The 163,874-nt window shown below is 57.3% G+C and carries 121 protein-coding genes, 3 tRNA genes, 1 rRNA gene, 3 pseudogenes and 1 riboswitch (1 of these 129 only partly in view); of the genes and pseudogenes, 28 read left to right on the plus strand and 100 right to left on the minus strand.

Annotation, left to right across the window (positions count from 1 at the left end; genetic code table 11):
* The 8 genes from KO088_RS05880 to cobC all read left to right on the plus strand — a co-directional run.
* Positions 1 to 742: the 3' portion of a hypothetical protein gene (locus KO088_RS05880; RefSeq protein ID WP_215493971.1), read on the plus strand. 374 nt of this gene lie to the left of the window's left edge; only the last 742 of its 1,116 coding nucleotides appear in the window; its start codon lies off the left edge, out of view; the stop codon is at positions 740 to 742.
* Positions 743 to 782: 40 nt separating this feature from the next.
* A complete protein-coding gene (locus KO088_RS05885; protein WP_215493972.1) occupies positions 783 to 1,856 on the plus strand; it encodes a hypothetical protein in 1,074 nt (357 codons plus the stop codon).
* A 37-nt stretch (positions 1,857 to 1,893) separates the two neighbouring features.
* Complete coding sequence (locus tag KO088_RS05890) at positions 1,894 to 2,943, plus strand: hypothetical protein (protein WP_215493973.1); 1,050 nt, start codon at positions 1,894 to 1,896, stop codon at positions 2,941 to 2,943.
* Positions 2,944 to 3,639: 696 nt separating this feature from the next.
* Positions 3,640 to 3,834 (plus strand): 30S ribosomal protein S21, encoded by a 195-nt coding sequence (gene rpsU / locus KO088_RS05895; RefSeq protein ID WP_060935521.1) that lies wholly within the window; start codon positions 3,640 to 3,642, stop codon positions 3,832 to 3,834.
* Positions 3,835 to 4,080: 246 nt separating this feature from the next.
* Positions 4,081 to 4,812: a nitroreductase family protein gene (locus tag KO088_RS05900; RefSeq protein WP_215493974.1), complete on the plus strand. Its 732-nt coding sequence runs from the start codon at positions 4,081 to 4,083 to the stop codon at positions 4,810 to 4,812.
* Between the two features lie 163 nt (positions 4,813 to 4,975).
* Positions 4,976 to 7,261, plus strand: coding sequence for a GH92 family glycosyl hydrolase (locus KO088_RS05905; protein ID WP_215493975.1), 2,286 nt, complete (start codon positions 4,976 to 4,978; stop codon positions 7,259 to 7,261).
* Positions 7,254 to 8,084 carry an adenosylcobinamide-GDP ribazoletransferase gene (locus tag KO088_RS05910; protein WP_215493976.1) on the plus strand — a complete coding sequence of 277 codons (831 nt, stop codon included), beginning with the start codon at positions 7,254 to 7,256 and terminating at the stop codon, positions 8,082 to 8,084. Before KO088_RS05905 ends, KO088_RS05910 begins: the two co-directional genes overlap by 8 nt.
* A gap of 21 nt (positions 8,085 to 8,105) precedes the next feature.
* Complete coding sequence (cobC, locus tag KO088_RS05915) at positions 8,106 to 8,666, plus strand: alpha-ribazole phosphatase family protein (protein ID WP_215493977.1); 561 nt, start codon at positions 8,106 to 8,108, stop codon at positions 8,664 to 8,666.
* Positions 8,667 to 8,669: 3 nt separating this feature from the next.
* Here the strand turns inward: cobC and gmk are convergent, their stop codons facing one another.
* Genes gmk through KO088_RS05930 form a run of 3 tightly spaced genes read right to left on the minus strand, consistent with a single transcriptional unit; the run spans position 8,670 to position 10,889 of the window.
* Positions 8,670 to 9,242, minus strand: a complete 573-nt coding sequence (gmk, locus tag KO088_RS05920) for a guanylate kinase (protein ID WP_215493978.1) — start codon at positions 9,240 to 9,242, stop codon at positions 8,670 to 8,672.
* A 36-nt stretch (positions 9,243 to 9,278) separates the two neighbouring features.
* A complete protein-coding gene (gene recA / locus KO088_RS05925; RefSeq protein WP_009432708.1) occupies positions 9,279 to 10,385 on the minus strand; it encodes a recombinase RecA in 1,107 nt (368 codons plus the stop codon).
* Between the two features lie 42 nt (positions 10,386 to 10,427).
* Positions 10,428 to 10,889 carry a peroxiredoxin gene (locus KO088_RS05930; protein ID WP_044115670.1) on the minus strand — a complete coding sequence of 154 codons (462 nt, stop codon included), beginning with the start codon at positions 10,887 to 10,889 and terminating at the stop codon, positions 10,428 to 10,430.
* A gap of 569 nt (positions 10,890 to 11,458) precedes the next feature.
* Here KO088_RS05930 and KO088_RS05935 point away from each other — a divergent pair.
* On the plus strand, positions 11,459 to 12,262 hold the full coding sequence (locus KO088_RS05935; RefSeq protein ID WP_215493979.1) for a DUF3575 domain-containing protein: 804 nt from the start codon (positions 11,459 to 11,461) through the stop codon (positions 12,260 to 12,262).
* Between the two features lie 93 nt (positions 12,263 to 12,355).
* On the opposite strand, the gene KO088_RS05940 is transcribed toward KO088_RS05935, so the two are convergent.
* From KO088_RS05940 to KO088_RS06025, 19 genes and pseudogenes are all read right to left on the minus strand, one after another.
* Entirely contained in the window at positions 12,356 to 13,426 is a 1,071-nt protein-coding gene (locus tag KO088_RS05940) for a S41 family peptidase (RefSeq protein WP_215493980.1), read from the minus strand.
* A gap of 1 nt (position 13,427) precedes the next feature.
* Positions 13,428 to 14,402: a DUF3316 domain-containing protein gene (locus KO088_RS05945; protein ID WP_215493981.1), complete on the minus strand. Its 975-nt coding sequence runs from the start codon at positions 14,400 to 14,402 to the stop codon at positions 13,428 to 13,430.
* Between the two features lie 14 nt (positions 14,403 to 14,416).
* Complete coding sequence (locus tag KO088_RS05950; protein ID WP_215493982.1) at positions 14,417 to 17,086, minus strand: DNA gyrase/topoisomerase IV subunit A; 2,670 nt, start codon at positions 17,084 to 17,086, stop codon at positions 14,417 to 14,419.
* 179 nt (positions 17,087 to 17,265) lie between these two features.
* Positions 17,266 to 20,244: a putative LPS assembly protein LptD gene (locus KO088_RS05955; protein WP_215493983.1), complete on the minus strand. Its 2,979-nt coding sequence runs from the start codon at positions 20,242 to 20,244 to the stop codon at positions 17,266 to 17,268.
* Positions 20,245 to 20,895: 651 nt separating this feature from the next.
* Complete coding sequence (locus KO088_RS05960; protein WP_215493984.1) at positions 20,896 to 22,470, minus strand: NAD(P)/FAD-dependent oxidoreductase; 1,575 nt, start codon at positions 22,468 to 22,470, stop codon at positions 20,896 to 20,898.
* Between the two features lie 114 nt (positions 22,471 to 22,584).
* Positions 22,585 to 23,217, minus strand: coding sequence for a DedA family protein (locus KO088_RS05965; protein ID WP_215494066.1), 633 nt, complete (start codon positions 23,215 to 23,217; stop codon positions 22,585 to 22,587).
* Between the two features lie 18 nt (positions 23,218 to 23,235).
* Positions 23,236 to 24,966, minus strand: coding sequence for a glutamine--tRNA ligase/YqeY domain fusion protein (locus KO088_RS05970; RefSeq protein ID WP_215493985.1), 1,731 nt, complete (start codon positions 24,964 to 24,966; stop codon positions 23,236 to 23,238).
* Between the two features lie 85 nt (positions 24,967 to 25,051).
* The gene (locus KO088_RS05975; protein ID WP_215493986.1) at positions 25,052 to 27,265 is read right to left on the minus strand and encodes a heavy metal translocating P-type ATPase; all 2,214 of its coding nucleotides are present in this window, start codon (positions 27,263 to 27,265) and stop codon (positions 25,052 to 25,054) included.
* 145 nt (positions 27,266 to 27,410) lie between these two features.
* A complete protein-coding gene (locus KO088_RS05980) occupies positions 27,411 to 28,607 on the minus strand; it encodes a GT-D fold domain-containing glycosyltransferase (protein WP_215493987.1) in 1,197 nt (398 codons plus the stop codon).
* 1,648 nt (positions 28,608 to 30,255) lie between these two features.
* Positions 30,256 to 30,648, minus strand: a pseudogene (locus KO088_RS05985) (DUF2721 domain-containing protein); the annotation flags it as partial.
* 48 nt (positions 30,649 to 30,696) lie between these two features.
* Positions 30,697 to 31,359 (minus strand): lipoyl(octanoyl) transferase LipB, encoded by a 663-nt coding sequence (gene lipB / locus KO088_RS08905; protein ID WP_060934823.1) that lies wholly within the window; start codon positions 31,357 to 31,359, stop codon positions 30,697 to 30,699.
* A gap of 165 nt (positions 31,360 to 31,524) precedes the next feature.
* Positions 31,525 to 32,196 (minus strand): annotated as a pseudogene (locus KO088_RS08910) (MBL fold metallo-hydrolase); the annotation flags it as partial.
* Between the two features lie 114 nt (positions 32,197 to 32,310).
* Entirely contained in the window at positions 32,311 to 33,330 is a 1,020-nt protein-coding gene (murB, locus tag KO088_RS05995; protein WP_215493990.1) for a UDP-N-acetylmuramate dehydrogenase, read from the minus strand.
* Between the two features lie 53 nt (positions 33,331 to 33,383).
* On the minus strand, positions 33,384 to 33,857 hold the full coding sequence (locus KO088_RS06000; protein ID WP_009432762.1) for an SPOR domain-containing protein: 474 nt from the start codon (positions 33,855 to 33,857) through the stop codon (positions 33,384 to 33,386).
* A 70-nt stretch (positions 33,858 to 33,927) separates the two neighbouring features.
* Entirely contained in the window at positions 33,928 to 35,451 is a 1,524-nt protein-coding gene (locus tag KO088_RS06005; protein ID WP_215493991.1) for a lipopolysaccharide biosynthesis protein, read from the minus strand.
* 18 nt (positions 35,452 to 35,469) lie between these two features.
* Positions 35,470 to 36,114 (minus strand): IMPACT family protein, encoded by a 645-nt coding sequence (locus KO088_RS06010; RefSeq protein WP_215493992.1) that lies wholly within the window; start codon positions 36,112 to 36,114, stop codon positions 35,470 to 35,472.
* Positions 36,115 to 37,032, minus strand: coding sequence for a 4-hydroxy-tetrahydrodipicolinate synthase (gene dapA, locus KO088_RS06015; RefSeq protein WP_215493993.1), 918 nt, complete (start codon positions 37,030 to 37,032; stop codon positions 36,115 to 36,117).
* 162 nt (positions 37,033 to 37,194) lie between these two features.
* Positions 37,195 to 39,573 (minus strand): hypothetical protein, encoded by a 2,379-nt coding sequence (locus KO088_RS06020; protein WP_215493994.1) that lies wholly within the window; start codon positions 39,571 to 39,573, stop codon positions 37,195 to 37,197.
* 48 nt (positions 39,574 to 39,621) lie between these two features.
* Positions 39,622 to 39,759, minus strand: coding sequence for a hypothetical protein (locus tag KO088_RS06025; protein WP_215493995.1), 138 nt, complete (start codon positions 39,757 to 39,759; stop codon positions 39,622 to 39,624).
* 1,278 nt (positions 39,760 to 41,037) lie between these two features.
* On the opposite strand from KO088_RS06025, the gene KO088_RS06030 reads away from it, so the two are divergent.
* Complete coding sequence (locus tag KO088_RS06030; protein WP_215493996.1) at positions 41,038 to 41,964, plus strand: dimethylarginine dimethylaminohydrolase family protein; 927 nt, start codon at positions 41,038 to 41,040, stop codon at positions 41,962 to 41,964.
* Between the two features lie 126 nt (positions 41,965 to 42,090).
* Here the strand turns inward: KO088_RS06030 and KO088_RS06035 are convergent, their stop codons facing one another.
* The 6 genes from KO088_RS06035 to KO088_RS06060 form a co-directional block, all read right to left on the minus strand.
* Positions 42,091 to 43,590: a butyryl-CoA:acetate CoA transferase gene (locus tag KO088_RS06035; protein ID WP_009432804.1), complete on the minus strand. Its 1,500-nt coding sequence runs from the start codon at positions 43,588 to 43,590 to the stop codon at positions 42,091 to 42,093.
* A gap of 138 nt (positions 43,591 to 43,728) precedes the next feature.
* Positions 43,729 to 44,424 carry a tRNA (guanosine(37)-N1)-methyltransferase TrmD gene (gene trmD / locus KO088_RS06040; protein ID WP_009432815.1) on the minus strand — a complete coding sequence of 232 codons (696 nt, stop codon included), beginning with the start codon at positions 44,422 to 44,424 and terminating at the stop codon, positions 43,729 to 43,731.
* Positions 44,425 to 44,469: 45 nt separating this feature from the next.
* Positions 44,470 to 45,522: a hypothetical protein gene (locus KO088_RS06045; RefSeq protein WP_215493997.1), complete on the minus strand. Its 1,053-nt coding sequence runs from the start codon at positions 45,520 to 45,522 to the stop codon at positions 44,470 to 44,472.
* Positions 45,523 to 45,629: 107 nt separating this feature from the next.
* Positions 45,630 to 45,920, minus strand: coding sequence for an outer membrane beta-barrel family protein (locus tag KO088_RS06050; RefSeq protein WP_215493998.1), 291 nt, complete (start codon positions 45,918 to 45,920; stop codon positions 45,630 to 45,632).
* Positions 45,917 to 47,794: a heavy metal translocating P-type ATPase gene (locus tag KO088_RS06055; RefSeq protein ID WP_215493999.1), complete on the minus strand. Its 1,878-nt coding sequence runs from the start codon at positions 47,792 to 47,794 to the stop codon at positions 45,917 to 45,919. The genes KO088_RS06050 and KO088_RS06055 overlap by 4 nt, the downstream gene beginning before the upstream one ends.
* A gap of 453 nt (positions 47,795 to 48,247) precedes the next feature.
* The gene (locus KO088_RS06060) at positions 48,248 to 50,527 is read right to left on the minus strand and encodes an outer membrane beta-barrel protein (RefSeq protein WP_215494000.1); all 2,280 of its coding nucleotides are present in this window, start codon (positions 50,525 to 50,527) and stop codon (positions 48,248 to 48,250) included.
* A 766-nt stretch (positions 50,528 to 51,293) separates the two neighbouring features.
* Between KO088_RS06060 and KO088_RS06065 the strand changes: the two genes are divergently transcribed.
* Positions 51,294 to 51,725 (plus strand): hypothetical protein, encoded by a 432-nt coding sequence (locus KO088_RS06065; RefSeq protein WP_215494001.1) that lies wholly within the window; start codon positions 51,294 to 51,296, stop codon positions 51,723 to 51,725.
* A gap of 550 nt (positions 51,726 to 52,275) precedes the next feature.
* Positions 52,276 to 53,370, plus strand: coding sequence for a glycine cleavage system aminomethyltransferase GcvT (gcvT, locus tag KO088_RS06070; RefSeq protein WP_009432771.1), 1,095 nt, complete (start codon positions 52,276 to 52,278; stop codon positions 53,368 to 53,370).
* A 124-nt stretch (positions 53,371 to 53,494) separates the two neighbouring features.
* On the opposite strand, the gene KO088_RS06075 is transcribed toward gcvT, so the two are convergent.
* The 10 genes from KO088_RS06075 to KO088_RS06120 form a co-directional block, all read right to left on the minus strand.
* The gene (locus KO088_RS06075) at positions 53,495 to 53,692 is read right to left on the minus strand and encodes a hypothetical protein (RefSeq protein WP_044115691.1); all 198 of its coding nucleotides are present in this window, start codon (positions 53,690 to 53,692) and stop codon (positions 53,495 to 53,497) included.
* Positions 53,693 to 53,840: 148 nt separating this feature from the next.
* Positions 53,841 to 54,416, minus strand: a complete 576-nt coding sequence (locus KO088_RS06080; RefSeq protein ID WP_215494002.1) for a superoxide dismutase — start codon at positions 54,414 to 54,416, stop codon at positions 53,841 to 53,843.
* Between the two features lie 90 nt (positions 54,417 to 54,506).
* Complete coding sequence (locus KO088_RS06085; RefSeq protein ID WP_215494003.1) at positions 54,507 to 54,962, minus strand: CYTH domain-containing protein; 456 nt, start codon at positions 54,960 to 54,962, stop codon at positions 54,507 to 54,509.
* 9 nt (positions 54,963 to 54,971) lie between these two features.
* Positions 54,972 to 56,075 (minus strand): DUF2027 domain-containing protein, encoded by a 1,104-nt coding sequence (locus tag KO088_RS06090; protein ID WP_215494004.1) that lies wholly within the window; start codon positions 56,073 to 56,075, stop codon positions 54,972 to 54,974.
* A 33-nt stretch (positions 56,076 to 56,108) separates the two neighbouring features.
* Entirely contained in the window at positions 56,109 to 57,113 is a 1,005-nt protein-coding gene (locus tag KO088_RS06095; RefSeq protein WP_215494005.1) for a DUF6427 family protein, read from the minus strand.
* 122 nt (positions 57,114 to 57,235) lie between these two features.
* Positions 57,236 to 58,525, minus strand: coding sequence for a phosphoribosylamine--glycine ligase (purD, locus tag KO088_RS06100; protein ID WP_215494006.1), 1,290 nt, complete (start codon positions 58,523 to 58,525; stop codon positions 57,236 to 57,238).
* Between the two features lie 42 nt (positions 58,526 to 58,567).
* Entirely contained in the window at positions 58,568 to 60,733 is a 2,166-nt protein-coding gene (locus KO088_RS06105; protein ID WP_432765932.1) for a S9 family peptidase, read from the minus strand.
* 72 nt (positions 60,734 to 60,805) lie between these two features.
* A complete protein-coding gene (locus KO088_RS06110) occupies positions 60,806 to 61,225 on the minus strand; it encodes a 6-pyruvoyl trahydropterin synthase family protein (protein ID WP_060934787.1) in 420 nt (139 codons plus the stop codon).
* 163 nt (positions 61,226 to 61,388) lie between these two features.
* On the minus strand, positions 61,389 to 61,589 hold the full coding sequence (locus KO088_RS06115; protein WP_215494007.1) for a PG1828 family lipoprotein: 201 nt from the start codon (positions 61,587 to 61,589) through the stop codon (positions 61,389 to 61,391).
* 242 nt (positions 61,590 to 61,831) lie between these two features.
* Positions 61,832 to 61,905: transfer RNA gene (locus KO088_RS06120), tRNA-Ala, on the minus strand.
* Between the two features lie 142 nt (positions 61,906 to 62,047).
* On the opposite strand from KO088_RS06120, the gene KO088_RS06125 reads away from it, so the two are divergent.
* Together KO088_RS06125 and ruvC are read left to right on the plus strand one after the other, a co-directional pair.
* Positions 62,048 to 62,356, plus strand: coding sequence for a DUF4286 family protein (locus tag KO088_RS06125; protein WP_215494008.1), 309 nt, complete (start codon positions 62,048 to 62,050; stop codon positions 62,354 to 62,356).
* Between the two features lie 39 nt (positions 62,357 to 62,395).
* Positions 62,396 to 62,971: a crossover junction endodeoxyribonuclease RuvC gene (ruvC, locus tag KO088_RS06130; protein ID WP_009432818.1), complete on the plus strand. Its 576-nt coding sequence runs from the start codon at positions 62,396 to 62,398 to the stop codon at positions 62,969 to 62,971.
* 868 nt (positions 62,972 to 63,839) lie between these two features.
* Here ruvC and KO088_RS06135 read toward each other — a convergent pair.
* The 12 genes from KO088_RS06135 to KO088_RS06190 form a co-directional block, all read right to left on the minus strand.
* Positions 63,840 to 65,297, minus strand: a complete 1,458-nt coding sequence (locus KO088_RS06135) for a fimbria major subunit (protein WP_215494009.1) — start codon at positions 65,295 to 65,297, stop codon at positions 63,840 to 63,842.
* A gap of 104 nt (positions 65,298 to 65,401) precedes the next feature.
* On the minus strand, positions 65,402 to 66,649 hold the full coding sequence (locus tag KO088_RS06140; protein WP_188808396.1) for a DUF1015 domain-containing protein: 1,248 nt from the start codon (positions 66,647 to 66,649) through the stop codon (positions 65,402 to 65,404).
* Positions 66,650 to 66,702: 53 nt separating this feature from the next.
* Entirely contained in the window at positions 66,703 to 67,626 is a 924-nt protein-coding gene (locus tag KO088_RS06145; RefSeq protein ID WP_215494010.1) for an NAD(P)-dependent oxidoreductase, read from the minus strand.
* A 135-nt stretch (positions 67,627 to 67,761) separates the two neighbouring features.
* Positions 67,762 to 68,838, minus strand: coding sequence for a 3-phosphoserine/phosphohydroxythreonine transaminase (gene serC / locus KO088_RS06150; protein WP_215494011.1), 1,077 nt, complete (start codon positions 68,836 to 68,838; stop codon positions 67,762 to 67,764).
* Positions 68,839 to 69,739: 901 nt separating this feature from the next.
* Positions 69,740 to 70,510: a YaaA family protein gene (locus KO088_RS06155; protein ID WP_215494012.1), complete on the minus strand. Its 771-nt coding sequence runs from the start codon at positions 70,508 to 70,510 to the stop codon at positions 69,740 to 69,742.
* Positions 70,511 to 70,555: 45 nt separating this feature from the next.
* Positions 70,556 to 71,251: a tRNA (5-methylaminomethyl-2-thiouridine)(34)-methyltransferase MnmC2 gene (mnmC2, locus tag KO088_RS06160; RefSeq protein WP_215494013.1), complete on the minus strand. Its 696-nt coding sequence runs from the start codon at positions 71,249 to 71,251 to the stop codon at positions 70,556 to 70,558.
* Entirely contained in the window at positions 71,248 to 71,790 is a 543-nt protein-coding gene (locus tag KO088_RS06165) for an RNA methyltransferase (protein WP_215494014.1), read from the minus strand. The genes mnmC2 and KO088_RS06165 overlap by 4 nt, the downstream gene beginning before the upstream one ends.
* Positions 71,791 to 71,850: 60 nt before the next feature.
* Complete coding sequence (locus KO088_RS06170; protein WP_215494015.1) at positions 71,851 to 73,119, minus strand: hypothetical protein; 1,269 nt, start codon at positions 73,117 to 73,119, stop codon at positions 71,851 to 71,853.
* A 167-nt stretch (positions 73,120 to 73,286) separates the two neighbouring features.
* Complete coding sequence (locus KO088_RS06175) at positions 73,287 to 74,531, minus strand: hypothetical protein (protein ID WP_215494016.1); 1,245 nt, start codon at positions 74,529 to 74,531, stop codon at positions 73,287 to 73,289.
* 162 nt (positions 74,532 to 74,693) lie between these two features.
* Entirely contained in the window at positions 74,694 to 76,367 is a 1,674-nt protein-coding gene (locus KO088_RS06180; RefSeq protein WP_215494017.1) for a hypothetical protein, read from the minus strand.
* Between the two features lie 16 nt (positions 76,368 to 76,383).
* The gene (locus KO088_RS06185) at positions 76,384 to 77,013 is read right to left on the minus strand and encodes a DUF3575 domain-containing protein (RefSeq protein WP_215494018.1); all 630 of its coding nucleotides are present in this window, start codon (positions 77,011 to 77,013) and stop codon (positions 76,384 to 76,386) included.
* A 516-nt stretch (positions 77,014 to 77,529) separates the two neighbouring features.
* Entirely contained in the window at positions 77,530 to 78,126 is a 597-nt protein-coding gene (locus KO088_RS06190) for a hypothetical protein (protein ID WP_215494019.1), read from the minus strand.
* 778 nt (positions 78,127 to 78,904) lie between these two features.
* Here KO088_RS06190 and KO088_RS06195 point away from each other — a divergent pair.
* The 3 genes from KO088_RS06195 to efp all read left to right on the plus strand — a co-directional run bounded on the left by KO088_RS06195 (position 78,905) and on the right by efp (position 80,647).
* Positions 78,905 to 79,468: a CvpA family protein gene (locus KO088_RS06195; RefSeq protein WP_215494020.1), complete on the plus strand. Its 564-nt coding sequence runs from the start codon at positions 78,905 to 78,907 to the stop codon at positions 79,466 to 79,468.
* Entirely contained in the window at positions 79,465 to 80,007 is a 543-nt protein-coding gene (locus KO088_RS06200; RefSeq protein WP_215494021.1) for an HD domain-containing protein, read from the plus strand. Before KO088_RS06195 ends, KO088_RS06200 begins: the two co-directional genes overlap by 4 nt.
* Positions 80,008 to 80,077: 70 nt before the next feature.
* A complete protein-coding gene (efp, locus tag KO088_RS06205; RefSeq protein ID WP_215494022.1) occupies positions 80,078 to 80,647 on the plus strand; it encodes an elongation factor P in 570 nt (189 codons plus the stop codon).
* A gap of 111 nt (positions 80,648 to 80,758) precedes the next feature.
* Here the strand turns inward: efp and KO088_RS06210 are convergent.
* The 8 genes and pseudogenes from KO088_RS06210 to KO088_RS06245 form a co-directional block, all read right to left on the minus strand.
* A pseudogene (locus tag KO088_RS06210) lies at positions 80,759 to 82,030 on the minus strand (malic enzyme-like NAD(P)-binding protein); the annotation flags it as partial.
* A 273-nt stretch (positions 82,031 to 82,303) separates the two neighbouring features.
* Positions 82,304 to 82,648 (minus strand): 50S ribosomal protein L20, encoded by a 345-nt coding sequence (gene rplT, locus KO088_RS06215; protein WP_009432755.1) that lies wholly within the window; start codon positions 82,646 to 82,648, stop codon positions 82,304 to 82,306.
* Between the two features lie 115 nt (positions 82,649 to 82,763).
* Positions 82,764 to 82,961, minus strand: a complete 198-nt coding sequence (rpmI, locus tag KO088_RS06220; RefSeq protein WP_009432744.1) for a 50S ribosomal protein L35 — start codon at positions 82,959 to 82,961, stop codon at positions 82,764 to 82,766.
* An 88-nt stretch (positions 82,962 to 83,049) separates the two neighbouring features.
* A complete protein-coding gene (gene infC / locus KO088_RS06225; protein ID WP_215494024.1) occupies positions 83,050 to 83,637 on the minus strand; it encodes a translation initiation factor IF-3 in 588 nt (195 codons plus the stop codon).
* A gap of 39 nt (positions 83,638 to 83,676) precedes the next feature.
* Positions 83,677 to 85,638 carry a threonine--tRNA ligase gene (gene thrS, locus KO088_RS06230; RefSeq protein ID WP_215494025.1) on the minus strand — a complete coding sequence of 654 codons (1,962 nt, stop codon included), beginning with the start codon at positions 85,636 to 85,638 and terminating at the stop codon, positions 83,677 to 83,679.
* 173 nt (positions 85,639 to 85,811) lie between these two features.
* Positions 85,812 to 85,887, minus strand: a tRNA-Lys gene (locus KO088_RS06235).
* Between the two features lie 142 nt (positions 85,888 to 86,029).
* The gene (locus KO088_RS06240; protein WP_215494026.1) at positions 86,030 to 86,959 is read right to left on the minus strand and encodes an Abi family protein; all 930 of its coding nucleotides are present in this window, start codon (positions 86,957 to 86,959) and stop codon (positions 86,030 to 86,032) included.
* Between the two features lie 233 nt (positions 86,960 to 87,192).
* Positions 87,193 to 87,711, minus strand: coding sequence for an HU family DNA-binding protein (locus tag KO088_RS06245; RefSeq protein ID WP_215494027.1), 519 nt, complete (start codon positions 87,709 to 87,711; stop codon positions 87,193 to 87,195).
* Positions 87,712 to 89,017: 1,306 nt separating this feature from the next.
* Between KO088_RS06245 and KO088_RS06255 the strand changes: the two genes are divergently transcribed.
* Genes KO088_RS06255 through lpxA form a run of 4 tightly spaced genes read left to right on the plus strand, consistent with a single transcriptional unit; the run spans position 89,018 to position 95,592 of the window.
* Positions 89,018 to 90,214, plus strand: coding sequence for an efflux RND transporter periplasmic adaptor subunit (locus KO088_RS06255; RefSeq protein ID WP_215494028.1), 1,197 nt, complete (start codon positions 89,018 to 89,020; stop codon positions 90,212 to 90,214).
* Between the two features lie 34 nt (positions 90,215 to 90,248).
* Positions 90,249 to 93,452 carry an efflux RND transporter permease subunit gene (locus tag KO088_RS06260; protein ID WP_215494029.1) on the plus strand — a complete coding sequence of 1,068 codons (3,204 nt, stop codon included), beginning with the start codon at positions 90,249 to 90,251 and terminating at the stop codon, positions 93,450 to 93,452.
* Complete coding sequence (locus tag KO088_RS06265; RefSeq protein ID WP_044115716.1) at positions 93,436 to 94,812, plus strand: efflux transporter outer membrane subunit; 1,377 nt, start codon at positions 93,436 to 93,438, stop codon at positions 94,810 to 94,812. Before KO088_RS06260 ends, KO088_RS06265 begins: the two co-directional genes overlap by 17 nt.
* Positions 94,813 to 94,824: 12 nt before the next feature.
* Complete coding sequence (lpxA, locus tag KO088_RS06270) at positions 94,825 to 95,592, plus strand: acyl-ACP--UDP-N-acetylglucosamine O-acyltransferase (RefSeq protein ID WP_044115717.1); 768 nt, start codon at positions 94,825 to 94,827, stop codon at positions 95,590 to 95,592.
* Positions 95,593 to 96,099: 507 nt separating this feature from the next.
* On the opposite strand, the gene KO088_RS06275 is transcribed toward lpxA, so the two are convergent.
* The 6 genes from KO088_RS06275 to spt form a co-directional block, all read right to left on the minus strand.
* Complete coding sequence (locus tag KO088_RS06275) at positions 96,100 to 96,855, minus strand: succinate dehydrogenase/fumarate reductase iron-sulfur subunit (RefSeq protein WP_009432722.1); 756 nt, start codon at positions 96,853 to 96,855, stop codon at positions 96,100 to 96,102.
* Positions 96,856 to 96,874: 19 nt separating this feature from the next.
* Positions 96,875 to 98,818: a fumarate reductase/succinate dehydrogenase flavoprotein subunit gene (locus tag KO088_RS06280; RefSeq protein ID WP_215494030.1), complete on the minus strand. Its 1,944-nt coding sequence runs from the start codon at positions 98,816 to 98,818 to the stop codon at positions 96,875 to 96,877.
* 43 nt (positions 98,819 to 98,861) lie between these two features.
* Complete coding sequence (locus KO088_RS06285) at positions 98,862 to 99,569, minus strand: fumarate reductase (RefSeq protein WP_044123973.1); 708 nt, start codon at positions 99,567 to 99,569, stop codon at positions 98,862 to 98,864.
* 320 nt (positions 99,570 to 99,889) lie between these two features.
* Entirely contained in the window at positions 99,890 to 100,918 is a 1,029-nt protein-coding gene (locus KO088_RS06290) for an acyltransferase family protein (protein ID WP_215494031.1), read from the minus strand.
* A 261-nt stretch (positions 100,919 to 101,179) separates the two neighbouring features.
* A riboswitch (cobalamin riboswitch) is annotated at positions 101,180 to 101,412 on the minus strand.
* Positions 101,413 to 101,416: 4 nt separating this feature from the next.
* Positions 101,417 to 102,388, minus strand: a complete 972-nt coding sequence (locus KO088_RS06295) for an ecotin family protein (protein WP_215494032.1) — start codon at positions 102,386 to 102,388, stop codon at positions 101,417 to 101,419.
* A gap of 108 nt (positions 102,389 to 102,496) precedes the next feature.
* The gene (spt, locus tag KO088_RS06300; protein ID WP_215494033.1) at positions 102,497 to 103,696 is read right to left on the minus strand and encodes a serine palmitoyltransferase; all 1,200 of its coding nucleotides are present in this window, start codon (positions 103,694 to 103,696) and stop codon (positions 102,497 to 102,499) included.
* Positions 103,697 to 104,389: 693 nt separating this feature from the next.
* Here spt and KO088_RS06305 point away from each other — a divergent pair.
* From KO088_RS06305 to KO088_RS06320, 4 genes are all read left to right on the plus strand, one after another.
* The gene (locus KO088_RS06305; protein WP_215494034.1) at positions 104,390 to 107,605 is read left to right on the plus strand and encodes a S41 family peptidase; all 3,216 of its coding nucleotides are present in this window, start codon (positions 104,390 to 104,392) and stop codon (positions 107,603 to 107,605) included.
* A gap of 95 nt (positions 107,606 to 107,700) precedes the next feature.
* Positions 107,701 to 108,813 carry an A/G-specific adenine glycosylase gene (gene mutY / locus KO088_RS06310; protein ID WP_251419846.1) on the plus strand — a complete coding sequence of 371 codons (1,113 nt, stop codon included), beginning with the start codon at positions 107,701 to 107,703 and terminating at the stop codon, positions 108,811 to 108,813.
* Positions 108,814 to 109,432: 619 nt separating this feature from the next.
* Positions 109,433 to 109,579 carry a 50S ribosomal protein L34 gene (gene rpmH, locus KO088_RS06315; RefSeq protein ID WP_009432805.1) on the plus strand — a complete coding sequence of 49 codons (147 nt, stop codon included), beginning with the start codon at positions 109,433 to 109,435 and terminating at the stop codon, positions 109,577 to 109,579.
* Positions 109,580 to 109,788: 209 nt separating this feature from the next.
* Positions 109,789 to 111,333, plus strand: a complete 1,545-nt coding sequence (locus KO088_RS06320; protein WP_215494036.1) for a FadL protein — start codon at positions 109,789 to 109,791, stop codon at positions 111,331 to 111,333.
* Positions 111,334 to 111,416: 83 nt separating this feature from the next.
* Here the strand turns inward: KO088_RS06320 and purL are convergent, their stop codons facing one another.
* The 11 genes from purL to KO088_RS06375 all read right to left on the minus strand — a co-directional run bounded on the left by purL (position 111,417) and on the right by KO088_RS06375 (position 129,313).
* Positions 111,417 to 115,130 carry a phosphoribosylformylglycinamidine synthase gene (gene purL, locus KO088_RS06325; RefSeq protein ID WP_215494037.1) on the minus strand — a complete coding sequence of 1,238 codons (3,714 nt, stop codon included), beginning with the start codon at positions 115,128 to 115,130 and terminating at the stop codon, positions 111,417 to 111,419.
* A 195-nt stretch (positions 115,131 to 115,325) separates the two neighbouring features.
* Positions 115,326 to 116,339 carry a peptidoglycan DD-metalloendopeptidase family protein gene (locus KO088_RS06330; protein ID WP_229770841.1) on the minus strand — a complete coding sequence of 338 codons (1,014 nt, stop codon included), beginning with the start codon at positions 116,337 to 116,339 and terminating at the stop codon, positions 115,326 to 115,328.
* Between the two features lie 299 nt (positions 116,340 to 116,638).
* Complete coding sequence (locus KO088_RS06335; RefSeq protein WP_215494038.1) at positions 116,639 to 118,660, minus strand: TonB-dependent receptor; 2,022 nt, start codon at positions 118,658 to 118,660, stop codon at positions 116,639 to 116,641.
* Positions 118,661 to 119,355: 695 nt separating this feature from the next.
* Positions 119,356 to 119,847, minus strand: coding sequence for a hypothetical protein (locus KO088_RS06340; protein WP_215494039.1), 492 nt, complete (start codon positions 119,845 to 119,847; stop codon positions 119,356 to 119,358).
* Positions 119,848 to 119,861: 14 nt separating this feature from the next.
* Positions 119,862 to 120,278, minus strand: a complete 417-nt coding sequence (locus KO088_RS06345; protein ID WP_215494040.1) for a hypothetical protein — start codon at positions 120,276 to 120,278, stop codon at positions 119,862 to 119,864.
* A gap of 62 nt (positions 120,279 to 120,340) precedes the next feature.
* Positions 120,341 to 120,910, minus strand: coding sequence for an RNA polymerase sigma factor (locus tag KO088_RS06350; RefSeq protein ID WP_215494041.1), 570 nt, complete (start codon positions 120,908 to 120,910; stop codon positions 120,341 to 120,343).
* A gap of 2 nt (positions 120,911 to 120,912) precedes the next feature.
* A complete protein-coding gene (locus tag KO088_RS06355; protein WP_215494042.1) occupies positions 120,913 to 123,579 on the minus strand; it encodes an AAA family ATPase in 2,667 nt (888 codons plus the stop codon).
* A gap of 12 nt (positions 123,580 to 123,591) precedes the next feature.
* Positions 123,592 to 125,448, minus strand: a complete 1,857-nt coding sequence (locus KO088_RS06360) for an ABC transporter ATP-binding protein (RefSeq protein ID WP_215494043.1) — start codon at positions 125,446 to 125,448, stop codon at positions 123,592 to 123,594.
* A 246-nt stretch (positions 125,449 to 125,694) separates the two neighbouring features.
* Positions 125,695 to 127,131 (minus strand): MACPF domain-containing protein, encoded by a 1,437-nt coding sequence (locus tag KO088_RS06365; RefSeq protein WP_215494044.1) that lies wholly within the window; start codon positions 127,129 to 127,131, stop codon positions 125,695 to 125,697.
* A gap of 279 nt (positions 127,132 to 127,410) precedes the next feature.
* Positions 127,411 to 128,847 carry a pyruvate kinase gene (gene pyk, locus KO088_RS06370; RefSeq protein WP_215494045.1) on the minus strand — a complete coding sequence of 479 codons (1,437 nt, stop codon included), beginning with the start codon at positions 128,845 to 128,847 and terminating at the stop codon, positions 127,411 to 127,413.
* Between the two features lie 19 nt (positions 128,848 to 128,866).
* Positions 128,867 to 129,313: a type II 3-dehydroquinate dehydratase gene (locus KO088_RS06375; protein ID WP_009432697.1), complete on the minus strand. Its 447-nt coding sequence runs from the start codon at positions 129,311 to 129,313 to the stop codon at positions 128,867 to 128,869.
* A 70-nt stretch (positions 129,314 to 129,383) separates the two neighbouring features.
* On the opposite strand from KO088_RS06375, the gene KO088_RS06380 reads away from it, so the two are divergent.
* Positions 129,384 to 130,292, plus strand: coding sequence for a site-specific tyrosine recombinase (locus tag KO088_RS06380; protein ID WP_060934998.1), 909 nt, complete (start codon positions 129,384 to 129,386; stop codon positions 130,290 to 130,292).
* Between the two features lie 90 nt (positions 130,293 to 130,382).
* Here KO088_RS06380 and KO088_RS06385 read toward each other — a convergent pair whose 3' ends face one another.
* The 13 genes from KO088_RS06385 to KO088_RS06445 all read right to left on the minus strand — a co-directional run bounded on the left by KO088_RS06385 (position 130,383) and on the right by KO088_RS06445 (position 147,657).
* Entirely contained in the window at positions 130,383 to 131,258 is an 876-nt protein-coding gene (locus tag KO088_RS06385; protein WP_215494046.1) for a hypothetical protein, read from the minus strand.
* Between the two features lie 214 nt (positions 131,259 to 131,472).
* Positions 131,473 to 131,679 (minus strand): hypothetical protein, encoded by a 207-nt coding sequence (locus KO088_RS06390; protein ID WP_060934996.1) that lies wholly within the window; start codon positions 131,677 to 131,679, stop codon positions 131,473 to 131,475.
* 462 nt (positions 131,680 to 132,141) lie between these two features.
* A complete protein-coding gene (gene miaB, locus KO088_RS06395; RefSeq protein ID WP_044115736.1) occupies positions 132,142 to 133,542 on the minus strand; it encodes a tRNA (N6-isopentenyl adenosine(37)-C2)-methylthiotransferase MiaB in 1,401 nt (466 codons plus the stop codon).
* Between the two features lie 225 nt (positions 133,543 to 133,767).
* Complete coding sequence (locus KO088_RS06400) at positions 133,768 to 134,400, minus strand: polysaccharide deacetylase family protein (RefSeq protein ID WP_044115737.1); 633 nt, start codon at positions 134,398 to 134,400, stop codon at positions 133,768 to 133,770.
* A 15-nt stretch (positions 134,401 to 134,415) separates the two neighbouring features.
* On the minus strand, positions 134,416 to 137,712 hold the full coding sequence (locus KO088_RS06405) for a glycosyltransferase family 117 protein (protein WP_215494047.1): 3,297 nt from the start codon (positions 137,710 to 137,712) through the stop codon (positions 134,416 to 134,418).
* A gap of 184 nt (positions 137,713 to 137,896) precedes the next feature.
* A complete protein-coding gene (locus KO088_RS06410; protein WP_215494048.1) occupies positions 137,897 to 138,520 on the minus strand; it encodes an Imm44 family immunity protein in 624 nt (207 codons plus the stop codon).
* Positions 138,521 to 138,621: 101 nt separating this feature from the next.
* Positions 138,622 to 138,697 (minus strand) — tRNA-Lys (locus tag KO088_RS06415).
* Between the two features lie 575 nt (positions 138,698 to 139,272).
* Positions 139,273 to 141,771: a bifunctional UDP-N-acetylmuramoyl-tripeptide:D-alanyl-D-alanine ligase/alanine racemase gene (locus tag KO088_RS06420; protein WP_215494049.1), complete on the minus strand. Its 2,499-nt coding sequence runs from the start codon at positions 141,769 to 141,771 to the stop codon at positions 139,273 to 139,275.
* The gene (locus KO088_RS06425) at positions 141,759 to 142,754 is read right to left on the minus strand and encodes a GSCFA domain-containing protein (protein WP_215494050.1); all 996 of its coding nucleotides are present in this window, start codon (positions 142,752 to 142,754) and stop codon (positions 141,759 to 141,761) included. The genes KO088_RS06420 and KO088_RS06425 overlap by 13 nt, the downstream gene beginning before the upstream one ends.
* 29 nt (positions 142,755 to 142,783) lie before the next feature.
* Positions 142,784 to 143,191 (minus strand): YraN family protein, encoded by a 408-nt coding sequence (locus KO088_RS06430; protein ID WP_215494051.1) that lies wholly within the window; start codon positions 143,189 to 143,191, stop codon positions 142,784 to 142,786.
* Positions 143,149 to 144,147 (minus strand): glycine N(alpha)-acyltransferase GlsB, encoded by a 999-nt coding sequence (gene glsB / locus KO088_RS06435; RefSeq protein WP_215494052.1) that lies wholly within the window; start codon positions 144,145 to 144,147, stop codon positions 143,149 to 143,151. Before glsB ends, KO088_RS06430 begins: the two co-directional genes overlap by 43 nt.
* Positions 144,147 to 145,022 (minus strand): 1-acyl-sn-glycerol-3-phosphate acyltransferase, encoded by an 876-nt coding sequence (gene glsA / locus KO088_RS06440; RefSeq protein ID WP_215494053.1) that lies wholly within the window; start codon positions 145,020 to 145,022, stop codon positions 144,147 to 144,149. The genes glsB and glsA overlap by 1 nt, the downstream gene beginning before the upstream one ends.
* A 10-nt stretch (positions 145,023 to 145,032) precedes the next feature.
* Complete coding sequence (locus KO088_RS06445) at positions 145,033 to 147,657, minus strand: valine--tRNA ligase (RefSeq protein WP_215494054.1); 2,625 nt, start codon at positions 147,655 to 147,657, stop codon at positions 145,033 to 145,035.
* A 1,179-nt stretch (positions 147,658 to 148,836) separates the two neighbouring features.
* Here KO088_RS06445 and KO088_RS06450 point away from each other — a divergent pair.
* A complete protein-coding gene (locus KO088_RS06450; RefSeq protein WP_215494055.1) occupies positions 148,837 to 149,706 on the plus strand; it encodes an RsiV family protein in 870 nt (289 codons plus the stop codon).
* Between the two features lie 6 nt (positions 149,707 to 149,712).
* On the plus strand, positions 149,713 to 150,342 hold the full coding sequence (gene rsmG / locus KO088_RS06455; protein ID WP_215494056.1) for a 16S rRNA (guanine(527)-N(7))-methyltransferase RsmG: 630 nt from the start codon (positions 149,713 to 149,715) through the stop codon (positions 150,340 to 150,342).
* Positions 150,343 to 150,422: 80 nt separating this feature from the next.
* On the opposite strand, the gene ubiE is transcribed toward rsmG, so the two are convergent.
* From ubiE to KO088_RS06505, 12 genes are all read right to left on the minus strand, one after another.
* Positions 150,423 to 151,217 carry a bifunctional demethylmenaquinone methyltransferase/2-methoxy-6-polyprenyl-1,4-benzoquinol methylase UbiE gene (gene ubiE, locus KO088_RS06460; RefSeq protein WP_215494057.1) on the minus strand — a complete coding sequence of 265 codons (795 nt, stop codon included), beginning with the start codon at positions 151,215 to 151,217 and terminating at the stop codon, positions 150,423 to 150,425.
* Between the two features lie 39 nt (positions 151,218 to 151,256).
* Entirely contained in the window at positions 151,257 to 153,677 is a 2,421-nt protein-coding gene (locus KO088_RS06465) for a trypsin-like peptidase domain-containing protein (RefSeq protein WP_215494058.1), read from the minus strand.
* A 38-nt stretch (positions 153,678 to 153,715) separates the two neighbouring features.
* A complete protein-coding gene (locus KO088_RS06470) occupies positions 153,716 to 154,846 on the minus strand; it encodes a 4-phosphoerythronate dehydrogenase (RefSeq protein ID WP_215494059.1) in 1,131 nt (376 codons plus the stop codon).
* 119 nt (positions 154,847 to 154,965) lie between these two features.
* On the minus strand, positions 154,966 to 155,256 hold the full coding sequence (locus tag KO088_RS06475; RefSeq protein WP_044115752.1) for a DUF3467 domain-containing protein: 291 nt from the start codon (positions 155,254 to 155,256) through the stop codon (positions 154,966 to 154,968).
* A 56-nt stretch (positions 155,257 to 155,312) separates the two neighbouring features.
* Positions 155,313 to 155,666 carry an NUDIX domain-containing protein gene (locus tag KO088_RS08915; RefSeq protein ID WP_215494060.1) on the minus strand — a complete coding sequence of 118 codons (354 nt, stop codon included), beginning with the start codon at positions 155,664 to 155,666 and terminating at the stop codon, positions 155,313 to 155,315.
* A gap of 547 nt (positions 155,667 to 156,213) precedes the next feature.
* The gene (locus KO088_RS08920; RefSeq protein WP_421957758.1) at positions 156,214 to 156,435 is read right to left on the minus strand and encodes a hypothetical protein; all 222 of its coding nucleotides are present in this window, start codon (positions 156,433 to 156,435) and stop codon (positions 156,214 to 156,216) included.
* Between the two features lie 179 nt (positions 156,436 to 156,614).
* On the minus strand, positions 156,615 to 157,586 hold the full coding sequence (locus tag KO088_RS06480) for an AEC family transporter (RefSeq protein ID WP_251419850.1): 972 nt from the start codon (positions 157,584 to 157,586) through the stop codon (positions 156,615 to 156,617).
* Positions 157,587 to 157,606: 20 nt separating this feature from the next.
* Complete coding sequence (locus tag KO088_RS06485) at positions 157,607 to 159,235, minus strand: malolactic enzyme (protein ID WP_215494061.1); 1,629 nt, start codon at positions 159,233 to 159,235, stop codon at positions 157,607 to 157,609.
* Between the two features lie 635 nt (positions 159,236 to 159,870).
* A complete protein-coding gene (locus KO088_RS06490; protein WP_215494062.1) occupies positions 159,871 to 160,680 on the minus strand; it encodes a Rossmann-like and DUF2520 domain-containing protein in 810 nt (269 codons plus the stop codon).
* A complete protein-coding gene (locus tag KO088_RS06495) occupies positions 160,680 to 161,327 on the minus strand; it encodes a nitroreductase family protein (RefSeq protein WP_215494063.1) in 648 nt (215 codons plus the stop codon). Before KO088_RS06495 ends, KO088_RS06490 begins: the two co-directional genes overlap by 1 nt.
* A 58-nt stretch (positions 161,328 to 161,385) precedes the next feature.
* The gene (locus KO088_RS06500; RefSeq protein WP_215494064.1) at positions 161,386 to 162,552 is read right to left on the minus strand and encodes a Fic family protein; all 1,167 of its coding nucleotides are present in this window, start codon (positions 162,550 to 162,552) and stop codon (positions 161,386 to 161,388) included.
* A gap of 1,260 nt (positions 162,553 to 163,812) precedes the next feature.
* Positions 163,813 to 163,874, minus strand: a 16S ribosomal RNA gene (locus KO088_RS06505); the annotation flags it as partial.

Raw genomic sequence — 163,874 nt, forward strand, 5'->3', positions numbered from 1 at the left:
CGATAAGCGTGAGCTGATGAACTACCAATTCATCGGCTTCTTCCCTGACGACGAAGAGGGGAGCATGCTGCCTATCCACCAGCACTTCTTCCAGATCATGAATGTCGACCGCATCGGGCGCTTCAGCTACCCGACGCACCTCGACGGCAAGCCCTACGAGGAGTTCACCTACATCCTCGATGATGCGGGCAACAAGCAGCCTGAGACCGCACCGAACTACCGCGAGAGCGATCCCTACAAGCGCTTCCGCCCGAATGACCTCAAGCGTCTCTCGCCCGACGTCTTCCACTTCACTTACCGCGACACCGACCCCATTGAGCTGACCCTCGGAGAGGAGTACACCGATCCCGAGACCAAGCAGCAGCGTACCGTAGGCTTCCTCCGTCAGCGCCGCTCACTTGACCCCACGGCACCACTCGACAGGACGGGGCTGAAGGGATGGTTCCAGTTCCTGCGCTCCGACATCGCCTTCCAGATGCAGCTGACCCTCGTGCATATCACCGTCGGCAGTAAGTATATCGGCCCCGCTCCTGATCATCTCTTGGAGTTCAATGAGCGCCACGACGCTTGGACGGTCACGGACATCAACCTCAAGCTCCCCTTCCGCGTCATCGCCGACGCCGATGGCTCGCCCGACAAGTGCGCTGCCGATATCGCCCGAGAGACGGGCGGCTCAGCCACCGCTATCCGCCAAGCGCTCTTCGATGGCGGTATGCAGCTTGACCCTAAGGCGCGCATGTAGCACCGACTATTTACCCACCTAATCATCAATACATCAGACTATGCGTACGTATCGTAGCCAGGCAGCAGCCTGGATGCTTGCCCTCGGCCTCTCCGTAGGGCTCGTGGCTTGCGGCTCTAAGGGCGACACGCCCCAGCCTACTCCCAAGCCCACACCGACTCCTCAGCCTAAGCCTTCACCCACACCACGCACCTTCGAGTGGGCGACCTGTGATGTCCTCATCAAAGAAGGTCACGACCACGGTCACGGCAATATGCACGGCAACAATGTCCGCCGCGGTCTCTTCTACCCACAGGAGCAGCGCTTCACCCTCCGCAATGATGGCGGCGGTAAGGTCACGCTGACGTGGGAAGACAAGCTCAAGGATATGCCCTACTTCCAGGCCCATCAGGGCGGGGCACTCTTCGGTATGCTCTTCACCTTCAAGGACGCTAAGGGCAACCGCGTGAACGATGTGCTCACCGAGCTCAGCGACCACTACCAGATCTTCTTCACTATCGCAGAGAAGGACGCTACGGGCGCTATTCACGAAGTCAAGGATCTGCGTACGGACAAGCCCATCGCGTGGGACCACTACACCAAGGCCAAGCCCAGCATCCCCACCACGACGCTGGAGCAGCGCACCAAGGCCATCTTCGAGTACGTCTACCGTGACACCAAGGATCCCTACTATGAGATGAAGGGCGACGGCGATGCTAAGGACCACCTCCTGCGCATCCCTGGCACGCAGAACCTCAACAAGATCGGGATGAAGGGTCACTTCAAGTTCCTCGACCGCGACTGGGACTGGGATGAAAAGGGTTCACCCAGCCAGCTGGCCTCCTTCTACCTCAAGATCAGCCTCAAGCAAAGCACGGGGTCGAAGTTCTTCAAGCACGATCAGCACGGCCTCATCAGCTCCGAGTCCTACCAGCCTGAGCCCAGCATCCAGTGGACGACCGTCTTCGAAGTCCTCCTGCCTGTACGCGTCATCGCCAACAAGCGTGACCTGCTGAAGTACCCCGCCCGCTACTGGAGCGATATGGCTCGCGCCTTCAAGAAGACTCCCGAGGAGATGAAGGAGAATGACGAGACCTCCGAGCCTGGCAATGACGACAGCTCCTTCCACATGTAATCCATAATCATAATCCTTATAATCAACCCTCAGCAGTATGAAGAAAATCAGCAGCACTGCACGCGCTCTCGCCCTTCTCTTCGTGGGAGCCTCCCTCTTCGCCTCTTGCGCCAAGAAGTCCGACGAACCTAAGCCCACTCCTCCCGACAAGAAGGAAGATGTCAAGCCTACCCCCAAGCCTAAGGAAGGTGAGCTCCCCGAGATCACGAAGGTCGTCCTCCGCTTCGGCGAATCGCACCTCCACTCTAAGAAGGGTGTCCACTACATCCCCAACAACGCCAAGCTGAACTTCTCGCTCCTCTCCCAAGAGCAGATGATGACCTTCGTCAAGCAGGGCGATAGCTGGCAGCTCGAGAAGGGAAGCCCCGAGCGCTTCATCGGCACCGAGATGATGAGCTATGGCAGTGTGACCTCCGCAGCCCCCGACTACGCTCTCTGGGTAAACTACTATGACGCATCGGGCAAGCTGGTCAATGGCGCCTACGCTGATCCCAAGGTCCGTAGCCAGTATCAGCTCTTCATCTACCCCAGCGATGTCAAGGCATTCGACGGAGATGAGCCTATTGACTTCACGCTCGACAAGACCCCTGAGCTGATGCACTACGAGTACTGCGACAGCGACCCCTGGGATAAGAGCGTACAGAAGAGCCGCAAGCAAGACCCTGAAGACAAGCAGGCTAAGTTCCTCCCCGACACCGAGCCTATCGGTATGAAGGGCTACCTGCAGTTCAAGAAGATCTCGAAGTTCAACCTACACTTTGTCTTCTACCACGCTCCCAAGGGTAAGCTCGTGGATGACCAGCCTGCCCCCTTCTATGCGCCCAACAAGAACTTCACCAGCGAAGGTGGTAAGAAGCTCTTCGAAGCTAGCGTACCCTTCTTCGTATGTGGTACGCGCGAATTCACCGACGAGCTGAAGTCGGCCTCCGACAAGCCCCTGCCCCTCGACCAGCTCCGTAGCGAGTACCAGAAGATGGCTAACCACCTGATGGAAGCCCTCGGCACGAAGGAATGGCTCAAGGTCGCAGCTGACTTCATCAGCCTCTACAACGGCACGGGCGCAGAGTCCGGCGGCGAAGAATACTAAGCCTCCGCTCCCTACTACTCTATATACCGTGAGCCCCACACCTCCCCGACTATCGGGGGCGTGTGGGGCTCACTGCATCTGTGGAGGCTGTTGCCGCGAGTCCTGCCCGCTATTTAGAGCGCCAAGGCATCACGCACCCAGCTCCCCGATAGGCCTCTCCGAAGTGATACACAAGCCCTTCGCCTTATCGCGAGTATTCCTCTTATCCAGCGGAGGGAAAAGCATCGTTCTCGTGAAGAAAAAAGCACCTTCACGTAGTGGTTTTTCTCTATCTATGTACGTAGTCTTAAAGACCAAGCACATAAATCCAAATATCCACGTACGTAGATATTAGAGCCACGTACGTAGTCCAAACTTATCGACCACTCGTCCACAGCTTTTTATCCCTACGAGGAGTAACAATCTAATAGAGGTCACTTCACAAAGCTATATAGCTTCACACCGAAAGCTATACGGAATCAGTCCAAAGCTATATAGCTTTCTTCGCCATCCTATATAGCTCTATCTACACACCCATATACCTAAGGTGCTTCGGCAAGGTGCAGGGTGGGAGATTTTCGTGCGGGAGGCGCAGGCAGACAAAGCGGGAGTTTGTGTATTCGCCAAAGTATTAGTAATTTTGCGCACTGATTAGAGTGTATGTAGCACTCTCCCTGCAATAGAAAGTATAACAACAAAATAGATAAGTAAGACATTATGATCGTAGTTCCAGTAAAAGAGGGCGAAAACATCGAGAAGGCTCTGAGAAGATTCAAGAGAAAGTTTGAGAAGACCGGTGCTGTGCGCGCACTTCGTGCCCGTCAGGCCTTCATCAAGCCCTCTGTAGCTCGACGCAAGAAGATGGAGAAGGCCATCTACGTCAAGCAGCTCCAGCAGGCCGAAGAGCAGTAGTAGAGACTCCGTCTCCCTCCCTTCGCTGACAGTGCTCGCACGAGCGAAGGCGATCATCCCGCCCTCGATTACGAGGCTACTCCATACCCCATCTCGCACCGCTCTTAGCGGACGTCAAGAGGTATCCCAATGATTTACGCACCGCTGATATCCCACTCTGAGGGTATCAGCGGTGTCGCTTTATCCCCCTGAGCTATGGGGCGCACGACCCCACGTATATCCTATATCCCAATAGAGCCACCTTCTATGAGTCTTCACGAAACCCTCCAGCATCGTCGCGCCATACGCTACTACGACCCAGAGAAGCCTCTGGATAGCGCCCGCGTCGAGGAATGCCTACGCCAGGCGACCCTCGCCCCGACGAGCTCGAATATGCAGCTCTACCGCTGCTACCATATCACCGACCCTGCCGTCATCGCTGCGCTCACCCCGGCTTGTCTCGGGCAGAGCACCATCAGCACGGCAAAGGAAGTCGTCGTCTTCGCCATCACCCCCTCCCGCTGGCGTGAGCGTGTGGATCACCTCTTCCCCCGCATCGTAGAGGATATCCACAAGCACCAGCCCGAGGAGAAGTGGGCAAAGTACGAAGCTATGCAGCGTGAATATATGACCAAGGTGGTTCCCTTCCTCTACAGCCGTGGGTGCAAGGTCTGGGGCTGGGCACGTCATCTGGTGATGAACGCCATCGCACTCTTCCGCCCCATGATGCGTCAGGGTACCGAGTGCGATATGAAGACCGTCCTGCATAAGAGCTGTGCCCTCGTAGCGCAGACCTTCATGCTCGCTATGAGTGAGGCAGGCTACGACACCTGCCTCGTCGAGGGCTTCGATGCCCGCCGTGTACGCAAGGCGCTGGGCCTACCCTCCTCCGTCGAGCCTTCGCTCATCGTCTCCTGCGGTATCCGTGATGAGAAGCGCCCCTTGGGCGACCGCATCCGCGTACCCTTCGAGAGCGTCTACGAGCGTATCGGGAAGTAAGACCGCCCGCCCATACGTGCGCCCCATCCCTCCCGTAGTGGAGAGATGGGGCGCACGCTGTGTATAAGTAGTGGATAAGGCGGGGGAAACCCACCTTCACATACCGATTACCCGTGGGTAAATGCGTATCTTTACACGATATTATATAGCTACAGCCTCCTCTATGACAAGACGATTACGTGCCCTCTTGGGCCTTGGCATCGGCCTTCTTACGACCCTTGCGCTACCCGCACAGCGCAAGCAGATCGTTCGCCCTCAGTATCCTCGCCTCTCGCAGCGCGTGAATACGCTCATCGGTACCGACTGGGTGGGCAATGTCTACCCTGGCGCCTCAGCCCCCTTCGGCATGGTGCAGCTCAGCCCCGACAACGGGCGGGCGGGCTGGGACTATATCGCTGGCTACTTCTACCCCGACAGCACGATCGCAGGCTTCAGCCACACGCACCTGAGTGGCACGGGAGCAGGCGACCTCTATGATATCTCCTTCCTCCCCGTCACCCTTCCCGCACTGGACGACCGTCTCACGCGCAAGCCTCAGGCAGGTAAGACGGGAGAGGAGCAAGCACCTATCGGCATACACGCACGCTTCTCGCACGCTACCGAGGTGGCGAAGGCCGGCTACTATGCCGTGACACTCGAGCCCTATGACATCCGTGTCGAGCTGACCGCCACCGACCGCGTGGGGGTACAGCGCTACACCTTCCAGAAGGATGCCGACTCGGTCTGCATCATCCTCAATCTGGACAAGGCGATGAACTGGGACCGCACCGTCAATAGCGACGCACGTGCCATCTCGCCCACACAGATCACGGGCTTCCGCTACTCCGACGGCTGGGCTCGCAATCAGAAGGTCTACTTCACCACGAAACTTTCTCGCCCTGCCGCTCGCATCGAGCGCACAGCTACCCCATACATCCTCAGCAAGGGGCAAGTAGGTAAGGCCGTCGGCCATGGCGTCATCCTCCGCCTCTACTACAATAAGGTACGCGCTGGCGAAAGCATCACGCTCTGCACCGCGCTCTCTGGCGTAAGCGAAGCGGGCGCGCTGAAGAACCTGCAGGCCGAAGCCCCTCATACCGACTTCAACCGCTACCGCCAGGCTGCTACCCAGCGCTGGGACAAGCGTCTTGCACAGATCCGTCTCTCAGCGGATACTCCCGATAGCCTGCAGACGACCTTCTACACGGCACTCTACCGCGCGCAGATCTGCCCCACTCTCTATAGCGACGTCGACGGCCGCTATCTCGGTGCTGATCGTGAGATCCATCAGCGTGCAGGTGGCACCTACAGCACCTTCTCACTGTGGGACACCTACCGTGCAGCCCACCCACTCTACTCCATCCTTCAGCCCAACCTCCAGCGTGACTTCGTGCAGTCACTCATCGACTTCGGTGAGCAGAACGAGGGTCACCTCCCCGTGTGGAATATGTTCGCCTCCGAGACCGACATGATGATCGGCTATCACTCCGTACCCGTCATCGTCGAGGCTGTCCTGCGTGGGATCTACGTCCCTAAGGACAAAGCGAAGCTCCTCCGCCTCCTCCGCACGACGGCTGAGCGCAAGGGCTACCGCGGACTGGACGACTACCGCAAGAAGGGCTACGTGGCGAGCGACCGCGAGGACGAGAGCGTCTCGAAGACCCTCGAGTATGCCTACGATGATGATGCTATCGCACGCTATGCCGCCTGGATGGGCGACCGCGAAGTGGAGAAGATCTACCGCGAGCGCGCCCGCTCCTACCGCCACCTCTGGGACGAAAAGACGGGCTTCTTCCGCCCCCGCAAGAGCAATGGCGAGCTGGATAGCATCTTCGATCCCTTCGCCTACACCAAGCCCTTCACCGAGAGTAATGCTTACCACTACCTCTTCAGCGTACAGCACGATATCGATGGGCTGACGAAGCTCATGCAGGGTAAGCTCGGTGAGCGCCTTGATGAGTTCTTCTCATCCGAGACCCCCAGCCACATCGAGCTACCCATCTTCTCTACGGGGATGATCGGCCAGTATGCTCACGGCAACGAGCCTGGGCACCACGTCATCTTCCTCTACAATGCTGCCCGACAGCCTTGGAAGACCACGGACCTCACACACCGCGTACTCAAGCAGCTCTACACCGACAAGCCCGCTGGCCTCTGTGGCAATGAAGACTGCGGTCAGATGTCCGCCTGGTACGTCTTCGCCTCGCTCGGCTTCTACCCCATCGATCCCTTGAGCGGGCGCTACGAACTCGTCACGCCCCTCTTCCGTGAGAGTACGATCAGCCTGCCCAACGGCCGTATACTCCGCCTCTCTGCTCCCGAGCTGAGCGAGAAGAAGCGCTACATCAAGCGCGTCACCATCAACGGGCGTGAGCTCCGCAAGTCCTACATCACCTACGATGACGTGATGCAGGGCGGCGAGATCCGCTTCACCCTCACCGATCAGCCGGGTAGCGTCTGGTATGAATAGTTCGGATACGAAGCGAAGCCATCTCGGGGCGCTCATCGCCGCCCTCAGCCTCTTCACACGCCTACCCTTCTGGCGCCTACGGGAGCTTAGCAAGGCCGACTATGAGGATGCCCTCAGCTGGTGGCCCGTGGCAGGTCTCGTGACGGCGACGACCCTCTCGGGGAGCTTCTACCTCTACTCACTCGTACTACCCTCGGTGGGAGCAGCGCTGGCCTTAGCCCTCGGCACGCGCCTACTCCTCACGGGCGCCTTCCACGAAGACGGTCTCGGAGACTTCTTCGACGGCTTCGGCGGCGGAAGGGAGCGCAGTCAGATCCTCGCGATCATGAAGGATAGCCACGTGGGGAGCTATGCCGTCCTCGGGCTCCTCCTCTACTACCTCACCTACTGGGCGCTGGGCACGTCACTCCCTGCCGGCTGGCTCCCTGCAGTGCTCTTCGCCTCGGACATCACGGGGAAGGTCACCTCGCTCCTGCAGGTACAGTTCCTCCCCTATGCTCGTCGCGAAGAGGATAGTAAGATCGGGGTCACCTACCGCAAGGCACGCCCCTTGGCGATCTACGCAGCGCTGGCGATCTTCCTCACGGCGCAGTGGTGGGCACTGCGTCCTATCGAGGCCACACCCATCGGAGGGAGCGAACTGACGCACTTCGTACCGCTCTCCATCTTCCTCCCCATCCTCGTCGGCGGTGGGTTCATCGCCTACCTGCGTAAGCGTATCGACGGCTACACGGGCGATACCTGCGGAGCGCTCTGCCTCCTCTCAGAGCTGGCGACGCTCACGGGCTTCGCCATCCTCTACCGCCTCGGCTTAGGCATCTAAGTCACGATCCCACCTACTACCATGCGCCTGCACTTCATCCGCCACACCCGCCCCGACATCGCACGCGGTGTCTGCTACGGGCAGAGTGATATCCCGCTGGCAGCGTCCTTCGCCGAGGAGGCGGAGGACGTCAGAGCACGGCTCACTGAGCGGCTCGAAGGGCGCACACCTACCCGCATCTATAGCAGTCCCCTCTCCCGCTGTCGGCGCCTCTGTGAGGCGCTGGGCTACGAAGCCCCCATCCTCGACGCACGGCTCTTAGAGCTGAACTTCGGGGAGTGGGAGCTGCAGCGCTTCGACGAGATCTCCGACCCACGCCTCCAGCTCTGGTACGACGACTACCTCCACGTAGCCCCCACGGGGGGCGAGTCCTTCACAGAGCAGGCAGCACGCGTAGCAGACTTCATCGAAGAGCTACGAGATGAACTCGCACAAAACGAGGACTCCTCCGTATGTGAAGTCTTAGTCTTCACACACGGAGGAGTCCTCCTGTCTGCTGGGCTCTGGGCTGGCTGGTATCCCCTCGAGGAGGCCTTCAGCCACCAAAGTCCCTATGGAGCGATCTGTACGCTGGAGCTCTGAGCCTTAGTCTTCGCTGAGGAAGGTACTCACGATCGAGTAGAACTCCCCGTAGCAGCGCTCCAGATTATCGTTGGTCAGCACACGGTCGAAGAGTGGTGCATACGTCAGCTCGTGAGCGGCCTTCGCCACACGCTCCTCGATGATCTCGGGGCTATCCGTAGAGCGCCCGACGAGGCGACGACGGAGCTCCTCGATCGAGGGTGGCTCGATGAAGATGCTCAGGGCTTCGTGCCCATATCCCTTCTTGATATTCAGCCCGCCGACGCAGTCGACGTCAAAGATCACGCGGTCACCCGCAGCGATACGGCGGTCGACCTCGGAGCGGAGCGTACCGTAGTAGCGTCCGGGGTAGACCTCTTCATGCTCGAGGAAGTCGCCACGCTCGATGCCAGCCTTAAACTCCTCGGGAGAGAAGAAGTAATACTCCACACCATGCTGCTCCTGCCCACGGGGTGGGCGGCTCGTAGCCGAGACGGAGAAGCCGAGACGCAGCTCGGGGTGCTCAGCGAGTAGACGATTGATGAGCGTACTCTTCCCCGTACCCGAGGGGGCGGAGATGATGATTAGCTTTCCCATAGATTACAATAGAAGCGAGAGGCCGGGGACGGGAAATTAATCCTCGTCCTCGTCTTCGTCCTTAGCGGCCTTCTTCTTGCGCTTATCCTTGGGCTTGCCTTCGTTGCGCAGGGCTTCCTTGACCTTCTCCGTCAGCTCATCGAGGAGCTCGGGGTTGTCGGCGAGCGTCTGCTTAGCGTTCTCCTTACCCTGACCGAGCTTCGTAGCTCCGTAGCTGTACCACGAGCCACTCTTCTTGATGAAGTCTTCGCTCTCAGCGATGTCGATGATCTCACCGAGGCGGGAGATACCCTGACCGTAGAGGATCTCGAAGTTAGCGACGCGGAAGGGAGGTGCTACCTTGTTCTTGACGACCTTCACGCGGGTATTGTTCCCGATGACCTCGTCGCCATCCTTGAGCTGGCCGATACGACGGATATCCAGACGCACGGAGGCGTAGAACTTCAGGGCGTTACCACCCGTAGTCGTTTCGGAGGGGCCGTAGGAGTTCCCACCGATCTTCTCACGGAGCTGGTTGATGAAGATACAGGCGGTATTGGACTTGCTGATAGCCCCCGTGATCTTACGCAGGGCCTGCGACATGAGGCGGGCCTGCAGACCTACCTTCGTCTCACCCATATCGCCCTCGATCTCCTGCTTAGGCACCAGGGCTGCGACGGAGTCGATGATGACCAGGTCGACGGCACCAGAGCGGATGACCTGCTCGGCGATATCGAGCGCCTGCTCCCCGTTGTCGGGCTGAGAGATATAGAGGCTGTCCATATCGACACCCAGCGCTTCGGCATAGGAGGGATCGAAGGCATGCTCGGCGTCGATGATGATCGCCTTACCGCCCTGCTTCTGCACCTCTGCGATAGCGTGGATAGCCAGCGTCGTCTTACCCGAAGACTCGGGGCCGTAGATCTCGATGATACGACCGCGGGGATAGCCGCCTACGCCGAGAGCGTGGTCGAGGTTGATAGAGCCGGTGGGGATGACGTTGACATCGGTCGTGGGGCGAGCAGCCATATTCATAACCGCACCCTTGCCGTAGGTCTTCTCGATCTTACCGAGGACGGTCTCGAGGGTCTTCAGCTTGGCCTCATCCTGGGCCTGCTTCTCTTTATCCTTAGCGCTCTTGGAGAGCTTTACTTCTTCACTCATGTGGAGGTTGTCTATTTATATATGGCTCGGGAGAGCCCGTGATTAATCTTCGTGGAGGATCTGCTGGGCGTGGTCCTTCGTATTGACGGCCTTGCCACGGATGATGCGCTCGATACGGCCATCGGTGCCGATGACGAAGGTCGTGCGCTCGGTACCCATGTACTTGCGACCGTACATGCTCTTCTCGATCCAAGTACCGAAGAGCTCATTGAGGCGCACATCGGTGTCGGCGATGAGGCGGAAGGGCAGCTCGTGCTTCGTGCGGAAGCCCACGTGGCTCTTCGCCGAGTCACGGCTCACCCCGATGATCTCGTAGCCAGCGGCGCGGAGCTCGCTGTAGCCGTCACGCAGGCTACATGCCTGCGCCGTGCAGCCCGAGGTATTATCCTTGGGGTAGAAGTAGAGGACGATCTTACGCCCAGGGTAGTCCGAGAGGCGTACCTCCTGCCCTGCTTCGTCCAAGCCCAAGAGGTCGGGGACAAGATCCCCCAATGTCAGTGCCATAAGCAGCGTATCTAATAAAGTTCTATGTATCGTTTGCGGGAAATGGGAGGCTTCGCAAGGCGAGCAATCTCCCTAATACAAAAATACGCATTTGCCCTGAAAGGGACGGCATCAGCAGTCCATCGCTGGGAGGCACTCTGAGGGGAGAGGCGCCGCAGCCCCCTATGGGATCGTGATGTACGCCTAAATGAGCCTGTTGCAGCGAGTCCTGCACGCTATTTATTGTGCTAAGGCATCGCACGCCCAGCTCCCTGATATGCCTCTCCGAAGAGACACGCAAGCCCTTCACCTTATCACAAGTATTCCGCTTATCCAGCGGAGGAAAAAGTGCTATTCTCGTGAAGGAAAAAGCACCTTACCATAGTGGTTTTCCTCCGTCTATGTACGTAGTCTTAAAGACCAGGCACGCAAATCCAAATATCCACGTACGTAGATATTAGAGCCACGTACGTAGCCCAAACTTATCTGCTACTCGTCCACAACTTTTATTCATACACGGAGCAATAATCCAACCACAAGAATATTAAATTATCTTTGCAACGTTAAACACCTAAAACATATACATGCGTATGAAGAAATTCTCTACTCTCTTGCTGAGCCTCGCCCTGGGTAGTACCCTCGCGGCTCAAACTCCTAAGTTCACTCCCGACCGTGGCGCTCTGCTCGACGGGAAGAGCATCGTCAAGGCTAACATCACCAGCCCCATCTTCAAGAACTACAGCTTCGCTGCTGAGCGCATCCTCACGAAGGGCCTTAGCCTGCAGCTCGGCATCGCTACGATGCCTAAGGGTGCCCTGCCCTTCTCCTCATCGTTCGAGAATCACATCGGCCACGATGTCTCTATGAGCAGCGTAAAGCTCCAGTCCTTCTACGTCACGCCTGAGCTGCGCTGGTACACGGGCGGCGGCTACGGTCACGGCTTCTACCTGATGGCTTACTACCGCTATCAGAACTATAAGCTCTCTGGCTACACGCTCAATATGGACGTGCGCGAAGGCGCTTCTTCGGCCGAAAAGCCCGTTAATCTCGACCTCACGGGGGACTTCAAGACGAATAGCTTCGGCTTCGGTCTCGGTGCTCAGTGGCTCTTCGGTCGCAATAAGAACATCGTCCTCGACTGGAACATCCTCGGCGTGCACGCTGGTAAGGGTAAGCTGACCCTCGCGGGCGACTACTCTGCTACGAACCTCACCGACAAGGAAATCGAAGACCTGCAGAAGCAGATCAGCGAGAACGTCAGCGACCTGCCCACCATCAAGCTCGTCGGTGAGGATGTCAACGTAGATAAGGCCTCTAAGAAGGTCTCTATCGACAACGTCTCCACCCCCTGGGCTTGGCTTCGTGCCTCTGTCTCTCTCGGCTTCCGCTTCTAAGCCCCCGAGGAGATAACTTCTACTAAATAGCGATCCCCCGCAGCGACACGGATGTCACTGCGGGGGATCGCTTTTGTATGGACTACGAAGGAGCTACTGCTTCTTCTGCTTCGACTTGATCTGTAGGATCCAGCGTGTGAGGAGACTTGCCGAGGCCTCGATATAGGGATCGACCTCTGCCCCGCGGGCGATCTCATCCTTGAGGATGACATCAGGTGTGATGCCCTGCTCGATATCAGCACCGTCGGCATCGTACGTGCGGGAAGAAGAGAAGCGCACCGCCCAGCCATTAGGCAGCTCGGAGGACATCGGCAGGCCACCGCCACCGCCCGTCTTCACCCCGACGATCTTGACCTGCGGGAGGCCCTTCATACGGAGCGTGAAGTCATTGGCGGCGCTGTACACCCCTTGGTTCACGAGGACGACGACGGGCTTGAGCCAGATCGTACCCGCCTGCAGGGTATCGAGGTAGAAGGGAGTGCGACGCGAGAAGGCATCGTGCGCAGGACCCGTCTTGTGCGAGATATAGCCGACGAGCTTGCGCTCACGGATGAAGTGCTGCGCCAGCATATCGGAGGTCGTGACTTGACCACCCCCATTATTGCGCAGGTCGAGGATGAGGCCGTTGCACGCCTTGAGGCGGTTGAGCACGGCATTCACATTGCTACTGGAGATCGCCGAGGCGAACGATGCCACACGTACGTAGCCGATGGGCTCAGCACGACGCACGCCCTTCGGATAATCCAGCGACTTGTAGGCCAGCCCACCAGCGATGTGGTAGTCATTGCCGAGGTAGCTCTCGATGAGCGTCTCGTCGTAAGAGCGAGGGCCTTCGCTCCGCCACTGCCAGTAGCGCCCGTAGTCGAAGGTGGAGATCAGATTGACATGCCCATCCCGTAGCTCAGCGAGGAGCTGACTCATCACGAGGAAGAGTGAGTCGGTCGTCATCGTGGGGCGCAGATCGCGGCGGTGCTTGTGGTAGAGGTCGCGCCAGGTCGTGCCTTGAGGGAGCTTGAGGTCGAAGTAGCAATAGCCACGATCGAGGATCTCCCAGAGGCGGTTATAGTTGGCATACGGATCCGCTGTGTACTCGCGCTCGGTACTACAGCACGTGAGCGAGAGGAGGAGGCCAAGCGCGGCGAGGAGCTTAGTGAGGTGCTTCATATCAGAAGGGCACAAGGGTCGAGTGATCATCGGCAGCACGACGCCCCTCGAGCGGAAGGATCTTCGTCGTCACCCCGATGAGGAGGCTGTGCTGATGGCGGTAGGCGGAGAGGTGATTCAGCTCCGTGCGGCGGTAGTCCCAGCGGTAGCCTACCGAGAGCGTGAAGTAGTCGAGCACGGGGACATCTACGCTGGTGAGGACGAAGCCTGTGGGAGCCTTCAGCGGATGCGTCAGGTAGATACGGCGCGAGGGCTGGCCGAAGTAATAGAGCTCATAGAGCGTCTCACCGAACTCCTGCGAGAAAGCTAAGCCCAAGAGGTCGGTATGAGCGTAAGCCTTGAGAAGTAGTGGGAGGCGTGCGGGGCCAAAGCGAAGCGAGTAGAGTGCCGAGGGGCCTACCGAGAGCGCCATATCCAGCGTACCGGGGTTGTTCCCATTGCGGGAGCTGTACATACCTCCAGCAAGACCGACGACGCTACCACCGATAGCGAGACGCCCCCAGCTGCCTGCGCTGATGTGGCGCAAACGCCCCCAGTCATAGCGAGCGGTAAGGCTGTAGATGGAGCCATTGCCAGCGGGGTTCTTCGTCGAGGCAAGGTCGACATTCAAGAGCGTGTGCCGTAGCCAGCGCGGATCGGTCGTGCGGGGCGTGTAGCCGAAGAGGCTTCCTCGTGCGACGCGCTGCTCTGGCAGCGAGCGGTAGCCCAAGCGGGTATGCTCCGAGGTGTAGCTATAGACTTCCCCGCCGTAGTTGAGCGGTGTGAGGTAGGTATGCCCGAGACGCATCCCCCCGATACCGAAGTACTGGCTGCGGTAGGTGATGTTGCTTTGGCGGGTCTGTGGCTCTGGTATCGTGAAGAGGCTACGCGCCTCTGAGCCTGCCCCGAGGCTATCCGCTGCACTCTGGGCTCTCAGCGGAGCCGAGAGGAGCGCCAGTGCGAGGGCCATGAGGGGCAGAGCAAGGGGCTTATTCATGATGGGAAGGGGGCTTATTCGTTCGAGCTATCCTCGGTCTGTCCAGCGAAGAGGTCGGCTTCTTCTTCCTCAGTCTCCGCCATGGACTCGTCGTGCTCCGACTCGAAGACGGGGGATTCCTTCAGCGGAGGAAGCTCCTCGACTTGGTCGATGAGGTAGGGAGCGATGCGCTTACCACGGGCGCGGATACTCTTGACCAGGGCAAATTCCTCGACATCGATCTCGGTCGTACGCAGCTCACCACCCTTCTCCTGACGCCCGATGAGGAGGCGTGGGTAGTACGTGTCGGTCAGGAGCAGCAGCTCGTTCTTGGGGTTCTCCCCGAGGATATTCTCACGCTTCTGATCTTCCTCGATGCTGAAGCGCTTGATGTAATGGTACTTCTGATCGGCATCGTAGTAGACGGCCGTCCAGATCTTGCGGGGCTCATTCTTCTCGATGCGCAAGAGGTTCTCCTCGATATGGATAGAGTCGCTGAAGTCGGTGGTATAGCATTCGCCCGACTTGAGGACGACGAGGATGCGGTCACGGGCGTGGAAGGAGCCGAGGTACTGGCCCTGCTCGTTGTAGTTCAGGCGCAGGATATCACGGTCGAACCATACGTCACGCCCACCGAGCGTCGAGAAGCCCTTACTCAGGAGTGATACCGAGTGCACCTCTGCCTTCGTCACTAAGAGCCCGACAGAGCTACGCGACTTGATGGGGATATCGGAGAAGTCCTTCTCGAACTGGAAGAGGCGCTGGCGGGCATTGCGGATCTTGAGCTTGACGGCGACCTTCTCCGCCTCACCATTGCCGTTGGCAGAGAAGTAGAGCACGCGTGAGCCTTCCTTGCCACGCGTCAGGTCGTAGACGCGGTCACGGATGACCGAGAGCACGTTGAAGCGCTTAGCGTAGACCGAGCCGACCTTGCCATCGCGGTAGATGACGTTGTAGATCGTGCGCTCATCATTGCGCTGATAGCGGTTGATATAGATGACCTCCTCGTTGCCGTAGAACTTCTTATCCTCGACCTTACCGACGAAGTACTTACCGGAGCGGAAGAAGATGATGACCTCGTCGAGGCTCGAGCAGTTGCACACGAACTCCGCATCCTTCAGTGCCGTACCGAAGAAGCCCTCCTCACGGTTGATGTAGAGCTTGGCATCGAGCTCGGCTACCTTCGTGACCTCGATGGTGCCGAAGTTCGTGATCTTCGTGCGGCGTGGGAAGGCTGCCCCGTAGCGCTGGATGAGATGCTGGTACCAGCGGATGGTATAGTCGGTGAGGTGCGCGATGTCGTGACGGAGCTGAGCCATATCCTGCTCGATCTGCAGGAGTGCAGCCTCGTGCTTGGGGAGGTTGAAGCGCAGGATACGTGCCATACGCAGCTCCAGCAGGCGGCGCAGGTCATCCGTCGTCACTGGGCGGAGGAAGCGATCGGCGAAGGGCTCGATGCGCTTAGCGATATGCTCGAGAGCAGCGGCTTCGTCCGCAGCTTCTTCGAAGGCCTTATCCTTATAGATGCGCTCCTCGATGAAGATGCGCTCGAGCGAAGCACCGAGGTACTGCTCTTCCTTCTCCGAGAGGAGGATCTTCAGCTCTTCGCCGAAGAGGTACTTCGTGCGCTCTACGCTGTAGCGCAGGAGCTCGCTGACGGTCGTGAAGAGAGGCTTCTCCTCGTAGATGACGCAGCAGTTGGGTGAGATGCTGACCTCGCAGTCCGTGAAGGCATAGAGGGCATCGATAGCCTTGTCTGACGACACACCAGTGGCGAGCGTCAGGCGAATATCCGTCGTGGCAGCCGTCATATCGTCGACACGGCGGATGCGGATCTTCCCCTTCTCTACGGCCTTGAGGATGGACTCGATGAGCGTCGTCGTGGTCTTCCCCGCAGGGAGCTCGGAGATACTCAGCGTCTTGGAGTCGATCTTATCGATCTTCGCACGGGACTTGAGGCTACCACCACGCTCGCCGTCATTGTAGCGGGAGACATCGATGAGCCCCCCCGTGGGGAAGTCGGGATAGAGCGTGAACTCCTCACCGCGCAGGTAGGCACAAGCGGCCTCTGCCAGCTCGACGAAGTTGTGCGAAAGGATCTTGGAGGACAGGCCGACAGCGATACCCTCAGCACCCTGCGCCAAGAGCAGTGGGAACTTCACGGGTAGTGCTACGGGCTCGTCGGTCGTGCCGTCGTAGGTCTTCTTCCACGGGGTGACGCGGTCGCTGTAGACAGCTTCGTGGGCGAAAGCCGAGAGCTTCGCCTCGATGTATCGGCCTGCAGCAGCGGGGTCACCGGTGAGGATATTCCCCCAGTTCCCCTGCGTATCGATGAGGAAGCCCTTCTGTCCGAGCTGGACGAGGGCATCATTGATCGAGGCGTCACCGTGGGGGTGGTACTTCATCGTCTCCCCGACGATGTTAGCTACCTTGATGAGCTTGCCACTATCCATCCGCTTGAGGTTGTAGAGGATACGGCGCTGCACGGGCTTGAGCCCGTCATCGATATGGGGTACAGCACGCTCGAGGATGACGTAGGAGGCGTAGTCGAGGAACCATGTCTGGTACATCTTCGACAGGTTGCTCAGCTCCGGGCGGTAAGGCAAGCCCTCTGCCGGCTGGTAGGCGGGGGGCTCTTCGTCCTCAATGATATCGGGCGTCACCTCGGGGATCTTCTCCTCTTCGTCGTCGTGCTCTATATTCATACGCTGTCTATATCAGTATTATACGCTAGCAAAGATACGGAATTACCCGCTTCTTTCCTTGGGAAGCACCCGCATAGACCCGTCTCCTATCCAGATCTCACCCACCCAGCGAAAAGCCATCGCCCCCGCCTCTTCGTTCGAGAGAGGCGGGGGCGATATGCTATAAGAGAGGGGACGGGCTACCAGCTATTAGCTGAAGAGTAGCCGTGCTTGTCCCACTTGACGTCGTGCAGGAGCGAGCTCTTCACGCCGATAGAGATGCTGTAGCTGCGGTAGGGGCCGAAGGGGATCGCGTTGGCAGTGAGGCTCCAGCAGTGGAGGTCGCGGCTAATCCCGATGGTCATATTCGCGATGCGCTTGGCGATGAAGTCGTAGCTGGCGTTGACGTTGAAGGACCAATTCTTCGTAGGCTGGATGCTACCCGAGAACATCAAGCTGTGCATCAGCCCGTAGTTGTACTCATCGCGGCGAGGGTCAAAGGTCGTGCGCTGGAGGTTCACCCCATAGCTGAGCGAGAGGCTCCAGGGGATGCTGACCTTGAGGTAGCCATCTTCGTCGTACTCGCCTTCGCTGTCGTTAGTGTCGAAGAGGCTCTTATTCTTCTGCCCCTTGGCAGCCATATCTGCCAGCGACGTGTCACGCCCGTCGGCAGGAGCACCAGCGAGGTTGGGGTCTTCACCCTCGGGCTTGTCCTTATCCTTGGGCTTCTTATCCTTCTTCCCCGAGAAGAACTCACGCAGCTTGCGGAAGGTATCGTTGCTCAGCGTGTAGCTGAAGGAGGTACCCGTACCACGGAGGCTACCGAAGCCCTTGCCGTTGAAGATACGGAGCTTATTCACGCGGTACTCGCTGACACGCCCCGTCGCAGCGTCCGTGGTATGCCCGTACATATAGGGGTCGAAGGCACCACTGAGAGAGAGCTGGAGTGAGGGCGAGAAGCGCAGCGTGATGCTGGCGTTGATATCGGCGAGCTGGAAGGAGTCGGCAGCGAGGTTGTAGCTCGAGCTCAGCGAGAGGTTGTCGATGAGGCTGATCTTCTTCGTGGTCTCGGTGCTGTCGGTCTTCGCGCGCACCTTCATCTCGAGGTTGTTGTCGATGCCGAAGTTGATCGCGGCGGTCTTCCCACGCCCAGGCATACCGAAGATATGACCATCGCCGAAGCGAGCATATTCCTCCGAGTGGGCGACACCGGCATTGTCGATGTACTGCAGGCGGTCGTAGTAGCCCCACATCTTATCGCCGAAGTCTGGCGTGTAGCTGATACCGACACGTGGCGTGATGCGGTGACGGATCATCTGCACCTTATCGCCGAAGATCTTCCACGGCTGGAAGAAGCCGTAGAGCGTGGTATTTAGGCTCGCCGACGTGGAGAAGTCGTACACGCGGTTGAAGCCATAGATACGGCGAAACTCCGTGCGGTCGGTCGTCGCATTGTACTCCTTGACCGACTTGTAGGTGTACCAGCGCTCGTTGTAGTTCGCACTCAGCGTGAGGTCGATGTAGCTGAAGAGCTTGTACGACGCCGAGATGGGTATGTTGTGGGAGAAGCCATTGTTCCAGTCCTTGATGAGGTTGGACTGGAAGAGGCGGTTCTCCTTCGTGGAGATGCTATTGCGGAACTGCCCCGAGTAGCTGATGCTGATCTTCTCGTACCAGCGCTCTGCCCCGACACGCTTCTTGCGCTTGAAGGGGTAGATACGATTCATGCTGATAGCGATATTCGGCAGGCTCATCGTGACCATCGAGTCGACAGAGGTCTGCGTCGCTTCGATAGAGGCGGAGATGCGGAAGGGTGTACCAGGGAAGTTGCGGCTATAGTTGACCGAGGAGTTCTTGGTATTCTGTGCCGCGATGCTGGGGTTGTAGAGCGTGGCGAGCGAGTTGTGGTTGAAGGAGCTCGTCGAGTAGTTCACGCTCGCCGAGAAGGTCTCGTTGGGGTTGGCCTTGGAGTCCTGCGTATGCGTCCAGTTGATGCGGAAGTCACGGCTCTCGGAGAAGTCCCCGACGACATCGCGCTCCCCCGTCTTGGTCGTGAGATAGCTGAGGTTGACGCTCCCCCCGAAGCGGTAGCGCTTGCGGTAGTTCGATCGGGCATTGAGCCCCCATGAGCCGAGGCTATACCAGTCCCCCGTGAGGGCCAGGTCGACGTAGTCGTTGAAGGCGAAGTAATACCCCCCCTCGCGCAGGTAGAAGCCACGCTGCGTCTCTTCCCCGTACTTCGGCATGATGATACCCGAGGAATAGCTCTTATTGAATGGGAAGAAACCGAAGGGCAGACCGATAGGCATCGGCACGTCAGCGATGACGAGGTACGAAGGCCCGGCGACGACGTTCTTCTGCGGGCGAGCCTTACCCTTGGTCAGCATGAAGTAGAAGTGCGGATGCTCGTGGTTGTCACAGGTGCTATAGCGCCCGTTCTCCATGTAGAGGCAGTTATTGCTGACCATCTTCGTGCGCTCGGCCGTGATATAGCCTTCGCCCTGCTGGGTGACAGCGCCCGTGATGAAGCCCTTACTTGTCTTGAAGTTGTAGTTCAGGCTCTTCGCCTCATAGCTCTCCCCACCGTCGCGGAACTTTGGGTAGGCCGTAGCCTTCCCCGTGCTATCGAGGATATAGTGCGCGTAGACGAGGTTGCTGTCAAGGTTGAGGCGCATGAAGTTCGCATCCATCCCCTTGTCCTTATAGTCCACGGTACTGGGCCCGAAGAGGTAGGTCAAGCTCTGCCCGATGAGGACCATCGAGTCCTGCGCCTTGTAGGCGATGATATCATCGAAGCTCTCACGCTGGCGACGGCGACGCTCACGGCGCTCGGCTTCCTCGGCCGTCAGGCTGAGGGTATTGAGACGAAGCGAGCTAAGACTGTCGAGGCTATCGGGGCGAGTCATGAGCGTGTCGGCCTTCTTCTGCAGGCTATCAAGACGCACACCACCAGTGCCCTTGAGGCTATCTGATAGGGAGGAGTCGGGGAGGAAGGAGCTGAGCTGCGTGAGCGTACTCGTCGTGTCGGTAGACGAAGACGCACGCCCCCCTGCCAAGGTCTTCTGCTGTACCTTGGCCTCACGCTTGGGAGCCTTATGTCGCGTACCGCAGGCAGCGAGGATGACGAGGGCTACGACCCCCAACGCTACCTTCTGTCCGAATTCTGTCTGTCTACGCATCTATGAGATAACGCCCGAGTGACATAGGGCCAGTATCTCTGCTCGCCCATTTGCCACGCTCGGTACGCCTGCAAAGATAGCTAAGAATTAGATAAGCGGCCGCCGCGCTCATATCGTCTCTATCCACCCGCGCTCTCACCCCCGAGAAAGGCTACTCAAGGAGCACCTTCGCGGGGAGTGTAGCACCTCACTCACAAGAGAGGTTTAGAGCGCTAAGGTATCGCACGCCCAGCCCCGCAATATACCTCCCCGAAGTGATACACAAGCCCTTCGCTTTATCGCGAGTACTCCTCTTATTCAGCGGAGGGACAAGCATCGTTCTCGTGAAGAAAAAAGCGCCTTCACGTGGTGGTTTTTCTCTGTCTATGCACGTAGTCTTAAAGACCAGGTACGTCAATCTAAATATCCACGCACGTAGATATTAGAGCCACGTACGTAGCCCAAACTTTTCTGCCACTCGTCCGCAACTTTTCTCCATACGCAGAGCAACAACCTACCATATAGGTTCACCCGCCGAGCAATATAGGTTCATAGCACCCTTCTCCAAGAGGCTCAATGTGAAGAGCAAAAAAGAGCCCCTTCTTCCTGCCCGAAAAGGGACAGAGAGAAGGGGCACGAAGAGCACACCGAGGCGCTCAGTAGAGGTACGAACTACCGGCCGAGGGCGAGAGCGATCTGCTGCGCAGCATTCTCCCCATCGATAGCCGCCGAGACGATACCGCCAGCGAAGCCAGCACCTTCGCCCGCAGGATAGAGGCCTGCGACGACGGGGTGCGCATAGGTCATGCGGTCACGGGGGATACGCACGGGTGATGAGGTACGTGACTCCACGCCGATGAGCTGAGCTTCGCCCGTGAGGAAGCCACGCGTCGTGCGGTCGAAGGCACGGAAGCCAGCCGAGAGACGGCGCGTGATGAAGTCGGGCATCCACTCGTGCAGGTCGCTCGAGGTAAGCCCCATCGTATAGGACGACGAGGGCAGCGTGGACGAATGGCGGCGTGCGACGAAATCCGTCATACGTTGAGCAGGTGCACGGAGCGAGCGGTTAGCCGCCAGATAGCTCTTATGCTCGAAGGCTTCGCACCACTGCATCAGGGCAAGAGGCGATGCAGGATCCTCAACCTTAATGCCCGTAGCAGGGATATCCTCGGGGTGAAGCTCTACGACAAGGCCTGAGTTCGCCCAGCGCGAGCCGCGGTTAGCTGGCGACATCCCGTTGACGACGGTCTCCTCTGGCCCCGTGGAGGCAGGGACGACGAAGCCCCCAGGACACATACAGAAGCTATACACTCCCCTACCCTCGGCCTGCGCCTTGTAGACATATTCGGCAGCCGGGAGGTACTTCCCTCTCCCCTCGGGGCTGTGGTAGCGGATCTCATCGATGAGCGACTGCGGGTGCTCAAGACGCACGCCGACAGCGATGGGCTTGGCTTCGATAAGGATCTCCGCACGATGCAGGTAGCGGTAGACGTCGCGTGCCGAGTGCCCCGTAGCCAGTAGCACAGGGCCGTGGAAGGTACGATCCCCCGAGCAGACGACACCACGCACCTCACCACGCTCAAGGATCAGCTCCTCCATACGGCACGCGAAGTGCACCTCACCACCCGAGGCGATGATCTGCTCGCGCATACGGCGGATGATGATGGGGAGCTTGTCCGTACCGATATGTGGGTGGGCATCGATGAGGATCTTCGGGTCGGCACCGAAGCGACAGAAGACACGGAGGATCTTCTCCACGCTCCCACGCTTCTTGCTTCGCGTATAGAGCTTGCCGTCCGAGAAGGCACCCGCACCGCCTTCGCCAAAGCTATAGTTCGACTCGGGATCGACGATGCCCGACTTCTCCAGCTGGACGAGGTCGCGACGGCGCTGCATCACATCCTGCCCACGCTCTACGACGATGGGGCGCACACCCAGCTCGATGAGCCTGAGCGCAGCGAAGAGCCCGCAAGGCCCAGCACCGACGACGACCGACGAGGGTGCCGACGAGACATCGGGATAGGCGAGGTCGGAGAAGTCATCCACGGCTGGCTGCTCGCCATCGAGATAGACTTCGACGGAGAGATTGACGAGGATACGGCGCTGACGAGCATCGATATTGCGACGGCGTACCACGACCGAGGTGATAGACTCCAGCGGCAGGGCGAGCTCACGCGCCACGACCTCGCGCAGCGTAGCATCCGAAGACGCCTGATAGGGGCTCAGCGTAAGAGAGAGGGTGGTCACAGGAAGACGGGATAAAGAGAGGTACGGCAAAAAAGAAACCTCTAAGGGTGCGCCCCCATAGCACAGGTGGCGATGGGGACCTACCCTTAGAGGTGGTAGTGATGCGCCCTTGAATTAGGCAGCCTTCTGACGGCGCTTGTAGAGGTAGTAGCCGACACCACCGACGATGAGGACGCCGAGGATGATGAGGCCGATCGTCGTGCTATAGCGCTGGATGGTCTCGGCGAAGAGCTCGGGCGGTACGGTCTTACCGATGAAGTAGCCGAGGAGTGCCAGGACGACGTTCCACGATCCGGCACCGATGGTGGTGTAGAGGAGGAAGCGACTGAGAGGCATACCTGCCAGCCCCGCAGGGATAGAGATAAGCTGACGGATCCCTGGGACAAGACGCCCGATGAGCGTGGAGCTGATACCGTTCTTCACGAAGTAAGCTTCGGCCTTCTCGATCTTCTCCTGACTCAGCAGGCAGAGGCGACCGATACGAGAGTTGGCGAACTTATATACAATCGGGCGGCCGAGATAGCGCGCCAGATAGTAGTTGATCAGCGCACCTATATCCGAGCCGAGCGTGGCGAAGAGCACGACGAGGAAGATATTCATCTCGCCCGTAGCCGCCTTGTAGGCTGCAGGGGGTACGACGACCTCAGAAGGGAAGGGGATGAATGACGATTCGATCGCCATAAGCACCGTCACCCAGAAGTAGTTCAGGTGATGGAGGATATCTTGGATGAAGCCTAAGGACTCGATCATATCTGTGGGAGGGGACTACTTATTGACCTTCTTCCACGTATCCTTGAGCGATACCGTGCGGTTGAAGACGAGGTGATCAGGGCGGCTATCGGGGTCTACGCAGAAGTAGCCGACGCGCTGGAACTGATAGTACTCGCCACACTTAGCCTGAGCTAGGAAGGGCTCGACACGTGCTTCGCGCACGATGGTGAGTGACTCGGGATTGAGGAGCTCAGCGAGTTCCTTGTCCTTAGCAGCCTCAGAGGGGTTCTCATCGAGGAAGAGACGGTCGTAGAGACGCACTTCGGCAGGGACGCTATCCGTGGCAGATACCCAGTGGATCGTGCCCTTGACCTTGCGGTTGCTCTCGGGGCGACCGCTGAGCGTCTCGGGGTCGTACTCAGCGTAGACCTCGATGACATTGCCGTTCTCATCCTTCTTACAGCCCGTGCAGCGCACGATGTAGGCACTCTTGAGACGCACCTCCTGACCAGGGGTCATGCGGAAGTACTTCTTCGGAGCATCCTCCATGAAGTCCTCACGCTCGATGAAGAGCTCACGCGAGAAGCGGATGATGTGGCTGTCGGAGTTGGGATCTTCGGGGTTATTGAGGAAGCTCATATCCTCCGTCTGTCCCTCGGGGTAGTTCGTGATAATGAGGCGCACGGGGTCGAGGACGGCCGAGCCACGCAGGGCCTGGCGGTTGAGATCCTCACGGACAGCGTGCTCGAGGAGCGCCATATCGATGATACCATCGTACTTCGTGTAGCCGATCTTATCGATGAAGCTGCGGATGGACTCGGGCGTATAGCCACGACGACGCAACCCACAGATCGTCGGCATACGAGGGTCATCCCAGCCTGCTACGTGGCCCTCCTGCACGAGCTGAAGGAGCTTACGCTTGCTCATCATCGTGTAGGTGAGGTTCAGGCGGTTGAACTCAATCTGTCGTGGGCGGTAGCCCTCGGGGTGATTGGGCTCGACCTTCTTCAGGAGGTCTACGAAGTAATCATATAGCGGACGGTGCACCTCGAACTCCAGCGTACAGATCGAGTGCGTCACCCCTTCGAAGAAGTCGCTCTGCCCATGAGCAAAGTCATACATGGGATAGACGCCCCACTTCGTACCCGTACGGTGGTGAGGCACCTTGATGATGCGGTAGATGATGGGGTCGCGGAAGTGCATGTTCGACGAAGCCATATCGATCTTCGCTCGCAGGATCATCGCGCCTTCGGGGAACTCCCCAGCGTTCATGCGACGGAAGAGATCGAGGCTCTCCTCGATGGGACGATCGCGATAGGGGCTAGCGACACCAGGGGTGGTAGGCGTACCCTTCTGCGCTGCGATCTCCTCGGCAGTCTGCTCATCGACGTAGGCATGGCCTGCACGGATCAGCTCTTCTGCGAACTGGTACAGACGCTCAAAGTAGTCCGAAGCATAGTAGATATTGCCCCAGTGGAAGCCGAGCCACTCGATATCCTCACGGATCGCATCGACGTACTCGACGTCTTCCTTCGTGGGGTTCGTATCGTCGAAGCGGAGGTTACACACCCCGCCGTAGCTCTCTGCGATACCGAAGTCCATGCAGATGGCCTTGGCGTGCCCGATGTGGAGATAGCCGTTGGGCTCTGGTGGGAAGCGCGTCTGGATGCGTCCATCATTCTTCCCGGCACGAAGATCGCCCTCGACGATCTGCTCGACGAAGTTCAGGCTCTTCTTCTCTTCCCCACTCTCTGCTGGGGCTACGCTGTTAGGCATATCTGACATAATGGTGTGTATACTTTAAGAGTATCCGTATCTATTATCCTTTATTATAGGGCACAAAGATACCTAAATATCACGGGAGCGCTATTTAGCTATGGTGGCGGCGTGCGCTGAGGAGGCTGTTGGTGACGACGCTGAGGCTACTGAGCATCATCAGCCCACCAGCGAGCATCGGATTGAGCAGGTAGCCCGTGAAGGGATAGAGCACACCTGCCGCCACGGGGATGGCGATGAGGTTGTAGATGCACGCCCAGAAGAGGTTCTGATGAATGGTCCTGAGGGTCGTGCGTGCCAGATGGAAGAAGCGCTCCAAGGCCTTGAGGTCGGAGCTACGAAGCGTCACCATCGCGGTCTCCATCGCCAGATCACTCCCACTGCCCATCGCTATCGAGAGGTCGGCACGTGCCAAGGCCGCAGCATCATTGATACCGTCGCCGACCATCGCCACACGACGCCCTTCCTTCTGCAGACCTTCGACGAAGGCCGCTTTCTCCTCGGGGCGCACGCTGTCTACGACACGGCTTACCCCGACAGCTTCGCCGACAGCACGGGCAGCACTCGGCCCATCACCCGTGAGCATGATGACCTCCAGCCCACGAGCACGCAGTGATGCGATAGCTTCGGCCGAGGTGGCACGTATCGTATCGGCGATAAGAATGACGGCCAGCACCTCCCCACTATGGGCAAAGAGGCTACACGTAGCACCCGAGCGCTCGCCATCCTCTAAGGCCTTCAAGGCTTCGGCACTGAGTGCCCCCGAGACCTCTTCCACGAAGGCACGCTGCCCGACACGATAGGTCACCCCATCGACGACACCTTCCAGCCCACGCCCCGCCTCTTCGCGGAAGCTCGTGGGTTCGGCTACTCCCTGCGTAGATACGCCAAGCGCACGAACGATAGCACCAGCCAAGGGGTGTGATGAACGCTCTTCAAGGGCAGCCAAGATAGTAGCTAAGGAAGTATCCTTCTCACCAGAGCACCAGCGTATGGCCTTCACTTCGGGACGTCCCTCGGTGATGGTGCCCGTCTTATCCAAGACCAAGGTATCGACATGGCCTGCAGCCTCCAGCGCCTCGGCATTGCGCACCAAGAGCCCTTCTTCGGCGCCACGGCCGATACCCACCATGATAGCGGTAGGGGTAGCCAGTCCCAGAGCGCAGGGGCAAGCGATGATAAGCACCGTGACGGCGGCAACAAAGCCGTGCTCCCAGCCATCCGCAGGGCTAAGTAAGCCCCATACGACGAAGGTCAAGACGGCGATGAGGACGATCACGGGCACGAAGACTCGTGCCACTCGATCCACGACCTGCTGAATCGGCGCGCGTGACGACTGCGCTTCCTCCACAAGACGGATGATGCGGGAGAGTACCGTCGCACGACCTACCTCACGAGCTCGATAGACGAGCGTCCCCGAGCCATTGAGCGTACCAGCATAGACTTCGGAGCCAGCGACCTTCGCCACAGGAATGGGCTCGCCACTGATGAGCTGCTCGTCAGCATAGGATTCTCCCGAGATGACCTCGCCATCGACGGCGAAGAGTTCGTGCGGCAGGGCACGCAGCTCCATACCGGGCTCGACCTCACTGACGGGCAGCGTGATGACTTCGCCCGAGGGGAGGAGTTGATGCACGGTCTTCGGCTGACCGCCCATGAGGCGACGCAGAGCCGACGACGTGCGACGCTGTGCTCGTGCTTCAAGCACCTTGCCGAGAAGAACGAAGGCTACCGTCATCGAGGCGGCTTCGAAATAAAGGTGGTGCAGGTGGTGCGCTTCTGGCGCGATGAAGAGGTATTCGCCCAGATGATAGAGGCTGTAAACGAAGGCCACCGAGGTCGAGAGCATCACCAGCAGATCCATGCCCGCCGCCCCAGCACGTAGCTGACGCCAGCCGCGCGCGAAGAAGCCCGAGCCTGCCCAGATGAGGGTCACGGCAGCGAGGACAGCGGAGATGAGCGACTTCGGGAGCGTCATCGGCGGCCACATCATCAGCACCATCACGATGAGCGAGAGGACGACTGCCACCAGCGTCTTACGCTGCAGGGCACGCTCCTCCCGCTGACGAAGTGCCTCCAGCTCGCCCACCTCGGGTTCATCGATACGCAGATCATAGCCCATAGCAGCCACAGCTGCACGGAGCATCTCGGGGGTACACTGCGTCTCATCATAGACTACAAAGGCCGTGGCGGAGGCGAGGTTGACGGTGGCAGACTGCACGCCAGGCGTACTCTCCAGGGCCTTCGTCGAATGAGCGGCGCAGGCTGCGCAGTTAAGTCCCAGGAGGGGGAAAGATCTCTTGACCATATGGAATGAATATAACTATTAGTACGGGCAAGGGGTACGCCTGCCGTCTGCAGATGTACCCCTCACCGATGATCGATGCGGTATGGATAAAACAACCCATACCGCCTATTCGTTCGGTCAAGCCGAAGCTGGCACCCTTGTTTTGCTATGCTTTGGGCGCGTCGATGCGGAGCGTATAGCCAGCGGCCTCTACCGCAGCCCGAAGTGCCTCGGGCGTGCAGTGCTCAGCATCATAGGTGACACTTGCCTCGCCAGCCTCCAGCGAGATAGTGACGGAGCTAACGCCCGCCACAGCCTTGAGGGCTTCGGTAGCACGCGCTACGCAGTGCCCGCAGCTCAGCCCCTCGATAGGATAGACGGTAGTCGTCAGAGCGGCCGTCGAAGTGGGCTTCGCTTCGCCTACACGGGCTACGACCTGCTGGAGGTAAGCGGCTTGTGCAGGATGCTCGGCGACAGTACGCCCGCCGGGAGCTTCATTGACGTACTTCCCCGGGATGGGCACCTTGGTCTTCGCCCCCATGCGATACCATTCATACTCCACATCCACGTGACCGAGGTCAATGGCCTGCAGACCTGCTTCGGAGAGGTCATAGGCGAGGACGGTCGCCGTCTGCCCGAGGGCAATGAGGACGAGGCGTCCCTCTCCATGCTCCTTCGCCAGACGGAGGATCTCGGGATAACTACCCCAAGCATCCGTCGCAGGACAGAGGACACGCTTCACGCTACGTGCGCCATCGAAGAGGTCATTGCCGACACCTAGGCGCGACTTCTCGCCCTCGACGAAGAGCAGGTCACGATCCTTCCAGATCGCCTTCATACGCTCGATGTACGCAGGATAGTCGCGGATATCATAGCGCCCCATATAGAAGCGGGTGAAGTTCGTATCGTAGAAGTCGTGTTCGCGAGCAAGCTTCTCCAGTGCAGGAAGGCGCATCAGAGCCTCACGCTCGAAGAAGATGCGGTTGTACCCGCGGTGGGGGGAGGAGTCCTTGAAGGCGTAGGGCACGCAGTTCAGATGGCGCTCCGACGAGGGCACCTGCCACACCTCATAGAGGCGCTTACCGAGGGAGGCATCGTAGTGTTGGAAGGTATCCACCTCTTCGGCCGACGAAGGGCGCTCGAGTTCGTCGAGGTAGCGCTGCATGATCTGCAGCTCTCCGTCGCCAAAGCGGCTCACCGAAGCACCCGTGCGGAGGATCTCATCGAGGGTCTCCCACGAGTCATGCACACGCAGGGCACGACGGCGATCGGCCGTAGCTCGATACTGTTGGCTATACTTACGCCCCTTCAGAAGCATCCAGAGCTGGACGCGCAGGGAGTCTTTGATCTGCTGCCAAGTCATATATTCTTGTGGAAAGCTTATTGGTCTATAGGACAAAGATAGCGATATCTAAGGGGAAGCCCGCGAAGGAGCGAGGACAGCTCCCTACGATTTATAAGAACGAACCTATATTGGTCGGCGGGTGAAGCTATATAGGTCACGATGCGAAGCTATATTGGTCGAGACGACGACCTATATAGCTTTGGACTGATTCCTATATAGCTTTGTGAAGTGACCTCTATTAGGTTGTTGCTCCGCGTAGGGATAAAAGTTGTGGATGAGTGGCAAATAAGTTTGGGCTACATACGTGGATCTAATATCTATGTACGTGGATATTTGGATTTACGTACCTGGTCTTTAAGACTACGTGCGTAGACAGAGGAAGACCACTATGGGAAAGCGCTTTTTTCTTCACGAGAACAGCGCGTTTTCCTCCGCTGAATAAGAAGAATACTCGCAATAAGGCGAAGGGCTTGAGCGGTCACTTCGGGGAGGCATATCGGGGAGCTGGATGCGCGAGGCCTTAGCACTCGAAATAGAGGGCAGGACTCTATGCAACAGCCTCATTTAGGTTCACCCACTGACCAATATAGGTTCATATCACCCTTCCCTACGAGGACGAATCTTCCCCTTCAAGGGTGGGCTAAACGCATTCGGCTCCTCCACCCTGCGTTGGGTGAAGGAGCCGAATGACTCGTATGGGGAGGAAGGGAAGTAGCCCTAAGGACTATTCCTCTTCGTTGGTGCGGGGCACGGAGGGTGTAGCGGGCTTCGCTGCGGACTCCTGGGCTTCACGCTGACGGGCAACAGCCTCTTCGTAGCTCATAGGACGAGCAGGACGCTCGGCAGGCTGGACTGCGGGGCGCTCGGGCTGAGCCACAGGGCGCTGCTCCTGCACGACGGGAGCGGGAGTAGTCGCTGGTGCAGGCGTGGGCTGTGGAGCTGGAGCAGGGGCAGCTGCGGGGGCTTCGGCAGGACGAGCTACGGGCGTCGCCTCCTGCTGGGGGCGCTGCTGGCGCTCCTGCTGACGGTGACGGCGGTCCTCACGCTGCTGACCTTCGGCGGGCTGCTGGCTACGCTCGGGGCGATCATTGCGTTCTGTACGCTCTGCACGAGGCTGGCGCTCAGCGGGTACTTCGACAGGCGTCGTAGCTGCAGGCGCTACCTCAGAGGCAGACTGCTGAGTAGCTTCGCTATTGCGCTCGGGACGCTCCTGACGCTCGGGGCGCTGACGGCGGTTGTTGCCGTTGTTATTGCCTCCGTTGCCGCCACCATTACCATTGTTGTTACCGTCGTTATTGCCATTGCCACGACCTTCGCGAGCCGGGCGCTCGGACTGATCATTGCTACGCTCTTGGCGATTCTGCTCACGGCGTTCGCCACGCTCCTGGCGGTCATTACGTTCTTGACGCTCACCACGCTCCTGACGCTGCTCACCGCGGTCATTGCGTTCGTTGCGTTCGCCACGCTCCTGACGGGGCTGACGACCACCACCCTGCTGACCTTGGTTGGACTGCTTCTCCTGAGGCTGAGCAGGAGCTGCGGGCTGGGAAGAAGCTTCCTTGCCCTCCTTATTGTCGCGGTTCTTCTTGCGCTTGCTGCGAGACTTCTCACGCTGGAGGGTCTCATCATCGGGGCGCTGACGAAGTGAGCCACTGCGCTCACGACGGATGGACTGGAGACTGAGGTTGAGGGCCTTCACCGAGATCTGGATCTCCCAGATGCAGACGCAGAGCGAGAGCGCCAGAAGGACCATACCGACGCCGAAGACGACGCCACCAGCGACGTTCCACTCCAGGTAGTAGAGGAACATAGCCACGAGCGAGACCAGCAGGCTCGATGCACCGAGCACCTGCATCCAGCGGATGAGGTCAAGACGGCGGTAGAGGTTCTCGATCTGCTTGAGGGAGGTAGGCTCACCTTCGGGGTTATTCTCGTAGCGCTCCTTGAGGCTGCGCACCGTAGAGGCATAGGAGAGGAAGCGATTGGTATAAGCCAGGAGGATGAGAGAGATCGCCGAGAACAGGAGCGGCGGTGTAGAGAGATTGAACTCAGTAGTCATAGGATATGATGTGAGTGATGGGGATGTAAAAGGGAGGGATTGGGGGGATTAGAAACGCGGAGGAAGGAGGGCCGCAAGACGACGATGGAGGATCGAAGCTAAGAGATGCTTAGCCACGGTGAAGTCCACCTCGTGACCCACTTCGCCAGCGATAGAGGCGACCTTGCCTTCCTTGAAGCCACAGGGATTGATGAGCTGGAAGGGAGCGAGGTCGGTGTTGACATTGAGGGCGAAGCCGTGCATCGTGACGTAGCGGCTGCTCTTAACACCGATAGCACAGATCTTACGCTCGCGCTGGGGATCACCGACATCGAGCCACACGCCCGTAGCGCCGTCCTTCAGCCCCGATTCGATCTTGAAGAAGGCGAGAAGCTCGATGACCGACTGCTCCAGCAGCTCAATATAAGCCTTCAGCCCGAGACCGAAGCGCTCCAGATCGAGGATGGGATAGCCGGTGATCTGCCCAGGGCCGTGGTAGGTGACATCCCCCCCGCGCTCGACGGAGAAGAAGTCGTAGCCATTCTCACGGAGGAAGTCCTCGCTCATCAGCATATTCGTCGCATCGGCATGGAGGCCCATAGTGAAGACGGGATTGTGCTCACAGAAGAGGAGGAAGGACTCCGTGGGGCGGTGCTCGTGCTTAGCCTTCAGCTGGGCTTCGAAGAGCTCCTTCTGCAGTGCCCACGCATCAGCATAGGCGATACGGCCCATATCGCGATAGCTGTAGGGCTCTACATACGCTGGGAGAGGAAGGATACGGGGACCCGCTTCGTCGACCACGATATACTCTTGGTCGTAAGCAGGCTGCAGATCTTCGGGGAGCATAGCCTCCAGCTGGGCATGCGAAGGGGCATGGTGCGAGAGGTGCGTGAGAAGGGTCAGCTTGGGGCGAACGGCAAGCTCAGGCAGCAGGCGCTCGACATCCTCCACCGACTGGTGGCTGGGGTGCGGACGCTGATAGCGCAGGGCATTGATGACGAGGAGTTGTGAGCCACTGACCTTAGCCCATTCGCTGGGCTCGATGGTCTTCATATCGGTGATGTAGCTCACCTCGCCGATACGATAGCCCACGATAGGTAGCGAGCCGTGCGCCAGCGAGATGGGCGTGACACGCTCACCGAAAAGCTCGAAGGAGGCATCACTCCCCTCCTCTATCGGGCAGAGGGTGAAGCGAGGCGTCCCTGGGTAAGGATGGTCACTGAAGACGTAGTGCATACGAGCACGCACCGAGTCGAGGACGCGCTGCTGCCCGTAAATGGGGATATCCTGACGCCACGCGATGGTACGCACATCATCCAGGCCGAACGTGTGGTCGTAGTGCTCGTGAGTCAAGAGGATCGCATCGATACGATCGATACCGAGACGTGTGGCTTGGTAGTGGAAGTCAGGGCCACAGTCGATGAGGATACGCTTCCCACCCTCGGTGATGATGAGGGCAGAGGTGCGCAGACGACGGTCACGAGCATCCGAGCTATGGCACACAGGGCAGCCACAGCCTACCTCGGGGATACCAGTGCTGGTGCCCGTACCGAGAAGAATTACCTTCATGTAAGTAGGAGGGAGAGCTACCACGGCAAAGAGATACCTTCTCTATCGAGTGAGAGAGGGTGCGTGGTAGAGCGAGTAGTTAGGTGAATAAGCAGCGAGGTGAAGGGTGGCTATCTAAGAGATGTACCTCACCTCAGGGGTGATCTGTAGGCCAAAGCGCTCTGCGACCTGCTCCTGCACATACTCTGCCAAGCGAGCAATGTCCTGCCCCGTAGCTTCGCCATCAGCATTGACGAGGACGAGTGCCTGACGCTCATAGACGGCGGCATGCCCGAGACGATAGCCCTTGAGACCACAGCGGTCGATGAGCCAGCCTGCAGGGACCTTCACTTGTCCGTCGGGGAGATCGTAGTGCGGTGCTTCGGGATAAGCCTCACGAAGACGCTCAAAAGCCTCGGCCGAGATGATGGGGTTCATAAAGAAGCTACCTGCATTGCCCAAGGCCTTCGGGTCGGGGAGCTTCTCTTGACGAATGCGGATGACCTCGTCACGTACATCACGGGCGGTAGGCGTCGCCGTGCGAGCCCCCACGCGCTGACGGAGGTCAGCATAGTCGAGCTTCAGATGGGGGTGCTTGGAGAGGCGAAGGAGGACGTGCGTGACGATGTAGTCAGCTGCCTCGGGCTCCTTGAAGAAGCTATGGCGATAGCTGTAGTTGCACTCCTCGACAGCGAAGTGACGCACCTCGCCCGTACGACGATGCACCGTGTGCACCTCGCGGATGACCTCGCAGATCTCAGCGCCATAGGCCCCGATGTTCTGCACAGCGGCAGCACCGACTTCGCCTGGGATGAGGGAGAGGTTCTCGACGCCGTAGAGCTCGGCTTCGGCCATCTGGGCTACGAAGTCGTCCCACTTGACGCCTGAGCCGACGAGGAGGTCGACCGTATCGGCCGTCTCAGCGAGACGCTCAATGCTTTGGATCACCGAGTGGAGTACGATCCCATGAAAATTGGTGAGGAAGAGCAGGTTGCTTCCCTCACCAATAGTGATACAGCGACACTCTTGGAAGTACTCGTCACGGCTCAATAGCTGGAGATCCTCGATGCTGGCGAAGGGGATAAACCAGTCAGCCTGGGCATCGATACCGAAGGTATTGTGCTCACGTAGCGAATAGCTCTGTAGTATCTCCATATAGATATAGGTAGCCCCGCCCCAGGGATTGGGGCGGGGGCTATAAAGTCTGATTAGTTATCGTTTTCCAGGAGCCATGCATCCTTGAAGTCAGGAGCAAAGCGAGCCTTGATAGCGTCACGGCTTGCAACAGCTTCTTCGCGCGTATCGAAGCTGGCTACGATGACACGCAGCATACCTACGTCGTTGGTAGCGAGGACGGCGCTGTAGCCAGCCTGGACCATACGATCCTTGAGGTTGCGAGCATTCGTAGGATTCTGGAAGCTACCTACGACTACGCTATAGCGCTTCAGACGGGTAGCATCTTCGCCCTGGTAAGTCGTGACACGCTCCTTGCGTACGGTCACGGGGACAGCAGGAGCAGCTGCAGGAGCTTCATACTGTACGGCTGGTGTGGTGCTCTGAGTAGCGACCTCACGCTGCTTAGCCTGCTCGTAGGCCTTACGATAAGCGCTCTTCTTCGCACCGCAGGAGCTCAGCGAAGCAACTGCCACAAGTGCCAGAGAGGCCAAGATGATCTTCTTCATAATTCTCATTCTATGATTATGGACGTGATACAATGTATTGTAGACCAATGGCTACAAAGATAACAATTTGTCAGGACTGGGTGGCAGGACGACGCAGCACATAGTGGCGCACGAGACCCCACACATAGAGGTAGTCTTCACGGGCAAAGAGGTAGACCAAGAGGAGATAGGTCAGCCCTAATACTGTACTCCCAATAGATAAACGCCAAAAGTCGGCAAGTGATGATAATGCATAGGTATCAAGTGCCCAAAGGACGCCACCAGCCGCAGCACTCATCAGCGCAAAGGGGAAGAGTTCACCGAGCTGCTGACCGAGGGGGAAGTCAATGAATCGACCCGAGTAATGGCTATTGATGAAGAGGAAGATCACCTGCGTGATCGCCGTACTCCACAGTAGCCCGTAGATACCGAACTGCAAGCCGATGAAGGCTGCAGCGACCCCGATGATACGCCGGATAATCTCCAGACGGAGGTGCAGATCACTGCGGCCCTTGGCCTCAAGGAGATTGATATTATAGGAGTTGATAGGGAAGAGAATCCCACAGATACAGAGGATCTGGAAGTAAGGTGCAGCCGCCATCCACTTATCTCCGTAGAAGAAGTGGTAGAGGGGATTAGCCAGCACGACCAGCGCGATCATCAGCGGACAAGAGAGCTGGAATAGGAGGCGCATCACACGACGATAGCCCGCACGAAGGCGCTCCTTATCATTCTGGAAGCGCACGAAGACGGGGAAAGTCACCTTGTTGATGGGGTCAGCGATGACCGAGACAGGGACGATATATAGGGCGTTAGCATTGCCATAGAGCCCGAGGGTCGACAGCGAGAAGTAGCGCCCGATGAGGATCGTCATCAGGTTGTTGTACAGCGTGGTGATCATCCCAGCGCCGACCATACGCGAGCCATAGCCGAAGTGAAGCTTGAGCTTCTCCATGCTGAAGATCATCTTAGGCCGCCAAGGGGACGAGCACCAGTAGCCGATGAGGCGCACGATGGAGTTTGCCAGCCCCATACCCACCAGTGACCAGTAGCCGAAGCCGAAGTAAGCCATCACGATACCCGTCAGCCCAGACAGCACACCCGAAGCCAGCTGGATGAGCATATCCTTGCGGAACTCCATCTGACGCCAAACCAAGATTGCCTGGATACCATACAGCGAGTTGATGACCACGCTCAGCGAGATCACACGCAGGACGGACACTAAGATGGGATTGCGGAAGTACTCTGCGATCCACGGTGCTGCGATGAAGAGGATGAGGTAGAGCAGGCTACTCATCCCGATGTTGTAGTAGAAGATCGTCGAGAGGTCGGCATCATCGACACGCTCCGAGCGCGTCAGCGAGCTCCCAAAGCCAATATCGGCAAGCTGGGCGGAGATAGCGAGGAAGATCCCCAGTACGGCGAGCGTACCGAAGTCCTCCGGCACGAGAAGGCGAGCCAAGGCGAGGTTCACCACGAAGGTAGTCACACGCCCGACGATCTGCTGGATCGTCGACCAGCCAAAGCCCGAGACGGACTTCGCCTTGAGCTCCGAGACGTCGTCAGTGAGTTGGCCTATAGCTTCCGGCTCAGGAGTGGGTAGATTCTCTTCCATCTATTAATCTAGGATATACTATTCTTCGGAATGGGTGGAGTCGGGGGCTTCGGGGAGGAGGGTCACCCCATAGAGTTGCTCCAGACGGGAGCGTAGCTCAGCTGCACAGCCCTGGCGCTGCTCGAGCTCAAGGAAGCAGGACTCTCTAAAGTCCTGCACGACGACGCGCGCTTCGGTCTCCTTGACGATGCGCATCACGGGACCCATCAGCTCATAGCTGAAGGTCAGGCGGATGCGCTCAGTAAGGATACACTCACGGCGGGGCGCATCGGTGAGAGCTGCCAAGGCTGCTTCGCGATACGCCTCGATGAGACCGCTCGTGCCGAGCTTCACGCCACCAAAGTAGCGCACGACGAGGACGATGACCTCCGTCAGCCCCAGCGAGACGAGGATACCATAAATGGGCTTACCAGCCGTCCCCGAGGGCTCGCCATCGTCATTCGCACGATAGGGCTCACCCATAGGGCCCAGACGATAAGCCCAGCACACGTGGCGGGCATCGTAGTAGCGGGCACGCACCTCGCGCACACGCTCCAGCGCCTCCTCCTCGGTCGTCACGGGATAGGCGTAGGCGAGGAACTTACTTCTCTTCTCTGAGTACTCGCCTTCGCTAGGCTCGGCGAGCGTCCAATAGCTGTCGCAGATCTCTGTCGTCGGGCTCACTTAGGCAAAGAGGTGGGAGGCGTAGATGTCGAGAGCCTTGCGCGTAGCGTCAAGGCGCTCAGAGAGCTCGGGGCTCGCAGCGACCAAGGGCAGACGCAGGCTATTGCTGTCGATGAGACGCATGAGGTAGAGCAGGGCCTTGATCCCGACGGGATTCCCCTCCTGGAAGAGCTGGGTATTGATGGCGCGCATCTCCGTCTGGATCATGTCGGCCTCATTGATACGTCCCTCCATAGCTAGGTGCGTCAGGTGGGAGAAGAGGCGGGGATAGGCGTTGCCCACGACGGAGATGACGCCCACGGCTCCATTCTGGATGAAGGGCACGGTGAGCGCATCATCGCCTGAGAGGACGACGAAGTCCTCGGGAAGCTCGCACGCGGTGATCTGTGCCGCCTGCTGGGGATAGCCCGAAGCCTCCTTGATCCCAATGATATTATCGAAGTCCCGCGCCAAGCGCACGGCGGTGTCGGGAGCCATATTCACCCCGACGCGCCCCGGCACGTTGTAGAGCACCAGCGGTAGCGGACTCGCCTCGGCCAGGTGGGCAAAGTGGCGGTACATCCCCTCCTGCGAAGGCTTGTTGTAGTAGGGCACGACGGAGAGGATGCCCGAGAGACCACGAGGATCAAGCTCACGAAGGCGCTCTGCCGTCTCACGGGTATTATTACCCCCAAGGCCGACCATCAGCGGACAGCGACCTGCGACCTGCTCGATGATGTGGTCGGTGACCCGCTGACGCTCCTCGCGCGTAAGGCAGGGTGACTCACCCGTCGTCCCGTGGATGACGATGAAGTCCGTAGCCCCATCACGGAGCAGATGTTCGAGGAGGCGCTCCAGGCTCTTATAGTCGACCTCTTGCGATTCGGTGAAGGGCGTGACCAGCGCCACACCCATCCCGCGGAAGGGATGCTTACTCATAGCTTATCATTCTATGACAAATACGTGAGAGAAAAAAAATTCCCTCACACAAAGTTAAGTATTTTACCTATCTATAAGTATGCAGCAGGCCCCGCACCCTTCGAGAGGGGCGGGGCCTGCGACCTTATACCTTAGATATAAGGGGATCCTATTGGGGAGGGGTTAGAGTCCCTGCTGGGGCTTTCTACCATCATCACCCTGGTACGTCGTGGAGTATGCACGCAGAGGTTGGTAGGTAAAGTTGCTATACAAACCACGGACATCATCGTTTGCACCTCCCTTATTAAGGCCATAATAGATACCACCACTGAAGGCATTATAGCCATAGAGGCGATTCGTCATGGGGATGCGGTTAGTAGCATTGACAGCCTCGATCAGCTGCTTGAGGGCCGTCTTGTCATAAGCCTTGAGCATCGCGTCATTCTCCCATTGACCTGCGACTGTCCCCCAGTGCACAAGCTTAATACCCTCTGCTGTATCCCAGGTCTTCACTGTAGAGTAGGGCTCCAGGTAAGCATCCTTTTTCAGCACATCCTTCACCGTATTAGCATTGATCAGGATACGTGTGACCATACCGCGAGTAGGCTCTGCACCTACACCGAAGAGATCGGACTCTTGGAGGTAGGTAAAGGGCTTCGTCGCATTGTTAGGCTCGACATAGAGAGGTGTCGTGACGATATTCCCAACGAAGTACTTCCCGAGATAGAGTGACTCGATAACCATAGAGGTGACATACTTACCACCATCAACAAGCTTCATGCGTGTCAGGTAGCGAACCAGCGTCTGGTACTTACTACGGGGATGGGCGCCCGTATCCGAGCGACGAGGAGAGATATACAGCTGGCGATAAGCATAGCCAGGAGCGTCATCAGCTACATCCTGATCCTTCTTAGCGTAGTCCGCACACACGAAGCCTGCTTCAGAGAAGTCAGACGTATCATCGTTCGTAGCCTTATAGGGGAGCAGCTCATTATAGATATACGCACGGTAGTCGTAGCCACTGGAGCCCTTTGCGAACTTGCCGCTGAAATCCTTGAAGCGTCCACCTCCAGCACTGAATTCGAGAGGCCAGAAGAGACTCATCAGATTGAGCCAAGCCTGATTAGGCATATACATCTTACCCTTAGAGGTCGTCACGCCAGCAATGCGCACCTCATTAGCCTCAGCAGAAGATACCAAAGGCACGGCACGAAGAGTGGGTTTGTTGTAGTGCTGCGGGTCATTAGTTAGACCACCAGCATTGACATCATGGTGCTTCCACGTACCATCCTTATAGAGATAGCCCTTATCAAGATAGCCGAGGGCCTGACGAGGCTGCGTGTAGAATTCGCAATTCAGCGTGTAAGCCTTACCATCGGCGGGGGCGAAGTTTGCACCACCGATAGGAGCAATGCTATAGTTAGGACGAGCGATGACCTGACCACCGATCTTAGGATTCTTTGCATAGACGTGGATCAGCCCCGTAGCAGCATTGATAAGCAGACCATTGTCGTCCAGCTTGTTCTCCGAAGCAGAAGCAACGGCGAGAGCATCCCCCTTATATCCCCAGAAGACCACAGCCTTATCTGAGCGAGCACCACCACGAGCAACGGTGAACTGAGCCGCAGAGAAGTCCTTATAGAAGTAGGTGTAAGCCTTACCGCCATCGACAGCCGTGCTATACTTACTGGTGTACTTGGTAGCCTCCGTAGTCAGCTCCGTAGCAGCGTTCTTTGAGCCCTTGAGCTTGAGGAGCGCGGGCTTCGAATCGTTGTTGGGACCGAAGTAGTTGTTCGTAACCGCAGTGATCCCGTCGAAGGTAACATCCTGGTCCATGTTGTTACGGAAGGTCACCAGAAGGAGTGAGCCCTGGGGCTTCAGCTGGCTGGTGGTAGTAGATACAGGAAGGAGCTTGCCATCGGTGACCTTCACCGAGATAGGTGTAGAGGCGTAGAGGATAGGCAGGTTGACAGGAGTAGAAGCAGCCGAAGAGAGGCTGATCTCTTCCATCACAGGAGCGACCTTGAAGCTCTCCGTCGTAGCATCGTAGCTCGTACCACCGGTGTAGACCGTGACCGTACCATTAGAAGAGGACAGCGCAGAGGCCAGGGCGGAGGACAGTGAGATATTCTTATCGTGACGATAGCGACCGAGGGGCTCTTCGTAGGTCATCGTAGAGTGAACGTTCTCGATGAGCGAGCCACACTCGAAGTGCAGGATAACATCGATCGTAGGGTTAGCTGCGACGAAGTTGGCACGAAGCGCAGAGAGGATCTTCTGATTGGTAGCTGTTGGGTTGAGGTCATCATCGAGCTCACCCTTAGTACCGTCCTTTACCGTGACAGGGCTCTGGGGGCTATTGAAGGCACGAGCACTCTTAGGCGTCTGCAAATCGTTGAATTCGTTCACCTCAGCGTCGAGCTGGAGAGGCACATTGACACGGGGACCATTGTCGACGGTCTCCGTATTCGTCTTGCTTGACTGAGGCTCATCCTTGGCACACGAGCCGAGGAGCAGAAGGCCGCAGAGGAGCGAGGTAACAGTGAGTAAATTTAGTTTCATTGATTGCACGTTAAGTAGATCTAATACAGCGGATTTGATTAGAGTAGCTTAGAGAGCTTCACCTTCTTCGAAGTCTTCGAAGCCGGCTTCACCAGAGAACTGGATACAGATATTGAGAGGAGCTGCGGACAGCTGGAAGGCATCAGCCACGGGGGCTTCGTAGGGGAGCTTGTTGTTTACGTTCATACGTTAGTCTTATGAATAATGTGTGAGAAGGACCCGCCTCGCCTGCGCCTTGCTGAGCTGATAGGTAGAGAGCTCGCGCGGAGTACAGCGACATCATATAGCATACAAAGTCGAGGCGTAGTCCTAAGGGAAAATTCGCACAAAGATAATTAAAATGTTTAAATATTCAGTGACAGAAGCGGGTTATATGTGCGAAGAAGTAAAGAGGTACGTTGCGTCTCTCCGAGTGGCCTTCCCCTGAAGGTCGGAGGGGCTACCCGCAGGCGATGGCGCGATGCCTCTATACACCACTATCGGAGCGAGTGCACAAGGGCGGGGAAAGTAACCAGTACAGGTTCGCGTGGCGACCTATATTGGTCACTGCGTCAACCTATATTGAGACTGTTGCGGCAGAGTCCTGCGCTCTATTTATTGTGCTAAGGCATCGCGCATCCAGCTCCCCGATATGCCTCTCCGAAGTGATACACAAGCCCTTCGCCTTATCGCGCGTATTCCTCTTATTCAGCGGAGGGGAAAGTGTCCTTCTCGTGAAGAAAAAAGCGCCTTCCCGCAGTGGTTTTTCCGCATCTACGTACGTAGTCTTAAAGACCAGGTACGTAAATCCAAATATCCACGTACGTAGATGTTAGAGCCACGTGCGTAGTCCAAACTTATCTGCCACTCGTCCACAACTTTTATCCATACGCGGAGCAATAGTCTCATATTGGTTCGTTCTGCGACCTATATTGGTCCACGCGTCGACCTATATAGCTTCGCCCAGCGACCAATATAGGTCGTAACACCGCCCCCAAAGCATCCTACTATCTACCTCACGGAGAGCGCAATGCAAAGGAGGACAAAAAGTGAGGAAATGGTGGGGATAGTGGACTACACTTCGAGAGAGGCTAAGCCTCGAAACAGAGTGAAGTGGGGCACCCTATCTATAGCGGTGCACAGGCGAAGCATTATAAGGCCGTGCTGAAACGACTACTGGTCCGCACCCGAACAACTATTGGTATCAGGGTCAAACCACTATTCGTTTGGAATCCAAACCACTATTCATTTGCAATCGGACGAATAGTGGTCTGCTTGCGAATGGCTATTGCTTTCGACTTCCCTCTCTACGACTTCGCTCCACCGCCCCCACGAATACCAGCTGAAAAGCCGTGCCGAGTACCCACGCCTTACCCCACCGATGCGGTCACCTGACGGAGCAAGGGAGTCCAGCGTAGAATCGTTATATTTGTAACAACGAGGGGAAGCTGACGCCCAGCCTCCCCGACTATCAAGCAAATACCTATGGAACGGATCATCCCCCATGTCACCAACGAGACAGCTCGCCTCCGAGCTGTCGTCCTCGGGCTCCCCGACAGTCTGGGCCCCATCCCCACCCTCCAAGAGACCTATGATGCCAAGAGCTATGAAGCCGTAAGCCGAGGGATCTTCCCCAGCGAGGCGGATGTGCGGCACGAGATGCAGTGCGTCCTTGACGTCCTCGATCGCTACGGCGTCCGCACGCTGCGCCCCGCCCCACTCACCGACTACAACCAGGTCTTCGCCCGTGACGTAGCCTTTACCATCGACGACACCCTCTTCATCTCCAATCTCATACCCGACCGCGAGCGGGAGACCGAAGCCTTTGCCAGCTCGATCTTCCCCCTCATTGACCCCGCACATATTGAGACCCTCCCCGAGGCCGTCCACACCGAGGGTGGCGACGTGCTCCTCTATGACGATATCCTCTTCGTCGGGGCGTACTTCGGCGACGACTACTCCAGCTTCAAGACCGCCCGCACGAACCGCTACGCTATTGACTTCTTCCGCGAGCGCTTCCCCCACAAGCGTGTCGTACCCATCGAGCTACGCAAGCACGACCGCGAGCCCGCTAAGTCCGTCCTCCACCTCGACTGCGCCTTCCAGCCCGTGAGCCGTGGCCGCGCACTCATCTATCGTGAGGGCTTCCTCCATGAGTGCGATGTCGCCCTCGTCGAGGAGATCTTCGGCCGTGACAACCTCTTCGGCGTCACCCCCGAAGAAGCCTACTACATGAGCACGAACGTCGTCTCCCTCTCACCCGATGCCCTCATCAGCGACCGCCACTTCACCCGCCTCAATGCCCACCTGCGTGAGGCGTGGGGTATGACCGTCGAAGAGGTGCCCTATCAGGAGATCTCGAAGATGGGTGGCCTCCTGCGCTGCTCGACGATGCCGCTCATCCGCGACTAAGCACCCGTAGCACCGCACGCTACTCCCCCCTCTACATACAGACAAAACGACCGCCGCCCCGGCACTCCTCCGTCAAGAGGAGCACCGGGGCGGCGGCGCTTTTAGCTTAGAGCTATGCGGGTGGGCTTAGTTCTTCTTGTACTTAGACCAGTCGACGTTGCGCATATCCCCCGAGGCTGCGATCTCCTGATGGAAGGCAAAGCAAGCATCGAGGCACTGAGGCGTCTGACCCTTCACACCGAGGTTGAGGTAGTCACGCAGCAGCTGCTTGTAGTCGGGGTGTACGCACTTCTCGATGATCTCCTCAGCGCGCTGGCGGGGGCTCTTACCACGGAGGTCAGCGATACCGTACTCGGTGATGATGATCTTCACAGAGTGCTCGCTGTGGTCGAGGTGCGAGACCATAGGTACGAAGGCCGAGATCTTGCCGTCCTTAGCGGTAGAAGGCGTGGTGAAGATCGAGAGATAGCCATTGCGAGCGAAGTCGCCTGAGCCACCGAGACCATTCATCATGCGCGTACCGTTGACGTGCGTTGAGTTGATGTTACCGAAGATATCAGCTTCGAGAGCGGTATTGATGGTGATGACACCGAGACGGCGGACGATCTCAGGATTGTTAGAGTATTCCTGGGGACGCAGCAGGAGCTTGTCCTTGAAGAAGTCGAGGTTGCCGTAGATCTCCTGGATGACGGGGCGCGTCACAGAGAGTGAGCAGCCACTGGCGAACTTCACGCGCCCCTTCTTCATCAGCTCGATGACAGCATCCTGGATGACTTCGGTATAGACCTCGAAGGCAGGGATCTGCTTGTTGTCACCGAGAGCGCCGAGGACAGCGTTAGCTACGTTACCTACACCACTCTGCAGGGGGAGGAATTCCTTAGGCAGACGGCCAGCTTCCATCTCAGAGACGAGGAACTTAGCCACGTTGTCACCGATAGCCTTCGTGACATCATCGAGGGGAGCGAAGGCACCTTCGTCGTTGGGCTCGCTCGTACGGACGACACCGACGATCTTAGCAGGGTCAACCTTCACGAAGGGCTGACCTACGCGATCGCTGGGGCTATATACGGGCATATCACGGCGATGAGGAGGATCGAGAGGCTCAGCGATGTCATGGATACCGCGGATTTCCTTGGGATGCTTGTCATTCAGCTCGACGATGATCTTGTCCGCCAGGCGGCAGATCGTGGGGAGGATACCGACACCAGAGGTGGGTACGATCTCACCGTCTTCGGTGACGTCAGCAGCTTCAACGATAGCGACGTCGATCTTGCCGAGGAAGCCATAGCGGAGCTCCTGAGCGAGCATCGAGAGGTGCATATCGAAGTAGGGGTGCTCACCGGCGTTGATGCCGTTGCGCATATCCTTGTTCGACTGGTAGGGCGTGCGGAACTTAACTGCACCTGCGCGAGCCAGTGCGCCGTCGAGACGGTCGCCCGTGCTGGCACCAGTGAACATACCTACCTTGAATGGGCGACCTGCAGCGTGCTCTTCTTCGGCGCGCTTAGCGATAGCTCCAGGTACGACCTTGGGGCAACCTGCGGGGGTAAATCCGCTGAAACCAATGTTGTCGCCGTCCTTTACGAGTGCGGCTGCTTCGTCAGCTGTGATAAACTTCAAAGCCATGATTCTTCGATTATAGTGTGTTATTAGTGACTTATCTAAAGCGAAGCGACGGGCACACGAGAGGGTGCGGCCGCGGGCTTCCTACCCGAGGTCCCTCCGTAGTGCCCCATCCTAAGGGCAAATTTAGGAATTAATTCGCTATTTCTCGTGACCCAAGTGCTTCTTGTAGAGGTCGGGTCTCAGGCGCTTTGTACGCTCGAGGGCGCACTCCATCTTCCACGCTTCGATACGGGCGGCGTGCCCACTGAGGAGGACGTCGGGCACCTTCCACCCCTTGTAGTCGGCGGGGCGGGTGTAGATAGGTGGCGCGAGGAGGTCGTCCTGGAAGGTATCAGAGAGTGCACTCTCTGCGTCGCCGATGACGCCAGGCAGTAGGCGCACCACGGCATCCACCATGATAGCAGCTGGCAGCTCACCGCCCGTGAGGACGTAGTCCCCGACGGAGATCTCACGTGTTATGAGGTGCTCACGGATGCGCTGGTCGATCCCCTTGTAGTGGCCGCAGAGGATGATGAGGTTCTCCTGCAGGCTCATCTGGTTCGCAATGCCCTGATCGAAGGTCTCCCCATCGGGCGAAGTATAGATCACCTCATCGTAGTGGCGCTGGCTCTTGAGGTCGGCGATAGCGCGGTCGATCGGCTCGATCTGCAGGATCATCCCTGCCTCACCCCCGAAGGGATAGTCATCGACACGGCGCCACTTATTCGTAGCGTAGTCACGGATATTGTGGACATGAAGCTCGAGGAAGCCCTGCTGCTGGGCACGGCCGACGATGGAGTGCTGGAGCGGGCTCTCGAGGAGCTCGGGCACGACGGTGAGGATATCTATTCGCACGTAGGGATATACTTATTTGATCGGGTTAGGCGGAGGGAAGGGGGATTAGTTCTTAGGCGCGGGATCAGCGAAGTACGTGTAGCTGATATTCGCCGTGTAGGTGGTCTTCGTCTTAGCGACACCCTTCTCGATGGTGACCTCCATCTTCGTGGGGAAGCCCTCGGTATTGGTCTGGGTGTACTTCACCTCGTAGTAGTAGCGGTCGATGAGCTTGAGCAGGGGGAGCTTGTGCTCCTTGTCGGCATCATACTCAGCCTGCGTACGGGGGCCGTGGGTCTCGCGAAGCTCGCGGACGATGTCGCCCGTATCGCCATAGGTGTAGGTCGAGACGGTAGCACCATTGGGCTTCTTGAGGTCCTGCTTAGCTACGCCCACCGAGGTGTCGAAGGTGTGGATCTCTTCGAAGAGCTTACGCCCATAGTAGTCCACACGCATACGTGCCTGCTCGTGGTAGAGCGCGCCCGTGCCGCCGACAGCCTTGGGGTCGGTGACGAGGGTGAAGGTGCGGGACTCGATGATGGGATCCATGTAGGTGTAGTTCGTGCGCAGGACGGTCTCCTTGGGATTAGCCCCTCCAGCAGAATAGTCATAGACGGTGCGGACGACACGGCTCAGGCGCGAGCCCTCGAGCTCATGCGTGACGTCGGCGACGAGACGACCTTGGGAGTCATATTCCTTGTAGCTACTGACGTAGCTGGCCTGCGGGGAGAAGGGGCGGTAGGTGTACTTCGTCTCGGTGCGCTCCTTCGTGCCGGTGGCGGTGAGCTTCTCGACGACCTCGCTGACGCGGTAGCCCTGCTCGTCGTAGGTATTCGTCGTCGTCTCGATGGGCTGCAGACTACCCCCCGAAGCGGGGATGCCATAGACGACCTTCGTCAGAAGGCCACCCGTACGGCGGTAGACCTCTTCGGTGCGCTCCTCTTCGGTGCCTGCTGCAGAGAGACGGGTGATGACGCGCTTCTCTACCTTACCCGTGAGGGTGGAGAGGGGCTTAATTGATGGGAATTCGGGGGTGTTCTTTCCCTTACCAAGGCAGCTGGGCAGCATCAGAAGGGCTGCTGCCGACAGGGCGGTAAGGCGGCTGATGATTCTATTCATATCGGTCACATCATTAGATGGGGGTGCGGTGCTCTCGGGAGAAAGGCTGCGCCCCTACATATATAATAGGTACTACAAAGCTAAGACAAAATGCACATATCGTGCTGTCACGCCCTCTGTACGCAAAGCCCCCGAGCCACGGCTACTCTATGCAGGCAAAAGCGACGCTTCACGATATATGGGGAGACTTCGCGATAGCGAGCGAGGGGATAGCGAGCAGGCTTCGCTATCCCCTCGGCTCTATTTAGATGGAGTGTAAGGGCGGTATTCGTATTGAAGGGGTCGCGGGCGGAGAGCGTGGAGCGTAGGTTGCCCATACGCTTGCTCACCGAAGCATCGATCCACCACTGGTGCTGGATGCGATAGAGCTCATAGAGCACTCCACTATAATAGGTCACACCGAGGTCGATCGTCCAATATGAGGGAGCACATTGCTGACACGCATACTCCTTAACGCATTGAGTATAGCAAGTATGGTAACACCTACATCGGCAAACACGGCAGCCCACATGTTGACAACGCCCAACGCTCCCAACAGCAACATCAGGAGTTTGATGCCGATGGCGAATACGATGTTCTGTTTCACTATGCTTAACGTCTTGCGCGCTATCATCATACCTTCGACGATATTCGTGGGATTATCATTCATCAATACGACGTCAGCGGCTTCAATGGCGGCGTCACTGCCGACAGCCCCCATGGCAATGCCTATGTCAGCAAGTTTGATGACCGGAGCATCGTTGATGCCGTCGCCGACAAAAGCGATGGGAGACCGGGCATGTTCTTGGCGCAGTGCTTCGACAAATCTCACCTTGTCTATCGGCAGCAGCTCGGCATGGAACTCATCTATGTTCACTTTTCCGGCAACATCTTTAGCCACATCACTGCGGTCGCCCGTAAGCATGATTGTTTTCCCAACTCCAGAGGCTTTCAGCCTGGCGATGGTCTCGGCGGATTGCGGCTTTAGGCTATCGGAAACGACGATATATCCCATATAAGCGCTGTCTACGGCGACATGGACAATGGTACCTATCTTTTCGCATGACTGGGGAGACACACCAGCACGCGACATAAGTTTTTCGTTTCCGGCATAAACCTTACGATTGTCGATGATTGCCATGACACCTTCGCCTGCAATATTCTCATAACCGGTCACTCTTGTTTTGTCCAATGGCAAATTGCAGGCATCCCGTATCGATGCCGACAAGGGATGGTCAGAAAAACTTTCCGCCAATGCAGCCAATTCTATAAGCTCATGCTCCGACATCATTTGGGAATATACGGCAGTGACCGAGAAATTGCCTTCTGTCAGAGTCCCGGTCTTGTCGAACACGACTGTTTTTATATGCGCCATCATTTCCAGATAGTTGGAGCTTTTTACGAGAATGCCCTTTCTTGATGCTCCACCTATTCCGCCAAAGAACGTCAGCGGTACAGACACGACCAGTGCGCAGGGGCAGGAAATCACCAGGAAAATCAGAGAGCGGTTTAACCAGACAAGCCATTCGCCGCCCACAATCAGCGGAGGAACCAAGGCGAGCAATGCAGCCACAGCTACGACAGCAGGGGTATAATAGCGTGCGAAACGGGTTATGAACTTTTCACTCTTCGCCTTGCCTGTATCCGCATTTTCTACCAAATCGAGGATTTTCGCAACGGTCGATTCTCCAAATGTCGCCGACGTACGGATATGCAGAACACCCGTGAGATTCAGGCTGCCGCTGATAACGGTATCGCCTTCGGAAACCTCACGCGGAAGGCTTTCACCTGTCAACGCCGCCGTGTCGAGAGTCGTACTTCCGGAGATTATCTTCCCGTCCAATGGTATTTTCTCTCCCGGTTTCACTACGATGATACTACCGACCGGGACATCCGATGGAGACACTCGTGTTAGACTTCCCTCTTTCTCAATATTAGCATAATCCGGACGGATATCCATCAATGCCGCAATCGAAGCCCGGCTTCGTTCCACCGCTATATCGGAGAAAAGTTCCCCAATCTGATAGAACATCATCACTGCCACTGCTTCGGGGTATTCACCGATGACAAATGCTCCGACGGTCGCAATAGTCATAAGGAAACTCTCACCCAAAAACTGCCCTTTGCACAAATTACGCAAGGCGGCATAAACGATGTCCGCACCGATTATGACATAGGCGATGGCACATAATCCGATGTGGATCTCTTCCGGAATAGCCGGAATATATGTCGCCATTAGCAAAACGATGCTCGCAATGATGCGTATCACTTTGATTTTTTGTTCTTTTTCCATAACCAATCATTTAATCCGCTGCAAAAGTACGGAATAAAAACTGCTACCAAGTTGCAAAGTCAGTCGTGCCGCTTATTTCAGCAATCAGGGCAAAGACCTTCTAATAATAATCGGCACTATACAACTCAATTCCTTTCGGATAATGCACCATCGGAATATAGGTATGGTCGAGACAGTATGTTTTATGGCAACTCTAACAGTAGAAATGACAATGTATTTTCCACTACGAAGCGCAACACTTTGGTTGCAAATTCAGGCAGAAAACCTCGTGTGGGGTGTGGTAACCTAACTTCTTTCTCGGGCGGTTATTGAGGCTCCACTTAATCTCCTGCGCCGCCTCACGATACGCGGGGAGATTTCGCGATAGCGAGCGAGGGGATAGCGAGCAGGCTTCGCTATCCCCTCGGCTCTATTTAGATGGAGTGTAAGGGCGGTATTTATACGGCTAATAGACTACTGAGCGGGGGTATTCATCCCTTCGCTTGCCCCCGTAGTGAGGCGCTTCAGGTCATCATACCGCGCACGCGTATCCTGCGCCTTGACGCTCTTCTTCCCCCAGCTGTAGGAGATGGTAAGCTCCAGGCGTGGGCTGTGCCAATTACGCTCGAAGGCCAGGCCGTTGACCTCCGGATTATAGCTCCCGCGCGCGATATTCGTATTGAAGGGGTCGCGGGCGGAGAGCGTAGCGCGTAGGTTGCCCATACGCTTGCTCACCGAAGCATCGACCCACCACTGGCGCTGGATGCGATAGAGCTCATAGAGCACTCCACTATAATAGGTCACACCGAGGTCGACCGTCCAATCCGAGGGGAGGCTGAAGCTATGGCGGTGCTGGACGAACTGGGTGTTGAGCGCGGCGCTGTAGTCCGTCATCTCGATGTGCCCCGCATCCCACTGGCGCTGGGCGGCGAGGATGGTGAGCGCCAGCCAGCTGAACTTCTTCTGGCTAACCAGCGGGAGGGGCAGGACCAGCAGTGCACGCAGCGTACGGCTGTAGTCGAGGTTGTACCGACGCAGGGTGATCCCACCCCCATACATCGGGGGTATAGCTTCTACGATAGGATCCTCGGTATCGGCGTAGCTGAGCTCCAGCTGCGCCGCACGCATGTAGGTATAGTTCAGGCTCAGGCCCCTGCGATACGCTGTCCGCAGCCCGGAATTCCCTTCACGCCGGAAGGCAGCCGAGGCTACGCTGGTATAGCCAAGGAGGTCACGGTAACTCGGGCGCGTATAGCTGGAGGAGTGGGTCAGGGAGAGCTCATGGTCGCGAGCGGGTGCATAGCGGAGGGAGGCAGAGGTGAGAAGCTCAGTGCCCGAGCGGAAGAAGTCCCCCAAGCCACTTCCCAAGCTCCCCTTGCGGTCTTCGCCTGCGATGCGTAGACCCACAAAGCCAGAGACCTTCGGCAGACGGAAGCCCAGCTTCGTATAGCCCTCGATATTCCATTCTCTTAGCATCAGCTCGTCCGCTCTACTGGTGAGGCGAGAGTCTACCGCTACACGGCTGACCTCGGCACCAGCGTAGAGTGTGAAGATGCTCGAGAGGCGATGCGCGAAGTCCAGGGCGATACGCGCGAAGCGGTTGTCATCCTTGGTCGCTACATCCATAGCCCCCTGATCTCGGCGCAGGTCGGAGCTCCCACGCGAGCCCTCGGCGGTCGTCTGTAGGCTCCAGCGACTGGCGCGGAAGGTATGGAAGAGCGTGGCGTAGAGGTTCGACCACTTCATACGATTGCTCATCCCCTGCGAGAAGCGGAGACGCTCGTCGGCATAGTTCCCGAGGAATTGTGCCCCGAGGGAATGCCCCTTGCCCAGCGTGAGGTCCGTACCCAGACCGACCTGATGGGAGACTCTGGGATCGACACGCAGGTCATCGACGACTCCAGAGGAGAGGGTCGTGGTCTCACGATAGCGCTTATTCCCCAGTGTGTAGGAGACGTAGGAGCGGCTGCGACCATAGTTGAGATTGACCCGAGTGGAGAGCTGCTCGGAGAAGAGCTGATTGTAAGTACCGACAAGGCTGGTGAAGCCCTTGACCCCCTCATCGACTCGCGTCTTGCGCTTGATGTTCAGGATCGGCGTCGTCACTCCGCTGTACTCGACACCTGGCTCACGGATGAGCTCGACCTGAGCGATTTCGCTCACGGACATCCCTTGCAGGAGGGCGATGACTTCGTCTTGTGACATACGCTGGGGACGACCATCGATGTAGACCGCCAGCTCCGAGATGCCGTAGAGCTTGAGCTTATTGGTGCCCTCTATCTGGAGGCCAGGGATGAGCTTCAGCCCATCCAGCACACTACCCCCACGAGCTTTGGCGAAGGCAGCTTCACCGAAGATGAGGGTCGAGCCTTCGTAGCGTACAAGGGGAGTCTTCCCCTCTACGACGACCGCCTCCAGCTCGCGGGTCAGCTCTACGGGAAGCGTACCCAGCTGGAGCCGCCCCGCAGGGAGCTCCAGCGAAGGGCGAAGGATGATGGTCTGCTGGACGAAGGTGGCTGCAAGGCGATACGTCCCCGTCGTAGCCTTGAGGAGGAAGTACCCCTTCTCATCGGTGATCGCACTAAAGGGCGTGTCCGCTCCGTCGGCGGTACGCAGTACGACGAAGGCATTTACCAGAGGAGTCTTGTCCGTCTTGCTGACGAGCGTCCCCTCCAGCCACGCCTCATCGGGGCTTTGGGCTCTGAGGACTCCTCCAAAGGCAAGAGCGAGGAGGATAAGTAGGATGTGTCTCATAGGCTTATCTTCTCTTTGCTTAATTCTCTTTCCCACGTGGAGTGTGGGCTGCGTGTGGGTTTAGTTGATAGAGAGGACGCGTCCTCCCGCGTGAAGTACTTATGCTATGTAAAGGAAAGGATAATCTACCATATATAATAAGGCTCTCGCAAGAATCTGTGTGACAGCCCTCTACAAGGTCAGTTTTTCGACCAGTACTGGTCGGTGAAGTGACCAGTACTACTTCACGTCGCGACCAGTACTGCTTACTATGGGTGACCAGTACTGGTTCGATCGCTGACCAGTACTGGTCGCTTTTGCCCCCTGCGGTACACAGCGAAGAGATAGCCCCTAAGAAGGCGCCTTTAATTCGGAGCAATTCCCCTTACTACAACGACTAATCCCCCAAGCCAAGAGGGCTCAGTCTCCCCCCCCCTTATGAGGAGGGAGAAATGCCCCACTGCACCTCTTCGAGAGGGCATCTCGTGGGCGAGCCACCGCACCCTAATAAGCGAACCACTATTGGTCTGTGCTCGGACGACTATTGGTATGGGGGTCAAACCACTATTGGTTTCGGGTGCAAACCACTATTGGGTTGCACCCGAAACTACTACTGGAATGAGAGCGAACAACTACTGCTTCACCTTTACCCACCCTATTGCTTCACGCTATACCCTCGGTAGACACACGCTTGTACGCCTCCGACAAATTGGAATTCAGTTGGGTATTTATTTGATTGTTAGTATCTTCACAGGAAAGAAACTCTAATATTAAAATTATGTCCACTATGTCAATCAGCCAGGCTCCTGACAGTCGCTCCACAATCATGATTCGCGGAATACTGATTATGGCTATCACCCTCATCTGCTTTGCCTGCAAAAAAGCAGATATCAATATGAGCATAAGTAAAGCTGCACTATCTAGTTCGGCATGGTCTGGAATTCAAATAGATGCTTCAAATAAGGAATGTGACGCTCAGGTATACTTCTCTCACGATGGTAGTATGCGTGTTGTACTTTCTGATGCAGAAGAGGTGCTATTATCTTCCGGACCTTATCCAACAATAATAACTAACAACGCGATACAAGTCATCAGTCCTCTCGAGCGAGAAGAAGACACCCTTTGGTTCGTCTCCAGCTACACTGGAAATTATCTGGAGCTAACATACCAACCGAAGTCCCCTTTTGAAAGAAGGCTTAAACTAAGACGAGTCATTTAACTCCTCACCAAGAGCATAATGCTCTCGGTATATCTCAAATCCATAAACAATGTAGCGTCCCCAGCTATAACCACTTGACATGTGGCTTATAGCTGGGGACAATGTATTGATATTTGATGAAGCTTGAGGAGAATGAGAGGGCTATATTTTGAGACTACTACAAAAGCCATATAGTAGTCCTTAGTTCAGACAAGAGGAGCAACCTATATTGGTCGGCGGGCTGACCTATATAGGTTCGCATCGTGACCAATATAGGTACATACCATCGACCTATATAGGTCAGCCCACCGACCAATATAGGTTCACACCACCCCCTCACGGAGGAAGGGCAAAAGGCCTTATACGACACGGCTGTTTGCCCTCAGCAAGAGAGACAAAGAGACCACCTGCAGAGGGCACGACAGACAGCACTTCGACACCCACCGAAGTGGGCTGAAAGGTGCTTCTTTTCTATAATATTTTAGGATGTCAAGCTATATAGGTTAGTTCCGTAGAACTCCTTACCTTTGATGTGCAAGTACAGCTCACAAACTACATTAAAGCAACCAACATGAAGACAACTCCATTCACCGAGATCCACAAGGCCTTAGGTGCCAAGATGCATGAGTTCGCAGGCTATGATATGCCCATTGAGTATCCTACGGGGATCATCGAGGAGCATATGACCGTCGTCAAGGGTGTCGGCGTATTCGACGTCTCACACATGGGGGAATTCTGGGTCAAGGGCCCCAATGCCCTCCAGTTCATCCAAGATATCACCACCAACGACGCCTCTAAGCTCAAGGTCGGAGACATCCAGTACACCTGCTTCCCCAACGAACAGGGGGGTATCGTCGACGACCTCCTCGTCTACCACTACGAAGATGAGAAGTACCTCCTCGTCGTCAATGCCGCTAATATCGAGAAGGACTGGGCTTGGTGTCAGTCGCACAACGCCGCTGGCGCTATCCTCGAGAACAGCTGCGACAACGTCGGTCAGCTCGCCATCCAGGGTCCTCTGGCACAGCAGGTCCTGCAGCGCCTGACGGATGTAGACCTCTCTACCATCCCCTACTACACCTTCAAGGTCGGCACCTTCGCTGGTTGCCCTGAGGTCATCCTCTCCAACACGGGCTACACCGGTGCTGGTGGCTTCGAGATCTACTTCTACCCCCAGTACGGTGAGAAGATCTGGAACGCTATCTTCGAAGCAGGTAAGCCCGAAGGCATCCGACCCATCGGCCTCGGAGCTCGCGACACGCTCCGCCTCGAAGTCGGCTTCTGCCTCTACGGCAACGATATCTGCGACACCACCTCTCCCCTCGAAGCTGGTCTCGGCTGGATCACGAAGCTCATCCCCGAGAAGAACTTCCCCAGCAAGGCATTCTTCGAGCAGCAGAAGGCCGAGGGTATCAAGCGCAAGCTCGTCGCCTTCAAGCTCTCTGACAAGGGTGTACCCCGCTCACACTATGAGATCGCTGACGCAGACGGCAACATCATCGGCGAAGTAACCTCCGGCACGATGTCCCCCACCCTCAAGACGGGTATCGGTATGGGCTATGTGAAGAAGGAGTTCTCCGCTATCGGCACGCCTATCTACATCGTAGTACGTGGTCGTAAGCTCGCTGCCGAAGTCGTCAAGCCCCCCATGCGCCTCGTCGACTAAGCTCGCCCTCCCTTAGCCTGCACGGGATGCGGGCTACACGAAAAAGCCCCAGACGGCTCTCCCACCTCGCTCGGAGGTACGATGAGCCGTCTGGGGCTTGTCTTTTGTCAGTCGGGGCTATCCCTTAGTGCTTAGGCTTCTCGCTCCGCCCGTCGGCATTCTTCTGCACGAAGTAGAGGACGCCGAGGAGGTTGATGACGCCGAGGCCTGCTGCCATACCGACGATCATACGCTGTGCCTCATTAAGGAAGAAGAGCGAGACGACCGCTGCGATGATGACGAGGATGATGAGCCCGATGATAATCTTCTTGATCAGCTGCATAGTGTGTCTATTAATTGTTGCACGGGCAAAGCTACGACAATTCTCCCGCACTGCCGCCCTCTCCCCACGATAAAAAGGCTTCGCCCCCCGCTCACCCAAAGAGGCGAGCGGAGGGCGAAGTATCGAGAATTAAAAGAAGCGTCTACGATTAGTAGCGGCTGGCTACGACGTCCCAGTCGACGATAGCCCAGAGATCCTTGACGTGGTCAGCACGACGGTTCTGGTAGCTCAGGTAGTAAGCGTGCTCCCATACGTCGACACCGAAGAGGGGACGGAGGCCCTGGACGACAGGGTTGCTACCGTTAGGCTCCTTCGTGATGACGAGTTCGCCGTCAGCCTTAGCAGCGAGCCAAGCCCAGCCCGAGCCGAAGAGCGTGGTGCAAGCCGTGAGGAATTCCTGCTGGAAAGCCTCGAAGCTACCCCACTTAGCTACGATAGCCTCGAGGAGCTTACCCGTAGGCTGGCCACCCTTGTTGGGGCCGAACTGCGTGAAGTAGAGGTTGTGATTCAGGAGCTGACCTGCGTTGTTGAAGATAGCGCCTTCGCTCTTGCGAACGAGTTCTTCAAGAGGGAGCTCAGCATATTCCGTGCCTTCGATGAGGCCGTTCAGCGTATTGACATAGCCAGCGAGGTGCTTACCGTGGTGGAAGGAAAGGGTCTCAGCGCTGATAGCAGGCTCGAGGGCATTGGGAGCGTAAGGGAGTTGGATGAGTTCGTACTTCATCTGTGTAATTGTTTATTGGGTGTGATTAAATCGGACAAATGAGGGAGGGCATTCGCCCTGTCCTATACTGAACTAACCCAATTAAGTCCATTATTGTTTGCTTCGGGCCAGCGCACTATTGTAGTAGCGGGGGTCACCCGTCACCTCTTTGCCCACCCAGGGCGGCAGGTCGAAGGTCTCATCTTCGCTCTTCAGCTCCAGCTCCGCCAGGCAGAATCCCTCGAGATGCCCTGCGAAGAGGTCGACCTCCCACGTATGCCCGTGGTAGGGGACGAGGTAGCGCGTCTTCTTCAGACGGTGCCCTCCGCACAGCCCGAGAAGTGCCTCGGCATCCGCCAGCGGTATCTCATATTCGTACTCATCACGCACCAGCCCCTTGGCATCGGAGGGCGTCTTCAGCGTGAGGAAGCCCTGATCGCCACGGCGACGCACGCGCACCGTGGGGCGTGTCGAGTGGAGGTAACCCTGATCAATATGCAGAGCATCGGTAGCCTCAGCGAGGAAAGCCAGCGAGGTCACGAGGAACTTACGTTCGATCTCTTTCATAGCCGCCGCTTAGCCGATAGTCACTTGCGTAGCGCCATAGCCGTACTCCTGGAAGGACGCATCCTGGAAGCGGCACGTGGGGTACTTGCGTCGTAGCTCACGCTCGATAGAGGCTCTGAGGACACCATCCCCCTTCCCATGGATGAAGACGATCTTACGCCCACGCTCCCGTATATGCTCCTGCATCGTGCGGTGGAAGTAGTCACGCTGATAGTCATGGATATCTGCGCTCGACATCCCTGCCGTCGTCTCGAGGATCTCCGAAGCATGGAGGTCGATGACGAGAGGCTCATCACGGCGAGGAGCAGAGGGCGCAGCCTTTGGAGCAGGCTTCTTGTCCTCCTTCTTCGTCTGCAGGGCAGAGGCCAAAGCAGACGCGTCCACCTCGGGCTGCGCCTGCTCAGCGCCACGCTCTACGATAGGGAGCATCAGCGCATCGTCGGTGAAGTAGTCGTTGGGGCGGAAGGAATGGAGCTTGAAGAACTTCGTCCCGTCGAGCTTGAGGCGTACCGAGAGGGGGTTCTGTAGCTTCGTGATCCCCCCATCGTGGAAGGGAAGTATCTGGATGGCGAGCTGCTCAAGGTCATTGAGATCAGCCGGGGCAAACTCCTCTAAGAAGGCATCGCCGTGAGGCTCGATCGTACCCGTAGAGCGCACCTTATAGCCCGTACCCACGGCACTCAGATAGACATAGTAGAGGGTGAAGCCGCTGTAGTTGACGAGGTAGGCTTCGTAGTTCGTCAGCCCGAGCTTAGCACGATCCTGCGGGAGGAAAGCCAGCTGTACAGTCAGCTCATCCTCACCAGCACGCAGGGGACGAGCAGGGCGAGGTGCAGGAGCTGCGGGGCGACGCACTTCGTTGGGGGCGGGAGCAGCAGGCTCCGTGCGCCCCTGACGGAGCTTCTCCTGAATGATCTTCGGAGGGCGAATCTCTGGGATGAAGGTGTCGCCCGCTTCGACGACGACGCAGTCCTTGAGCGGCGTGGGGATCTCGAAGCCGTCGGCATCTTCGACCCAAGCGGTATCAGCGGTGATGCGAGCCACACGCCCGCCCCCGACCGTATTGAGGAAGCGCACTTGGCTCCCTACCTGTACATTGTTAGGGTTATGCATAGAGGAGAGGAATAGGAGAAATGACAGAGTGCCTTAGCCTACCCGGCGAAAGAGCTCAAAGAACCCCAGCGCATAGAGATACTGGCTGAGGAGCAGGACGAGAAGGATGGAGCGCAGGACGAGTGCCATACGCTGCGGGAGCATACCCATCCCTCGCGCGATGAGGAAGGCGATGGGTAGCAGGGTGAGCTGGAGGAGCGCAGCCGATTCGCCAGCCACGAAGGGCACAGCGAGAAGGAGGACGAGCGGATAGAGCTGCATCGTCGAGAAGAGGTCACGGTGCCGCACACTCTCCCGATAGTAGCGGCGACGATAGAGCAGGTAGCCGACGAAGAAGGTGACGAGCACCACGGCATACGAGGCGAGGGGCACGGCCTCAAAGCTCTTCAGCTCCTGGGGCATCGGGAGTGGGAAGGCTCTCAGCGCAAAAGCCCCATAGGCCTGAAGCGCCCCATTCCCCATCAAGAGAAGGACGGGCACGAAGAGCCACAGCGGGAGGATCACCCCGATGAGGAGCGCAATAATGGGTCGCCAAGCGATGGAGCGCAGGTGGTATTGGCCCCAGATGATGACAGGGACCAGCAAGAGGTAGACGGGAGAGACCAGCGAGAGGACACCTACGAGAAGCCCGATGAAGAGGCTGACGCGTGGCTGGTGCGTATCCTGATACGTGCCGAAGCTCAGGAGCTGGATGAGGAGCTGGAATATAAGCGCCCCCGCCGAGAGGATGCCCATAGAGGGCGTCGTCGTGAAGAGCGCCACCATGAAGAGCACCAGCAGTGGGCGCTCCACACGCTCGATGAGCAGGAAGTATTCCCCGATATAGATAGCGAAGGCAGAGAAGCCCGCCAGCACCAAGAGCCCAGCCAGACGATAGGTCCATGCCGTCGCCACGGGAAGTAGCGGCGCGAGGACGCCCGCCCCTTCGCTTACCTCACCCGTAGCAGGTGGGAGGAGGTACACAAGGAGGAAGGTGAGGAGCCATAGAGTGAACTCCAGCCAATTGGTACGCTGTCGCGAAGAGGTGAAGCGAGACATATCGAGAGGATAACTGGTGGGAGGGCAGAGATACCCTCACGAGGAGAGGGAAAAGAAATGCCTACGAGAAGGGGCTACCCGTTAGTAGTCATCCTTCTCATAGGCATCTTTATCTGTGGGAGCTACGAAAGCTTGAGGAGGTCTTGACCGATATCGCGACGGAGCGTCTTACCGGTGTACTGCACGCAATCAGCGAGCTTGTAGCAGCGCTCCAGCGCTTCGGCAAGGGTTGAGCCAAGACAGCTGGCGGTGAGGACACGCCCACCCGAAGTCACAAGATGACCCGAGTCATCGCGCGAGGTACCGGCATGGAAGAGCAGCGAGTCGAAGGTCGGTGCGTGGGGATAGCTGATGGGGATCCCCTTAGCATAGCTCTCGGGATAGCCCTCGGAGACGAGGACAACGGTAGCAGCATACTGAGAGGACTCCTCGAGCTGATAGTCGCCGAGATTGCCACGAGCCATACGCTCCAGGAGCTCAACGAAGTCAGAGTCAATACGCAGCATCACCGACTCGGTCTCGGGGTCGCCCATACGGCAGTTGTACTCGATGACGTAGGGGTCACCACCTGCGTTCATCAGCCCAGCGAAGATGAAGCCACGATAGTCGATACCTTCGGCACGCAGGCCTTCGATAGTGGGGCGGATGACACGCTCCTCGACGCGCTGCATGAAGGCTTCGTCAGCAAAGACCACAGGAGAGACAGAGCCCATACCACCGGTATTCAAGCCCGTATCGCCCTCGCCAATACGCTTGTAGTCCTTAGCAACAGGGAGTACGCGCCAGTCACTACCGTCCGTAGCGATGAAGACCGAGCACTCGATACCATGGAGATACTCCTCGATGACGACACGCGTGCTGGCAGATCCAAAGCGCCCCGAGAGGAGTCCACGCAGCTCGCACTCGGCTTCCTCGAGGCTCTCGCTGATGATGACACCCTTACCAGCCGCCAGACCGTCAGCCTTCAGCACATAGGGAGGCTGGAGGGTCTTGAGGTAGTCGATGGCCTCACTGAGAGTAGACTTATCAAAGGTACGGTAAGCCGCTGTGGGGATACCGTAGCGCTGCATGAACGCCTTGCTAAAGTCCTTACTTCCCTCGAGCTGAGCTCCCTTGGCATCGGGCCCCACAATAAGGAGGTCCGTCAGACCCGCTTCGCCATGCAGATAATCGACGATCCCCTCTACTAAGGGAACCTCGGGCCCTACGACGAGGAGCTCAATATGCTCCCGACGGATGAGGGCCGCGATGGCAGCGAAGTCCGTCACCCCGATACGCGGCATACACGTACCGTAGAGTGACATGCCCGGATTGCCCGGCGCGATGAAGAGCTGCGAGAGACGGGGACTGCGAGCGATGCGCCATGCCAGGGCATGCTCACGCCCCCCCGAGCCCAATAGAAGAATGTTCATACAACTGATAAGATAATAAGTAGGATGATGGCGAGTGGGCGACTACAGGTGATCCATGAAGTAGCGCGCCATCGTATAATTGAGGTGGACACGATCGACCCCGAGGACGTTGTGCTTATGTTCGGGGTAAATCATGTAGTCTGGATACGTCCCAGCCTTGACACAGGCTTCGACGAAGAGCTGCGTGTGCTGCCAGACGACCGTGGGGTCAATGGTACCATGGATGAGGAGCAGGCGGCCCTTGAGGTTGCCCGCACGGAGGGAGAGGTTCGTCTCCTTGTAGCCCTCAGGGTTGTCCTGTGGGCTATCCATATAGCGCTCCCCGTACATGATCTCGTAGCGAGCCCAGTCGGTGACGGCACCACCAGCAGAGCCTACCTTGAAGACATCGGGATAGGTCAGCATGAGGTTCGTCGTCATGAAGCCACCATAGCTCCAGCCAGCGACACCAATGCGGTCAGCATCGACATAGGGTAGGCTCTTGAGGAAGTCTACGCCCTTCATCTGGTCGGCCATCTCATTCTTCCCGAGGTGGCGGTGGATGACCTGCTCAAAGGCTGCCCCGCGGTGGGCTGAGCCTCGGCCGTCAACGGTGAAGATGACGAAGCCCTTGGTAGCCATATAGAGGTCCCAGCCGAGGCAACCTGCGTGGAAGCGGTTCTGCACGAGCTGAGCGTGAGGGCCATTGTAGACGTAGACGATCGTGGGATACTTCTTCGTAGGGTCGAAGTTCGTAGGCTTGAGGAGGCGGTAGTGGAGGTCCGTCACGCCATCGGCAGCCTTGATCGTGCCGAAGGTGATCTCAGGATTGATGAAGCCAGCTTCGGGATCCTTCGACCGGTAGAGGGTAGCGATAGGCTTGCCCGTAGCCACCGAGAGGAGGCGGTTCTCCGTGGGGTTCTTCAGCGACTCGTACGTGTCGAGGAGGTACTTCCCATCCGAAGAGAGCTGCCCAACGTGCCAGCCTGCCTGTGGGGTGAGGATGCGCGTCTTGCGACCGTCGATGCTGACCGAAGCGATGACACGGTCAATGGGGCTCAGCTGCGTGGAGCTGTAGACGATGGTCTTACCGCCGTCAGCGAAGCCGAGGAAGTCCGTGATCTCCCACTCGCCACGGGTGATCTGCCCGAGGAGCTTCCCATCGACATTGTAGCGATAGAGGTGCGTGTAGCCGTCACGGCGCGTCTGCCAGACGAACTCCTTATCACGCCCAGGGATGAAGCGCATGGGCCACTGGGGCTCAATGTACTTATCGTTGTGCTCCGAGAAGAGGGTCTTGATGTAGTCACCCGTAGCAGGGTCGTAGGCCTTGAGGTCCATATGATTCTGCTCACGGTTGACCTCTGCGATGTAGACCGTCTTGCTGTCGGGAGCCCAAGAGATATTCGTCAGGTACTTCTCCTTAGGCTCACCCGTCTTGATGTAGGTGGTCTTCCCCGAAGCCACGTCATAGATCCCGAGGGTCACGTGGTGGCTGGGCATACCGGCCATGGGATAGTAGAGCTTCTCCTCGGTAGCCTTGCGGGTATTGGTATGTACGAGGGGATAGGCAGAGACCATGCTCTGGTCCATGCGATAGAAGGCCAGACGGCTCCCGTCGGGGCTCCAGAAGAGCCCGCCATTGATCCCGAACTCATTCTGATGCACGCTCTGTCCGTAGACAAGTGTGGGCGTGCCATCGGTCGTCAGCTGCTTCGACGAGCCATCGGGGAGGAGGAGGAAGAGGTTGTTGTCACGCACCGCCACAGCATGCTTAGCACGAGGAGCCAGAGCGAAGGCCTGCTCAGCACGGCCAGCGCGCTCGAAGGCTGCGAGCTGCTTCTTCGTCTGTGGATCGATGAGGTAATGCTTCTTGCCGAAGGGGATGAGGAGCCCCTCATCTACGACGGAGAAGGGCGTGAAGTACTTTGCCCCCGCGCCCTTTGTCGCCTCGCCGATGATCGCGAGGAACTCATCCTGACTCAGCAGGGTCTTCTCTGGGTGAGTAGCTGTCGGCGTGCCGATCACGAGGCGCGTGCTATCGATGTACACGTAGTCGCTACCGAGCCAGCGAAGGGAGCGGAGTGAGGTACGACGGAGCGCCTTGGGCGAGCCGAGCGTATATTCTTCGAGGGTGGGGCTACGGTGCTGCTCCTGCGCGGGAAGCTCAGTCACCGCAAGGGTGGTGGTCGCCATAGCAAGTAAAGCTAACGTACGGATGTTCATCATTGCTTAGTTATAGTGTGAGTAGTAGTCGATCGTATCTACAAAGATAGTCAATGTCCCGGCTTCTCTGGGGCACTAAAGCTGATAGGAAGCGGAGCACTTACGGGTCTCCTCGACGCGGCATGCCACGAGTGTAATCCCCGTCCCTTCGAGCTGCTGAGGCCCGACGACGGAGACCAGGTGCATGGCGATCTGCTCAGCCGTAGGATTGAAGGGGACGACGCACAGATCCTCAGGTACCAGACGGCGCAGCTCGGGGAGCAGTGGGTCTTCACTCCAGAGCACCATCTTGTGGTCCCAATTCTCCTCAAGCCACTGGCACAGACGCTCCTTGATCTCGGAGAAGTCAATGACACGCCCTACCCCATCGAGCTCGGGAGCCGTGCAGACGAAGTGGATGCGATAGTTGTGCCCGTGCAGATGACGGCACTTGCTCTCGTGCCCGACGACACGGTGACCCATACTGATATCGTGGTAGCGCTCTACTGTGATCATATCTATCCTAATTAGCTATACAAAGATACGGCATCTTGCCCATAGCCTAAAGGGCGAAGACCACCCCAAGACAGGGCACCTCGACCCTATAAATGGCGCACGGGCACGATATCTCCGAGGGAGATATCGTGCCCGTGGCTAATCAGTAGGTCGGACCTATTGCTTACTTAGCGATAGAGTCAACAACAGCCTTAGCTGCAGAGTCTACAGTAGCAGCAGCGCTGTCAACCGTAGCAACAACCGTTTCAACGATCGTAGCGCTGTCCTTAGCCGTAGAGTCCTGAGCGTTCTGCTCGTTGTTACCTGCACATGAAGCAAAAGCAGCTGCTACAGCTACAAATGCGAATGCGAAAAACTTCTTCATCTTTCTTTCTTACGTTAATTAGTTATTGATTTCGAATTCGTAATGAATAACACTGCAAATATACGGCAACAATCCGTTTCGGCAATAAGCCAAGACGTCTGAGCTACCGTGATCGCAGGGGATTTCTTCCGTTACCCACCCGCTGACTAGCGTCGTTGAGGGCCTTTTTCTCATTAGGCAACCTCCTGTGCGCCTTCGCAGTATTATACAGACAAGGGGCTGGAAGCACCCTCAGAGCTGCGTGGAGTATAGCGGACTCGAACCGCTCACCTCGACACTGCCAGTGTCGCGCTCTAGCCAGATGAGCTAATACCCCATATATATAAGTGTGACGAGATCCGCTTGATCTCCATTGTCGGTGCAAAGGTAGTAAATATTTTATTTCAAAGTATCTTTGCCCCAATAAGAGAGCGAAAAAAATCTCGCACTCACCACCCTCTTTCCCCACGACGATCCCGATGATCCTATACAATACGACCTTCGTCCTTGCCCCTCAGACTCAGCAGGCTTTCCTCGCATTCATGCGCGAGGTTTACCTCCCTGCACTCCATGCTGATAGCCTCGTACAGCACCCCCGCCTGCACAGCATCGTCCCCCACGAAGAGCACTCCGAGGCACTCTCCTATGCCCTGCACTTCTACGCAGAGGGCGAGGTACACCTACAGGACATCCTCTCAAACACGGGGCTCCGCCTGGCCGATCTCCTCACCAAGCAGTTCGGCGAAGCAGTCTTAGGCTTCAGCACGATCATGCATGTAGTCGACTAATCACCTGCCACCGAACTATACCTTATATAAGGAGCAGCTATGTCAGAGCGCATCATCATGGGCATCGACCCCGGGACCATCGTCATGGGCTACGGCCTCATCGAGGTCCGTGGGCAGGAGGCACGTCTCTTGGCTCTCGGGGTCATCAGCCTCAGCAAGTACGAGGACCATTACCTCCGCCTCAAGCGCATCTTCGAGCGGGTGCAGGGCCTCATCGATGAATTCCACCCTGACGAGCTGGCTATCGAAGCCCCCTTCTTCGGGAAGAACGTCCAGAGTATGCTCAAGCTCGGCCGCGCCCAAGGTGTGGCGATGGCGGCAGCCCTCACGCGCGACATCCCCATCACCGAATACGTCCCTATGCGTATCAAGCAGGCCATCACCGGCAACGGAGCTGCCTCCAAGGAACAAGTCGCAGGCATGGTACAGCGCTATCTGAAGATCCCGCAGGACCAGATGCCCCGCGAACTTGACGCCACCGACGGCCTCGCAGCCGCTCTCTGCCACCACTTCCTCACCTCCTCTCCCCTACGCTCCGCCTCAGCGGGCGCCACGAAGAACTGGGCAGACTTCGTCAAGCAGAATCCCTCCCGCATCAAGGGACTGAAGAAATAGCCACGCCCCCCAATCCTCTCCCCCGAGAACACCACTAGCTCTGCGCCCAGCCTACCAGCGCAAAGCACCACGCACAATACCCCCACACACATACGCTTCACACCGCCCCTCGAGAAGGGCGTAGTGCGACCTATATTGGTCGATGAGCGAACCTATATAGGTCACCAATAGTAAGCTATATTGCTTCGCACGCGGACCTATATAGGTTCACCCGCTGACCAATATAGGTTTGACAAGAGACTAATACGAGTTACTTTTTCACTCAGTGCAAAGACGTATATCTCCCTCACGTAGAGCGCCGAAAGCAAGGGGCATTTTGGCTCAGCAAATCACGAGCAAGAAGGGGACACTCCGTGGAGCTCCCATCCCCTCACAATAGAAAAGCCCAACTCCATCCATCCGATGAAGCTGGGACACCCTTCACTAAATATTTTAGTATTTTCCGAGCAAAATATCGCCCTATCTCGCTGATGCAAAGCGTAAAAAAGGATGGAGATACCCCATCCTTTTTACTATTAAACCCGCCTTTTAGTGGTTATCCGTGGAGACACGTGTAAAGGGAGATTAAAGTTTTTCGGCGGCGCGAAATTGCTTGTTTTTGCGCAAGAAACTTCACACCTTTGTTATACCAATTCGAAGCAATCTTATCGTGCCTCAAATCTAACGGTCACCTCACCGGACCAGCGCCTGACAAATACACATGGATTGTACGGCCTCAGCTCTTCCTCCTTCCGAGCTGAGGCCGCTTTCTATCTATAACGTCCCGACACCGCACATAGTTCATCACCACGATCCATAGCAAAGCCCCGCACCACAGCTGATCTATGGTGCGGGGCTTAGTCCTTAGTGGGGAGATAGGGGGGAGCAGCTACAGATGCGCCTCATGCGAACGGGTGACGACTGGCCTCACATGCACGACGGAGCGCAGGTCACGCTCCTCGGTCAGCGGGCGCTGATCCTTCGACAGATCAGGGGGCAGTGCAGAGCCTGGGCGCAGGATGCGTGTCAGGTGGATGCGATACTCATTGCCACGCACCAGCCCATAGCGCCCATGAGCCGTCTTCTCGGGAGCTTCGCTATCATCGAAGTGGCGGATGGGGATCGTATAGTAGCAGTAGCCACGATGGTGGAAGCTGATACCATGTGACTCAAAGGGTGCAGACAGCGAGCCCTCCGTCAGCGCAGCCTCTTGGACAGCCTGCTGGAGGCGTGCATTATCCGCCTTCCCCGTCTTGATGATTTGGCGTAGCTCATGCTCAGCATAGTACAAGCCATCAAAGCTGAACCAGCCTTCATCGCCCTGCAGGCTAAGCCCCGCAGGGATATAGGGGAAGCGCAGGATGACCGTGGGGACACCGCCGACGAGGTAGGCCGTAGGAGGCACGGTCGTCTCGCGGATGTAATAAGGCTGGCTCTTACGTGCCGCATCGAAGGCAGCTTCATTCGCGAGGAAGGCAGCACGTGGGAGCACCACCGATGTCTTCCCGAGGATCATGTCCTGAGTGTAGTGAGCGAGGTACTCGCCGAAGTTCGTCGGGGCTGCGGTCGACCACTTCTCATAGAGGTAGCTCGAGGGATAGCGGTCTGCAGCAGCCGAGCCATCGCCAGCCGTCTCCTTGGCGCCCGAGCGCAGAAGTCCCAACGGACGGAGTGGTGCCGTATAGCGCGCGACACCCGTCACCAGATAGTCTGCAGGAGCACTCCCCCGTGTGACACCCGAGGGGAGCTCGGGGTCACCATAGACGAAGACGCGTGCGAGAGCTGGCTCCAGAGTCACCTGCAGCTGAGGGGTCGAAGCTCCGAAGGCGGAGGCAGGCACCGAGATCGCCCCCTGCTCATTGAGCTGGGAGACGGTAAGCTTAGAGCCCGAAGCAGTGGAGAGCCCATCTACGAACAAGGTCATGTAGCCCGAGACAGCGCTCAGCGGACGGCCGATAGCGATCTGCTCCAGCAGGGGACGGGTGGCATTCGCCACGACGACGAGCTTATAAGCTCCCTCGGGGAGCGAGAGATTGATGTCCTTCAACTGCTCGATAGAGGTAACCTTCACTTCACGAAGCTGGGTGGAGAGCTGAGTCGCCTCCGAATAGAAGGCAAAGTGAAGCGTGGAGATCTGGAGCATCGGATCCTCTTCGTCGAGTCCGCGCAGGGCAATGCTCCGTGGTGCACGTACCGAGAGGTGCAAGGTCGACGAACCTTCTTTAGGCTGGGGCTTAGGCAGAGGCAAGCCATTATCTCGGGCACTACAGCCAGCGAGAAGCAGAAGGGAGAGGGACAAGGAAAGGGCACGCCGCATAGGCGCACCAAGGGGTAATGTGTAGCTCATGATGGATGTGTTTTGGTGTGATAGAAGGAAGGAAAGCACCAGCCTCCGAAGGACTCCCAGGAGGGAAGGCTTCGGGGGCTGGTGCGAAAGGGAGGGGCAGTCTCTTAGACGAGCTCGTGGATGATGAGACCTGAGCGGAGCTTAGGCTCGAACCACGTCGTCTTAGGAGGCATGATATTGCCCGAGTCAGCGATATCGATCAGCTGCTTCATAGAGACAGGGTAGAGTGCGAGAGCAAACTTCATCTCACCGCTATCGACGCGCTTCTTCAGCTCGCCAAGGCCACGGATACCGCCGACGAAGTCGATACGCTTGTCAGAGCGGAGATCCTTGATGCCGAGGATCTCATCGAGGATGAGATTAGAAGAGATCGTCACGTCAAGCACGCCGATGGGGTCGTTGTCATCGTACGTACCGGGCTTAGCCGTGAGTGAATACCAGTGATCCCCGAGGTAGAGGGAGAAGTTGTGCAGCCCCTTAGGCGTGTAGATCTCCGTACCCTTGTCCTCGACGATGAAGTTCTTCTCCAGCTTCTGGAGGAGTTCTTCCTTCGTCAGGCCATTGAGATCCTTGACTACGCGGTTGTAGTCGATGATCGTCAGCTGGTCATCGGGGAAGCACACAGCCATGAAGTAGTTGTACTCTTCGTTCCCCGTGTGGTTGGGGTTCTGCTTACGCTTCTCATCACCTACGAGGGCAGCAGCCGCAGAGCGGTGGTGGCCGTCAGCGATGTAGAGAGCGGGCATCTCTGCGAAGAGCTCCGTGATGCGCTGGATGTCGGCAGCATCATCGATGATCCAGAATTCGTGACCGAAGCCATCAAGAGGAGCGATGAAGCTGTAGACGGGCTTCTCCTTGGTGTACTTAGCGACGATCTTATTGATCTCATCCTTCGCGGGGTAGGCGAAGAAGACGGGCTCGATGTTAGCGTTGTTCACGCGGACATGCTTCATGCGGTCTTCTTCCTTATCGCGGCGGGTAAGCTCGTGCTTCTTGATCACACCGTTCATGTAGTCTTCTACAGCGGCGCAGACGACGAGACCGTACTGCGTCTTGCCATTCATCGTCTGGGCATAGACGTAGTAGTTCTCCTTAGCGTCCTGTACGAGCCAGCCCTTCTCACGGAAGAGGCGGAAGTTCTCAGCAGCCTTCTGGTAGACCTTCTCTTCGTGCTCATCGGTGCCCACGGGGAAGTCGATCTCGGGGCGGATGATATGATAGAGAGACATCTCATTGCCTTCAGCCTCAGCACGGGCTTCTTCGCTATTGAGTACGTCGTAGGGACGAGAAGCTACACGCTCTACAAGGTCCTGTGGAGGACGGATACCACGGAAAGGTTTGATAATAGCCATGGAGGTAAGTCTTATTATCTAAGGTGGGAAGATAGTGACGTAAGGTAGCCGGACTACTTATTCAGGCGGAAGCGTTCGTTGCCTTCCTTGATGAAGCCGACGATCTGACGAGCAGCAGCCAGACCAGCGTTGGTGTTGGCTTCAGACGTCTGAGCACCCATCTTCTTGGGGGTCGAGAAGTAGCGTTCGCCAGCAGCAGCTTCGAATTCTTCGTGAGCGCCTGGACGGATATCAGCGAAGTAGCGGAGGTCTTCGCGTTCCTTGAGGAGGGCGATGAGCTCGGGTTCGTTGATGACTTCCTTACGAGCGGTATTCACGAGGATACCCTTCTTAGGCAGGAGGCTCACGAGTTCGCGACCGATAGAGCCCTTAGTCTCAGGCGTAGCGGGGATGTGGAGGGAGACGATGTCGCAGGTAGAGAAGAGCTCCTTCTGGCTGGCGACAGCGTGTACACCTTCCTTCTCGATGACTTCGGCAGGCGTGAAGGGGTCGTAAGCATAGATATCCATGCCGAAGCCCTTAGCGATGCGAGCTACGTTGCGGCCCGTGTTACCGTAAGCGAGGAGGCCAAGCTTCTTATCCTTGAGCTCAGTACCAGAGGTGCCGTTGAAGCGGTTACGTACGCCGAAGAGGAGCATAGCGAAGACGAGCTCAGCGACAGCGTTAGCGTTCTGCCCAGGAGTGTTCATCACGCATACGCCGTGAGCGGTAGCGGACTCGAGGTCTACGTTGTCATAGCCGGCACCAGCGCGGACGACGATCTTGAGCTGCTTAGCAGCGTCGAAGACCTCGGCATCTATGATGTCGCTACGGATGATGATTGCTTCGACGTCGGCGACAGCTGCGAGGAGCTCGGCCTTAGTCGTGTACTTTTCGAGGAGGACTACTTCGAAGCCAGCTTCGGTGAGGATTTGCTTGATACCAGCTACTGCGGGAGCAGCGAAGGGTTTTTCGGTGGCAATAAGAACCTTTGACATGATGTATAGATGTGTATTTGAAGCGTGTGAGATGGGATAGAGATAAGCGACGGCACAGACCACTCTTCGCCCACAGCGATGAGGGTCGGGGTGGTCTGTGCCGTTACGTTTATCTTCTTAAAGCGAGAGGGAAGCTTAGTGCTTACGTTCGAATTCCTTCATCAGGTCGATGAAGAACTGGACGCTGCTCTTAGGCAGAGCGTTGTAGAGAGAAGCACGGAAGCCACCTACAGAGCGGTGACCCTTGAAGCTGTATGCACCGCGAGAGACAGCGAAGTCGTAGAATTCGGATTCGAGCTCCTTGTACTCGTCGTTGAGGACGAAGCATACGTTCATGATCGAGCGGTCTTCGGTATTGACGGTACCACGGAAGAGGCGGTTGCGGTCGATTTCATCGTAGAGCATGCCAGCCTTTTCGAGGTTCATCTGCTCGAGGACCTTCACACCACCGAGTTCCTTGTACCACTTCATCGTCTGCAGAGCTACGTAGACGGGGAAGACAGGAGGTGTATTGTACATAGAGTCCTTGAAGTGCGTGTCGTACTTCAGCATCGTGGGGATGATGCGGTTGTCTTCGATGTGACCGACAGCATCACGGCGTACGATGACGAAGGTAACACCAGCAGGAGCGATGTTCTTCTGAGCACCACCATAGATGAGGTCGTACTTAGATACATCGACAGGGCGGGTGAAGATGTCGGAAGACATGTCCCCTACGAGACGGACCTTTACATCGGGATCGTAGCGGAGCTCCGTACCATAGACCGTGTTGTTGGTCGTGATGTGGAGGTAGTCCACGTCATCGGGTACTTCGTTCTTTTCCCATGGCTTGGGGTACCAGATGTAGTTGTCATCCTTAGAGGAGAAGGTGATGACCTCACCGAAGGCCTTAGCTTCCTTAGCAGCCTTGTTTGCCCACGTACCTGAATCGACGTAGGCAGCCTTCTTCTTGAGGAGGTTCATAGGAACCTGTGCAAACTGCAGGCTGGCACCACCACCGAGGAAGAGCACTTCGTACCCCTCGGGTACATCGAGCAGTTCCTTCATGAGGTTACGTGCTTCCTCCATCGTTGCAGAGAATTCCTTAGCACGGTGAGAAACTTCGAGGATAGAGAGGCCAGTGCCCTGGTAGTTAAGGACTGCACCAGCAGCATCTCTGATTACGCTCTCGTCGAGGATCGATGGCCCAGCCGAGAAATTGTGCTTCTTCATAAGAGCAGATATTTGTGGATGAATATTTATAGGAGCGTCGATATGCGAGCAGCCGGCGACCTGCACGCTGCGACACGCTGCGATCATCGCCTCTGCTCGTAGCAAAGTTATCAATAAAAAGATGAATAGCAAGCCCTTCGCTTAGCTTTTATTTACCCCCTCGGAAGCACCCCAGATAAAGCATTAGAAGATAGCTTAATAAAATACTTAATGATGCGCACTCGCACCCTCCTTCCCCGCCACTTCGGTGTGTGATATTGACAGGATAAGCGCTACCCTATCCCCATATCACACCTACAAATCAAGACAAACGACAGAGAACACCCACCTCTCGGCGGCTCACTTTCGCACAAAGCAAAGTCGGCTGATCGCATCAACCGCCCCCTTCTTCGCGCCCTTAGTTTGATCCTTCGAGTCACTTGAGACTGTTGCCGCGAGTCCGGCCCTCTATTTAGGGTGCTGAGGCATCGCACGCCCAGCCCCCCGATATGCCTCTCCTAAGTGATAAGCCCCTGCGCCTTATCGCGCGTATTCCTCTTATCCAGCGGAGAGAAAAATGCTGTTCCCGTGAAGGAAAAAGCGCCTTCACGTAGTGGTCTTTCCGCATCTATGTACGTAGTCTTAAAGACCAGGCACGTAAATCCAACTATCCACGTACGTAGATTTATCGTCCACGCACGTAGCCCAAACTTATCTGCCACTCGTCCACAACTTTTATCCCTACGCGGAGCAACAACCTAATAGAGGTCACTTCACAAAGCTGTATAGCTTTCTTCACCATCCTACATAGCTCTACCCTCGCACCCGACAGGCATAAATAAAAGCACCCAGCAGATAGACTGCATCGTGTCTATCTGCTGGGTGCTTTTTAGCCCTCCTATGGATATGCGAGGCGAAGGGCTTAGCCTAAGACAAATGTCCAGTCGCGATCGGTCGACTCCTCGGGCGCGAAGACGAAGCCCTCGGGAGTGAGCATACGCAGGGCTTCCTCATCCTCGAGGCGCTGACGAATGACTTCGCCCGCCATCGCCCCACGCGCCATCTTCGTGTAGACGACGATTTGCTTGAGGCGACCTGTAGGCTGGCGCACGAGGAAGGTCGGCGTGATGACACGCACAGCACGCTCGACCTCCGCCCAGTGGAAGAGCCCACGCATCTCGTCACTGGCGAGGAAGAGGAGCGTACCACCAGCACGCTTCACCTCCTCGATGAGGTAGGGAGTCAGACGGTCACGCCAGTAGTCGAAGAGCCGCCCATCGAAGAGATCTGGGAGCTGTACCGCACCCTCCATACGGTCGTAGCGAATAGCCGTCTCGGGCGAGAGCAGCCCGTAGACGAAGGAGGTAATGCGCAGATGCTCGGCCGCATAAGCCCAGTCCTCCGCTGTGAACGTAGAGGGCGAGAGCTTACGGAAGACCATCCCCGTGTAGCTCAGCGCTGCGGGCATCTCGGTGACCTCGGGATCGAAGAAGGTGCGCAGACGGGCATAGACCTCGTCCCGAAGCTTGGGACTGAGCTGGAGCATCGAGGCAAGCTCCTCACGGCTGAGGCGAAGGACAGAGGCCATGATCGTGCGCGCCTCCTCGAGGAAGCGGGGCGAGGTCATCGTGAGACCACGAGGCACCTTGGCCTTTGTCGCGAAGGTCTTAGCGGGGGAGATAAGTAGGAACATACGTAGGACAAGCGGAGGGATAGTAAGAGAGAATGATATGAGAGGCTACCTCGGCACACGGGCACGTAGCACCTCACGCTTCCCGGGAGGGCCAGGGAGGCGCTCGACGAGGAAGCCAGCACGCTGGAGGCGACGGCGCACCTCGCCCTTGGCGCAGTAGGTCGTGAGTACGGCTTCGGGGAGGGCAACAGCGAAGAGGCGAGCGAAGAGGTCCTCTGCCCATAGCTCAGGCTGGCTATCGGGGGAGAAGGCATCGTAATAGATGACCGAAAGCCCCTCGGGGAAGGTGCATTCGGTGAGGTCGCCGTGGAGCTTCTCGATGGTAAAGAAGGGACTAAGCGCCACCGCCTCACCCCACGGAGCGGTATGGAGTGCGCCGAGGGCTTCGGCAGGATCCAGTGGCCCCGTCGCACCCTCATAGTGGAGGGCTTCGTAGACCTCGGGGCCGACGGGATATTTCTCGATGGAATAGTAATGTACGGGCCTGCGCTCTGCCTCGGCCCGCTGCCAAGTGAGGAGCGCATTGAGCCCTGTACCGAAGCCCACCTCGAAGAGTCTGAGGGGCTCCGTCGCACCTTGCTCCGCACGGAGACGCTCCTCGAGTGCCAGACCTATATATATATGTAGGCTCTCCTGCACGGCGCCATGCGTCGAGTGATAGTGTTCGCCGAAGGTCGGGGCAAAGAGCGTGAGGCTCCCGTCCTCGGTCGTCTCGACAAGGGGCGTAGCGTCGTGGCTCATCGGCTGAGTGTGGGGAGCAAAGGTGCAGCGAGCTGCCAGAGGGCGATACCTGCTGCGACGCTGACATTCAGGGAGTGCTTCGTGCCGTGCTGGGGGATCTCCAGCGAGGTCGTGACCTCGGCCATCACCTCATCACGCACTCCGCGGACCTCGTTGCCTAAGACAAGGGCATAGCGCCCCCCTGGCTGAGGGGCGAAGGTCTCCAGCGACACGCTGTCGTGAGCCTGCTCCAGCGCCAGGACTTCGTAGCCCGCAGCACGAAGCTCGCGGACGGCCTCGACGCTGTCGGCAGCATAAGTCCAAGCGACCGAATCCTCGGCACCGAGGGCAGTCTTGTGAATATCGGGATGGGGAGGACGAGCCGTGATCCCGCAGAGGACGAGGCCCTCCAGACGGAAGGCATCAGCGGTGCGGAAGACCGACCCGACATTATTCATACTCCGCACATCATCAAGGACGACGACGATGGGGAGCTTCGTTTCACGACGGAAGGCCTCTGTCGTGAGGCGCTCCATCTCCGTGATCTTTAGCTTCTTCATTGCCTGCAAAAGTAGTGAACTCCCACGTATCCCCTACTTCTATCTCCTGATTATGGCCGACTACTTGAGCGTGATCTCATAGCCTTCAGCGAGCTTCTGCAAGGCCGTAGCAGGCGAGATATTCATCAGAGAGCGGCTGCACCTATCATAGTAGAAGCGAGCTCGCCCACTCTGAGAGCCATCTGGCGAAGGATAGACAACCAAGAGCCCAGAGAGCTCATGGGGAGAAGTGTCGTCATACCGATTGGGCCACGAGAAGGTCACGCACACGGAGAGCATCTTCTCACGAGGGTCATAAGCGATCGACTCCTCCTCCAGAGTACATAACTCTTCAGAGCTATTCTGTAAAGAGATGAGCTTCGCCAGCTCTTTACTCATCTTCTGAGCACTACGATGCGCCAGCTCCACTCTCCCCTTCGTCGCCTTTGGTGTAGGTCTATGAGGCATCACGACACGCCGAGACGCCAACAGCTCGAGCCACCTATCGAGGCGATCCCTTACGGCCTTCTGATGACGATAATCCGTCTTGAGAATCTCCTTGATTACGGGTAGTAGATTTCCCTTCGGGAGAAGCGTCAGATACTCCTTGAGGACGCGCCAAGTATGCTCACTCCAGAAGCGATCAAGGTTATCATCACTCCTAAATATGAATAGCGTGGAGCCATTGTTGTAGAGATCGAGCACCCCGCTGACACCAAGCCACTCGTCCCCACGCTTGAAGTACGAGCCAGCAAGATAGCGGCTATCTGGATACGCCTGGATATAGCGCTCGAGTCCGGCGATATAGCTTGCCTCTGTCGGATACGACTTGCTTGGAGAAATTCTCAGAGCATAAGGCCCATCCATCACCCAATCCACCCGCTCCAATTCGATGAAGTCAGAGAGTTCCCTCGAGATATAGGGATAGAAGGGCTTGTAGAGCTGCTCGGAGGCATATACCTGCACCTCATGCTCCCTCACTTCTGGGGCGATACATTCATAGGCAAGCCCCACGTCCGCATACGGGATACGCTTCTGGGCGAGCTGATGCTCCTCTTCGGAGACCGGCCTACCCTCATACAGCTCCTCTTCGATCGCAGTGGCTATCTTACTCAGGCTATAGCGACACGCGGTGATCCCCTTATGCATCTCATAGACCAGCCGATCCGCCAGCACAGGCGATGCTCCCTTGACACGACGGAGGGTATTCTCCTGGAGGGTCTTGACCTCTACAAGTAGCTCGTCACGCTCTCGCCCAAGAGAATCGAGGGTATGCGTTCGCTCACGCTCGGCCTCAGCTCCCCAGCAAAGCGCCAAGAGCATCACGGCCACTAACCAATACTTTCTCATTGTCTTATCCGCTTCGTTCATATCGCATACTGTCAGCACGGGGCGAAGCATCGGATCAAAGATACAAACACTCACCCATCCCCCTACCCCGATACGACGAAGCACCATACAGCCAGGAGGGCGTGCATCGTGCTTCGTCGTAGTCTTGTGGGAGGGGAAGGGCGGGTTTATTCCAGGCCGTCGCAGGAGAGATGCATCAGGGAGCGGCTGCAGCTATCATAGTAGAAGCGAGCTCGCCCACTCTGAGAGCCATCTGGCGAAGGATAGACAACCAAGAGGCCAGAGAGCTTATGGGGAGAAGTGTCGTCATCCCGATTGGGCCACGAGAAGGTCACTCGCACCGAGAGCATCTTCTCACGAGGATCATAAGCGAGCGACTTCTCCTCTAGGGTAAATGGCTCTTCAGAGCGCCCCTGGGGAGAAATAAGCTTAGTCAGCTCTTCGTAGATCCTTTGGGCGGTACGACGCACCAGCTCTTCTTGGGGCTTCGTCACCTCTGGAGCTACACTACGCGGCATCGCGACGCGACGTGACTCCAATAACTCAGCCCAGGGCCCGGTGAGCGAAGCGAGACGCTCATTGACCTCCTTATAAGGGTGACCTATCTTGCGGATCTCCTTGATGACTGGGACCAGATTTCCCGCAGGCATTAGCTTCAGATACTCCTCCATAGCCTGCCAAGTGTACTCCCCGACAGGACGATCAAAGTTTTCACCCGCCCCAAAGAAAAAGAGTTGCGAACCGTAATTGTAGCGATCGACAATCCCCTCGGTGACTCCGCCCTCAGCTCCACCACGGCTGAAGTCCTCAGTAAGCAGGTAGCGGCTCTTGGGATAAGTCTGGATATAGCGCTCCAGTCCGACGATATAGCTCGCCTCTGTGGGATATAGCTTACTCGGGATAATCCCCGACACATAGGTATCTCTGATATTCCAAGCTACCCGTGCCAAGCCGATAAAGTCGATTAATTCTTTAGAGATATAGGGATAGAAGGGCTCGTAGAAGGGCTCTGACACATACACTCTCACCTGATGAGGACTGGCCTGGCTCGAAGCACAGTCGTAGGTAAGCCCAAGCGCTTCGTATGGCTTACGCAATTGATCCAAACGATGTGCCTTCTCAGAGACCTTTCGGTCGCCATAGATGAAGTGCTCGATAGATGTCGCTGGATACCACAGATCATAAGCGCGACCCTCCACTACATAAAACGTCTCATAGACCAGCCGATCCGCCAGCGCAGGAGACGCCTCCTTGATACGACGGAGGGTATTCTCCCGCAGTGTCTTGATCTCCGAAAAGAGGTGATCACGCTCTCGCTCGACTGAAGACCGACTTGGGACTCTGTCACGCTCGGCCTCTGCTCCCCAGCAAAGAGCCAAGAGCATCACTGCCACTAACCAATACTTTTTCATTGTCTTATCCGCTTCGTTCATATCGCATACTGTCAGCACGGGGCGAAGCATCGGATCAAAGATACAAACACTCACCCATCCCCCCTACCCCGATACGACGAAGCCCCCTGCTACTCGGTCGGTAGCAGGGGGCTTCGTTCGATATAATTACATAGGGCGGGCTTATTCGTCCAGCTCTTCGGCTCCACTCTTGAGCTCTCGGACGAAGGCGGGATCCGTCATCAGCGGAGCCAGTGCCGCCTCAGTCTCCGCCTTGTAGACGAGGAAGCTCTGGAGCTTCACAGCGCGCAGGAGGGCAGCCTTCGCCTCTTCGTGACGCGAGAGACGGGTGAGACAGATCGCCTTGAGGTACTCGACCTTGCCGTTGGCACCGAGCTGATTGAGCACCATCAGGGCACGCTCATCTTCCTCCATACCGGCCAGCGCCAGTGCGCCATTGTAGTCGGGGTACTTACGGAGGTACTCGAGGGCACCACGGTAGTCACGGGCGGCCATACGCTCCAGACCGAGCTTGTACTCGGCAGCCGCCTCGGGCTTCTCGTTGAGGCGATCGATGAGGGTAGCGTCCACGAGGTCATTGATACCCGAGATGACGAAGGTCAGGGTATCGACACCACGCTGCATCCACGTGCTCTGGTCGATAGCCGAGATACGCGAGTCGACGATGACCTTCATACGCTTCTTCATCTGTGGGGTCACCTCGAGGTCACGGCTATAGAGATAGACGAAGTCCTTATCAGGGGTGACACCAGCTTCATACTGCGTCTCCTCGATGAGGGGGAAGTGGACGATGTGGCGACGGTAGGTATCGGCGTTCGTGCGGCGACTCTCGTTGTGAGCGATAGCACGGAAGTTGTACGTATGCTGGGCTACCTCGAGGGAGTCCTTCTCGGTGAAGGACTTATTCTCGATGGAGTCCATCGTCCAGCCACGCTCGAAGAGCATACGGAACTTCCCAGGGACGTTCGTGCTGTCGAGCTGACGCTCGCCACGTGCCAGATAGGCGGCACGGCGCTCGGGGCTATAGAGCATATCGAAGCCCTTACGCTGGCCGACGCTGTCGCGACCTGAGAGTTCGTCACGGTAGGCCGCCCCGAGCATATCGAGGGCCTTCGCGTGGTACTTGGTGTCATAAGCCCCTGCACGAGCAGCATTGGCATTGAGGTAGCGCTCCTCCATAATACGGCGCCAGCGCTCATAAGCCAGCTGCAGGGAGAACTGACGGCGGTAAGCCGAATAGTAGTCCTGCTGCAGACGTCCCATGAATGAGCGATGGGCCTTGCGATTGAAGAAGACGCTATCGTACTTCGAGGGATCGACGATGCTCTCCTGGAAGGCCTGCAGAGCCTTCTGCTCCTTGTCCTGAGCCGCCTTAAATTCACGGCCCTTCAGCACGACAGGGGGCAGCGTCATCGTCGTGTCCTCGGTGAGGAGGCGTGGGGAGAGGACGACCTGATAGCGCTCATCCATCAGCGCACGGGGTACGGTGACGAGGAAGGTGAGGTTGATACGGCCCTTACGCAGGGTGGAGATCTTCACGCGGGGGCGCTCAGCGGTGACGGTCACCGCCTCGATGACCTGCGTCTTGATACCGTCGTCCTTGGGCTTCTCATCGCCCTTGGTGGCACGGCGTATCGTGTCGGCCTTCTGCGAATAGGTGACGATCTCGGAGAGCATACCTGTGCGGCCTGCCTTCTCTTCCTTGTCGGTAGGCAGGTAGGCATGGGGGCGTGCCGAGGTGAAGTAAACTTTCTTCGTCAGCGGCTGAGCACACGAGCCGAGGACGAGCCCCGCCAAGAGGACGGAGGCAAGGGTATATATTTTCGTTCGATTCATCTATCTGGAGATTGCGTTAGAAGACATAGGCCAGGCTCAGGCCGATACGTGAGGGCAAGACCATGACGCGGCTCTTATCTGCCGTACGCACCAGCTTAGCGCTGTAGCGCTCATCGTAGCGGGTCCATACACCAGCCAGACCGACCTCTGCCTCGAGGTTCCAGTGGGGCGCAAGCTCATAGCTGTAGCCGACAGAGCCCCCAGCACCGACGAGGAAGCCCTCAGAGTACGTCCTGGAGAGACTGCCCCCGCCAAAGCGGTAGACCATCCCGAGAGCATGCCCCGAGACGAAGAAGCCACGGTTGTAGACGCCCTTCGTCCAGTAGCGCAGGGCAGGGCTGAAAGCCGCCATCTCGGCGTGCTCTACCGAGCCCCACTTCAGGCGCTCGCTGAAGCCGACATTACCCAGATGACCGTAGAGGGTATTGATAAGCCCGACGGGCATGGGGAGTTTGAAGAGGCCTGGACGAGCCGAGAAGGAGAGCTGGAGCGAAGTGCGATCACCGAGCGCCACCGACGGCTCCACACTGATGGTCCCCGTAAGTAGGGCGGGGAGGTTGGCGCTCACGGCGAAGCGCTGTGCATGTAATCCCTCAGTCGCACCCACGAAGGCGAGGACGAGTAGGAGGGCTATTCGTCTGATCATTTGCTGAACGTTCTGATAAAATTTCATTGGGAGTGAGCTATTTCCAAGAGAGTGGACAGCTCAGGAGTCATACCAAATTGGGTGCAAAGATACGCAATATCATTTTTTCACACATTCACACTTCATTCCGAATTATCACAGTTCCCTGTCACTACACCCCAAGAGGGGCGGAGTAAACGGATGAATTTGGCACAAATCGAATGAGAAGACTGGGGGAAGAAGAGGCGCACCAAGCAGGTGCGAAGCACTATGCGGATGCGTCACCGCCCCATAGTGCTCTGACGCTGAACCCATAGAGTTCAGGGCACGAGCCAATAGATGAACGGACGACCGCCCCCGATTGGTACACTCCCCACCCCACACGGATTACCCCACACGAAGCAGACGAGTAAAAATAAAAAGCACCCGAGGCAAACCACCCGCCAGCACGAATCAATAAAGTAGCTGGCGAATAAAAAGAGTGTGGGGCAGTATCCAAGCGCTTGGATACTGCCCCACACTTGGGGTACGAGTTGCCTATAAGGCTATGCTGTAGGCTATATCCAGAAGGAAGGAAGCATCACGAAAACGCTGCGTCTTAACCCAATAGGACTGTCCCGCATAATAGGAGTCTCCCGCATAGCTGTGCTTAGCACGATAGAAGAGCAAACCAATTCCCAGACGCAGGTAGCTCTTACTGCTCAAAGGGAAACTCCAGCCGAAGGTCGGAGCCATCCCCAACGTGTAATGAGACTTCACATTACTCTCTCGAACAGCCTTACTGGGGAAGAGCGTCCAGTCATCGATCTGGGCTCCCAGACGAAGAGAAAGATATCCTCCTTTGTTAAAGGATTGGCCCTCCTCCCGGCGAGAGAAATAATAACGTGGAGCCAGCTCAAGCAGCGGAGTTAGGCCATCAAACTGGAAGGACTTCGATGAGCCACCATAGCCAAGACCGAGTCCGAAGGCGGCTCTTCCCCCAAGCTCAAGATGGTCGGTCAGCGCATAATCATAGCTCACGCCATTCATCCCCCCGAGTAATATCCCGAGGCGACCTCGTGAGACTTCTTGCCCCTGGAGGCTATTTCCCCAGACGAGCATCATAAGACCAAAAAGTAGAGATCGTACATTCATATTTTTACCATGTTAAGTTATCACCATGTGAGTAGAAAGTGCAGTCGCCAGCATCCTGATTTTTCACGGGTAGGCACACGACTTTACCAGAGCTGAAGTGGGCATTCCCTCCGCTGGAGGGGGAGCCGTCCCTGCGCCCACAAAGATATACAACTAATCCTATAAAAGTGGAGGGAGTAGCTTCCCGCCACCGAAGCCCGTACACCTTCCCTCAAGCGCCAGCCGAAGAGCACCGCCCAACACAGAGCAGCGACAAGCTATTATACAGCAAGATAGCCCCCCTCAAGAGGTGTTACCAAAAACCCTCTCGCAAGGGGGCAAAAAACGAACCAGTACTGGTCACCGATCGGAGCAGTACTGGTCGCGCCTTCGACCAGTACTGGTTACTACCACTGATCAGTACTGGTCACATCGGCGACCAGTACTGGTTGATTTTCTCCTCCCGCATAGAATACCGCGAGTGCAGCTCATCCCGATGCAGTTATTCGCCCTTGAGCTCTGGTGAATTCCAACTGTGTATGATGCGTCAGCCCTGAGGTCGGGAGAGCGACCTATATTGGTCAGCGGGCGAACCTATATAGGTCGTCATCGTGACCTATATTGGTCGGTGCGTCAACCTATATAGGTCAGCTCAGCGACCAATATAGGTTCATACCACCCCTCTATATAGGCCCAAGAGTGGACTACGTACAAAGCCCACTCAGAAGCGAGGAGAAAAGCCTGTGGGAGGGAATAGGGCGGGATGCAGTACCTTTGCAGGAAAAGACAGAAGCAAGATATGAACCAACTTGATCTCTTCCTGGGGGCCGTCGTCCTGCTCTTCGCCCTCGGGGGACTCTTCGGTGGCGCTGTACGCCGCGTCATCCAGATAGCCGCACTCATCATCGCCTTCCGCGAAGCGTGGCGCTTGGCCCCCTGGGTCGAGAGCGTGCTGGGCGGGGGTGACGGGCAGAGCATCGGTGGCTGGGGCTTCATCGTCCCCCTCATCGCCTTCGCCCTTATATATATCGGTATCCGCCTCGTGGGGAACTGGTTCAGCTCGCTCACCAAGGGCACGTTCCTCTCCGTCATTGACCGCATCGTCGGCCTCGCGCTGGGCCTCCTCGTCGGGGTCTACCTCATGGGCTATGCCTGCCTGCTCTTCGAGGGCATCTTCCCCATGGAGCAGTACAACGCCAGCAGCTCCACGCCCCCGACGACACGCCAGTCCTCCTACCTCTATCCCCGTCTCATGCAGTCGGTAGAGGATATTCGCCATGCTAAGGCGCTCCTCTTAGGAGACGGCGACAGCAAGACCACCGACACCGAAGCTCCCGTAGAAGCCACCCCCACAAGCAAATGATAGACACCCTCGCCATCATCCATCGCTACTACCCCGAGGGTAGCGACATCGAGCGCGTACTGCGCCAGCACGCCGAGGACGTCACGGGCCTGGCCCTTGAGCTCGTCGATGCACACCCCGAGATGGGGCTCGACCGCGAGTTCGTCGCAGAGGCGGCGATGCTCCACGACATCGGGATCTATCAGACAAATGCTCCCGAGATCTTCTGCACGGGCGAAGCTCCCTACATCCTACACGGCTACCTCGGTGCCGAGCTTCTGCGCTCGCTGGGCCTGCCCCGTCACGCTTGGGTCGCTGAGCGCCATACGGGTAGCGGACTCACTGCCGAGGAGATCGCTGCACGCGCCATCCCCCTCCCCCCAGGCATCTACACGCCGCAGTGCCCCGAGGAGGAGCTGATCTGCTACGCGGATAAGTTCTACTCCAAGACCAAGCTCGGGCAGCGCAAGGCTCTGGAGCGCGTGCGTAGCGGATTCAGCAAGCACGGGGAAGCCGCTCTGGCACGCTTCGATGCCCTACACCAGAAGTACGGCCTTTAGCCCCAGGCATCTCCCCATATTTTCCTATTTTTGTACTCAAGCAAAAACAATCTCTAATCAATCATTTTATATGGCTACTACAGCAGACTTCCGTAATGGTATGTGCCTCGACATCGACGGGCAGTACTACTTCATCGTCGAATTCCTCCACGTAAAGCCCGGTAAGGGTCCCGCTTTCGTTCGCTCAAAGCTCAAGAACGTCGCTACGGGTCGCGTGCTTGATAAGACATGGAATAGCGGGGTGAAGGTCGAAGAAGTACGCATCGAGCGTCGTCCCTATCAGTACCTCTACAAGGACGAGATGGGCCTGAACTTCATGCACCCTGAGACCTTCGAGCAGATCTCCATCCCCGAAGCTGTCATTGATGGCGTCCAGTTCCTCAAGGAAGGCGATACCGTCGAAGCAATGGTGCATGCAGCCTCCGAGACGGTGCTGACGTGCGAGCTCCCCGCTCACGTCGACCTGCGCGTCACCTACACCGAGCCTGGCCTCAAGGGTGACACCGCTACCAACACCCTCAAGCCTGCAACCCTCGAGACGGGTGCAGAGGTACGCGTACCCCTCTTCATCAACGAAGGCGAACTCATCACCATCGACACGCGTGATGGCTCGTACGTAGGTCGTGTGAAGGAAGCTTAAGCGCCCCCCCCCTTCGCCCTTGCGGCAATAAAGAATCCCGCCCCGACTTCTCCCATCAAGAGAAGTCGGGGCGGGATCTTTTGTATCCTTATATATGCTGGCGCCTTAGTCGAGGAGCGAGGTGAGGTGCTCTGCGTAGGCGTCCCAGTCGGTGATCGTGTGGCGTGCTACCCCACTCTCGATAGCGGCGCGAGCCACAGCCATAGAGACCTCGACGATGAGACGGCGGTCGACAGGCTTCGGGATGAAGTAGTCTGGACCAAAGGCAAGGCCCGTCGTCCCGTAGGCTTCATTCACATAGTCGGGCACGGGCTGCTTAGCCAGCGCAGCGATAGCGCGCGTAGCGGCCAGCTCCATAGCGCCGTTGATAGCCGTAGCGTGCGTGTCGAGCGCCCCACGGAAGATGTAGGGGAAGGCCAGCACATTGTTGATCTGATTGGGGTAGTCGGTGCGCCCCGTGCTCATCAGCACCTCGGGGTTAGCAGCCTTCGCCTCCTCGTAGGAGATCTCAGGCGTGGGGTTCGCCAGCGCGAAGATGATAGGGCGTGCAGCCATCGAGCGCACCATCTCCTGCGAGACCATGTCGCCCTTGGAGAGCCCGACGAGTACGTCAGCCCCGCGCATCGCATCGGCGAGCGTATGGAGCTCGGTGCGTGTGGTGGCGAACTCACGCTTCATATCATTGAGGTCGGTGCGGTCGACCGTGATGACGCCCTTCGAGTCGGTCATCACGATGTTCTGATGCTTGGCACCCAGATCGCAGTAGAGCTTAGCGCAAGCGATGGCGGCAGCACCAGCACCGCTGACGACGATACGCACGTCTTCGATGGGCTTGCCGACGAGCTCCAGTGCATTCAGCAGGCCTGCACCCGAGATGATAGCCGTACCGTGCTGGTCGTCGTGCATCACGGGGATAGAGAGCTCTGCCTTCAGACGGCGCTCGATCTCAAAGCACTCAGGCGCCTTGATATCCTCGAGGTTGATGGCGCCGAAGGTGGGAGCGATAGCCTTGACCGCAGCGATGAACGCCTCAGGATCGGTGGCATCGACCTCGATATCGAAGGCATCTACACCCGAATAAATCTTGAAGAGCAGCGCCTTACCCTCCATGACGGGCTTGCTGGCGTCGGCACCGATATTACCCAGTCCGAGGACGGCAGTCCCGTTGGAGATGACGCCGACGAGGTTGCCCTTCGCCGTGTAGCGGTAGGCAGCGCTGGGGTCTTCGGCGATAACCAAGCAAGGCTCAGCTACCCCAGGGGAGTAAGCCAGAGAGAGGTCATAGGCCGAGCTGTGCGGCTTGGTAGGGACGATAGCGATCTTGCCGGGGCGTCCCTCTTCGTGGTAGCGCAGCGCGGCTTCTTTCGTAATCTCGGTGGGCATATATTCGGATGGATAAGAATTATTAGACTTGTGAAACTACAACAAGCTAAGTGGGAGAATGTTCCACATTCATTAGCTCGACAAAGATACAGATAGAAAATCACGCAGGCGACTGGAGACAAGCGACAAGAGAGCTGACAATCCCCCCCGCTACTCGCCCCAGGCACTTGACACAAGGAGCAGGCCAAATGCAAGAAGCCCTACCTGAGAGGTGATGACCTCATCAGGTAGGGCTTCTGTTTATGCGCTTAAGTAGTTACGCTGGAGAGCGCCTTACTTTACCTTAGCGACGATAGCCTTGAAGGCTTCGGGATGGTTGACAGCGAGGTCAGCGAGGACCTTGCGGTTGATCTCGATACCCTGAGCGTGGAGAGCACCCATCAGGCGAGAGTAAGAGAGACCCTCGAGACGAGCAGCAGCGTTGATACGCTGGATCCACAGAGCACGGAAGTTACGCTTCTTGTTCTTACGATCGCGGAAGGCGTAGGTCAGACCCTTTTCCCAAGTGTTCTTGGCTACGGTCCAGACGTTCTTGCGAGCACCATAGTACCCACGCGTGAGCTTAAGGATGCGCTTGCGCTTAGCGCGAGAAGCTACATGATTGACTGATCTTGGCATGATGTTTCTTCTTTGTGATTGGTAGCGATCTGCCTCTCTCCCGAGAGAGCGGAGAGCAGATACTTGATTGGCTTACCTCTCTGTTACTGAAATAATCGTTGTGCTAACTTGCCGTTTAGCGGAGGCGGAGAAGTTCCTTGACTTCGCGTACGTCTACCTTGTCCACAGTGGTGAAGTAGGTGAGGTTACGCTTCTGCTTCTTCGTCTTCTTCGTGAGGATGTGACTCTTGAAGGCATGTTTGCGCTTGATCTTACCAGAGCCAGTGAGCGCGAAACGCTTCTTAGCACTGGAGTTTGTCTTCAGCTTAGGCATTTTCTTTCTTGTTTATATAAGTTATTTCATTGACCCAGCTCCACTGACGCAGCCTATGCGCGAGGTGCTGGGATGGGGGATACGTTGATTAGTCTTCGTCGGAGGCGTCTGCAGCCTCTTCCTTAGCGCCCTTCTTAGGGGCGGGGGTAGCGGCCTTCTTAGGGGCGAGCATGATGGTCATGCGCTTCCCTTCGAGGACGGGCATACTCTCTACGCGACCGTAGTCCTCGAGGTCATTAGCGAAGCGCAGGAGGAGCACTTCACCCTGATCCTTGAAGAGGATGGATCGACCACGGAAGAAGACGTAAGCCTTGACCTTCGAGCCTTCGCTGAGGAAGCCCTTAGCGTGCTTGAGCTTGAAGTTGTAGTCGTGGTCATCGGTCTGAGGTCCGAAGCGGATCTCCTTGACGACGACCTTGACGCTCTTAGCCTTCTGTTCCTTCTGCTTCTTCTTAAGCTGGAAGATGAACTTCTGGTAGTCGACGACGCGACATACTGGAGGATTGACATTGGGAGAGATCTCCACGAGGTCAAGCTCTTGGTCGTTAGCGATACGGAGAGCTTGCTGTATCGTATATACTCCCTGCTCTACATTGTCCCCGACGAGGCGCACTTCCTTTACGCGGATAGCCTCGTTGATGCGGTACTGGAACTTTTGTTTGTTGTCTACTGCCATTCAGTATGTGTTGATTGTATGCTTAGCGAGTGAGGTGGACTACTTAGCTTCGGCCTGCCAGGCGTTGAGCTGACGGTGTACCTCCTCGGCAATTTGCTCGGCAAAGGTAGCAATTTTCACTGAACCCTTATCACCCTCACCTTGCACGCGTACAGATACTTCGCCTTCCTGGGCTTCCTTTTCCCCGACGATAAGCATGTAGGGGATACGCTTGAGCTCATTGTCACGGATCTTACGGCCGATCTTCTCGTTGCGGTCGTCGACCTGCGTACGGATGTCCTGAGCGTTGAGCGTGGCGGCTACCTCGTGAGCATAGTCGTTGAACTTCTCACTGATAGGCAGCACGACGACCTGGTCAGGCGTGAGCCAGAGGGGGAAGTGCCCTGCGGTGTGCTCGATGAGGACAGCGACGAAGCGCTCCATAGAGCCGAAGGGTGCACGGTGGATCATCACGGGGCGGTGCTTCTTGTTGTCGGCACCCGTGTACTCAAGGTCGAAGCGCTCAGGCAGGTTGTAGTCTACCTGGATCGTACCGAGCTGCCAGCGGCGGCCGAGGGCGTCCTTGACCATGAAGTCCAGCTTAGGCCCGTAGAAGGCTGCTTCGCCGTACTCGATCTTGGCGGGAAGGCCCTTCTCAGCACAAGCCTCGATGATAGCCTGCTCGGCGCGCTCCCAATTCTCTTCGCTACCGATGTACTTCTCGCGGTTCACCTGATCGCGCAGAGAGATCTGAGCCTCGAAGTTCTCGAAGTTCAGCGCCTTGAAGATGATGAAGATGATATCCATCACCTTGCAGAACTCCTCCTTGATCTGGTCGGGGCGGCAGAAGAGGTGCGCGTCGTCCTGCGTGAAGCCACGTACACGCGTCAGCCCGTGGAGCTCACCGCTCTGCTCGTAGCGATAGACCGTACCGAACTCAGCCAGACGCTGGGGCAGGTCACGATAGGAGTGAGGGCCGAGAGCCTTGAAGATCTCACAGTGGTGAGGGCAGTTCATAGGCTTGAGCATGAACTCTTCGCCCTCCTGAGGCGTAGTGATGGGGCGGAAGGAGTCCGCACCGTACTTAGCCCAGTGACCGGAGGTGACGTAGAGCTGCTTCGAGCCGATATGCGGGGAGATGACCTGCTGATAGCCGAACTGCTTCTGGATCTGCTTGAGGAAGTCCTCCAGACGCAGGCGGAGCTGCGTACCGCGAGGCAGCCACAGGGGCAGCCCTGAGCCGACGTTCTGCGAGAAGGCGAAGAGGCCGAGCTCCTTACCGATCTTCCGGTGGTCGCGCTTCTTGGCTTCCTCCAGCATCGTCAGGTACTCATCGAGCATCTTCTTCTTGGGGAAGGTGATCCCGTAGAGACGCGTGAGCTGCTTGCGCTTCTCGTCACCGCGCCAGTAGGCACCAGCTACGCTCAGCAGCTTGATCGCCTTGATATAGCCCGTATTAGGCACGTGAGGGCCACGGCACAGGTCCGTGAAGTCGCCCTGCGAATAAGTCGTGATCGACCCGTCGGGGAGGTCTGCGATGAGCTCCAGCTTGTACTCGTCACCCTTCTCTTCGAAGAACTTCGTCACCTCAGCCTTCGTGATGTCGCGGCGGATGATAGGCTCCTTGCGAGCAGCGAACTCCGCCATCTTAGCCTCTATGGCTGCGAGGTCGGCGTCGCGAAGCTGCACGCCTTCGCCCAGGTCAATATCGTAGTAGAAGCCATTCTCAATGGCAGGACCGATACCGAACTTCACACCAGGATAGAGCGCCTGAAGGGCTTCGGCCATGAGGTGCGCACTGGAGTGCCAGTAGGCGTACTTCCCTTCGGGATCTTCCCACTTATAGAGCTTCAGCTCGGTGTCCTCCTTGAGGGGACGCATGAGATCCCAGATCTGACCATTGACACCAGCGGCCAGCACATCCTGCTGCAGGCGGGGGCTGATGCTGCCAGCTATATCCCACGAGGTCGTACCCACAGGGTACTCACGCTGACTGCCGTCAGGGAACGTGACTTTTATCATTGAGCTCATTCTTATACAGATTGATTACTTAGTTTGTCGTGCAAAGGTACGATAAATACGATAAATAAAGGGACTTATCCACGAGGAGCACAAGGCACATCGCCTGCGCCCTCCACACCCCACCGACAAAAAGAAAGCGGGTATCACTTCGAGAGAAGCAATACCCGCTTAGCTGGTGACCCCGGTGAGGCTCGAACTCACGACCCAGTGATTAAGAGTCACTTGCTCTACCAACTGAGCTACAGAGTCATTCTGATCTCGACCGTTTTTCCTCGCCTTGGTGAGCGACGGCTTTTGATTTCGGCTACAAAGGTAAGGCAAACTTTTTATTTGTGCAAATACCCCACCCCATACGCCCTCCCAGCGGGCAGACTAAAAGGCAGGATCAAAGTCACGTACTCCAGATAGGCTCCGAAGCCCAGTCGTATGGGAAGCCCAGCTTTGAGGGAGAGATATCCTGATGAGACGCAAAGAATGAGATCATCTGATGCTTGAAAGCCTCTCCAGCACCTATACCATTACACATATAGAGCATCGACGTGACAATGAGATAGGGCTTCTTGCGCTCCACCTTAGTAAGGTGAGAATTATGCCATGCCCCTTTAGGGTTATCCAAACTCATCGGCATCTTCACCATCGTCCGGCCAAATATGCGCGAGTGATGTGCGAGCAGGTTTCTCAGATAAGTAACAGCTTCGAGCCAGCTGGAGAGTTCGCTATGAAGATTCAATCCGAAATCATTGGCTATACGCGCCTTCTCGGGGAGCTGATGCTTTAAGTTCTTATATATCTTCGAGAGTGTACCCAAGCTTGCAAGCTCAAAGATGACCCACGAGTCTGGCTGCTCATCGAAATCAAGACATTCTTGGCCATACCAAATGCCATATTTCTCTTTGAAGTCTCGGACAAAAGGCTCACTACTACGAAGAAACTCTAACTTCAGAGTAGCCATCTGCTTTTTGAAGACATCTGGATCATCAAACAATGAGGCGTCAAGATAAAACAGCCCTCCATAGGATTGTGAGAGGTAGTAAATCATCTTCGTCCTCAGCGCTATCTCTATGGCTTCTACAGCATTAAAAAGTATCAACCTTAGCTCTCGGTCGTACTCATAGCGAGCAATGACCTCCTCAAAGCACGCATCATGCTTAAAGATATGCCTCTCTTTATCGGTTTGCATATCCCACCAATATCCTTTTAGACGATAGTAGCTGATACGACTCAGTAGATGATGAGCCAACTGCTCATCTCCCACCCTCATACCTCGCTGCTTTAAGAGAGCTATTTGTTCGGCTATAGAGCGTGATTCCTTATTAGACATAAAAAAAATGACTCGCCGGCAGATCTTACGGTATGCCAAGCGAGTACTGTTATCGTTAGTGTAGGCAAAACCTACAATTCTGTTGCTATTTTTCAATGCAAAGTTATACTTTTATTTGAACATACAACAGACCCATCAACGGAACATTGATTAATCTGGGTGCTCCCCCGCCTTAGGCTGAGCTAAGGCGGGGGAGCACCGTGAGTGAAGCGGCTAAGCGCCGAAGGCGGAGGTTAGATACCTACATGACCACCTGCGCCCGTATCGCCTGCACCTGGAGTCCCCTCGGCAGGGTGGCCGCCTTCCTTCGGCTGTGCGCCCTTACCCTTCTTTCCCTTGGCCTTCTTCTCCAGCGCGATGCGCTCGAAGGCTACATCATCCAGACGGAAGAACTTAGGATTGGGGCGAAGGCGTACACGTGCCCCCATAATATGCGCCACGGCACTAAACTCTTCCTCTGGAGCAGCAGCCTTACAGCGGAGCTTTGGAGTGAGGCGCCCCAGACGGCCGAACTCAACAGCTTCACCGCCAGCGACCAGAGTGCGTGCTGTATCGGCAGCAAGATTGAGGATGGATGCCACCTCCATATAATTGAAGGTCGTGTGCCCTGCTACCATATCGCAGAAGCGATCAAAGGAGACGCGTCCACGAGGATGAGCTGTAGCGATCGTAACCTTCTTACCGGCGAACTTGCCGAGTTTCATTTCGGTAGCACGGAGTGTGTAACCGAGAGCTTGCTTTGTGGTTCCCATAATAGAGTCCAAATAAAAAGTGAATAAAACTTGCTTGTGCCCCCTATCTTTTGGAGGACACTGCAAAGGTAGAGCACCCACCATGGGGTCAAAGTCATCTTTTTTCACTTTGGTCTATTTGCTCCTTAGATAGGTATTCATCGGCTACTATTCGGACACATTGGCGGAGATTTGACGGACAAAGATGAGAGAGACATGATGCGAGCGAGGCACAATAAAGCCCTGCATATCTAAGTCTGCATCCATACCATATAAATGTAGGCACATACGATCAAGCTCTTCTACATCGAAGAGAATTCACCTGACATCACCATTTTCCTTAGCCCCATAAATTGAACACCTTAGCCCAGAGATTTGAGTAAACATCCAAACAGAATTGAGTAAATATACGGACGAGATTGAATCCCCCTCCAATTGACTTAAGTAGATGCAGACAACGTAATCATCTTAGCGTCATATCTCGAGCTTCTCGACCTGCGAACCTTACTTACTGGACTGCAAAAGCATGTCTATGATGACGCTCGGAAGCGGGCATCCATCCCCAAACATCAAGTGTACAACAACGCCGTGCAGACCACGTACAGAGGTAGATCGAATGAGCACAGGGCTACCAGCCTTTGTGAAGGCATTCCACCCTCACAAATCTTTTGTCGTGGACACAGGAGGTGTGTCAATAGAAGACTTCCTGAGCTGTGACATCGAGGCCCTATTAAATTAAGGTGCACTAACCCTGCACAAACAGGAGCTCGTATGCGGAGCAGTTATTAGCTGTAAGAACGGCAGCGTACGCATACGCTATGCAGACCACTATTGGTACGAGGGTGAAGCAGTAGTCATCCGTACTCGATCCAATAGTGGTACGGAGTGCAAACGAATAGTTGATCGGGGTGCATACCAGTAGTGGTCTGAGCACGAACCACTATTGGTACGTAGCACCCGCCTCTACGGAAGTGAAAAACACCCCCCTTCGGGAGCGGCGTGCAGACGAAATTTGGCGGGGAGAATAAACCTTCGGGAGGGACGGGACTCTATATATGCGAAGCAAAGCTCCTATATAGATAGGTACGCGCGAGGGACGCAGGCCAATGCCCCGCCCCCATCCGAAGCGAGGCTCATAGCCCAGGGAAAAGCCAGACGGCTGACGCTGCGAGCTGAGATTTGGAGTATCTTTGTGCGGAATTCTACCCGCCCCACTTGCCTCCGCCCTTCTGGCGGTGACGAAGAGGCGGGAAGTCCCTTTCTACAGCCCCATCTGCGGGGCACTCTTCATCAAAAGACAAACCAACAATACAACCCCACAAGAATCATGACGCATCGACGCCTTACCGTCTCGTGCCTTAGCCTCCTGCTCCTCACCGCAGGGATCACGCTCCTGCCCGCCTGCTCCAGCCAGTCGACCCAGCAGGGACAAGCCCAAGGCCCCCAGGAACTCCCCGTACGCACCCTCTCCGCTAGCGACTTCTCCGCCAACAACAGTTACCCCGCCGTCATCCGAGGCGAGGACGATGCCGAGATTCGCCCCAAGGTATCGGGCTTCATCACCAAGGTCTACGTCACCGAAGGTCAGAGCGTGAAGGCGGGTCAGCCCCTCTTCCACCTCGATGACGTCACCTATCGCGCCGCCGTCTCGCAGGCTACCGCCAGCCTCTCCGCAGCGCAGGCTTCACTCGCCACGGCACAGCTGAACCAGCGCAATAGCCAGGACCTCTTAGCCAAGAACATCATCAGCCAGAGCAACTACGAAGAGGTCTCCAACGCCCTGAAGAGCGCTGAGGCCAATGTCGCCGTCGCCAAGGCCGCCCTCGTCTCGGCACGCGAGAACCTCTCCTACTGCACCGTCACCAGCCCCGTCTCGGGCGTCGTCGGCTCCATCAACTACCGCGTGGGGAATCTCGTCAGCCCTCAGAGTGCTTCGCCCCTGACGCAGGTATCGAATACGCGCAAGGCCTACGTCTACTTCTCCGTCTCCGAGCGTGAGATGCAGACCCTCGCAGGGGATGGCACGACAGCCAAGAGCCTTCCCAAGGTGCGCCTGCGCCTCTCCGACGGCAGCGAATACCCCGAAGAGGGGACGATCCAGGGTGTCAGCGGCGTCGTCGACAAGACCACGGGCGCTATCACGCTGCGTGTCGACTTCCCCAACGCTGAGGGCAAGCTCCGTAGCGGCTCGGTAGGTACGGTCCTCGTCCCCACCCAGACGGCAGGGGCTATCCTCGTACCCCAGAGCGCGACGGTCGAGCTGCTCCACAAGAAGTTCGTCTACACCGTCGACAAGGACGGCAAGCTGACCTTCACCGAGATCACCGTCAGCCCCGTCGATGATGGGCAGAGCTACACCGTCACCAGCGGCCTCAAGGCTGGCGACCGCATCCTCGTCGCCGGCACCACGGGCGTCAAGGAGGGCGAGGTCATCAAGCCCCTCACCGAAGAAGCCTATGCCAAGCAGCAGGAGGCTATACGCCAGCAGATGATGGGCAAGGGCGGTGCTGCTGAGAAGCACTAAGCCCCCACCGCCTTAACCGGAAGCATATAGAGCAATGAATTTCGATAGATTTATTACCCGCCCCGTGCTCTCGACGGTGATCTCCATCATCATCGTCATCCTCGGGGTCATCGGGCTCATACAGCTGCCTATCGAGCAGTACCCCAACCTCGCACCGCCCACCGTACAGGTCTCCACAGCCTACGCAGGTGCGGACGCCCAGACGGTGCTCAACTCCGTCATCATCCCCCTCGAAGAGCAGATCAACGGGGTCGAAGGCATGACCTACATGACCTCTACCGCCACGAACTCGGGCGGCGCCTCCATCACCGTCTACTTCAAGGAAGGTACCGACCCCGACATGGCAGCGGTGAACGTGCAGAACCGCGTACAGCAGGCTCAGGCCCTCCTCCCCGCTGACGTCGTGCGCGTCGGGGTGACGACGCAGAAGCGCCAGTCAAGCATGCTCCTCGTCTACTCGCTGACGAGCGAAGACGGGCGCTACGATGCGCAGTTCCTCGCGAACTACGCCGACATCAACATCCTGCCCGCGCTGAAGCGTGTGCCTGGTGTCGGCTCGGCAAATACCTTCAGCCAAGGCACCTACGCCATGCGCCTCTGGCTCGACCCCGACAAGATGCGCGCCTATTCCCTCGTCCCCAGCGACGTCTCAGGCGTCCTCTCGGCACAGAACTTCGAGGCTGCCCCAGGGAGCCTCGGCGAATCAGGTGACCGCACCTATGAGTATTCGCTCCGCTACAAGGGCCGTCTGAAGAGCATCCCCGAGTACGAGAACATCATCATCAAGTCCGACGACGCGGGCAACATCATCCGCCTCAAGGATGTGGCGAAAATCGAGCTGGGCTCCCTCAGCTACAGCATCAACTCCCTCTCCGATGGCAACCCCGCTGTCACGGGGATGGTCTCGCAGATCGCAGGCTCCAACGCTAACGACATCGTCACCGCCATCAAGGCCGAGATCCAGGAGCTGGAGAAGGACTTCCCTCCCGGCATGAAGATGACCTACGTCCTCGACGTCACGGACTTCCTCTACGCCTCCATCTGGCATGTCATCCAGACGCTCCTCGAGGCCTTCCTACTCGTCTTCATCGTCGTATATATCTTCCTGCAGGACTTCCGAAGCACGCTCATCCCCGCCATCGCGGTACCCGTGTCGCTCGTCGGTACGTTCTTCTTCCTGCAGATCTTCGGCTTCTCGCTGAACCTCCTCACGCTCTCGGCACTGGTGCTCGCCATCGCTATCGTCGTGGATGACGCCATCGTCGTCGTCGAGGCCGTACACGCCAAGCTGGACGAGGGCTACGACTCCGCCCGCACAGCCAGCATGGACGCCATGCATGAGATCTCGGGCGCTATCATCTCCATCACGCTCGTCATGGCTGCGGTCTTCGTGCCCGTGTCGTTCATCTCGGGGATCAGCGGTACGTTCTACCGTGAGTTCGGGGTCACGATGGCCGTCTCTATCGTCATCTCTGCCGTCAACGCTCTGACGCTTAGCCCCACGCTCTGCGCCCTTCTGCTCAAGCCCCACAAGGGTCACGAGGGGAAGAAGCTCAGCTTCATCGACCGCTTCCATCTGGCCTTCAACGCTGTGTATGAGAATCGCGTCCTGCGCCCCTACCGCAAGGGGGTCGAGTTCTTCGTGCGCCATCGCGTCACCTCGGGCATCATCGTGCTGGTAAGTATCGTCATCATGGTCGTCCTGATGAAGTTCACCAGTAGCGAGCTCGTGCCCCAGGAAGATACGGGTACGGTGATGGTCACCGTCGCCACACCTCCAGGTACCAGCCGCGAGAAGACGGAGAAGGTGCTCAAGGACGTCGCCGACGTCGCGAAGGCACAGGACGGCGTGGAGCAGGTCATGAGCATCTCGGGCTTCAGCCTCATAGGTGGCTCGGGCTCGAACTATGCCTCGATGTTCGTCCGCATGAAGCCCTTCGGTGAGCGTAAGACGACGACGAGTGAGATCGCAGGCAAGCTCTTCGCCTATGGCGCTACCATCAAGGATGCCTCCGTGCTGGCGATGACCCCACCGATGGTCCCGGGCTATGGTATGGCCTCGGGCGTGTCGCTGACGATGCTCGACAAGACGGGTGGCGAGCTGGATAAGTTCTTCGCCGAGACGCAGAAGTTCCTCGCCGCACTCAATGCACGCCCCGAGGTAGCCTATGCGATGACGCAGTACAACCCCAGCTTCCCCCAGTACGTCATCGACGTCGACGTAGCCGCCACGATGCGTGCCGGCACGACACCGCAGACCGTCCTCTCCACCCTACAGGGTTACTTCGGGGGGATGTACGTGGCGAACTTCAATAGCTACGGTAAGCTCTACCGCGTACTCCTGCAGTCCGCCCCCGAGCAGCGCCTCGACATCAACGCCCTGAGCAATATCTATGTGCGTACCGGCACGGGTGAGATGGCGCCTATCACCTCCTTCATCACCACGGAGAAGGTCTACGGCCCTGCGAGCGTGAACCGCTTCAACCTCTACACCTCTATCGACGTGATGGCCTCCCCCGCCCCAGGCTATGCCACAGGGGACGTGCTGAAGGCCGTCTCCGAGGTCGCCAGCTCGACGCTCTCGGCAGGCTACGGCTACGACTACTCGGGTCTGACGCGTGAGGAGCAGGGCTCGTCGGATACGACAGCGCTCATCTTCGGCCTCTGTCTGCTCTTCGTCTATCTCATCCTGAGTGCGCAGTACGAGAGCTACCTCCTGCCCTTCTCGGTCATCCTCTCCATCCCCTTCGGGCTGGCGGGTGCCTTCATCTTCTCGAATGTCTTCGGGCATACGAACAATATCTATATGCAGATCGCTCTGATCATGCTCATCGGTCTCTTGGCGAAGAACGCCATCCTCATCGTCGAATTCGCTCTGGACCGCCGCCGCACAGGTATGTCGGTCACGTGGAGTGCGATCCTCGGGGCGGTGGCTCGTCTGCGCCCCATCTTGATGACCTCGCTCGCGATGATCGTGGGACTCCTGCCGCTGATGTTCGCCAGTGGTGTCGGGGCTAACGGGAACTCCACGCTCGGTGCCAGCACCGTCGGCGGGATGCTCATCGGGATGATCCTGCAGATCTTCATCGTCCCCGCCCTCTTCGTCGTCTTCCAGAGCCTGCAGGAGCGCTTCAAGCCCCTACGCTTCGACGACATCATCACCTCGAAGCCCTCGGGTGAGATCCTTCAGTTCTCCAACACCTCCAAGACCGACTCACAAGATGACGCTCAAGCATAGCCTTCCCCTCCTCGCCCTCAGCCTCACACTCACAGGCTGTGGCGTCTACAAGAAGTATCAGCGTCCCACGGTAGATACCTCCATCTACCGTGGCGACAAGATCGACACGCTGAGCCAAGACACCACGTCCTTCGGGCAGACGCCCTGGCGTGCGCTCTTCACCGATGCGCCCCTGCAGGCACTCATCGAGAAGGCCCTCCAGCAGAATGTCGACCTGCTCTCGGCGAACCTCTCCACCCAGCAGGCTGAGGCCCAGCTCAAGGCCGCCCGCCTCTCCTTCTTCCCCTCGCTGACGCTCGCTCCCTCGATCTCAGCAGGTAAGACCGAGGGCGTACCCGCCAGTTACAGCTACACGCTGCCCGTGCAAGCCAGCTGGCAGGTGGATCTCTTCGGCTCGCTACTGAATGCCTCCCGCTCGACGCAGGCCCAGCTCCTCCGCGCTCAGGCCTACCAGCAGCTCGTCCGTAGCCGTGTCATCGCGAGCGTGGCGAATAGCTACTACACGCTGCTGATGCTTGACCGCCAGCTCCAGCTCACCCGCTCGGCTGCCGAGCTCGCCGCCCACACCCTCGAGGTGATGCAGGCGCAGAAGGACTTCGGCCGTGCTATGGAGTCCTCCGTGCAGTCCGCCCGTGCCAACCTCCATCAGGTAGAGGCCTCCATCCCCGAGATCGAGCGCCAGATCACCACGACGGAGAATGCGCTGGCCCTCCTCCTCGGTGAGTCGCCCCGTGCCTATAGCCGCTCCACGCTCGAGGCACAGCAGCTCCCCAGCACCTTCGCCGTCGGCGTACCCGCTCAGCTACTCTCGGCACGCCCCGATGTGCGCGTAGCGGAGATGGCACTGGCCAGCTGCTACTATCAGACGAATGGCGCACGTGCCGCCTTCTACCCCTCGCTCACCATCACGGGGAGCGCAGGCTGGACGGGCGCTCTTGGGCAGGCCGTATCGAACCCGATGAAGTTCATCGCCTCGGCTCTTGGCTCGCTGGCACAGCCTATCTTCGCCCGTGGCAAGCTCGTCGCAGGCCTTCGTGTCGCTGAGGCTGAGGAAGAGAAGGCACGCCTGGCGTTCCAGCAAAGCCTCTACAATGCCGGTGCTGAGGTAAGCAATGCCCTCGCCCTCTATGAGGCCTCCGAGGCGAAGATCAAGGCCGAGACCCTACAGATCGAGAGCCTCGAGAAGAATGTCGAGATCGTCGAGACCCTCTTCAAGACGGGGAAGACCTCCTCTTATCTCGAGGTCATCACCGCCCAGCAGGCACTCCTGCAGGCTCAGCTCTCCCAGATACGCGACCGCTTCAGCAAGATGCAGGCCGTCGTGAACCTCTATAATGCCCTCGGCGGAGGTGCCCAGTAATCCCCTATCGCTATGATCAGTCCACAAGCCTTCATCGCACCTGGCGCCCAGATCGGCGCCCGTGTGACGATCTATCCCTTCGCCTACATCGAGGACGACGTCGTCATCGGTGACGACTGCACCATCTACCCGCACGTCAGCCTGATGAATGGCACGCACATCGGTAGTGGCAACACCATCTATCAGAATGCCGTGCTCGGTGCCTCGCCCCAGGACTTCTCCTACAAGGGCGAGAAGTCCACACTCATCATCGGCGACAACAACGTGATCCGTGAGAACGTGGTCATCAGCCGCGCCTCCCGCAGCGACGTCTCCACCGTCATCGGCAGTGGGAACATCCTTATGGAGGGTACCCACATCTCGCACAACTGTCAGGTGGGTGATCAGAATGTCTTCGGCTACGCGGTCAAGATCGCCTGCGACTGCACCATCGGCAGCCGCTCGATCTTCAGCAGCGGCGTCACGGCCAAGCCCCGCTGTCGCATCGGCGATCTGGCGTTCATCCTCACAGGCTGCCGCTTCGGCGAGGACGTACCGCCCTTCATCACCGTCAAGGACAACCCTGCCGTCTACGCTGGGATCCATGCGGGTATGCTCTCCAAGGCGGGTATCGACGAGCGCACACAGCGCCATCTCGCGATGGCTTACCGCCTGGTCTTCAATGGTAAGATCAGCCTCTACGACGCCATCCTGCAGATCGAAGAGCAGGTACCTGACGGCCCCGAAGTCCAGCAGGTCATCGCCTTCCTCCGCTCTTCCGAGAGCCTCATCATGAAGTAAGGCCCCCACGACTCCCTACCCGCGGGTTAGGCTGAGATATGCCCTACCCCATACAGTCCGAGGCCCTGCCGTGCGATGCACGGCAGGGCCTCGGACTATCTATACGCAGCCGTGTACAGGGGCGGAGGTCGGATGAACCTATATTGGTCAGCGGGCTGAGCTATATGGGTCCACGCAGCAGCAAGCTATATTGGTCGATGAAGCGACCTATATAGGTCAGCCCGCTGACCAATATAGCTTCGCACCACCCTCCCCTATAGGTACGGTCAACACCTTTTGGGGAAACAAAGAAGCCTCCCCGCAGGAGAAGCGCAGGGAGGCTCTAATGCGATCGCCCGTCCTCGGGAGCCGTGGGCTCAGGAGGGCGGGCGATACTACACCAATCTAACCTATTCAATCCAGGAGGTGAATCCTGAAGAGAGCGATGGCAGTCGGCTCTGTATGACTTCTCTCGCGAAGGGGGAGAAGCCGCCACAGGAGGCCGAAGAGAGGGATTCGTCTCGGAGCTTAGTCCTTGAACTTAGCAGCGAGGAACTCGCGGTTCAGACGAGCGATATTGGAGATCGAGATGTTCTTGGGGCATTCGACTTCGCAAGCACGAGTGTTCGTACAGTTACCGAAGCCCAACTCATCCATCTTAGCGACCATAGCCTTAGCACGGCGGGCAGCTTCGACACGACCCTGTGGGAGGAGAGCCAGCTGGCTGACCTTAGCAGAGACGAAGAGCATAGCCGAGCCGTTCTTACAAGCTGCAGCGCAGGCACCGCAACCGATACAAGCAGCAGCGTCCATAGCCATGTCGGCATTAGCCTTAGGAATGGGGATAGCGTTAGCATCGGGTACACCACCGGTATTGACCGACACGAAGCCACCAGCCTGGATGATCTTATCGTAAGCCGAGCGGTCTACCATGAGGTCACGGATGATGGGGAAGCCAGCCGAGCGCCAAGGCTCGATGGTGATCGTGTCGCCATCGTTGAAGCGACGCATGTGCAGCTGACAGGTCGTGATGCTATCATCGGGCCCGTGGGGGTGCCCATTGATGTAGAGCGAGCACATACCGCAGATACCTTCGCGGCAGTCGTGGTCGAAGACAACGGGCTCCTTGCCTTCGCGTACGAGCTGCTCGTTGAGGATATCGAGCATCTCCAGGAAGGAGCTACCCTGAGAGATATTCTGCAGGTCGTAGGTTTCGAACGCACCCTTTACCTCGGGGCCACGCTGACGCCAGACCTTAACCTTGATATTTATATTCTTGTCCATTGTGGATGTTGGCTTGGGGTTAGTTCTTATAGTTACGCTGCTGACGTACGACGAACTCGTAGTCCAGAGGTTCCTTCAGAAGGACGGGATCCTGATCTTCGCCCTGGTACTCCCAGCAGGAGACGTAAGCGAACTGATCATCGTGACGCAGGGCTTCACCTTCGGGCGTCTGGTGCTCGAGGCGGAAGTGACCACCGCAGCTCTCTTCACGGTCGTGAGCGTCACGAGCCATGAGTTCGCCGATCTCGATGAAGTCAGCCAGACGAAGAGCCTTCTCGAGCTCCACGTTGAGGTCGTCAGCCTTACCAGGGATACGGACGTCGCTCCAGAACTCCTTCTTCAGAGCCTTGAGCTCGACGATAGCCTTCTCGAGGCCTTCGCGCTCGCGACCCATACCTACGAAGTCCCACATGATGTGACCGAGCTTCTTGTGGAGGCTGTCGACGGACTGCTTACCCTTGATGCTCATCAGGCGAGCGATACGATCCTGGATACCCTTTTCTGCTTCGTCGAACTCAGGAAGGTCCGTGCTGAAGCGGGGGACCTGAATCTGGTCAGCCAGATAGTTCTGGATCGTGTAGGGCAGTACGAAGTAGCCGTCAGCGAGCCCCTGCATCAGAGCCGAAGCACCGAGGCGGTTAGCACCGTGGTCGGAGAAGTTAGCTTCACCGATGGCGAAGAGGCCAGGGACAGAGGTCATAAGCTCGTAGTCCACCCAGATACCACCCATCGTGTAGTGGATAGCGGGATAGATCATCATCGGCGTCTCGTAGGGATTGTCGTTGGTGATCTTTTCGTACATCTGGAAGAGGTTGCCATAGCGAGCTTCTACGACATCCTTACCAAGACGCTTGATAGCGCTGGAGAAGTCGAGGAAGACAGCCAGCCCCGTGTTGTTGACACCGTAGCCAGCGTCGCAGCGTTCCTTAGCAGCACGGCTGGCGACGTCACGAGGCACGAGGTTACCGAAGGCGGGATAGCGGCGCTCGAGGTAGTAGTCACGATCCTCCTCCTTGATATCGGTAGGACGAAGCGTACCAGCCTGGAGCTTCTTAGCGTCTTCGATATTCTTGGGCACCCAGATACGACCGTCATTACGGAGCGACTCAGACATCAGCGTGAGCTTAGACTGGAATTCGCCGTGGACGGGGATACACGTGGGGTGGATCTGTGCCATACAGGGGTTAGCGAAGTAAGCACCCTTCTTGTAGCACTGCCAAGCAGCTGAGCCGTTAGAGGCCATAGCGTTCGTGGAGAGGAAGAAGGCGTTACCATAGCCACCGGTACCGATGACGACAGCGTGAGCAGCGAAGCGCTCGATCTTACCCGTGACGAGGTTACGGGCGATGATACCACGAGCACGGCCGTCGATGATGACGACGTCGAGCATCTCGTGGCGGGTGTACATCTTCACCGTGCCCTTACCGACCTGGCGGCTCAGTGCAGAGTAAGCACCGAGGAGGAGCTGCTGCCCCGTCTGACCACGAGCGTAGAATGTACGAGAGACCTGTGCACCCCCGAAGGAGCGGTTGTCGAGAAGGCCACCGTATTCGCGAGCGAAAGGCACACCCTGAGCGACGCACTGGTCGATGATGCTATTAGCCACTTCGGCCAGACGATAGACGTTTGCTTCGCGAGCACGGTAGTCACCACCCTTGATCGTATCGTAGAAGAGGCGGTAGACGGAGTCACCATCGTTCTGGTAGTTCTTAGCGGCATTGATACCCCCCTGAGCAGCGATCGAGTGCGCACGACGGGGAGAGTCCTGGATACAGAAGTTCAAGACGTTGAAGCCCATCTCAGCGAGCGAGGCGGCAGCGGAGGCACCAGCCAAGCCCGTACCGACGACGATGATGTCGAGGCGGCGCTTGTTTGCAGGGTTGACGAGCTTCTGATGGTCCTTATAGGAGGTCCACTTCTCGGCCAATGGGCCGGCGGGGATCTTCGAATCTATCTTAGACATAATCTTAGAGGTATGGATAGCTTACTTGTGGGATGAACTGTGGTTAGCAATACCACAAGGAGCCCCCGCAGAGGGCTTGGATGAAATAATAGATCACGACGACAGCGAAGCCGAGGACGATGATCGTCGTATAGATGTTGGAGATGCAACGCAGACGCTCAAACCAGACGCGGTTGTTGAAGCCGATGGTGTGCAGTGAGCTCCAGAAGCCGTGAGACAGGTGGAACCACAGTGAACCCAGCCAGATGAGGTAGAGGACTACGAAGATGGGATTAGAGAAGGTGTAGCGGATCAGGCCAGCGCCGTCCGTAGGACCAGTGACGCCATCGATACCGAGGTCATGCTGACCGATGATCTCTGCGAGCTGCATCTTAGCCCAGAAATTGAAGAGGTGCAGGAAGATCCCGAGGACGATGATGACACCGAGAGCCATCATGTTCTGCGACGCCCACTCGACACCCTTAGGCTTGTCGACGACATCATAGCGGTCGTTACCGCGAGCCTTGCGATTCTGAAGCGTCAGGATGAAGGCATAGACGATGTGGACGATGAAGAGGACTGCCAGCCCCATCGAAGCGACCAGGGCATACCAGTTAGCTCCGAGGAACTCACACACGGCGTTGTAGGCTTCTTCAGAGAAGAGCGCCACAAGGTTCATCGACATGTGGAAGGTCAGGAACAGGATAAGCGCGAGGCCTGAGATGCTCATGACCAGCTTACGCCCGATCGAAGATTTAATTAACCACGACATAAAGTTGCTATTTAATTGATTCTATGTTATTGTCTTCTTGTGGAGATATATTGCTATCGTGCAAGACATTAGGGCGCCCCATAGCTGTGTCGGGACGCACCTCCTTATGCAATGCACGCTACAAAGATAGCTTAATTAGGTATATGCCGTACTAACATTAGCGAAAAAAAGGCATAATCCTACCACTGCATATACCTCATAGTAGGTACATACACCACAAAACTGACGCACCACAGCGCGGCTACCTACCTATATATAGCTAACCATATCGCTGTATCAGCGAGAAGAGAAGAGGGGGAGAAAGCAAAAACGAGAATACCTCAAGCACGCACCAAGACACGGAGATAGCGAGCTATAAGATAGGCGCCGAATATAGTGGCGGTATAAACCACGACAAGGTAAAGTAGTGGCGACTGAATATAGACGACTGGACTCCTAAAGAAGTTCACGAAGGACATGTGCAGAAGGTAGGTCTCAAGCGATATACCACCGAGCCACATCAGAGCACTCCCAATGGGGCCGTGCGCACGTCGCATAAATAAATCTGTCGCCCCCCAAGCTTTGCTAAGAGCCGTGAGCATCACAGGCAGGGCGAAGTAAGCAAGATGGCTGATGAAGATCAGCACTATAGACTGATTCGGGAAGGTCAGCACACTCCATATATATACCCCCATCAAAAGTAGTACTGCAGGAAGGCAGAGGATGCGATACGACTTTATCTGCTTATATATACTCCGCTCATAGATAGCATAGGCCACGCCCACAGAGAAGCTGAGGGGATAGCGAAGCCAGTAGTATCCGAAGCTGGCCTGCCATGCGGCTAACATAAGGAGGAGCGTAAGCAAGATGAGCACGAGTACAGCCCTACCCCAACGTCGGACATATCGGAAGGAGAAGTAGAAGAACACATAGAGCAGTATCAATTCCAAGAGATACCACGCAGCCGTCTCAGGGCCAGGAATGCCAAACTTCCAAATCAAGAGGTTAAACTTAAGTCGCTCCAGCGCTTGAGGAATATGATTAAATCCCTCTCCGGCAAAGAGGAAGAAGAGTGCCACAGCATAGAAGAAGAGGAACGGCTTCAGGAGCCCCCAGAGTCTTCGGGGGAGCCAGCCCGCCCATAGGGTCGCTGGAGACGTAGTAGGTGTACGAAGGGTACGCAGACGCAGCTGGGTCATCAGCCCATAGCCCGAGAGGAAGAAGAAGAAGACCAGGGCAAGCGGTGTGAGGAGATTACACACACGTAGCCACAGGAGCGCCTCATCAGGCTGGCACAGCGAGCTGATATGCGTCCCTACGATAAACAAGGAGAGCGCCCCCTTTAGGGCTACCGAAAATTCCTTGGGCAAAGTCGAATCTACCACGTCGATGATTACTTATTAGACATCTGCTATAGTACAAAGATATAGCATCTTGCGGCATCACAACGAATAAGCCTCAGGCAGGAGTCCTGACCCGCGAGTTTCCCCACCGTCCTGGACGCCACCTGAGGCATATCCACTAAATCATTACGGCAAAAGTACCACTGCCCACTTTATTCAAAAGAGCGGACATCCTCTTTGGGGAATAAATTCCAAGCATAGAGACCCATACTTGTAGCTTTCCTCGAAGCATTTTGAATGAGCGTTGCAGGTCTTCTGACTCGTGCACCTTGTCTCCCAGCCACCCTTCCCAGAGACACAGAACCTCCAGTGGTCAGGGCTTCGACATAGCCCTCGGCAGGGAGCAGTATGATGCACATACAGCAGCGGGACTGTTCGAGATTCTCACTCGATTCCCTTTTAAGCCCGACACACAGCACACAGATCTTCGCGTGTCAGGCACAACGCCTTTACAAAGATACGATATTATCTCTGATCACCATCCACCTGCGCACTCAGATTGCGCTGTGGCTGTTTGTCACTGGTCAGCAGCTCACGCTTGCCCTCTGGACGGTAGTAGCGGGTGAGCAACGTGAAGCGATCGGGTATATACACCGTGACCGCTTCGCCAGCATTACGCAGGACCACGAGGCCCATATGCCGGATGAGCTTTTCTTCCATACGAGCATCAGGGCAGCCCATACGTGTGGACATGGTCTTGCCATCACTCTTGAAGATGTAGGGAAGGTTCAGCCCTTCGGCTTCCATATCGAGCTCGAATTTTCCGCTCAGTACATGGATATTGCAGTCGACCTTCTTCCGTATGCACGGGATCAGCTCGATATAGTAGTCCGGGCTATTGCCCTTATGACGCTCGGGAGCAGTGATGACGTAGGCCGTATAGCCTCGCTTACGGGGAAGCTTACTGGCAGCGGAGTCTGGACTGACCTTCGTCGCCTTGCCCATAGCGCGCCAGATACGGTAGACGACGCGCACACTATCATTGGTCGTGATGGCCAGCTCCTTATTGCCTCGGAAGGGAAGAAGGAGGGGCTCACCATAGAGGAAGGGCTTAGGATCCAGACCCTCGATAGGCTTGTCGAAGGCCGAGATAATCCCCTCGCCATGCTGATAGCGGTAGGAGGAGAAGACATCTACCTGGGTACTGGGTACGAAGCGCCCATCGATGCTGGTGTGCGTCGGGTCCGTATTCGGCAGAGCAGGCAGCAGCTCCACGCGGTAGTCCTCGAGGGGGCTGGCGTGCGGGAGCGTCAGGCGGTAAGTATGTGGGGGGAGCGGGACCTTAGAGTAGTCTTCGGTATAGCTGACGACTCCCTCGCGAGCCTGATCACCTTCCTCACCATTCTGCCCATCGTGGGCAGCTCGGCAGCTGGGGCTAAGCAGGACAAGTGCAATAAAAGCTAAGAGGGAAGTTAGGTGGGCGCTTGAAGTAGTCATACATCGTCGATAGATGAGCTATCTACTAAGATTAACGGGTATCCCCCCGAATTTATTATTCGATAGGATACCCGTAATAATCTTTTCTTGGTCCGTGTGGCGCTGTCTCTAAGCCTGAGGATGGAGCGGAATGTCCAGGGCCTTGAAGACCTTGACGAGCGCTTCGATAGCGCGGTCAAGCTGCTCATAGGTATGGGTAGCCATGAGCGAGAAGCGGATCAGCGTATCGCCAGGAGCGACAGCAGGAGCCACGACGGGATTGACGAAGACACCTTCCTCGAAGAGCATAGCCGTCACGCGGAAGGTCTTCTCATTATCACGGATAAAGAGTGGGATGATAGGCGTCGAGGTATTACCGATCTCGAAGCCCAGCTTACGGAAGCGATCCAGGCAGTAAGCCGTCTTCTCACGAAGCGACTCCACACGCTCAGGCTCACGAAGCATGATCTCCAGAGCCTTAGAGGCAGCAGCCGTCGAGGCTGGCGTACAGCTGGCGCTGAAGATATAGGAGCGAGCGTGGTGGCGGAGATAGTTGATGAGCACCTTGCTACCAGCGATGAAGCCACCGAGAGAGGCGAAGCTCTTACTGAAGGTACCCATAAGGAGGTCGACCTGATCGGTCAGACCGAAGTGGTTACACGTACCGCGACCGTGGTCACCGAGTACGCCGAAGCCGTGAGCTTCGTCGACCATCACCGAGGCGTTGTACTTCTTCGCCAGACGCACGATCTCGGGGAGGTTGCACAGGTCACCCTCCATGCTGAAGACACCGTCGACGACGACGAGCTTGATGCGATCGGGGTCACACTGCTTGAGGCGACGCTCGAGAGCTTCCATATCATTGTGCTTGTAGCGGAGGCTCTTAGCGGGAGAGAGGCGGATACCCTCGATGATCGAAGCGTGATCGAGTGCATCCCAGATGATATAGTCTTCACGGCCAAGGAGGCAGGAGATGACCCCGAGGTTGACCTGGAAGCCCGTGGAGAAGATGATGGCATCTTCCTTGCCGACGAAGGCAGCCAGCTGCTTTTCCAGCTCAAGGTGCGTATCGAGGGTACCGTTGAGGAAGCGGCTCCCTGCACATCCCGTACCATACTTCTCCGTAGCGGCGATAGCAGCAGCCTTGATCTCGGGGTGGTTCGTCAGTCCGAGGTACGAGTTCGACCCGAACATGAGGACCTTACGGCCATCGATGACGACCTCGGTATCCTGGTCGCTTTCTATCTTTCGGAAGTAGGGATAAATCCCTGCAGCCTGAGCCTTCTGGGGCTCGGTAAAGGATGCTAATTTCTGCTCAAGTAAGTTCATCTTATATCTGTCAAGCATCCGCCCATAGTGCTAAACGGGCACCTCACGGGCGCTCTCATCGTGGAGCGCGCGATGGGCGGACTGGGTCGGGGAGCTGCGATCGCAAGGAGCGCCACAGCCCGGACACCTATAGTAATAGAGCTCTTATTAGAGGTGGAGGAAAGGCCCCCACACGAGCGTTATAAATACGGGCAAAAGTACACATTTTCCCCTAATTCGTGCAACGCACATTCACCTAAGCCGCTTTTCCAGTGCAAATGCGGGACAAACAGCGCCCTCCAAACGGTATGAAAAGCCATAACCTCTCCCCTACTTCCGTAGCCGAAATCACGATGCCTTGGCAGCACTGCTTAGGACACTATCACACAAGCCAATCGCCACGCTCGCTGCCCGCTGCTCACCGAGGAGGGAAAATGAAGTAGTACTGGTCGCTGCATCGACCAGTACTGGTAGACATTAGTGACCAGTACTGATCCGCGGTGTGACCAGTACTGGTCCGATCGCTGACCAGTACTGGTTACTTTCACCCCCTTCACGAGCCCACTCTACACGCGCTTCAGCAGGGTGCTCTTTGCTCATCACTTGGGATGTGCGTCCTGGACACATTCGCTTCCTTTACGCCTTCCCTCTATTTATCGTATCTTTGAGCATATACATGGTCTCGAACCACATACACAATCATCACTATAAGCAATGGATATAAAGAAACCCCTTCTCTGTGGGCTTCTCCTCGGTGCGGCGGCACTCTCCGCCTCTGCACAGGAACGCCCACTCTGGCTGCGCTATCCAGCTATCTCCCCTGATGGCAAGACGATCGCCTTCGCGTACCAAGGCGATATCTACACCGTACCCACCGTGGGTGGTGAAGCCCGTCGCCTGACCTCGACCGAAGCCTATGAGTGCTATCCCGTCTGGTCACCCGATGGCAAGCAGATCGCCTACACCTCCGACCGCAACTCCTCTGGCATCAACATCTACATCATGCCAGCGGGTGGCGGTAAGGCTCGTCAGCTGACGACCCACTCGGGGCGTGAGATCCCCCAGGCCTTCACTCCCGATGGCCGCTACCTGATCTTCAAGGCACACATCCAAGATCCTGTCAGCTCCGCCCTCTTCCCCAACTCCCTGCTCACTGAGCTCTACCGCGTGCCCGTCACCGGTGGTCGCCCCGAGCAGATCCTCGCTACTCCCGCCGAAGCTGTGAATGTCAGCCGTGATGGCCGACGCATCCTCTATCAGGAGATCAAGAGCTTCGAGAACGAGTGGCGTAAGCACCACACCTCCTCTGCCTCACGCGACCTCCTCGAGTACGACTTCGACAAGAAGACCTACCGCTTCGTTGCCCGTCACGATGGCGAAGACCGCGATCCCGTCTACTCCCCCACAGGTAAGTCCTTCTACTTCCTCAGCGAGCGCAATGGTGGCTCGATGAATGTCTACGAAGGCAACCTCGCCGGCCCCGCTACCGAAGCCAAGGCACTCACCCAGCTCAAGGGTGACCCCGTGCGCTTCCTCTCCAGCTCAGCCGACGGCCTGCTCTGCTTCGGCTATGCCGGTGAGATCTACACCCTTGTCCCTGGTCGCAGCGAGCAGCGTGTACCCATCCGCATCTCCAAGGACCAGGCTCCCGACGAAGAGCTACACCTCGCGATGAGCCGTAGCCTCGGCTCTGCCGCGGTCTCTCCCGACGGCAAGCAGATCGCCTTCCTCTCGCGTGGCGATGTCTTCGTCACGGCTACCGACTACACCACGACCCGTCAGATCACGAAGGGTTCACAGGCCGAGCGCGGTGTCAGCTTCGGCGCGGACAACAAGTCCATCGTCTACGCCAGCACCAAGGACGGCTCATGGGATCTCTACATCGCTAAGGTCGAGCGTGGCGAAGATCAGAACTTCCCCAACGCTATGGCGATCAGCGACGAGAAGCTCATCCCCTCGCTCAAGGGCGAGAAGATGTACCCCTCCTTCTCCCCCGATGGCAATGAGGTAGCCTTCCTCTACCAGCGTGAGAAGCTCATGGTCTACAACCTCAAGACACGTCAGACTCGTCAGATCACCGACGGCAAGCAGACGCTTGACCCCGACTTCGTATGGTCACCCAACGGGAAGTGGATCGCCTTCTCCTACGTCTCCCGTGGCCGTGGGCCCTACACCGACGTAGGTATCGTCAGCGCTCAGGGTGACCAGCCCATCCAGAACCTCACGAACAGCGGTTACTTCAGTAGCAACCCTCGCTGGTCTACCGATGGGAACATCCTCCTCTACGCTACCGATAAGTATGGTATGCGCAACCACGCTTCGTGGGGCTCTATGAACGATATCATGGCGGTCTTCCTCAATCGTGCGGCTTACGAGAAGTTCCGCATGAACGACGAAGACCTCGCCCTCCTCGAGGAAGCCGAGAAGCAAGCCAAGGCCGACACCACGAAGACGAAGAAGGCTCAGCCCGCTAAGAGCACCAACGGCGTCATCGAATGGGACAACCTCGACCTGCGCACCGTACGTATCACCCCCGCCTCTTCGCGCCTCGGTGACTACATCCTCTCGCCTGACAACAAGAAGCTCTTCTACTTCTCCGCTACCGAAGCTGGGCAAGACCTCTGGGTCTACGATATGCGCAAGCACACGACGCAGCTGCAGAAGAAGATGGACCTCTCCTCTCCCTTCTTCGCTTCGGACAAGAAGGGCACGAAGCTCTTCATCCTCGGCGCTTCACCCATGACGCTCGATCCCAAGACGGATGCCACGAAGCCCATCACGATGGCTGGCCACCGCCGCATCGACCGCATCCGCGAGCGTGAGGTCATGTACGAAGAAGTCGTCCGCGAAGAAGAAGCACGCTTCTACCGCAAGGATATGCACGGCGTGAACTGGAAGAAGCTCACCGACCACTACCGCACCTTCCTCCCCTACATCGACAACAATCAGGACTTCGCCGAGATGCTGAGCGAGCTCCTCGGCGAGCTGAACGTATCCCACACGGGCTCCGGTGCTCGCAGCTCATCGTCGGCCTTCCCCACGGCTGAGCTCGGCGTCTTCGTCTCGCCTGTAGCAGGCTCTGGTGCCCTGCACGTCGACGAAGTCGTGGCAGGTGGTCCCTTCGACAACTCCCACACGAAGCTGCAGAAGGGTAGCCTCATCACCGCTATCGACGGCGAGAAGCTCGAGGCAGGCAAGGACTACTTCCCCCTGCTGAACGATAAGGTAGGCAAGCGCCTCCTCGTCTCCTTCCGCACCGCCTCAGGCGAGCAGGTCGACGAAGTCATCCGCCCCATCTCCTCCTCTGCCCTCAATGACCTCCTCTACAAGCGCTGGGTCAAGCAGCGTGCCGAAGAGGTAGAGCGCGTATCGAAGGGCACACTCGGCTACGTCCACATCCCCTCGATGGGTGACCCCAGCTTCCGCACGGTCTACTCCGATGTCATGGGCAAGTACTACCAGAAGAAGGGTATCGTCATCGACATCCGCTACAACGGCGGTGGTCGTCTCCATGAGGATATCGAAGCCTTCTTCACGGGTAAGCACTACGCCGACCAGGTCGTCCGTGACCGCCAGTACTCGGAGATGTCCTCCCGCCGCTGGAATCGCCCCTCTGTCCTCGTCACTTGCGAAGCTGACTACAGCAATGCCCACGGTACGCCTTGGGTCTATCAGCACCTCAAGGTCGGTAAGGTCGTCGGTATGCCCGTAGCTGGTACGATGACCAGCGTGAACTGGGTGACGCTCCTCGACCCCAGCGTTTACTTCGGTATCCCTGCCGTAGGCTTCCGTCTCTTCGATGGTCGCTATCTGGAGAACACCCAGATGGAGCCCGACGTCGTCGTACCTCTTGATCCCACGAAGGTCCTGCAGGGCGTCGACACGCAGATCGAGAAGGCCGTCGAGGTCCTCCGCGCTGAGACGAAGTAATCCCCCGCACTTCACTAATCGTATTTATATAAGCGTAGCCCCTGCATCCCGAGTGATGCAGGGGCTACGTGCGTAATGGCGTATCTTTGCGCCCGATGAAGAAGACCCATCCCACCCCATCCACCGAAGGCATCGACCTTCGTGATGTGCAGCGCCGCCTCGGTAGCTGGTACGACGAGCATGCCCGTGCCCTCCCCTGGCGCGAAGATGTATCGGCCTACCACGTCATGCTCTCCGAGATCATCCTCCAGCAGACGCGCGTGGACCAAGGGATGGCTTATTATCATCGCTTCACCGAGCGCTTCCCCACCGTACAGGACTTAGCCGCCGCGAGCGAAGACGAGGTACTCCTCCTCTGGCAGGGCCTCGGCTACTACTCCCGTGGGCGCAATCTCCTGCGTGCCGCACAGATCATCGTCTCGGACTTCGGCGGAGAGATCCCCCACACCCCCGAGGGGCTGAGCCGCTTGCCAGGCGTCGGGCCTTATACGCGCGGTGCGATCCTCTCCTTCGCCTACAACCTCCCTTACCCCACCGTGGACGGTAATGTCTACCGCGTGCTGAGTCGCCTCTTCGGCTCTACCGAGCCCATCGACACGACACGTGGCTCACGCTCCTACTGGGAGCTGGCGGAGGCCCTCCTCGACAAGGCGCATCCCAGCCGCCACAACCAAGCCGTCATCGAGCTGGGTGCCCTCTGCTGTACGCCCCGTCGTCCGCACTGCGATGCGTGCCCCATCGCTATGCACTGCCTCGCCCATCGCGCCAGCATCGAGGAGCAGCTCCCCATCAAGCAGGGCAAGACGAAGGTCCTCCCCCGCCATATGGACTACTTCCTCATCCGCCTCCCCCACACATCGGGGGGCGAAGGCCTACTCATTCGCCGTCGTGGTGCTGGCGATATCTGGCAGGGGCTGTATGAATTCCCTCTTATCGAGACGGGAGAGACGGGTGTCACCGTCGAAGAGCTGACGAAGCTCCCCGCCTTCGGTGACCTCATCGCAGCACTCGAGCGCCCGACCTTCCACTCCACCCCCATCGCACAGTGCTCTCACAAGCTCTCCCACCGTGCTATCTATGCTCGCCTCTTCCTCATCGAAGCTGAGGGCCTCAGTACGGAGCTTCCCTACCAGCATATACCGAGCACGGAGCGCAGTAGCTACGCCTTCCCCGTACTCATCGAGCGCCTCTTAGAGCAAGTGCCATAGCGGAGGGAGTACGACGTACCCATAGTCCTACCTAAGTCAACCTATATTGGTCGGCGGGCGAAGCTATATTGGTCCGCGCCGTGACCTATATTGGTCGCAGCGACGACCTATATAGCTTTTTGAAGTGACCTCTATTAGGTTGTTGCTCCGCGTAGGGATAAAAGTTGCGGACGAGTGGTAGAAAAGTTAGGACTACGTACGTGGTCCTAATATCTACGTACGTGGATATTTGGATTGACCTGCCTGGTCTTTAAGACTACGTACGTAGATAGAAGAAAACCACTACGTGAAGGCGCTTTTTCCTTCGCGAGAAGGATACTTTTCCCTTCGCTGAATAAGAGGAATACTCACGATAAGGCGAAGGGCGTGCTTGCTCACTTCGGAGAGGCGTATCGGGGAGCTGGGCGTGCGATGCCTTAGCAGGACAAATAGAGAACAGGACTCTCGGCAACAGTCCCCGATATAGGTTGACTCGATGACCAATATAGGTCACTACCACCCCCTGATATTGTGGGTCAGACGCCCCCCGCGAATTATGGTTGGATAAAATTCCCTATCTTTGTGGCTCAAATTGCAGAACATAGCAAAGTATAAGCAACTAATATATTAGACAAACGAGATGAAAAGAACGTTCCAACCATCGAACCGCAAGAGAAAGAACAAGCACGGTTTCCGTGCACGTATGGCTACGGCTAACGGTCGTCGCGTACTGGCTGCTCGCCGTGCCAAGGGCCGTGCTAAGCTGAGTGTCTCTGACGAGTACTAAGCCAAGCCTCTTGCATTTAGGTCACTGACCTACCCCTTAGAGGGCTCCCGTAGTGCGCACTACGGGAGCCTTTTTTCTTTGCCTTGCTACTATGAATACACGGAGGGACACGCACACATCTGAGCGAAGTGTGCATATTTCTCTATCTTTGTCCTGCCTCCCATAAGGCAAGCGCCCCACTACGGGGCGACAAATCATCCTATATAGCAATGAAGAAAACGCTACTCCTGGGCCTCATCGCCCTCACCGCCGCCCCCGCAGCACACGCTGGGGGTCTGCTGAACAATACCAGCCTCCACGCCCTCTACCTGCGTAGCCTCGCACGTAATGCCTCACTCGCTATCGACGCGACCTACTACAATCCCGCAGGTCTTGTCTTCACACCCGACGGCTGGCGCTTCTCGGTCAACAGCCAGACCGTACTCCAGAGCCGTGACATCGACGCTACCTTCGCCCCATTCGCTTACTCTACGGCAGGCACTACTACTAAGCGCTTTGAGGGGAAGGCCACTGCGCCCATCGTCCCCACGCTCATGGCTTCGTATAAGAAGGGTGACTGGGCATTCTCAGCTGTCGTAGGCGTCTTCGGCGGTGGTGGTAAGGCCAGCTTCACAAGCGGTCTCCCTCAGTTCGAGGCGAACGTAGCACTCGTCCCCACGATCACGCAGGCCATCGCTCAGAAGGCTACCGCCATGATCGCTACCCTCCCCGCAGGGGCACTCCCCCCAGCAGCTCAAGCTGGCTTCGCTAAGCTCATCGACCCGATCAAGGCGGCTAACAAGTACTCCGTAGACAGCAAGCTCGAGGGACTCCAGTACGTCTTCGGCCTGCAGGCTGGTGCAAGCTACAAGATCAACCAGCACCTGAGTGCCTACCTCGGTGCGCGTCTGAGCTATGCCTACAACACCTACACGGGCTACATCCGCAATATCCAGGTCAGCGGTGCTGATGGCGCCATGCACCACGCCCCCACCTACTTCGGTGTGATCGCTGCGGGAGCTAAGGCAGCTGAGCCTATCGTCAACAACCTGCCCGACGCTCTCAAGCAACAGGTACAGCCTGTCCTCGCCGTCCCTGGCCTTCTAGCAAAGAACACCCTCGACAAGCGCATCGAGGTCAAGCAGACGGGTATCGGTCTGGCGCCTATCGTCGGGCTGAACTTCAACTACGAAGGGCTGAACGTAGGGGCACGCTATGAGTTCCGCACCGCTATCCGCGTGAAGAACACGACTGAGGCCAATGATTCCGGCATGGAGCAGTTCGCCGATGGTGCTAAGGTCGCCAACGATCTACCCGCTGTACTCGGTGTCGGTGCTTCGTACCGCATCCTCCCCACGCTGACGGCTGCAGTCAGCTACAATCACTTCTTCGAGAAGTCTGCGAACATGGCTGGCGACAAGCAGAAGACCCTCAAGGGCAACACAAACGAATATCTCTTCGGCCTCGAGTGGAACGCCCTCGACTGGCTCGACGTCAGCGGCGGTGTGCAGATCACGCGCAAAGGGGTGAGCGATGCTTATCAGAGCAACATCCACTTCGACATGAGCTCCACGTCCTACGGCCTCGGCGTCGGCCTGCACCTCACGAAGGAAGCCCAGCTGAACCTCGCCTATATGATCTCCAGCTACGGCGATCACAAGAAGGCCATCAGCACCTACGCTGCTCAGCCTGCCCTTGGCATCGCACTCCCTGGTAGTGAGGTCTACACCCGCAAGAATCAGATCTTCTCCATCGGCCTCGACTACACGCTCTAAGGCCGAGCAAGTCCCGCTAAACGACCGAGCCCCGACCTCCCACATAGGAGATCGGGGCTCGATCATTTGGTAGCTACCGTAGCCTAACGGCTGTGCTCACAGCACCAATCGTAGGCATTGCGGAAGGCCTTCATCCATGGAGTCACCTCGTGCTCACGGCGGTCAACCTCGGGGTAGTAAGCGCACTGCCAGGGGAAGATCGCACGCTCGGGGTGAGGCATGAGAGCCAGATGACGGCCATCAGCACTGCAAAGCCCTGCGATAGCGTCAGGCGAGCCGTTGGGGTTCGCGGGGTACGCATCATAGGCGTAGCGTGCGATGACGTGGTAGCGGTCGCTGTCGTAGGGGAGGTCGAACTTCCCTTCGCCGTGAGCTACCCACACACCGAGTGACGCACCAGCCAGATCACGGAGCATCACCGAGTGGTTCTCGGGGATCGTGAGGCTGACGAACGAGCTCTCGAACTTGTGCGAGTCGTTGTGCGCCATCTTATGCTTCAGCTCGTGCTCAGGATAGAGGAGCTCCAGCTCGGCCATCAGCTGACAGCCATTACAGATACCGAGGCTCAGCGTGTCGGGGCGAGCGTAGAAGCGGTCGAGCGTAGCCTTCGCCTGCTCGTTGAAGAGGATACCTGCTGCCCAGCCCTTAGCCGAGCCGAGGACGTCGGAGTTCGAGAAGCCACCGCAGAAGACGATGAGCTGTACATCATCGAGCGTCTCACGACCCGAGATGAGGTCGGTCAGATGCACGTCCTTGACGTCAAAGCCTGCGAGATAGAGGGCATAAGCCATCTCACGCTCACCATTCGTCCCCTTGTCACGGAGGATGGCAGCACGGACAGGCGCCTTCGCTGTGCGATCGGGATCGAGACCGAGATCAGCGAGCTTACCCGTGAAGCCCTTAGGAGCCGTGAGGCGGAGGGGCTGATTCTTATAGCCTTCGTAGCGAGCCTTAGCCAGCTCTTCGCCGCTCTGATACTTGTCCATCAGGTAAGAGGAGCGGTACCAGAGGTCGCGCTTGGCATCGATGTCGAGCGTGAGCGTGGACTTCTTGCCGTAGCTTACCGAGAGCGTGCGCCCGTCGGCCGTAGGCGTAGCGATGCGAGCGAAGCCGATGCTGGCATCACGCAGCACTTCTTCGAGGACTTCGGGATGTGAGGTCTGCACGAGCACACCGGGGTTCTCGGCGAAGAGGAGCTTGACGATATCGTCCTCGGGGAAGGCCGTGAGGTCGACCGACAGCCCGCCCTTCGTAGAGGGGAAGCACATCTCCAGCAGCGCCGTGATGAGGCCACCGCCCGAGATATCGTGACCAGCCGTCAGCACACCGCGCTGGATGAGCTCCTGCACAGCAGTGAAGGCTTCGCGGAAGTACTCAGGCTCCTCGATACGGGGCGTCTCGTCACCGAGCTGACCGAGGGCCTGCGCGAAGGCTGAGCCACCGAGCGCCAGCGGAGAGAAGCTGAAGTCGATATGATAGACAGGGTATGCGGGATTCGCGACGAGTACAGGTGAGAGGATCTTCTTCACGTCAGAGACCTCACCGATAGCGCTGATGATGACGGTGCCTGGACTCAGGACCTTCTCGCCGTTGGGGTACTTCTGCGTCATAGAGAGCGAGTCTTTACCCGTGGGGATATTGATGCCGAGTGAGATCGCGAGGTCAGAAGCAGCCTCTACCGCGTCGTAGAGACGAGCATCTTCGCCCTCATTGCGGCAGGGCCACATCCAGTTGGCACTGAGTGAAACACCCTCGAGGCCATAGGTAAGGGGGGCAAAGACAATATTCGTCAGCGCCTCAGCGATGGCAAGCTGGCTACCAGCTACGGGGTCTACCAGTGCCGCTACGGGAGCGTGACCGATAGAGGTAGCGATACCTGCACGACCGCGGAAGTCAACTGCCATAGCACCGCAGTCGCTCAAGGGCAGCTGGATCTCACCCTGACACTGCTGGCGAGCTACACGGCCCGTGACGGAGCGGTCAACCTTGTTCGTCAGCCAGTCCTTACAAGCGACCCCCTCCTGCTGCAGCACCTCATCGAGGTAGTGCTCGACTCGGGCAGCGTCATAGCTGAGGGCGGGATAAGTCTTGTCGATATGCTTGTCGACCATGTAGGTCTTGGGCGCCGAGCCGAACATATCCGACAGCGCCAGGTCAATGGGCTTATCACCACCGGCCTCTTCGAAGGTCAGGTGCATATCGTCCGTGGTGCGACCGACGACGTACATCGGAGCGCGCTCACGCTCGGCGATACGGGCGATGCGCTCTACGGCGTCGCCCTTGACCAGAAGGCCCATACGCTCCTGGCTCTCGTTGCCGATGATTTCCTTCGACGAAAGGGTCTCATCACCGATGGGGAAGGCGCTGAGGTCGAAGTGTCCACCCGTCGTCTCGACGAGCTCGGAGAGGCAATTCAGGTGCCCCCCTGCCCCGTGGTCGTGGATGGAGATGATGGGATTGTCTTCACTCTCCGAGAGCGTGCGGATGACGTTCTCGACGCGCTTCTGCATCTCGGGGTTGGAGCGCTGTACGGCGTTGAGCTCGATAGCACCGGCATACTGCCCCGTGTTCACAGAGCTGACGGCACCACCGCCCATACCGATGCGGTAGTTGTCACCACCGAGCAGGACGACCTCTTCACCAGGCTCGGGAGTGCCCTTCTGTGCATCGCTGCGGCGGGCATAGCCGACACCACCAGCGAGCATGATGACCTTGTCGAAGCCGTAGGTAGGTTCGTCGGCCTTACCTTCGTGCTCGAAGGTCAGCACCGAGCCACAGATGAGTGGCTGACCGAACTTATTCCCGAAGTCGCTCGCACCATTGGATGCCTTCGTGAGGATCTGACGGGGCGTCTGGTAGAGCCAAGGGCGGGCAGCGCTGTACTGCTCCCAAGGGCGATCGGCTGCCGTGCGGGGATAGCTCGTCATATAGACGGCCGTCCCAGCCAGAGGCACGCTGGCACGACCACCAGCCATACGGTCACGGATCTCACCACCGGTACCGGTAGCAGCGCCGTTGAAGGGCTCGACGGTCGTGGGGAAGTTGTGCGTCTCAGCCTTGAGGCTCAGCACGCTGTCAATGGACTTACGGACGAAGAAGTCGGGCTTATCACCCGTGGCGGGAGCGAACTGCTCAAGGTCGCTGGGGCCATCGATGAAGGCCACATTGTCCTTATAAGCCGAGACTAAGTGATTGGGGTTAGCGGCGCTCGTGTCCTTGATCATCGAGAAGAGGCTACGCTCTTCTTCCTCCCCGTTGAGGACGAAGGTACCACCGAAGATCTTGTGACGGCAGTGCTCGCTATTGACCTGCGAGAAGCCGAAGAGCTCGCTGTCGGTGAGCGGACGCCCGAGACGCTCGCTGAGCCCCTCGAGGTAGGAGATCTCCTCATCGCTGAGAGCCAGACCGTGGGCGTCATTGTAGGCCCGCACGTCCGTGATATACTCGATAGGCGCTGCCGTGATGTGCGTGTCGAAGACCGTAGCATCGATCCCCTCATAGAGGGCCTGCAGCATGGGGTCGAAGGATGCATCGGGCCCCGAGACCTCGCTGAACTCCTCGATACGCGTGACCGTGGGGATGTTCATATTGCGCACGATCTCCACCGCATTGGTGCTCCAGGGCGTGACGAGCTCGCGGCGCGTCCCGACGAAGAAGCCCTTGAGGGCGGGGGTATCAAGCAAAGTAGCCCCACCAAAGAGCCAGGTGAGGCGATCGAGGGCTTCGGCAGCCAAGGGCGCCGTGCTCTCCACGACATAAAGCACGGGGGAGCTGTGCTTCCTAAAGAGAGTAATCATTCGGAGACTATAAATATTGTCGTAAGAGGGATGTGATCCTGAGGAGATCGAAGCAGAGGGGCGGGGCGCTGAGGCCTCTTCCCTATGAGCAAAGATACGGAAAAAGGCAAGGCCTCACTGCCCAGAGCCAGGGGCTCTAAGCGGTGAGGCCTTGTAGTGTGTCGGCGAGCATAGCTTACGACGGTGCGGTAGGCTTTAGCTCGGGATGCGGAGGGTACGCCCTGTGGAGAGCTTGGCGCGGGCGGAGATGCCGTTGGTGCGGCAGAGCTTGCTTACCGAGACGCCATACTGAGCTGCGATAGCGCGGACGGTCTCGCCCTTCTTGATGCGGTGCGTCTTGAACTGCTCTTCGTTCGACTCGCCACTCTTCTTTGGCTTGGCAGCTGCCTTAGCTACTGCGAAAGAGCGGGGCGTGCGATAGGCACCCTTGACGAAGGCGAAGACGTCATAGCGTGGGACACCTGCCTGGAAGTCGAAGAGGTCCGATGGGTCGATGGGGATACCCATAAAGCGTGCTTCGAAGTGGAGGTGGGGCCCAGTAGAGCGGCCCGTGCTACCGCCGAGACCGATGGGGTCACCAGCGCGGACGACCGTCCCTTCGCGGACGATGGAGCGGCTCATATGGCCGTAGACCGTCTCCAGACCATTGGGGTGGCGGATGACGACGTAGTTGCCGTAGCCCCCACCTTCGTAGGACTTGATACGCACCTTCCCGGAGAAGGCTGCACGTACCGTGTCCCCGTGGCTCAGCTTGAGGTCCGTCCCGTAGTGCATACGCCCGAAGCTATGGCGATAGCCGTAGTTCGAGGTGATTTGGCGGGTGGCGATGGGCATCACGAACTCCTGCAGGTCGATGTCTTGGCGGTCGGGGATGTTGACCGACATACCTGCGAAGGGGTTTACGTGACTTCCCCAGGACTCTTCGCCGTAGAGCTCGGAGGCCGGTGCCTCGAGATCTTCGTTTTGCTTCTTAGCTTTCAGATCAGCCTCGCGACGCTGCTTCTCCTTGGAGAGACGATTCTTGATCTCGAGTCGGTCGGCCAGGAGCAGGTGTTCACCAGTGGTGCTTGCCTGCTGACCGGCTGTCGTGCGTGTCTCCTTCTTTGGTGTCTGAGCCTTCCCTGAGGGGGGCGTTGCAGCCCAGGCAGGGAGTGTCGTGGCAGCCAGACACAGAGATGCGCATAACAGTCGCATTCTTTTTCTTGTCATACCAGCTTTTGATACTACATTAATGATAATACCTGGCGGGAGCGCGCCTCCCGTCGGTGTGCACGGATGCAAAGCATACACTATGCGACAAATGCAAAGATAACCAAATAGTTACAAACGCCAACACTGCACAAGCGCGCAGTATATGTGCAGTCCCCGACCTACTTTCTGCCCTTCCGAGCCTCAGGTGTTGGGTGCATTCACCTTAATAACGTGGGGCTTTTACTCAAGGTATATCCCTCGTCACTCGCATCACCTCCGACAGCTCACGGGACCGCTTTGTGAGGGAGTTTGCGGATTTACTTCCCCTTACGGTCGGTCTGCTCGATGGTCTCGTTGCCCTGTCGGGTACGGAAGCGCTTCCCAAAGCTATAGGTCAGCCCCAGACGCACGCCGCTACTATGATTATTCGTCACCCAGCGGGTCTGCGTGACATCACGGAAGAAGTAGCGGGTATCGGTACGCATCGTCCCCCAGGGATTGAGGAGGGAGAGTGTGAGGGAGAGGCGGTCGTCGAGGAAGCTCTTATTCACCTCGAAGTACACGTAGGGCAGGTGGTCACGCTGGTAGGAGAAGGTCAGCTCCCTACCCGACCACTGCGCATAGATGGTGTACGTCCAGTCTCGGCTCGTCGTGTAGCTGAGGTTGAGCGTACCCCGATAGAAGAGCCCACTCCCGCCAGCGCTCAGGGCGGTGAGGCGATGCTCGGGTGCTATCTCCTTCGTGACATAGCCGAGGGCCGTCCCGAGGTTCAGATTCATCTTATGCTTGAAGAAGGAGCTATTCACACCCAGTGAGAGGGCGTAGGCGGTGCTTCGCCCTACGTTCGCCCAAGTCTCCAGCTGAGGATCAGCAAGCGCATGGATACGCCCGATAGCGTCCAGCGTCCGAGTGTAGGTGAAGGCCGTCGAGAGGAAGGTCTGCTTGACCTGACGCTGGTAGCGGAGTGCGAGCGTATGGGTGCGCTCATTGGCGATGCTCGCATTCCCCTCGGTGTATTCGGTATCGGAGGTATAGTAGCGTGTGGGGTCTACGATCTCCCCCGTGGGGCGAGAGACGCTGAGGTCATAGCTCAGCTCGACAGCATCACGCGCTCCACTATAATAGAGGCTGGCATAGGGAAGGACGTACCAAGCGCGGCGCGTCAGTGTGGAAAGGCGCTGCTCATCGTACTGCATATCCAGCAGGAAGTCCCCACCCCACTGCTCGCCCCAGCTGACCTCATCGCCCAGCTTGAGGGCATGGATCAGGCTCTTATAGCGCTGGGGGCTATAGCTCGAGCGGGTCTCACGGTGCGTCAGGGCGTAGCTGGTATTCAGCTTATGCCGAACCGCACGCCCCTCGAGCTTCGTCTGATAGGTCAGGTCGCCCGTGAGACTCCGATAGGTATTCTCCGCCGCGTGCGTAGCGGTCTGGAGGCTCAGCTCTTGGCGATCCCACTCACTCGCCAGATGCCCACGCAGACGAAGGAAGCTCTCGCCCCACTTATAGCGGCTCGCCAGATGCCCCTGCAAGACCTGCATATAGCCCGTCTCATCCAGCCGCTGAGAGGGAAGGGCATCTTGGGTGGACTCGCTGAAGCCATCATGTCCATTGCGCGAATACATCGCGACGAGCGTATTATCCCAGTGCTTGCTGGGGAAGAAGTCAAAGCGCAGAAGCGAGCTTGCCTGCTTGGTCTTAGTCGTCGTCTGATGATGCCAGCCGTGTGCCACCCCCGCACTCTTGCGGTCAAGCTGTGAGGAGATCTCCTGCCGACTCCATAGCGCCGAGGGGACGAAGGTCAGCACGGTCGTCGGGGTCTGTAGGGTAAGGTTGGCACTCGCCGAGTAGCGGGCGGGCTGACTTAGCCCAAGGTCAATGCGTCCCTTGAACTCCCGCGTGAGACTGCGTAGCCTACGTATATTGATGCGGTCGCCATCGACGCCGCCCCGCAGGACCTCGATGCGCCAGATCGACTGCGCAGGGAGGCTTGCCAGCTCTTCGGGGCTGGCAGGCGCTCCATCTATCAGCACCTGAGCGACCTGCTCGCTACCCAAGATACTGTAGCCCGCGCTCCCCATAAGGAGTCCAGGCACATAGCGTAGCGCACGGTCAGCGGAGGCACCCTTCGGCACGCCCTTCGCCTCAAGCTCAAAGATCTGCTTGTGGATATTGCCCGTATTGATCTTGCGATAGCCGATGACGCTGACGCCCTCGAGCTCGTTGTCGGGGGTCGCGATACTATCTGTCGTGGGCTGCTGAGCCGCTCCACTCAGGCGAATACCAAAGAGGAGGGCAACGATAAGGAGGCGCGTAGCCTCTGGGATGTGCTTCTTCATAAGGCCCTTGATTCGGGAAGATATTTGTCATGCGTGCGCCCTCATGAGGGGCGTGTGTGTACTACAAATTTAGAAAAAGAATAGAATAAGTAGATCTCCTCAGCATCAGCCACTTTGCAAGGAGCGGATACTAACCAATAGTGGTGGGTGGTGTGAACCTATATAGGTCAGTGAGCGAACCTATATTGGTCGCATCACCGACCTATATAGGATGGCGCAGCAAGCTATATAGCTTTGTGAAGTGACTTATATTAGGTTGTTGCTCCGCGTAGGGATAAAAGTTGTGGACGAGTGGCAGATAAGTTTGGACTACGTACGTGGACGATAAATCTACGTGCGTGGATATTTGGACTGACGTGCCTGGTCTTTAAGACTACGTACGTAGATGCGGAAAAACCACTACGTGACGGCGCTTTTTCCTTCACGAGAAGGACACTTTTCCCTCCGCTGGATAAGAGGAATACGCGCGATAAGGCGAAGGGCTTGCTTATCACGTCGGAGAGGCATATCGGGGAGCTGGGCGTGCGATACCTTAGCTGAATAAATAGCGGGCAGGACTCTGCCGCAACAGTCTCATATAGGTTCGCACCACCCTATGAGGGAGGTGCACAGCTTGCACACGGCCACAAAAAAAGTTGGCACCCGCAGATGGGTGCCAACTTCTCTATGAAAATAAGGAGGGAGCGAGGCGGGTGCTATCGCTTGTGACGCTCGAAGAAGCGGCGGGCAAAGTCCTTGCAGACCATCGGCAGGCGTACGAGCTTGTCAGCGGGAAGCGTGGAGCGACAGCGCAGATAATAGGTGCGCTCCAGCTCGGCTTCGCGGACGTGGAAGTCCAGCATCTGCTCGAGGTGGGTATTCAGCTCGGCTTCGGTCAGCGTCTTGTCGCCCTGACGTACACGGCGGCCGAGGGTTTCGGTCGAGCGCCATAGAGCGAAGCGCTTATCGTCAAGTTCGTTTAGCACGGGCATCAGTGCATCGACTTCGCCAGCGGTGAGGGAGAGCTCACGCATCAGGAAGGCACGCTTCTCAGCACGCACCTTCTCGCGCATATCCTTATGATGGTCGGCGCCCTTCTTCTTGGCTTGTGCGGACAGTCCACCCGTCAGGAGGATATTATGGGCTTGTGCTGATAGTCCACCCGTCAGGAGGAGGATGGAGCAAAGGATATAAAGGATTCGCTTCATTGTCTTCGTAGGGGTTAGCGTGTGGTCGTAAAGGAGGTATTCGTCATCGTCCCGAGGTCAGAGAGGAGCGAATTGTAGTAGGAGTCATAGCCTGCTACGGCCGTCATGCGCTCACCGTAGTCGGCGTAGTAGTTGGCATACTCGTCTTCGCTACTGACCTCTGTCTGGGCCGTAGCGACGGACTTATCCTCGGCAGTCTTCGGTGCGAAGGCACGGAAGATGAGGTTCATCGCGACGAACATCGCCGCCAGATAAGCGATGGGGCGCAGGCGCGTCCATAGGCTGACACGGGGAGCTTCGGCGACTTCCTCGGGGGTCTCCTCAGGGATATTCGCCATGATACGCTCCTCGAGGCTATCGAAGTAGCCCTCGGGGACGCTATAGTACCCACGACTCTCGGCGGGAGTAGGTAGGTTGGGTTGCTTATTCATCTCTAAATATATGCGCCCTTATCGGGGCTTCACTCTGTGTGACAACTCGTAGGGGAAAAGGTTTATTCGCTGCGCTGAAGTTCTTCTGTTACCTTCTTCATCGCGTGGTGGTAGGAGGCCTTGAGTGCGCCCTCAGACGTGCCGGTAAGTGCAGCCATCTGGTCATAGGGCATCTCGTCGTAGTAGCGGAGGCGGAAGACCAACTGCTGCTTGGCAGGTAGGCTCAATATAGCCTTCTGCAGGCGCACCTCTGCCTCATCGGCATCGAAGTACTCGTCGGCCGTGAGGCGATCCAGCAGGTAGAGCGAGTCACCCTCCTCCGAGGGGGAGATGACATTCTCCTCTTCGTGGCGACGCTTCTTGAGGAAGTTCAGGGCCTCATAGAGGGCGATTCGGTAGAGCCACGTGGAGACCTTCGCCTCGCCACGGAAGCCTTCGATAGCCTCCCAGGCCTTGATGAAGACGTTCTGCACGAGGTCGTCGGTGTCGTCGTGGTTGTAGACCATACGGCGTATCTGCCAGTAGATCTGCTGCGAGTAGAGGTGCACGACCGTGGTGAAGGCGCTTCGCCGGCGCTCCGGGTCAGCCAGCGCACGCTGGAGCTCCTCTTCAGTGACAAGTGGTTGGGGCATCGTCAAGATTTCTTTGACTTCAGGGTAGCAGGGGCTTTCTTTGCTTGCGTCGGGCTATCGGCAGTACGGCTGGACTGGATCGTATAGACGAGCTCGCCGTCCTTCCCGAGGCTGACGACGAAGGTCTCACCCGTATGGAGCTTCTCCTCGAGGATGTGCTCGACGCAGGGGTCCTCCACGAGCTGCTGCAGACGACGGCGCACGAGGCGGGCTCCGAGGCTGCGATGCGCCTCATCGATACCGACGAAGCGCTTGGCTTCCTCAGTGAGCGTCAGGCCATAACCCGAGGCTGCGAGGCGCTCTACGATAGGCTTCAGCTCCAGCGAGACGATCTGCAGGAGCGACTCATCTGAGAGGCTCTCAAAGGCGACCGTACCATCCAGACGCCCCAAGAACTCGGGGCTGAAGGTGCGCTCCAGTGCCTTGCGGACAATGCCTTCGCTACGCTCCTGCCCATTGCTGAGGCCAGAGAAGCCGACGGAGCGGGCAAAGTCCTTCGCTTCGCGCGAACCGACATTGCTTGTCATGATGATGATCGTATTGCGGAAGTCCGCCGTACGCCCCTCCGAGTCCGTCAGACGGCCATCGTCGAGGACCTGCAGGAGGAGATTATAGATATCGGGATGGGCCTTCTCGATCTCGTCAAGGAGGACCAAGCGATGGGGGCGAGTACGCACGGGCTCCGTGAGTTCGCCACCATTGCCATAGCCGATGTAGCCAGGAGGAGGGCCGATGAGTCGGGAGACGCTATGACGCTCGGCGAACTCACTCATATCGATACGCACCAGTGCCTCTTCACTGCCGAAGACTTCCCCCGCGAGTGCCTTCGCCAGATAGGTCTTCCCTACGCCCGTCGGGCCAAGGAAGAGGAAGGAAGCAATGGGATGCTGTCCGTCACGCAGCCCGAGACGGGCACGCTGTACGGCACGGCTGACGACTGCCACGGCATTATCCTGCCCGACGATACGGCTGCGGAGCTTCGCGGGGAGCTCACGCAGGCGCTGGAGCTCGGTCTTGTCCTCGATCTGCTCCACGGGGATATTGAGGCGACGAGCCAGGCCCTGCAAGAGGTCGTCACGGCCGACGGTACCCTTGCTTCGTGTGCCGCTTGTCGTGCCGTAGAAGTGGCGATGCAGGCGACGTCGGGTCTCGCTGGCAGCGGCATCGAGGATCTCACCGAGGGCGTAGAGCGCAGGCTCCTGCGGGAAGTAGCGCTGAGCGAGTGCCAGCAGTTCCTCGTAGGGCGTCTGATAGCTCACCGAGTGGTAATCCGCGAGGAAGGCACGGCGACGCTCGAAGGCCTTACGGAGTGCCTCGCCCTCGAGGGGCTTGATGATGTACTTCGCCGTGCTGAGCAAAGCGGCTTCGCTGCGCTCGACAGACTGGCTGTAGGTGGCGGGAGTAGCGTGGGCGATACACTGCATACGGCGCCGAGCAAGGCCCACGAAGAGAGCCTCCAAGACTTCGCCACCCGTACGACCGAGGGGCTTCAGGAGGCTGAGGTCACCGATATAGAGGAGCACTGATGGATCGGCCTTGAGTCGCTCAAAGAGTGACTGCAGGTACTGCTCTGCCCCACCCATCATCTGGCTTGCAGAGGCTAAGCGCAGCGGGTCAAGCTCCAGCACCGACTGGTAGCGGAAGCCCTGTGGCGTGGCACTCAGCTTATCAGCTACACTCGCACTGCCACCCTTAGCATCCAGCTCAGCACGGCGATCCATGTGACGAACAAGCGCCTTGATGATCGGCTCGGGGCTGTCATGGAGCTCATGCACCAAGACGACCGAGGGGTAGCTCTCACGCGAGAGTATCTGTATGAGGTCACGCGCTTCATCATCATAGGGCATCGGCTCCACCTTACCCTCTGGGGTCGCGGGGGTAGTGCTCGTCACACGGCGACCGAAGTCAGCGTAGGGGAAGCTCCCATCCTTCGGGGCTTCTTCGCCCTCGGGGAGCTTACCGAGCATGCGGTCGACCTGCGTGCTGATACTCTCGGCGAGTGCCTGCAGGAGTTCGTCGCTGGGTGGCAGTTCACCATCACCACCGAGCCCAGAGCCCTTCATATGCGCCAGATCTATGCGAATGGGGATACGGCGGACGCGGTCTTGGGACAAGACGATCGCCTGGGCCTGCGCTGAAGGTTTATCCGAGGCGGGCTGGCTTGGCTTGGGCTCTACGAGCTTTGGAGCGCTCTCCTCAGCGGTAGTCTTACTGCCCTCAAGGAGCATAGCGACGCGATGGAGCTGGGGGTCGGTATGCTCGTTGATGCGGTGGGCTACGAGGTAATGCGTGAGGAGCGTCGGGGGCGAACAGAAGTATAGGCTATAGAGGAGGTGCAGCGCACTGATGGCCTGCGCCCCGAGGAGCGTGGAGATCTGTGCCGCACGCGCCAGCGTGCTATGCGCTTCGATGCTGTAGAAGACGTGTGCGGGGTCTTCCTTATCGTCCGGCTGGATATGCTCGTCCACCTCGCGCAGCACCTCCTTCACGGAGATATTACGATCCATCAGGAAGCGGATAGCGGCGCTGGTGCCTTCGCTGAGCACGCCCCACAGGAGGAGGTCATTCGTGATCTCGCCACAGCGCAGCTCCTTGGCGTGCTCGGCAGCGAGCTCGAGGGCCGCACGGAAGGTATCGGTATAGTTGTACTTGACAGGATTACGCTTCATCTCTGTGTCCGCTTAGGATTTGACTTGGATAGCATGCAGCTTGGCGTAGTGTCCGCCGAGTGCAAGGAGCTCGTCGTGCGTACCCTGCTCGACGATACGCCCGTCATCGACGACGCAGATGACGTCGGCATGGATGATCGTCGAGAGGCGGTGGGCGATGACGATGGTCGTACGGCCCTCCATGAGGTGATCCAAGGCACTCTGCACAAGGCGCTCGCTCTTGGTATCGAGGGCCGAAGTGGCTTCGTCGAGGATGAGGATCGGGGGATTCTTATAGACGGCACGGGCGATAGAGAGGCGCTGGCGCTGGCCACCGGAGAGCTTGCCCCCGCGGTCCCCGATATTCGTATCGTAGCCTGCGGGCATCTCATTGATGAACTCATCGGCGTGCGCGACCTCGGCAGCCTGACGCACCTTCTCGAGGGTAGCACCCTCGACACCGAAGGCGATATTCTCAAAGACCGAGGCATTGAAGAGGATGGGCTCCTGATTGACATTCCCCATGAGGCGTCGCAGATCTGCTACTGCGACCTCACGGATATCTGTGCCATCGATGGTGATGCGCCCCTCGACGACGTCGTAGAAGCGTGGGATAAGGTCTACCAGCGTGCTCTTCCCCGAGCCCGAATGCCCGACGAGTGCGACGGTCTGCCCCTTGCGGATCGTCAGATCTACGTCACGTAGTACCCACTCCTCAGCATAGCGGAAGGAGACCTTCTCCAGGCGGATCGCCTCGTTGAAGACGACGGGCTTAGGCTCGGCAGGGTCTGTGATCGTGCTCTCGGCCTGGAGGATGCGGTCGACACGCTCCATCGAGCCCATACCACGGCGTATAGCATAGGCACCCTTGCTGAGGTCCTTCAGCGGGTTGATGAGGCTGTAGAAGATGACGAGATAGTAGATGAAGGTCGAGGCATCGATGCTGCTATCACGATTGAGGATGAGCGAGCCGCCATACCACAGCACGATAGCGATGGTCGCTGTACCGAGGAGTTCACTCACGGGGTGCGCCAGGAGCTGACGGCGGTTCACACCGATGACCGTCTGGCGGTACTCCTCGTTGGAGTCACGGAAGCGCTTATCGACGAACTCCTCCGCGGTGAAGGCCTTGACGATACGCAGCCCGCCGAGTGTCTCCTCGACCTGACTGATGAGCTGCCCCCACTGGTTCTGCGCCTCGAGGCTGGTGCGCTTGAGCGACTTCCCTACGCGCCCCATGACGAAGCCTGCGATGGGCAGGACAAGGAAGACGAAGAGGGTGAGCTGCCAGCTGATGACGAGCATCGAGCCGAGGTAGACGAAGATGAGGATAGGGTTCTTCAGAAGGAGATCAAGCGAACTCATCACGGAGTTCTCTACCTCCCCGACGTCCCCCGTGATACGGGCCAGCACGTCGCCCTTGCGCTCTTCGCTGAAGAAGCCCAGCGGCAGAGCAAGGATCTTTGCATTGAGCTGATTACGCAGGTCACGGACGACTCCCGTACGGATAGGCACGAGGAAGAAGCCCCCGAGGTAGGTAGCACCGACCTTCAGGAGCGTCATCAGCACCAGATAGATGCCGAGGATGATGAGTGTGTAGGAGGCTCCCTCAGTCTCGATGAGCCGCGAGACGAAGTAGCCGAAGTTATTCGTCACCACCTCCTTCATCTGCGACCAACCCGTTTGGGTGGTGAGGTCAAGCGAGCTGAAGGGGATATAAGTCGTCACCCGCTCCTCGATCTGGAAGAGGATATTGAGGATGGGCATCACAAGGGCGAAGGCCACCAGATTGAGCAGAGCGCTCAGGATGTTGAAGAGCACCGCAAGGCTCAAGTACCCCTTATAATAAGGAGCGATGAAGCGGCGGATCAACATGAATATATCTTTCATCTATGCATCTTAGGGCTCACGCACCGAGGGCTTTTACTGGGCTTAGCTTCGGCACGGAGGCTACTTATCCAAATGTAATAATCTTATCAAAGATACGACAATGCCGCGGCTTCCTCCCGAGCCGCCGCATTCGCTGTGCCGCCAAGGCAATACCAACACCCACTCTCCCTCTGCTATTAGATACACTTCACCCCCCTACAGCAAGCATAGCAATAGGGGGGTGAAGCACTATTTAGGAGTGAATTATCAGCTCTTACGTATGAGGAGATTTGCCAAAGAAACCCAGCTCTTTGCACCAGTAGAAACTATAGGGTTAAGCCCCCAGAAGCGCAAATTACCTGTATCTTCCTGCTCCGTTCGCAGCACAAAGTCTCGGCACAGATACTTCGAAGACTTAAGGCTTTGGAAAGTCCATAGCCCAGTTTCCTGCATACGCGCATACCACCTGGTCATTGAACGGCCTTCCTCCTCAAAGATCTTGTAAGAACCAGCGTCAATATATACGAAGGCCTGCTGACTCTCATAGCGAGGGAGCATTACATTCAGATAGGTCGACTGGTAAGGGATCAGCTCATAGGTCTCGGGGTTAGATAAGACATACATTGTACTCCCCAGTTCGCTGGGTCGCACCAAGTCTAAGATCCCAGAGAAGTACTTTACCTTCAGCGGAATATCTGAGATAAGCGAAGGGATCGATGGATTCCCTTCTTCAAGCTCTAAGAACGTCGTGTGCGCATTGGCATTGATCTGCTCTTGGAAGAGACGCTGATCATACCGCCCCACCGTATGATCTAGATCTATGACCGAGCTGAGGTTTGGCTCGTACTTACTTCCAGACTGTAGATAGGTTACCCCCAACTGCGAAAAGTTGTTGCTCACCTTCTTCTGGAGCTCAGGAAATAGGGGCATTCCTCCTACCCAAAGCGCACCATGAATAGCCATGACTTCACTCTCAGTGAATAGTGATGAGTTAGCAGCCACGGCCAAGTCTTGAGAGGCACCCGTGGAATATGAAGTCACGACATGCGTCCCATATTTCTCCACCAGCGCAGCCGCCGAAAGCACTTTAAGATCTCTCACGAAACGCTTACTTAGATAGAACTCATAGTCCATCGGATCTGCTACTTCATATCGCTCGTAGAGATATTTATACCCCGTAGTATAGCGATAGACATATCGCTGCAGGCTCCCTACAGAGTATCTCCTATTACCATAAGAGCAAGTCACCTTCTCATAGCCCGGACCTACCGCTACGACCATTGAGTCACTGAATGGCTCAGCCTTGGAGGCCTGGTAAGTCCGCTTAAAGGAGCGGTCCTCAGGCTGGACACTAAGCTCGGTATGCCGTGGCACACGAAGCTCAGGGGTAATAGCCCGACCAAAAGGAGACCATGGATCATTAGAAGCGATGCGCTTCTCATCCAAGACACTCCACCGCGTGAAGCCCCCAGCATCATTAGCCGTATGTCCTACAAGGTCGAAGCACTTCCCCAGATAGCGCTCTGCTGGCAAGGTCTTAGGCTCTACCCCATGGAGGCGCATGAAGGTGGGGTAAGTACCCTCTGATGCGATCTTCCGATCTGGTGATGGACGATCTGGATCATCCTTCTCCTTACAGGAGCTAATGCCGAGAGCCATCAAGGCAACCAAAGCCAAATAGGAGGAGTTCCTTAGTGCTTTCATCTCTATGAAATGGGGGGACTTAATATATATACGTATTGGACAGGCGAGGCAGCTCCTCATAGGGAAGGCATAACTCTACTTTTCTCGACGCAAATATAGTACATACTTGAATACATCGGAGCATAGTACCTACGGCTTCCCCTAAAGCGGATCATAGGGCTATCCACAGCACGGGACTATGGCGGAGAAACGGCTACTCGCAGGGGGAGAAAGCGACGGGGCCACTACCGAAGGATATCGGGAGTGGCCCCGTAAAGAGGTATTCAGCGAAGCGCCGAATTACTTAGCGTTCTTAGCGAGGATCTCCTTGACCGTGTCGATCTCGAGCGAGTGAGCAGCACCCGACTGACCGATCGTACCGCTCATATAAGCAGCCTGCGTGTCTTCGCTGATGAGGCCTGACTCGATGAAGCTCTTGATACCTGCAGCCAGACGTGAGCCTGGGCAAGCAGCGTCTTCAGCGTAGTGAGCCGTCACACCGTAGCTGAGAGCCAGCTGACGAGCCAGAGTAGGATCGTAGCAGACAGCGCAGACGGGGACCGTAGCACGGAAGGAAGAGAGGTAGCGAGCCGTACGACCGGTGAAGCTATCGGTGATGATAGCCTGCGTGTCGATCTGCTCGACGCTACGTACAGCCTGCTTAGAGAGGAAGGCCGTCGTGGTGCTCACTTCCTTAGAGTAAGGCACTTCGTCGTTGTATTCGCGCTCGAGGGTCTTCTCAGCCTCACGGATGATGCTTGCCATCGTCTGGACAGCCTCGAGGGGGTACTTACCGTTAGCCGTCTCACCAGAGAGCATGACAGCGTCGGTGCGGTAGTAGACAGCGTTAGCGATGTCGCTGACCTCTGCACGCGTAGGCAGGGGGTTGTCGATCATCGTGTGGAGCATCTGCGTAGCGACGATGACGGGCTTCTTAGCAGCGATACACTTCTTGATGATCATACGCTGGATGGAGGGGACCTTCTCAGCGGGAACTTCGATAGCGAGGTCACCACGAGCGATCATGATACCATAGCAAGAGTCGATGATCTCGTCGATGTTGTCAACACCTTCCTGGTTCTCGATCTTAGCGATGATCTTGATGTCGCTCTTGTGCTCGTCGAGGATCGTCTGGATCTCCTCGATGTCCTTCTTGTTACGGACGAAAGAGTGAGCGATGAACTCGATCTTCTGGGGGATAGAGTGCAGGATGTTGCCACGGTCCTTCTCGGTGAGTGAGGGCAGGTCGATGCGTACGCCAGGGACGTTGACGCTCTTGCGGCTACCGAGCTTACCGTTGTTCTGACAGACCGTGAAGAGCTTGTCGCCTTCCTTCTTCTCTACGTCGAAGGCAAGAGCACCGTCGTCGAGGAGGATGCGAGCACCTACGGGCACGTCGTGGACGAAGTTCACGTAGTTCACGTTGATGACTTCGTTGTTGGTCTTGGCTTCGGGGTTAGCCTGGAAGATGACCTTGTCACCAGCGTGGAATTCGCGCTTGACTTCTGAGTCACCTTCGAGGACCGTCGTGCGGACTTCGGGGCCCTTCGTGTCCAGGAGGACAGCGACGCTGGGCGATACAGCACGCGTATTGTTGATGACCTGGGTGATACCCTCCTTCGTCATGTGGGCGGTGTTCATACGTACGACGTTCACGCCAGCTTCGACGAGCGGACGGATGAATTCTACGTCGCAGCGCAGATCCGAGATAGTAGCTACAATCTTAGTTTTCTTCATAATGCTTAATTGGGGTAATTTATTCGTGGGTCGGTAGAGGTAAGCCCCCACACACGGCTTCGATGGCTAAGCGGTATCCATCGAGACCGAAGCCCGAGATCGTCCCTCGGCAGGCCTCTGCGATGAGGGAGCGCTGGCGGATAGGCTCACGCTTATAGATATTGGATATATGGACTTCGATAGTGGGGGGAGTGATAGCCCGGAGGGCATCGGCCAAGGCCAAGGAGGTATGGGTATAGGCACCGGCATTGAGGATGATGGCGTCAGCGCCGGCATCGTGCAGCTCATAGAGCCTGTCAAGGAGCGCCCCCTCATGGTTCGACTGGAAATAGGTCAGACGAAGCTGGTGATCATAGCGCTGGTGCAGCTGCTCCAGGCAAGTGTCCATCGACATCGTGCCGTAGATGCTGGGCTCACGCTGGCCGATCCGAGCAAGGTTCGGCCCGTTAATGATCTCTATCCACATTCGTTATTTCGGGGGTATTCCTATTGTCTTCTTACCTTTGCAAAGATAAATTAAAATTCTCACTTTTTGAATGCTCCCTGACGATATACGCACGCAGTTCCTCTCGCACCTACGCTTCGAGCTTGGCCTCTCAGAGAATACGTGTGAGGCTTACCTCAGCGACGTCGATAAGCTCCTCAGCTACATGGACGTCGAAGGGCTCAGCATCGAAGCCATCGACTATCCACGGCTGCAACACTTCATCGCCACACTCCATGATCTGGGCATCGGCCCGACGTCGATCTCACGCATCATCTCGGGTATCCGCTCCTTCGGGCGCTATCTCCTCCTCGAGGGCTATGTAGATAGCGACCCCACGGCACTCCTCGAGGTGCCACGCAAGGGGCGCTATCTCCCCACTGTGCTGACGACCGCCGAGGTCGACCGCATCATCGAGGCCGCAGGGAGCAAGGGCGGCGTCGAGGGTCAGCGCAATCGTGCCATCATCGAGGTGCTCTTCAGCTGCGGGCTGCGTGTGAGCGAGCTGTGTCACCTGACCTTCCCCGACCTCTTCCTCGACGAAGGCTATCTGCGCGTACAGGGCAAGGGGAGCAAGCAGCGCCTCGTCCCGCTGAGTGACTCCGCCATCGCCGAGGTCACCCGCTACCTCCGTGATCCCGACCGTGCCACCCCAAAGCGAGGACAAGAGGACTACGTCTTCCTCAGCCGTCGTGGGCAAGCCATCTCCCGCATCACGGTCTTCGTCATGGTGCGCGAAGCCGCCGAGATGGCAGGCGTGGAGAAGAAGATCAGCCCCCACACCTTCCGTCACAGCTTCGCCACAGCGCTCCTCGAGGGCGGCGCGAACCTCCAAGCTATTCAGCTCCTCCTCGGTCACGAGGATGTAGCGACGACGGAGATCTACACGCACATCGACCGCACCAAGCTCCGCGAGCAGGTCGAGCGCTATCACCCCCGCAATCGCAGAGCGAGGTCGTAGCATACCACCTCACCCCGACATACCAATAGCCAAGAGGCTGGAGAGCATAGACTCTCCAGCCTCTTGTCGCTTAACATCATTGGGTGAAGGCTACTCCCTCACGATCGTGACGTATAGATACTTGATGAGGTCCTTCACGCGGAAGCGCCCTACCCGCTCGGCTCCCCAAGTAAAGTAGGTGAACGATACACGCTCCCCGTCTTCTGACCATACCGCCGTCCCGGGCTTGATGACGATCCAATGAAGGCGAGCGATACGGTTACCCTTGGAGTCCGCCTTGATCAGCTTCGAGTCAATGAGCAGAAACGATCGGGTCGGCTTCCTCAGCGCTTCGATGATCGCTCTTCTGTGCACTCTCTCGGAGCCCCAGCCCACGAAGCTCAACCTCTGTACAAAGCGCTCGTGCGGGTAGATGCTCCTCAGCCAATACAGCATATCTTTCGGCGGACTAAACAGCGCTAACGGCCCAGCCTTGCCATCCACCCCGAAGAGCATATTCCGTCCCTCTCGCATCGCGCCTAAGAACATCCAGTCAATGCCCGAGATCCCTTCACGGGAACTCCCTCGCAGTCCCTTGCTTGCCTGCAGATAGAGGTCCCCGACAGCACATATCCCCGTCTCGTAGAGGGCGAGCATAGCGGATATATAAGCCACAGGATCCGTGAGCATCAGATCGTAGGCAATAGCCGCAGGGCCGCAAAGCTCAGTAATCCCTTGATTGGGGAGGGGATAGGACAAGGTAGTCCCAGCGTATGGGTAGGACCGTAAGCGATCCGCCTCCTCTCGGGACATTTCTTGCCGACAAAAGCGTGCCTGCATCTCCAGCTTCACCTGCTCACGGCTATAGCACTCCCAGACGCGCGGGGAGGGCTCTGGGCTCTCAGCCAAGTATGTCAGGACCTTCCTCCCTACCGCAAGGGCATCAAGAGGCTCTGGGGATGGATCTGTCGGCTTCATTGTATTCATAGGACGCTCATCATACGACCTTGTATCATCGCCCAGGTGCGGTAGGCACCCCAGGTGAATAAATATCGACCGCAAACATAGCGATATTATCCGTACTACTATAAGCCTCTCGAGCAAAGCAGGCAGTAGCCAGCCGTCTTGTGATGCCTTACGCACTTCGCCCCACATTGTGTCGGGACAATGTGGGGCGAAGCTGTTTCTTTTGGGTGGCTATTTAGCCATTCCGATACGCCGTCCATTCCTTGCCCAGGCGCTGAAGGAAACGCTGGGTCAGGAGCGCGGCCTTGGGGATGCCTATGACAAGGACTATCAGAACGAGAAGGCTTTGCAGTGGATTCATCGACGCCACATCCTGGGCATCTGCAAAGAAGAGTAGCCAGGCGAGGGTCGTATAGGCGACCATTAGGAGGATTCTACTCATCGCTTACCATCGTGCTAAAGGGTTAGTAATCGGTTTACTCTCCAAAGGAACGCCTTTTTTCGCATTTCACAAAGGCCTCCACTTCCTACGGCGACGCTGTCCGTTCCTGCGGTCGCTCGACGACAACCAAGCACAGGACTTCTTGCCATCCAGCCGAAGAAAAGCTGTCCACGACTACGCCTAATCCTCCGTCCACGTACGTGGTCATAAAGTCTATGCACGTAAATCCTATGATCCACGTACGTAGATTTAACGACCACGTACGTGGACAAAGCTTTCTCTGTAGTGGTATGCAGTTTTCCACGAGGTGCGTGGGAAGTTTTCCTTCGCTCGCTGGGAGTAGTCCGAATAGTCAAGCAAAGCCGCTTGCACTATGGGAGTAAAGCGACATCGCCCCACAGATTCGGCGAAATCTGTTGGGGCGATGCTTGATTCTTTGCTTCGGGGAGAAGCTGGAGGCGCTTACTCGGCTTCGGGCGTATAGCCTTCGGCAGGGCGCACGGGCTTCCCGATGAGGGTCGCTGCCGTGGCGGACTCGATGCGTACATCCACGTACTGACCGACGCGGTAGCCTTGCTTGTCGAAGACGACGACCTTATTCTGCTGGCTACGGCCGAAGAGCTGTTCGCGAGAGCGCTTGCTGAAGCCCTCGATGAGGACCTCGAAGGTCTTCCCCACGTCACGCAGGTTGCTCTCGAGCGAGAGCTGGGTCTGCAGCTCGATCATCTCGTTGAGGCGGCGAATCTTCTCGTCCTCGGGGATATTGTCGATGAGGTACTTGGCGGCATACGTCCCGGGGCGCTCGGAGTACTTGAAGAGGAAGGCATTGTCATAGACCACCTCACGCATAAGGCTCAGCGTATCCTGGAAGTCCTCCTCGCTCTCGTCGTGGAAGCCGCAGAAGATATCCGACGTGATGGCGCAGTCGGGCATAGCACGGCGGATAGCCGCGACACGCTCGAGGTACCACTCACGGGTGTAGTTGCGCTTCATGAGCTTGAGGATGCGGTCGTTGCCCGACTGTGCAGGCAGGTGGATATGCTTGCAGATATTCGGGTACTTCGCCATCACAGCGATGGCCTTGTCGTCCATATCCTTGGGGTGAGGCGAGGTGAAGCGGATACGGATCTTAGGCACAGCGAGGGCAACCTGCTCGAGGAGGTCACCGAAGTCATACGTGCGGTCCCCGTCCACAAAGCGGTAGGAATTCACATTCTGCCCGAGCAGCGTGATCTCACGATAGCCCTTGGCCTCGAGGTCCTTCACCTCACGGATGATGCTCTCCAGCTCACGGCTACGCTCGCGACCACGAGTGTAGGGCACGATGCAGTAGGAGCAGAAGTTATTGCACCCACGCATGATGGAGACGAAGCCCGAGAGGTTGAGTCCGCCGATCTTCAGCGGGAGGACATCCTTGTAGGTCTCGGTGGTGGAGAGCTGTACGTTGATCGCCTTCTCCCCGCGCTCGACAGCGCCGACGAGATTCGGCAGGTCGAGGTAGCTATCGGGGCCGACGACGAGGTCGACGTGGTGCTTCTCGATCAGCTCCCCCTTAGCACGCTCCGCCATACAGCCGAGGACGCCGATGATGATACGGCGGCGCTTCTTGCGGCGGATGGAGTGATAGTAAGCGATGCGGTTGAGGACTTTCTGCTCGGCATTGTCGCGCACAGAGCAGGTATTGAGGAAGATAGCATCGGCCAACTCAGGGTCTTCGGTCAGGTGAAAGCCGTCCATCTGCATGATGGATGCGACGACTTCGCTGTCGGCGACATTCATCTGGCAGCCATAGGTCTCTATATAGACGCGGCGGGCGGTGGCGGTCGAAGGCTGAGCGCTCTGGGCGGGCTCGATCTTGGTCATGAACTATATGAATTGCTTAAGTGACGGTGGGAGGTGCGTAGACCTTCTTAAGAAGGGGCTTCTCCCGCAGTTGGAGATAATATATTTATCTGTATATTTGCAATGAAAATGTAAGATTTTTCATAGTTAAGGTTTTGGTTAATAGGTTGGAGCTGGCTGGGAAGTCAGCTCCGCTTTTTTATACCTATACCAAGACCTTCTACGATCTTCATCCCATGCTATATATCAAGGGGCATCGCCGATACGCAGGAAGTGATAGCCCTCACTCTGGAGCCAGCGCACGGCTTCGGGCATCGCTACGCGCATATTCTTCTCCGCCTTGAGCGAGTCGTGGAAGACGATGATCGAGCCGTTGCGCGCATAGCGCTTCACGTAGCCGACGATGGTCTCCGGGCTGAGCTCGGCATTGTAGTCGCGCGTCACGACATCCCACATCACGATCTCGAAGCTATGACTAAGCTCCCTATTCTGCGAGAAGCGCAGGTGCCCGTGCGGCGGACGGAAGTAGCGTGAGTGGATGAGCTCATGCGCGTCATACACGTCGCGCATGTACTCCTTCGTCGAGTGGAAGATACCCTGGATATGATGATAGGTGTGATTGCCTACCGTGTGACCACGGCGACGTATCTCCTCGAAGAGCTCGGGGTAGCGTCGCACATTGTCTGCCACGCAGAAGAACGTGGCCTTGATCCCTAACTCATCGAGCTGATCCAATACCCAAGGCGTGACCTCGGGTATCGGACCATCATCGAAGGTAAGGTAGATACTCTTGCCCTTGAGCGCGGGGATACGCCAGCGCGCTCCAGGCACGAGCATGCGGTACCACATAGGTACCCGACAGAGGATGCGCTCGATCATCGGCGGAAGAGTGGACTACTGAGCTACGCCCAGACGGCGGAGCAGTGCTGCGATCTCCTGCTCATAGCGGGAGAGCGCCTGCGAGTTGTAGTCCTTAGCGAAGTCGAGAGCGTAAGAGATCGCCGTATAAGCCTCCTGCAGCTCACCATGGAGTGAGACCTCCTCGAGCCTCTCTTTGGGGAGCTGTACCGCCCAGGTCAGCGTGCTCAGCGCACGGCGGGCGATAGCCTGCAGCACGTGGTCAGCCTCAGCACGCATATCGGCACGATAGAGGGCATCAGCGAAGTAGAGTGCGCTCGTCTCGTAGGGGACGTTCTCCTCGAGAATGACGGAGAGACACTTCTTCAGTATGGCCTGTGCCTTCTGCTTATCGCCACGCTCGAGATAACCATTCGCCAGAGGCGTGAAGATCTGATTGCGCAGGGTCGATACGATGCCACGGGCGTTCTCATCGAAGTACGTACCCGGGCGATCAGCACCGCACCAGCGGAACTTCGTCATCACCGTCTCGTACATACGATCCAGATTGCCGATGCCGTAGTCGATAGCACGGCCCGTGCTGTCGACACGTGGAGCGAGCGGGAGGAGCTGCGAAGCCATACCCGTCTGCACCATGCTGGCGGTCATACCATTGAAGGCATTGCGGGGCGAGGTGATCGCCCAGTAGATAGGACGCTCCCACTTATTGCCCGCGATGAGGTCAAGTACGCTGAGGCCACCGATATCGAGGAACTGACGGCCGTGCAGGCTCAGTGAGAAGTCGGGAGTGATATGCCCCGTGAGTGCGGGGAAGCTCTTCGCGATGCGCTGAGCGACAGCAGCCGAGTCGACGGCGACGTAGAGGTCGGGCGAGGGCAGCATAGCAGGCGAACCAGGGCCATGACCCTGCAGTGCCTTATAAGCCTCCTCGACGCTCTGGCGCTCACCGCCATTGGGACTGACGAGAGCGTAGTTGTTGTAGTAATAATAGGACTTGGGCAGGAGACCGATGGGCAGAGGCTTGCCTTCGTAGGCCTGCTTCTTCATCTGGTCGATGTACCAGTCACCCGAGAGATAGGAGAGATTGACGGTGCGGACGTCCGTGCGGATGCCCTCGACTTCCTGTGCGTACCAGAGGGGGAAGGTATCATTGTCACCATAGCAGAAGAGGATGGCATTCGGCTCACAGCTCTCGAGGTAGTTGCGGCCCATATCGCTGGCGACGGTGCGACCCGAGCGGTCGTGGTCGTCCCAGTTCTGCCCTGCCATCTGTATGGGGATGAGCAGGAGCACCAGCGAAGCGACACCTGCAGCAGCCGTAGAGATGGTGACAGGCGCGTCCTCATCACTGGTCTTCTTCGCAGGCTGCTTGGAGAGATAGCGGCTGGCGGTCGTAGCGATAGCAGCCACACCGAAGCCCACCCAGATAGCGAAGGCGTAGAACGATCCCACATAAGCGTAGTCACGCTCACGGGGCTGACCAGGATACTGGTTGAGATAAAGCACGATGGCGATACCCGTCATGAAGAAGAGCATAAAGGTCACCCAGAAGCTCTCCACACCACGACGCCCGCGACCGATCTGGAAGAAGAGGCCGATGAGCCCGAGGATCAGCGGGAGGGCGTAGTAGACATTGTGCCCCTTATTGCCCGTCATATCCTCGGGGTGCGTATCGCTATCCCCGTAGAAGAAGCTATCGACGAAGGGAATACCCGTAGCAGCGCCACCACGCAGGAGGCCGCCGTCACCCTGAAGGTCATTCTGGCGCCCGGCGAAGTTCCACATAAAGTAGCGCCAGTACATGTAGGTCAGCTGGTAGTTGAAGAAGTAGGTGAGGTTGTCCCCGAAGGTAGGCTGCGACATATCATCGGCAGCACGCCCCATCCACGTATTGTACATCTGCGCATGACCACGGTCATAGACACGGGGGAAGAGCATCATGCTCGAGCCCTCATAGACGGGCTCATCCTTGGGCGCACGTGCTACATAGCGGTCGGGGTCAGAAGGCTGAGCCTTATCGACACGACCGTAGGTAGGCTCACCTTCGTCGAACTCAGGACGGCCGTCGGCGCCGTACTTATAGGGCGACGCGAAGGTAGGGCCGTAGAAGAGCGGTGCCGAGCCATACTGCTCACGCGCCAGATAGTAGCGGAGCGAGAAGGCATCAGCAGGCGCATTCTCATTCATCGGAGGGTCAGCTACCGCACGCACGAGGATCACCCCGTAGGAAGAGAAGCCCATAGCGATAGCCACGAGCGACATCTGTACCGTCTGGACGGCACGTGCGCGAAGCCCCTTATATAGGTAGAAGAAGGCAATGATACCAGCCGCCAGTGCAAGGGCGACGATACCATTCCCGATGAGGGGGATCCCCATCAAGATCAGCGACAGAGCGATAGAGATACGGAAGCGATGTGAGCCGAGGAGCTTGGGATCCTGCACCGCACGGTCGGCTTCGTAGACACCCCAGATGAGGACAGCGACGAGTACCGCGAGGTAGATATACAGCCCTTGGTTGTAGCTGAGGCCGCAGGTATTGACGAAGAACATATCCCACTTCCCTGCGAGCTTAGGCACACCCTGCACGACCCCGTACATCATCAGCCCGACGAGGGCGAAGGAGCCGAGGAGCGCCAGAGCACTGCCCTTGAGCGTGGGTGTCGTGGCACGGCGGTAGTAGTAGACCAGCGCCATGGCGGGCAGACAGAGCAGGTTCAGCAGGTGCACCCCGATACTGAGGCCCATCAGATAGGCGATCAGCACCAGCCAGCGGTCCGAGCGCTCGTACTCGCTGCGCTCCTCCCACTTGAAGATCAGCCAGAAGACCACCGCTGTGAAGAGCGAGCTGAAGGCATACACCTCCGCCTCGACAGCGCTGAACCAGAAGGAGTCGGAGAACGTGTACACCAAGCTACCCACCAGACCAGAGCCAAGGATAGCGATAGCCTGCCCCATCGTCATCACCTCACCAGTGGGCTCAAAGCCCTGCTTGCCGAGATGCGCGCGAGGCGTCAGCACACGGCGTACCATATGGGTGATCGTCCAGAAGAGGAAGAGGATCGTGAGGCCGCTCAGCACGGCACTCGTGGCATTGGTCATCAGTGCCGCACGCTCAGGGCTACCGCCCAGATGCGAGATCACATTATAGACCAGCATGTAGAAGGGCGCGCCAGGAGGGTGCCCGATCTCGAACTTGTAGTCACAAGCGATGAACTCCGCACAGTCCCACAGGCTCGCTGAGGGGCCGATCGTGAGCAGATAGGTGAGCGTAGCGACTGCGAAGATCGCCCAGCCCACGAGGTTATTTGCTCGGTTAAATTGCTTCCAATTCATGTATATCTCTATTAGATGTGCGACCCGCCACGAAGGGTCAGGACACACTACAATGCCTACAAAGATAGCTATATAGGCTGATACCTGCCGTGCCGAGGCACCGCCCTATACAGCGAGAGCGGGTACTACTATGACGTAGCACTCCATTTGGGATTCGCCCCATGGGAGCATTGGTATCAAAGATTTACAAGCGCTCCCATCGCTCAAGTCTCCAAGTCCGATCGATGAGTTTGTACTGAGCGGACAATGTGGTCTCGGCATCGATAGCCCAGCGTAAGTCCTGCACCTTGACACCGTCAGCCTCTGTGAACGTCTTGAGACTGGGTGGACCAAACTGCTGGATCGTCTGCTCATACGTGTAGTCCTCGATGACAGACAGCCTCAGATGACCATCCTCATCAGGCAGCCATAGATGCTCGATCAAGAACGCCTCCATATCTACGATCACCTCCTCTAAGACGGGAGACAAGGCGGGTAACTTACCCTTATATCCCCTGACCTTATCACAGAAGAAGGGGAAGAAGTATCGCCCCATGATCAACCGCTGCATCGTCTTATTCTGCTTGTAGGGAAGAAAGTCCTCCTCTGGCATCATCAAGTCAAGCTCCAGAATACGATCTACCTTATCGAAGCGTACTCTGGAGCGGATGCCACTCAAGGTATCCAATACTCTAAAGCAGAAGCCAAAATCAAAATCCAGCTGAGGATACTTGGCATTCAACACCGAGGTGAAAGCCTCCTGTTCATCAGCAATATCACTAACCATCAAGAATCCAGGGGAGTCTGATGTAATTCTCACTTCGCTCATCGGCCCAATCTTTAACGACCTTATTTTTGCTGCAGACACTCCACAGTACCTACGATTATACAGCGAGAGCGGGTACTACTGAGATGTAGTACCCGCTCTCTTGGTGACCCCGGTGAGGCTCGAACTCACGACCCAGTGATTAAGAGTCACTTGCTCTACCAACTGAGCTACAGAGTCATTTTCCCTTGTTCGACTCACCACCTTGGTGCGTGGGAGCTTTTTCAGAACGGGTGCAAAGGTAGTGCAAACATTTGAATTACACAAAACACCAGCCGCAAACTCGTCAAAAAAATTCCCGACAGACCTCTCCAAAGTGACACGCAAGCCCTTCGCCTTATCGCGCGTATTCCTCTTATCCAGCGGAGGGAAAAGTGTCCTTCTCGTGAAGGAAAAAGCACCTTCTCGTAGTGGTTTTAAGCTGTCTACGCACGTAGTCTTAAAGACCAGGCACGTAAATCCAAATATCCACGCACGTAGATATTAGAGCCACGTACGTAGCCCAAACTTTTCTGCTACTCGTCGACAACTTTTATCCCCTACGCGGAGCAACAACCTAATATAGGTCACTTCTCAAAGGTATATAGCTTTCTTCGCCATCCTATATAGCTCTACCCACGTACTCATATAGGTTCACACCACCCTCTCCCACACATCGTCACAGCCCTTCAGCAAAGATGGAGAAAAGTAAGCCCCACGGCAGGTCACTTAAGTGACGAGCCGTGGGGCGGATACTTAATATATGGGGTGCCGGCTTACTCGCGCCAGTAGCGACGCTGGATGCGCGTCGAGAGGGTCGTGAGGATCTCGTAGGGGATCGTGTCACAGGCTTCGGCAAGCACCGTGATAGGGCGCTCTTCGCCACCGAAGATGAGGACCTCGTCCCCCACCCGTGCCTCGGGCACATCGGTGATATCGATCATACAGGCATCCATACAGACATTGCCGATGGTCGGGCACAGACGCCCGTGCAGGAGCACCGAATAAGCGCCACGACTCAGACGGCGCGAGAAGCCGTCAGCATAACCGATAGGGATGACTGCGATGCGTGAGGGGCGGGAGGTGATGCCACGGCAGCCGTAGCCGATGGCTTCGCCTGCGGGGAGCTCACGGATCTGCAGGAGGACGGTCGTCAGACGAGCGATAGGCTCTACCCCGGGGCGCCCCGTAGCACTCACCCCATAGAGGCCGATGCCGAGGCGTGCCATATCGAGAGCGTATTCAGGGAAGCGCTCGATACCCGCCGTATTCAGCAGGTGACGCTTCGGCTGATAGCCGAGGGCTGCCGTAAGGGCTTCGGTAGCGGCGATGAAGGTCTTCGCCTGACGCTCAGTGAAGTCTCGCTTGTCAGGCTCGTCGGCAGCGGCCAGGTGCGAGAAGACCGAGCTGACACGCAGCTTGGGATGCTCACGGAGATAAGCTCCTACGGCAGGGAGGTCAGCAGGCGCAAAGCCCAAGCGGTGCATACCGCTATCGACCTTGAGATGGATAGGGAAGGCAGTGATACCTGCGATACGTGCGCGTTCGCACAGCCCCTCGAGGAGCTCCATACTATAGACCTCGGGCTCGAGGCGGTGCGAGAAGAGGGTATCTGCCACCGACAGCTCGGGGTTCATGATCATGATGTGCGTGCGGATGCCCTTGCCACGCAGCTCACGCCCTTCGTCCGCCACGGCTACAGCGAGGTAGTCGACGCGGTGCTCCTGGAGTGTACGCGCCAGCTCAAAGGCCCCCGTCCCGTAGCCATCGGCCTTGATCATACAGATGAGCGGATGCTCGGGTGGCAGGAGCGAGCGGTAGTGATTGAGGTTGTGCACGACAGCGCTGAGGTCGATATCCAGCACCGTCTGGTGCTCGCGGGAGGAGAGACGGCGGTAGACTTGGTCGAGAGCGAAGCGGCGTGCGCCCTTGATGAGGATACAGGAGTCGTGCAGACGCGACAGGAGGGGAGAAGCTAAAAGCTCGCTCGTCGTCGCGAAGAAGTGCGTATGCCCTGCGTCAAAGAGTGCAGCCGAGGCCGTGAGATGCTCACCGACAGCGAATACTTCGTCCACGCCATAGCTCTGGATGAGGCCTGCGACCTCGGTATAGAGGTCGGCATCACTACGTCCGCTCCCCTCGATATCGGAGAGCAGGAGCACGGGGCGAGCACCCGTAGCCGAAGCACGACGGCGCAGGAAGTCCAGCGCAATGGAGAGCGACTGCAGGTCACAGCTGTAGGCGTCATCAATGAGGGTATTGCCCTGCAGGCCGTCCTTGACCTCCAGACGCATCGAGATGCTGGTGAGGGTGCGCCACGCTTCGGGCACAGCGAGGAGCTGGGGAGCGAGGGCCGCCACGAGGGTCAGACAGCAGGCGACATCCTCGAGATAGGCGGCATCGGTGAAGGGGACGGTCAGCGGATATTCTTCGCCAGCCACCACGCAGACGAGCGCTGTCGTGGTGCTCGTCGTCTCGGTCGTGCGGACATAGACCGTGGCGGCAGGATCCTGATGACTCCAGGTGTAGTGGGACTTCGTGGGGAAGCGCTCACGCATTGCCTCAGCGACCAGAGGCGTATCGAGGCTGTAGAAGAGCGAGGAGGAGCGCTCGAAGAGGCGGAGCTTCTCCTCCAGCTTCTCCTCCAGCGAGGCGAAGCCCTCCTGATGTGCGCTACCGAGCGAGGTGAAGACACCGAGCTGAGGCGCGATGACTTCTTCCAGCGCAGCCATCTCACCGGGGCGGGAGATCCCCGCTTCGATGAGGGCGACTTCATCCGTAGCGGTGATACTCAGCACGGAGAGCGGTACGCCGATCTGCGAATTGTAGCTGCGGGGGGAGCGCATCGTATGGAAGCAGGGCGAGAGGAGCTGATAGAGCAGTTCCTTGACGACGGTCTTCCCGTTGCTCCCCGTGATACCGATCGTATGGAGCAGGGGAAAGCGCTCGCGGTGCGTGCGTGCCAGCGCCTGCAAAGCCGTGATAGAGGAGGTGACGACATACCAGTTGCACCCGCTATACTTCGCCTCCGTCTCGCTCGAGAGTTGCTCGACGACGAAGCTCCTTACCCCACGCTCATAGAGCGACTCGATATAGCGGTGCCCGTCACCCGACTCCGTGCGGATGGCGAAGAAAAGCGTCTCCTCGGGCGTGAGGAGCGAGCGGCTATCGGTGAGTATATGGCTCACAGCCCTGTCGTGCGACAGATGCGGCGTGACCGCAAAGGCCGTAGCAAGGGTGGCGGGAGAGAAGGAGGGGGAAACTAATCTATCCATGTGGGTAAGTCGTGAAGCTGAGCGGAGGGGTACTGCGAGCGGAAGGCGGCGACGCGCTCACGGAGAGCGGCGAGGCGTGCCGTATGCTCGGCTCCCTCAGCATGTAAAGGGCGGTGACGAAGCTCTTGATGCAGGCGGTGCGCTAAGGGCAAGGCCTTCTGCACCGCTTCGTCGAGTGCCCACGCGGTGAAGCGCTCGGCGACGATACGCTGTGCCAAGGGGGAGGGATGCACCATATCCTCGGCGTAGAAGCGGTAGTCGCGGAGCTCGTCGAGTACCAATTCGTAAGAGGGGAAATAAAAGCAAGTCGCAGGGAACAGCTCCGTGAGTGCCTCGGAGAGAAGCAGGAGCTTCGCCTTGCTGAGGGCATTGCCGTGGGCACCGTCACGCAGATGACGCACGGGGCTCACCGTCTGAATGATCGTCAGCTCGGGGAAGCGCTCACGAAGACGCTCAATGAGTGGGCGCCAAGTCTGAAGAAGCGTCTCTAAGCTCACGCGCTCACGGACAAACGTCCGCTCGGGGAGCTTGTGGCAGTTGCTCACTACCCTACCCGCTACTCCGCCATATTCGTCACCCGCCAGGCGGTAGACAAAGGCCGTGCCGTAGGTGAAGAACAGGTAGCGTAGCTGAGGGAGCGCCGTCTGCACCGCTTCGTACGAAGCATTCATCAGGCGAAGGGCTTCCTCCGCCTTTGGGGCAGAGAAGCGCCCATGATGAAGGAAGGAATGGTAGAGCCCGCCATGCTCGAAGAGGTCGGCTTCGGTGAAGGGCTCACCAAAGAAAAGGCGCTCGATGCCGGCTGCTATCGAGAGGGGATTGTACTGGATGCCTAAGGGATTGACTTGGAGCTGCAGGCCTCCATCACGGAGGTAAGCGCCGATATGCTCACTGAAGCACGAGCCGAAGCTGAGGGCTTGCTGCCCGTAGCCCAAGCGTGGAGGCGAGGGCGGTAGCGTGATCGGAGTATGGAGCTGAGGCATAGGCAGAGCGAATATCTATGAGCGAAGGACTACCGATGAGGGCGCCCCGACTTGCGCCCTGTGCGATGCCCCGCGAGCTGCGGGTAGAAAGCCGAGAGAATATGCTCTATCGTGTAGCTCCCATCAGCCTCTATATCGAGGGCGAGGATATCGTAGCGCACCTCCAGATCGAGGGCACGCTGACGGATGTAGGCATTGGCTGCGGAGATGAGGAAGGCTTGCTTCTCTCGGGTGACGGTCGTGCGAGCTTCGGCGAAGCTCCCGGCTCCACGCGTCTTGACCTCGGCGATGACGAGCGTCTCACCCCACTGGGCGATGATGTCGATCTCACGATGCTGGTGGCGCCAATTCCGCTCGAGGATGGAGTAGCCGTGGCGCTCCAGATAGCGGCAGGCTAACTCTTCACCAGTCGCACCCGTCTTGAGATGTTGGTCCATAGCAGATCGCTCTGTGCCTTGTCGGGGTCGAAGGTCTCGATATGGCGCACACGCTTGTCGGGGATGATCTCATCGATAGCGATGAGGATACCCGTCTCCTCGACATGGCCGAAGTCCTCGTTGATCGCCGTGCCGAAGACACGCATCTCGGGCGAGAGTGCCATGTAGGCATTGACCAGCGGGGGGATGTTCAGCCCGATCTCACGTACCGCCTTGTTCAGCGCACGGTAGTTCTCCAGACGGTCATCCGTGGGGAAGAGCTCGCGGATCTCGGCTTCGTCGACGACGATGGGCAGCGGATCGGTGGGGCGAACTAAGTGATCGGGGTCGGGGAAGTGCTTGTCGAGGAAGTAGAGGATGAGGTTGCGAGCGTGGGGATCGTAGTCCTCATACATCGTGACCTTACCGTAGAAATACTTCATCGCAGGGTTGAGCACCGTCAGCGCTCCGAGGCCATCCCAGAGGTTGTCCAGCGCGAAGAGGCTCTTAGCCCCCATACGCGTAGACTGATAGAGCAGGGAGACGAAGGAGCGTCCCAGCTCGATCGTCACGGGGAGGTAGTCTGCGAGGAAGCGGGGGCTGAACTCAAAGAGCTCTGCCGTCGCCAGGCGTGGACGCCCCGTGGCTTCGTCCATCTGTACCTCGTCGCCGAACATAAAGCGGTAGCCACCGAGGATAGCTCCTTCGGCGGGGTCCCACACGATGAGCTGACGATAGCCGTCGTCGGCGAGGTCAAACTCATCGACGTCGCAGTCACGCCCCGTACCGCCGCCGTAGAAGCGGAAGGCCTCTTCTCGCAAGCGCCCGATCTCACGCATCGTCTCGGGAGCCGTACTTGCGTGGAAGACGTAGATCTCGTTCCCACCCTTATTCGTCGCGCGAAGGAGCTTGTCGGGGGTGAGTTCTTGGCGGATGAGATCCGCAGAGACAGGGGCGATGATCGGTGTGGTAAACATCAGCGCTTGGTCAGTGTGGCATCATACTCATCGCGGAGCTGGTAGCTCAGCGCACGGATACGCTGGGCCTCCTGCTGGGGCGTAAGGCCGCTGTCACGGAGGCTCTGCCAGGAGATCGGCTCCCCGACGATGACCTTGAAGTGACTGCCGTGAGCACGGAAGAGCTCATCGGGAAGGAGGGCTTGCCCTGGGTCGAACTTCATCTTCAGCGCCTCCTTGATGTGCCAGATCCAGTAGAAGTGGCGGCTATTCTGCCCGACGTAGTGCAGCGGCACGATGTCGCGCTCGTTGGCGATGGCCTGCGAGACGAAGGTCTTATGCCAAGGGCGGTCCTGCAGCTTGCCGTCGAAGATACGTGAGCATGAGCCTGCGGGGAAGGTGCCGATAGGCACATCGGAGCGCATCGCCTCCTGCAGCATCGTGATCGACTCACGGCCCTGCGAGCCCTGACGGTTATTCACCGGCAGGAAGACCGACTGGAGCGGGCGGAGGTAATACAAGAAGTCCGTGACCATATAGCGCACGTCGCCGTAGCGCTTCCCCAGCATGTAGGAGAGGGAGATGCCGTCCATACCACCCAGCGGATGGTTGCAGACGAAGATGCAGCGCCCCGACTCGGGCAGGCGCTCGGGGTGTACCCATTCGGTCGTGACAGCGAACTCCCCCATCAGAGCTTCGAGGAAGTCCATACCATCAAGGTGTCCATAGCGGTAGAGGACATCATTGATCTCCCGCTGATGGATGATGCGCTCGAGGAGACGCAGGACGAATGGGGGGAGGCGCTTACCCGCCTTCTCCTCCAGCACCTTCCCGATATGGATAGCCAAGGGATGGTCCTGCGAGGAGTATTGGGGTTGCTCGGTCAGTGGTTGCATCGCGATAGGATTAGTTGCCAGAGAGCTGGCGGATGCTCTGCTCGATCGTCGCGATACGGCTCTCAGCGTCGGCCTTCTTCTTGCGCTCGAGGCTGATGACCGCCTCGGGAGCCTTGCTCACGAAGCTCTCGTTGCTCAGCTTCTTCTCTACGCCAGCGAGGAACTTCTGCTGGTACTCGAGGTCGGCACGGAGCTTCTTCAGCTCTTCCTCCACATCGATGTAGGCAGCCATAGGCACGGCGAATTCGTCCGTCCCGATGACGAAGGTCACAGCACCCTCGCTACGCACGCCGCTGCGGTCAATAGCGGAGAGGCCTGCCATCTTGATGAGGACTTCATCGAGCTCGGTGGGATAGCTGGGGCTTGCCTCGAGGCCAAGGGCTTCGCGGGGCGAGAGGTTCTTGCTGGTACGCAGGCTGCGTACGGTGGTGATGATCTCCTGAGCGGCAGCGAAGCGCGCGAGGAAGGCTTCATCATAGGCCTCGGCAGGGCGCTGCTGAGCGTTCATGATGCTCTCGCCATCGGCGCGCTCGGCGAGGTTCTGCCACAGCTCTTCGGTGATGAAGGGCATGAAGGGGTGGAGGATACGCAGGATCTCGTCGAAGAAGTCCAGCGCCTCACGGCAGGTCGTCTCGTCGATAGGCGAGCCGTAGGCAGGCTTGATGAGCTCGAGATAAGAGGAGGAGAAGTCGTCACGGATGAGCTTGTAGACGAGGGTCAGAGCTTCGCTGATACGATACTTAGCGAAGAGATCGTCAAGCTCGGTAGCCGCCTTGTTGAGCACCTGACGCATCCAGTAGGAGGCCAGACGCGAGGCCTCGGGCTGAGGCGTAGCAGCAGCTTCGCCCGTCCAGCCCTTCACGAGGCGGAAGGCGTTCCAGATCTTATTACAGAAGTTACGACCCTGCTCGCAGAGTGATTCGTCGAAGAGGATATCGTTCCCAGCGGGAGCACTCATAATGAGGCCCATACGCACGCCGTCAGCTCCATACTTGTCGATGAGCAGCAGGGGGTCGGGTGAGTTACCGAGGGTCTTCGACATCTTACGGCCCTGGTTGTCGCGGACGATACCGGTGAGGTAGACGTTCTCGAAGGGCTTCTTCCCCTGGAATTCGTAGCCCGCCATGATCATACGCGCTACCCAGAAGAAGAGGATATCTGGCCCCGTGACGAGGTCAGAGGTGGGGTAATAGTATTCGAGCTCCTTGTTGCCTTCGCTCAGTGCGGGGGCGAAGACGGTGATAGGCCAGAGCCAAGAGGAGAACCAGGTATCGAGGCAGTCGCTCTCACGGCGCAGGTCTGCGGCGGTGAGATCAGCGTTCTTCTCCTGTGCCAGACGAAGCGCCTCTTCATCACTTGCAGCGACGACGAAGCTACCATCAGGCAGGTAGTAGGCTGGGATGCGATGGCCCCACCAGAGCTGGCGGCTGATGCACCAGTCCTTGATGTTCTCCATCCAGTGGCGGTAGGTATTCTTGAACTTCGCAGGGTGCAGACGGATCTCGTCATTCATCACCGCATCGAGGGCGGGCTTAGCGAGGCCATCCATCTTGAGGAACCACTGCATCGAGAGCTTAGGCTCGATGGGCACGAAGGTACGCTCGGAGTGACCGACCTTATTCGTGTAGTCCTCGACCTTCTCCATCAGACCAGCGGCGATGAGGTCAGCCTCGATCTTCTTACGCACGTCGAAGCGGTCCATGCCAGCGTAGGCGCCACCATGCTCGTTGAGCGTGCCGTCGTCGTGGAAGATATCGATGGTCTGGAGCTGGTGCTTCTCACCGAGCATATAGTCATTGACGTCGTGCGCAGGCGTGACCTTCAGACAGCCCGTACCGAACTCGATGTCTACGTACTCGTCCTCGATGACGGGGACTGCACGGCCGACGATAGGCACGATGAGCTTCTTGCCACGGAGGAAGTGATAGCGCTCGTCATTGGGATTGATACATACGGCGGTGTCCCCCATGATGGTCTCGGGACGGGTCGTAGCGACGACGACATACTTGTCTGCCTCGCCCTCGACGAAGTAGCGCAGATAATAGAGCTTACCCTGCTGCTCCTGATAGATGACCTCCTCGTCGCTGAGGGCGGTCTGTGCCTTGGGGTCCCAGTTCACGACACGCACGCCGCGGTAGATGAGCCCCTTGCGATAGAGGTCGACGAAGACGTCGATGACGCTCTGACTGCGCTCCTCGTCCATGGTGAAGGCGGTACGCTCCCAGTCGCAGGAAGCACCGAGGCGCTTGAGCTGCTCGAGGATGATGCCCCCGTGCTCGCGCGTCCAGTCCCAAGCGTGCTCGAGGAAGGCTTCGCGCGTGAGGTCGTGCTTCTGGATGCCCTGAGCAGCCAGACGGCCGACGACCTTCGCTTCGGTAGCGATAGAGGCGTGGTCGGTACCAGGTACCCAGCAGGCGTTGAAGCCACGCTGACGCGCACGGCGCACGAGGATATCCTGGATACTATTATTGAGCATGTGCCCCATGTGCAGCACACCCGTGACGTTGGGAGGAGGGATGACGACGGTATAGGCAGGGCGATGATCGGGGGTCGAGTGGAAGAGCTTGTGCTGCATCCAGTACTCATACCATCTATTCTCCACAGCCTCGGGGCTGTACTTGGTTGCTAACTCCATAATAGTGGACTTCGTAATGTATCTATATAGTTTATTCTGTTGACTGCTTTGCACCCTAAGACGGACACCCTCTCGCGAAGGGAGCCACCTATGGGAGCTACAAATTTACATCAATCAGACGGATTGCGGGTGCACGAAGCCTCTGCCATACCCCTTCGGGGCGCAGCACAGTGCGTAGAGAGCGAGACTTCGCTCGGGGGGATGTGTAGGGGGAAGAGGGGGGGATTAGATGCTAAAGTAAAGACAGCCGATGCCAAAAAGGCCCATGAATAAAAAGCTAACTCCTGCGACACCGAGGAGGATGATACCACGCTCCAGGCCACGACGATCCGCAAGGCGTACGCCCCACGTCAAAGCGATGAGATTCGGAACGAAGAAGGAGAGAATAAACAGCCAACGAGGATGTGAAGCAATGACATAGCATACCGCCTGGATCCCAATAAATAGGAGCAGCGAAACGATAGACAGCCAAAGGACCAGAGCTCGGTGACGGTACCTCCCCACGAGTGGGTGATTCATTGGTAGGGTGCAGTTGATGATAGGTTATGATTCACGTGTAATTTGGTAATACAAATATATAAAGATTTCGATATACACAGGCAAGGCACTCCACCCGACTTCTTCCTGCGTCTTTTTTCCTGATATAAAATATCTTAGCGCCCCGCCCTATCTACAGCAAGAGCACGGCGAGAGCCGACACCAAGCTAAGGTACGCAGTACCCTCATCCTCCCATAGTAGCATCTCATCCCGCCACAGCGATTTGTCTCATCCTGCATAAGGAAAAGCTGCATTTCCGTGGAGAAAAGCGCAGCTCCCCGTAGTGGTATTTCTCTATCCACGCACGTAGTCTTAATGACCAGGTATGTAAATCCAAAGGTCCACGCACGTAGATTTTAGAGCCACGTACGTAGACGGCGCTTATCTACCACTGGTCCGCAACTATTATTCGCACACTTCGGCAGGCATTCCACTACTGCTCCCCGCTTTTCTCTCCAAGAGATGCGAGGCCCCTTCACTGCAAGGCGAACGAAGGGACAGCTACGCACGCTGACACCTATACAAGACGAAGGGAATGAGGCTGAGGAACAAATAAGTATCTTTGTGATGCGAAGTGCAAGACGCTCACCGCTGATGGTGCGCCTCCGCCTTCTACCCCCAAGGAAGCTATAGCTACGGCAATGAAACAACTCTACACACTCACCTCTCTCTGTCTCCTCTTTGTGTGCCTCATGGGCTCTACCCTCTCCAGCTGTACGGGCCGTAGTGGTAGCGCACAGAGCGCCGACTCGACCCTCGCAGCAGGCACACAGGATCCCAATGGCCCCTTAGACTGGGACTCCATCGTGGTCTCCACGACCTACTTCGACAATCAGGCAGCACGCAAGGGATCGTCCGTAGAGGTAGAGCTCTTCTTCCGCTACCCGAAGAATGACTCCGCGCTCCTCAAGGCTGTCAGCAGTGTATTCTTCGGCGAAGCCTATGCAAACTGGAGTCCCAAGGAAGCCACAGAGCGCTATCTGCGTGAGGTGCGTAGCGAATACCTCTTCGGCGCTGACTCCCTCGGCTTCTCCGCTAAGGAGCTGGAGGATATGAAGAGCGAAATGACCATCTTCAACCACATCACCTATCACGACGACCACATCATCACGATGCAGAAGGATGTGTACACCTACTCTGCAGGGGCTGCCCATGGTCTGCCTGGCACGGGGAACTATACCTTCGACCGCAAGAGCAAGGACGTCATCAGCGAAGGAGACCTCTTCATCGACGGCTATGGCCCCGAGCTGAATAAGATCCTTCAGCGTGCGCTCATCAAGGAGTTCGGCCGCAAGAGCGCTCAGGAGATGGAGAGCAAGGATGGTATCTACGCTGCCGACCTGACGAGCAATGATAACTTCCGCCTCGATGACAAGGGCATGACCTATACGTACAATCCCTACGAGATCGCCCCCTTCGCCATCGGGATCATCGAGATCTTCATCCCCTACGAGGAGGTACGTCAGCTCCTCCGCCCACAGAGCATCATCTTCAACTATATCCAGCCCTAAGACCGCATGGCCGCTATCGACATCATCACCCGCTACTTCCCCCAGCTCACCCCCGAGCAGATCGAGCACTTCACCCAGCTCGATACCCTCTACCGTGACTGGAATGCAAAGATCAACGTCATCTCTCGCAAGGATATCGATGCGCTCTATGAGCACCATGTACTCCACTCGCTCGGCATCGCCCAGATGATCCGCTTCAAGCCTGGCACGCACATCCTCGACTTCGGTACGGGCGGAGGCTTCCCAGGCATCCCCTTGGCGATCCTCTTCCCCGAGTGCGAGTTCCTGCTGGTCGACAGCATCGGGAAGAAGGTCAAGGTCGCAGCAGCCGTCGCCGAAGCCCTCGCTCTGAAGAACGTGCGCACGCTACACGGGCGTGGTGAGGACGTGAAGGAGCAGTTTGACTTCGTCGTCAGCCGTGCCGTCATGCGCCTCGATGAGCTGGTCGGCTTCACCCGCAAGCTCGTCCATCACGAGCAGCGCAATGGCATGCCCAACGGACTCATCTGCCTCAAGGGCGGTGAGCTACAGGCGGAGATCCGCCCCTACAAGCGCATCGTCGAGGTGCAGGACCTCTACCCCACCTTCTCGGAAGAGTACTTCAAGACGAAGAAGGTCGTCTACCTTCCCCTCTAAGCGACCTCACCAGACCATATACAGCGCACCCCTACTACCGACTGGTAGCAGGGGCGCGCTGTATATATAGGTAGCTCTGCTTAGCCCTCAGTCTCAGGCACAGAGGGCTCTTCCTCCGTCGTCTCCTCGGGGATCTCGGGGAGAGGCTCCCCCTTGATAGCCACGTAGATCGTGCAGGTACCTGGGAAGATACTATGGTAGAAGGCCTCGCTGAAGCCGGCTTCCTGCAGGATAGCTACCATCTTCTCACGCTGGGGCATCGCAGCGATGGACTTCGGCAGGTACGTGTAGGCATCCTTATCGTCCGAGAAGAAGCGCCCGATGAGCGGGATGATCTGCCCTGCGTAGAGCTTGTAGCCCACACGAAGGAGGGGATTCGTCGGCTCGGAGAGCTCGGCGATGACCAGCACACCCGAGGGGCGGATGATACGATGCAGCTCACGTGCCGCCGCGGGGATGTCGGGGAAGTTGCGGATACCGAAGGAGATCGTCGCCGCATCAAAGGTATTCTCCTCGAAGCTCGTGGCGGTGCAGTCCTGACGGTCGAAGACGATGCGGTCGCTCAGGCCCAGCTGATGGACCTTCTCCGCACCGATGCGCATCATCTCCTCCGAGATATCTATGCCCGTGACCTTCTTGACGGAGGGCATCGTCTGCACGAGTGAGATAGCGACATCACCCGTACCCGTAGCGACATCCAGCACGTGCTTCGGAGCATAGGGAGCGAGGAAGCTCAGAGCCTTGCGGCGCCAAGAGCGGTCCAGCCCGAGCGAGATGACGAGGTTCAGGCGGTCGTACTGTGGAGCAATGCGGTTGAACATCCGGCGGACCTGGTCCACCTTCGGGTCGGCACTGTCCTTATAGGGGGTAATCATTGTGGTAGAGATATGGGAAGGATGTGATAATGATGGTGATCACTTATGAGAGAAGTAGATCGAGTGGGCATCGGAGATACGCCCTGAGGCGGGGCGCACGGCAGCGATATAAAGCCCAGGGACAAGCCCCGTGACGGACACCGTGGCACGGCCACCCGTCTGCGTGAGCTTCTGGTGCATATGGAGCTGACCGGTGAGGTCATAGATACGCACTTCGCAGGGCGTGCGGCGTAGCTCTTCGCCCTCGAGGTGCAGAGCCCCGCCGTGGTAGTAACCCGTGAGACCTTGTGGTAGGTCGCTCTTCGCCTCAGGATTGACCAGCGTCGTCGTCTCGATGAGGAGGTCGATCCAGTACGCCCCACCAGGGAGCTCGGTGCTGCGACGCCAGCCATCTGTCCAGTGGTGCGTCCACGCAGCCCACCCACGTAGGCGGTCAGCAGGCCCGTCATAGGCCAGGAGCGGCAGACGCAGCTCACGGCTGTCACTCGTCGTACAGGAGAGGAGGTAGCGCCCTTCGCTGAGGCTGAGCTTCAAGCCATCGGGCGCAGGGAAGAAGAGCTCGATACTATCGGAGCGGAGCGTACGTGAGCCACGCTGCGCTGCCCCGAAGGCATCATAGCGTGCATACGTGCCGAGGGTCGAGGAGGCGAAGTCCACGACCTTACCGCCGAGGGCATAGTCATCGGTGAAGGGCTGGAGCGCTACACGCAGCTGTGGAAGGTCTGCGGAGGTGAGCTGATCATTGCTCTTGAAGACGACGTAGGCCCCGAGGATCGTAGCCCCCGATATCTGGGGAAGGCGTAGCTCATTGCCGATGGCGTCGACACCCGTACGGGGCGTGTGCGTCACGTTGGGCTTGACGACTTCGGCTGAGGTCGCTACGGGATCGGGGTAGATAGCGCTCAGGCGCTGCACGACCTTCGGCGCAATAGGGTCGTAGCCATCACAGGTCTTACGGCCCGAGTTCGTGGGGTCGAGCCACGGACGGAGCGAACGGATCGTACCTGCCCCAGGGGTATTGGACACCCACGAGCGCTTGAGCGCCCAGTAACGGTCGTCATAGGGGCTTTCACAAGTGGAGGCTCCCCCCGTCAAGGCGCCGACGATGAGGCCATCCTTATCGAAGAGTGCCGAGCCCGAAGAGCCCGCAGCCGTTGCACCGACAGCCCAAGCATTCACCTCCCAGTGCACGTCGCTCCACGAGATGAAGCGCACGGAGCCGTGCTTATCCTCATAGGAGAGGTCGTAGTCGTTGGTACGCAGCTCGGTGTCACGGGTGAGGTTGTAGCGCTTGGTTGAGCCCCCAGGATGGTGGATACCGACGAAGGGTCCTTGGGGCGACTCATTGATATTCCACCCAGCGAAGTAGGGCTGATAGGCCGCTGGGATCGGGCCGAGCGTGCCGTTAGCTCTGCGAGGAAGCCCCTTGATACGCAGCAGGCACATATCCGTATTCTCATTGTAGCCGACGAGGTTGGCTCCGCTCAAGCTCTGCTCCTCCGTGGGTCGCACGTTGCCCTCACGCAGGGGGCTTTGGAAGCTGAAGAAGAAGACGGTCGTCGAGGCATTGCGATTCACAGCACCGAGATCGCCGAGGAGCTTAAAGAGATTATTGAGGCAGTGTGCCGAGGTCAAGACGTAAGGCGTGCCGTCGGAGCGGGTGTTGTTGATGAGCGAACCCGTGCTGGCGCTGGTTCCACCGACGATGAGAAGGAGCGTGCTACGGCTCTGCTTCCACGCATCGGGATAGGCGATAGCGTTGGGCGCACAGCTCAGCGAGGCGAGCGAAGCGCGTGGGTGGTCGTAGAAAGGCTCCCCAGGTTGGGCAAAATTCTCCGCGCGGCCAGCACTGCGGAAGTCGCGGAAGCCGTAGAAGAGCGCATCAAGTCGGAAGGGGAGCTTCAGCTGATCAGCACGCGTCCCCTCGGGATATTCGTATTCGAGAACCAGCGTCTCGGCATCGATGGGAGCGATCTGTAGGAGGCTATCCGTCTCGTTGTTCTGCTCAGTGAACGCCCCCTTAGCAGGACGCCCCTTAGCCGTCACGAAGAGCGCACCGCCACGGGGCAGGGCGTAGCGTGAGAGGCGCAGACCGATGTTCTTTGCCTGAGGGGCTTGGACCTCAGCACGCCACACATAGTTCCCCGCTCCATCTTGGTACATACGTCCCAGCGCCTCGGTAGCCTCTGCCACGGGGCGCTCGACAGCGAAGGTATAGGTGCGGAAGCCCTTATCCCCAGCCGTAGCCGAGCGGAGCTCCTCAGCGGAGGGTGCTGCCACACGCAGGACGTTTGTTGCCGAGCGCATCATCTGCCCGGAGCCCAGTGCTCCCACGACGGGCGAGAGGGGCATCTGCTCAGAGCGCGGAGTGCGTGCCGTGCGATACTGTCCCCACAGTGCCTCGGGAAGGAGGGCAAGGAGCATCAAGAGGGGAAGGCGTAGAGAGCGGAGAAGAGACATAGCTACAGGGAGATGTAGGGTGTGTGATCTGTGGCGGACTACTCGATATGGGTGAAGCCCAGCTGCTCTAAGAGGGGCTTCTCCTCGGGGTAAGCACCTACGACGGTGTAGGCAGAAGCTTCGCGGGGGAAGCGGTAGGCACGACGCACCTGCTCGAAGTCCTCGGGAGCGGACTTCAGCGTCTGGGTCGTGGCCTTGAGGTCGCAAGTATGGAGCTGGGCACGCAGGATGCGCTCTTCCTCGGGGAAGGCGCTGAGGTCGATGCGTGGGGCATCGGGCGTGTAGAGGACGCCTTCGTCCCACAGTCCTTCGGGCAGAGGCAGGTCGAGGGCACGACATACGGCTTCGAGCGCCATCTGCGATCCACGCCACTTGCCGTCGGCCGTCCAGCCAGCGATATGTGGTGTGGCGATGAAGCTGCGCTCGAGGAGGGTCTTATTGATGACGGGCTCACCCTCCCAGCAGTCGATGATGAGGTCGGAGATCTGACGAAGCTCCAGCCCCTTCAGCAGCGCGACACTCGGGGAGACGGGGCCACGACAGGCATTGATGAGGAGCGGACGACGCGCACAGCCCTGGAGGAAGGCCTCATCGACCATCCCCTCGGTGGCGTACTGCCCCGAGCGCGTCAGCGGTACGTGAAGTGTGATGATATCGCTCTCGCGCTGGATCGTCTCGAGCGAGACGAAGCCCTCTGCGCCCTCACGCTCAGCACGAGGTGGGTCACAGAGCAGCGGACGGAGGCCGAGAGCGCCGACGCGCTTGGCCAAGCGTCCCCCGACATTCCCTACCCCGACGATACCGATAGTCTTCCCCTCCAGCGAGGCGCCTCGCTCCAGCGACCAGCGCACGAGCGATGAGAGGACATACTGCACGACGCCCCCGGCATTGCACCCTGGAGCACTCTCCCAGCGGATACCCGCGGCAGCGCAGTAGTCGGTATCGATATGATCAAAGCCCGCGGTAGCCGTGGCGACGATCTCGACACCGCTCCCCTCGAGGAGCTCGCGGCCGGCGTGCACCACACTGCGAATGAGTAGGGCACGGACGCCACGGATCGTCTCGGGCGTGAAGTCACGGTTGGGCAGGCGGCGCACGTCAGCGACTTGCTCCACCAGCCCCTCCAGATATGGTAGGGAGGAGTCCAGCACAAATAGTGGCTTATCCATCACGATCTTCTTATCAAAAAGCTATCCCGACCGCCGCCCATACGAGGCAGTGGGGTCAGGATAGCAAGGTGTGTTCTTAGCTTGGGACTCGCGTCGAGCCTCAAGCTGAGGCCACAGATTTAGTTTGCATTCACCTCGACGGCGCCGTCTTCGGGCAGCTCGATCTTGCCGTACTCCTGCTCGAAGCCAGCCAGGTGCTGCTCCAGAAGGCGGACCAGACGCTTAGCGTTGTCGGGAGTGAGGATCTGACGGCTGTGGACGCGGGCTGACTGCTGACCAGGGAGCAGACGGACGAAGTCCAGGATGAATTCGCTCTGCGAGTGCAGGACTACTGCGAGGTTAGCGTACTGACCCTGACCGACTTCTTCGGGGAGCTCGATGTTGAACTGAGGAGTTTCCTGTTCTGCCATTGTTTCTACTTGTCTATATAATGTACGAAGGGGAGTAGATCCGCTTCGTAGGCGGGCTACACCATGGTCAAAGATAGTGAAAACGCCCCGAATGCGTGCATAGCCACCGAGGGAGGGTGGATGGGAGGAAAGCCAGGGGTAAATGGGACCTCGCCGAGGGGGTGAGTTCGAGAGGCGGAGAGGCTACGCCAGTGCAGTTGCTCGAGAAAGCGGATGAGAGGCGTGGGGAGGGCGTAATCGCCCAATTCGCTCCGGTTCACCCATTGGTACTTGGTGCTCCCTACGGCGTCGGACTCGAGTTCGGCGGTGTAGATGGTAATGTGAAGTATTTGGTGGGAGAGCCGGTGCTCAAGGCTGAAAGTTGTAGGCGCAAGGCGCCCCCCGAGTAGGAGAGCTCGTCCTCTACCCAATGGGCTACCGCTTCGGGTATTTGGGGGCTGTCACTCTCAAACAAAGGGAATTGATACAGTCCTCGCCAGATGTCGTTTCGTCCTCGCTTTTCTTGTAAGACTTGCTGATGGTAGGTGCTATAGATGTAGCTGAAGTAGCGATCTCTAAGGGTTAGCTCCCCCCCCTTTATGGGGAGGAGACGAGCGAGAGGGAGCTCCGCTACACGGCACCACGATGAGGCAGGGCAGGCGGAGCATTGGGGCGATTGAGGGGTGCAGACCAAGGCGCCTAGCTCTATAAGGGCTTGCCCCAATTGGCTTGGGGGAAGTTGGGTGGCGAGTAGTTCCTCCACCGCTTGGGTGCAGAGTCGCTTCCCGCCCAGGGTGTCTCTATGGGGAGTTCGCTTGCCAGTAGCCGGCTGATCACGCGCAGTACATTGCCATCCACGGCCGGGTAAGGGAGATCAAAGGCAAACGAGGCAATGGCTCCGGCGGTGTAGTCGCCCCCCCCCGGGTAGAGCACGTATCGAGGCAAAATCTTTGGGGAATATCCCCTGATGCTTCGTGGCTATAACTTGTGTGCTGCACGATGGAGGTTGTGCGCTCGGCTGTAGTAGCCAAGTCCCTGCCATAGGCTGAGTACCTGATCTTCGGAGGCTTGTGCCAGGTCGGTAACGGAGGGGAAGGCTTCCACAAAGCGAAGAAAGTAGTCAAGCCCTTGGTTTACGCGCGTTTGTGCAGTATGACCTCCGAGAGCCAAATGTGGTAGGGGTTGCGAGTGGTGCGCCATGGGAGCTCTCGGGCATTCTCTTCGAACCAATCGACGAGGGCTCGGGATAGCGGTTGGGGGTGGGTAAGGAGGGTTTCGCTCCTTTCGCCGCAAAGGTACAATCCGTGGGGCGAGGGGGAGCGGTCTCTTACTTCTTTTGTGAAACCTTAAAATTTCGCTGCCCCGAAGAACGCCTTTCCCTAATGTATGATGTAAGGCATGATAAACATGATAATGGGAATGATGAATACAAACAACAGTGTGCTCGTTGTAACAACATTGGTGGCGTATTGAGTGTCGCCATGTGAAGAGGCTGCCAAGACCGGAAGGATGGCCAAGGCCGGAGTTGCCGACTGGACAATCAATGTCTCTTTCAGACCTACGCTGAGCCCATGCCCTAAATGCCCTCCTAACAGCAGGAGACCGATGATGGCCAGAGGAGAGAGAATAAATCTCCCAAGAAGAGCTACTATGGTGTCACGGTCGAAGCGGATCGATGACAACTTTGAATTGAATAGCATGATCCCTATATAAAGCAAGGCCAAGGGGGTGACAATGTTGCCCACGTAGGTGAAGGTCTGGTCTATAAAGGATGGAATAGGGATGCCGACTATTAGGAAGAGGATTGCTACGAAGAACCCAATCAATGGAGCAGGGAGAATCTGCTTTATGTTGAGGTGCTGCGTTTTGCTATTTGAGGTCTTTGTAGGGTCATCGGCCTTTATGAAGAAAATGCCTACAACCCAAGTCGACACCGTATTGGTAACATAGTAAACAAGAAAATAGGGCATGCTATTCTCTCCAAAGAGGGCAATGTTGAGAGGCAAGCCGATGAATATTGTATTTGCATTGGCAATGGTATTGATAAATGTACCCCGACGTCCGGGGCGCACTTTCAATACCTTTGCCAATACAATAGCCACGATGTATGCTATTGCCACCCCTCCCATTGGGTATATCAGACTGCTACCTAGAGATAGCAATTCGCTTCGTGAAAGATATTTCAATACGGAGGAGAATATGGAAGCGGGTAGGGCTATATCTGTGATAAGACGGGAGATGTTTTTAGGGAACTCTTCTCCAAACCATCTCCTTTGCTGCAGCACGTACCCCAAGGCGATAATCAGAATGATTACCAGTACACTTTGTATACTTTGGAATAACATACTCATGGCCTTTTTGAATTTGTATCCTATTCGTACTTTGGATACCACTTCGCAGCCTTAATAGCTTTGCGAGCATCTTCTATCTTTTCACGGGTAAGCCCTTGCTTTATGGCGGACTCTGCCACCACTATGGCGATGTGCTCAGAGAATTCTGTCAGCTTTTCGACGGGGGGGAGTACGGCCGCACCCGGCTTAGAAGTGTCAACAATTCCGCCAAGTGCGTGGGCTGCCTCAGAGAGCAGGGTTTGGGTTACCAATTTCGCAGTGGAAGCGATGATGCCGAGCCCAAGCCCCGGATACATCAAAGCATTGTTGGCCTGCCCGATGTTGTAGGTAATGCCGTTGTAGACAACCGGAGCGCTTGGGACGCCTGTTGCAATGAGCGCACGACCATCTGTCCAGTGGATAAGATCCTTTGCAGTGGCTTCTGCTAGCTCTGTTGGGTTAGATAGTGGGAATATTATCGGTCGTTTCACTACCGAAGCCATTTCCTTGACAACTTCCTCACTGAACATCCCCGGCGTGGTAGAGGTGCCGATCAGCACGCTTGGGTGCACGGCCTTCACGGCATGATAGAGGTCTGTGAGTGATGAGGCATTGTCAAACTCGGCACGTTGGCGCACGAAATGCTTCTGCCCTTCTGTTAGATCTTCGGTGTCTTCAAACAGAAGTCCTTGCTTGTCGACCAGGTAGATACGTGCTCGGGCTTCGGAGTCTGATAGTCCCTGCTGCTTGAATTCCTCTGAAATCTGGGTCGCAATACCAACTCCTGCCGTACCAGCACCAAAGACCATCACTCGCTGGTCGGTGAACTTTTCTTTAGAAATTTCTAATGCACCAAGGATACCTGCCAATGCTACAATGCCCGTTCCTTGGACGTCATCGTTGAATGTGGTAATGCGGTTCTGGTATTTCTCTAGAATGGTGGCGGCATTAGACCTGCCGAAGTCTTCCCAATGCAAATATAGGCGTGGGAATAGGCGCTCGGCTGTAGATACGAACTTGTCTACGAAGTCATAATACGCCTCTCCACGTACACGAGGATGTCTATTGCCCAGATAGAGAGGATCTTCAATTAGTTGTTTGTTATTGGTCCCGACATCCAGCACCAAGGGTAGCACTTGATTCGGATTGATACCAGCAGCAGCCGTATAGACCATAAGTTTGCCAATGGAGATGGCGACTCCGCCAATTCCCCAGTCTCCTATACCTAAAATCTCTTCGGCATCGGTGACGACAATCAGACGAATATCGCGATCACCGGCTGCGTTCTTCAAAGCCTCTTCTATCTCATCCGGGTGGTCAATGGAGAGAAAAGCGGCGTCTTGAGGTTTCATAAACAACTCGTCGTATTGCCGAATTGCATCCGCAACCGTGGGATCATAGACGATAGGCATGAACTCCTCTACGTGTTGTGACATCAAAGCATAGAACAAGGTTCGGTTCGTATTGAAGAGCGTCATCAGATAAACTCGCTTTTCCAAATCGCTAACTTTCTTCTGAAACTCTTGGTAGGTCTGTGCTACCTGCTGTTCCAAGGTCTGGACGACAGTTGGTAGAACTCCCACGAGCTTGAGCGCCTTTCTTTCCTCCAGCGTAAACGCAGTCCCCTTATTGATAAAGGGGTTGTTTATAATTTCCTGTGCTGTCTTCATACTTGTTGTTATTTATTGGTTCGATAATCTTGAAGCCGATTTCGTTGCTTCATGCTCGGAAGGTAGTAATTTTTCTGGAATTGCCAATTGCTCCACACCTCGCGCGTCAGCCAAGAGAAGTCCACCCTCCCACCCTCCGATCCAGAGCGGGCTCTCGAGGAGGGCAAAATGAAGCAGTACTGGTCGCCAGAGTGAGCAGTACTGGTCGCCAGAGTGAGCAGTACTGGTCGCCAGAGTGAGCAGTACTGGTTACTATCATCGACCAGTACTGGTTCGATCAGTGACCAGTACTGGTTCGCAAACCACCCTGCGGAGCTTCCTCCCTTCCCCCTATAATAGAAGGTGCTGTGAGGCGCATCAGCAGACGGGCCGAACCCACTAAAAACAGAAAGCGTGTGACCTGAGAGCCGAAGCTTTCAAAGTCACACGCCTAAAGTAGGCCCTCGGTGATCACACCTTACCACACTACGAACACCAAACGCAATCTTCCCGTAACCCAGAAGGTATGATTCCTAAGAGACCTGATGGCCGTCTCACGACGCCCATGACAATATTTCTATGTGCAGGGAGAGTCCCCCTAAGGGTGTCCTCCCGTTTTTAGCGGGACAAAATTAAAAATTTTATTTGATTACCAACTATATCGTTCCATAGATATGCTGAATGGCAGTGCTCAGCTCGTCATAGAGGGCGGCGAGTTCTGTCTCACCACTCCTTATAAGAAACGCTTGATGTCGGCGAATCGTCTCCCTGTCACCGCGCTGTGCGGGCCCCGTCTGCGCCTCTACGGCAGGCAGATGATGCAGCTTCTCATTCATCTCATCCAGCAGAGGAAGGATGGCTTTTGGCGGGAGTCCCTGCGATGTGAGCAGGCTCTCAGCCCTGCCGATGAGGTAGTTGGAGAAGTTGCACGCGACGACGGCGGCGATATGTAGCACCTGACGCTGCTCGCTCGTAGCCCAGGCAACGACGTCGCTCAGCTCACGGCCAAGAGATTCCACAGCCGTCTTCGCTTCGGGGGTCGTCCCCTCGAGATAGAGGGGTACCTTGCGGAAGTCCAGCTCGCGCCCTTCGGAGAAGGTCTGCAGCGGATAGAGCACCGCAGCGTCCCGGTGACAGTGCGAGAGCGCCTCCAGCGGCGTAGCTCCCGAGACATGCACCCACAGGGCATCACGACCCACCTCGTGCGCAGAGAGGCTCTCTGCGACCTCGGCGATAGCCGTGTCGGGTACGGCGAAGAGGTAGCAGTCTGCCGTGCGATCAAGTTCATCCACACGGCTCGCCACCTGCACATCGCCCCCGAGGCTCTCGGCAAGCCGTCGAGCCGAATGCCCTCCAGGGCTATAGATCTGTACGATCCTGCGCTCAGGGGCATAGGGCTTCAGCGCACGCGATAGGTGCGTCGCCAGGCGCCCTGCCCCCAGGAGGACAATACGCTCTGCCGTCATTAGGCTTCTTCGGTCGGCTCTTCGGCCATCTGATAGCGACCGATATGGATCTTCTCCCACTTCAGCGTCTCCGTGGGGCGGGGCGCAGCTTCGCCCGCCTTATGCCCGATGGCGAGGATACAAAGCACCTCGAGCTGATAGGGGATATCGAGGACATTGCGCACGTATTCGGCAGACTCCTGCCCAGCGCCCGTATAGCATCCGTAGGCATCTGCCCAGCACGAACCGAGGCCAAGCGCCTCTGCCTGTAGCTGGATATAGCCCGCTGCCAGCGAAGCATCAGCGATCCAGCGCTCACACTCCATCGGCGAGCCCAGCACGACGATGCCTAAGGGCACCTGCTGGAGGAAGAGCGCTCCGCTCTCGCGCATACGGCTGAGGCGGTCAAGCGTCTCATGATCTTCGACGAGGATGAACTGCGTCGTGTGCTTATTCTTGGACGAAGGCGCACGCAGCCCTGCCTCGAGGAGGACCTGCACTTCGTCGCCCGTCAGCGGGGTGTCGACGAACTTACGGATGGAGCGACGCGTATATATAGCGGGGAGGAGGGCGGGCTCATTGCTCTCGGCGAGGAGTTCCTCTCCGAGGCTCTTGATTTCGCTCAAGAGATGCTCGCCTTCACGGAGCAAGGATTGGTCTTTGGTCATATCTATAATGTATTTACAGCGTAAAGGTACGAAGACTTAGCTCAGCGAGCCTCGTCGCTTACCCCGACAAGCCTTCCTCCAAGAGCTCATCGAAGCGTGAGCTCTTGAGGTATCCACGCTTGACCTTATTATAGGCTATTTCGTCTAAGAAGCCTCGCTCGACAAGCCCCTTCAAGTCCGACTTAGCTGTCGCTAATGTGACCCCGAAGCGCTGTACGACTTCTCCACCCGTCAGCGATAGGGCATCGCTATCTTGGTAAAGTCTGAGGATATGCATCTGGCGCTCATTGAGTCCTCCGATACGCAGGAGAGGGGTTAGGCTCTCCTGCTCCTTGAGCTTCTGCTCGGCATAGCTCTTGAAGCTCTCGATAGAGAGACGTAGCACCTTGAGATGATATTGCACGAAGTACCCCAGATCCAGATCATCCGTCTCTACCTTGAGGTAAGCCTCTTCATACTGACTCTTCCCCTTATAGATAACCTGCGAGATAGATAGATACTCCAAGAGCGAATAGCCTGAGCGGAGCATATACCAAAAGAAGAGCGCACGTGCCGTACGACCATTACCATCCACAAAGGGGTGCATATAGCCGATGAGGAAATGAATAATAATCCCTCTCAGAATCGGGTGAATGAAAGTCGGCTGCTCCCGATCATTACAGAGCGAGAGGAAGAACTGCATGAAGTCTGAGAGTTCGGAGGCAGGAGGAGGCGTGTGTACCACCTCTTTCGTTAGTTCGTTCGCTACATAGACATCATCCTCTTCTGTACGGAACCGTCCTTCGTCCGCAGAGTGCTCCAGCGTACCCCGTACCATCGAGCGATGAATCTGCAGGAGAAGCTCCTCGGTCATCTCAGCATTATGCTGCTCCTGCAGGAGCGCCATCGTGCGGTAGTTATTGAGGATCATCCGCTGAGAGCGATCTCGGGGTGTGATGTTCTTACGTAGCATCTCCTTAGCCACCCTACGAGTCGTAGCTGCCCCCTCGATCTGACTGGAGCGTATAGCCTCCTCCATCAGAGCGCTCATCAGATAGCGACGTTTGTGCGCTGGAGGAATTAGCTCCGTGACAAAACGGTCTGCCTGAAGCAATTGATCCAACTCATACAGTTGCCCCTGCATCTGAGGTGTCACAAAGAGTCGCAGTCCATAGCGAGGATAAATGCTGATGCCCGCTGCTCTACGATGCTTCTTCAGATATCCCCACAAAAGGCGCGGCGTCAATGGCAGCTCTATCTCTTTATACTTATACTTGATCTCTGTCCAATAAGCATAACGGTCATTACACTCACTTAGAAACCCCTCCAGCTGAATATCCGAAGGGTGGCTGAGTATATATTCTTGCTCCTCTGCAGTAAGGGTAGGAGGAGTCTCTATCGGTGCACTCATATCTAATCATTATCCAATACACAAATGTAGCAATTCTCTTTAATCATATAAAATTAAATAGAATTACTTCTCTTGGCACTATCCCCACTAATTGAATAAATGCGGCATAAAGCAAAGCGAGGCAGCGACCAGCTATCCGCCGGTCACCGCCTCAACTAACAGCATATAGAGCTTATGATAATGAGCAAAATAAAGGCATCTTCACTATAGTGAAGATGCCTTACAATATGCGAGAGGGTAATGCGGAGCAAAAGAGCAGGGAGCAATTATTTTTTAATGATTTGTAAATTCAAACAACCACATTGACAAGAAGCTCGCCAAAAACTGAACAAAAAACTGGACAAAAGACTGAATCCAACTACGCCTCCAAAATGGAGGGCTATCAGTCTTTCTGGCAGTAGGAGAAGTCCTCGACTGATTACCTATCGAATCAGGAACATCTCGAGTAGTATTCTCCAAGAACACAGGTACAAGCCATACGCTTCTTGGAGACCTAGAAGAGTTACATAAAATCACGCAACAACCACTAGGGAGATGGGTGACTATCTCGTTTGGTTGTCTAAAAAGCTGCTGTAATACAATCTGCTGACAACCATCGGATACTCCCCGAGACCTTATCCTAAAGAAAAAGAACTCCTCTAGTTCAAGGTCTCCCAAAGACATCGTAGCTATATCCAAGTAGAAATCCTGGGTAGCTATGGGGGTATTATATTCCTCTCCCGAAAAAAGGGAGTAGATAGAGCTGTTCCCAAGGGAACAAGCCTTAATATCTAATAATTTCATAAACAAATTATCTAAGTCCCTGCTCTTCCTTTCCACATCATTTCAATAGAACCAAAGGCTCACTCCAATTGGTGCACCTCCAGCCACCTATCGCACTAGGTGAGGGCAAAGATAAGGAAAGTTTGTGATCAAACAAGTAGGGGCAAGCAATAAAGGCGGTGACCAGCTGGATAGCCAGTCACCGCCTCGCGATGGGTGAGAAGAAAAGATATCGACAGCAGAAGCGAGTACGCACATTCAGAAAAACCACCTAACTCATCTCTTACGTACATACTACACTAACTATACTAAAGCCCATTTTCAGAACTCCAGAAAGGAGGTGTTCCAGCCGCACCTTCCGGTACGGCTACCTTGTTACGACTTAGCCCCAGTCA

It is taken from the genome of Porphyromonas bobii (assembly GCF_943169685.1).
In the GTDB taxonomy this organism is placed as follows: domain Bacteria; phylum Bacteroidota; class Bacteroidia; order Bacteroidales; family Porphyromonadaceae; genus Porphyromonas; species Porphyromonas pasteri.

Excerpts from the sequence above, each read along its gene's own strand:
- KO088_RS06380 (WP_060934998.1), top strand. The coding sequence starts at position 129,384 with ATGCTCCCTGACGATATACGCACGCAGTTCCTCTCGCACCTACGCTTC.
- mutY (WP_251419846.1), top strand. The coding sequence starts at position 107,701 with ATGAAGAAGACCCATCCCACCCCATCCACCGAAGGCATCGACCTTCGT.
- infC (WP_215494024.1), bottom strand. The coding sequence starts at position 83,637 with ATGGCAGTAGACAACAAACAAAAGTTCCAGTACCGCATCAACGAGGCT.
- rplT (WP_009432755.1), bottom strand. The coding sequence starts at position 82,648 with ATGCCAAGATCAGTCAATCATGTAGCTTCTCGCGCTAAGCGCAAGCGC.
- KO088_RS05950 (WP_215493982.1), bottom strand. The coding sequence starts at position 17,086 with ATGAATATAGAGCACGACGACGAAGAGGAGAAGATCCCCGAGGTGACG.
- KO088_RS05970 (WP_215493985.1), bottom strand. The coding sequence starts at position 24,966 with ATGTCAGATATGCCTAACAGCGTAGCCCCAGCAGAGAGTGGGGAAGAG.
- KO088_RS06355 (WP_215494042.1), bottom strand. The coding sequence starts at position 123,579 with ATGAAGCGTAATCCTGTCAAGTACAACTATACCGATACCTTCCGTGCG.
- KO088_RS06125 (WP_215494008.1), top strand. The coding sequence starts at position 62,048 with ATGATCCTATACAATACGACCTTCGTCCTTGCCCCTCAGACTCAGCAG.
- rsmG (WP_215494056.1), top strand. The coding sequence starts at position 149,713 with ATGGCCGCTATCGACATCATCACCCGCTACTTCCCCCAGCTCACCCCC.
- KO088_RS06400 (WP_044115737.1), bottom strand. The coding sequence starts at position 134,400 with ATGATCGAGCGCATCCTCTGTCGGGTACCTATGTGGTACCGCATGCTC.
- KO088_RS06060 (WP_215494000.1), bottom strand. The coding sequence starts at position 50,527 with ATGAGACACATCCTACTTATCCTCCTCGCTCTTGCCTTTGGAGGAGTC.
- KO088_RS05975 (WP_215493986.1), bottom strand. The coding sequence starts at position 27,265 with ATGGTCAAGAGATCTTTCCCCCTCCTGGGACTTAACTGCGCAGCCTGC.
- gcvT (WP_009432771.1), top strand. The coding sequence starts at position 52,276 with ATGAAGACAACTCCATTCACCGAGATCCACAAGGCCTTAGGTGCCAAG.
- KO088_RS06345 (WP_215494040.1), bottom strand. The coding sequence starts at position 120,278 with ATGAATAAGCAACCCAACCTACCTACTCCCGCCGAGAGTCGTGGGTAC.
- KO088_RS06470 (WP_215494059.1), bottom strand. The coding sequence starts at position 154,846 with ATGGATAAGCCACTATTTGTGCTGGACTCCTCCCTACCATATCTGGAG.
- KO088_RS06090 (WP_215494004.1), bottom strand. The coding sequence starts at position 56,075 with ATGCATAACCCTAACAATGTACAGGTAGGGAGCCAAGTGCGCTTCCTC.
- KO088_RS05900 (WP_215493974.1), top strand. The coding sequence starts at position 4,081 with ATGAGTCTTCACGAAACCCTCCAGCATCGTCGCGCCATACGCTACTAC.
- KO088_RS06035 (WP_009432804.1), bottom strand. The coding sequence starts at position 43,590 with ATGGCTTTGAAGTTTATCACAGCTGACGAAGCAGCCGCACTCGTAAAG.
- KO088_RS06305 (WP_215494034.1), top strand. The coding sequence starts at position 104,390 with ATGGATATAAAGAAACCCCTTCTCTGTGGGCTTCTCCTCGGTGCGGCG.
- KO088_RS06055 (WP_215493999.1), bottom strand. The coding sequence starts at position 47,794 with ATGGAAAAAGAACAAAAAATCAAAGTGATACGCATCATTGCGAGCATC.
- KO088_RS06240 (WP_215494026.1), bottom strand. The coding sequence starts at position 86,959 with ATGTCTAATAAGGAATCACGCTCTATAGCCGAACAAATAGCTCTCTTA.
- KO088_RS06385 (WP_215494046.1), bottom strand. The coding sequence starts at position 131,258 with ATGAATACAATGAAGCCGACAGATCCATCCCCAGAGCCTCTTGATGCC.
- glsA (WP_215494053.1), bottom strand. The coding sequence starts at position 145,022 with ATGCAACCACTGACCGAGCAACCCCAATACTCCTCGCAGGACCATCCC.
- serC (WP_215494011.1), bottom strand. The coding sequence starts at position 68,838 with ATGAAGAAGCACAATTTCTCGGCTGGGCCATCGATCCTCGACGAGAGC.
- KO088_RS06190 (WP_215494019.1), bottom strand. The coding sequence starts at position 78,126 with ATGAATGTACGATCTCTACTTTTTGGTCTTATGATGCTCGTCTGGGGA.
- KO088_RS06155 (WP_215494012.1), bottom strand. The coding sequence starts at position 70,510 with ATGTTCCTACTTATCTCCCCCGCTAAGACCTTCGCGACAAAGGCCAAG.
- KO088_RS05885 (WP_215493972.1), top strand. The coding sequence starts at position 783 with ATGCGTACGTATCGTAGCCAGGCAGCAGCCTGGATGCTTGCCCTCGGC.
- KO088_RS05930 (WP_044115670.1), bottom strand. The coding sequence starts at position 10,889 with ATGGCACTGACATTGGGGGATCTTGTCCCCGACCTCTTGGGCTTGGAC.
- KO088_RS06265 (WP_044115716.1), top strand. The coding sequence starts at position 93,436 with ATGACGCTCAAGCATAGCCTTCCCCTCCTCGCCCTCAGCCTCACACTC.
- rpmH (WP_009432805.1), top strand. The coding sequence starts at position 109,433 with ATGAAAAGAACGTTCCAACCATCGAACCGCAAGAGAAAGAACAAGCAC.
- KO088_RS06245 (WP_215494027.1), bottom strand. The coding sequence starts at position 87,711 with ATGGGAACCACAAAGCAAGCTCTCGGTTACACACTCCGTGCTACCGAA.
- KO088_RS06045 (WP_215493997.1), bottom strand. The coding sequence starts at position 45,522 with ATGAATAGAATCATCAGCCGCCTTACCGCCCTGTCGGCAGCAGCCCTT.
- lipB (WP_060934823.1), bottom strand. The coding sequence starts at position 31,359 with ATGGGCCGTATCGCCTATGCTGATGCGTGGGCACTGCAGAAGGAGCTC.
- purD (WP_215494006.1), bottom strand. The coding sequence starts at position 58,525 with ATGAACATTCTTCTATTGGGCTCGGGGGGGCGTGAGCATGCCCTGGCA.
- KO088_RS06335 (WP_215494038.1), bottom strand. The coding sequence starts at position 118,660 with ATGAAGAAGCACATCCCAGAGGCTACGCGCCTCCTTATCGTTGCCCTC.
- KO088_RS06185 (WP_215494018.1), bottom strand. The coding sequence starts at position 77,013 with ATGATCAGACGAATAGCCCTCCTACTCGTCCTCGCCTTCGTGGGTGCG.
- KO088_RS06495 (WP_215494063.1), bottom strand. The coding sequence starts at position 161,327 with ATGACCAAAGACCAATCCTTGCTCCGTGAAGGCGAGCATCTCTTGAGC.
- KO088_RS06030 (WP_215493996.1), top strand. The coding sequence starts at position 41,038 with ATGGAACGGATCATCCCCCATGTCACCAACGAGACAGCTCGCCTCCGA.
- KO088_RS06140 (WP_188808396.1), bottom strand. The coding sequence starts at position 66,649 with ATGGCTATTATCAAACCTTTCCGTGGTATCCGTCCTCCACAGGACCTT.
- KO088_RS08920 (WP_421957758.1), bottom strand. The coding sequence starts at position 156,435 with ATGGCGCACCACTCGCAACCCCTACCACATTTGGCTCTCGGAGGTCAT.
- glsB (WP_215494052.1), bottom strand. The coding sequence starts at position 144,147 with ATGTTTACCACACCGATCATCGCCCCTGTCTCTGCGGATCTCATCCGC.
- KO088_RS06020 (WP_215493994.1), bottom strand. The coding sequence starts at position 39,573 with ATGAAACTAAATTTACTCACTGTTACCTCGCTCCTCTGCGGCCTTCTG.
- KO088_RS05955 (WP_215493983.1), bottom strand. The coding sequence starts at position 20,244 with ATGCGTAGACAGACAGAATTCGGACAGAAGGTAGCGTTGGGGGTCGTA.
- KO088_RS06135 (WP_215494009.1), bottom strand. The coding sequence starts at position 65,297 with ATGAGCTACACATTACCCCTTGGTGCGCCTATGCGGCGTGCCCTTTCC.
- KO088_RS06255 (WP_215494028.1), top strand. The coding sequence starts at position 89,018 with ATGACGCATCGACGCCTTACCGTCTCGTGCCTTAGCCTCCTGCTCCTC.
- KO088_RS06365 (WP_215494044.1), bottom strand. The coding sequence starts at position 127,131 with ATGAAAGCACTAAGGAACTCCTCCTATTTGGCTTTGGTTGCCTTGATG.
- KO088_RS06430 (WP_215494051.1), bottom strand. The coding sequence starts at position 143,191 with ATGGACCAACATCTCAAGACGGGTGCGACTGGTGAAGAGTTAGCCTGC.
- KO088_RS06095 (WP_215494005.1), bottom strand. The coding sequence starts at position 57,113 with ATGTCTCGCTTCACCTCTTCGCGACAGCGTACCAATTGGCTGGAGTTC.
- KO088_RS05940 (WP_215493980.1), bottom strand. The coding sequence starts at position 13,426 with ATGAAGCACCTCACTAAGCTCCTCGCCGCGCTTGGCCTCCTCCTCTCG.
- KO088_RS06485 (WP_215494061.1), bottom strand. The coding sequence starts at position 159,235 with ATGAAGACAGCACAGGAAATTATAAACAACCCCTTTATCAATAAGGGG.
- KO088_RS06420 (WP_215494049.1), bottom strand. The coding sequence starts at position 141,771 with ATGGATAGATTAGTTTCCCCCTCCTTCTCTCCCGCCACCCTTGCTACG.
- KO088_RS05980 (WP_215493987.1), bottom strand. The coding sequence starts at position 28,607 with ATGACTTGGCAGCAGATCAAAGACTCCCTGCGCGTCCAGCTCTGGATG.
- KO088_RS06260 (WP_215494029.1), top strand. The coding sequence starts at position 90,249 with ATGAATTTCGATAGATTTATTACCCGCCCCGTGCTCTCGACGGTGATC.
- KO088_RS06165 (WP_215494014.1), bottom strand. The coding sequence starts at position 71,790 with ATGAAGAAGCTAAAGATCACGGAGATGGAGCGCCTCACGACAGAGGCC.
- rpsU (WP_060935521.1), top strand. The coding sequence starts at position 3,640 with ATGATCGTAGTTCCAGTAAAAGAGGGCGAAAACATCGAGAAGGCTCTG.
- lpxA (WP_044115717.1), top strand. The coding sequence starts at position 94,825 with ATGATCAGTCCACAAGCCTTCATCGCACCTGGCGCCCAGATCGGCGCC.
- KO088_RS05905 (WP_215493975.1), top strand. The coding sequence starts at position 4,976 with ATGACAAGACGATTACGTGCCCTCTTGGGCCTTGGCATCGGCCTTCTT.
- KO088_RS06280 (WP_215494030.1), bottom strand. The coding sequence starts at position 98,818 with ATGTCTAAGATAGATTCGAAGATCCCCGCCGGCCCATTGGCCGAGAAG.
- KO088_RS06075 (WP_044115691.1), bottom strand. The coding sequence starts at position 53,692 with ATGCAGCTGATCAAGAAGATTATCATCGGGCTCATCATCCTCGTCATC.
- KO088_RS06085 (WP_215494003.1), bottom strand. The coding sequence starts at position 54,962 with ATGAAAGAGATCGAACGTAAGTTCCTCGTGACCTCGCTGGCTTTCCTC.
- ruvC (WP_009432818.1), top strand. The coding sequence starts at position 62,396 with ATGTCAGAGCGCATCATCATGGGCATCGACCCCGGGACCATCGTCATG.
- miaB (WP_044115736.1), bottom strand. The coding sequence starts at position 133,542 with ATGACCAAGATCGAGCCCGCCCAGAGCGCTCAGCCTTCGACCGCCACC.
- KO088_RS06490 (WP_215494062.1), bottom strand. The coding sequence starts at position 160,680 with ATGACGGCAGAGCGTATTGTCCTCCTGGGGGCAGGGCGCCTGGCGACG.
- ubiE (WP_215494057.1), bottom strand. The coding sequence starts at position 151,217 with ATGATTACCCCCTATAAGGACAGTGCCGACCCGAAGGTGGACCAGGTC.
- dapA (WP_215493993.1), bottom strand. The coding sequence starts at position 37,032 with ATGAGTAAGCATCCCTTCCGCGGGATGGGTGTGGCGCTGGTCACGCCC.
- KO088_RS06330 (WP_229770841.1), bottom strand. The coding sequence starts at position 116,339 with ATGACAAGAAAAAGAATGCGACTGTTATGCGCATCTCTGTGTCTGGCT.
- KO088_RS06295 (WP_215494032.1), bottom strand. The coding sequence starts at position 102,388 with ATGACTACTTCAAGCGCCCACCTAACTTCCCTCTTAGCTTTTATTGCA.
- KO088_RS06115 (WP_215494007.1), bottom strand. The coding sequence starts at position 61,589 with ATGAAGAAGTTTTTCGCATTCGCATTTGTAGCTGTAGCAGCTGCTTTT.
- pyk (WP_215494045.1), bottom strand. The coding sequence starts at position 128,847 with ATGAAGAAAACTAAGATTGTAGCTACTATCTCGGATCTGCGCTGCGAC.
- KO088_RS06065 (WP_215494001.1), top strand. The coding sequence starts at position 51,294 with ATGTCAATCAGCCAGGCTCCTGACAGTCGCTCCACAATCATGATTCGC.
- KO088_RS06285 (WP_044123973.1), bottom strand. The coding sequence starts at position 99,569 with ATGTCGTGGTTAATTAAATCTTCGATCGGGCGTAAGCTGGTCATGAGC.
- KO088_RS06405 (WP_215494047.1), bottom strand. The coding sequence starts at position 137,712 with ATGAATTGGAAGCAATTTAACCGAGCAAATAACCTCGTGGGCTGGGCG.
- KO088_RS05945 (WP_215493981.1), bottom strand. The coding sequence starts at position 14,402 with ATGAATAAGCCCCTTGCTCTGCCCCTCATGGCCCTCGCACTGGCGCTC.
- KO088_RS06340 (WP_215494039.1), bottom strand. The coding sequence starts at position 119,847 with ATGAAGCGAATCCTTTATATCCTTTGCTCCATCCTCCTCCTGACGGGT.
- efp (WP_215494022.1), top strand. The coding sequence starts at position 80,078 with ATGGCTACTACAGCAGACTTCCGTAATGGTATGTGCCTCGACATCGAC.
- KO088_RS05890 (WP_215493973.1), top strand. The coding sequence starts at position 1,894 with ATGAAGAAAATCAGCAGCACTGCACGCGCTCTCGCCCTTCTCTTCGTG.
- gmk (WP_215493978.1), bottom strand. The coding sequence starts at position 9,242 with ATGGGAAAGCTAATCATCATCTCCGCCCCCTCGGGTACGGGGAAGAGT.
- KO088_RS06180 (WP_215494017.1), bottom strand. The coding sequence starts at position 76,367 with ATGAATCGAACGAAAATATATACCCTTGCCTCCGTCCTCTTGGCGGGG.
- mnmC2 (WP_215494013.1), bottom strand. The coding sequence starts at position 71,251 with ATGAGCCACGACGCTACGCCCCTTGTCGAGACGACCGAGGACGGGAGC.
- KO088_RS06175 (WP_215494016.1), bottom strand. The coding sequence starts at position 74,531 with ATGAAAAAGTATTGGTTAGTGGCAGTGATGCTCTTGGCTCTTTGCTGG.
- KO088_RS06475 (WP_044115752.1), bottom strand. The coding sequence starts at position 155,256 with ATGGCAGAACAGGAAACTCCTCAGTTCAACATCGAGCTCCCCGAAGAA.
- KO088_RS06025 (WP_215493995.1), bottom strand. The coding sequence starts at position 39,759 with ATGAACGTAAACAACAAGCTCCCCTACGAAGCCCCCGTGGCTGATGCC.
- murB (WP_215493990.1), bottom strand. The coding sequence starts at position 33,330 with ATGGAGATACTACAGAGCTATTCGCTACGTGAGCACAATACCTTCGGT.
- KO088_RS06480 (WP_251419850.1), bottom strand. The coding sequence starts at position 157,586 with ATGAGTATGTTATTCCAAAGTATACAAAGTGTACTGGTAATCATTCTG.
- rpmI (WP_009432744.1), bottom strand. The coding sequence starts at position 82,961 with ATGCCTAAGCTGAAGACAAACTCCAGTGCTAAGAAGCGTTTCGCGCTC.
- KO088_RS06410 (WP_215494048.1), bottom strand. The coding sequence starts at position 138,520 with ATGAGCGAAGTGAGAATTACATCAGACTCCCCTGGATTCTTGATGGTT.
- spt (WP_215494033.1), bottom strand. The coding sequence starts at position 103,696 with ATGAACTTACTTGAGCAGAAATTAGCATCCTTTACCGAGCCCCAGAAG.
- KO088_RS06275 (WP_009432722.1), bottom strand. The coding sequence starts at position 96,855 with ATGGACAAGAATATAAATATCAAGGTTAAGGTCTGGCGTCAGCGTGGC.
- purL (WP_215494037.1), bottom strand. The coding sequence starts at position 115,130 with ATGATTACTCTCTTTAGGAAGCACAGCTCCCCCGTGCTTTATGTCGTG.
- KO088_RS06390 (WP_060934996.1), bottom strand. The coding sequence starts at position 131,679 with ATGAGTAGAATCCTCCTAATGGTCGCCTATACGACCCTCGCCTGGCTA.
- KO088_RS06195 (WP_215494020.1), top strand. The coding sequence starts at position 78,905 with ATGAACCAACTTGATCTCTTCCTGGGGGCCGTCGTCCTGCTCTTCGCC.
- cobC (WP_215493977.1), top strand. The coding sequence starts at position 8,106 with ATGCGCCTGCACTTCATCCGCCACACCCGCCCCGACATCGCACGCGGT.
- recA (WP_009432708.1), bottom strand. The coding sequence starts at position 10,385 with ATGAGTGAAGAAGTAAAGCTCTCCAAGAGCGCTAAGGATAAAGAGAAG.
- KO088_RS06145 (WP_215494010.1), bottom strand. The coding sequence starts at position 67,626 with ATGTCAAAGGTTCTTATTGCCACCGAAAAACCCTTCGCTGCTCCCGCA.
- thrS (WP_215494025.1), bottom strand. The coding sequence starts at position 85,638 with ATGATAAAAGTCACGTTCCCTGACGGCAGTCAGCGTGAGTACCCTGTG.
- KO088_RS06465 (WP_215494058.1), bottom strand. The coding sequence starts at position 153,677 with ATGTCTCTTCTCCGCTCTCTACGCCTTCCCCTCTTGATGCTCCTTGCC.
- KO088_RS06375 (WP_009432697.1), bottom strand. The coding sequence starts at position 129,313 with ATGTGGATAGAGATCATTAACGGGCCGAACCTTGCTCGGATCGGCCAG.
- KO088_RS06110 (WP_060934787.1), bottom strand. The coding sequence starts at position 61,225 with ATGATCACAGTAGAGCGCTACCACGATATCAGTATGGGTCACCGTGTC.
- KO088_RS05910 (WP_215493976.1), top strand. The coding sequence starts at position 7,254 with ATGAATAGTTCGGATACGAAGCGAAGCCATCTCGGGGCGCTCATCGCC.
- KO088_RS06005 (WP_215493991.1), bottom strand. The coding sequence starts at position 35,451 with ATGGAAGAGAATCTACCCACTCCTGAGCCGGAAGCTATAGGCCAACTC.
- KO088_RS06105 (WP_432765932.1), bottom strand. The coding sequence starts at position 60,733 with ATGATGAACATCCGTACGTTAGCTTTACTTGCTATGGCGACCACCACC.
- KO088_RS06080 (WP_215494002.1), bottom strand. The coding sequence starts at position 54,416 with ATGAAGTACGAACTCATCCAACTCCCTTACGCTCCCAATGCCCTCGAG.
- KO088_RS05935 (WP_215493979.1), top strand. The coding sequence starts at position 11,459 with ATGAAGAAATTCTCTACTCTCTTGCTGAGCCTCGCCCTGGGTAGTACC.
- KO088_RS06000 (WP_009432762.1), bottom strand. The coding sequence starts at position 33,857 with ATGAAGAAGATCATCTTGGCCTCTCTGGCACTTGTGGCAGTTGCTTCG.
- KO088_RS06425 (WP_215494050.1), bottom strand. The coding sequence starts at position 142,754 with ATGCCTCAGCTCCATACTCCGATCACGCTACCGCCCTCGCCTCCACGC.
- KO088_RS06350 (WP_215494041.1), bottom strand. The coding sequence starts at position 120,910 with ATGCCCCAACCACTTGTCACTGAAGAGGAGCTCCAGCGTGCGCTGGCT.
- KO088_RS06360 (WP_215494043.1), bottom strand. The coding sequence starts at position 125,448 with ATGAAAGATATATTCATGTTGATCCGCCGCTTCATCGCTCCTTATTAT.
- KO088_RS06320 (WP_215494036.1), top strand. The coding sequence starts at position 109,789 with ATGAAGAAAACGCTACTCCTGGGCCTCATCGCCCTCACCGCCGCCCCC.
- KO088_RS06445 (WP_215494054.1), bottom strand. The coding sequence starts at position 147,657 with ATGGAGTTAGCAACCAAGTACAGCCCCGAGGCTGTGGAGAATAGATGG.
- KO088_RS06170 (WP_215494015.1), bottom strand. The coding sequence starts at position 73,119 with ATGAGAAAGTATTGGTTAGTGGCCGTGATGCTCTTGGCGCTTTGCTGG.
- KO088_RS06450 (WP_215494055.1), top strand. The coding sequence starts at position 148,837 with ATGAAACAACTCTACACACTCACCTCTCTCTGTCTCCTCTTTGTGTGC.
- KO088_RS06200 (WP_215494021.1), top strand. The coding sequence starts at position 79,465 with ATGATAGACACCCTCGCCATCATCCATCGCTACTACCCCGAGGGTAGC.